Here is a 230,686-nt window from a genome sequence, read left to right as displayed (position 1 = left end):
CTGGCCGTGGTCAGCGGCGAGCTGGCCGAGGACGGTTTTCGGCTGGTCGATCAGGCCACGGGCAAGACGGTGCTCAAGGGCAAGCTGAGCAAGTCGGCCGAGGACAACGCTTCCGGTGATCGGGTACGGACGGCCGATTTCAGCAAATGGACGCAGCCGGGCACGTATGTGATCAAGGCGAACAGCGGCGGCTCGTCGCATCCGTTTGCAATCGGCGCCGATGTGTACCGCAAGCTGTGGACGGATAACGGACGTTCCTTCACGCTGCATCGGGCGGGGGCAGCGATGGACGACCCCGTCAGCGGATTGGCGCATGCGGCGGGCCATGTGCAGGATCAGGCGGCTTATATGTTCACTGGCGATGAATTTCATCCGCAGGATAGCCAGTTGGATGTAAGCGGCGGCTGGTACGATGCCGGGGATTATGGCAAATATACGCCGACGGCTGCGGTGAGTACAGCCAATCTGCTGCTCGCTTACGAGTGGAATCCCGATAAATTCGCGGCGGGGCAGTGGCGGATACCGGAGGCGCTGGTTGCGTCGGGCTGGGCGGGCAGCTTGCCGGATGTGCTGCAGGAAGCCAAAGTCGAGCTGGATTGGCTGCTCAAGATGCAGCGCCCGGACGGGGCCGTCTATCTGAAGGTGGCGGGCCGCCAGTGGCCCGGGTACGTAAAGCCGGAGGAAGACGTGAGCGACCGCTACGTATTCGGGCTGTCGACCTACGGAACCGGGCAATTTGCCGGCGTGACGGCGCTGGCGGCGCGGGTATACCAGCCGTTCAACGCGGCGTACGCCGCTGAGCTGCTGGCCCATGCGAAGCTGGCGCAGCAGTATTTGCTGGCGCACCCGGAGCCGCAGTTCCAGCTCGCTGAGGGACAGGATCAAGGCTCGGGTCCGTATCGGAAGGATACGGATCAAGAGGAGCGATTCTGGGCTACAGCGGAGCTGCTGCGCACGACGGGCGCAGCGGATTACGCGAAGCAGTTGCAGAGCAGCTTCGCGAAGCTGGCGGGCGCCACGCCCCAGGATGCATCGTGGATGAACACGATGCTGTGGGGGCAGTGGGCGCTCGCCAACAGCCCGCAGGCGGAGGCCGGGCTGCGGGAGCAGGCGAAAGCGGCGATTGGCGCTTTCGGGCAGCAGCTGCTGCACACGGTGCAGCAGGATGGCTACCGCGCGGCGTTGCGCGCGGATGAATACGGCTGGGGCTCGAACCGAGCCCTCGCCGCAAAGGCGCAGGCGCTGCTGATGGCCGCCGCGCTGCAGCCCGACGCTGCGCTGGAGGAAGCGGCGGCGAGCCAGCTGCACTATTTGCTCGGCGCCAACGCTTTGGGCCGCAGCTTCGTGACCGGCGCAGGCGCAGTGCCTCCGCTGCACCCGCACAGCCGGATCATGGCGAGCACAGGCACGTATGTGCCCGGTGTGCTCGTAGGCGGACCCAATCGCGACGGCGGCGACGCCGTGGTCAATACACTGATGAAAAACGCAGCGGTCCCGTTGCCGCCGGCCAAGGTGTACGCCGACGACGTGGAGTCGTTCTCGACGAATGAATATGCGATTGATTATTCGTCGGCGCTGTTTTTTTTGCTGTCGCATGTTCAGCCGTAACCGTAAACAGGCTGTATGGCGGCTGTCAGACCTGACGTGTTGGGACGATCGCGTTCGGACGTCGTACGCGCATCGACCGAAAAAAACCAGCTGCGGGCTTGTCCCGCCGACATAACCAAAAAGGAGCTGATGGGACGTTGATGTCCGTCAGCTCTTTTTTGTCGTTCGTAGGAGCGGTCACGCTGCGGACCGGATGTCGCGCCGCGCGCCCGCGAAACGGATTACCAGCCCCAGCCGTACACGGTGCTGATGATAACAAGCAGAATGAACAGCACGAGAATGGCGGAAGCGGAAGTAAAGCCTGCACCTGCAGCAATCGACATGGATGTTTCCCTCCTTTTTCTGCGTCTCTTACGTCGTTTTGGCGAGCGTAAGATAGTACTATCCTATGGCGAAGACGGTAATGTGTTTGGGTATATGTCCCGGCAGCGGCTTAGATTAGGCGATGGCCCCTTTTGCCGGTTGGCGGGCGAACGCCCGGCTTTTGAGGCGCTTGCCTGCATATCGTAGGAAAGGACGGAATGACAAGAAACGGAGGTGTATGTCCTATCAAATACTTGGATATGCTGGCGAAGCTGGGCATTGGCAACGCTCATCCGGGAGGCTTTAAGGAGACGCTGCAGCAGCTGGAGCAGTTTCCCCTGCCGGCCGGAGCGCGCGTGCTGGAGGTCGGCTGCGGAACGGGGCGCACGGCCTGCCTGCTGGCGCAGCGGGGGTTTCAGGTTACCGCGCTGGACATTCGGCCCGAGATGATTGCCAAGGGGCGCATCCGCGCGCAAGCGGCCGGCGTGCAGGTCGCGTTTGTGGAAGGCGATGCGTGCATGCTGCCTTTTGCCCCCGAAAGCTTTGATGTGGTGTTAGTGGAGTCGGTGACGAATTTCACGGAAGCGGAGCGGGCTGCTGCCGAATACTTCCGGGTGTTGGCTCCCGGGGGGCAGCTGTATGATCGCGAGGTGCTGCTGCAGCTGGAGCCGCCGGAAGAAGCGTACCGGGAGCTGGTGAGTTATTACGATGTGCGCCAGCTGCTGGGCGTGACGGCTTGGGAGCGGGTCTGGTCGGCGGCGGGCTTCGCGAGCATCGCTTTTTCTCCAATGCGGCCATTTCCGCAAAGCATGTGGGAGGATGCAGTGGAGCATCCCGATCCGGTGCAGCTCAGCGATCAGAATGCCTTATGGGACCCGGAAATCTGGCAAATGACGCACCAATACGAGGATTTGATGGAGCGCTACGGCCATTACCTCGGCTATTCGCTGATGATTGCCAAGAAAAGCGGTGTGCTTTGAAGGAATTTGCAGCCACGGCGGCGAAACAGGTGGGAAAGAAATCCGGCTGGAGGCTACCCGTGTTGAATGTTCATCCCATTACCGAACGCATTGCCAATCGCAAGGCCAAAGAGATCTACGAGCTGATTCGCCGTCAGGGAACGGTGGCCAAAACGGATTTGCTCGACGCTGCCGGCACCACCGTCAGTACGCTGACGCGCACGCTGGAGGAGCTGAGCGGGCAGGGCTTGATCAGGGAGAGCGGCTTCGGCATGTCGACTGGAGGCCGCCGCCCCATTTTGTATGAAATCAATCCGGCTTACGGCTATGCGTTCGGGGTGGAAATCTCGCGGACGCTTTCGCGGCTGGTGCTTGTCGACGTCGGCTTGAATCGCCTGGCTGCCCGCAGTTGGCCGATGACGCCGGAGATGACGCCGGATGCGCTGATTGCGCTGATTGCCGCCGAGGCGCTGCGGATGCTGGACGAGCAGGGTCTGAACCGGGCGAAGGTGCTGGGGCTGGGCATCGGTGCGGTGGGACCGCTCGATCGTGCCGCGGGCCTTATTCTGGAGCCGTTATATTTTTCTGCGCCGGGGTGGAGTCATGTCGACATTTGCCGCCGCTTGTCAGAGCTGCTGGAGCTGCCGGTATTGCTCGACAATGGGGCCAATACGGCCTTGCTCGGCGAATCGTGGATGCAGCGGGTGCAAAGCTTCCGCCACCTGCTGTACATTCACGCGGGGATTGGCCTGCGCTCGGCGATGGTATCCGAGGGCAAGCTGATTTACGGCGCGGTGGATATGGAGGGCTCGATCGGGCAAATGATTATTCAGACCGACGGTGCCCGGCATCGCGATCCCGGCGGCAACTACGGGGCGCTGGAATCGTACGCCTCCATCTATGCGGTCGAGCAGGCGGCGCGTTCGGCGCTGAAAAGGGGGCGCTCGACGGCACTGCGTCACTATGTGGACGATCCCGAGGAGCTGAGGTACGTACACCTGCTGGAAGCGCTCAAAAAAAACGATCCCCTGGTTGTGGAGATCGTGACGGAGGCCGCGACGTATTTTGGCATCGGCTTGGCCAATCTATTGAATATGCTGCACCCGGAAAAAGTGATTCTCGGCGGGCCGCTGATTGCCGGCAGCGAGCTGTTTTTCCAGACAGCGACGCAGGTGGCGATTCGCAAAGCCTATTATTATCCGACCTATCAGGTCGTGTTCAGCAGAGGCGAGCTCGGCGACGAAGCGCTGGCCATCGGCGCAGCCGTGATGGTGCTCGGCTGCCTTACGGCGAACTGACCGTTGCAGCGATGCCGGCGACAAACGGCGCGAGCAGCCGGTTGAACGCCTCCGGCTGTTCCAGCGGCGCAAGGTGCGCCGCTCCGGCGACGACGTGAAACGCCGCCCCGCGGATGCGCTCGGCCATTGCGCGCATCTCGTCCGGCGGAGCGATGGCGTCATGCTCGCCGGCGACAACCAGCGTCGGCAGCGTCAGCTCACCGAGCAGGCTGACCGCTTCGCGACGGAACGCCATCGCCAGGCTGGCCTGCACGAGCCCTTCGGCCGGCATGCCGCCCATGATGCCCGCAAGCTCCTCGGCCAGCTCGGGCCGCTCGCGGCGCGTCGATTCCGCCAGCAGCTTGGGCAGCATGGCGTCGCGCGCCGCCGCTGCGCCGTGCTCGTACAGCGCAGCGGCCATCTGCATGCGGCCTTTGCGCCCGGCAGCGGCGTCGGCTTCCGCTCGCGTGTTAGCGAGCAGCAGGCCGACGAAGCGTTCCGGCGCCTTGCGCAGCAGGGCGAAGGCCAGATAGCCGCCCATCGAGAAGCCGCCGAGCACAGCGCGCTGTACGCCGAGCCGGTCGAGCAGCGCCAGCACGTCGTCGGCGTAGCGCTCCATGCTCATCAGCTCGCCGGGGACGCCTGAGCGGCCCATGCCGGGCAAATCGGGAACGATCACCCGGTATTGCTGCGCCAGCAGCTCCGTTTGATATGTCCACATCCGATGATCGAGCGGGAAGCCGTGCAGCAGCAAGACGGGCAGCCCTTGCCCGCGATCCTCGACAAACATAGATTCAGTTGTCGTCCCCGTATCCCTGTGATCGTTCATCAGGTTCTCCTCCTTTGCGTTGCGTATAGCACGCTCTTTTTTCATCCTACACCATATCCTACACGATTGCGGACTCCTTTTCCAAGCCGTCCGCAAATAATCGCTCCCTATCCTATGTAGTACCCGTGCAGCGAACGATTCAATCCGCGCGTCGCATGCGTCCGGCAGCGATCCGGCCGCTGGAGCGCGGCGAACGCACAAAATCAAACAATGCGACGTTCAGCCCGTAGACGCCGGCATATACGAACAGCGACTCGTACAAGTTCCAGCCTTTATACGTGTAGACGTCAAACCAGACCGCAATGCCCTCGAAGCCCAGCGTCATAAACGCCATTCCCCAAATGAACCCCATTTTGCTCCAGCCCTTAGGCTGCAAGCGATCGTATACGACCATCACCAAATAGGCCTCAAGCGGATATGTCAGCACGTAGAGCATTAAATCGAGCCATTCGTATTCCGGTCCGTCATTCACATCGTAAAGATCCAGCGGCTTGACGGCGATCACAAAGTCAACGGCTTGCGACAGAAAAAAATTAAAGCCCAATACGATGACCTTGATCAGCAGGGAAAAACGTTTGCGCAGCGCAAGGAACAACGCGATTTCCAGCAAAGTGACTCCGATCAGAAACCATTCATTCAAGTCAAAATGTCGGCTGGCGAGTAGCATTACAGCAGCTTCCCCTCCTTGTACAGCAGGTGACGGAACCATACGGCAAACAGCCATGCAGCGCTGAGGATGCCGATGCAGCGCAACGCCAGCACCCCAATCACGAAAGGAGCGTGCAGCCGGATGATGCCTCCGCTGAGGGCCAGCCAATAAAGCAGCGCATACCACGCGGACCAGCCGCCAACCAGCCAAGATCGGCTTGCGGTTGTTGCTTGCGGATGCCACAATCCTGCCAATATCCATAAAAAAGCGACCGGCAGCAGCACGTAATCAATCAGCAGCCCGCTCAGAAACCCGGGCCAGCTTTCGTCCGGCGCGATCAGTCCCGGCGTAATCAGCAGCACCAGCAAGCTTTGTCGGGCCGCCGTCAGCATGCATCCTGCATACGCAAAAATTTCCAAAAGCAACAAGCTGCGGCGCAAGGCGAATATACTGCTGAAGGCAGCCGCGCCGAACGCTGCAAGCACCCCTAACAATATCATGCCAATCTCCTATACCTGTTCAGACATATGTGTAGTATTGGCTCATATGTAGGAAATATGCCTCTTGATTTCCTCTTTTTACTACGAAACAAGTCCTATAAAAATTCCGATATATCTAGTAATCCGGTCGCGTAACGCGAAAAACATTATGGTTAACTCATACTTCTCTAACAATTGTCTGATAAGCTCGAAATATGTCAAGGACGTAACTCAATGGATGAATGGAGTTGATCGGTATGACGAAAAAGCCTTGGTCCACGCAAGAATTGGACAAACTTATCGCGTTATCCAGCGAATGCCCGCCAGTGGTCATCGCCAGAGAGCTATCCAGACCCGTCACATCCGTACGCAAAAAAATGCGGGAAATCGGAGTAGGTTATGTTTCGGGAGAAGAGTGGAAAAAACGTCAAATCCAGTATATCATCGCGGATGAAACCGGCTCGTATAAATCGAATTTGCGTTCGGACAACCGTGTGGCCGACGAGGAGTCGCCGGTGCTTGATGAATTTTGGAAAACCTTGGTATCAATGGCGCGCGTAGCAAAAAAACGCGGCAAGCGTGTGGACGTGCTCAGCTTTATCGATACATACCGCAAAATCCGTCTCGGGGGCTGAATGGCGGCGAGGCGGGGAAGCGATCGGAAGAAATAGCAGCGCTGGAGCTTATGGCTTCGGCGCTTTTTGTATGCAGGCTTGTGCGTAAATCCGCTGCGGTCAGGGCCGGGTTTCCGGCGAAAAAATCGATGGTTAACTTGTCGCGGAGGCGTAAACGGGCGTTGTTATCGAGCGCTGTAAGAAACGTGCAGTTGTAAGAGTTCTGTAAGCCATTGGCCAAGCAATTGCGATATAATAAGGCCAGATGCAGCGAACGGGAGGAACGGCGATGAGCGCAGTCATCATGGTGGTTGACGATGAAGTGAATATGATCGATGTATGCACCCGTTATCTGGAGCGCGAAGGTTATCGGGTAGTGTCGGCGTCGAACGGCGCAGACGCGCTGCAGCTGTGGCGGCAGCATACGCCCGATTTGATCGTGCTGGACCTGATGATGCCGGGCAAAAGCGGCTGGCAGGTGTGCGAGGAAATTCGCAATGAGCAGGATGTGCCGATTGTGATGCTGACGGCGCGGGGAGAGGAGACGGACCGCGTCATGGGGCTGACGATGGGGGCTGACGATTATTTGACCAAACCGTTCAGTCCGCGCGAGCTGGTGCTGAGGGTCAAAGCGATCTTGCGCCGTCAGCAGCGGACGGTGCGCCCGGAGCAGCCGGGCGGGGGCGGCGCTGCCGAGCTTGCTTACCCGGGGCTGATTATCCATACGCTGCGCCGTACGGTGGAAGCGCAGGGACGCGAGGTGGAGCTGACGGTGAAGGAGTTCGAGCTGCTGCAGCTTCTGGCAGCCCATCCCGAGCAGGTCTTTTCGCGAAATCAGCTACTTAACCATGTCTGGGACACCGATTATTACGGCGACACGACGACTGTCACCGTGCACATCCGGCGTTTACGTGAAAAAATTGAACCGAACCCTTCACAGCCGCGCTACATCAAGACGGTATGGGGAATCGGCTACAAATTCGAAGGCAGGGACCTGTCATGAAGCTGCGCGTCTATTTGCTGACGGCCGGTGCAGTAAGCACGGGCATCATTTTGCTGGCGTTGTTGATCAGCTACCGTTACATGCTGCTAAGCTGGAAGCAGACCGCGCTGCTTGGTAGCGTGACGCTGGTTGCCGCGCTGGCGTCGCTGCTGGTTCACAGGCTGCTCACGCGCCCGCTGGAGCGTTCGATTGAAGCGATTGCAGCCGAGACGGCGCATATCGCCAGAGGCCATTTTGGCGGCTCGGTCCCGCTTGCCGGACCGGCCGAATTCCAGATGCTGGCTGGCCAATTCAATGCGATGACGGCTAGGCTGAAAACCAGCTTCGAGCAACTCAAGGCCGGTGAAGCGGCCCGCCGGGAGCTGGTGGCTAACGTGTCGCACGATTTGCGCACGCCGATGGCGTCGATTCTGGCATTTGTTGAGGCGCTGGAGGATGACGTTATTGAGGATAAAGCGGTTTTCGAGCGTTACTTGCGGACAATCCGGCTGGAAACCGGACGACTGAACGGTTTGATTGAGGAGCTGTTTCGGCTGTCGCAGCTTGAAGCGGGCAGCGGTCCGGTCGAGCAGGAGCGTTATGATGTCGACCGATTGCTGCTGGACGGCCTTCAAAGCCTGGCGATTCAATTGGAGGACAAGGACTTGCAGATCGATATGCAAGTACCGGAGGTGTTGCCGCCCGTGGCGATTGTGCCGGATGAGATCAAGCGCGTATTCAGCAATTTGCTGCAAAATGCGATCCGTTACGCTCCTGTCGGAAGCAGCGTAACCATTGCGGCTGAGCTGCTGCCGGACGGTTTCGTGCGTCTGTCGGTTGAAGACCGGGGGCCCGGGCTCGGGGCAGAGGATCAGGAGCGGGTGTTCGAGCGCTTTTACCGCGCTGATCCGTCGCGCAATCGGGAAAGTGGCGGGGCCGGGCTGGGGCTGGCTATTGCCAAGTCGATTGTCGAGCTGCACGGCGGACAAATCGGCGTGCGCAGCCGGTTGGGAGCCGGCAGCTGCTTCTGGTTTACCGTGCCTGCCTGGTCAGGGACGGATAAACTGAACACCGGGACGTAAAAGCGCTTGTCCGACTGCAAGGCTGGGGCGCTTGCGTGCGCGGGTGCAGGAGCTGTGCGGGAGCCGAGCAGGTGTCATGCGAGAGCGGTGCAAATGCAGTGCGAGAACGATGCGAGAACGATGCGAGAACGATGCGAGAACGCTGTAAGAACAGTGCAAGAGCAGATGCATGAGCAAATGCATGAGCAAGTGCATGAGCAAGTGCAAGTGTAGCGGGGATGATTATAGAGGTGAGACTGAGCCTGTGCGGGAAAGCGCAGGCTTTTTTCGTATCGTCGTCGCTTGTGGAGACCGTTCGGCACAACGCGCGACTCTGGAGAACGGTGCCGGCCTTACGGCGGCTAGCAGGCCCGGGCGAGACGCGATTTTATTTTTGTCAGACAGTTGTAAGGGTTTCGTAAGCTTTGCGTTAGTCTTTCTTAATTTTGCTTCGTTATCTTTATAGGCGTGGAACGAAAACAAAACTGAGGAGGAATTGACGATGAAAACGAAAAAGCAGATGGGTTGGTTAGGAACAATGACAGCGGTGGCGGTGCTGGCGGGAGCGTTGACACTTACAGGGGCGGCCAGTGCGCAGGATATGATGCCTAAGTACGATTACAGTAAAGTCGACGTTATGATGCAAAACGGCATGGAGCTTGTGCCGCTGCGGCAGGTGGCCGAATCGCTGGGCTTTAAGGTGAGCTGGAACGGTCAAAACCGCTCGGTGACGCTTGGCATGGGGATGGGCATGGGCGACGGCATGATGGGCGACGGCATGAAGGATGGAGGGATGATGGGTGATGAGGGCATGGGTGACGGCATGAAGGATGGCGGCATGATGGGTGACGACAGCATGAAAGACGGCATGATGAACGGCAAAGGACGCCTGCTGATGATCATGATTGGCAGCAACATGGCGACGATTGACGGCAAGTCGGTTGAGCTTGACTACGCGCCGATGATCATGCACGATAAAACCTATGTAAGCAAAGCGTTCGTGGACATGTACCTGCTCGGCGGTATGTAAGTGGAATAGGCATCTTATAAGCCGCATTTATAGCGGAAGTCCACGACAGGTGCGAGTGCAAGTGCGAGTGCGAGTGCGAGGGCGAGGGCAGGACCAGCGGCAGATCGCCGGGTCAGCAAGGGTGTGCTTGTAATCGACATATATGCGGCGAGGGAAGCATGGCCGTTTTACATCTAAGCAGTCAAGGCCGGTAGCGGTCCGCTGAGGCGGAAGCAGCTTCGGCTTTGACTGCGTATGGAGAAGTCGTTCCGGAGAGAGCGGGAAAAAAATTTGTCTTTTGTAAGCCTTTTTTAATATTTTTGCGTTACGCTAAGTAGAGAGAACGTAGAAGCTGCCCGGTCTGCGCTGGAGGAGCTGCGGCAGGACGGTTGCGGAGATCAGGGCAAAGGAGCGATGAGATGGAAGCGAAAAAAGGGTGGTTCAAGCAAACGCTGGGCAAAAGGTTAAACAGCCTGCACACCTGGAACGCGTGGGTGGTGGTTGTGCTGGCTATAAGCGGTGTCGTGCTCAGCATCGGTGCGATTCGCGGGGAACTGGGCGCTTTTCGCGTGACGCTCAAGCAGCTGCATATCGGTTTCGGACTGATCTCGATTGTCCTGCTTGTTCTGTATGCGCCGCTGCTGCGCAAGCACTGGAAGCAGCTTCGCGGGCGAAGCGGACAGCGCGGCAATTTGCTGCTGGTTTTGGGGCTGCTGCTGGGCTGGAGCCTTTCCGGGCTGGTGCTGTGGCAGTATCGCAACTTGCCGTCGATGTGGAACAATACGGCGTTGCTGATTCACGATCTGTTAACCTGGATCGGCATTCCGTATGCGTTGTACCACTCCATTTCCCGCAGTCGCTGGCTGAAGCGCCGCCAACGCGAGGAGCAGGCCGCTGCAGCCGCAGCAGCGCGGGCTGCTGTGAATGCCGAGCAGGGGGCGGCGGCAAGAGCCGAACAGATCGGCAAGGAGAACGAGATTGACAGCCGTGTTGCCTTGCCGGTGCCAGATGCGTCAGCTTCTGCAACCGATTCGGGCGATACAGAGCGTTCGGCGGCCAATGCAGTGATTGCTGCCTTGAAGTGTTCATCCATTACAAGGGCGTCTTTTTTGCGGCTTGTGGCCGGCTTGGTGCTGCTGCTTGGCGTGGGCCCGGCTTTTTATCGCTGGCTAAAGGGAATTGGCGCTTTTAGTACGGAGAGTCTGGACACCCCAACGGAGTCCGCTGTGCCCGACGGCAACCATATGCTGCCGGCTCCCGAGCCGTTGCCGGAATCGGCCGCTGTTGTCGGCGGCGGCGCAAAAGGAAGATTTCGTGTATACACGGTAACGGAGATTCCCGCTTTTTCCTCGGATTCGTGGAAATTTGCTATTGCCGGGCTGGTGGACCGGCCGATGGCGTGGAGCTGGGAGCAGTTTTTGCAAATGAAGCGGACGGTGCAGGTCAGCGATTTTCATTGCATCACCGGCTGGTCGGTGTATCAGCTGACCTGGGAAGGCATTCCGCTCAAGCAGCTTTTGGCCGAAGCGGGCGTGCAGTCCAAAGCGAAGTACGTGAAATTTTATTCCGGTGATCAGGTATATACCGATGCGTTGTCGCTGGAGCAAGCGGCGCTGGACGACGTGATGGTCGCCGTGCTGATGGACGGCAAGCCGATCCCACAAAAGCTCGGTGGTCCGGTCCGGCTCGTGGTACCGAAAATGTACGCGTACAAATCGGTCAAATGGCTGCAGGGCATCGAATTGATTGAGGAAGAGCACATCGGTTATTGGGAGGTGCGCGGCTACGATAACGACGCGTGGGTCAAGCGCGGGTGAGCGTGGGCCGAGTGCGGGCTGAGGTATCGGCTTCCAAGTGAAGTGCGTCGGGCAGAGTGCGCGGCTGCCGCTGACTTTCAAAGCTGCTTTTGGTATAGTTAAAGCAATACGAAACAGCTTGAAGGCGGGGGAATGGGTGTGGAGGTTGCAGCGATCAACACAGGAATGCCGCATGCGATGTTGTATCAGAGCAAAGAGCTGGTCACGGGGATTGTAAAAACTCCGGTCAGCTCCTCTTTGTATTTGTCCAAGACGCAGCTGGAAGGGGACGGTCAGGCTGATCGGGTCCATCACGGCGGCGAGGACAAGGCGCTTTGCGTATATTGCCAGGAGCATTACGGCTACTGGGAGCAGCTGCTGGAGCGCAAGCTCGGACACGGGGCGTTTGGCGAAAATGTGACGGTGCGCGGTTTACTTGAGACGGAAGTCTGCATAGGCGATATTTTTCGGCTCGGCGAAGCGGTTGTTCAGGTATCGCAGCCGCGTCAGCCCTGCTTCAAATTGGCGGCGCGCTACGGTGTCGCCGATCTGGTGCAGCGCGTGCAGGATAGCGGATTCACGGGCTACTACTTTCGGGTGCTGGAGGAAGGCGTCCTGCCGGCGCGTCCTGAGCTGCGTTTGCTGGAGCGGGATGCGGGCGGCGTTACGGTGGCTTTTGCCAACCGGATCAAGTACACGGACAAGGGAGACCGCGAAGGGATAGAGCGGATTGTAGGGGTAGCGGCCTTGTCCGCAAGCTGGCGCGAATCGTTCGTGAAACGGCTGGAGGAACTGCCACTGTGATTCGCGGGGCGATTCTGGCCGGCGGAGCGGGCCGCCGGATGGGGGGCCGGCCGAAGGCGCTGCTGCCCTTCGGCGGGGAGCCGCTGCTGCTGCGCCAACTGCGGGAGATGAGTCGGCTGTGTGCGGAGGTGTTCGTCGTGACGAACGCTCCCGAGACGCTTCAGCCGGCGCTGCAGTTGTGGCCGCCGACCGCGGACGGCGGCGGGATGGGGGCGTCGGTGCGCTGCATCCCCGACGCCTGGCCCGGGGCCGGCCCGCTGGCCGGCCTGCACGCTGCCGCCGCCGAAGCCGGGGCGGGGCTGATTTGGGTCGTCGGCTGCGACATGCCGCACGTGTCAGCTCCGGCCGCCGCTGCGCTCGCTGCCCGCTGCTTCGACGCTGGCGTCGAAGCAGCGGTGCCGCGCCTTGGCGGCCGCATACATCCGCTGCATGGGGTGTATGCAGCGGAGCCGGCAGCAGCCGAGGCGGCGGCGCTGCTGGGAGCAGGCGAGCGCCGGATGATGGCGCTGCTGGAGCGCCTCCGCTATGTGTGGGCGGAGGAGGAATGGCTGCGTGAGCAGGGCATCGGCCCCGGCTTCGCGACGAACTGGAACACGCCGGAGGATGTGTTCGGCGGGGAGGCGCGCTGAGCGCGGGGGGCGGAGCGGACCGACGCGGCGAAAGCTGACGGTGAGCGCAGCGAAGGAGCGGACCGATGCGGGGAAAGCTCGGCGGTGAAGCAGCAGCGATGGAGCGGACCGATGCGGCGAAAGCTGACGGTGAGCGCAGCGAAGGAGCGGACCGATGCGGGGAAAGCTCGGCGGTGAAGCAGCAGCGAGCGGGACCGTGCGGGGAACGTATCGGGCCAACACGCGCGGCGTACAGGGTGATAGCTGCCCATATCGAGCGACCACACGCGAGCAACGGAAGCAAGGTGACTTGTGGAAAGGTTGGCGTGCCGCGGTTTTTTTGATAATACCGGATTATCATGTTATGTTTCGTGACATATAACGCATTAAAGTTACTCATTTTTGATCGTAATACGATTTTATTCTATATTTTTGTCAGGAAATATGCCATAATGGACGTAGGGAGAAGGTGACTCTTATGCCGCGCTTGCTGATGGACCGTTTTGGACGGATGCACGATTATTTGCGTATTTCCGTGACGGATCGTTGTAATTTACGTTGCGTGTATTGTATGCCCGAAGAGGGGATGGAGTTTGAGCCCGACGAGCGGCTGCTGACGTTTGACGAAATTGCCGAGGTGGTGCGGATTGTCGCCGGCCTTGGAGTCCGCAAGCTGCGGCTGACGGGAGGCGAACCGCTTGTCCGTAAGCAGCTGGAGCAGCTCGTTGCGCGCCTGTCGGCCATTCCGGGTATTGAGGATATTGCGCTGACGACCAATGGGATTTATTTTGCCGGCAAAGCCGAAAAGCTGCGGGCAGCCGGATTGACCCGGGTCAACATCAGTCTGGATTCGCTGCGCGCCGACCGTTTTGCGCTGATTACGCGTGGCGGCGACATTCGCCGGGTGCTGGAGAGCATCGAGGCGGCTTATCGGGTTGGTCTTGCGCCGATCAAGCTGAATGTGGTGCTGATGAAGGGAATTAACGACGACGAGATTGACGATTTTTTGCAAATGACGCGGGAACGCGCCGTGCAGGTGCGTTTTATCGAATATATGCCGATCGGCCATCAGGACGAGGGTTGGAAAAGCAAATATGTACCGCTGTCCGCTGTGCTGGAACGCTGCGCGGCGCGGGGGTGGTCGGCGGAGCCGACTGAAGCGGTGTACGGAAACGGACCGGCGCAAAGCTACCGGATCGCCGGGGCGGCGGGCTCGTTCGGGCTGATTCATCCGGTGAGCGATCATTTTTGCCAGACGTGCAACCGGCTGCGGCTGACGGCCGACGGCAATATCAAGCCGTGCTTGTACTGGTCGGATGAATTTAACGTCCGCCCGCTGCTTGGCGATGACGCTGCGGTGGAGGCGTTGTTTTTTCGGGCGCTCGGGATGAAGCCGGAAAGCCACGAAATGGCGCAGGCGCTCGTTAACGCTGCGATGTCGCATACGCCGACCGAGCGGCGGATGTCGCAGATCGGGGGCTGATCGCGATGTCCATGCCGCTGCGGGATTCTTCTTCCGGGCTGGCGCTGCGCTTTGGCCGCCAAGCGCTGGGCGTTGCTGCTGCCCGCGAGCTGCTGCTGTCTTACGCCCGCTGCATGACGGCAGAGACGCTGCCGCTCGCGTTGGCGCTCGGCCGCCGCCTGGCCGCGCCTTTGGATGCGGCTTGCGACGTGCCGCATTTTCGCCGCTCCGGCGTCGACGGCTATGCCGTGCGCGCCGCCGATATTGCCGGCGCAACGCCCGAGCGTCCGGCCCGGCTGCGCGTCGGCGAAGTTATCGCCGCCGGCGACGTGCCGCGCCGCAGGCTGACGCCCGGCGCGGCGGCTCGCATCATGACGGGAGCGGCCGTGCCGGAAGGCGCGGACACCGTCGTCATGCTGGAGATGACGGATGCCCCGGAGCGCGCCGCTGTCGGCGTGGTGGTGGGCATCCGCAAGATGCTGCCGGCCGGCAGCAATCTGACGCCCGTTGCGGGCGAGATGGCCGCGGGCGAGCGGCTGCTTGACGCGGGCGCGCGCATTGGGCCGGGCGAGGCGGCGCTGCTCGCGGCGTTCGGCCATCATGAGGCGCGCGTGCTGCGCAAGCCGCGCGTGGCGATTTTTGCCACCGGCGCGGAGCTGCTGAACGTCGACGAGCCGCTGCGGCCGGGCCGCATCCGCAACAGCAACAGCTACATGCTGGCGGCACAGGTGCTGGAGGCGGGCGGCGAGCCCGTGATTATGCCGGCGTTGTCCGACGACGCCGCACAGGTGGAGCGGGCGATCCTGCGGGCCGTCGGCGATGCCGATCTGGTGCTGACGACCGGAGGCGTCTCTGTGGGCGACCGCGATGTGCTGGTTGAGCTGTTCGCCCGGTGGAGCGGTCGGCTGCTGTTTAATAAGGTCGCGTTGCGGCCTGGCAGTCCGACGAGCGCAGCCGAGCTGAACGGCAAGCTGCTGCTGGCTTTGTCCGGCAATCCGGGCGCTGCGTTTGTTGGCTTTGAGCTGTTTGCGGCTCCGGTGCTTCGCGCGATGCTCGGCAATAAGGCTCCAGTGCCCCGCCCGTTCACCGCGCTGCTGGACGCGGATTATCCGAAGGGCTCGGCGTATCCCCGTTACGTAAGGGGAATGATCGGTGAAGAGAACGGCTGTCTGCGTGTCCGCCCGGCGGGTATGGACAAATCCAGTCTCATGGTCACGATCAAGGATGCGGATTGCTTGATTGTGCTGCCTGCCGGGGGAAGCGGATTTACCCGGGGCCAACGGGTACAAGCGTATCCGCTGCGAATGCCTTAATGGCTCCCGCAGGACTGCGGCCAGCGAAGCTCCATGCATGTGCAAAGCTGCGGCCAAGAGCGAAGCTGCCCCTACTACGGATGCCGGCCCACGTACAGCCAGCCGTGCTCCGGGAATCGCGCACGGTGCCGACGAGCCTGCTGCCACCGGCGAAGCTGCTCTCAGCAGCGAAGCTACGCTTACCAGTTTGTGTGCGCTCACCAGTCTTGGAGCTGCTCTTACCAGCGCAGCTACGCTTACGAGCTTGTGTGCACTCACCAGTCTTGGAGCTGCTCTTACCAGCGCAGCTACGCTTACGAGTTTGTGTGCACTCACCAGTCTTGAAGCTGCACTCACCAGCAAAGCTACACTTACCAGTTTGTGTGCACTCACCAGTCTTGAAGCTGCACTCACCTGCAAAGCTACGCTTACCAGTTTGTGTGCGCTCACCAGCGAAGCTACGCCCACCACGAACCTGCACCACCAACCAAACCAATCAGCCAACGGACCACGTCGCCAACGACGCATGCCCGCCATGACCTCAGCTCCACACACAGTGGAGACAGAGGTCATTTTTGTTGGCAGCAGGCCAGTTGGCTGCCGCTCGCGCCAAGCAGACAAGGCGACTTGTCCGCTCAGGCCCAATAATAAACGAACCGGCCTTTGTCCGCATGGGAGCAAAGGCCGGCTGGCGTGGTCTCAAGCGGCTCCAAAGAGCGCCGCTCTTTCCGGTTTCTTAATAGAAAGTACGAAGAATGATGACAAGCAGGACATAAAGCACTAAAATAGTACCTGTTGTTGTCCACAATCCACCTACAGGTGCGCATCCGGCTGCATAAGACATGCAAATCCCTCCCGTATCGATCATATAATTAGTTTCAAGGTTAATGCCGACCAGCAGGCTTGCGGAACGGACTGTCGCGTGGTCCGGATTCATGGCTCCCGGACTGCTGGAACGCTTGGGTTCGTATCCCCTGCCTGCTGTTCTGATATAACATATGTGCCGAGGGTAACCGATGATTGGACGCCTGCCCTGATTGACTTTTCATACATAAAGGGGACATCAAGAATGGTGAAAGACTTATTTTTGCAGGTGCTGGCAATCCTTGTATCCATTATGGCGTGCCAGTTCATGCTGATGGGCAAATCCGGCTGGAACAAGGATTGGCTGTTCGGAATCATCGGCGGCATTTGCGCCGTCTTTTGCGTAACGCTGCCGATTTCGTTTGACGGCTTCCGATGGGACCTGCGCTGGGTGCCGCTGATCCTGACCTTTTTGTATGGCAGCCGCCGCGCCGGTCTGCTGGCAACGGTGATGATGCTGCTGTACCGGATTGCCCAGGGCGGCGACGCGTTGTTCCTGGTTTATTTTCCGGTGCTTTTGAACACGTTGTATTTATCGCTGCTGCGTCCGCGCTTCATCCAATGGCAGCCGTGGGTGCGCGTACCGATGCTTGTCGCTTGCGGGTTATTTTCGTTTTGCGTGACACTTTCCCATCTGTATATATACTCGCGGGTGAAGCACGAGACTTTATTTTTTCAACACGGCATTTCGTCGGTTCTGATCATTGCCGCATTGTATGTGGTGACGATGCTGGTAGCTGGGCTGTTGATCGAAAATATTGCCGAGACGTTCAAAATGCGGCAGGAGCTGGCCCAATCGGAAAAGCTGATGGTCATGAGCGAGCTGGCCGCTTCCGTGGCGCATGAAATTCGCAACCCGCTTACGGTGGTGCGTGGCTTTTTGCAGCTGACCCGTGAAACGCTGGTCGATAAAAACAAGGAATTCATTACAACGGCCATTGCCGAGCTGGACCGGGCCGAAAAGATTATCAGCGATTACTTGAGCTTTGCCAAGCCGCAATTGGAGCATATCAGCGAGCTGTCGCTGGTGGAAATCGTGCGCACGACGACCGACTTGATTCAGGCTTATGCCGTCATGCACGGCGTAGAGCTGCAAGTGCGATTAAGCGGCAATCCGCTGCTGAACTCCGACAAATACAAGCTCCAGCAGGTGCTGATGAATGTGATGAAAAATGCGGTCGAAGCGATTGAAGGCGGGGGCACCGTGGAAATCGAAATCGCCGAGCGCAAGGATCAGGCGATTGTGCTGGTCACCGATACCGGCAAAGGGATGACGCCGGAGCAATTGAAGCGGCTGGGCAGCCCGTATTATTCCATGAAAGAGACGGGCACGGGGCTCGGCTTGATGGTCACGTTCCGGCTGATTGAGGCGATGAAGGGAACAATCCGGTTTACGAGCGTTCCCGGTACAGGGACGCAGGTGGAGATGATGTTCCCGCTGGCGCGATGAGGGCAAAGCGAATTCCCGGATTTTGCTATAAAAAAAGGTGAAGCAAGCTCCGCATTCGATGCGAAAGCCCAAGCTTCACCTTTTTGCGTAGCGCCAGATCGGCGCCACGGAGTTAAGCGCGGCCGGATGTCCGGCGCTGCGTCCATTAATGGGAATGCGCAGCTGCCGGCATCATGTGCTTGGTCAGCATAATCGACCAGTCGCTGTCATTCCATTGCACGTTCCAGCCAAGCAGCTCGGCGATAAAGCGCAGCGGCACCTGTGTGCGTCCGTCCTTCAGCACGACGTTCATGCCAATCGCTTGCTTCATGCCGTTGACGTCCACGTCGCTTTGACCGATGCGGAATTTCAGCGTATCGCTGCCGGATTGCACTTCGACGGATTGGGTCGCTTGCTCCCACGTCACAGTCGCGCCGATTGCTTCGCTCAGGAAGCGCAGCGGCACATATGCGTTGCCTTCCCAAATAAACGGTGCGGTATCCATCATGGTTGTCTGGTCGTTCACCTTCAAGGAGCTGCTGCCGATTTGCAGCCACAGCTTGGTCATCGGCTGGGCAGCGGCATCGTGAAACTTGCTTTGGAATTGAGCGACGATGCCAGCCGACAAATAATCGCCCGTATGGAACATGTGGGTATAAGCTTCGCGGATGCTGGAATACGCGGCCGGATAGTCTTTGTTTACGTAGCTGTCAAAGGCGCCGATCAGTTGGGCGACATGCGGCTTGAGCGCAGCGGCAATGTCTGCCATCTTGAAATGCTCGGGGTTGGCTCCTTCGAGAAAGCCGCCGAAATCCGTGCCGTAGCCGTCCAGCTTGTCGAGCGCTGCTTTGCGCTTCATTTCGTCCTTGGCTGCGGTAGCTGTAACTACGTCGACAAAAAAGCCGATATGCGCGTTCCACAAGCCTTTAAACGCGGTGCCGGCATCGTTCCCGTACACGGAAGCGATCGCGGCGGTCAAATCGTCGGTGTTGGCTGCCAATGCCGCAGCGGCGTCGTTGAAGTCAGCAGCGCCATCAATCCCTTTTTGCATGGCTAATACGGCAAGAAGTCCGTGTTCCCCGAGCAGCCGGTCGACTGCTGAGCGCAGGTCAGCCGCGGCCATGCTGGAGCCTTGCTGCGAAAATTTGTCGGGGAATTGCATTACAATGGCATCGGCCAGCACTTGCCCGAAATGAACCATATGCGCATAGGCCTCGCGCGTCTTGGCATAAGCGGTCGGATAGTCTTTGTTCACGTAGCTGTCAAAGGCGCCGATCAGCTGGCCGACGTGCTCCTTCAAGCCGGCAGCGATGGCGTCTTCCGGCAAATTCGGATTGGCGCCGTGCAGGAAAGCGCCGAATTCGGGGCCGTAGGCCTCCAGCTTGTCAAGTGCTGCTTGACGTCCGGCTTCATCATGCTTGGCGGTAGCTGTGACATAATCGACGAAAAAGCCGATGTGCGTCGTCCACAGTCCGTTAAACGCTTTGCCGGCATCCTCGCCGTACACCGAGCCGACGGCAGCGGAGAGGTCGTCACCGTTTTGAGTCAGCGCAGCGGCGGCGTCCTTAAAGTCAGGGGCGTTGTCGATGCCTTTTTGCATCGCGATAACGGCTAGCAGGCCGTGCTCGCCGAGCAGTCGCTCCAGCGTGCTGCGCAGGTCGGAGGCGCTGCTTTGTACGCCAATCGTATGGGCGCTGACGAGGGTCGGCAGCAAGAGGGTCAAGGCGAGCAGTGCGATAATCCATTTTTGCGATAAACGTTTCATGAGTTCGCTCCTTTGTCGGGAAGAGTTTGATGATCTCGTTATGTATAACGGGCAGGTTGCAGCGGCGGATCACCAGGGAGTAAAAAAAATTTCCCGTCATCCAATACAACTGATTTTGCGAAGTATATAATAGGAGGGATACTTCGGAAAGGAGATCCCCCGATGAATGCTTCAATAACCGATCAGGAGCTGATGCAGCGAATTGTCGGCAAGGATGCGGAGGCTTTGCGATTTTTATATGAAAAATATGAAAAGCCGATCTACGCGTTTGCCTACCGGATCGTGCAGGACCCGATGATGGCCGAGGAGGCGGTGCAGGAGCTGTTCCTGCGCATCTGGCATGTCGCGGAGCGCTACGATGGCGGCTTTGGCAAGCTGACAAGCTGGATGTTTACGTTGACTCGCAATATTTCCATTGATCTTTTGCGCAAGAAGCAGTCGCGGATTATGAAGCAAACGGCGGAACAGGAGCAGCTGAACCGCATTCCCGATACGGGCCGGACGACGGAGGAAGTCGTTGAGGCTGAATGGCTGGGCGCACAGGTGCGCGAGGCGTTGCATACGCTAAGCGATGAGCAGCAGATGGTTGTGGAAATGATTTATTTTCAGGGCTATACGCAGCAGGAGGTGTCGGATTCCCAAGCGATTCCGCTCGGGACCGTCAAGAGCAGGGTGCGGCTGGCCATGAAGCAATTGAGACAGCGGCTGACAGGAACGGGAAAGGAGGAGTTGCAGCGATGAATGAACCTGTACATAGGTGTGATGATTTGGAGATGTACGCGTTGGGCGGTCTTGACGAAGAAGAACGGCAAGCATTCGAACGTCATCTTGAGGCATGCCCGGCTTGTCGGGAAGGATTGGATGAGCTGCTGGCTGTCATCGGGCTGCTGCCGTTTGCGGCGGAGCCGGTCGCTGTGCCGGAAGGCATGCAGGCGCGGGTGCTGGGCAGCGTGCTGGGCGCATCGGCCAGCAGCGAACAGCGCTTCGAGGATTTGACGCGGGCAGCGGACGTGGTGCGCGGCGCGAAGGCGCAGCCTGCACAGGCAGCCGGTCCGGCCGAGCCGGTCCATCCGCTGCAGTCGGCGGACCAGGCAGACGCGACGGAGCAGGCGGCTTCAGCCGATCCGGACGAGCTGACGGAAGCGGGCCTTGAGCCTGGCGTGACGGAGCGGGAATGGGCAGCGCTGCTAAAGACGCCGATCTTGTCCAAGCCGACCCAGGATGAGCGTGCGACTGCAGCCAAGGCGGCTGGGACGAGCGGCGTGACGCCTGCGTCCATGACGGAGCGGATTGCGGAGTTGCGGCCGGATGAGCGCAAGCCGGAGCGCGAGCTTGAGGCGTCGCCGCAGGGGCCGCAGCAGTCGAATGCGCAGCAGTCGGAGCTGCAACGGGCCAATGCGCAGCAAGCCAATGCGCAGCAGATGGGCCTGCAGCTGTCCGACGCACAGCAATTGAATGTGCAGCAGATGGCTGATCCGCCGTCGCCGTCGCCGCGTTCGCAGCAGCGCGTTGCGCATGGCGGGAGCCAGGCCCAGCTGGAAGCCGCGGATACGCTGGCGCGGCGAGCAGGGCGTCGGACGAAGCCGCGCGACCGCTTGAAGCCGTGGATATACGGCGGCTTGACCGCTGCTGTGCTGTTGCTCGGCTGGTATTCGTTCGATTTGCGCGGACAGCTGGATCAGCTGCGCTCGGAGCTTGCCTTGAACGATAGCCCGAGCGTCGGGGTACAAATCAACCATGCCGTCACGCTTAGCGGAACGGCTGCGGATATTGTTGCCCAAGGGCTGGCAACGATTGTGATTGACGCCAAGGGCGCGCATTTGCTGGTCCAGGCCGAAAAGCTGCCGGAGCTGCAGGGCAGCGAGGCGTATCAGGTGTGGCTGATCAAAGGCGAAGATGTCGTCAATGCCGGGACGTTCCTGACCCATAACGGCACGGGCGGGCTTTATTATACGATGGAGCTCAAGGATTACGATCAGATTGCCATTACGCTGGAGCCTGACGCCAACGGAGCAAAGCCGCGCGGCAAGCCGGTGCTGGCCGCCAAGCTGGTTAACGGCTGAGCCGGAAAGCGGAAGGAAGATCGGCAAACTGACAAACAAACAAGCATACCCTTTAGGGTATGCTTGTTTGCGTACAACCGCATTGCCAATTGATTTTCATCGTTTTGTCGCTTGGCATTGCCGCATGAATAAGAACCTTTTCCCCGGCGGATATTAATAGCCAACAGATGACGCATAAAGGAGTGCACGCCGATGAACTATTTGTTTATCGTGGGAGCGTTGATCGTTTTGGCCGGATTGGCGGCTTCGTTCGTATTGGCGAGCAAGCAGCAGCATCGCCAGCGGGACGACAGCATGGCTGCCGCTACTTACCGGCATCGTTTTTTTCTCAATCCGGGCATTTGGGCGTACCTGTCGATTGCTGTGGCTGCCGTGCTCGTAATCGGCTATTTTGCTTATCGACATTATTGAGGTTTTGCGAAGGAGAGGTGCGTCATGGACAAAAAACACTACTATGTCTCCGTGCAATCGCGCACGATTTTGGAAAATCAGGGAGACGCGTCTTATGAATTGGAGATCGAAGCGACGCCGGAGGAGCGCGACCAGCTGGAGGAGCTGTTCAAGGAGCTGGGGGAATGGGATCAGGCGACCGCTGTGCAGGTAGCGCCTGCGTTGGGCATTGCTTACCATCACGATGAATCCAACGACGGCTACGACGCTTCCCTGAAAGCGGCGTATGCGCTGATTGGCAAGCTGGGGACGGCGGAAACGCAACGGCATGTTGCATCCATGTTTACTGCGCGATAATTAAGAGAGCCATTGTCGGCTCTTTTGTATGATCAGGTTATCCAGAGATTACTGGGTAGCCTTTTTTGCTCCCACGCAAAAACGGCCCTGTCGGGCCGTCGTCCGTTACACGCTATTCGCTGATGCGGTACACCTTTACTTTTTGAATGCCAAACGCCCTAAGACTGGCTGCTGTTCCGGGCACGTAAATATCAAGATGATTGCCCTTTACGGCGCCCCCGATATCGGTAGCGTAGGCGTACATGCCGCCTGCCGGCAGTCCGGCGAAATTGTAGCCTTCAATATATAGCTTGCTGCCCAGCGGGATCACATTGGGGTCCACGGCTACGGTGCCCAACGCAAGCGGATTGCCCATGTAATCGTAAGCCGAATACCCGCCGTTTTCGGCCGGGTCGGCGGAATAAGCCGTTGCTTCAAATAATTCGTAGTCCGGCGCATGCTGTTTGCCGTCGCTGCTGACGAGCGCCAATCGGCTGGCCGATTCCCAATGGACCTGCACGTCGGCGGCTTCAGAAATAAAGCGCAGCGGCACGAAAACGCGGCCGTTTTTGAATTCGGCGGTAGTGGTCATCGTTACGGGTTCATTGTCGATCATCGCGGTCGATCTGCCCGAGGTCAAAACAATCGTATGACGCGTATTCTGCAGCGTCACTTGCACCTGCTCGCCAACCTTGCTCCAATCCAGCTTATATCCGAGACGTTCAGTGACGAAGCGGACCGGCACCTGCGTGCTTTGATTTTGATCGAGAAAGGGCTGGGCGTCCGGGAACGCGATCAGTTGATCGTTCACCTGGACCTTGACGGCTTGAGCTTCGGCGGCGTGCGCCGCAGGCGGAGCAAGCCACCCGGCGGCCATTACAGAGCACGACACAAGCAGGCCGGAGAGCCCTCTGCGCATCCATGTATTCAATTGGGTTCCTCCTTCTTGAGCCTCCGAGGTTAGTTGACGGGTTCGGGAAGAAGGTTCTCCCTAGCTTGCGCGCGCAACGCGGCAAGTATTCACCCCAAGTAAATCGTCCCCCGTACCAGCACTTGGAAAAAGTGTACCGGACTCGGCTGCAATTAGTTTACCATCGTCGCCGGATGCGCTCAACGACCAAAATGTGGAAGGTCGGGGAGCTGCCCTAGACTTAGGTCTAGGAGCAAAACAGTCGCGGGTCCGTTTTGAGTCGGCGCCGGATGAGCTACACTAAAACTATCAAGAGCAACCGGAAGGGTGGAGCAAAACATGGCAGTGAATGGAAAAAGCGGATTGGCCCTGCTGCTGATCGCAATGGGCGTCGTTATCGGATTAAACCAATTGGGGTTGCATTTGCATGTGATGGGGATTCTCGTGCCGCTTGCGTTGATCGGCTTCGGCTATCTGGGCATCCGCAACGGGAGAAAAATCGGCTGGGTCCTCTTTGGCTTCGGCGGGCTGATCCTGGCGATCAAGCTGTCCGGGTTGATCGGCATTCTGATTGCCGTTGCGATGATCGCATACGGGGTATCGATTCTCAAGCAGCAGCGTTCGCATACGTATCACGGGTAAGACAAATTGACGGCGGGGTGTGGAGAACATGAACGTATTTACGAGAGTGTGTAAAATGACGGAAGCCGTCTGGAACGATGCCGTCGAGCGCATCGCGCCGTCGCAAGCGGCGGTTGACGGGCTGGAGCGGCGCTATGAAGAGGCGGTGCGCAAGGCGATCGAGCTGCGGCAGCACGCTGTCAGCGCCGAAGAGATGGCAACGCTGCGCGGCGAGCAGGCCGAGCTGGCGATGCGCGCCGGCGAAGAGTCGCTGGCCCGGCTGGCGCTGCAAGAGAAGCAGCGCGAGGAAGCCGCGGCGGAGCTGTACCGCGAGCAATACGCGCACAGCCAGCACGAGGTGCTGGAGCTGGCAGAACGGCTGGCGCAGGCTCGCGCGGCGGCGGAGCCGGGAGCGGCTGCAGGCGAAGCCGGCGTGCAGGGCGCTGCGCAGAGCGGCGAGCGGCCGCTGACGGGGGCGGGCATGCGCGAGGGACTGCGCGAGCTGGGCGAGGCCGGCAAGGTGCTTGGCCGCGAGGTCGGGCAGGCGCTGCAGGAGGCGGGCCGCGTCTCCGGCGAGACGCTCAAGGAAGCCGCCGAGCAGCTGCGGCACGAGCTGCACGCTGCGCACGGCAAGCTCCGCCGCGAGTGGGAGCGCACGGGCTACGGCAGCGGAAGCGGCAACGGTCCGGGCCGCGAGCGCTAAGGCGCTGCGCCGGTTATCGGCCCGCGCCGCGCGCAGCAGCACGCGCCAGCGCGGCTGCAGATGTGCCGGACGCGGGCGCGAAGCTGCGGAATGGAGGGCTTTTTACAGCCTGCAATTACAGCTTGGAAGCCGGACGCTTAATATGGTATGCTAGATTAGGATGAAAGCCATAGGGCGAGAATGATGCCGCTATGGCTTTTGCTTCATTACACGGTTACGTTTCGCGAAATTTCGGGATAACGCGGCAGCCAGAGGAGGTGCGAAGCATGGAGGAAGAGACGAAACCGGGAAACCGTAACCGCAATACGGCGCTTGTTCTGATCGGCGCGGGTCTTTTTTTGCTGCTGGAGCACACGATCGGGCTTTTTCCTTTGCTGGCGGCGTTTCTCGTTCTGTTGGGCATTCATCGCTGGCGGGCGCATGGCGAAACGCGTCGGGCGTTTGTGCTGATTGGCATTGGCGGCCTGATTTTGCTCGGCAATCATATGTCGGTTGTGCTGGCTGTGCTGCTGATCGGGTTCGGCTTGTATCTGGTGCGTTCCAAACGCGTGAACAACGACGATTCGTTCCTGCAAAAGCACAAATTTATCGATAGCATCCGTTGGGGCAAGGAGCCCTGGATTTTGCGGAGCACGAGCATCTGGCATGTCGCGGGCGAGACGAACATCGACTTGTCGCTGGCCATTCTGGAGCAGCGGGAAACGACGCTCGTCCTTCAGGGCATTGTCGGCGATGTCGACATCAAGGTGCCGGAGGACATCGGCGTTACGGTTAGCGCTTCGGTGGTCTTCGGGCAAATCGACGCGGCGCATGAGCGCGAAACCGGGGTGATGAACAAGCTGGAGTGGCAGACGCCGAATGCGAACGCCACCGACCATCAGGTCAAACTGATCATCTCCTTTCTTGTAGGCAATGTAACGATTAAAATTGTGTAATCACCAACTCGGCTGCGCAAGCGGCAACGATCGGGCGACGGGAGGGACTTCGCACATTGGACGGCAATAGGCGCGGCTTGACGAACATGATATGGCGCAGCATGGGCGAGTCGATCTTCCTCAGCCTGGTCATTTTTGGCGTCATCATTTATTTTCTCAATTCGAATCAACTGATTGTTTCTTTCCGCAGCTGGCAGCAGGGCGTGCAGACAAGTCTGATGCTCATTGCGATTACGGTGGGCATTGGTCTGGCGTACGGCTACTGGTCGAGCATCCGGATCAAGCGTCGGCTGGAGCCTTTGATGGAAAGCATGGTATTATTGGAAAAAGGGAATTTCTCCCGCACTGGCATTGATTTGGGCGAAGATGAAATCGGTCGACTCGGGGAGCAACTGGCCCGCATCACCAAAAAATGGGAGGAACAGGTCACTTCCTTGCAGCGGCTGTCCAACGACAATGCCGAGCTGGCCGAAAAAGCCCGTTTCTCGGCCGTCATTGAAGAGCGCCAGCGGCTTGCCCGCGAGCTGCACGATGCGGTTAGCCAGCAGCTGTTTGCGATTTCGATGACGGCGACGGCGGTTGGCCGCACGCTGGATAAGGATTTTGAGAAGGCGCAGCGGCAGATTTATTTGATCGAGGAAATGGCGTCTGTGGCGCAGTCCGAGATGAGGGCGCTGCTGCTTCATTTGCGCCCGGTGCATCTGGAGGGCAAGCGGCTGTCCGAGGGTCTGGTCGAGCTGCTCAAGGAGCTGTCGGCCAAGGTGCCGATGGACATTGCCTGGGATATGGATGACGAAATCCGGCTGGCCAAGGGGATCGAGGATCATTTGTTCCGTATCGTGCAGGAGGCGTTGTCCAATGCGCTTCGCCACTCCAAAGCGACGAAGCTGGAGGTGCGGCTGGTGCGCCGGCCTGACGGCATCCGTCTGGGGATTCGCGACAACGGCGTCGGGTTCGAGCTTGACGAGAAAAAGCATACCTCTTACGGCATTGTGTCGATGAAGGAGCGGGTCAATGAAATTGGCGGCTCGCTGCATATTGTGACCGCGCCGGAGCGGGGGACCCGGATTGAGGTGCGCGTTCCGATTTTAGTGGATGGAGGAGAAGCGGATGGACACGAATATTAAGGTGCTGCTCGTTGACGATCACGAGATGGTTCGGATCGGGCTGGCCGCCGTGCTCGGCACCGAAGACGGGATCGAGGTGGTTGGCGAAGCGAGCAATGGCCATGACGGCATCCGGCTGGCTCAGGAATACCGTCCCGACGTCGTGCTGATGGATCTGGTGATGGAGGGCATGGACGGCATTGAAACGACGCGCAAGCTGCTGCAGCTGTATCCCGATTGTAAGGTGATTGTGCTGACAAGCTTTCTCGACGACGAAAAAATGTATCCGGTGCTGGAGGCAGGGGCGTTCAGCTACCTGCTGAAAACGTCGCGCGCTTCGGAAATCGCCCAAGCGATTCGCGCCGCGGCCAAGGGACAGTCGATTCTGGAATCGCAGGTAGCGTCCAAGATCATGAACCGCTTCCGCCAGCCGAAGCCGGCCAGCGCGCCGCATGAGGAGCTGACCGAACGCGAGATGGAGGTGCTGCGGCTGATTGCGACCGGCAAGTCCAATCAGGAGGTCGCGGACGATCTATTTATAGGTATCAAAACGGTCAAGTTCCACGTTACGAACGTATTGGCCAAGCTGGGCGTAGAGGACCGCACGCAAGCGGCGATTTACGCCTTCAAGCACGGACTGGCTGAATAGAATGGAAGGGGAGAGGAAGTAATGAAGGTAGTCAAGCAAATTTGGAGCTGGATCGGCTCGATTGCGATTTCATTTGTGCTTGTCGTGTTTCTGGGGGTATTCGTCTTTCAGTCCACCAAGGTGTCCGGGCATTCGATGGACCCCACCTTGCACGATACGCAAAAGGTATACGTTTCCAAACTGTCGCACACGTTTTCTTACGAGCCGAATTACGGCGATATTGTCATTATCGACAGCCGGGTGACGATGCAACGCACATTCAAGGACGATTTGACGGAAAGCCCGCTGCTCAGCTTGTTTACCCGTTCCGACGACAAGCATATCTGGATCAAACGCGTCATTGGCAAGCCGGGCGATACACTGGAGCTCAAGGAGCATCACATGTACCGCAACGGTCAAATGCTCGATGAACCTTATATCTATGAACAAATGAACGAGTCGCCGGAAAACGACAAAACGTGGACGGTGCCGGCGGATCACATCTTCGTTATGGGCGATAATCGCAATAACAGCATGGACAGCCGGGTAATCGGATTCGTGCCGCTGGATCATGTTCTGGGCAAAAAAATATTCTAAGCTGCGTTTGCAGCAGCTAGACAGCGATACGGCTGCGCCGGGAACCGGAAGGTTTGCGGCGCGGCTGTTTTTAATTTCTGGTTACTTGACGAAATTTAATTATTATAATAAACTAACTTACATAAAGTAAGTTAAATGAGGCTGCTTGCAGTCGGGCCTTTAATCAAGGAGGAATGCAGCATGATCAGACCGTTATTTTTGTCGCATGGATCGCCGATGCTGGCGATTGAGGATTCGCCGTATACGGCGTTTTTGGCCGAGTTGGGCAAGAAGCTGGCTCCTAAGGCCGTGGTCGTATTTACCGCTCATTGGGAGAGCGCTGTGCTGACGGTTTCCGCGCACGATGATGTCTATGAGACCATTTATGATTTCGGTGGTTTTCCCGACGAGCTGTATCAAGTCGTTTATCCGGCGCGGGGCTCGTCGAAGGTAGCCGATACGGTGACAGAGCGCTTCCGGCAAGCTGGAATTACGGTGCGGACGGACGGTTCGCGCGGCCTTGACCACGGCTCGTGGACGTTGCTGTCGCGATTGTTCCCGCAAGCGGATGTCCCCGTTGTGCAAATATCGGTCCATCCGCATTTACCGGCGTCCGAGCAATACCGGATCGGGCAGGCGCTACAAGGGCTGGGCGTTGACGATATTCTGGTGCTCGGCAGCGGAGCGACCGTGCATAATCTGCGAGCTTTGCATTGGGGGCAAAAAGAGCCCGAGCCCTGGGCTGTGCAATTCGACGATTGGCTCGTCGAGCAGCTGCAAAAGCCCGATCTGCCGGCGTTGTTCGATTACGAGCAAGCTGCCCCTTACGGACGGCAGGCCGTGCCGCGGGCTGAGCATTTCGTTCCGCTGCTGCTGGCATTCGGCAGCGGCGGGGGCGAGGAGCCGGCGCAGGTGCTGCACCGCAGCTATGACCTGGGCACGCTCAGCTATTTGAGCTTGCAGTTTTGACGGCTGCGGCACGGCGGCGTTTTGACGCCATCGCGCGTGGTGTCAGGCGGTGCTTGCGAGGTGATGGCTTGTGGTCGGTCAGGTCCGTGCGCTGACGGAGTGGCCGGGGAGCAGCGGCAGCAGGGTTGACTGGCGCTCTTTCCGCACCGCGCGCGACTCCCGGAGCGCGGTGCCGGCCGTACGGCGGCCTGTCAGACCCGTCTGGATGGGTGCTGAATGGCGTTGGATGGGGGCGACGGCTACTGACGCGGCTAGTCTGCAAAGGGCTGCCGACGCGTGCCGCTGCAAGGGTTGCTTCCCGTCGAATAATCGCATGAACGCAAAGGAGCTTGATCGCCGAGGCGGCTGACGCCGTCCGCTTTCAAGCTCCTTCGCTTTTTACATGGATTGATCGAGCAATAGTCCGCTTAGCGGGACCGGCAAATATGCTTGCAGTTTGGCGCGGTATTGACTGTAGGTTTGCAATGGCGACCCGTCAAAGCGCAGCAGCGCTTCGGCGGGCTGGTGCGCCAGCTTGCCGAAGCTGGCGTTGAGACTGGCCGCGAGTCCGCTGACGCCGCCCAAGCTTTGCCGCACGTTGCCGTAATGATCGGCGACCTGCTGCTTGAAGGCGGCTTCGTCCAGCTCGAGCGAACCGTCTTCCAGCTCCGTCACGCCCAGTTGGCTGAGCGTTGACGGGCGGGCCGCCCGTTCCAAGCTTTGCAGCAGGGAACGGTTCAACATATCCGGCGCTTGCTCCAGCTCGCGGCGGAAGCGATTGTAGCTGTCGACCAGCTGCTTCAGCGGCTTGAGCATCGCATCGCTGTCTGCTTGCGCCGTCAGCGTTACTTCTTCGTCGTCCGCGGCGTGCAGATGCAGCGTGACGGCGCCATTCTCCAGCTCGATGTCATTCGACTGGGAGATGGTCTCGGGCCCGCCGTCGACCCGGTAAACGGCGTTCTGCGCCGCTGTTTCCGTCCGGTTCAGGCCCAGCGCTTTGACGGCGTTGCCGGCAATGTCCCGCAGGGTAAACGCGGCTTGTTGGCCCGTGCGGCGCGAAGTGAGCTGCAGGTGAGATTGTCCGCCGCCGTCATCGACCATTGCAGCCTGCACGTCCGCGCCGGCGCGATTGATCGCGCTGCGCAGCTTGCCGAGCGTCTGCTCGGCCGTTTCGCCGGAGCCGGTGTAAAAGCGCAAGCGGGTCGCTTCGCCGTCCTGCTGCAGCTCCAGCTCGTTCCAGCCTTGCTGAACGGGGCTTGCTGCGGCGCGGCTGACGGACAGGCCCGCATTGCGCTGCGCGGTGGCGACGGCGCTGACCTGAACGCGGTAGCTTTTGAGCGCCGCGCCGGATTTGGCTTCGCCGCTGACGGAGCCCGGCTTGGTCGACACGACGGCACGTCGGTCAATCAGCGCGGCGCCTCCGCCGCTGAGAAACGCCTGAGCGGCCTGCCGGGCGTTTTGCGCCGTCTGGACGAGGCTCGCTACGCCGCTAGCTGCCGTTTGCGCAAGCTGCTTGTAGGCGAGCCGTTCAAACGGCAGGTTCAGCGGCTGGCGCGAGACAAGCGGCTTGACGGGCGAGGCGGCCCGGGCGGCGCTTACGCGGTAAAAATCGCCGTTGGCGCGATACATGTTGGTCATATAAATCGGGCTGGCGGAAATCATCATCATTCACCTCTCGTCCGGTTCCTTATTTTCCCTCTACCTTCACTATACCACCCCCGGGGATTGGGGTAAATTGGCGCTTGACAGCTTTTTGCTGCAAAACGGCGCCAACGCCAAACTTTTTTCAAAGATGCGGTGTTAGCGGTGCTATATGTAAGCGATGTTGGCGCCCAAACCTTCCAATCTGCCGGAAAGCCGGGCCGCTGGCGGAAGCGCCGTCAACGCCATTTACATAGGATAGGAGCATAGCTTCTGCAAAAGGAGGCGTTGCCCCATGATACGCAAAAGAGTCGCTTCACTGGATGATGCCACGATACACCGTCTGGTTATCGAGCAAATCGCGCCATTTTCGTCTACGTTCCAGCCGTCGGACGCGACGCCGCGACAGATCCGCAAACGGCTGGACCGCGGCGTTACGTTCGTTACGGCCAAAGGGGGCCGGCGCGCTTTTGGCTTTATCTCGACCTTGCGCCGGCAAGGCGATTTGTTCATTGACATGCTGGCCGTTGATCCCGGCGCACAGGGACGCGGCTGGGGCGGCCAGTTGCTTCACGCGGCCGAGGCGCACGGGCGGGCCAGAGGCTGCCGCCATGTCAAGCTGTTCGTTGATTTCAGCAACGAAAAGGCCTTTGGCTTCTATGCCAAGCACGGTTATCGGGTGGAGCAGCAGCTGCCGCAAATATCCTGCTATTTGCTGAACAAGGCGCTGCGCTAGCGCAAGCTGGACGGCGGGTGGCAACGGCCCTGAGAGGCTGTGGCTTGGCAGCCAGCTGCGCCGACAGAGCTGCCCGCCGTGCCGGTGAAGCAGATCTACACCAGCGAAGCCGCGCACTGCATGAGCGAAGCTGGCAGCTGCGCCGTCAGAGTGCCGGCCGAGGGCTGCGCCAGCGAATCCGCGATCCGCGTGAGCGAAGCCCCCAGCCGCCGGTGGAGCGGAAATCCGCGCCGGTGAAGCCCGGAGGCTGCACCCGCCAAGCTGTGGAGCCGCCAGGCTACGCGAGCAGAAACAACGCGCCAACCGATGCCAGCTCCAGTGTCAGCGCCCCGCCGTAGCCGGAACCGCTGCTCCAGCCGAATCTCGGCGCACCGGATTCCGGCTCGCCGGACGGCTCCAGCGCCTTGACGCGGGACTTCGGCTTTTTGCCGCGGCTGCTCACGCGCGCTTTACCGCGCCCTTTGCGCGCGGCGGTACCGGCAGTGTCGAATGGCGTGTCGCCAAGATGGAGCCGGTCTTTGTCGACGCGGCTGAGCACGCCGTAAACCTCGGTGCCGTCATGCAAATAAATCAGGACCGGCTTGCCGCAATGCGGCCGGCAGGATGCTTCTGTAACGGGATCAATGCGTTGCATCATTCAGTCACACCTTTCCAATGCGAATTTGCTATTAGCCTATTCGCGATCTAGGCGTGCGGTATAGACATCCGTCTATTTTCTCCAGAAAATACGCGTGGAAAGTTGAATACCTGACGCATTTTAGGTATGCTAAGCATAATACCGTTTACCGAGACCAATAAGAGAGAGAATGATGCATAGATGAGTGGAGCCGTATTTTATATTTTCGGAGCGACGGGAGATCTGGCCAAAAGAAAGCTGTTCCCGGCGTTCTACAGCTTATACCGGGAGGGCAAACTTGGCGAGAACTTCGCCGTTGTCGGCCTCGCCCGCCGTCCGCGCACCAACGAACAGTTCCGTGAGGACGTTCAGCATTCGATCCGCGAGTTCGCCCGCTATCCGATTACGGACGAAGCGGAATGGACAAGCTTTACGAAGCATTTTGAATATATGTCGCTGGACATTAACAACGTGGATGGCTTTCATCAATTGAATACGCTGACGCAACGGCTGGACGAGCAGTTCCAGACCGGGGGCAACCGGCTGTTTTACCTGGCGCTGGCGCCGGAGCTGTTCGGCAGCGTCTCGGCTAACCTGCGCGAAGGCGGGCTGCTGGAGACGAAGGGCTGGCACCGCCTTGTGATCGAGAAGCCGTTCGGCTACGATCTGCCTTCAGCCGAGCGGTTGAACGCCCAGCTCCGTCAAGTGTTCGAGGAGAAGGACATTTACCGGATCGACCATTACCTGGGCAAAGAGATGGTGCAGAATATCGAATTTGTGCGTTTTGCCAACGCCTTCTTTGAACCTCTGTGGAATAACAAATATATTGCCAACATTCAGATTACGCTCAGCGAAACGGTTGGCGTCGAAGAGCGCGGCGGCTATTACGATCATTCCGGCGCGCTGCGCGACATGGGCCAAAATCATATGCTGCAAATGCTGATGATGATGGCGATGGAGCCGCCAAGCCGCTTGCATCCGGAGGATATCCGCGACGAGAAGGTGAAGGTGCTCCGTTCCCTGCGCCTGTTCGAGTCGGCCGACGAGGTGCGCAAGAACGTTGTGCGCGGCCAATACGCGGCCGGTCAAGCCAAGGGTAAGGCACAGCGTGCGTACCGCGAGGAAGATGCAGTCAATCCGTCGTCCGAGACGGAGACGTATTTTGCCGCTCGCGTCTATGTGGACAATTTCCGCTGGGCGGGCGTGCCGTTCTACATCCGGACCGGCAAGCGCTTGCCGGTGAAGACGACTGAAGTCGTCGTCGAATTCAAGAACATACCCGATAACGTATACTTAGCCAAAAAACATCAGCTTGAACCAAACCTGCTCGTGTTCCGGGTCAATCCGATGGAAGGCATTTATCTGAAAATGAACGCCAAGCAGCCGGGCTCCGAAGGCGTGATCGTGCCGATTGCGATGGACTTTTGCCAAAGCTGCCAAATCGGCATCAATACGCCGGAGGCGTACGAGCGGCTGCTGTACGACGCGGCGCGCGGCGACTCGACGTACTTCACCCGCTGGGACGAGGTGGCGCTTGCTTGGCAATACGTCGACCGGATCGCTGCAGCCTGGCGCGAAAGCGCCGCCGATTTGAACCTGTATCCGGCCGGCTCCTGGGGACCGGACAAGGCGCAGGCGCTGCTGGCGGAGGACGGCTTTAAATGGTGGCCGATCAACGGGCAAAACGAAGGCGAAGTCGATTGGGTGACGGAGCCTAAGACCAAGGTTTTGACATAGGAGGGGCTTGTCATTTTTCAAATTTACGATATTTCAATGACGATTCACGAAGGCATGCAGGTTTACAAAAATAAAGAGGAGAAAAAGCCGGTTTTCCATAACGTGCAAAATTTCTCCAACGCCAAGGCTTATGAATCCAAGGTGACGCTGGACGCGCATACGGGTACGCATGTCGACGCTCCGCTGCACATGATCGACGGTGGCGCCACGATTGAAACGCTGCCGCTGAGCGATCTGGTGGGGACGGCGCGGGTGCTTGATCTGACGCATGTGCAGGAGGGCATCGGCCGCGAGCATCTGGAGCCGTTTGCGCTGCAAAAGGGCGAGTGGATTTTGCTGAAAACGCGCAATTCGTTGTCCGAGGAGTTTGACTTCGAATTTGTGTACTTGAATGAAAGCGGAGCTGCCTATTTGCACGAGCTGGGCGTCAAGGGCGTCGGCACCGACGGTCTCGGCATCGAGCGAGCGCAGCCGAACTATGGCACGCATCGCACATTAATGGGCAACGGCATTATTATTGTCGAAGGGCTGCGGCTGAAGGACGTGCCGGGCGGCACGTATTTCATGGTCATTGCGCCGCTCAAGCTGACCGGCATCGAAGCCGCTCCGGCACGGGCGTTTCTGATCGGCAATTAGGCGCAATCGTCAAGCCAACGGGCGTTAGGCCCGTTGGCTTTTTTGCCACAAAAGTTAATAGAAATGAGGGGTGGGCATGTCCAGACGGTCCTTTGTACGCTGGCTGCTGCTGGTCGGCGCGGCCTTGATTGGCTTGAGCTTCGGCTTGACCCGCTGGCTGATCAAGCTGACCGACCGGATGACGGTATCGCAGGCCGCTCCGTCGCCGTCCGCAGGCGTTGCGCCCGAGCCGGAGGCATCGGCGCGCCCGGTGACCGGAGAGCCGCTTTTTTCGTATTTTATATTAAGCGATTTGCATGTGACGCCCGTTGACCGGCAAACGACCGACAAGCTGCGGCTGGCGCTTGACGATATTCAAGCGTTTGCCGGTCCGGTGGATGCGATTATGGCAACGGGCGATTTGACCGATACGGGGACGCAGCGCGACTACGATCAGCTGCGGGCGGTGCTGGATGAATACAAGCAGCTGCCGCCTTTTCACGCCAATATGGGCAATCACGATTACTATACGATCTGGATCAACAAAAATAACGCCTGGCAGCAAAGCGCCAAGCCGAACGGCAAGTCCGACGCGTTATCGCGCGAGCAATTCAAGAATTTCATGGGCTACGAGCGGTTGTATAACGAGTATACGGCCAATGACCATTCGATTCTGCTGCTTTCGCAGGAAGCCTATGTGCAGGAGATGCCGGAGGTGGGCGAAGGCGCATGGTATTCGGATGCGCAGATGGCTTGGCTCAAGGAACGTCTGGAGACACTCTACAAGCCGGGACGGCCGCTGTTTGTGATGATTCACCAGCCGCTGCCGCCGATGGGCAGCGACGGAGGCTCGCATCAGCTGATCCGGGCGAAGGAGTTTCGCGCGCTGCTGCGGCCTTATAGCAATATTTTCGTATTCTGCGGTCATCGTCATATGGATTTTGACAACGGGACGCCGCATTATGTGCAGGAGACGTTTCATTTTTTCCACAATTCCTCGGTCAGCCGTCCGCTGAACCGGCAGGAGCAAGCCGAAGCCAAGAAGAAGTCGCAGGGGCTTTATGTGCAGGTGTTTGAGAACCGGGTTGTGGTGAAGGGGCGCGAGTTTACGAGCCGGACGTTTCTGGACGACGCTTCGTGGACCGTGCCGCTCAAGCAGGCGTAAGGCGCGCAAGCTGCCGCTTTGCCTGCGGCCAGGGTCTAGTGGCCTTGCCGCTCGTGCAGGGCCATTTGCTGCGAGCAGGAAGCTTGGATCGATCAGCAGTTAAGGATTGAAGATAAAGGAAGGGAATTAACCAGATGACAACGCCATTAAGCAAAGTATTGGAGAGCGAAGTCGCCAAGCGCCGCACGTTTGCGATCATCTCTCACCCCGATGCGGGGAAAACGACGCTGACCGAGAAGCTGCTGCTGTTCGGCGGCGCGATCCGGCTGGCCGGTACGGTTAAAGGCCGTAAAGCGAGCAAGCATGCGACGTCCGACTGGATGGAGATCGAGAAGCAGCGCGGAATTTCCGTGACCTCCAGCGTGCTGCAATTCGATTATGACGGCCATCGCGTCAACATTCTCGATACGCCAGGTCACCAGGACTTCAGTGAAGACACGTATCGCACGCTGACGGCTGCCGATAGCGCGGTCATGCTGATCGACGTCGCCAAGGGCGTCGAGGCGCAGACGAAAAAGCTGTTTCAGGTATGCCGGATGCGCGGCATTCCGATTTTTACTTTTATCAACAAGCTCGACCGCGAGGGCCGCGATCCGTTTGAGCTCTTGGAGGAGCTGGAGGAAGTGCTCGGCATCCGCTCTTACCCGATGAACTGGCCGATCGGCATGGGCAAGCAGTTCTGCGGCGTCTATGACCGGGCCAAAACGCAGCTGGAGCTGTTCCAGGGCGACGATCACAAGCAGATCGAGGTGCGCAAGGTGAGCGGCGTTGAGGATCCGCTGGTCAAGGAAATTGCCGGCGAATTTCTGTATCAGCAGCTGACGCAGGAAATCGAATTGCTTGACGTGGCGGGCGATCCTTTTGACATGGAGAAGGTCATGAAGGGCGAGCTGACGCCGGTATTTTTCGGCAGCGCGGTGAACAACTTCGGGGTGCAGACGTTCCTCGACAACTTCCTGCAGCTGGCGCCAAAGCCGGAGCCGAGAAACAGCAGCGCCGGCGTAATCGAGCCGACCAAGGAGAAATTCTCCGGTTACGTCTTCAAAATTCAAGCGAACATGAACCCGGCGCACCGCGACCGAATTGCTTTCCTGCGCATCGTATCCGGCAAGTTCGAGCGCGGGATGTCGGTCAAGCACGTGCGTGCAGGCAAGGATATCAAGCTGGCCCAGCCGCAGCAATTTCTGGCTCAGGATCGCGATATCGTCGACGAGGCGTTTCCCGGCGACATTATCGGTTTGTTCGATCCCGGCATCTTCCGCATCGGCGATTCGCTGAGCCAAGGCGAGGAGATCGTCTTCGACGAGCTGCCGACGTTCTCGCCGGAGCTGTTCAGCAAGGTCTCGATTAAAAATGCGCTCAAGCAAAAGCAATTCCTCAAGGGCATCGATCAGTTGACGGAAGAGGGCATGATTCAGGTGTTCACGACGATCGGCTTCGAGGACATGATTCTCGGCGTCGTCGGCCAGCTGCAGTTCGAGGTGCTGGAGCACCGGATGCGCGCGGAATACGGCGTGGATATTATTCTGCAGCGCCAGAACTACCAGTTCGCCCGCTGGATTGTCGACGAGAAAATCGATCCCGGCAAATTCCGCATCAACTCGCAGCTCGTCAAGGACAAGAAGGGCAATTACGTCGGCTTGTTCGAAAGCGAATATGCGCTGCGCTCGTCGATGGAAAAAAATCCGAACGCCCAGTTCCTGACCAGCGCCCCGTAAGCGGGCGTTCTTCGGGTGGTTAAGGCTCTTGCACAGATCAGGTGCGGGAGCCTTTTTGCGTGCGTGCCAGCGACGATTCCGCGAGCCGGCGTCTCTGCTTCTGCGCGAAGGGGGCATATGCCCAATCGCCGCCTTTCTTCACGTCATACAATGAGAGGAAGCGCACAGGCAGGAAAGGCGGAGAAGGATGAAAAGATATATTCACAGCAAATGGGCGAAAACGGCGGCGATTGCGGCCAGTTCAGCGGTGAAGCCGCATCTTCCGTCAACCCGGCTGCTCAGCTCGACCACGCTCAAGGCGATGCTGGAGCAGTATCGCATGGTCTACGTGAAGCCGGATATCGGGACCTTCGGCAACGGGGTGATGCGGGTAGAGTGGCGGGAAAATGAAACGGAAAAGCCTTATGCCTACCACAAGGGGACGGTGGAATCCAGCTTTGCCAGCTTCGATGAGCTGTACGAATCGCTGGAGGCAACGACCGGCAAGCGCAAATATTTGGTGCAAAAAGGGATCGAGCTGCTGACCTATAAGGGCCGCCGCTTCGACCTGCGCGTGATGGTGCAGCAATCGCCGCAGGGTCATTGGGAGACGACCGGGATCATCGGCCGCGTCGCTGCGCCGCAGAAGGTCGTCACCAACTTTCATAGCGGCGGTATACTGAAGCCGGTCGAGGCGCTGCTGGCTCCTTATGTGAGCGGCGAACGCCGGAAGCGGTATGTCGGCCGGCTGGAGCGGCTGGGCCTTCGCGTCGCGCAGGCGATGCAGCGCAAGTACGGCGGCGTCAAGGAAATCGGCGTTGACGTCGCGCTGGATCCGGGGCTTCATCCGTGGGTGCTTGAGGTGAACACGTCGCCGGATCCGTATATTTTTCGCAAGCTCAAGAATAAAAGGGTCTATGCGAAAATCATTCGCTACGCACGCGCCCACAAACGCTAATCCGACGCATGCAAATAACCCCCTGGCGGCAAATGGGAGGCTGGTTGGCAAAGGGCTTGTCAACGGTCCCAAGAGGCTCCAGGGGGGGGGGGCGGCAGGTTCGTGGCTTAGCTGATATCGGCTTGCGCGGACGGCTCCTCGTGGAGCGTCAAGCGCATGCTGCTGACGAGCAGCTCCAGCTCGGGCGCCGATACCGGCGGGCTGAGCAGGTAGCCTTGAATCGTATGGCATTTCGTTTCCTTGAGGATTTCCAGCTGGCTTTGCATTTCGACGCCTTCAGCGACGACTTGCAGATTCAGCGAATGGCCCAGATTGATGATGGCGTGCGTAATCGCCAGGTCGCTTTGGTCGCTGTGAATGTTTTTGACGAAGGAGCGGTCGATTTTCAGACAATGGATCGGGAAATGCTTGAGATAGTTAAGCGACGAATAGCCGATGCCGAAGTCGTCGATGGAGATCGATACGCCTTTTTTGCACAGTTTGTCCAGAATGGCGATGGTGTTCTCCATGTTGTGCATGATCGAGCTTTCGGTGATTTCCAGCTCAATACAGTCCGGAGCGACGCCGGCTTCTTCAATGATGTTGATGATCTGGTCGGCGAAGTCGTGCTGCTGGAATTGGCTTGGCGAGATGTTGACGGCAATCTGATAATCGATGATGCCGGCATCGAGCCATTCTTTCTTTTGCCGGCAGGCGCGGCGCAGCACCCATTCGCCCAAGGGCAGTATCAAGCCGCTTTCCTCGGCCAGCGGAATGAAATCGTTGGGCGGGATGATGCCGTGAATCGGGTGCTTCCAGCGGACCAGCGCCTCCAGACAGATGATGTTGCCTGAAGACAGCTCCAGCCGCGGCTGGTAATACAAAATGAGCTGGTCGGAGAAAATCGCCTTGCGCAGCTCGGTTTCCATATGAATCCGGTTGAAGGACGGGCCTTCCTGGGAAGCGTCGTAGCGGATCGTTTTGTTTTTGCCCATATGCTTGGCGGACAGCAGGGCGAGATCGGCCTGACGCAGCGCTTGACCGATGTTGTCGTGCTGGAGAAAGACGTCGCAGACGCCGATGCTAGCGTTTACAAAACATTCTTGACCAGCAATGGCGAACGGTTCGGCGAAAACGTTTTTCACTTGATCGACGCGTTCGGCCAGCTCCAGCGGATTGGCGGCAAACAGCAGCATCAGGAATTCGTCGTCGCCTGTCTGCACGACCACCCGGTCGGTGAAGCCGCGCGTCAGTCTACCGGCTACAAGGCCGAGCAGCTGATCGCCGAAGGAATAACCCATAAACAGGTTGATGTTGCGGAACCGATCCAGATCGAGCAAGAGAAGAGTGGAGTGAAGGGTGGGATTCTCTTTGTGCAGCTGCAGCATGGCGGAAGTCAAGTAATCATGCAGTTCGTTGCGGCTGTAGATGCGATCTGTCCCGGGGAGCGGTTGACTGCGATGCGCGTCTGCTTTTTTCTTTCCCCGAAGGGCTTCTAAACTTTTTGCCGCTGCGGTTTTCAACAAAGCACCGACCGATTTCATCCTATCACTCATTCCCACTTGAAATAGTACTATGGAACTAATGATAAAGCGTACGGAATCCATAGACAACATTAGAGTTAGGCAAAATTGGTAAAAATTATAAAAATCACGTTCTTGTTTTAAAAAAAATTTACGAAAATTGTCGAAATGATGCGTTCTATAAATAAAGCCGTTTTTCGTGCTATAATAACAGCACTTTTGAGGTTACAAAAACGGAGGTGCGGGGTTGGCACGACTGGCGATGATTACGGATTTTGACGGGACATTGATGGAGCAGGATGTCGGGGTGGCGATTGAACGCAAGCTTGGGCTGCTGCGGCAGCCGCAGGTTCTGGAGGCAACCGACCGTTTTCGCCGCAAGGAAATCGGTTCCTACGACTGGATTCAGGTGGCGTTTCCGCTGTTGGAGGGCCGTCAGGCCGAAGTGGACGAGGTGCTGGAGCAGGTGGCGCTGCGGCAGGGCGCGCGGGCGTTTTTGCAATTTTGCGAGGCCGAGCAGCTGCCTGTGACGATTTTGAGCGACGGGATGCATTATTATATTGAGCGTATTGTCGAGCGGTTGCAGATTCGGGTTGAGGGGTTGATCAGCAATCCGATTACGTTCGGCGAGGACGGCGAGTTCCGGTTCGGTCTGCAAAACGACAATCCGGCCTGCAAATGGTGTGGCTGCTGCAAGGCCAGTGTAGTGAAAAGGCTGAAGGAGACAGGCTGGAACATTATTTACATCGGCGACGGCAGCAGCGATTACTATGGCTCGCGGTTTGCCGATTGGGTATTTGCCAGGTCCAGTCTGGCCCGGAATTTGGAGCAGGAGGGCGCGCCTTTTTATCCATATACGACGTTTGACGATGTGCTGCAGGTGGTCAAGCCGCAGTTGGAGTTGTTTCGCGCGGGGACGGCTCCGCGGCGTCTGGGCGAACGGCAGCCGACGATATGCCGGTTTATGTAAAGGGCTGAAGCGGTGGATCTGCGAACGGGCGCAGCGCTTCAGCCGGTGGAAGGTCCAAGAGGTCAAGCGATGCTAATGCAGATGTTCCTTGAGTGTGGACACCAGCTCGGTTTGCCGCTGCTCGTCGCAATGCTGCCAGATGATTTCGAACAAGACGCCCAGCCCGGGCAATACGCGTTCTTCACCGCCGATGGAATCCTCGATGATGTCGCTTAGTTCTTCGTTCGATTTGTTCTGGACGCGCTGAATGATGGCTTGTCTTAAATTAATGTTCATACGGGGACCTCGCTTTTCGTTTCGTTCTCGATTCTTAATATGTGCATTGTCCCGCAGGTTCATGCCTCCCGGGCAAGATGTGAGATGCAGCGGCCGGTATGGTATAATGGAAGCGTTAATTTGCAGCAGATCGGGGGACCCTATGAAAAAACAGTTTGCTATTATCGGGATGGGGCGGTTCGGCTCCAGCATTGCCAAAACGTTGTCGCAGCTGGGCTTTGAGGTGCTCGCCATCGATACCCGCGAGGAAACGGTTCAGGATATTTCGTCGCTGGTGACGCATGCCGTTCAAGCGGACTCGACCGATGAGGAGGCGCTGCGCGCGATCGGCATCCGCAACTTCGACGTTGTCGTCGTGGCGATCGGGGAGGATATTCAAGCGAGCATTCTGACTACGCTGATTCTCAAGGAAATGGGCGTCGGTATGGTGGTCGTTAAAGCCGTTAATGATCTACACGGTAAAGTGTTGAAAAAAATCGGCGCCGACAAAGTCGTATATCCCGAGCGGGATATGGGGCAGCGCGTTGCGCATCATTTGATCTCTTCCAATATTCTTGATTACATTGAATTGTCGGCTGACTACAGCATTGTGGAAATTCAGGTTTCCCGCCAGATGCTCGGCCGGAGCTTGAAGCAGCTCGATATTCGGGCCAAATATAACTGCAACGTCATCGCGATCAAGCAAAATGAGGAGCTGATCATCCCGCCGCGCGCTGAGGCGTCGCTGCAGGCGCAAGATGTACTGGTCATCGTGGGACGGAACGAGGATTTGCAAAATTTTGAAGTGACTTTCGCAGAGTAGGGGCTTGAAATTCAGATGCATACGGAAATTATGTCGGCCCAGAATCCGCGGGTCAAGGAATGGGCCAGCTTGCTGGAGCGGCGTGGCCGCGAGAAGCTGGGGCAATATCTGATCGAGGGCTATCACCTCGTCGAAGAGGCTTTGCGGGCCGGAGCGCCGGTCCGCACGATCGCGTATGCGGTCGAGCGCGGGCGGCCCGAGGGTCTGCTGGCTGCGGCAGCCGCTATGGACGGGCTGGCGGTGGAGTGGGTTGCGGTCAGCGCGGCGGTGCTGGCCAAATGTTCGGACACGCAGACGCCGCAGGGCGTGTTCGCGATTGTCGACAAGCGCGAGACGTCGCTGTCGGAGCTGTTGGCGCTGCCGCCGAGTCTGGCGATCGTGCTGGACGGGGTGCAGGACCCCGGCAATTTGGGCACGATCATTCGCAGCGCCGATGCGGTCGGGGCCGGAGCCGTGATTCTGGGGCGAGGCACCGTGGATGTGTTGAACCCCAAGGCGCTACGCTCGACGATGGGGTCGGTGTTTCATCTGCCGATCGTGGAGGCGGATCTGGCCGCGCTGCTGCCGCAGGCGCGGGAGCGCGGCGTGCGCGTCGTCACGACGAGTCTGGCGGCGCAGCGCTCGTGCTACGAGGCGGATTTGACCGCCGCGACGTGGCTGCTCCTTGGCAACGAAGCCAAGGGGGTATCGGACGCCGTCGCCGCGTTGGCGGACGAGCGGGTGATTATTCCGATGCAGGGCCAAGCGGAATCGCTGAACGTCGCGATGGCGGCGACGGTGCTGCTGTTTGAGGCGGCGCGGCAGCGGATGGTTTCAAACAACAATAATTCCTGACCACTTACCCAACTAACTGTCCAGGAATAATAAAACCTGTCCACCAACACACCAAAGACTGGAAACCGCACGGGCTTTTCCCCAAGCGAATTCTCCAGTCTTTTTCTCTGCCACGGCGAACGAAAGCGAAGATTTTTCGATCCAATCTCGATTTCCTACCCAAGCGAAAACTCAGGCGAAGCAAGGGTTTTGAGGATGTACAAGGGCTGTTTCGCAGGCTTTTCCCAAGCTCTATTCCAAGCATTGAAGAGCCTGCTTCAAGCTTTTACGCGATCGTTTCCCTGCCCTTCGCGGACAGCAATTATTATCCGATTTTGTTCACAATTAGCCCTGATTTTCGATTCGATTTTTGCCCGATTTTTTCACCGGAAGAGGACAGGAATTATTATCTCGCTTTTTCCTCGATCAATCCGATCAAGCCTTGTGGGACAAGGGATCTGAGGGATTTGGTGGGGAAACGTGAGGTGGACAGGAATTATTATCTTTTTACAGATGGTTGTCGTAAATACCTTTAATAAGGACAGGTTAAAATCAGCAAGAATATACTCAGGGTTTACGATATCCAAGCTGGCGGAGCAATCAGGCGTATCCAAGCAAGCGATCTCCCAATTTGAGAATGGCAAAAATAAGCCTACATTAGAAACGCTAATGAAGCTGATGTACGTCCTTAAATTTCCACGTGAGTATTTTTATGAGTCTGATGTACTCGGAGATTTACAGGTTGGAAACACATTTTTTCGATCTCTAGTATCAACTTCCAAGAAGGAACGTTTATCGCAAATCGAAAAAACACGGTATTTTTCCAAGGTTTGTGATTTTCTGGAGCACTATATCGATTTTCCTCCTATAAATTTACCGAGTATTAAGGAATTAATCGACCTTTCGGAAAAGAAAATGGATAATCCCAATTCACTGGAGCGAGAGGATATCGAAGAAATTGCTTCGGCACTAAGAAGCCACTGGGGAATTGGTGAGGAACCCATTTCCAATATCGTATTTCTGCTGGAGAAAAACGGATTCATCATGACCTCGCTTGCTACCGATACGCATAAGATCGACGCTTTTAGTCAGCGACAAATGATAAACAATCGGGAACGATATGTGATTGTTCTTGGGGATGGAAAGCAATCGGCATGCCGGAGACAATTTGATACAGCACATGAATTAGGACATATGCTTCTTCATAATTGGAACACGGACTATAATGATATCTTTCTTGAAGAGCACCGTCTAATCGAGCAACAGGCCGATTCATTCGCTGGTGCTTTTTTGTTGCCGAAGAATGCGTTTTTAAAGGATCTCCATTACCCGAACCATCTTAGCTTTTATATCGAATTGAAGAAAAAGTGGAAAGTTTCGATCTAGGCAATGATCGTCCGAGCGTTCCATTTAGGGGCGATCAACTATAATCAATACACCTATTTGATGAAGCAAATGAATCAAAAAAATATGCGAAAGAAAGAGCCGCTGGACGAGATCCTGACTGTCCCTCAGCCTATGATTATTAGAAAAGCGGTAGAGATGCTTCTGGAAGCCAAAGTGTTGAAGCCTAAGGATATCATTGAATCCGGTCGGTTAAATCTCACCCAGGATATTGTTGAGTATCTCCTCAATCTTGAAAAAGGTACATTGAGTGAAGATAAGAAGGATAAGGTGGAGGTTCTTTTGCAATTTAAGAAATCAGATTAGTTAATACCGATCATGATGAATGGCAGTTTTCAAAAGAGCATTGGTCAGAAGCTGGTTCAGTTTTGCATATTTAATTCTTTTTGGAAGGTGATGCGGCAACTTGTTAGGGTTGGGACGTATCACCTTTTTAATTCTTATAGAGTATCACGAAGATGGGGGTTACAAACTATGGAACAAGTTAAAAATTACAGTGAAATATAAAGATTTTAATGACATTAATGAGGTTCCAGTTGATTTCATTGAGGTCGTATTGAATCAAATTCAAGAGGCAGTTGGGTTTTCAATAAAAACAGTTGTAACAATCGAAGAGATAATATTAGACATACAATCAATTTAATTGTTGAATTACTTTCTTCAATATCGTCATGCTAACTTTAAAAAAGTTGTTTGATTTACTGTTATTCCAATCATTATTTACAACCATGTATGTTCTTTATATAGGATCCTCAATGATTCGCTGAACCAATTTTTCTGATCAGAACCCATATGATTAAATGTATTATAAAAATCATTAGTATCCTTTAATCTTGGATTCTTTGATTTGTACAGCAACGTAATTTCGGGACAGAGGAATGGTATACCCTGACTTGAGAACAATATTGTTTTTTTGAACTCTCTAGTAATTCGAGCATCTCTACGATACACCCAATGATCACCGTCTGATTCATTTAAGAGTATTTCTATCTTTTCGCCATCTTTTTCAGCGTAGGTTTCATGTACTGGGGGAAGCAACATCTCTCCAATGTTCCATGGGCTGACTATTCCATTTTCAACTTTTTTGAATATCCATCCAGCTAAATGCATCTGTACTGATAATTGATCTTGCCGAAATACGATTATTTCAATGTCATCGTGATGTCTTGTTACTTTCCCGATAAACATATCAATCGACCAACCACCCGCAATAGCCCAGCATTTGTTGAAATTTTTCATCAATCTATTAACTACATTACAGGGTTTTATTGAAATCCCCTCACTTTAAAGAATTGTTTCCCCTCTTTCTGGCATCATTCTCAGTGTTTCAACTTTGACGGCTTAAAAGATATTGGTGAGAATGTACTTTGAACGACGATTTCAAAGCAGGAGCATGTCCAGCAATAATAGTTAGTCAGGTCTTAGAAGAATTAAGGAAATTGGAAATGAGAGCTCGACTATTGAATTTTACAAAAAGAGTTCTTATAATCCGATTCGGAGTTATTTGCTCAACAGGATGCAATTTACCCGCAATCCCATTTATATTTGGAAGACTTTATTGTCGGACAGATTATGAAGTTTTAGAGTGGGGTTTGAAGTTTACAGGTTTCGTATCTACATAGTAACAGAAGTAAAGGTCTGTAACTAATTGTTTTTGCGGTGCCCTATTGCCGAAGAAGAGGCGACACAGTTATATACAACGGGGCAACTGGCTAAATTTTTTGGCGTAAGCACATCAACTATTAATAGTTAGGCTTTTTTTCGGACTGGTGCACTTCGGAAGTAATTAAATAGAATAGGGTATGGAGGAAAAAACAAGATGAGTGAATTTAGCGAAAGTTATCATTATCGGACAAGCGACCCGCTCATTGTGAAAGAGATATTAAAAAATGCGCAGCAAGAAGGCTACGTGTTGCCGCCAGAGAATGGCTGGGTGACGTTTGTCGTCAAGGATAGTCAATTTGAACCGCTGCCAGCCATTGTCAATCATAATCCGGGCATGTTACTGCATTATGTATACGCAGAGGATCATGGATATAGTGTACGATTGTTTGATAAATCCGAGGAAATCAGCCAATATTTCTGCGATTGGGATGATGAAATTCGAATTCGAGATGACCGATTTGATTTACAACCCTTCTTCAAGAACGGATTACTGGTCGAAGACTCTGAATTAGAAGGCTTATTTTCCCCCGCATCAATGGATGAATTGTTCCATCATGAGCCCTATTATCGAATTGCTCAGTTGTTGGGATTGCCTTATTACGAATGGTTTTCGTATCATTCCGTTGCGTATAACGAAGACGGGTATACAGGGCTTTTGCGCGTTGTCAGGGAGTAAGGCGAGGGTACTCTGTAGAAGTGTATTGCAGGAAATGGGAGGTGATGTGAATGCTGCAAGAAAGAGAAGCACGCCGCTTTTTCTACCGAATGATCCGCGGTGAAGTTCCGTTGTCTGAGTTTGAACGTTGGTTATACGATCATGTGGAAGTGGAAGAATGGATCGGAAAATCGGCTTATTATGATTTAATTTGCATTCGTTATGCGGATTATGAAGATTTTGAATTTTATGGAGATCGGGACAAGCTGTTGGAGTATCAGCAAGTATTCCGTCTGGAGGCCGGTCGATTGCTCGGGTTCCTGACTCGTGGAGATATCGTTATTACGAATGAGTATCAGTTTATCGATAATAGGCGCGAAGCGGGTCGGTTGGAGCAGCACAGCTATGAGCAGATATACAAAGACGAGCAGCCGTGACACGTGCAGGAAGTTGGTATGTTACGGTTTCGAAAATAAACGCAGCGGCGGCTCTCCAAAGCTGTGATTCAGCGCTTTTTGCGGCCTGCCAAGCTTAAAACGCCCAACGCAGAGGCCCGTCGGCGATCCGGTCTTCCCGGCCCTTCTCGACGATATGAACGACTTCTACGGGGCAGTCGAACAGCAGGCGCAGCAGGGCGAGCCCGCGCACCTGGCTGTCGTTGAGCTTATCGCCGGTGTCGTCGCGCTTGCATTCGGCAAAGCGGAGGTCGGAGCCGTCCGGCTTGTAGAGGAGCAGGTCGGGCTCCTGCATGTCCACGAAGGGGGAAAACGAAGCATAAAGCTGCCGTCCACGCTCGAAGCGTTCGTCGCCGAAATAGCTGCGCAGGATGGCTTCCGCCCGCGGATATTTGCCCAGCTTGTTGCCGCCCAGGAGGTTGAAGTCGTGATGAATCCACGCGTAGCCCAGTGATTCGTAAAATTGTCCGGCAATGTATTCGCCGAAGCCTGACGTTCCGGGGAGCTTGCGGCAGTACGGGTCGGCGCAGTCGTCCCGTTGCCCATCTTTCCAGCGGGCTTTTTGTTCATTGGTGAAAATCAGCTTGCGGGTCGGGATCAGGATGTCCATGCGGTTCACGCCCTTTCACCCACCATTATAATTCATATACGTTCAAGCGCAAATCAAAAGCCGTGCGGCTGCACACAGGCACCGGCACGGCTTGGCCGCAGGGAGTGGTTATCCTTTGAGCGAGCCGATCAGCGCGCCTTTTACAAAATGCTTTTGCAAGAAAGGATACACCACGAGGATCGGGACGGAAGCGACGATAATCGCGGCCATTTTGACCGTAAACACGGAGATGTTTCGCTGATAGCTGACGTTGACTCCGGACGATTCAAGTGCGGCGTTCGTGTTGTTGATCAGATCGCGCAGCACAGCCTGCAGCTGCCACATATCCTTGGAGTTGATATAAATGACGGAGGAAAAGAAGTCGTTCCAGTAATACACGGCGATGAACAGTGAGATAGTGGCTATCACCGCATTCGAAAGCGGCAGCACGATCCTGAAGAAAATCGTCAGGTCGTTGGCGCCGTCGATTCGCGCAGCTTCCTCCAGCTCTTCGGGAATGCCCCGAAAGAAGCTGAGCATCACAAAGATGTTCCAGGCTCCGATGGCGTTGGGCAAAATTAGAGCCCAGTACGTATCCATCATCCCCAGAGATTTGATCAGCAGGTAGGTGGGGATCAGGCCGCCGTTAAACAGCATGGTGAACAGGATTAAAAAGGAGAACACCATGCGGCCGCGCAAGCGCTTTTTGGAAATGGCATAAGCGGTTGTGGCCGTGAAGAAGGTGCCGATGGCAACGCCCGCGACGGTGGAAATCAAGGTGACCCGAAAGCCGGACATCAAGGAGACGTTGCCAAGGACGGCTTTATAGGCTTCCAGCGAGAAGCCCTTGGGGATGAGGAAGAAGCCGCCGCTGGCGGCCAGGGTGGAGTCGCTGATGGAACCCATGATCATGTACCAGAACGGATACATCATGAGCAGCATGAGCAAGGTCATCCCTACATAATTGCAAATTTGAAACATTTTTTCTCCGAAAGTCATTCCGACCATGTTCGCAGCCTCCTTTTACCAAAGTCCATCTTGTCCGCATTTTTTGACAATCCAGTTCGCCGACACAATCAGAATCATCGATACGCCCGATTTAAAGATGCCGGTAGCCGTCGCGTAGCTGTAATTGGCATCGACCAGTCCGACGCGGTACACATAGGTGTCGATGATATCGGCGACATCGTAGACGAGCGGGCTGTAAAGCAAAAAGATTTGCTGGAAGCCGGCTTCCAGAATATTGGCCAAGCTGAGTATGAGCAAAATTATCATTACCGGGCGAATGGCCGGGAGGGTAACGTGCCAGACCTGGCGCAAGCGCGTGGCGCCGTCCATCCGCGCAGCTTCATACAGTTCAGGGGAAACGCCTGACATCGCGGCTAAATAAATAATGGTGCTCCAGCCGACCTCTTTGTAGACGTGAGACAGCACGAGGACGGATCTGAAATATTCGGGGCTGCCGAGGAAGTCGATGGCTTTGCCTCCGAACGCTTGAATGAGGTAATTGATCAGACCGTCAACCGGATTCAGGAAGGTGATGATGATTCCGGCGAAGATGACCCAGGAAACAAAATGCGGCAGGTAGACAATGGACTGGGTGATCCGCTTGAACCACTGATGCCGCAGCTCGTTGAGCAGCAGCGAGAGTGTTACGGGGACGATAAAATCGACGGCCAGCTTGTAGATGCTGATCACGATCGTGTTGGTGATGATTTCTGCGAAGTCGGGCGAGTGAAACAGCCGGCTGAAGTTGGCGAAGCCCACCCAAGGGCTTTGCTGCAGGCCGGCAAAGATGTTGTAATCCTTGAAGGCGATGATAATGCCATACATCGGAATATAGCGGAATACTAGCAGAAGGGCCAAGCCAGGCAGGAGAAGCAGATACAAATATTTGTCGCGGACAAGGTCCTTGGTCCAATTCCATCTGTTCGCCGTTTTCAGAGAAACGGCTGTTTGTCTTGCGGTTGCTTTCATGCAGTTACCTCCAATCAGTCCCAAAGGAGAAGCGGGTGGAACGGCCGGCGATGCCAAACCGTTCCGCCCGCAGGGGTTTCGCCGGGCTATTTCAAGTAAGGGACAATTTGTTGCTCATACCATGCATCGTATTGCTTGCGTTCGTTTTCTTCCAATCGGTACATCTTGTTGGCTTCCTCGTCGATGGCTTTGCCGCCCAGTTTATCGTATTTGGCGATGAAATCGTCGAATGCGGAAAGCGGTTTGTTGCCGGTAATGATTCCCCAGAACGTTTCTTCGCGAACCTTCTTGATATCGGTGATGTATTGATCCCAAGCTGGCCGGTCGATCGATTTGGAGAAGTAGATTTTGTCGCGCATCGGCTTGGTGGTGGAAATGTTATGCTCGTAGAGCTTCATGACTTCCGGCGTGTTTTTCAGGTTGGCTTGGTCCTTGCGCTTGACGTACCAGTCGAAGTTCTCCAGGCCCAGCTTGTTAGCTTGCTCCGGATTGATCAGTGCTTTGAATTCGCCGTTTTCGATCTTGTAATGCTCGCCCTCCTTGCCGTAATTCAATAAAGCAAAGGTTTCCGGGGTAGCCATTTCGTTGAGCACCTGAATGGCGTCGTCGGCTTTTCCCGTATTGGTCACGAGCAGATAGCACCAACCGATTTGCGGGTCCGGCTGGTCGGCGCCGAAGCCGTCCGGTCCGGTAACCGGATCGATGGCCATCCATTCCCCGTCCGGATTATTGGCTTTGAAAGACAAGGTAGCCGGATACGTCGGATTCAAATAGCTGACGAAGCGATAGAGCGAACCGACCTTGCCGGATACGACAATCTCGTCGACCTTGGTGTTGTCGCTGTTGGCTGTGGTCGACATCCTCGGGTCGATTACGCCTTCCTTATACAGACCTTGCAGGATTTGCAGCACGGTTTTGACCTGCGGCAGGGTAGAGCCGAATTTGACGGAGCCGTCAGGCATTTTCATAAAATTGTCCGGGTCGACGCCATAAGCGTAAAAGAAAGGAATCAAGCTGCGGTAGTAGTTGTCGCCGGTAAAGCCGTACGTATCCTTTTTGCCGTTGCCGTCAGGGTCCTTATTTGTAAAAGCTCTTAGAACTTCGATATATTCGTCCAGTGTTTTCGGCGGCTTGAGGCCGAGTTTGTCGAGCCAGTCCTTGCGCAGCAGCGTCGTCATGGAGCCGGCTTCCGGCACATCACCGGGCAGACGGTAAATTTTGCCGCCGTCTTGCGGGCTCCAATGATAAAACATCGTGTTTTTGCTGTAATAGTTTAAAATTTCCTTTCCATATTTTTGCAGGGAGGGGGTAATGTCCTGAACGAGTCCGGCCTGAATCCACTTGGGATACTCCTTGGTGTCTCCGGTCCATAGAATGTTCGGGCGCTGGCTGGCATCGCTCATCAGCAGATTGATCTTGGTGTTCATTTGAGACCAGTCGGGATAAAAGACGGGCACCACATCGACCGGGCGGTTCAGCTTGGCGGCCAGCACTTGTTCTAGCTGCTTTTCGGCCCACGAGTTGGGTGTTTTGGGTCCGCCCATAATTCCGAGGCTCATGGTAAGCGGCGTGCCGGCCGCACCTTCGGTTGCCGTGGGGTCGTTCTGACCGGATGGGCTGGCGGCCGGTTGGTCTGTAGAGCAGCCTGCGAGGAGCGAAACGGCGGTCAGGCTGAAAGCGATAAGTGGGAAAAGTACCTTTTTCAAGGAAATCCTCCTTTTGTATGCGTTTTCTTTTTTCTAGGCTTAATTATAAGGAGCGGACAGAAGGGAAGTAAATAATGTAAAAACAATTTTTTGTTCAATTTGTTAATTTATTTGAACGTTTTGAACAAAAAAGTGAATTTATACAGGGGGTAATAACGATTTCCAACGTTTTATTGTGCGTTTTTTACATGAATTGAACAAAATTTCTTAACGAAAATGAGGGTGGTGTGCTATACTCGAAGCATATTTGTGGCATGCTGGTTGTGAGCAGGTCGGAATGCGGGGAAGCGAAATGAAAAAGAAATATACGACAATGGATATTGCCAGCCTATTGAACATGTCGCGCACGACGGTGTCCAAGGCGCTCAACAATCACCCGGAGGTTCCGGAGCATACGAAACGGCTTGTTCTGGAAACGGCGCTGAATTTGGGCTACAAAAAATTTCTGGATACGAAGCTGGGCCAGCTGAATGTGCAGATTTCCAGCATTCGGCGCAAAGCGGATACGAAAACGATCGCTTTTTTGATCAAATCAAGCATTAATATATTTCAGCACGGGTTCTGGGGCGATGTGCTTCGCGGTGTGGAAGAGGCTTCCCGACAGCACGGCTATCAGCTGGTGTTTAACTTTTTGACCGAGGAGGATTTGCAGCAGGGCCGGGTGCCGGAAACGATCACCAAGCTGAAGCCCGAAGGCATCGTGCTGGCTGGGATCACGCGAAGAGAGCTGGCGAAGTCACTGGTGGAGCTGCACATTCCCTTTGTGCTGATTGACGGTTATTTGGAGCCGCGGCAAAACGAGGTGTTGTGCGATTCGGTGATGATGGAGAATGAGCAAAGCGTCTATGAGCTGACGAACCATTTGCTTGCGCATCATCACCGGCGGATCGGCTTTATCGGCGATGTGAATGATTGCAAATCGTTTATGGAACGCTGGACCGGCTTCAAGCGGGCTATGTTTGAGGCAGGGTTACCCGTCCGGCAGGAATATTGCCTGATTCATCCCAGCCCCGAAAATTATTTTAAGCTGATCGAATTCTCGGAAAAGCTGGATGCGATGAAGCAGTTGCCTTCCGCGTTTGTTTGCGCTAACGATCTGATCGCGTTTCAGCTGATTCATTATCTGGAAGCCAGAGGGCTGCGCATCCCGGAGGATGTATCGGTCACGGGCTTTGACTATATGCGGCATCATGCGGACATGACGCCTGTTCAGGTACGGCTGGCGACTGCCGAGGTGAACGGGGGAGAAATCGGCTCCAGAGCGTTCGAGCAGCTGCTGTGGCGGGGCCAGCACCCGGAACGTCCGTTCGAGACGGTGCGCATATCGACGCGAATCATTGGCGGAGAAACGGTTGGTTTTGCAGGGAGCAATGAATAACTAGAAACTAGAAGTCCGGTGAAGAAGTGGCCGGAGAGTCGATAGCACGCCGGAACAGTGTCTGCGGTCGCCTTTGTAGACGGATTTTGACTTTTAGGGGGTCATGCCATGAAGAAAATCCGACTACAACAGCGAGTGGAAGCCGCTATCGACCGGAGGTCGCTGGTTGGTCACCGCACTTCTAGAGAATATCGAGGGACGACACCATGCGTATTTGGAATCGATTGCAGAAAGGGTCCTTGCGTCAAAAAATGATGGTTTCCATCGTGCTGTGCCTGATTTCTCCGGCATTGATTTCCAGCCTGGCTTCCGATTATTTCACAAGAGATATTCTCAGAAAGCAAGCAACGACCTATGCCAAGGAGTCTTTGGACGTCGCCAACATCTATGTAGCGGATTTGATGAAATCGATGATTTACATCACCAACAATATTCAATTTGATGCCCAGATGGTGAATGTGCTCAAGAAGCTCGGCAAGGACGCGCCGGTCGATCCGTCGCAGCTGGTGGCGGACAGCCAGACGCTGACTCGGCACCGGCCGCCAAACCGTCGAGGAGGTTGCTTTCCAGCTTGGCTACAGCAACAAAAGCTATTTCAACAAATGCTTTAAAGCGACTTTCGGGTATGCTCCATCCGAAGCGTGGCGAAGCTAAAGCGGCTTCAAGCATCCGTCGGGATGCTTTTTTTTAATGGGAATGGGCATTGGCGATCTGGTTAAAATTTTTTTGATTCGGTTTGGATAGTCGCTTAGCAGGCGGCGGTTTGACTTCTATACTGGGTACTGAGTCCATATAGGAAGTGTCAGAAAGAGGAGGAGCGGAGCCGTGAACGATTATTATTACGGAGCGGTATTGAAGGTGCAAAGAGAGAGTTCGTTGCAAGAGGTCTGCGGGCAGCTGGATGCCATCAAGCAATGCGGGATGAATCTGGTCGTCATTTGGCCGGCGGTATTCTGGTGGGAGAGTCGGCTGCACCCGGACTACCCGTTCCATACAGGCAAGCAAATTTTGGCCTATGCGGAGCAAATCGGGCTGAAGGTGATCATGGAGCTTGCGGGGCAAATTACCTCGCTGGAGTATGCCCCGGACTTCTGGATGAAGCCGGAATATTTCGCGCAAAATGCTGACGGCAGCGCCAACAATAATAAAAATTATTTTGATTTCCTGAACTACAATCATCCTGAAGTGAAGGCGCTCGTGCGCAAGGGCTTTATTGCAGCGGCAGAGGCGTATAAAGACTTCCCGGCGCTTTACGGATACGACATTCTGAACGAAACGATGTTTACGTCTTACGACTGCTATACGCTGCGTTTGTTCCGCAGTTGGCTGGAGGATAAGTATGAGGCGCTGGACAAGTTAAACGACATCTGGGACCGGGCGTACACGGACTGGAATCAAATTGAATTTACAACCTGGCTATGGGCCAGCGTCATGCCCTTTGTCGATTGGCAGCAGTTCCGCAAATGGAACATCGGCAGGATTGTTAACGAATGGCGCGGTTACATCCGCGAGGTCGATGACGAGCACCCCACGATTGCCGACAATATCAATTCCATGATCGCAACGGACGGGTTCTACGATCGGCCTCACGACGACTGGAGCATTGCTGCGAATGTCGATGAATTCGGCATTTCGTTTTATCCGAAGGAAAATCTGGATGGCACGACGGCTTATAAGCGCTGGCAGACGTTTGCAGGCGCGCAGGCTGCCACGAAGGGCGGACGGTTCTGGATTTCGGAGCTGCAGAGCCATCATCGCTCTATGTTTAGCCCAACGAGCATCGTCTATCCGCATGAACTGAAATGGTGGACGTGGGAGGCTGTCTCACACGGCGCCAAGGGCATTGTTTACTGGAAATGGGACCCGTTTATCAAGGGCATTCAAACCGGGGGACGCGGGCTGGTCGATGGGCAAGGGGCGCGAACGCCGCGAGCAGACGCCGCAGCGGATATGGCGCAAGTGATCGGCCGTTGCGGGCGCGAGCTGTCGACCTATCGGCGCAGCCGGCCGTATGCCGCGATTGTCTATGACAAGCTTACGCATGATTTCACCAAAGCGTTTACGTTGAATGTGCCGCAGGAGACGAATTTTTACGTGAATACGCTCGCCGGGCTGTACCGCTGCTTATGGGACCTCAACATTCCGGTGACGTTTATTACGCCGGACGATGTCATTGATGGAGCTGCAGAGGACTATCGGGCCCTGTTTCTGCCCAGCCAGCTTGTAATGGGCGATAAGCTGGCGCAAGCGCTGGAGTCGTACGCCGAGCGCGGCGGTACCGTCATTGCCGACGGCAAGTTCGCAGAGCTGGACGAGAACGGCATCATGCACCAGAATCAGCCGGGAGGGCCGCTGCAGCGTTTGCTGGGTGTGCGGCTTGCAGATATCGATCCGCTGCACTTGGACATGGAGCTGGTTTCCGAAGCGTCGGATGTCCGACAGGATGAGGTCCTTCCGGGTTATTTTGAACGCAAGCTGCTGCGCAAGGAAGACGAACGTGGGAATGTGCTGGCAGCTTACGCGGACGGAGCGCCAGGGCTGCTGGAGGTCAAGTGTGGAAAAGGGGCGCTGATCTATGCGTCGACGCACCTTTGGTACGGGTATTACCACAATCCGTCTCCGCAACTGCTCCAGTGGCTGTCCCGATTGTCCCGGAAGCTCGTTCTGGCTCCTTACGCCATAGAAAATCCGTCGATCAAAGTGAATGTGCTGCAGGGAGAGGATGGGCTGCTGCTCTTTGCCTTCAATTATGAAGACGAAATGAAATCGAGCTGGCTGACGATTCGAGCAGCGATTGGTGAAGTCGTCTCCGTCCGGGCAGTCATCGGCGACAAGGCTGTCCCTTTTGAACGGGACGCAGACGGGCGGCTGCGTGTGCGGATCGAGCTGCCGCGGCATGAAGTGGAAATCTATAAGGTCGAATGGAGGACGGCGCGATGACGGCAGCATGGAGCAAGCTGGCGGAGATGCCGATCGCGTTGAGCGCTAACCGGGTCTGGCGAACGTACCGCGGCGGTAGCCTGATTGACCGCTGGCAGGGAATGCCCGAGGCGCACGACAGCGATTTTCCGGAGGAGTGGGTAGCGTCTGTCGTTCAAGCGTCCAATGCCGGCCGGGAGCATATTCACGAAGGGATAAGCCGTGTCAAAGGCAGCGAGTCGAGCCTGCTGGAGATTATCGGGTCCGATCCGGAGCGCTTCCTCGGCCAAGCCCATGTGCGAGCGTACGGTCAGACAACGGCTGTGCTGGTCAAACTGCTGGATGCCGGTGAACGCTTAACGCTGCAGGTGCATCCGGATCGGGAGTTTGCGCGGGCGCATTTCCATTCGGAGTTCGGGAAAACGGAGGCTTGGTATATCGTCGGCACGCGGTCTATCGCAGGCGAGGAGCCTTATGTGCTGATGGGCTTTAAGCCGGGCATGACCGCCGAACGCTGGAAAGAGCTGTTCGAGAAGCAGGATATCGCGGGCATGCTTGCCAGCCTGCATCGTCTCCCGGTTCGGCCGGGGGACGTGTACCTGGTTGAGGGCGGTATGCCGCACGCGATCGGCGCAGGCTGCTTCATGATCGAGATTCAGGAGCCGACCGATCTGACGCTGCGAACGGAACGAACGACGCCTCGCGGAGTGGAGGTGCCCGATCGTGCCTGCCATCAGGGTCTTGGATTTGACGAAATGCTGGCGTGCTTTCATTACGAGTGCTATACGTTGGAGGAGCTGAGGGACAGGTTTGTCCTGCAGCCTCAGCTGCTCATGGAAGCCGAAGGCGGCAACGCGTTTGCCTTGATCGAGCGCGATCAGACGGATCGCTTCCGGATGCATCGGCTGCGTATCGGGCGTCGTTTGTCTTATCCGACAGGCGGGTCGTTTGCCATTGCGATTGTGATGACGGGTCGGGGCCAGGTCGTCTGGCCCGGCGGCACGCAAAAGGTTGCGCAAGGCGACACGTTCTTCATACCGGCTGCGCTCGCCGAGCTTACCTGGGTGTGTCAGGAAGAAGCAAGCCGTCTGGAAGTGGTGTATTGTTTGCCTCCATCTCCCGGCCCGCAGCCATGACCTTGAAAGGAGTGGGAAAATGCGAAAAAAAGCGCTAAAGGAGCAGCTGACCGGCTATTTGTTTGTCGGGCCGATGCTCGTGGGCTTGACGATCCTGACCGTGATCCCGATAGTGGCTTCCCTTTATTTGAGTCTGACGGAATGGAGTCTGGTTCAGGGACTATCGGGGATTCATTTTACGGGACTGAGCAATTTTATCAGGTTGTTCAAGGACCCTATCTTTATTCACTCATTGGGGAATAATTTGATTTTCATGCTGGTGGTGCCGATTTCGCTGGCGGCTGCATTGCTGCTCGCGGTCGTGATCAATAAATATGTGTATGCGAAGAGTGTATTTAAGGTCGTCTATTTTATGCCGTATATCTCCAGTGTGGTGGCGGTGGCGGTCGTGTGCCAGGTGTTGTTTCATCCCGAATATGGCCCGGTGAACGCGTTTTTGAAATCGCTGGGTATGGCGAATCCGCCGAAATGGCTAGGCGACCCCGATTATGCGCTCATGATGGTCATGGCGATTTCGATCTGGGCAGCTGTGGATGATCTCAGCATCATTGAAGCCGGAAATCGACGTGTTCAATTTTCCTATCGAGTGGATTCCTAAGCATTGGCATGTCGTGGAGAACTATCGCGAGGTTTGGCGGGAGTCGCCGTTTGTGCTGTACTACTGGAATTCGCTGAAGGTGTCGGTGTTCACGACGGTATGCTCGCTGTTATTTTCCAGCATGGCCGCCTACGGCTTGACGAAGGTGAAATTTGCAGGCCGCGAGGCGCTGTTCATCCTGCTGCTGATGGTGTACATGATTCCGCCGCAGGCGATATTGGTCCCGCAGTTTTTGATTTATAAATGGCTCGGATTGTTCGATACGCATCTGGGCTTGGTGATGCTGAATTGCTTCAGCGTGCTGGGCACTTTCTTGCTGCGACAGTTTTTCCTGAGTGTGCATGACGAATATCTGGAGTCGGCCCGAATGGACGGCGCGGGGCATTGGCGGATTTTTACTTCTGTGATGCTGCCGCTAGTGAAGCCGGCTTTGGCGACCTACGCGATTCTTCGATTTATTTGGACATGGAACGATTATCAGAATCCGCTGATTTTTCTCCATTCCCAGAAGCTGTTCACCCTGCAATTGGGCATTCAATCGTTCGGCAATGAGAACGGCCAGTTTTATTCGCTGATGATGGCTGCGGCGGTTTCGGCGATTTTGCCGCTTCTGATCGTGTTTGTGATCGGACAAAAGCAGGTGATAGAGGGGATTTCGGCAGGGGGCGTGAAGGGCTAGAAGCCAAGCGGATTCGTTTAATTATTTTTCCTTTAGTTAAAATTGTTGCTTATATCTAAAAGTTTTGCCTTGATATAATACGGGTGAACCAACATTCAGACATTTGGAAGGGGATTCTATGAAAAAGTTAACCAAGCTGCTCGTTTCCTCGTCGCTCACTCTGGCTTTGCTGGCCGGCTGTTCCTCCGGCCCTTCGGACGAACAGGCTGCATCGCCCGGGCCCGAACAAAATCAAACCCAGCAGGAAGCGGTAAATTTGAAGCTGTATACGTGGCTGTCGGAGGATACCGCGCATTGGAGCAAGATTTTGCCGGAATTCACGAAGGAGTATCCGAACATCAAGGTGGATGTCAATATCCTTGCCGCCAAGAGTCCGGTGAACAAGTGGCCGGAGGGTCGATAGGGAGTTGGCACAGCGTCAGCGGTCGCCTTTGTAGGCGGATTTTCACCCCGAACGGGGTCATTCCATCGAAAAATCCGTCTACAACAGCGAGTGGAAACCGCTATCGACCGGAGGACGCTGGTTGTTTACCGGACTTTTAGAGCCCTATCCATCACTTGGGGAGGTACGCTAATGAGTAAGCCAATGAGCAAGCCGTTGCGCAAGTGCGCAGCCGTTCTACGATCTTATCTGATGCTGATGCTCGCTGATCTATCCGCAGCTGGATCTAAGCGCCAAAAAATGCTGATGGTGGATGTTCGGCGACGGGTTCCGCCGAGTTCTACATGGATGGAGTCAGAGCGTGGTAACGACATAACAGGAAAAGAGCGTTCCGAAGCCTATTGGCTAAGGGACGCTCTTTTTTATCGGGTAGCGGGCCGGATGCAAGCAGCAGCGGCCATGACGCGGCTTCACATCAAGGTGCAGACTGTCTGGAAGACGCTATCGCAATTTGCCCAGGAATCTCCAGAAATTACGATTATACAGATCATCGAGATCACGTATGATTTCGTCCTCCGACACGCGCCAGCCGCTGTGAAACAGCTTTTCGTACTGGCCGGTCAGCACGCGGCCGATGATGGTGCGCGAGTGCTCCCACTTGTAGATCAATTGCTCGAATACCCGGCAGTCGGAATGCTGCGGGATGAAGGAGGCGCCCAGCAGCTCCATGCGGAAGCGGGTCATTTCTTCGACCATCGATTCGATGTGCAGGAACCACCAGCAGCCGAAAATCATCAGATTGCGGAATTTGCGCGCGAGGACTGCGAGCTCGTGCTGGTTTTCGCGGGCGAGCATCGTGACCAGAAATTTTTGCTCCGGGTAACGGCGGCATAGCGCTTCGACAGCGGACACGCTGGACAGCATGCTCATATCGCCGGCGATGCGCAGCGACGGGTTGACGCCGCGGCGCACGCCGATCATCAGGGCAAACGGGATGTCCCGCTCGCGGCATACGGGAATCATCACGTCGTCGATCATCCGGCTGCGGTGGTCGTCGGACGGGTAGTGAAAGTCGCCGGGCATCGAAACGGCCAGATACAGAGCATCCATGCGTACAATCCATTCGGACAAAAAGCGCCGCACCTCGCTCTGCGTTTGCTCCGACCATGTGGCGTCGACGGCATAGCCGAGCTTGACCAGCTCGTCAATGGCGCGCGGCCAGTCGTTAAGCAGCGTATCCACGCGCAGGGCCGCATGGAAGCGCGCATCCTTGCCGCCATCGCCGGCGAGCCAGACAGGGCGCTCCAGCTCGTCGAACGGATCGTTGGTCATGACGATCGAGCTGACGTTGGCGATCCGCATCACGGTGTCGACTTGCTCGCGCGCGGTGCGCGATTGCAGCGCCTGGCGGTAGCTGTCGAGGTTGCGCGAGGATACATCGAGCCCCAGGCGGTTGAAGGTGGTGAGCAGGCCCGTTGTCGCTTCGCTGACCGGCGAATGGTCGACGAACAGGTTGCGCCAGATCAGATCGGCCTGCTCTGTCTTGGACAGCGCCCAGAAGGCGTCATAATCGCTTTCGGTCCAGCGGAACGATTCTGAAATCAAATAGTGATAGGTCAGCAGCTCGTCGACGCCCCACAGCAGCAGACTGCCGAATTCAGGGGCGTAGAGGTGCGTATGCATGTCGGTGACGGGCAGCGTTGCGGCCAGCCGCTGGACGGTTTGTCGCAGCGTGGTGATATCTTCAATCGGCTTGTGCGTCATAGCTTGGCTTACGTCCTTTCTTGTGTACGTGCGGAGATGTTCAGTCCGTCCGTTGTCATTTCGGCAAAAATCCGTCGGCGTCAAACGGCAGCTCGTAAGGCTCGCTGAGTATTTCAATTTGCGGGTGCCGCCGGGCTTCGTCCAGCAGCGACTCGGAAATGGCGATTTCGCCGAGGTGCAGCGTGTCGCGGATGCGGACCATGCGGACGGTGTTGTAGTCGAGAATGTTGCTCGTCTTGATCGCGGCTTGGATGGCGTCGCGGTCGGTGGCCAGCGTCGTCGCCTGCTTTGTCGGCGCGCAGACGGTCGAGGTGAGGCCGTTGGCGTAGGTGCCGGGCCAGTCGGCTTTGGCAACAAGGCGGCTGGTCGTAAAATCGGCGGTGCCGACGCCGTTAGCGTTGCCCTTGGACTCGGGCGTCAGGTCGAGCACGACGATTTTGTTGATGTCCGGCCCGCCGTGGGCATAGGGGGTGGGGTATCGTCCGGTGATGTTCGGGTCGGCCCCGTCGCCGCTGATGTTTTTGCCGATGTAATCGATGACCAGCACTTCCAGCTCGGGAAAAAGCAGGCTCGGCAGCCGGCGCTTCGCTTCGACCAGCAGTTCCATCTCCCGCTCCTCCATGATGTCGGTGCCGAGCACCTCGACGCCGCAAATCTGGTCGTAGGCGTTTTCGACGACGGCGACGCCAAAGACGATGGGCAGCTTGGCGATCATCACCCGCGCCATAGCCGGCACGTTCTCGGCCATGTATTTAAAGCCGAGCTGGTGGCAGGCTTCGGCGCCTTTTTGCTTGCCGAGCCCGATCGCGATCATCTTGAGCAGCCCGCTTTCAATCGGCCCCCGGAAGGCCGTATGCGGCTTGATGCGATTGATGACGACAATGGCGTCGGCTTCTTCGGCCGCGATGCGGTCGCAGTAGACCGGCAGGCCGTTGGGCAGCCGGTCGAGCTCGACCACCTCCATCGAGGAGCGGACCGGGCAGCCCATGCGCGCTTCATCGATGCCCAGATGAGCGAGCACATCGCGCTGCCCTTCGGCGGTGGCTCCGCCGTGGCTGCCCATGCAAGGCACGAGGAACGGCTCGGCGCCGAGCCGCTTGAGCTCGTCGACGACAGCTTTCGTCAATTCGCCGATGCGCGAAATGCCGCGGCTGCCGACGGCGACGGCGACCTTCTGGCCGGCGCGGATGTGCTCCGTCGCGTCGGCGGCTTGCAGCCGGGCGTGCAGCTCGGCGATCGGGTCGGCGAGACGGGAGTCGTCGAACTTTTGGCGGATGGTGACCATGCGGGGAATCGGGATATCTTGAACGAGCTGGCGGAGAATATCGCTCATATCGTCACCGCTCCGAATCCGCCGTCTACGCGCAGGAATGTGCCGGTCACAAACGAGGAGGCCGGTGTTGAGGCGAGATAGACGACAGCGCCCTTGAGCTCCTCCGGCGAGCCGAAGCGGTCCATCGGCGTATGGCGCATGATCGCTTCAATGCGGTCGGCTGAAAGGATTTTGCGATTTTGCTCGGCGGGAAAAAAGCCCGGAATGATCGCGTTGACCCGGATGCGGTGCGGCGCCAGCTCGCGGGCCAGAAATTGCGTCACGCTGTTCACGCCGGCTTTGGATGCCGAATAGGTGAACACCCGCGATAACGGAGGGCCGGACGACACGGAGGAGATGTTGATGATCGAGCCGCCGCTGCCTTGCTCCACCAAATGCTTGCCGAACACCTGACAGGCGAGCACGACGCTCTTGAGATTGACGTCCATAATGCGGTCCCATTCGTCCATATCCAGCTCGAAAAACGGGGTGGCGCTGTTCGTTCCCGAGGCGTTGATCAGCGTATCGACGCGCCCGCCCCATGCCAGCACTTGGGCGAGCACCGATTCCAGCTCCGCCTTGCGCGTCGCGTCGGCCTGGAACGCCCGGACGTCGCCGCCTTGCGCGCGGATTTCGCCGCATACGCGTTCGGCTTTGTCCATATCGCGGCCGACGATGGCGACCTTCGAGCCTGCCTCCGCCAGTGCGGCAGCCATCGCGCTGCCCAATACGCCGTTGCCGCCGATGACGACAGAAACCGTATTTGTCAGTTGAAACACGGAAAACATCTCCCTTTTTTCGTTAATAACAACGTTGTTATTTTTATCATATTCGATTAAAATCAAATTGTAAACTACCATCCATTACAGACCTGGAGGACACATGGTCACCATTAAAGATATTGCCGAGCAGGCTGGAGTCAGTTTTTCCACCGTATCCAAGGCGCTGCGGGGCAGCTCGCTGGTGCAGGAAAGCACGAAGCGCCATATTTTGGCGATTGCCGAGCAGATGGGCTACCAGCCCAATATGGCTGCCCGCAGCCTTGTATCGAAGCGCACGGGGGCCATCGGCGTGTTGTGGCCGTCCATCGAGCGCGCGGCGCTCACCGCGCTGCTGACGGGGCTGAACGACAAGCTGGAGCAGGAAGGGTACACGACGCTGCTGTCGATCAGCCGGATGGAGTCCGCTGTCGCTGCTTTCCGGCGCTTTCAAGTCGACGCGATGCTCGTTTTTGGCGACAAGCAGCTTGATCCGGGCCTGATCGACAAGCGTGCGTCCATTCCCGTGCTGGCCTATGGAGCCGCAGGCGGGACGTCGCTGCCGACCGTGGACGTCAACCGCGGGCAAGCGATCCGGCTCGCCGTGCGCCATTTGGTCGGGCTGGGCCACCGGGCGATTGCCTATGTCGGCCGGCCGCATCTGGACGATCCGCTGCAAGCGGCGAAGATTGCCGCCTTTCGCGAGGAGTCGGCCAAGCTCGGCTTGACGCTGTCGGACGAGGCCGTTGCCCAGCGGAAAGGGCTCGACTTTCACGACGGCTATTTGGCGGCACGCGAGCTGCTGGAGCTGCCGCAGCGCCCGACCGCGGTCATTACCGGCGGCATCGATTTGACGCGCGGCGTGCTGCGCGCCTTCCACGAGTTGGGGGTGCGCGTGCCGCAGGAGATGTCGGTGGTCAGCTACGACCAGCTGCCGCAGATGGATAGCCTCGACGTACCGATGACCGCTACAGGCGTGCCTGTGGACGTTGCCGCTGCCGCCGTCGCGCAAGCTCTGCTCGCGTTGATTGAAGCGCCGCAGTCCTTGGCGACGGTCGATCTGGAGCCGCAGCTGGTCGTGCGCGCATCTACGGCTGGGCCGCGGCTGGCTCCCTAGCGGCTTTGCCGAAGGGTGACGTGCCGCGCATGCTGCAGCTTGGTCAGCCAGCGATAGGGTCGGGCCGGACCAAGCATCCCGTTTAGGCCCGACCGCCGGCCAAGCGCCGCGCTCTAGCCGCTGGTGCTGCCGGTTCTTACCGCGCGCTAAGCCCGTCCGCCGTCGCCGCCCGTCCACGCAGCCAACCTGCCGGCCCAGCCCGCCATCGCCTCGCCCGTCCGCGAGCCGCCCCATCGCGCATCGCCGCGCTTGCGTCGCCCTCCGGTCGGCCCGCCCGGCCCGCATTCGCCCGGCCCGCCAAGCCGCGCCCACTGCCCGCCGCGACCCCACCACAGCCGCGCGCTCCGTGCGGCTCCCGCAACCGCTGCAAGCCTTGCGCCGCGCGCCGCCGCGGCTTTTTTTCATCCCCAAAAAGTAAAAATATTTTCAAAACGGTCATTTCGCTGCCTTTAAGCCCGACGCGAATCTCGGCTACGATGAGTACGAGAACTCATCAAGCGGACGAGGTGCATGTCATGGAAAGTAAAATCGTGAAAGAGACCGGCGCGGTGAACCCGACCGCCGTGCGCAAAGCCGCAAAAATCAGCGAGAAGCGCGAAAATGCAGCGGGCTACGCGTTTATAGCCCCGATGTTTATCGGACTGACGGTACTCACCATCATTCCCACGTTGTTTACCCTGATGCTTAGCTTTACGGACTGGAGCTTCACCGCCGGTCTCGACAAAATCAGATTCACCGGCTTTCGCAATTTTTCATTGCTGTTCCAGGATCGCGTTTTTCTGATCTCGCTCAAAAACAATCTGGTTCTCCTGCTCGTGGTCCCGATCCAGATGCTGCTGGCATTGATCATTGCTGTTGTGATTGACAAGCTGGTGTATTTCAAAAGCGTGTTCAAGGTCATTTTTTTCATGCCGTACATCTCCAGCATTGTGGCTGTAGCGATCGTCTTTCAGCTGTTGTTTCACCCGTCCTATGGCCCGATCAACCAGTTTCTGATGGCAATAGGCGTCAAGAACCCGCCGGCCTGGCTCGGCGACATTCAATATGCGCTGCCTTCGGTGATGATCATTCTGGTCTGGGTTGGCATCGGCTTTTGCATGATCGTGTATCTGGCTGCGCTCCAGTCGATTCCCAAGGACCTGTACGAATCTGCCGATATCGACGGGGCGGGGGCGCTGACCCGTTTTATGCGCATTACGGTGCCGCTCGTTTCGCCAACGACGTTTTTCCTGCTCGTGACCGGGCTGATCAGCACGTTCAAGGCGTTCGACATCATTAAGGTGCTGACGGAGGGGCGGCCGTCCTACTCCACCTCGGTCGTGACGTATTATCTGTATACGACGGCGTTCGAGAACCTCAAAACCGGCTACGCGTCTTCCATCGCCTTGTTCCTGTTCGGCTGTGTGCTGCTCATTACGCTGTTCCAGCTGTACGGGCAAAAGAAATGGGTTAATTATTAAGCAGGAGGCGACACTATGGAAAAAGAAAACAAGCTGTGGCGCATCATCGCCACCGCGCTTATGCTACTGCTCGGCGTCGGCTTTATCCTGCCGTTCGTCTGGATGATTTCCGCCTCGTTCAAGCCGGAAATCGACGTGTTCAAATATCCGATCGAATGGATTCCCAAGCATTGGAACGCCGCGGCCAACTACCACGACGTGTGGTTCGGCGAGCATCCTTTTGCCATCTATTACTGGAACTCGATCAAGGTTTCCGTGCTGACCACGCTCGTCTCCGTCGTCGCCTCCAGCATGGCGGCTTACGGCTTTGCGCATATTGAATTTCGCGGCAAAAATGCGCTCTTCGTCATTGTACTGATGACGTTCATGGTACCGGCGTCTTCGATCATCGTGCCGCAATTCATGATTTACCGCTGGCTGCACCTGTTTGACAGTCATACCGGACTGATTCTGATCGGCTCGTTCAGCGCGCTCGGCACGTTCATGCTGCGCCAGTTTTTCCTCGGGCTGCACAAGGATTACATCGACGCCGCGCGTATGGACGGAGCCGGACATTTCCGCATCTTCACCCGCATTGCGCTGCCGCTCGTGCAGCCGGCCATTGCGACCTACGCGATTTTGCGCTTTATCTGGACGTGGAACGACTACCAGAACCCGCTGATTTTCTTGCGGTCGGATCGGCTGGAGACGATTCAGGTCGGCATTCAGAAGTTCGCGTCGGAGAGCGGCGCGTATTATTCGCTGATTATGGCCGGCACCGTGTCGGCGATTATTCCGCTGATCGTGATCTTTATGATCGGGCAAAAACGCGTCATTGAAGGAATCGCGATGGGCGGCGTCAAGGGCTGACGGCGTGCGCGTCTTTGGACAAAAGGTAAAAATAATTGCAAGAAGCGTAAAAAATCAGCCTGTAACGCACATCGTCAGACATGATACTTTTAACAACGTAGGGCAACCGCTTTCAACTATCAAGGAGGGGTATACATGAAAAGAAAATGGCTGTCGATCATGGCATCGACGGTAATTACGGCAGGACTTCTGGCAGGCTGCTCCGGCGGCAACGACACCGCATCATCGACCGCAAGTCCTGGAGGCAGCGCAAGCGCGTCGCCTGAGGCAAACAAACAACCGGTCACAATCAAATTCCTGGGCTGGGAGAAACCGGCGGTGTATCAGCCGGCGATCGACGCCTTCCAGCAAAAATATCCCGACATCAAGGTCGACTATCAGGCGCTGGTGGAAAACAATTCGAACGAAACGATCAAGAAGCTCGATCTGATGTCGGTATCGGGCGAAGACTTCGACGTGTTCACGCTGAATGGCGGTTCGCCGTTCACACAACGCGCAGCCAATGGCATGCTGGAGCCGCTCGACGATTATTTGGCCAAGGAAGGCGTCAAATACGAGGATGAATACAAGGCCGAGCAGCAAAAATATCAAGGCAAGCGTTACTCGCTGCCGGGCAAATTCGGTCCGTGGATGATTCTGATGAACAAGGGCATGCTCGATGCGGCCGGTCTGTCCGTGCCGACGAGCTGGACGTGGGACGATTTCCGCGATTATGCCAAAAAGCTGACGCATGGCGAAGGCGCAGCCAAGGTTTACGGCGCGCATTTCCATGAATGGAAGGATTACTTCCTGCTGGCGGCTTACAGCGGTTCGAAGGATCAAGGCATTATGAAGGACGACGGCGCTACGCTCAATGCCGACAACCCGCTGATGCAAAAATCGCTGGAGCTGCGCAACGAGATGGAAAAAACCGATAAATCGGCAACGCCGTACAAGGATGTTATTACGCAAAAAATTCCGTATCGCGACCAATATTTCCAGCAAAAAGCCGCGATGCTGCCAACCGGCCCTTGGATGGTCGCCGAAGCCGGCGGCACGGACAAAATCCCGGCGACGTTCGTCAGCGCCTTTGCCCCTTGGCCAACGAACAACAAGGGCGACGAGAACTACTCGTTCGGCAGCGCCGATCCGCTCGTGATGTACGCCAAGTCCCAGCATAAGGACGAAGCCTACAAATTCATGCGCTTCCTGTCCACAGAGGGCATGGTGCTGACCAAGCAGCTGTCGGCCTGGAAAAAAGCCGATCTGACCAAGGAAGTCGACCAAATCGTCGGCGCGACCAAATCGCCGGACAAAATCGACAAAGCCTCGCTCGTGAACACATTGCAAACGACCAAGCTGCCGAACGTCGCCGAGTCGCCGTCGTACGCTGCCGATCTGGAGAAAGCGTATATCGCCGAAGCGGAGAAATATATGCTCGGTGAAGCGGATATTGCAACGACGATGACCAACATCAAAACGAATCTCCAGAAAATTATTGATGCCAATAAAAAGTGATATTCGTTTATAATAAAAAGGGGAATGCCCGCAAGGCTTCCCTTTTTTGCTATTGTGCATCAAGCTGGCGGAGGAGACGAAGTTATGAAGATTCCCGTATTGGGCTGGAGACAAAAATTGATCGTCACCTCGCTGCTGTGCCTGGTGCTGCCTTCTTTGATCACGCTGATTTTGACCGGCGTGTATACGAAGGACGAGCTGCGCAGCAAAGCGTCGGCCAAAGCGGAGCAGGCAATGGGCGTGGCCGATTTATACGTGTCCAATCTGATCAGGGATATGATCAATGCGTTTAACGGCATCCAGTACGACAGTGAAATGATTACTTACTTGCGGGTCGCCTACAATAAATACAGCAGCAGCGAGCCGCACGACATCGATTTTTTCTCCTATAAGCAGATTGCGGAGAAGCTCGATCATCTGAGCTTTTTCGGCGGTCAGACGTATATCACGATCATGCTGCCGAACGGCCTGCTGATTACGAATTATTCCACCTATAATAACGATATGAGTTCATTGTACGGACAAGGCTGGGTGCGTCAGCTGCTGGAATCTCCGGTCAATACGACGTTCTGGACCGGGCTGCAGCCCAATTACATCCGCTTGGACGCCGACCGCAACCCGAATCTGGTGACGATTGCGCGCACGTTCCAGTTGTATGCCAACAGTCCGAACGCGCTGATTATTCTCAGCAAGCCGGAGGAGCAATTCCGTCAGGTATTCGCGCAATACGCCGCCGATCCGCTGCTGATGCTGGTCGATCCCGGCGGCACGATCATCTCGCATACGGATAAGGATCAAGTCGGGCTGCAGCTGCGCGATACGATGCAGGAGACCGATTCGGATGTCGTCAAATGGCAAGGCCAGGAGTACATCTCCACGACGCGGACCTTGTCTTATGGCGTCTGGAGCTTGCGCAGCCTGACGCCTTCGCGCAGCGTGACGGCCCGCATCAGCAACCTGTTCAACTACGTGTCGATTTTGCAAATCCTGTTTTTCCTGCTTTTTTCGCTGGTGCTGTTTTATTTGCTGCGTCAGCTGACCAAGCCGATCATGCGGCTGTCTCGAACGGCCTCTAAGGTGGAAATGGGCGATCTTAATGTCCGGTCGCACGTATCGGGGGATGATGAAATCGGTCATCTCGGTCTGGCCTTCGACCGCATGCTCGATCAGGTCAAAGCGATGATCCGGCAAGTCGAAACGGAGCAGAACCGCAAGCGAATGGCTGAGCTGGAGCTGCTGCAGGCGCAGATCAATCCGCATTTTTTGTTCAACACGCTGAATTCGATCCGGCTGCATGCACTTCTCAAGGAAGAGGAGGAAATCGCCGCGACGATCGGTTCGCTGTCGACACTGCTGCGGATGACGATTAACCGCAACAACGAATTCGTGCCGCTGCACGAGGAAGTGGACACGGTCGAGCAGTATATGCGGCTGATGAATTTCCGTCATCAGGATCACGTCCGGTTGACGACGAATCTGGCGTCGGACACGCTCTTGGAGTGCATTCCGCGTTTTACGCTCCAGCCGTTGATTGAAAATGCCTATATTCACGGTTTGCAGCAGAAAAACGGCGAAATTTCCATCTCGGCCTGGCGTCGCGCCCACCTGCTGGTCATTCGGATTGCCGACGACGGCGTCGGGATGACTGCGAGCAAGCTGCTGGAGGTGCGTCAGGGCAGTCCGATTTCCGGGATCGGCATTAAAAATGTTAATGAGCGATTGAAAATTATTTACGGGGAGCCCTACGGGATGGAGCTGGAGAGCGCTCCCGGTCAGGGATTGGCCATCACTTTGACGATTCCGTTGAACGGAGGGAAGGAGAGCGCGCATGTACAAGGTCATACTGGTGGATGACGATGTGGCCGTACTGGAGTTTCTCGGCAAGCTGATTCCGTGGAGCCGGCTCGGCTTCGAGCTGACCGGATCGTTTACAAACGCGATTGACGCGCTGAAAGCCTGCGAGGGCCAATGGCCCGAGCTGGTCATTACCGATATCGGCATGCCGGGCATGGACGGCTTGACGCTGATTCGCATGCTGCAGGAGCGCGGAGCGCAAAGCCGGTTTGTTATTTTGTCGTGTCACGATGAATTTCAATATGCCCAGCAGGCCGTGCAGCTTGGCGTGCAGGATTACATGCTCAAGGAAACACTGGACAAAACCAGCATGATCGGCATTGTCGAGCGGGCCAAATCGCGCGTTGACGCGGATTTCCGCCACAAGCTGGAGGTCCGGCGGCTGAGCGTCGAGGCGTTGAAAAGCAAAGCGGCGCTCAAGGAAAAATGGCTGCGCGAGCTGCTGTCCAATCCCGTGCTGGAGGAAAGCGCGCTGCTGGAATCGTTGGGCGTCTACGGATTAAATGCGGGCTTGGGTCATTTGATTCCGGTCGTGTGCCGGATTCATCGCTTTCAAGCAGCGATTGAGCGCTACGAGAAGGAAGAGAATCTGAAGTTCGTCCTTGAAAATGCAGCGGAGGAGCTGCTGAGCGGCGAGCCGGACATGATGTTCATCAGCTATTCGCCGCAGGTGTTTGTGCTGCTGCATGCCTTCCGCAAGGATCTCAAGTCGAATCCGTACGATCGGCTCGCCGAGGTTTGCAAGCGAATGCAAACAGCCTTCGCCAAATATCTCAAGCTGGAGCTGTCCGTGCTGGTTGGGCTGGCCGTGACGAGCGCGGAGGGGCTCAAACGGCAGCTGCCGGAGCTGCTGGAGGCGTCGGAGACGTTTTTTTATGCCAAAGCTCCCGATATTCACCGCTTTACGGGCGCCGCGGCACCGGTGGAGCTGGAGGATTTGTTTACGCCTTATCCCGAATTTGCCGAACGCTTCAACCGGCTGCTGCTCGGCGAAGGCGGAGAAGCCGAAGCCGTCGTCGACGCCTTGATGGACAGCTTTGCCGAGCGGAAGTATCCGCCGTCGGACGTGAAGCAGTTCGTCTGGAAGCTGGCGCTCGATTTGCAGCTCAAGCTGCGGTTCCGCAGGCAATTTGATCATGAAAAAGGCCAACAGCACATCACGCAAACGTCGAATATCAGCGAACTGCGCGACTGGTTGCTCGGGTTCATGCACGAGGCGGTCAAGCAAGCCGAGCTGATTGCCCGAAAAAGCAAAAAAACCGAGGTCATCGATGCCCAGAAGTATGTGCAGCTCAATTTGAGCCGCAAAATTACGCTGGAGGAGGTGGCTGAGCTGCTGCATTTGAACGCCAGCTATTTCAGCCGGCTGTACAAGAAGGAAACGGGCGAAAATTTCATCGAATATGTGACCCGCATGAAAATGGAAAAAGCGCGCGAGCTGCTGGGCGAGCCCGGCAAAACGGTGGAAAAGGTCGCCGAACAGCTCGGCTATGACAATAAAAGCTATTTCGTCAAGCTGTTCAAGCAGCATTACGGCATGGCGCCGAGCCGGCTGATGTAAAAATAATTTGCGGATTGGTCAAATTCGAAGCTTTTGCTTGCGGCAGCGAAGCGGTTAAATAAAAGAGCTTGCACTTTTTGTCTGCAAAGGAGCTGCTTTTATGACCAAGGCTAATAACTACGACGACGCGATTCATAACGAATCGTTTGAAGCGCCATATCTGACGAAGCGAATTACGCACCGCAGCATGATTTACGACGCGGGGCGGCGCAAGGAGAGCCTGAGCGGCTTCTGGAGCTTTGGTATTGACCAGTATGATACCTGTCTGCGGGCCAAATGGTTCGAAGAGAAGTATCAGGATGCGGAGGGCCGCTACCATCCGATGGATTTCAGCTTTGACGAATGGGAGAAGATGCCGGTTCCTTCCTGCTGGAACACGCAGCGGGAGCGTTATTTTTTATATGAAGGCAGCGCTGTGTATACCCGGACGTTTCTCTACATCAATCATGGAGAGGAACGCGTATTTCTCAAATTCGGCGCGGTCAATTACGACGCCAAGGTGTTTTTGAACAAGCAGTATTTAGGTTGTCACAAGGGCGGTTCGACGCCGTTTTATATCGAGGTAACGGAACAGCTTCAGGAGAATAACCGGATTCTTGTCGTGGCTAACAATACGCGCAAACGGACGAATGTGCCGTGCGAGAATACGGACTGGTTCAACTACGGCGGGATATATCGAGATGTCGAGCTGATTCGGCTGCCGAGCTCGTTTATCCGGAAGTTTACGATCGGGCTTGTGCCTGACGGCAGCTTCTCGAAGCTGGCGGTGGAGCTGGAGGTGGACGGCCCGCAGCGGGACGGTCAAGCGATTGTGGCGATTCCGGGTCTGGAGCTATACCGCACGATCGAGCTGCGCGACGGCAAAGCCTTGGCGACGATTGAGGCGAAGCCTGAGCTATGGAGCCCGGACCATCCGCGGCTGTATGAGGTTACGGTGGAATACGGTCAGGACGTGATCAGCGAGTGGATCGGCTTCCGCGAGATTCGTACGGAGGGACAGCGGATGATGCTGAACGGCCAACCCTTGTTCCTCAAGGGCATCAGCGTGCATGAGGAAAGCGTGGCCAACGGCAAGGCGATGAGCGACGAGGAGATTATTGAAAATTTTACGCTCGCCAAGGAAATGAACTGCAATTATTTGCGGCTGGCGCATTATCCGCATACGGAGCGGGCGGCGCAAATCGCCGACGAGATGGGGCTTTTGCTGTGGGAGGAAATTCCCGTGTATTGGGCGATCGAGTTCGATAACCCCGAAACCTATGCAGACGCGGAAAATCAACTGACCGAGCTGATTCAGCGCGATAGCAACCGGGCGAGTGTGATCGTCTGGTCGGTCGGCAATGAAAATGCCGATACGCCGGCGCGGCTGAACTTCATGAGCTCGCTGGCCCGCAAAGCCAAGGAGCTGGACCCGACGCGGCTGGTGTCGGCGGCGTGCATGCTCGACCATACGAATCACATCATCAAGGATCGGCTGGCCGACTATCTGGATGTGATCGGAGCGAACGAATATTACGGCTGGTATCAGACGAATTTCGACAATCTGGTGCAGCTGTTCGACAACAGCAAGCCCGACAAGCCGGTAATCATTACAGAGTTTGGCGCCGACGCCAAGGCCGGCCATCGCGGTACGGTGGACGAGAAAGGGACGGAGGATTGCCAGGCGGATATTTACCGCAAGCAGGTGGATGTGCTGGGCCGCATTCCGTATGTGCAGGGCGCGAGCCCGTGGATTTTGTATGATTTCCGTTGTCCGCGCAGGCTGCATCCGGTCACGCAAAATTACTACAACACGAAGGGGCTTATGTCGGAGGACAAGAGCCGCAGGAAGCTGGCTTTTTACATCATGCAGCAGTTTTATCAGGATAAATAACAGGGATGGGCGGCTTGCCGCTCGTCTTTTTTTTTCTCCGGGCGCAAAGGGTCAAAATAATTTGAAAATAGTCAAAACCCGAACTTCAGCAAGCGTGGTACAACTTGCTACTATTCAATTGTAAGCGTTTATCATCACGCATTTTACTGACATAGGAGGACATTATGCTGAAAAAAAGTGTATCCGGTATCCTCGCCTGGATGTTGATTATCGGCCTGTTCGCTGTTGAGCCGGGCCCGGTCGTGTCCGCATCCGGTTCAGGCGGTCAAGCATCGGTTTCAACCGATGTTTACGCGGCAGATGCAACAGCCGTTTCGGTGGATCTGGCTTGGGCGGATGTGCCCGGTGCTGAATGCTTCAACGTCTACCGCGCCTCCGGGAGCGGCGGGCCTTACGTCAAGGTCAACGGCTCTGCGGTCGCGTCCAGCAGGTTTACGGACAGCGGGCTGAGCGCCAATACGCGGTATTATTATAAGGTGGCTGCGCTGAACGGCGGAACGGAATCCGCGGCTGTGGAGGGTTCGGCGTTGACGCAGCCCGACTTTGGACCGAACGTATACGTGTTCGATCCATCGACGCCTGCCGCGGATATTCAACAGGTCAGCGACCAGCTGTTCGCTCAACAGGAGACGAACCAATTCGGCAGCCAGCGTTATGCGATGCTGTTCAAGCCGGGCACGTATTCGACCAACATTCGCCTTGGCTTTTACACACAGGTAGCGGGTCTCGGGATGCTGCCCGACGACGTGACGTTTAACGGCGGCGTGGCCGTCGATGCGAACTGGCTTCCGCCGCATAATGCCACACAAAATTTTTGGCGTTCGATTGAGAATTTCGCCGAGGTTCCGACGAGCGGCAATATGCTCTGGGCGGTATCGCAGGCGGCATCGATGCGGCGCATCCACGTCAAGGGAGGCTTGACGCTGCACGATCAGGGAGGCTGGGCCAGCGGCGGTTATTTGGCCGATTCCATCGTGGACGGCACGGTCGTGCCGGGCTCGCAGCAGCAGTGGTTTTCGCGCAACAGCCAATGGGGCAGTTGGAACGGCTCGGTGTGGAACACGACGCTGCTCGGCAGTGTGAACCCGCCGGCAGAGAACTATCCGACCAATGCGTATACGGTCATCGACCGCACGCCGGTCATTCGGGAGAAGCCGTTCCTGATCTTTGATGGGGCGGCCAAGCAATATCGGGTGTTTGTACCCGACATGCAAACGAATACGAACGGCGCAAGCTGGGCCGGGGGCGCGCCGGCAGGAACGCTGCTGTCGCTGGAGGATTTTTTCGTAGCCTATCCATCGACTCCCGTCAGCACGATCAACGCCGCGCTGAGCCAAGGCAAGCACCTGATGCTGACGCCGGGCGTGTACCATATCAGCCAGCCGATTCAAGTGACGAACCCGGATACGGTCGTGCTTGGTCTGGGGCTTGCAACGCTTCACGTCGATAACGGCAATGCCGCGCTGCAGGTGGCCGATGTGGATGGGGTGAAAATCGCCGGTTTGCTGTTCGAAGCCGGAGCGGTCAACTCGCCGGTGCTGCTGCAGATTGGCGCGAAGGGCAGCTCGGCTAGCCATGCCGCGAACCCGACCTCGTTGCAGGATTTGTATTTCCGGGTCGGCGGCGATGCGCTCGCGCTGGCGGACGTGTGCGTCGAGATCAACAGCAACAACGTGATCGGCGACCATTTCTGGGTTTGGCGCGCGGACCACGGAACCGGGGCAGGCTGGAACTCCAACCTGACGGTGAACGGCGTAGTGGTCAACGGGAACGATGTGACCTTCTATGGTTTGTTCGTCGAGCATTTCCACGAGTATCAGACCGTGTGGAACGGCGAACGGGGCAAGATGTACTTTTATCAGACGGAAATTCCTTACGATGTTCCCGATCAGGAAAGCTGGATGAGTGCGAACGGCACGGTGAACGGATACGCCTCGTATAAAGTGGCCGATACGGTGACCCAGCACGAAGCTTACGGGCTTGGCTTGTACTCCTTCTTCCGCGATGCGGAGGTGAAGCTGGATCATGCGATTGAAATACCGGACGTGCCTGGCGTCAAAATTCATCATGCTACGACGGTATTCCTCAACGGCTACGGCGAAATCACCCATATTGCCAACGCCACGGGCACGGCTGTCAAAAAAGGCACGATGCGCACGACGATGACCGACTACGTGCCAAGAACGACCGCCAGCATCCAGGGCGTTAGCGCCACGACGCTGTCCGGTACGGCCCCCGTGCTGCCCGATAGTGTGACGCAGACCTTTACGGACGGCACGAGCAAGCTCGCGCATGTGGTCTGGGACGCGATCAGCGGATCTGCTTATGCAGCGCCGGGCAGCTTTAGCGTGGACGGGACAGTGGACGGCAGTCCGATCCGGGCGCAAGCGAGCGTGACCGTTGTCCAGCGTCCGGCCGTGACGGTGGGAGCGATTGCGGTCAGCGGCGCAGGCGGGGCTGCAGCTATCGCGGTCAAGGGCGGCACGCTGCAAATGATCGCCGACGTTCAGCCGGCCAATGCCGACAACCGGACGGTCAACTGGTCCGTCACCGATCTGTACGGCCTGCCTACCGACAAGGCGACGATTAGCGCGGACGGGCTGCTGACGGCGGTCAAGGACGGCAAGGTGCGAGTGGTTGCAGTTGCCGGCGATTACAGCGGCGTGAAGGGCGAAGCGACGATCACGATCAGCGGACAAATTACGAAGACGCGGTCCATAACCGTCTCCGGCGCAGGTCAAGCGTCTGTGATCGCCGTCAAATCCGGGACGCTGCAAATGAGTGCAGACGTCAAGCCGACTGACGCCGACGATCCGTCGGTCACCTGGTCGGTTGTGAACACCGACGGCTCGGCAACGGATAAAGCGGCGATCAGCGCTGCAGGCCTGCTGACGGCGAAGAAGGACGGCGACGTGAAGGTGGTCGCCACGGCGAACGACGGCTCCGGTGTAACAGGAAGCCGTACAATCAGCATTGTCGGACAATCGACGATATTAGGCACAGGCTGGTCGTGGATCAGAGAGAGCAAGGCCGATTGGTCGCTCGACGCTGCCGACGGAAGCATCATGAAATTAAGGACGATCGAGGGAAGCTGGGGCGGCTCGAAGCCAAGCAACATTTTGCTCCGCGACCCTGGCACGACGGGCGACATCGCCATTACGACCAAACTGAAATTCGCTGCGTCCACCAACTTTGAATGGGCAGGCTTGATCGTCTATACGGATGACGGCAATCTGATCTCTTTGGGACGTTCGGCGGTAAACCAAATCCGTTTCTCGCAGGTGAAGAACGGTACGCAAACGGATAAAAACTATGCGGACCCGACCGTTCCCGGCGACATTTATTTGAAAATCGGCAGAGTCGGCACCGTCTATTCCGGCTATTACAGCACGGACGGCACGACCTGGACGAAGGTGACAGATACGTTCAACATCACGCTGGCGAATACGAAGGTCGGCATTTTTACCAGAAAGCTGAATACGGCCATTCCGCAAAAGATTGGCGAATTTTCCAATTTTACCTTGAACGGCACCGCCATTCCGTACTGGAATCCGGTTGCTTCGATTAATGTAACAGGGGATAGCGGCGCAACCGCCATTACGACAAGAGGCGGAACCCTGCAAATGGCCGCAGAGGTTCTGCCGATTGCCGCGGATAATAAAACCGTCGTTTGGTCTGTGATCGGTGGTGGCGCGGCGACGATCAGCCCGAGCGGGCTGTTGAGCGCGAGTGGAAACGGAACGGCGACCGTGGTGGCAACAGCCAGCGACGGCTCCGGTGTGACGGGTAGCCTGACGATTACCATTACCGGCAATGCGGCGATGCCAAGCATCGATACGCAGCCAGCGGACCGGACGGTCCAGCAGGGCGACAGCAGCCCGACGCTCGTCGTTGCGGCGACAGCCAGCGACGGCGGCGCGCTGAGCTACCAGTGGTACAGCAAGGAACTGGCCGGCAACAGCGGCGGTACGCCGATTAGCGGGGCAACGGGAGCATCGTATGCGGCTCCGACGAACGTTGTCGGCACGACGTACTATTACGCGATTGTGACCAACGGCAGCGGCAGCGATGTGCAATCGGTGGCGACAAGCGCGGCGAAGGTAACGGTGAACGCGCTGATCCGCTTCGAAAGCAACGGCGGCACGGCTGTGGACAATCAAGCGGTTGCAGCCGGAGGCACGATTGCTCCGCCTGTGTCGCCGACAAAGCCCGGATATACGTTTGCCGGCTGGTACGACGACAGCGGGTTGACGCATGCTTTTGATTTTGACACAGTTGTTTCCGATAGCCTGCAACTGTATGCGAAATGGGCATCTTCGATGAACCTGCTTGCCGATCTGTCCGCGGATCAAATCTCGATAGCGCCGGCCTTCTCGGCATCGGTATTCGATTATACAGTCAACGTGGACCATTCGGTGACAAGTCTTGACCTGCTGTTCACCAAGGGAGACTCGCTTCAAACGCTCGCGGTGACGGGTGCGACGCTCCATAACGCGACGGGGAATGTGGAGGCATATACGGCTTCCAATTTGAGCCTTGGCTCGAATCTGATTACAGTCGTGTTGACCGCGGAGAACGGCGCGACAAACACGTACACCGTGACCATAAATCGCGGACTGAGCAGCAACGCCGACTTGAGCGGGCTTACGCTTGCCGGTGTTACGCTGAATCCGGCATTCGCTGCAGCAACGACGGCGTATCAGGCCAAAGCCGTGAACACGGTGAGCCGCACAGCGGTAACGGCTACTGCGGCCGATCCGAACGCGACCCTTACGGTTAACGGCCTCGCTGTGACGAGCGGACAGCCAAGCGGCTTGATTGCGTTGAATGTCGGTACGACGAAGATTACGGTAGTCGTGACAGCACAGGACGGTACGGTGAAAACGTACAGCGTAGCAGTTACGCGGGCGGCGTCCGGCCAAGACGCGGGCGGAGCGACACCAGGCACGCCGGGCAGCGGGACGGGTTCGGCGAATGAGCCGACAGCACCCGGCGGACCCGATGCGCCGACAGATCCGGTAACGACGGAGCCTGTTAACCCGGGTAGCGGCTCGGAGCCGCAAGCGCCTGCAGTGCATCCGTTCCGGTCGTCGGCTGTAAACGGAGAAGATGTGGTGCGCGTTGTCAAAAACGCCATTGCCCGGGCGCAAGACGTGAACGTGTCGTTTACGGATACGTCTGGCCACTGGGGACAACCCGATGTGACGAAAGCCGTCAAGCTGAGCATCGTCGAGGGCTACCCGGACGGTTCGTTCCATCCGGATGAAGCGGTGACGAGAGCTGAGTTTGCCACAATGGTATATCATGCGTTTGGTCTGGAGAAGACAACGACGTCTGCTGCGTTCGGGGATACGGCGACGCATTGGGCTTCCGGCTACATCAGCGCGCTGGCGGCGGTCGGCATTCTGAACGGCTACGACGATGGCAGCTTCCGTCCTGACGCGACGATTTCCCGGGCGGAGATGGTGACCATTTTTGCACGAATCTTAAATATGGAATTGATGGCTGAGGGTACCGCAGGCGGTTTTGCCGATGTGGATAACGCTTATTGGGCAAAGGATGCCATCCAGCAGGCTTTGGCGGCCAAGCTGGTTGAGGGGGTAACGGCGACGACGTTTGCTCCGCAGCAAAGCGCCACGCGCGCGGAAGCGGTCACGCTGCTCCTTCGTGCTTTGCAAAGCGATAGCTCGGTCAAGGAGCTGCTCGCAGGCTTGGAATAAGGATACTGCGGTGAATGCCGCAGGAAGAACGAAAGGGCTCGCATATGCGGGCTCTTTTGTTTTACAAAAAAACTTTTGATTCGACAAAGTTCGCTAGAGTCAAATGGCGGGAGATGCTGTATAGTTTTGTAATATATATTTTAAAGTGTGGAGGTGCGCAATGCCGAGGTTTTGGTCGAGGTTGATGGTTTTGATCCGTTGAGCTTGAATTTATATACGTATGTAAATAACAATCCGGTATTCTGTTTTTTACGAGGTAGATTTGAAAACACGGGAATCAGCAATAAATCGGCTTGAATGTCCACCTTCGAAAATAAAAAAAAGGTGGACTTTTATAATCCTGTTTATATTTGGAGAAATTATCCTGTTCGTTCTTAAAGTAAGGAATGATTCATGAAATGTTTATTGTCGCTTTTGGGTAAGCACTACAAACAAAGTCAAGTCCATTGATCAGCATTGCTGATCAGGTTTGTACGTTTCATGAAGCGTATTGGAAAGATATGTTTCAAGTTGCATAATTGCATTTCCCGTCTGCGCTCATCTTGTCGATACAAAACAATATTGAGAACTCTTCGATAGCTATGTTATACACCAGACTTTTTCGGAAATCCGGTCTATTATCAGAACGAAGAGGTGAGTGCGCCAGAGCCCCTTCGAAGTTGAGCTACTCTATTGTGTTAGCGTAATTCTTTACTGTGATATGGTTCCCGTACCATCCCAAAGGCGAAATTCATGCACCACTACACTTAGAAAACGAATCTGCATTATCACGAAGTTTAAGGGACCTGAGAAGATACCCGTCATTTCTTCGTACATATTCAATCTGTCCTATTCTTTAGTTAAACCCATTTCTTCTATAAACTGAGATGGAGCATGATTAATAATACTAAACCTTGTTTGTTTTTTATTTGTGTAACTAATGAACAATCTTTTTTTAGCGCGTGTTATTGCTACGAAACAATTTCTTCGCTCTTCTTCGAGTTTTCTCTGTTCTTTTTCTGCACGATAATCTGGAAATACGCCTTGGTTTAATGTGACTAGAAATACAAAATCATACTCTAGTCCCTTGGCTGCATGTCCTGTTAATAATGAGACACCATTTGTGCTACCTATATTTTTAGGGGATAGATTTATATATGCTAAAAAATCACCCAAACCGTAATCTTCATCATCCCTCTCCTTCTTATAAAGCCTTAAAAACTCATTCAACCGTTTGAAATCTTCAGTAACATCCTTTGAATAATCTTGAACTGAATCATTCCCAGCTATCAGTTTAAATAGGTTTTCTAAATATGAATCAAAGTTTTTCTTGTCATTAATTAATTGAAGCAACTTCTTAGATAGCTCGCCCTGGTACTTCTCCAAGTACCTAATAAATCTCATGAAATATGTTTCATTTGTTGTTACTAATGCTAAATCATCGATACTTATACCAAAATAATTACACAATTTCTTTATGTGTAGCCTGTCTTCTTCATTAAATACCGCTTGTAAAATATGCACAATCGTTTGAATTTCTTGAGTAGCAAAGCGTTCATCAGTCTTCGCTATTTGATATGGAATTCTTTCTTCTTTTAATTTCTGCTCAAATGCATCTAAAATAAATTTGTTCCTTCCGATGATGCAGGTCTCATCATATGACTTGAGTTCTTTAATTCTTTCGACCACAGAGGTTACTTCATCTATGGGAAGATCATACTCCTCCAAAGAGATTGCATTCCCCGTAGTCTCTTTATTGGCATTTAAATCCCTTTTATCATTAAAACGATGAATATTGATTCTGATAAGTCGATTTGCAGCGTCCAAAATTTGTTTTGGACAACGATAATTTTCAAACATTTGTAAAATGGTCGCTTCCTGCTGTTTTACAAACTGCATGAGGTACTCAAACCTTGCATCATTCCATTCGTAGATTAATTGATCTTCATCAGCAACAACAAAGACATTTCTATAATCTGTTCCACAGAAAGCCTGTATTAATTCAAACTGGGCCTTATTCGTATCCTGTGCTTCATCAATTAGTAAGTATTTATACACTGAACGAAATTGTTTACTTATAAATGGTTTATCTTTGAATAACTTATAGGTAAGGAAAAGTAAATCTGCGAAGTCAACTACATTGTTGGACCTTAATTTTTTGTCATATAGTTGGTACACAACCTGCAGTTCTTCTCTATTCTCGATCTTCAAATCACGAATGTTTTCTGGAGATATTAATCTATTCTTCATTTTAGATATTACAGCAAATAATTTAGCCGCATTGCCTCGCAGGAACTCGTCATTGTTATAGCTGGAAAGAATTCTATTTGTAGATATATCATCTAGTTGAAGTTGCTCGCTTATAGCCTCAATTAGTAATTGAATGTAATCTGCATCCTTTTCATAAATCGTAAACTCATTACTAATACCAATATAGCTTCCATATTTCCTTAAAACATCTGAACAAAAGCTGTGGAACGTACCTATAAAAAGCCTTTTTACTTGATCACCAACAAAGTTCTCAACTCGTTCTTTCATTTCATTGGCTGCCTTTGTTGTAAAAGTTAACGCCAATATTTTGTATTTTTCATTTGGTGATTCTAATAATAAGTGAGTAATCCTTCTAGTTAAAATTGTTGTTTTTCCAGAGCCAGGGCCTGCAATAACCAATAGGGAACCTTCTTTATGACTAACGGCACCTCGTTGTTGTTCATTTAGTCCTCTAAATATATCGTCTTTATTCATGTAATTTCATTCACCCTCTCATGTGGTAATGGCCTGAACCCTTTCAAATACCTTTTTCAATTCTGGATGCAAATCAATTCTCGTGTTTATGATATGCTCAGCAACATACTCACCAAAGTTTGTCTTTTTCCTACGATCAATAAATTCATTAATAAGTTCTTTGCCATTCAACTCAATACCTTTAGCTCTTTCAGCTTTTTGGAATATTTCTAAAGCCTTGTGTCCATATTTCTTTGTAATTATACTAATCAATACTTCTTCTCCAAGCCAATCAATATAAAACTTTTCAAAGTCTTGTCCATCAGGTAAAAATATTACGTTATTATCAAAATCGTCACCAGTAAAGCCATTGGAGAACACTGCTTCTCGAACCGTTTCCTTTGTATCGACTTCAGCGTCTGAAAAAATAATCCAAGGTATATTTAACGCTTTGGTGCTCGCAATTTTTAGTATGTTAGAATACGCCTGTCCATCACAAGATATAATTGAAACTCCATATCTACCAAGTGATTTTCCAAGATAATATTGACTTATCATTTCAAAGAAAATTTTCTCGCTATCTCCCTCGCACATCAAAAAAACTGAAGAAAAAAGCAGCTCTGTGTTCTTAAATTGGACATATCTTTTTAAAAGATGCATGTCTTCAGTACCAAAAAAAGCCTGTTTTTCATATGCTACTTCAGGTAACCCGTACTTAAATTTGAAGTGGTCTTTAAATTCTGGTATTCTCCTGACGTGTGAAACTCCACCTATATTACTAAAGAGTATGTAATCATAGATACCCGCTTGATCAACAACAAAGGGGGAATGAGTGCTGATAATCTTTTGACCTTTCATTGTTGATAATTGGTCAAACATAGCTCTTTGTGCATGCGGATAAACATGCGCTTCTGGCTCCTCAACACCGATAATCGGTGTGGTTTCCGAATTTTCAACTAATTCAGGAAGCAATAGTACTAAATATGCATGAAATATGGTCAACGTCGCAATGTTCTGTGTTCCCATACCATGCCTTTCAATCGGTAGTGAGATATTCGAATTGGCTGTTTTCAGATATAAATTCAAGCCATCCAAAAGTTCCCAGGTGCGTCTGGAAAAGACTTGAAGGAAAATACTATCAGATTCCTCGCTAATTTTAATACTTTTTTGAATATCTTTTAATTTGTCTACCAAGTCATTTAATTTGGGCTCACTTTGAAGAAGAAGCTTGTCGAGCATAGTAATTAATCTATTAATCTTCTTTTCTTTGCTCGAATAATCTACTGAACGTTTTATTTTCCCCCAGTATGAGGCACGGTTACTAATTTCTCTTTTTATATCTCTTAACGTCTCCAAGTAGAAGTAAGGAAAGAATGATATATGCTCTTTTTTGACCCCCGTACTTCTCCCGATAATAGGATTATCATTGAAATCAAGAAATATTCTCGTTTCAACATATTTTCCACTTTCACTATTGTAACCGTACTGATACTTTAATCGAATATATTTAATAGGCTCTTCATCTTCTTTAACCAGATCTTGTTCATACTGAATTATACCATCAAAGGTCTGAAGAGTTGTTTCTGAAAATCTATCCTCGGACAAGTATCCCTCATAAAAATCTAAAACAATTTCAATTGGTAAGGCTGTTTTTGGATCAAAGCTACTAGCATTTTCGACATAAAAATCATCTTCTTGAGGTGTGCTACTCTTATAACCTATTGCGAAATTCAACGCCTCGAGAAAGGAAGTCTTCCCACTATTGTTTGGACCAATAAGAACGTTCATTTCTCTTAGCCTTAGATCAATATTTTGAAGGCTTCTAAAATTTTTGATTCTTACTCGACTAATATACACATTATTCCCCCATTCTTAGATAGAGAAGGCATCTAACAATAAATACCTATAGTATATACTTAAAACCTATTTTTTTGTTAATTTCTCTATTCTACCCGTTGAATTCCATCTCAAGTCTAATCCTGCACTTGCCAAGTCTACAGCTATATTTTCACTTAATAAAGAGGAGCTTTCAGGTCAACCGACAGCAAGGACGGATAACGATTGAAAGCATCGTCGCTCAACCTTACCGCATTCTTTTTCCCTGCGGGTGTAGTTGGGCAACGTGTAACGTTGCAGCAAGCACTGAATTTGGATGGCCACCAAATTCGCTTGTTAGGGGCGAAGCCCCTAATACCCTGGAGTGCTACGATAAAAATGCAGTCGAAAAACACCCTCGTATGAAATAAAATGAAAACTAACGAGGGGACGGGAGAGAATGAAACGCTACGACAAAACATTCAAAGAAGAAGCCGTAAGATTGAGCGATGAGATGGGGCCCAAGAAAGCCGCCGAGCAATTAGGCGTATCCTACTATACCTTGCAGGAATGGAGAAAGCGAAGAACCCTGCACGGCGACGGAGCGCATATCGGGAGCGGACGCGCTTATGCAGCTGCCGATAAGACAGCACGTGAAATTGAATTGGAAAGAGAAATCGGCGAGCTGCGCCGCGCGAATGACATTCTCAAGGACGCCCTCGGTTTTTTCGCAAAAGACCGGAAGCGGTAAAGGCATGCCAGTTCTATACGTACATCCGTGAACGACGGGATCGATGGACCGTCAAGGAGATGTGCGAAGTACTTGCGGTCAGCGAATCCGGCTATTACCGTAGCTTGAAGCCTACACCCAAACAAGAGCGGCAGCAACGCCTTCTGGTCCACATCAAAGCCATCATCGATGAGCATGAAGACAACCGGAATTGCGGTGTCCGGCGTATTCGGCTGGCGCTGTCACAAATCGAGATCACGACTAGCTACAGCACGGTCTATCGAATCATGAAGCAGCACGGACTGCTCAGGAAAGGCAAACGTCATCCAAAAGGTCTGACACGCGAGGATGCCACGGCTCCAAAGAGCGAGAACCTGATCCACCGAGACTTCAGCGCCTCCGCACCCAATCAAAAGTGGCTATCGGATATCACCGAAGTCCCTTGTTCCGACGGCAAGCTCTATCTGTGCGCGGTACTGGACTGTTACAACGGAGAGATCGTGGGCCTTGCTATGGACGACAATATGCGCAAAGAACTGTGCATCCAAGCTTTCGAGAACGCCTGCAAGGCAAGAAATGCGCGCGGAATGATCTATCACAGCGACCGAGGTAGCCAGTTCACGAGTCAGGCATTTCGAGCGTGTCTGGCTAAACGAGGCGCCATTCAAAGCATGAGCGGCACAGGGCGCTGCTATGACAACGCAAGAATGGAAAGCTTCTTTGCTACGCTAAAGAAAGAAAAGCTATATAAGATCAAAACCGAGCAATATCCGATGGCGCATATCCAATCGATCATCTTCAGATACATCATGGTCTACTACAACAGGCGGCGGATCTACACCACGAATCCAGGGGGCTGGCCCCCTGCTATTTATCGCGAGAGAATGCTGGCACAAGCAGCATAGTAACGGGATTTCTGCATGAGTGTGTTTTCAAACTGCACTTTTCTTGACAACTCCACAACTTTGATTGGCTACATGCCTCTCAAGGCTTCCTTTATGGACAGGGCCACCCAGTACTGAATGAACACCCATCATTCAACAAATAACCTTGCGTTGCATTAAGCAGGTTGATTATGGTTAGATATCGCCATGATTGACCTGTTTTTGTTGTAGTTAGCCCGACTATTAATATTGTCAGGACTTAGAAGTCGAGTACCCAATGTACTATGAATACGATGCTTTTGGAACCAATTGGTTGACAAACTCGGTCTTGGTAATCGTAAAGGTCGCTTCTGCCACTGTATTGTCATAGGGATAGCCTTTCTTGATGAGAGATCGACCGATTTCAAACGGCGAAGTCTCAATTTCGAGCTTGAGCATGCGATGTACGACCATTACGGTTTTGCCAAGCGGGCTTATGTGTTTTCCAAAGAATTGTAGTTGGGCTCCCAGCACGAAATGGCCCCGCCAGCCCAGATCCTTTACGCTGTTAATAAAAATGATTGCCCTGCCAATTTCTGTATATTATAATGGCGGAAGTATGCGCATTTGTAAAACTGAAACCGCATTCAAGCGGCTGATGATAGCCAGTTGGGGGCGTTTTGGAGTATGATGGAATCGATGGCTGCCTGTACAGGCGGCAGGTCTGCGGAAGTAGGGATCGGCACAGGGAGAAGCGTTGATCGATCAGATGCAGCAGCTCATTTTACACAGTCCGTGGAGGTTTTATGGGAACGATTTCACACAACATCGCGAGCAGTCTGGAAAAAGGTTCATGGATTCGCAAGCTGTTTGACGAAGGCGCCCGCTTGAAGGGCATGTACGGCGCAGACGCCGTGTTTGATTTTTCGCTCGGCAATCCGATTGTGGAGCCGCCGGAGGCGTTCGCCCGTGCGCTGCAGGAGGTTATGCAAGAGGAGGCCAAGGGCAAGCATCAATACATCCCCAATCAAGGTTTGGTGGAGACGCGTGCCAAGGTTGCGGATTTTATTAACCAGCGGTTTCAAACCCGGCTTACAGCGGCTACCGTAGTGATGACGGTGGGAGCGGGGGGCGCGCTGAACGTCGTGCTCAAAAGCATTCTGGAGCCGGGCGAAGAAGTTGTCGTGCTGACGCCTTATTTTGTCGAGTATGATTTTTATGTAGCCAATCATGGCGGGGTTGCGGTGCATTGTCCGCTGGCGGAGGACTTTTCGCTGGATTTTGCGGAGCTGGAGCAGGCGATTACGGCACAAACGAAAGCGGTGCTGGTCAATACCCCGCACAATCCGACAGGGACGATGCTCAGTCAGGAGCAGTTGAACCAGCTCGGGGCGCTGCTGGGGGAGAAGGAAAAGCAGTTTGGCGGCACGATCTATATGGTGTACGACGATCCGTACAGCCAGCTTGTGTATGAATCGAATCCACCGAATCCGTTTGAGGCTTACGGACGGACGATTCTGGCCAGCTCCTTCAGCAAGGATTTGGGCATCGCGGGAGAGCGGATCGGTTATATCGCTGTCGAGCCTGCGGTGGAGGACAGCCAACTGCTGACGAGCGCTTTCGTCTTTTGCAACCGGACGTTAGGATTTGTGAACGCGCCAGTAACGATGCAGCGGGTTATTGCGCGAATGGATTCGCTGGTGACGCCGCAGTTGGAGTACAAGCAGCGACGCGATTTGATGGTCGATGTGCTGCGCGATGCAGGGCTGTCGTTTATCGTGCCGCAGGGCGGATTTTTCGTCTTCCCGAAGGCGCCGATTGCCGATGATGTGGCGTTTTGCCTGCAAGCAGCGCAGGATTTCCGCCTGCTGCTGGTGCCGGGCAGCGGGTTTGGACGCGCCGGTTATTTCCGACTGAGCTATAGCGTGCCGCTGGAGCAAATCGAGCGCTCTCGCGACGTGTTCAAGCAGGTTATGGCGGTCTATCAATAAATCAACGGACATCGGTTCCGCTAGGCGTGGACCAGGCCAAGCAAGGAGCTGCAGAGGCGATTCTGCGGCTCTTTTTGCTGCTGCCGAGACTGCGTATGAGCGTAACGGAGAGCGTTTCTATTCGCGGGCGATGTGTGCTCAGGAAGCGCGAGCAAGCCGGAAAGCTGCTCGGCGAAATCGAGTTTCTATTCACGGGCAGCACGTGCGTGGGAAGGCCCGGAGCCAACAAGCTACAGCAAGAGCAGATAGAGTTGTCCGCGTCCGGATTTGTCGAATTTTCATAGACGCTTGCCCATATTCATGGTATGATACGCTAAGATATTTGACTAATTTCATAGGAAAAACAGGTGTCGGAGCTATGCCTCCGACGAAGAGGGAAACCGGTGGAATTCCGGTACGGTCGCGCCACTGTAAGCGAGGAGTCCCCTGCACGATGCCACTGCGATTCGGTTTGCGAAAAGCGGGAAGGCGCAGCGGGATGTGGAGACGCAAGTCAGGAGACCTGCCTGTTTTTTTCGCCGATGGAACCTACGCGAGATAGGGGGGTGAAGGGTAAGCGGATCAGTCTGCGCTTGTAGCAGGAGCTGTTCGGCTTGCTGCTGGTTTGTACATTCCTGTATTTCCCAAATGAAAGGCATCCTTCGGGATGTCTTTTTGTGTTGCGGCGGTTGAAGTGGGATAGAAAGAGGAGGAGAATTTCAATGAAAACATGGCGATCTCGCCAAATGCACATGAGCAGGCTGCTGGTCTGGCTGCTCGTGCTGGCGCAAATGACAGTCGGTCTGGCCGCTGCGCCTGCGGTTTATGCCGATAGTCCATCTCCGACAAGAACGGTCACGCTTCCGCAGGTGATCGACGAAGCTGCGGATTGGATCGTTAGTCAAGGTCCGGTTACCGACGACTGGTATGCGTATACGCTGGCGTCGGCCGGCAGAACGGTGGAAAGCGGCTATTTGACGGCAGCTTCCGCCCGTGCGGCAGCTTATACGAATCAAACGATGCCGACGGCGTATGCCAAAACGGCGCTTGGCGTCAAGGCGGCTGGCGGCGACCCGGCAGCGATCGGCGGCGTCAGCTTGCTGGAGCCGATCTACAGCCGCAGCGATTTGCCTGCACAGGGCACAAATGCGGTCATTTACGGGCTGCTTGCGCTGAGCAGCGGCTCCTATTCGATTCCCGGCAGCGCGCCGTGGAACGGAGACAAGCTCGCCGACTGGCTGACGGCTCATCAGCGCACCGACGGCGGCTGGGCGTTGTTTGAGTCCAGTCAAGCCTCCGACGTTGATTTGACAGGAGCGGCCTTGTGGGCGCTGGCGTCTTATAAAGAGCGCAGCGGCGTTGCGCAAGCAGTCAACAAGGCGGTATCCTGGCTGGCGGCACAGGAGCTGGACAATGGCGATTTGACTGCCGACCGCAGCAATAGCAACAGTCTGGCGATGATGGTGCTGGGATTGTCGAAGCAGCAAAAAGACAGCCGCCAAGGCAGCTTCGTCAAAACCGGCGGCGATCCGGTTGCCGCGTTGCTGCGTTATATGAACGGCGACGGAGGCTTCGCCTTCAAGACCGGCAATGCGTCCGACGGCTTCTCGACGTATCAGGCGATGCTGGCGTTGATTGCTTACAATACGCTGACGGGCGGGCAAAGCGGCACGTTTGAGGTGCCGTTGGCAAGCGGGAACACGAGCGGTAAAGCAGCGGTGACCGTTCATATCGAGAAGCCGGGAGCAACAATGGCTGCCGGCGCGGAGCTGGCTAGCACGCCGCTTGAGGCGATGCAGCTGGTAGCGGCGCGCAACGGATTGGCCGTGACGACGAGCGAAAGCCCGTTTTTTGATGTGACGCAAATCGGCGATGTGGCCAAGTACGTCAATGGCCCCGCCTACTACTATTGGGGCTTTAATATCAAGCGTAACGGACAGTGGACGGACGATTGGGACTGGAAAAACACCGCGCTTGCGCCTGGTGACGAAATCGCCATTTTCTACGGCCCATACGGCGCTTCGGCGCTGCTCGACAGCATCGAGCTGAATCCGGCTGCGCCGAAAAATCAGGAGCCGTTCACCGTAAAGGTGACGCAATTCAGCGGCGGCCAGTCGGTGACTGCAGCGGTATACGTGCAGATCGGCGATCGCAAGGTGTGGACCGATGCTTCGGGCGTTGCGGCATTTCCGGAGGGCCTGACGGTCGCGGATAGCGAGATTCGGGTCAGCGGCGCGCTGGTGGACGGCTTCCCGACCGTCATCAGCGGTACCCGCAAGCTGCCGCCGAACGTCAAGGTGCGGGTGGAAGGCCCGCAATCGACGTTGCATGAAACGGCGGCCGAACGGGGCACGAACGTGTTTGAGGCCGTTGCGAATACGGTAACGAGCGTTGTGTATACGAACGGAATGTTTTTCAGCGTTGACGCCATCGACGGGGTGACACCTTCCGGTTATAACTGGTGGGGCTTTGCGCTCAAGCGCGACGGCGCCTGGCTGCCAACGGATGCATGGAACAAAACCAGCGTGCGCGAAGGTGACGAGGTAGTCGCCTATTACAGCGGTATGGATACGCAATTGGTCAGCAGCATCGCTACTGTACCGCTTGTGCCCAAGGCCGGCCAAAGCTTTGCCGTCAAGGTGAAGAAGCAGGACTGGCAGGGTATTGCAACCGGAGCTGCAGGCGTTTCTGTGAAAATCGGCAGCGTGACCAAAGTGACGAATGCCGACGGACAAGCGGTGTTTGACGGTTTGCCGGCAGGAGCGTATCCCGTCGAAGTGACCGGCTATCGCAGCGATGACGCTCCAACCGTCGCCCGGGCGTTGTCCAGCGTCACGATAGCGCCGGCAGCGAGCGGCCAGCAGCCGCAGACGGCTGCGGTGACGGTGAGCGTACACGGCGGAGCCGTCCGCGGGGAGATCCTGACTCCGCGCAGCGTGGAGTATACGAGCGGTGACACAGCCTATTCGCTGCTGGTCAAGGCGCTTGGCGCTGATCGGGTGGAGGCGTCGGGCTCGGGCGCCAATATTTATGTCAGCGGCATTGACGGCTTGTATCAATTCGATAACGGGCCGAAGAGCGGCTGGATGTATGCGGTCAACTGTACATTCCCATCGCAAAGCGCAGGCAGCTACACGATGCATAACGGCGACAAGCTGGCTTGGCGCTACACGTTGAACAACGGCGACGATGTGAAGGCGGTACAGCTGCCGGGCTGCGGCGCGCCCGGGGCGTCGTCACTGATCACGGAGAACAAAACGCCGCTTCAACCGATTGACGATGCGGTAAAAGGGTTAGGCATATCGTACGACAACCGCAAGCCGGCCAGTCTCCAAGAGTCGTCGCTGATCATTCAAAATGCCGGCGCCAAAATGGACGCAACGGCGGTGCAGAAGCTCAAGGAGCTGATCGCGTCCAATGCGGTAGAACTGAACGCCGCGGTTGATGCGGCTGCCGGCGCAACGCTTGGCGACGCAAGCGAAGAGATCAAGCTGAGTATTCCGGGCAATGCGCTGGGTGCAAGCCGTACGATCTCTGTGCAAAAGCTGAAGCCGGACGCCAGCCGCAGCGAGCTCGTTTCTTCCGTCTTTGAATTTGGTCCGAGCGGCACGACCTTCGACAAGCCGGTCTATCTGGCGATCAAAGCGCCGGTCGATACGGACAAGCCGGAGCAGCTGGCGCTGGTGTGGCTGGATGAAACGACAGGACAATGGATTCCGATTCCGGCGGTGCTGGATGCGCAGACAGGCGTATTTACCGGGATGGTGAATCATTTTACGAAATTTGCCGTTATTGATAAAACGAAGCTGGAACCGACGGTCAAAACGCAACCCGTCGACGTGGCTTCCGCTGTGCAAGCTGCCGCCGATTACGTGTCGGGGCACGAGTCGTTGAGCGACTGGGAAGCGTACGGTCTGGCGGCTGCTGGCCGCAAGGTGCCTGACTCTTACTTGAGCGGCGTGGAAAAGCTGCTGCAAGACAAGTCGGGGGCGCTACGCAACGTTACCGATTACGAGCGGCTGGCCATAGGCGTGCAAGCCGCCGGCGGTGATCCGAAGGATGTAGCCGGGTACGATTTATTCAAGGCGATTTTCAATAACGAGCGGATGACGATTCAAGGGACGAACGGGCCGATTTTTGCGTTGCTGGCGGCAGCGAACAGCCGTTACGCGATTCCGGGCGATAGCGTCTGGACGGAGGCGAAGCTGCTGGATTGGCTACTGGCGCAGCAAAACAGCGACGGCGGCTGGCCGCTGGCTCCGGGCGACGGCTCGAACGTCGACTTGACGGCGATGGCGCTGGCGGCGCTCGCGCCGTATCAAGAGCGCAGCGGTGTGGAAGCGGCAACCGGGCGGGCGCTCGGCTGGCTGTCGGCGCAGCAGCAGGCGGACGGCGGGTTTGCCCTTGGCGGCGAAGCGAACAGCGAAAGCGCGGCGCAGGTGCTGCTGGCGCTGACGGCGCTGAAGCTGGACGCCGCAGGCGACGCCCGTTTTGTGAAGAACGGGGCGAATGTGGTGAAGACGCTGCTGGGCTATCAGCAGGCGGACGGCGGGTTTGCGCACGCCATCGGTCAGCCGTCGGGGGGGATTTCCACCGAGCAGGCGCTGCTGGCGCTGGCCCAATACGCCAAGCTGACCGGCCAGACGGTGCCGGAAGCAACGTATGCCGGCTATGCTGACGGCGGGGACATTTCATCATGGGCAACCGATTATGTGCGCAAGGCGACGATCTTTGGACTGATGCAGGGTATGGAGGGACGCAAATTCGCACCGCAGGCAACGTTAACGCGCGCGCAATTCGTTGCGATGATGCTCCGTCTGGAAGGCGAAGCGCCGTCGGCTGCCGGAGCCGTGCAAACATTTATTGATGTTCCGGCCGATAGCTGGTATTTTGGATATATCGAAAAAGCTCGGACGCTGGGCCTGGTAGACGGTCTTGGCGACGGCACATTTGCTCCGAACCGGGCAGTCTCGCGTCAGGAAATGGCGCTGGTGCTTTCCCGCACTTTTGCGCTGACGACGCCGGCTCCGACGGGTGAGCCGCCGTTTCGCGATTTGAGCGAGGCGCTGCCGGATGCCGTATCGGCGATTGGTGCCGTGTACGCCGGCGGTTATATGGAAGGGGACGAGCAGGGACGCTTCCTGCCGCGCGCTTCCGTAACGCGGGAAATGGCCGCGGCTGTCGTGGTGCGGGCTTACGAGAAGCAGCAGCGCTAGGCTGTCAGGCTAGAGCAATTATACGTTTTATGGCGAAGGGCCCCCGGAGGGGCTCTTCGCGGCATTTATCAAGGAGGAATCCCTGTGGCACGATTCAACATTTTTGGCAGCGTCATTCTGACCGCTGCCCTCGCGCTGGCGCTCGCCGGCTGCAACGGCGCGCCAGCCGACACGGCGGCGACGCTTTCGCCGCCGCCAGCCACGTCCAGCGCAACGCCGCTGGACGGAGCAGCCCCTTCGGACGCCGGGCCGAAGGGGGAGAGCGCGCAGCCGTCCGACACGGCGGCTGCGGCAACGGCTTCGCCGGCGGTCGGCTCGCCGGCGACGACAACGGCGCCGGTCGATATGGCCGCGGCGCCGGAGGCTTCGGCGCAGGCCGCCGGCCCAGCGCCGGGGGGCTCCGCGGCCGCGGCGACTCCGCCGGCCTCGGGCGCAACGCAGCCGCCGCGTCTCGGAGCGGCTGGGCCTCCCGCAGCCGCGGCCAAGGCGACGGTGCGCATCAGCATTGTCGGCGACCGCGACAAGGGAACGATTCTCGCAGCGGTAAGCGCTCCACTGCAGGATAACGACACCGTCATCGACGTGCTGCGCCGGGTGACGAAGGAAGCGCGCATCCAGATGGAGACGCGCGGCAGCGGACAAGCGGTCTACGTGGAGGGAATCGCCAATTTGTACGAATTCGACAAGGGCGGCAAAAGCGGCTGGCTCTACCGCGTCAACGGCGATTTTCCCAACGTAAGCGCCGGGGCGTATCCGCTGAAAAAAGGCGACAGCGTGGAATGGTTGTACACGCTCGACATGGGCAAGGATGTCGGCAAGGAAGATGCGGCCGGCAGTAACGACCAAGCGGGGAACCCGGCGAAATGATCGCCGGGTTTCGTACGCTGCATCCGCTGCCGGTTTTTATGTATTACGCAGCGGTCATGCTGCTGGCTATGCTGCTGCTGCATCCGGTCTTTTTGCTGACGGCGCTGGTCCTGCTCGGTTTATGGAACGTGACGATTCGCGCGGGAGAGCGGATGGGGCGGACGTTTGTGATTTTTATGACGGTTGGCATCGCATTGTTTGTGCTTAATCCACTGTTTTCCCATCGGGGAGAGCATATTTGGTTTTATTTGTGGGAGCAGCCCATTACGCTGGAATCGGTTTGCTACGGATTGACGATTGCGTTGTCGACGCTCTGCATGCTGTTTGCGTTTCAGTCATACCGGCAGATCCTGACATCGGACCGGTTTTTGTATCTGTTTGCTGCGCTTTGGCCGAAGGGTGCGCTGATGACGCTGATGACGATGCGATTCGTGCCGCTGCTCGATGAGCGTTTGCGGATGATTGCCGATGTGCAGCGGACGAAGGGCATTTCACTGGCATACGGTACGCTGCGACAGCGCGCTTCGGCGGGGATGAAGCTGCTGCTTGTGCTGTTGACGTGGTCGCTGGAGGAGGCGCTGCAAACAGCAGATGCGATGAAGGCGCGGGGCTTTGGAGCCGGAGCGCGCAGCACGTATCGGCGGTTTGGTATGCGTGCGCGGGACTGGCGGGCAGTCGCAGCCGTGGCGCTACTGCTGGCGGTCTGTCTGGTCGGCCGGGTATACGGATTCGGCGTATTGGAAATTTATCCGTCGCTGCAGGCATGGTGGCTGAGGGGCTGGGAATGGCTGGAGTACGGGGCGTTTGCCGGTCTGGTGGCTTTGCCGTTGTTCATGGAAGGGAGGGAGTGGCTGAGATGGCGTTTATTGAAATAGACCGATTAAGCTTCACCTACCCGGAGGAGCCGCAGCCGGTGCTGCGCGACATTACGCTTGCCGTGCGGCAAGGCGAATTTATCGTGCTGTGCGGTCCTTCCGGCTGCGGGAAAACGACGCTGCTTCGCCACCTCAAGACCGAGCTGCAGCCGGTTGGCGAACGGGCCGGAGACATCCGTTATCAGGGTCGTCCTATACAGGACCACGATCTATTGACGTTGGCCGGAGAAATCGGTATGGTTCAGCAGGACCCGGATAATCAGATCGTGATGGAGCTGGTGCTGCAGGAGCTGGCGTTCGGATTGGAAAATATGGGGCTGTCCACTGATGTCATGCGCCGGCGAATTGCCGAACTGACGCATTTTTTCGGACTGGAGAGCTGGTTGGACAGGAAGACGCACACGCTGTCAGGCGGACAAAAGCAGCTGGTCAGTCTGGCTGCGGTGCTGCTCCTGCGGCCGCGCGTGCTGCTGCTCGACGAGCCGACGGCGCAGCTCGACCCTGTGGCGGCGAAGGAGTTTTTGCATATGCTGCACAGGCTGAACGAGGAGTTCGGTTTGACCGTGATCGTGACCGAGCATCGGCTGGAGGAGCTGTATCCGATCGCCGATCGAGTGATTATGCTCGATGAATGCGGGCGTATACGTTACGACGGGACGCCGCGTGCGGTGATTGCACAGGTGCAGACAGCGCTGAATGAGCCGTATGCGGCTTATTTGCCGTCGCCGGCCCGATTGTACGCTGCCCTGCAAGATCGGCTGCCCGCTGCAGGTGCGGGCGCAGCTGCCGCCGCTCCTGCGTCTGCGGGCTGGCCTGCAGCTACGCCGCCGCTCAGCGTCAAGGAAGGCCGCGATTGGCTGCGCGGCTGGCTGGAGCACGCGGCACAACAGTCAGGTCGTGCAGCGGCCGTCACGCCGTCGCCCGAGCCGTCCGCAACCGGCCAGCCGGGCACGCCGTCGCCCGAGCCGTCCGCAACCGGCCAGCCGGGCGCGCCGTCATCCCGGCCGTCCGCAAGCGGCCAGCCTGGCGCTCCGCCGGCCGGGCCTCCGGCAGCGTGCCGGTCGGCCGCTGCGCCCAGCGTGCCGCTGCCGCCTCCGGACGCGTCTGCCCGCCCCGTGCTGCTCCGCTGCCGTGATGTCGCCTTTCACTACGAGAAAGGCGCGCGGCCGGTGCTGCGCGAGCTCGATCTCGACATCGCCGAGGGCGATTTTCTCGCGATCGTCGGCGGCAACGGCACGGGTAAATCGACGCTGCTGCGCCTGCTTGCCGGTCTCGGCAAACCGAGCCGCGGCCGTATAACCCTCCGCGGCGTCGAGCTGCGCAAATACCGCAAAGACACGCTGTACCGCGAGCTGGGGTATTTGTCGCAAAACCCGCTGTCCTACTTCGTCGAGGACACCGTCGAAGAGGAGCTGCGTCAGGCCGCAGCGCGATCGACGCTCAGCGACCCGGACGCGCGGCTTCGCGAGCTGGTCGCGCTGCTGGAGCTGGCGCCCGTGCTCGGCCGGCATCCGCACGACCTCAGCGGCGGCGAGCGGCAAAAAGCGGCGCTCGCTTGCGTGCTGCTGGCCGGGCCGAAGCTGCTTCTGCTCGACGAGCCGACCAAGGGGCTCGACCCGCAGATCAAGGCGGCCTGGGGCCTGCTGCTGCAGCGCTTGCACGCTGACGGCGTGACGATCGTGCTCGTGACGCACGATATCGAATTTGCCGCGGCTCACGTGCACAAATGCGCGATGCTGTTCGACGGCGCGATTACGTCGGAGGGAACGCCGTCGGTTTTTTTCGGCGAAAACTTTTTTTACACCACGGTGCTGAATCGGCTCGTCCGCGATGATTTCCCGCATGCGGTTGCTGAAAAGGAGGTGCTGGAAGCATGTCTAGGCATCGCATCGCCTTTGTAGCCGCAGTTGCGTTGTTTTTGGTCGGCATGGGGCTGATCTCGACTGTTTTTGACGAGCAGTATATGCTGATCAGCTTTGCGCTGGTGATCGTTGCGCTGCTGCCGTTTTTTATCCGCTTCGAGCTTCGCAGCATCCAGGCCCGCGAGCTGGTGCTGCTGGCGCTGCTGGCGGCTATCGCCGCGATCAGTCGCGTGCCTTTCGCTCCGCTGCCAAGTGTCCAGCCTACAAGCTTCGTTATTATCGCTTCAGCGCTGGCGTTTGGTGCAGAGAGCGGTTTTCTGATAGGAGCCGTCGCGGCGCTGGTTTCCAATATGTTTCTGGGGCAAGGCCCGTGGACACCGTGGCAGATGTTCGCTTGGGGGATGATCGGCTGGTCGGCCGGGCTGCTGAATGTTCGCGGCAGACTGGCGTCGCACCGTTGGGCGCTGCTGCTGTTCGGCTTCGGCTGGGGCTTACTGTTCGGCTGGATCATGAACTTCTGGAGCGTAACGGGCCTGCTCGCGCTGCATGACTGGTCTGCTGTTGCTGCGATTTATGCAGCCAGCTTTTACTTCGATCTGGCCCACGCGCTGTCGAACGTGTTCTTTTTGGCGTTGTTTGCGCGGCCGTGGCTGCATATTCTCGCGCGCTTCAAGCGGAAATACGGACTATTGAGCACAGGAGCAAGTCGTCCGGGCTAAAAAATCGCGTTCCGGGCCTGCTGGCACCACCGTGGCGCATCCTGCCAAGCGCTGGACGTACCTTGCGCTTCGCACGCGATTCTGGCCGTCAGGCGGCTTCCAGGTCCAGGCGCATCCCGCCAAGCCTTCTTTGCCCGGCTTGCTATCCCACCGCCGCGCCTCCCACACAAAAGCCTCACGCCGTTTCTCCGGCCTGAGGCTTTTCGTTTATCCGGTTTTGTATGTAAACCGGTATTGATTTTTTCCGCTATGCTTGGCCGCATACATCAGCCGATCGGCTTCGCGCAGCAGCAGCTCGTCGCTTTGCTCTCCGCTGGCTGTATAAATGCCAATGCTGGCCGAGACGCGCAGCCAGCCGTTCTCAAACGCTACCGGCTGCTGCAGCTCGTCGATGAGACTGCGCGCAAGCGCGGTCAGCTCCTGCTCCGTGCTGTCCTTGAGCACGATGGCAAATTCATCGCCGCCCAGCCGTGCCACGCACAGCGCTGTCGCCGCGATGCGCTTGAGCTGCTCCGCCGTATGCTGCAGCAAGTAGTCGCCGGCGTGATGCCCCCATGCATCGTTGACCTGCTTGAAGCCGTCCAGATCGATCAGCGCCACCGAAATTGGCGTGCGCCTGCTGGTCTGACAGGCCTCCTGAAGCAGCTGCTGAAAATGGCGGCGGTTGGACAGCCCGGTCAATGCATCGTGGTAGACCATGTAGGTAATTTGTTCTTCGGCTACCTTGTAGTCGGTAATGTTGGTCAAGATGACGTACAGAAAATTTTGCTCCTCGGCATCGATATATTTGCTGCTGACCTTGAAATACGTCCTGCGCTCCCCGGTCTCCGCGTAATATTCCCCTTCGAGCAGGCCGGTCGGCTCCGGCTCCTCGGCATCGGCCCAGCTTAACAGCTCCCGGACGTTCAAGCCGTCCAGCTCGGAGCGGATTTCCTGAAACGCTTGGCGGGCCGCCGGGTTGGATTCCTTGATCGTCAGCTCGTGGTCGAGCAGCAGCACCGGCATCGGCGACAGCTCGTGCAGCACCATGTATTTATTTTCAACCGAAGGCATAAACGAATAGCGGGTCATGGAATAGCGGATGAATCCGGCAAAAATCAGCAGCGCAAAATTGGCGGCGTCCGGGATGTCAAGCTTGCGCAGCGGCGTATCGAAATAAGCGACCACAGCGAATAAAATGCCCCAGCTGGCGCTGGCCAGAATGCCGGTCAAAATCAAAATAAACTGCTTGCTGTAGAGCGCCTTGTGCAGACTCGCCCGGTTCTGGCGAAACGAATGGCGAAAAATAAAAATCGAGACGATCATCGTATACAGCGCCAGCCCGATAATCAGCATATCGAGTCCCTTGGACGGGTAGTAGTGGGTGAAATAGGCGCCATGCGAAAATTCAAGATAGACCCAGCTCGGCTTGCACAGTAGCCCTATGCCGCACGGAACGGGGACATAGGCTAACAGAGAGTACCAGGAGCGGGTCGTTGCGGAAAATTTTAAAGCCAGCTCCTTGACGAACAGCAGCACGAACGTGAGCAGCAGGGTGGCCGGGAAAAACGTCAACAGCAGCACAAGCCGTTCGCGGTAGGCTTCCGGGTGCAGCCCGACGATAAAGCAGGAAACGGGAATAAGCGAAAAGACAACAAAAAGCAGCGCTGTTGTTTTGTGCAGCCGGTCTTCCTTATTACGGATATAAATTTCTGCGGACATATATAACAAAACCAGAATCGGCGTGAGGTAGATCAGCAAAGAGAGCAGATAGATCAGCATGGGACATCCTCCTGAGGGCTGGCGCGAATCGGCTTTGGCGCCCACTCAAGTTACGTTTCGCTATAACGTCGGGAAACTCCTCCCATTCAGGTTGCTAGCGCCGGCAGCTAATTGAAAGCGGAGGAGGCCCGGTCCTTCTTCATTCGGTACATGCGTTCGTCGGCTTTTTTGAACAGCTCGTCGGCGGCTCTGCCGTCTTCGGGGAACCGGCTTGCGCCGACGCTGGCCGTCACGGTAAGCTGTTGGCCGGTTTCCAGCAGCATCGGCTCGCCGAGCGACAGGCCCAGCTGCTGGATAAAGCGCACGGCGTCTTGCGCGCCGGCCGTTAGCGCCACGAATTCGTCGCCGGCCAGCCGCGCCGTAAATACAACGTCGCCGGCCAAATTGACCATCGTCCGGGCAACGTAGCGCAGGGTGGCATCGCCGCAGTCGTGACCGTACGTATCATTGATCGTCTTGAAATTGTTCAGATCGAGCAAAATGAGCGAAAAGCCGCTTTGCTGCTGGAGCAGTCGGTCGACTTCGCGCTGGAAAGCGACGCGGTTATGCAGCCCGGTCAAGCCGTCATGGTAAGCAAGATACGTCACCTGGCGCTCCTTGAGCTTCATTTCCGTAACGTCGCGGACCATGATGAATTGCAGCGTTTCTGCGCCAACGACCATAAATTCGGAGTCCAGCGCGATGGTCCTGACTTCGCCTTCCGCGCAGTTCAGGGCAATTTCCTTGCCGCTCATCGGCTGCCGGTCGGCAAATCGAGCTTCATAGTCGCGTCGCCATTCGCTGCGCTCCTTGAGCGGCACGCAATCGAGGAACGACACGTTGGGGGCGGGCAGCTGCAAAATGCGCAGCGCCAGAGGACTGGCTTCGCGAATCTGGCCATGACGGTCGGCGATCACAATGCCCAGCGGTGAACGCTCGAACAAAATATTGTAGCGGCGCTCAAACGACGGCAAGTAATTGTGCTTGACCATGTTGATGTAGATCGTCAGCACGAGGAAAATCAAGCCGTGCAGCTGCAGCTTGTCCAGATGAAAGCGGTCGGCATGGAACATGGTGCTCGTCATACCGACGAGAAAGCCCCAGGCGGTCGAGAGAATCAGGCCGGTCAGGAATACCTTGGCCGGTCCCGGCTCGGCGCGAAACAGCGGCACGAACAGTCGAGCGATGACAGCGACGACGCTGGCCACGACCAGCCAGAACATCCACATGCCGGGGCCTGCCTCGTAGACGGGGATACCGTCCGGGCCAAGCCCCACATTTTTAATCGTGAAGCCGTTGATCGGCAGCAGTACCAGCTGGAGCAAGATAGGCGCGAATACCAGCTTGTAACCGAGAGCGTATTTTTTTTCATAAACCTTGACATAGAGATACCAAAAATGAACCACGGCGGCAATCAGCAGCAGGATGATCGAAAAAATACCGTACACCTGCAAAGCCGACCTGTGCGCAACAGGCGCGGTATGGACGAGAAAGGTGCCGAAAAATAGCAACGAGCTAAGCGCAAAAACGAGCGCTGTCGTGCGGTACAGCGGATTGCGGGCATGTCGGCTGAGCACGAGCGCAGCCAGCGCCAGGATCCCGGCGGCCGGGGCCAAATAGAGCAATGAAAGCACATACATATTCATCATGGCTGCAACCTCTTTTCAGACAGATAGCGGAAGGCTTTTCGTTTATATAACCTCATGCTATCATAATAACACGACACAAGGGTCGGAATTTGCAAAAAAAACAGGAGGCACTTCAATTGGGCATTCATTATCGGCGCAAGCACGAATCAGAAAGTGTGCGCCAGCAAATTGTCGAGGTTGCGCTGGAGCTTTTTTTGACCCAGGGATATGAGAGCGTCTCCATGCGCAAAATCGCCCAGCATATTCAGTATTCGCCGACGACGATCTATAACTATTTTCAAGATAAACAGGACGTGCTGTTCCATTTGCTGAAAAGGGGCTACGGCATTTTTCTCGATGCGCTGCTTGCCAATACGCAGGCGTATGCCAATGAGCCGTTTCTGGTGCAGTTCCGCACGACGCTCCACGCCTATATCCGCTTTGGCCGCGAGCATCCGGACTATTACAAGCTGATTTTCATTCACAATCCGGAGCAGTTCCGGCGGCTGATCGATTTGAGCGACAGCGACCGGATGCGCGGCTTGCAGCTGCTGGAATCGCATCTGCGCGAGGGGATGGAGCTCGGCGTGCTGCGCATGGACGACGTGACGCGCGCGAGCCGCTCGGTGTGGGCGTCGCTGCACGGTCTGGTGCATTTGCTGAACAGCTTCCCTCCGTTTCTGTGGCCGGAGCCGCAATTGGTGATCGACGATCATGTCGAGCTGATCATCCGCAGTCTGATTGCCCCCAAGGCCCGACAGGACGAAGCTTAGGGGAGCTCCCCGCTCGTCTTTTTCCGGCTTGCCCCGCATAAGGTGGTAATGGCGCTTTAGCAAGCCAAGGGGGGAGTGGGGGCGATGCCGCTGCTGCGCAAGCGGCGTTGGAGAAGCCGGCCGACGGGCAAGGCGAGCCGCCGCAAGGCGCTGCTCGTCGCGCTGCTGATTGTTGTCTTGTTCGCCGTTCAGGCGTTTATTTTCATCGATCGGAATCTGCGGCCGCCGCTGCTCAATCTGGCGAAGGTGCGCGTGCGGCAAATCGCCACGCAAGCGATCAACAGCGCGATTGCCGAGCATGTCGCCAAGCAGACGGACGCCGAGCATTTGATCGATTGGAAGACCGGCGACAACGGCAAAATTACCGGCTTTACGCTGAATTACGCCGAGCATATGCGCATTACGTCGGATACGATTACGACGGTGCAGCGCGAGCTGGGCAGCCTGCAAAGCGTGCCGGAGCACATTCCGCTCGGTCAGGCGATGAACAGCGCGATTCTGGCTTCATTCGGCCCGGAGATTCCCGTCCGGCTGCTGCCGGTCGGCACCGTCAAGGTCGATCTGAACACGCGCTACGAGAATGCCGGAATCAATATGATTCTGGTCGAAGTGTACGTGCGCATTGTGGCCGAGGTGTCCGTCATCATTCCTTTTGATTCGGACACCGAAGTCGTGGAAACCGAAATTCCGGTTTCCTATTCGCTGGTAGTAGGCGACGTGCCGACCTACTACTTCGACAACAAGGGCAACCCGGTCGGCAGCACGAAGGACGCCGTGCCGCCGGGACTGTCGCTACCAGTCCTGCCTCGCTCGGGCGCTGCCGATTCGCCCGGCGCGTCTGCTCCGCTGCCCGGCACGCCGGCAGCGGGAGCGGCAAGCTCGCTGCCCGCGGGCGCGAGCGGGGGCACGCCGGCTGAGGGGAAGCCCGCGGCCGGCAACGGCAAATAGCCGCTCGTGGTCGAGAGCGGCTATTTGGTTTTGGCGCGAGCCCGTTCCTCGCGCTCCCATTTGCGCAGCTGCGGGTACGGGTCAAAGGGCCAGTCGACGAGCCCGTTGTCCCGGTATAGCCCGAAATGCAGATGCGGGGGAAATTTGCCGGACGTGCCGGGCTTGCCGTAGCCAGAGCTGCCGACCCAGCCGAGCGTCTGGCCGGGCTTGACGACGTCGCCCTCGCGCAGCCCTTTCTGGAAGCCCGACAGATGCGCATAGTAGTGGTAGACGTTGTTCAGGTCGCGGATACCGATGCGCCAGCCGCCGTATGGATTCCAGCCTTTTTCTTCGATGACGCCGTAACAGGTGCTTTTGACCGTGACCCCGGAGCGGGCGAATAGATCCGTGCCCTCGTGAATGCGATAGCCGCCCCAGCCGCGGCTTGCGCCCCAGGTGCTGCGATACGAGTAGTCGGCGCCAAGCGGCAACGGAAAAGCGCGCTCATATAGATCGAGCTTGCCGAACGTGTCGTAAATGCGGGCAAACTGCTCGATGCGTTCGACGCTGCGGGCGTTTTGATAATAATTCCATAAGCTGATGCGCACATCCTCGGGACGTGTGCCCAGCTTGGTCACCAGCGCCGACATCGCGGCCAATACGTCGAGATCGTTGCTGCGGTCGGCGATTCCGTCGCCGGAGCCGTCGCGGCCAAAGCCGTTAAACAGGGCAATCGACTGCGGATTCGTATCGTGCGCATCCGGATTCAGCAAGCCGGTCCAATCGGCCTCGGCAAAATAAATGCCCACGAGCCCCGGGGACGCCGGGCGCTTGCGGACTGCCGTCAGGTTCCGCTCATACTGGTCGATGGCCGCCAAATACGTCCAAGGCACGCCGCTTAACAGGCTGACGTGCTCAAACAGCTCCTTGCGCGCGCCTGCCGCCGCCGTCGGGGTTTGACTCGCAGCCGTTGGCGAATGCGCCAGAACGTTCGCTGCGTTCGCTGGCAGATCGGGCGCATCGAGGTTCAGCAGCAGACTGAGCCCCACCACCCGGGTCCAGAATCGTTTGCGGTTCATCTCCAACCAACCTCCCTGTTTTGTTAGTTCTTAGGATGCGCGTCCCGCTGTATTTTATCCTTGATCCCGGCAGTCGCTGCGGTTTTGTTGGCGGCGTTTTTTTGCTATGATCGGGAGGAGAGGTGAGGAGAATGGGCTTTGATCATCGGGAAGAGCACGTCGACGACGGCATGCTGCTTGTGCAGGCCAACCTGGACGACATGAACCCCGAGCTGACGTCCTACATTACGGACAGGCTATTTGAAGCGGGAGCGAACGATGTCTTCTGGGTGCCGATTATTATGAAAAAAGGCCGGCCCGGCATCATGTTGAACGTGCTGCTGGACGAGCAGCGTCTGGCAGAGGCTGAAGCGGTTATCTTTGCCGAAACGACGACGCTGGGCATCCGGTATTTGCAGGCGTCCTGTCACCGGCTGGCCCGTGAGTTCGAGACGGTGCCAACCCGCTGGGGGCCGATGACGGTTAAGGTTGGCTATCATCGCGGCCGGCTGGTGCAGTTTGCGCCGGAATTCAAGGAATGCGAGCGCGTTGCCCGCGAGCACGGCGTGCCGCTGAAAGTCGTGTACGACGAGGTTCGGGGCCACTTTGCCGGCAAGCGTGGCGCGGATCCCGACGGACAGCAAGCTTAGCGGCTCGGGGATGCCGGCGCGCAAGCGGGCAGGCGAGGCTGGAAGCAAGCAGGCCGAGCCAAGAGCTGCCTTCGATATACAAACACAACAAAACGCCCTCCCGGCAGCAAGCCGGAAAGGCGTTTTTTGTTAGGACAAGCGCTCGGCGCAATGGTCGTGATCGGACAGTTTGTGAACGTCGTGTCCGGCGGCATGAGCCGGTAAAGCGCCGGCTGTCGAGACATCGGAGTCGTCCCCGTCGGCATGGTGCTGGTGCTCATGTCCATGATGGCTATGTCCGCCGTCGTGGTGCTGGTGGTCATGTCCGTGATGACTGTGTCCGCCGTCGTGGTGCTGGTGGTGGTCATGTCCATGATGGCTATGTCCGCCGTCGTGGTGCTGGTGGTGGTCATGTCCGTGATGGCTGTGTCCGCCGTCGTGGTGCTGGTGGTGCTCTTGTCCATGATGGCTATTTCCGCCGTCGTGGTGCTGGTGGTGGTCATGTCCGTGATGGCTGTGTCCGCCGTCGTGGTGCTGGTGGTGGTCATGTCCGTGATGGCTATGCCCGCCGTCGTGGTGATGGTGATGGTCTTCATGGCTGTGTACATGCCCGTCAACGGCCAAATGCTCATGTGTAACCTGCCATTTGCCGATGTAGGGATCGGTTTTGCCAACGACAACGCGCAGCACGTTCGGCTGGTTGGGCAGCTCGCGCGTTCCCGCTCCGTAGCCGATGGATTCGACGACCATAGACGGGAAGCTTTTGGCAAACTCGTCGACAAGGCCGGAGATGATGCCCGCTCCTGTAGGAGTAGTCAGCTCCAGACTATAGTTGGTCGATGCAATCGGCATGCCCCGCAGCATTTCCAGCGTTGCCGGAGCGGGAACGGGGTAGATGCCGTGGTCGATATGAATCGTCCCGGAGCCCAGCGGCACCGGCGACGCGTAGATGCGTTCGATCTGCAACGAATCGATCGCCAGCGCCACCGCTACGGCGTCGACGATCGAATCGATCGCGCCAACCTCGTGGAAATGAACACGGTCGAGCGGAATGTCATGAATTTTTGCCTCGGCTGCGCCGATTTTGGCGAAAATCGCCAGACTCAGCGCCGTTACCCGCTCGTTAAAGCCCGCTTGGCTGAGGATGCGAATAATGTCGGCGTAATGGCGGTGATGGCGCGGAGGCTGCTCGGGATCGAGCAGCACGTCGAACTTGAGCGCGGAAATGCCGCGCTTGACGACGCGCTTCCATTCCAGCGTGTATGGCTCGAGCTTAATTTTTGCCAGCTCATCTTCAATATAATCGCGATCGGCTCCGGCATCGACAAGCGCAGCGACGGTCATGTCGCCGCTGATCCCGGAGAAGCAGTCCAGATAAAGTATGCGCACTGCGGAATTCACGCTCTTTTCGAAAGGTTTTTGTTGATCAGTCCGGCGTAATACCCGGCGCCGAAGCCGTTGTCGATGTTGACGACGGCGATGCCCGGCGAGCAGGCGTTCAGCATCGACAGCAGCGCGGAAATGCCGGCAAGGTTCGCACCGTAGCCGATGCTCGTCGGCACGGCAACAATCGGCTTGGATACGAGACCGCCGACCACGCTGGCCAGCGCGCCCTCCATGCCCGCGACGACGACAATCGCATTGGCGTCGCGGATCAGATCCAGCCGGCGGAACAGTCGGTGAATGCCGGCTACGCCGACGTCGTATACGCGTTCGACGTGGCTGCCGAAGCATTCCGCGGTCAGCGCGGCTTCTTCGGCCACCGGCAGGTCGGACGTGCCGGCGCAGACAACGGCGATGTAGCCTTCGTGTACTTTGAGAATCGGGCGTTTGAACCAGGTCAGCGCCCGCGCGGCTTCATGGTAGCTTACGCCTTCCACGGCTGCGCAGACGGCAGCGGCTTTGTCCGGATCGATGCGCGTGGCCAGCACGCGGTCGATGCTTTCCGTCAGCCTGCGAAAAATCGCAATAAGCTGCTCTGTGCTTTTGCCTTCTCCGAAAATCACTTCGGGAAAGCCGGTGCGCTTCTCGCGCTCCAAATCCAGTTGGGCGAAGCCGAGGTCGGCTGTGCCGGGCGAGCCCAGATCACGCGTAATTTGCTGCTTGGCTTCTTCGACGTCAAGATCGCCCGTCCGCACGAGCTTGAGTATTTTTTCCAAATCCATCATAGGGACGCTTCTTTCACCTTTTCTTTCGTTGCTTCAGACAGCACCTCGTTCATGCTGCCGGTGCGGTAGCCTTGCAAATCAAGCGTAACATACGTGAAGCCAAGCTTCGTAAACTTCGCGTGAATCGCGTCGCGGTGCTCAAGCACCTTGCCGATTTCCTCCGGCATCACTTCGATGCGGGCGATGTTGTCGTGATGGCGCACGCGCACCTGATAGAGACCGAGAGCCGCGAGGAACGCTTCCCCCTCGTCCAGCTGGTCGATTTTCCATTTCTCGATCCGCGTTCCGTAAGGAATCCGCGAAGAGAGGCAGGCAAAGCTGGGCTTGTTCCACGTAGGCAGTCCGAGCTCTTTGGACAGCTGGCGGATTTCCTCCTTGGTCAGCCCCGCTTCCTGCAGCGCGCTGCGCACGCCTTGCTCGTTTTTGGCCTGCAGGCCGGGACGGTAATCGCCGAGGTCGTCGACATTCGAGCCGTCAAGAATATAAGGATAGCCAAGCTCCTTGGCTAGCTGCTGCAGATGCGAATAAAGGCCCGTCTTGCAGTGGTAGCATCGATCGGGATTGTTCGCGACAAAATTCGCGTTGTCCAGTTCCTTGACCTCGGTGCGGTGGAGCTGCACCCCGAGCTCTTGCGCCAGCTGTACGGCAGCGTCAAATTCTCTGCTCGGAAACGTTTCCGACGCCGCGGTGACAGCGAGCACCTGGTCGCCAAGCTCCTGCTGGGCGCGCTTCAGCACGAAGGTGCTGTCCACTCCGCCCGAGAAAGCGATCAGGACGCGGCCCATCTCCCGCAGAATAGCGCCGAGCCGGCGGTCTTTTTCGCGTGTTGCTTCTTGAATATTCATGCGTTTGGCCTCCCTTGCAGCGTCCGGTTACAGGCCGGAGCGCCCAAAACCCCATCCTGTTCAGTGTACCATATCTGCCGGGCAAAGTGGATTGTTTTGTCTTTCATTCATGTTATAATAGCAACAGCGAGGAAACCATGAAAAGGCGGTACATGCCGATGCCTGCAAAACCGATAGAGAGAAAGCCGGAATGGCTGAAAATCAAGCTGAACGCCGGCGACGACAATTTTAAAGAAATCAAATCGATGATGCGTTCGAAGACGCTGCATACCGTTTGCGAGGAAGCCAAATGTCCAAACATCCACGAATGCTGGGCGAACCGGACGGCGACTTTTATGATATTGGGCGATATTTGTACGCGAGCCTGCCGCTTTTGCGCGGTCAAGACCGGCCTGCCGACCGAGCTGGATCTGCAGGAGCCGCAGCGGGTGGCGGAAGCCGCCGAGCAGATGGGGCTGCGCCATTGCGTGGTCACGTCGGTAGCCCGCGACGATCTGGCCGACGGGGGAGCGTCGATTTTTGCCGAATCGATCAAGCAAATTCGCGCGCGGCTGCCGCTTTGCAGCGTTGAGGTGCTGATTCCCGATTTTCTGGGGCGCGAGGCGTCGCTGGCGACGGTGCTGGAGGCGAAGCCCGATATTTTGAACCACAATATGGAGACGGTGGAGCGGTTGTCCGACCGCGTGCGGTCCAAAGCCAAATATCGCCGCTCGCTGGAGCTGCTGGAGCGCTCCAAGCGCATGGCTCCGAATATTCCGACGAAGTCAAGCATCATGCTGGGCGTCGGGGAAGAGTGGGCGGAGGTGCTGCAGACGATGGACGACCTGCGCGCTGTCGGCTGCGATATTATGACCATCGGCCAGTACTTGCAGCCGACGAAGACGCATTTGTCCGTCGAGCGGTATTACACGCCGGAGCAGTTCGCGCTGCTCAAGGAAGAAGGCATGAAACGCGGGTTCAAGCACGTGGAGTCGGGTCCCCTGGTGCGGAGCTCCTATCATGCGCATGAACAGGTGCAGGCGGCTACGAAGGCGTAGGGCTTCGCCGCTTTTGGGAAGGGGAGACGTCACGGATGATTCATATCGGGAACAAAACATACGAGCTGATCAACGAGCACAAAAACGCCTGGAACTACGAGGTGTTCCGCGACCGCTACAGCGAGGTGCTGGAACGCTACGATTACATCGTTGGGGACTGGGGTTATAACCAGCTGCGGCTGCGCGGTTTTTTCAAGGAAACCAATTCGAAGGCGACCAAGGAAAGCTCGATCGCGTCGTTGCAGGACTACCTTAATGAATATTGCAACTTCGGCTGCGCATATTTTATCGTCGAAAAAGTCGCCAATAAGGCACCAGCGGGCGCAAGCCCGAGCCCGTCCGGTGAGCAGGGCGCAGGTCAAGAGGAGGGAGCGGCCCAGCAGCCGCAGCCAAGCGCCCGGGTTCACAGCCATGCGCCGAGGCCCCGGCACGAGCACAAGCGCGAACGCGAGCCCAGACCGGAGCAGCCCGCCCGGCAGGAGCACGGCCACAAGCAGGACCATAGGCAGGACCACAAGCAGCAGGAGCCCAAGCAGGAGCAGACCGGCAAGCAGGAGCAGCAGGACGAGGCTCCCCGGCAGGGTCACAACCAGCAGGGGCAAGGCCGGCGCCAGCATCAGGGCCGCGGCCAGCATCACGGGCGCAACAGCCAGCAGCATCAGGGCCATAACCAGCAGCAAGGCCAGAACCACAATCAAGGTCAGAATCAGGGTCAGAACCAGCCGGCCAATCAGGGGAACAAGCACAATCCGCATTCGTCTGCGCGGCCAGAGTCGGGCAGCGGCGCGCCAACGTCCGGGTAAACGCCCGCTCCAGCCTCAGAAGGGAACGCACCTTCTGAGGTTTTTACTTTTTTTGCAACATTTATTGATAAAATATAAGATTAGTCTTATGCTGGAATTAACAGGCAAAAACTGAATTGTGAAGATATCGGGGAGTACGGGTATGCGAAAGCAGCAATGGATGAAAAGCGCCTTCGCTCATGCGCCGATTGGCATCGGCATGGCGGATTTGAACGGGCGCTGGTTTTTTGTAAATGAAGCGTTTAGCGAACTGTCGGGGTACATGGAAGATGAGCTGCTGGCGATGTCGTTTGTCGACATGACCGAGCCGGAGGATCTGTATCGGGAAGCGGTGGTGCTCGATCAGCTCATGGCGCGGAAGCTGGAGCGTTACGAGTTGGAGAAGCGTCTGATCCGTAAAAACGGGCAAGCTCTCTGGGTCAGCGTGGATGTGGCGATGCACAAGGAGCGCCGAGCGGAATCGCCCTATTTGCTGGTGTATGTCAAAAATATTCATGAGCGCAAGCTGAACGAGCTGGCTTTGAAGGAAAGCGAGCTGCGTTACCGCAACTTGTTTGAGCATGACCCTGATATGATCTACGCGCTGTGGCAGAACGGCTCGATGCTGGTTCTGAATCATGCCTGCGAGCAGCTGACCGGCTACGAGCCGAATGAGCTGGTTCAGCTCAATACGTTGCTGGACAGCAGCGATCTGGAACGCGTCGGCCGCTCGTTCGACAAGGCGAGCAAGGGCTTCCCGCAATCGTACGAGCTGGAATTTCGCCACAAGAGCGGGCATACGATCGGCGTCAGCGTCGTGCATACAGCTGTTGTCATGGACGAGCGGGAGCCAGTCGTGTACGGGATCGCCAAGCGGCGCAGCGATTCGCCCAAGCAAAGCGCAGCGCTGAAGGAGAGCGAGGAGCGGTATCGCCTGTTAGCCGAGCATTCGGTGGATATGATTTGCCGGATTGCTCCTGACGGGGAGCTGCTGTATGTATCGCCGGCCTCGCGGACGCTGCTCGGCTATGAGCCGGAGGAGCTGATCGGGCAATCCGGCTACCTGTTCGTGCATGAAGACGACGCGGGCCCGCTGCGCACGCGCTGGCAGCAGCTGGACGCACCGGCGGATCGCGGCGTGTACAGCTACCGGCTTGTCCGTAAGGATGGACAAGCGGTGTGGATCGAGGTCGCGAGCAAAATCATCCGGCATGAGCTGTCGGGCGAGCATCTGGAGACGATCAGCGTATTTCGCGATATGACGCTGCAGCGGCATCGCGAGGAAAAGCTGCGGCTCAGCGAGGAGATGTCGGCGCTGGTCGCCAGCCATGCGCAGGATCTGATTACGTATACGACGCCGGACGGTTTTTTCGGTTATGTCAGTCCGTCGGTGGATCGGCTGCTCGGCTACAAGCCGGAGGAGCTGATCGGCCAGCACAGCTTTGCCCTGCTTCACCGCGACGATATTTCATCGGTGCTCGATTCGCAGCTGCTGCACCATGCCGACGTGGACATGTTTACGCTCCGCATGCAGCACAAGAACGGCAGCTATGTCTGGATGGAATCGATGGTGAAGATCATTCGCGACGAGGAAGGGCGGCTGGAGAAGGTGCTTGGCATCGCCCGCGATATTACCGAGCGCAAGATGGCGGTGGACGAGCTGAAGGAGCAGGAAGAGCGTTACCGCCAACTGGTGGAGCATTCGCCGGATGCGGTCATCATCAGCTCGGAAGGCGAATGGCTGTATGTGAACGACACAGCGGTCAAGCTGTTCGGCGGGTTCAGCAAGGAGCAGGTGATGGGGCATTCGCGGACGTTTATGCCGGGCGGCGACTTGGCCGGCGATTGGAAGCAGCAGGCTCCGGTTGCGGCGGGCCAACCGCAGGAACCGCTGGAGCAGCGCTTTGTGCGGCTGGATGGACGGGTGATCGATGTCGAGGTCAAATCGCTCGCAACCGTCTACCAGAACAAGCCAGCCGTGTACATGATCGTGCGCGACGTAACGGAACGCAAGATCGCCCAAGAGCGGCTGCAGGCGTCGGAACGGCTGAACGTGGCCGGCCAGCTGGCGGCAGGCATTGCCCATGAAATCCGCAATCCGCTGACGTCGCTTAAAGGATTTCTCAAGGTCATTCAGCCGGTGAGCAGCGGCAAAGAGGAGCATTTTGCCATTATGGTCGGTGAAATCGACCGGATCGAGCTGATTGTCAGCGAGCTGCTGATGCTGGCCAAGCCCGATCAGGGATCGGCAATTCGTCATCTCGATCTGGCGCAGGCGCTGCGGCACGTGATCACGCTGCTGGAGGCGCAAGCGCTGCTGAGCGGAGTCCAACTGGTTATGAAATCGACTGCAGAGCCGATGATTGTCCAAGGGGACGAAAATCAGCTCAAGCAAGTGTTCATCAACATGATCAAAAATGCGATTGAAGCGATGCCGCACGGCGGCGAAATCTGCATCGAGCCGCGGCGCTCCGGCGGCAAGGTGTGCGTGCTGATCACCGATCAGGGCGGCGGGATTCCGGCGGAATGTCTGCCGCGGCTCGGCGAACCGTTCTTCACGACGAAAGCGAACGGCACCGGACTCGGACTGATGGTCAGCTTCAAAATCGTCGAGCATCACGGCGGCAAAATCGGCATCAGCAGCGAAATGGGCCACGGGACGACGTTTGACATTCAGTTGCCGGCCAGCGGTTGAGGTGCGGCGGGCGTGGCAGTCAGGCAGCACAACATGGCACCCCAACAAGGGCTATGTGCCGCCAACCTTTCGCGCCGCAGGCCATTCACAAGAAGCTCGTCAGCTCCATCTGGAGCAGGCGGGCTTTTGTTTGTTTGCTTGCACGCAAAAAACACCCGCTCACTGGATGTGACGGGCGTCCGAAGCCTGAACCTACTTGATATCGTAGCCAATGAACGCTTCGCGAACCCGGTTCCAGAACGGAAAAGGCCGGAAGCGCGCGAATTTGACCTTGAGGTCGGCGGCGACGCGGCAGCGGATTGACTTGACGTCGCTGCGCTGAATGTACTGGTGGTCGATGGACAGCAGCATATGCTGGTGCTCGCGCGGATAAATGTCGCAATGATGATGCTTGGGCAAAATGATCGGCGAGCCCAGCGTCCGGTAGACGCGATTGTTGATCGAAGCGATTTCCGCGATCTGAATGGCCGCCAGCGACGGGTGGACGATAGCTCCGCCCAAGCTTTTGTTGTAAGCCGTGCTTCCCGAAGGAGATGAGATGCAAATGCCGTCGCCGCGAAACATTTCGAACTTCTCGTCGTTGATGTCGAGCTGCGCGACCAGCGTTTCCTCGATGCCCTTGAGCGTGAATTCGTTTAACGCCAAATGCGTTTCGATGCCGGCTTCCGTCGTCAGCTCGATCTCGACCACCGGGTAATGCACAACCGACAGTTCTTCGGGCGTCCGGGTCTGAAAAATCAGCTGCGCGAGCACGCCCAGCTCATCCGGCTTCCAGTCGGCAAAAAAACCGAGCCGCCCGGTATGAATGCCGACAAAAGCGATCGTCTCCAGCTGCTCCTTGTATTTGTGAAAAGCATGCAGCAGCGTGCCGTCTCCGCCGATGGACAATACGATGTCCGGTGCCTCCTCGCACAGCGGCGTGCCGTGCTCGGCCGCCAGCGTATGGAATTGCTCGGCGAGCTGTCTGGAGATATCGTCTCCCCGATGAACCAAAAAATATTTCAACTTGCGTTCCTCCTACCCTTCTTCCTTGCAATCGGCGGTTGCTAGCCCTGCCCGTTGACGGTGCTGGTGCAGTAATCGTCGATCCGGTACAAAATCGCATCCGGCGTATTGCAGAATTCGACCGCGATCCGGTACGAATCATTGGCAAAATTCGAGACGCGCACGATTTCTCCGCACACGGTCATCTTCGACGTTTGGCCCGGAAGCACAAAGCTCAGCTCCAGATAAAGCGGATAAAACATCCGGTTGGACGTAATAAAGGACAGGCCCCCTCCGCTGATATCGAGCATTTGCCCGGAAAAAACGGTGCCTGCATGGGTCGCTTTGCGGCGAAGCCCGACAATTCGCGCTGTAATCGGCGTGCGGGCGAGCATGCTGATTCGCGTATACTGCCGGCTCTGCTGCGTGGTCAGCTCACCAGGCACGGACAACGTCAAGAGACAGCTTGTCCGGCGTACATCCAGCTGCAGCAGGTCGACAAACGTGAAATACAGAACCCCCCGCTCGCGGAAGGAAAACTCGATAAACGAGACATGATCAAGCTTCTCAAGCGGATTGATACCGGGAAACTCCAGCAAAGCGGTAAACTCGGCAGGTCCGATGCGCTGAATCGCAAATTTATCCTCGTAGCAGAAGGGCTGCCCGTCATTCGTTTCACCAACGATGATCAGACGGCAGTCAGCCTTGGGCGCAAGTAACTCCAGTTCAATCGCTTGATTCCAATTCATAGCATCACCACTGAGAAGGATTTGCATACGACCGGCTAATGGCGTCAGATGCCCGGCAAGCCGATCATACACAGGTTTCTACTTTCATAATAATCAATTAAACCCAAGAAGAAAAGCCCCAATCGGGGCTTTAGCACTATAGTTCTTTGTGCAGGGTCGTTGTAATGAGCGGAAGCTCGAACGAATGGGCAAAATCGGGACTGACCGGCCGAACGCGAACGGAAAAATGCGCGCCGTGCGCAAGATGAGCCGGTAGCTCGGCTGTAAACGTCTGCAGCTGATCGACCAAATCGCCGGAAGCCTGCATCGGAACGATGACCTGCTCCCAAGCGCCGCTATGCTCCTCGTAATGCACGATTTCAACAAGCGTATCCGGCGGCCAGATCGGACCAAAGGCGATGTCGGCCGTCACGCGCTTCAAGGCTGGCTGCGGCGGCGCTTCTGAAGACGTCGTGCCCGACGAAGCGGCCGCTGCTGCGGCTGCAGTGACGGAGGCGGCTGTGCCGTCATCGACGGAAACAATCGCGACCTGATGCCAGTTGTCGCGGATGAATTTTTTGTAATCGGCGACCTTGATCGCGGTTTCGTAGCCATTCATCGCAAAGCGCGTCGCCCGGTCGGCGGTTGGCAAATACGTCTGCACGGTATAGTCCTGCACCATCCGGTGCGTATTGTAGGCTGGGCTCAGCGTGCGGATCGAGCGCTTCATGCGGTTGATCCACTGGTGCGGCAGCTCGCCCTGATTGTAGTACAGCGGGATGATTTCTTCTTCCAGCAGGCGGTAGATCGACTCGGTGTTCTCGCGCTCCTGAGCGGCCCAATCGGCGTCCTCGGTCGAGCCGATCGCCCAGCCGTTGGTGCCGTCGTAGCCCTCCTCCCACCAGCCGTCCAGCACGCTGAAGTTGAGCACGCCGTTCATGGCGGCTTTTTGTCCGCTCGTACCGCTCGCTTCCAGCGGCCGGCGCGGATTGTTCAGCCAGACGTCGACGCCGTGCACCAGGTAGCGGGCCAGATCGATGTCGTAATTTTCCAGCAGCACGACCTTGCCGGCAAACTCCTTGAGCTGCGAGATGCGGTGGATTTCGCGAATCAGCTCCTGGCCGGGATGATCCGCAGGGTGCGCTTTGCCGGCAAAAATGAACTGCACCGGACGCTGCGGATCGTCCAGCAGCTTGCGCAAACGGCGCAGATCGCTGAAGATGAGGTTGGCGCGCTTGTAGGTCGCGAAGCGGCGGGCAAAGCCAATCGTCAGCGCTTTTGGCGACAGATAGCCGCGCACCTCCTCGATCCGCTCCGCGCTGTCGCCATTGCGGCGGCGCTGCTCCTGCAGGTTGCGGCGGGCGGCAGCAATCATTTTTTCCTTGAGCTTCGTATGCACGCTCCAGATCGATTCGTCGGGGATCAGCTCGACGGATTGCCACACCTGCGGATTGGCCTGATCGTCCTTCCACGAGCCAGGCAGGAAGCGATCCAGCAGCGCCTTCCATTCCGGCGCGGTCCAGCTGTCGAGATGGACGCCGTTTGTAATTGCGCCGATCGGTACCTCGCGCGTTTCCACATTGCCGTGGAAGCTGCGGAACATGCCGCGCGACACTTTGCCGTGCAGCTGGCTGACCCCGTTGCGCAGTCCGGACGTATGAAGCGCCAGATGCGTCATGTTGAACAAGCCGGTCGCTTCGTCGCGGCCCAGATCGAGCAGCGCTTGGCGGTGTGCGCTCAGTTGGCCCAGCAGCGGTCCGAGATGATGCTCGACCATGCCGTACGGGAAGGCATCGTGCCCGGCCGGCACCGGCGTATGCGTCGTAAACACGGTAGCCGAACGGACGGTTTCCACGGCGGCGTGGAAGGGCAGGCCAAGACCGAGCAGCTCGCGCAGCCGCTCCAACGCAAGAAACGCCGCGTGACCTTCATTGATATGGTAGACGTTCGGATAGATGCCAAGCGCCCGCAGCGCCTTGACGCCCCCGATGCCGAGCACGATCTCCTGACTGATGCGCGTATCCTGATTGCCCCCGTAGAGCTGACCTGTCAGCTCACGGTCATCGGGCTGATTGGCGGCGATGTCGGCGTCCAGCAAGATGACGGGATTGCGTCCGACCTGCACCGTCCACAGCTTGAGCGTGACGGTGCGGCCGGGCATATCGATGGTGACGGTCAAATCGTTGCCGTCTTTTTGTGCAGGACGAATCGGCAGCCTTGCGAAATCATAATGCAGCTGCTCGGCGTGCTGGCCGCCTGACGCGTCGATTTTTTGCGTGAAATAGCCTTTTTTATATAAGAGGCCAACGCCTACGAACGGTAGTCCCAGATCGCTGGCGGATTTGCAGTGGTCACCGGCAAGCACGCCGAGACCGCCCGAATAGATCGGCAGCGATTCGTGAAAGCCAAACTCGGCCGAAAAATAAGCGATATGCACGGGCGTGCCGCTGCCGAAGCGCTGCTCAAACCACGTATGTCCGCTTTGCATATAATCGTCGAAACGGGCGATAACGCCTTGATACGCCTCCAGGAATCCGCTGTCCGCGCTCAGCTCCTGCAGCCGGGCGTCGTCCAGCTCCTGCAGCAGCCGCACCGGATTATGGCCGGTCTGCTCCCATTGTCGGGCATCCATTTGCTGAAACAGCTGAAGCGCGTCGTCGTTCCAGCTGAACCACAAATTGTAGGCCAGCTCGTTCAAGCGCGCGATGGCTGCAGGCAAAACTCGGGTTTGTGTCGTCATGGCTGCTTGCATGTCGTGTTGTCCTCTTCCCTGATCAAAATTTTCGAAAGTACCCATATTATCTGGTCCCACCAACCTTTTCATACATCATTTTGAGCAAGGCGCGTCCTATGTACAGCAAGAGCAGCGCTGCGAGCGCGGCGGCAAAGACGGCTGCGCCGGTCGGGATGACCCACGGCAGCCAGCCGGTGTAAGGAGTGGAAACGGCCTCTTTCGGCAAAAATACCGATAACGCCGCACCTGCGCCGCGCATGGGCCGCCACAGCGCCAGCACGAGCGCTGCAGCGAGCAGGCCGTGCGCCAGGCGGGCGACGGCAAACGGCGCATAGCGCAGGTTCGTTTGGCTGAGCAGGCTCATAACCTGAGCGTGCACCGACAGCCCGGCCCACGACAGCACAAAGGCGGCGATAGCGACTTTGCCGACCGCGGGTGCCGCGTCGGCTGCGCCGGCGGCCTTCGCGCCGAGCGTGACTTCGAACAGGCCGCTGACAACGGCTTGGGACAATGCGTCGGGAAGCCCGGTCGTCATGAGCAGCGTGCGAATACCGTAGAACAAGGCCCGCATCGCGCCGGCCGCTGTCAGTACCTCCAGCACGACGGAGAAAAAGACGACCAGCCCGCCTACGACGAAGATCAGGCCCAGCGACTGGCGGATTGCCTGCGCGACCAGCACGCCGAGCGGCCGACCGTCGAGCAGGCGCGCAGCGTGCATCGCCCGCAGGCCGCGCAGCCAGATCGAGCCGCGCGGGCGCACGGGCGGCGCGTCGGGCGCGCCCTGCGGCTGCGCCGTCAACGGCTCCGCGCCCGGCGCTGCGGCGGCTTCGGCCGACCCATGCGCCGAGCGGCCGCGGCCGTGGTAGCGCATGAGCAGGCCGACGAGCATCGCGGCGCCGTAATGCGCGGCGGCGAGCACCGGCGCCAGAGAGGCGTCGTGGAAGAAGCCGACCGCCACCGCGCCGATCAGGAAGATCGGATCGGAGCTCGTCGTGAAGGCGACGAGCCGTTCGCCTTCCTCGCGCGTAACGAGCCGCTGCTCGAACAGCTGGGCCGTCAGCCGGGCTCCCACCGGGTAGCCGGATGCAAAGCCCATCGCCATGACGAAGCCGCCGATGCCGGGAATGCGGAACACCGGCCGCATCATCGGATCGAGCACCGTGCCGAAAAAATGCACAATGCCGAAGCCCAGCAGCATTTCGGATATGACGAAAAACGGAAACAAGGCCGGGAACAGCACATCCCACCAAATGGCAACTCCGCGAACGGCGGCCCGCAGCGCTTCCTGCGGAAAGATGAGCAGACACAGCACGATGGAAAGCACGGTCAGGGATAGCGTCAATGCAGGCCACAAGCTGCGCTTTGGCATGATGGCGTCACCACCTCCTTCCCCAAATATATGAAAACAACGGGACAGACATTCCGCGCAAAAACTTGACCCGGGGTACTGTACTCCCTGTCGAACTATGGTACAATAGCACTACAAGGGTCATCTATCTCTGACAAAGGAAGTGAGTCATATGACGGGTGTAATTGCCGGCATTGTCGTATGTGCTTTTGTTTTTGTCATTAGAGAGACATTGATGAATTCAGCGGATGAGGATTGGGAGAATTAGACAAATGACGGACGAGAGCCGCAATTCGGTATATGAGCTGATCGGAGGAGCAGCGGGCCTGCGCAGTCTGGTGGAAGCCTTCTACCCCAAGGTGCAGGCGAATCCGCTGCTGGGACCGCTGTTTCCTGCCGATATTCAGCCGGTGATGGAGAAGCAGATTTTATTTTTAACGCAATTTTTCGGCGGGCCGCCGTTGTATTCCGAGGAATACGGCCATCCGATGATGCGGGCCAGGCACATGGCGTTTCCCGTGACAGTGGAGCGGGCGGACGCATGGCTGGGCTGCATGCGGGAAGCGATTCGCGAGGTCGGCATTCCTCATGAGCTGAGCGCGTTCATCCTAGAGCGCTTGAAGGGCTCCGCTTATCATTTTGTCAATACACCGTAAAGGCGGTCATGGCATGGTAGAACCTTTATATCCGATTACTGTGAAATGCACCTACTGCGAGAACAGCTTCCAGACGTCGCGCGTTCGGCCCAGCTTCAAGAAAGCGAAGCGGACGGACACCGACTTTTGCGTTCATTATAAAGATATCAATCCCGACTTTTACGTCGTGCGGATTTGTCCGTTTTGCGGCTATGCGAGTACGGAGAATTTCTCCGACAAGTGGACGCCGCAGCAAAAGAGCACGTTCCGCGAGAAGGTTGCGCTCAACTGGACGATGCGCGACTACGGCGGGGAACGGACCTGGGACGACGCGCTGCAGGCTTACAAGCTGGCGTTGGTATGCGCCCAGCTCAAGGATGAGAAGGCGCGCATTATCGCGGGCCTGCTGCACCATATCGCTTGGCTGTTCCGGTACAAAGAGGACTGGGAGCAGGAGAAGCGCTTCCTGATCTTTGCGCTGGACGCTTATGTCAGCGTCTTCGAGACCGAGGGCATGGATTTGAACAATGCGCGGCTGATGTTCCTGATGGGTGAGCTGAACCGGCGGTTAAAGCGGTATGGCGAAGCGGTCAAATGGTTCGCGCGCATTATCAACGACCGCAAGATTATGGACGCCGGGATGATCCGGGCAAGCCGCGAGCAGTGGGCGGTTACGCGCGAGGATATGCTGGCGGAGAAGCTGGAGCTTCCTGAGGAAATGAAGCAGGCTTAGGGCGAAGCCGCCCATAAACATGAACGAACGCTTGACTGGCGTCAGCACCGCGTTGAGGTGACGGAGGACAGTCAAGCGTTCGTTTTTTTGTCGTCGGGGACGGCGGCGTTATGAAACGTATAGCGGTTTTTGCCGCTATGCTTGGACGCGTACAACGCTTCGTCGGCTTCGGCGATGACGCGCTGCAGGTCGTCTTGCGCCCGGACTGCGGTCGAGATGCCGATCGAGATCGTGATGGACGGTGGCGGACCTTCGGACAGCTCGGGGATGCTCAGATTTTGCGCAGCAATCGCTTTGCAGAGCCGGTCGGCGTAAACAGCCAGCCGCTGGCGCTCGGTTTCCGTGCTGAGGAGAATGAACTCCTCGCCGCCGTAACGGGCGACATAATCGCGTTCGTCAATGAGCTGGCGCAGCGTGGCGCCGACGGTGCGCAGCAGCTCGTCGCCCTCCAGATGACCGAAGCGGTCGTTGTACATTTTGAAATTGTCGATGTCGATCATAAAAATGGAAACGCGGCGACGTTGCATCGTCTTGGCGGCAATTGCTGTGAAGCTGCGCAGGTTCGGCAGCTTGGTCAAGCCGTCCTGATTCGCTTGCAGCTCCAGCTGCCGCTGCAGCATCCAGCTTTTATTCTCGTCGTTGACCATAATAATCAGAATTGTCAGCGCGCCTGCCATAATCGCCAGCATGAACAGCTGTCCGGCCCAGAAATGCCAGGCCGCCGAGGGCTGCACGTAGAAGGCGATGAGCAGCTGCAGCGCAAGCAGCAGCGTGCAAATCAACAGTCCCTGTCCGAGCCGGATGTCCTTTAAGCCGGTGCGATATTCCTTCGTGTGAAAAAAGGAGCTGATCAGCGCAGGCATCAGCAGATCCTGGATGGAGTTGAACAGCCAGTGCGGCTCGCCGGAATAAATGCCGTATGCTGTTGGGAAAATCGTCGAAATCAGCGCCACCGGCAGTCCGTAGCGCAAGCCGGCCATGAAAATCGGCAGCGAGCGCAGATCGGCCAGCCCCCAATTCAGCGGGAGCGGCTGCAGCATCATGATGATGCTGGCCAGGCCGGTGAACAGAGGGGCAATCCAATCCTCGTAGGATTCAACGAGCATTTTGCCGCGGATTTTCATCGCGATATAGTTCAGCGTGACGAGGGTGCAGGCGCTGGTCAGGGGAATGAGATATTCATTCATCGTTAGTCATCCTGTTCCTTAACCGCCGGGGCGGACTATGATGGACGAATCGGACGATCAGCCAATAAATAATCGCGATCCGTATCGAGCAGCGTCACTTTGTTGAAGCAGCAGGGGAACACAAGCAGCTTTTTGCGGCCTTCGTGAATCTGCTGCAATTCGGCCGGCTTGAGCGGGAGCAGAACGTTGGGACGGGAGCAAAACGGGCATTCGTGTACATAAACGTCCTTCATAATGATTTCATAAGGCCATGTGTTGGCAAAAGGAATCAATGGCTATTCCACATCCTGACGGTTTGCATCGGGGGTTGCAGGGGATTGTTCCGAAGACGACGACTTGGCCAGCTCAGCCAGCTTTTGGAGCAAAATGTGCTGCGGCATATGCATCAGGTGCTCCAGCGGCACCTTCAGCTCAGCGGCGAGCTTTTGCGCGGTTTCGGCTGAAATTTGCAGAGGTTTCAACACGATTTCCTCCTAAAACGAGTATATGAAACAGTATTCTTTATTGATAACATACTTTTTCGACGGAAGCAATCGGCAATCCGGGCCGCCCGCGCGTTGGCGCTTGACGCCGCTTTATGATTTAATGGGAAAAACGGGAATCATCCCGGAGCCGGAGGGGACTAAGATGACAAATAAGCTTGCGCAAACATGGGATCTCGATCGCTTTTTTCCGGGGAGCAGCGATTCCCCCCAACTGGCCGCTTGGCTCGACGAATTGGAGCGGGAAATCGCCGGTTTTCAAAGCCGTGTAGCCGAGTCTGCGGCGCCTTCGTCAGCCGGTGAGGCGGCCCGGCCGCTCGTCGAGCTGGTGGAGCAGCTGCAGCGCATCCTGAAGCAGCTTCGCGAAGCGGATTCCTTCGTCAGTTGCCTGCTCGCCGACAATCAGAAGGACCGCAAAGCGCCTGTGCTTAGCGGGCGGGTCAAAACGCTGTATGCCGACTTCCAGTCAACGCTGACGCGATTCGACCAGTTGCTGACCGGGACGGCTGACGATGTGTGGGCGGAGCTGCTCGCGGAGGAGCCGCTGCGTGCTGTGGCGTTTCCGCTGGCCGAGCGGCGCGCGCTGGCGAAGGAGAAGCTGGCGCCGGAGCTGGAGGCGCTGATCAATGATTTGGCCGTAGATGGCTACCACGGCTGGGGCGATCTGTACAACACGACGGTCGGTCAGTTCCGCATGGTCGTGGAGGAAAACGGCGAGCCGGTGGAGCTGTCGGCCGGGCAGGCGTTCAACAAGCTGCATACGGCGGACCGCAGCGAGCGGGAGCGGCTGTTCGGCTTGTGGGAAGCGGCTTGGGCCGACAAGGCCGACTTTTGCGCAGAGGCGCTGAATCATTTGGGCGGCTTCCGCTTGCAGACCTACAAGGCGCGCGGCTGGAGCGACGTACACAAAGAGCCGCTGGCGATCAATCGCATGGAGGCCCGCACGCTGGCCGTCATGTGGGAGGTCATCGAGCGCAGCAAGCCGATGCTCGTTCGCTATTTGCAGCGCAAGGCGCAGCTGCTGGGCGTGGAGCGTCTCGCCTGGTTCGACGTGGATGCGCCGCTGGGCGACGCCAGCCGCAAGATCGATTATGACGAGGGCGCAGCGCTGATCATTGAACAATTCCGGCGCTTCAGCCCGAGAATGGCCGATTTCGCGGTCCGCGCCTTCGACAATCGCTGGATCGAAGCAGAGGACCGGCCCGGCAAGCGTCCGGGGGGCTTTTGCACCTCGTTTCCGGTGGCGGGCGAAACGCGGATTTTCATGACGTACGGCGGTACGGCCGATAACGTGGCGACACTGGCGCACGAGCTGGGCCACGGCTATCATCAGGACGTAATGAACGACATGCCGGCGCTGGCCCAGGAATACGCGATGAATGTGGCGGAGACCGCTTCGACGTTTGCCGAGATGATTTTGGCCGACGCAGCGGTTCGTGGGGCGGCCGATGACGAGGAGCGCATCGTTTTGCTGGAGGATAAAATTCAGCGCGCCGTCGCTTTTTTCATGAACATACACGCACGGTTTATTTTCGAGACGAACTTCTACGCCGAGCGGGGCCGCGGCTTGGTCAGCGCCGAGCGCTTGAGCGAGCTGATGGTGGACGCGCAAAAGCTTGCCTTCTGCGATGCCCTTTCGAGCTACCATCCGCATTTTTGGGCGGCGAAGCTGCATTTTTATGCCACCGAGGTGCCGTTCTACAACTTTCCGTACACGTTTGGCTACTTGTTCAGCGCCGGGATTTACGCCCGCGCCTTACAGGAGGGGCCGGGCTTTGAGCAAAAATATGTCGACCTGCTGCGCGATACGGGCAGCATGACCGTTGAGGAGCTGGCGCTCAAGCATTTGGGCGTCGACGTGACGCTGCCGGACTTTTGGCAAAGCGGCGTTGACATGGCGTTGGCCGATATCGAGCTGTTTCTGCAATTGATCGAGAGCAAAGTATAGGGCGGAAACAGATAGCAGCTATTACAAAAAACCTCCATCGTCCCGGCGGTTCGGGATGCCGCAAGAGCGCGAAAAATGCTCGTTTGCGATCGATGGAGGTTTTTTGTGTGGGGTGAAACGGGCTTACATTTTGAAAATTTGAATCGTGTGCTGCAGCTGGCTTACAATGCGCGTCATTTCTTCCGTCTGGCTGACGATCCCTTGAACGGTGGCGATTTGCTCGTTCATGGAGGCGGATACCTCTTCGGTTCCGGCTGCGGATTGCTCGGTAATAGCCGAAATGTTCTCCATCGCGGCGGCAATTTGCTGCGAGCTGGTCAACATCTGATCGCTGCCGTCGGCGAATCGGGTAATTTCCACCGAAATAAAGCCGACGCTATCGACGATTTGCGCGAACACCTTCTCGGTCTGATCAATCAGCACGGTTTGCTTTTTCACGACGTCTTCGTTGATTTGAATGCTCTGCAGCGCGTCCTTGATGCCTTGCTCGATGCTTTTGACGAAGCCGAACACCTCGCGCGTCAGCGAAGTTGATTCCTCGGCCAGCTTGCGCACCTGCTGGGCCACGACGGCAAACCCCTTGCCGTGCTCGCCGGCGCGGGCCGCTTCAATGGAAGCGTTCAGGGAGAGCAGGTTCGTCTGCTCGGCGATATCCGAAATCGAGCGCGTAACGTTGGAAATGCCGGCTGCTTGCTTGGCGAGCAAATCGATTGTAGCCGAAACCTGATTTGTAACTTCCACGTTGCGCTTCATGCCGGCGCCTTGGCTCTCTACCGAGGTGCGGCCTTTCTCAACCAGCTGCATCATCGCGTCGGAGCGGGTTTTCATTTCCTTGGCAGAGCCTGCGTAGTTGATCAGCTCGGTTTCAATCATGCGCGACGTCTGCGAAACGCCGGATACCTCTTCGGAAATCTGGCTGGCGCCGGAAGCCAGCTCCTGAGCCGAAATGCTGACCTGCTCCAGAACGCCGCGGAAATTCTCATTTTTCATATAAATGTCCCGGCTGGATTCAAACACCTGCTTGGTAATGCCGCCTGTATTTTGCAAAATGTCGCGCAGCTTGTCGATCATCTGGTTAAACGAACGGCCAAGCTGGCCCAGCGTGTCGTCGGATGTAACGGCCACCTTTTGCGAAAAATCTCCCTTAGCGATGTTCAAGGCGATGCGGGATAGCTCGGCGACCGGCTCGGTCAATTGCTTTTCGAACAGCTTGATGAAGGGAAAGCTCCCTACGACCAGCACGATCAAAAAGAGGATGCCGAGAAACCAATTCGAATCCGAGGCGAGCAGCAAAATCAGGATCATCAGCGCATTCAGTCCAATTAACGAATAACAACCGATTTGCAGCTTTTTTCGGAAAGAAAGGGAGGACAACTTATTCATCATACCGACTCCTCTGTACATATGGTTTTGTTTGAAAGCGTATACATTTACAAGGCACAACCAAATTATATCATTGTCCCCATGAAGATTCTACAGCGACTTGCCAAATTATCCGGCATTTTTCATCGGGGCTGGTGCTGGAGTCGGACTTGCATTATAATGGAAATATGACTAAAGGCAGTTAATGACGGGGGGTTGCTTGTGGGACTGAATAACTGCAAGTTGTGCGGCAAGCTTCATTTGAAGGGAGCGTCGGATTACTGTCAGGGATGCCAAAAGGAACAGGCTGCCACGTACCGGATGGTCCGCGAGTTCGTCAAAAGTCATCCCAGCAGCACGCTGCTGGACGTTCATCTGCATACAGGCGTGCCGATCTCCAGACTGCTGGATATGCAAAAAGAGTCCTATCTGCTTCACGAATCCTAGTCTGAAAGACCGGAGCCCGCTTTCGCAAGAAACGGGTCTTTTTTTGTCATAAAATTGTAAAATTCTGTTGTAATCCAAGCGTTCAGCCAGTATAATGGGCATAAGAAATAGTTATATTATTCCAATTTTATAAAAATAAGGAGGAAATAAATGATCTTGGAGCAGCTTCCGCTTGCCCGGCAGGTGGATTTGGTTTTTAAGGAAATTAAAGAGGAACTCGGCCAGCTGACCTCGGGAACGGTGTTTATTCAGATCCGCAACAATGTAATCGGCAAGTTCGGGGTCCGGCATCTTCCGCTGGAAAGCAAGGGGGGCGAGCTGGAGGTGAGCGGCAAGGGCTTATCCGCTACGCATTTCCAATCGTTCCGGCAAATGGCCATCGATTCGTTAAAGTATAAGAAGCATTGGACGCACGGCGAGATTTTGTTTGATTTTACATTAAAGCAGAATATGCTGTACGCCAGCGTACAATTTGAAAGCAATTACAACATGTCGAACCTGAACCATGCGAAAGCCTTGTGAATCAAGGCTTTTCTTTTTTCTCGCGGCATAGAGAGCAAGAGCGGAACAAGGGCGGATTTGCTCCCGAATGCGAAAAAAAGGGCGATTTCCCCATCGGATGACTGGTAGGGAGGCCCTTTTTGCATAAGTATAGGCGAAGCATTATCTGCTGAATTTGCCAGCGAGCTGTTGCTCGGCAATTTGCACCAGACGGCGAGTGATGTGACCGCCGATTGCGCCGGTGTCGCGAGTCGCCATAAAGCCGTAATAACCGTCTTGAGGAATTTGGATGCCCAGTTCTTGAGCAACCTCATACTTCAATTGATCGAGAGCCTGGTTGGCTTGTGGAACGACCAAGGAGTTGCTGCTGCGAGATTGTCCTGTACCCATCTGTATCACCTCCTTCAGTAATACGTAGTATGGGCGGTTTTGCAAAAAATACTCGCGAGAGTCATGGAAATTATTTCTGCGTCTGCGGATCCGGGGAGCAAGCGCAGAACAACTCTGCTATAATAGGTGAGGAATACAGGCAGCACGGAGGGACTTATGTTGGAAATTGTAGCGGAGCGCTGGTCGCTGGAGCGCGATTTGCAAATTATTCAGGCCGAGGTGAAGCTGACGGTCGACGGCGAAGCACTGGTTGAAGAGGCGTTGTGCATTGACGTCGGACTGCCGGCGTTGCTGTATGGTGCTTTCCATGATGTGGAGCCGAACCGCTGGGCGGCGGCGACGGAGTGGCGGCGGATGCCGTTTTTTGTGTGCGGCTGCGGTGATCCGGAGTGCCGGGGCTTTTCGTTCCGGGTGCGCCATCTGGACGAGCTGACGCTGGAGCTGACGGCGCTGGAGGAGCGGCAGGGGGACAAGCCGCGCGAAATGGAGCGCACGGTGCTGAGTACGCGGGAATATCGCCGCGAGGCGCTGCGGCTGGGACGTATGTATCTGGATTTCGTCGACGGGCTTGATTACCGGCCCTATTTTGCCGATACCGTGCCGGTGGTCGCCGAGCTGGTGGAGCGGCTGGAGCGGGAAGCCGGCTGATTGGATTTTGAATGAAGAGGGTAAGGTGGGATAGCATGGCGCAAGCCAAGTTTTATGTCGTGTGGGTCGGCCATAAGCCGGGTATTTACGGAACATGGGCCGAATGCCAGGCGCAGACGAAGGGGTATCCGCAGGCGCGGTTCAAATCCTATGAATCGCGGATTGAGGCGGAGCAGGCGTTGGCCAAGGGCTGGCAGAAGTCGCTGAATTTCAGCGGCAAAAGCGCCGGTGCAGGCGCCAAAGCCAAAGCAGGCGGCAGCGAGACGCCGCCCGAGGTCGATTACAACAGCATTTCCGTTGATGTGGGCTGCTCGGGAAATCCCGGGATTGTCGAATATAAGGGCGTCGATACGCGAACGGGCGAGATTTTGTTCTATCAGGGACCAATCGCCAAAGGCACGAACAATCTGGGCGAGTTTCTCGCCATCGTGCACGGTCTGGCTTATTTGAAGAAGATCGGCAGCGACAAAACGATATATACCGATTCGGTGACGGCGCTCAGTTGGATCCGCAAGCGCGAGGTAGCAACCAATCTGGTGCGCGACCGCTCGACGGAAGAGATTTGGACGCTGGTGGACCGGGCGCTCAAGTGGCTGAACGCGAATACGTATACGAACCGCATCGTGAAATGGGATACGCGCAAGTGGGGCGAAATCAAGGCCGATTTCGGGCGCAAATAAGCAGTCTGCTCCAGCTTGAGGGAAAGCGGGAAAAAACGCAAAAAGTATGATATGATAGATTCAATGTCCATTCGAATGCTAGGAGGAAGACACGAGATGTCCAAAGGAAAAATGCGAAGCGATATGATTAAAAAAGGTTTTGACCGCGCTCCTCACCGCAGCTTGCTGCGTGCGGCCGGCGTGAAGGAAGAGGATTTTGGCAAGCCGTTTATTGCGGTTTGCAACTCGTATATAGACATCATTCCGGGTCACGTGCATTTGCAGGAGTTCGGCAAGCTCGTGAAGGAAGCGATCCGCGAAGCGGGCGGCGTGCCGTTCGAGTTCAACACCATCGGTGTTGACGACGGCATCGCTATGGGCCACATTGGCATGCGTTATTCGCTGCCAAGCCGGGAAATTATCGCCGACTCGCTGGAGACGGTGGTTAATGCGCACTGGTTCGACGGACTTGTCTGTATCCCGAACTGTGACAAAATTACGCCGGGCATGATCATGGGCTTGCTGCGCGTCAACATCCCGACGATTCTCGTCAGCGGCGGCCCGATGAAGGCCGGTAAAGATAAAAACGGCAAATCGATTTCCTTGTCGTCCGTATTTGAAGGCGTGGGCGCTTTCCAAGCGGGCAAAATCGACGAAGCCGGTTTGGAAGAGCTGGAGCAATACGGCTGTCCGACTTGCGGCTCGTGCTCGGGCATGTTCACAGCCAACTCGATGAACTGTCTGGCCGAAGGTCTCGGTCTGGCGCTGCCGGGTAACGGCACGATTCTCGCTGTCGCCGAAGAGCGCAAGGAGTTCGTGAAACGTTCGGCTCGCCAGCTGATGGAATTGATCAAGCTAGACATCAAGCCACGCGATATCGTGACAATGGAAACGATCGACAACGCTTTTGCGCTGGATATGGCGATGGGCGGTTCCACGAACACGGTTCTGCATACGCTGGCGATTGCCCGCGAAGCAGGCTTCGAATATCCGATCGAACGCATCAACGAAGTGGCTGAGCGCGTGCCGCATCTGGCGAAAATCGCTCCGGCTTCCGACTATCATATCGAAGACGTGCATCTGGCCGGCGGCGTGAGCGCGATCATCAACGAGCTGCTGAAAAAACCGGGCGCGCTCGACGGCTCGCGCATTACCGTCACAGGCAAAACGCTGGCTGAGAACGTGGCCGGCTGCGAAATTTTGAACCATGACGTTATTCATTCGCTGGACAACCCGCACAGCGAGAGGGGCGGTCTGGCCGTTCTGTTCGGCAACCTGGCGCCGGAAGGCAGTATCATCAAGGTCGGAGCAGTCGACAAATCGGTAGGCGGCCGCCACGTCGGTCCGGCGATTTGCTTCGATTCGCAAGAAGACGCGCTGTACGGCATTGCCAACGGCAAGGTCAAGGAAGGCCATGTCGTGGTCATCCGCTACGAAGGACCTAAGGGCGGTCCGGGCATGCCGGAAATGCTCGCGCCTACGTCGCAGATCGTGGGCATGGGGCTGGGTGCGAAGGTCGGTCTGATCACCGACGGCCGCTTCTCCGGCGCGTCCCGCGGCATCAGCATCGGCCACATTTCGCCGGAAGCGGCTGAAGGCGGTCCGCTGGCGTTCGTACATGACGGCGATATCATTGAGCTGGATCTGGACAACCGCAAAATCGAGCTGCAAATCAGCGACGAGGAAATGGCGGCGCGCCGTGCCGAGTGGAAGGGCTTTGAACCGAAAATCCAATCCGGTTATCTGGCCCGCTACTCCAAGCTCGTTACGAATGCCAGCATGGGCGGCGTATTGAAAATTTAAGCGGCGATGTGTATAATGAGAACCACATTGATGCGATGACGGGAACAAGTACGTTTGTTGACGCTTCTCAGAGAGCCGGTGGCAGGTGCGAATCGGTGGAGCAGGCAAGCGGAATGGGTCCTTGAGCATGAGGTTGAACGGCGTCTAGCGCGCGTAGGGCCCAAGGTCCGAGCGAGCGCCGACAGGCGCTGAGTATGCCGAACGGCTGCCCGCCGTTACCGGGCTGAAGGCTTTTTCCGATTCCGCACGTGCGGTTTGTCGGGAAAAGCGAATTAGGGTGGCACCACGGTCTCTCGTCCCTTGCGGACGGGAGGCCTTTTTGCGTTTGTCGGTTTGCAGTCCCGGGCGAAGCTTGGGCAGCAGCGCTGCTCTGCAAAGGGAGCTAAAGCAGCGCTGCGCGGTAGAAGGCGGCCGGTGGGCGGTTGGACGGACTGAGGTATGGTGTCGCGCCCCTGGCGGGCTCGGCGGGGCCGTCCGCGCGTTCACGACCTGGTTGCCTGGGGAACCCGGAGCATCGGTAGCTTGGCGGTGCCGCTTGCGCGTTTGTGGCCCGGTTGCCCGGAGCAACCGGAGCATGGCGGAGCGCAGATTGGATCAGGATGCCGGGCTTGATGGCAGATGCCGTCAGGGCGGCGGATTCGCACGATTTTGACGATAAAGGAGCTGTTTTTGAATGAAACGAGTATTATCCGGTATTCAACCGAGCGGTCAGCTGACGATTGGCAACTACATTGGCGCGCTGCGCAATTTTACCAAGATGCAGCATGATCATCGCTGTTATTTTATGGTCGTCGATTTGCATGCGATTACGGTTCCGCAGGAGCCCGAGGCGCTGCGCGAGCAGACGGAGTCGGTGGCGGCGCTGTATTTGGCGGCGGGGATCGATCCGGACAAGGCGTCGATTTTCCTCCAGTCGCACGTTTCCGCACATGCCGAGCTGGGCTGGCTGATGACGACGCTCACCTATATGGGCGAGTTGGAGCGGATGACGCAGTTTAAAGACAAGTCGGCCGGCAAGGACTCGGTAGGCGCCGGGCTGTTCACGTATCCTTCGCTGATGGCAGCGGATATTTTGCTGTATAATGCCGATTTGATTCCGGTGGGTGACGATCAAAAGCAGCATTTGGAGCTGACGCGCGATTTGGCGAACCGGTTCAACAACCGTTTCGGCGATACGTTCACGATGCCGCAGCCGTATATGCCGGAGGTAGGGGCGCGCATTATGTCGCTCGACGACGCGTCGAAAAAGATGAGCAAAAGCAACCCGAACGCTGGCAGCTATATCGCCTTGCTGGATGAGCCGGATGTGATTCGCAAAAAGCTCAGCCGCGCCGTGACCGATTCCGGTCGCGAGGTGAAGTTCGATCCGGCAAGCAAGCCGGAGGTGAGCAACCTGATCAGCATTTATTCGCAATTTGCCGATCTGAGCGTGCGGGAGATCGAAGCGAAATACGAGGGCCAAGGCTACGGGCCATTCAAAAAGGATTTGACCGAGCAGGTCGTGGCGGTGCTGGAGCCGCTGCAGCAGCGGTACCGCGAGGTGCGCAGCTCCGGCGTCATCTACGACGTGCTGCGCAAGGGCGCCGAGGAAGCGGCCGAGGTCGCCGATGCAACGCTGCGCGAGGTGAAGCAGCGGATGGGCTTTTTGCCGCGGCGTTAAGCGCGCCGAGATCAGGCGGAGCCGCAGGGGCGAGCGCTGGCGGCGCAGCCGGGGGCGTGAGCGGGCTGGCGGCGCAGCCGAGGGGCGTGAGCGGGCTGGCGGCGCAGCCGGGCCGGCCAATCGCCGCCCGCGCGGCCAACGCGCCGACCGACCGGACGGCGCGCGCCCATGACAAAAAGACGCTGGCCCCTCCACGGATGAACCGTGGTCGGGTAGCGTCTTTTTGTCATGCCCCGTCGCACCCCGTTCCGGTGCGACGCAGCCCCGCGTGCCCGCCCTGCGCAGGCACGCCCCTCAAACGCTCGGCAGCGCGGCCGCCGAGCAATCGCTGCGGTCCCCGCTGGCGACACGAGCGTAAATCCGCTCGTATTGCCCGGCGATGACCGCAGCCGAGAAGTGGCTGCGCGCGCGCTGCAGCCCCGAAAGCGAGAACGCGTCGTACAACTCGCGGTTCTGCAGCAACTGGACGGCATAAGCCGCCATCCGTTCGGTATCGCCGACCGGAGCGAGGAAGCCGTCCACCCCGTGGCGGATCACCTCCGGGATGCCGCCCGAATCGGAGCCGACCGTCGGCACGCCGCCAGCCATTGCTTCGAGCGCGACGAGCCCGAAGCTCTCCTTCTCCGATGGCAGCAGCAGCAGGTCGGCCAGGCCAATAACCTCGGCGACGTTGTTTTGCTTGCCGAGGTAATGCACCCTGTCGGCCAAACCCAGCTGCTTGACCTGCGCAACCGCTTTGGCCAAGTCCGGGCCTTCGCCGACGAACAGCAGGCGGGACGGCATCTGCTCGTTCACTCTGGCGAAGATGTCGACGACGTCCGGCACGCGCTTGACGGGTCGGAAATTGGACATGTGCAGCAGAATGCGCTCATCCGCAGGCGCGTATTGCTGGCGCAGCGCGGGGTTCGCCGGAGCGATGTAATCCCGGCCATCGACGAAGTTGTACACCAGCTCAATCGGTTTCTCGACCTGCAGCGTGGCGTAGGTTTCGTCGATCAAATCCTGCGACACGGCCGTGACGGCGTCGCTTTGATGAATCGCCAGCCGGATCAGGTCGCGCAGCGACGGGTCCTGACCAAGAATCGTAATATCGGTGCCGTGCAGCGTCGTCACGACCTTGAGCTGCGGCCCGACCATCTGCTTGGCGAGATACGCGCAAATCGCGTGCGGAACGGCGTAATGCACGTGCAGGATATCGAGCTGCTGCTGCTTGGCTACCTGCGCGAGCTTGTTCGCCAGCGCCAGATCGTAAGGCGGGTAGCGGAAGACGTAATAGTCGCTGACTTCGACTTCGTGATAAAAAATATTCGTATGGAACTGCCCGAGCCGAAACGGCATACGGTCGGTAATAAAATGCACCTCATGGCCCTGTTCGGCCATCAGTTTGCCAAGCTCCGTCGCGACAACGCCGGAGCCGCCCAGCGTGGGATAACATGCGATGCCGATTTTGAGCATCCGTTCCGCCCCGTTTCTATCCAAAATGATTTTGTTTCCGAAATGAAATATTTCATTTTTGGTAATATATAAGGTGAAAAAAAGTAGCGTACAAGGACGACTACTTTGCATGGACCGTGAAAACTGGCAGGTATTAACAAAAGTATAGCTTCCCGGACAAGAAGCTGTCAACGTGCGGACGGCGGCGCGCCGTTTTTTTTGCGTTGACGCGCTTTGACGGCGAAGCCCCAGCCGATGAACAGCAGGGCGGCGACAGCGCAGACGAGCACCATCCATGGCTCGCGCACGCTGATGAAAAAGCTGATCGAGGCCAACAGCAAGGTGCCGATCACGGCAAAAAGAAGGGCCAACGGTTTGCTCATAACGGGTACAACCTGCTTTCTTTTTTTAAGCAACATTGTACCACAGGAAGCCGGACCGCGGGCGATTTTTGCCTGCTGAATTTTTTTATCGGTGCGCGCATAGAATTTCGTTTCCTCCACATACTAGGATTGCAAGCTTGCAAATACATCAAAGATCAATAGCTGACTGAAAGGAGTCTGATCCTTATGGGTACAGGACAATCTCGCAACAGTAACACGCTGGTAGTTCCGCAAGCCAACCAAGCTCTCGATCAATTGAAGTATGAGGTAGCTCAAGAACTGGGCATCCAAATTCCTCAAGACGGTTACTACGGTTTCATGGCTACCCGCGACACGGGCGCTATCGGTGGTCACATTACCCGCCGTCTGGTGCAAATCGCCGAGCAAACGCTTGCCGGCCAATTCCGTTAATCGGCAGCCGAGTTTATTCGTTCAATAAGCTTTTATGTTTGATGTAGAAGATATAAAGCCCAGGGGGAATCCCTTGGGCTTGTATTGCGTTGTCTGCACCGCGAGAGAACGAAATTTTCGGTTCGCTGGGGTGGCGCGAGACTGCTGTCAGACCGGCCGGATCATACAAAAAAACCGCGCATCCGCAGGGATTTCCCGCGAACGGCGGTCAAACGGCGTTATGCGCGCGGATTACTGCTTAATAAGTGTCAACGCGCAGCTTTTTGCCCAAGCGAGATTCGCTGACCCAACCGACGTACGAATCGATGGTTTGGTAGTCGTGATCGAGCAGCAGCACGGCAATGAACGGATACTGCTTGCGGTGGCGGTAACGAACGTCGACCCAGCGCACCTCGTAGCCCCAGGCGTGCTCTTTCATTTCGGCGCAGGCGTAGGAGGAGAAGTACAGCAGCGCCTGAATGTCTTCATGCTGTTTGGACGCTTCGACAGCCGGATGCTCCACGCAGCGGATCGAATCGATCCACTTGAGCTTGCCGTTGCGCAGCTCGCCAAGCTGGAAGCTGCCGTCCGTCCGTTGTTTGACCACGTTCCAGACGTAAAGATTCAGCGTTGTGCCGAGCATATAACGGTCGCCCGGCATGTAGCCGGCGTCTTTGTGGCGCAGCCCCTTCGTCAGCAGATAATGGTCCGCCGAACGCCAGATGTAATACAGCGCAAGCAGGGCATAAAGCGTCGGAAAAATCACGGTTGGCGGCGCGATGCGGAAGGACCACATCAGCAGCGCAGCCAAATGGCTCACAAAGATAAACGGATCAAAAATGTGTATAATGTTCCATGACACCCATTTCTCCGAAAACGGCCGCAGCGCCTGGGTGCCATACGTATTAAACAGATCGGTAAAGACGTGGAAGCATACCGCGATGCCGACCCACAGCGCCAGATGCGCCAGCGGCAGGGTGTGAGCGAATAGCCCGATGGCGCCGGTAATGAGCGCGGTCCAGATGAACAGGGCGGGAATCGCATGCGAGCGGCCGCGATGATTGCGAATGTACACGGCATTGCCCTTCAAGCGCAGCAAACCGTCAATGTCGGGAATTTGCGAGCCGGCGACAGTGCCGATCAGCACCGCAGTTGTCATCGCTGAGCTTGAGGCTACGACAGGATCGATTTGGGCCAAGCCGGCAAGTCCGAGTCCAATGACCAGATGTGTTCCTGTGTCCAAAACAAGTTCCCCCCATAAAAGCTTTCCTTCGGAAAGCGGATTTGGTTGTTCTCCATTAGTTTACCATCATTAGGCCCTATTTTAATCGGAAGGAGCGCCAAAAAATGCACAAAGTTTTTGTGGAGTATGCCATAAAGCCGGAGAAACGCGATGCATACTTGCAGTATATGCGCCGCCTGGCACATATGGAAAGGCGTTTGGAGGTGCTGGAGGGAACGGACCAGCCCGGTCTGTTCGTCGAAATCTGGAGCGGGGTGACGCCGGCGGAATACGCGGCGATGAAGCGGGGACGGCTGGAGGGAGAAGCAGCGGATTTGGAAGCGTCGGCAGGGCGTAAGCCGGCCGATCGATCCGCGCCAGCAGACCCGTCTCTTGCCGACGGCTTGTCCGAGGCGAACGACGGTTTGCCGCAGCCCGAATGGGAGCAGTGGGTGCAGGGGGGGGCGGCGAAGCTGCATATGTGGCATTTTACGGCGATTGACTAAAAAGGTGGACTAAAAAGCCGCCGCTTCGCGCCGGACGCAAAGCAGCGGCTTTGATAAGCCATGAGATTACGCCGAATTAACGGCGGGGCGCTGTCATCGAGCCGCCGGTGTTGGCGAACGGGTACGAATAGTTCAGCTCTTCGTCAAAGGTGATGTAGTCGAGATTGACCATCAGCAGCAGATAGCGCATGCCGGTAGCCGGATCGCTGATGATGATGTGGTCGCGGCCGGCAGCTTCCAGACGGCCCTTGAAAATTTTGGCGTTCCACTCGGAGTTGTTTTCATAGGTCATGTACAGGGTCGCTATTTTGCCGAGATTCAGGCGCAGGATGTTTTCAATAAACGATTCTTCGGCCGGAAGCAGACCTGGCACGTTAACGCCGCTCGATGTCAAGGTCGGAGTCACTGTTGTGCCGTTGGGCAGAATCGTCGAGCCGTTCGGCACCATCGGTACGTTGGCTCCTGTCGCCGGAAAGTTCGGATACGGATAGCCGTAAGGCACAGGCGTTGCCATTTTGTAAGGATTGTTCATCATTTCCATTTGTCCTCCTCTGGTTCCCGTTCAAGGCGGGGGGCGGTTTTCCTTAATCATCATATTGTGCATGCGCCCAATTGGTGACAACAAAAAAAGAACCCTTGCAGGTTCTTTGTCATCTCCGTGGGCAGCCGATGCCGCTTTATGTAAGCATGAATTTGTAGCCGACGCCCCAGACGGTCTTGATATATTTCGGCTCCTTGGGGTCCTTCTCGATCTTCTTGCGCAGGTTGGCGATGTGTACGTCGATAGCCCGTTCGGTGACGTAAGAATCGAAGCCGCGCACCCGGTTCAGCAGCTCCTCACGGCTATATACCCGTCCTTGATTTTGCCAGAACAGCTTCATGATTTCAAATTCGGAGAATGTCGTTTCGATCTCATGGCTGTTGACGTACAGACAACGCTTGTCCGCATCGAGCTGGATCGCTTGATCGCTGACAGGAGCCGGAGCGGCCGGCGGCGGAGCGAACGATTGCGCCCTGCGCAGCAAAGCTTGAACGCGCGCTGACAGCTCGCGCATGCTGAACGGCTTGCACATATAGTCGTCTGCGCCTGTTTGCAGGCCACGAACGCGATCCGATACTTCGCTTTTGGCGGAAACCATCAGAATCGGTACGCTGGACACGCTGCGAAAAGAGGAGCAGAGCTGGATGCCGTCCACATCCGGCAGCATAATATCCAGAACAATGACATCCGGGCCAAATTCGCGAAAAAGCTGCTCGCCCTGCGTGCCGTTCTCGGCGCGCTTGACCTGATAGCCTTCTTCGAACAGGTAAATCGACATCATCTCTCCGATGCTCAGATCGTCCTCGATAATCAATATCTTAGACATTGTTGCTTATCCCCCCTCTACGTTCATCATGTACCGCGCCCGATGGTGCCAAGCTGGAGATTCATCTATGTATCGCATCACGAGTGTTGCCGGACCAGTTGTATTCGAGTCGCTGGGAAGAGATATCTATTTTCACTATAACTCATCCATTATTGTCGCGTCCAGTGCTTTTCGATTTGTCAAAAAATTGCGTAAACGAAAAAAGAAGCCTTTCGAGAAGCGCTCCAAACGGCGGCTCCGGCGAAAAAAGGCTTCCCTGTACATGAACCATGTGTCCGGCTTCATACGGTCAAATGCTTGCGGACCTGTTCCTCACTCAGCGCTTCGGCGCTGCCTTCGGCCACAATCGTGCCCTTGTCCACGACATAATAGTAGTCGGCGATGCTTGTAGCAAACTCCAGACTTTGCTCCACCAGCAGCACGGCGATTTCGCGGCTGCGCTTGATCGTTTCAATAATGGCTTCGATCTCCATCACAATCGACGGCTGAATGCCCTCCATCGGCTCGTCGAGCAGGAGCAGCTTCGGTCCGGCGGCCAAAGCGCGGGCAATGGCAAGCTGCTGCTGCTGGCCGCCGCTCAAATCGCCGCCTTTGCGGTGCAGCATCTGCCGCAGCACGGGAAACGTCTCGAACACCGAGTCCGGCAGCTTGCGCCGGCGGTCAGCGGCGGCTTCCAGCCCGAGCAGCAGATTTTCCTCCACGGTCAGCTGACCGAAAATATCCCGTCCCTGCGGTACATAGCCGATGCCGGCTTTGGCCCGGAGGTCGGAGGGAAGCGAGGTCAAATCCCGGCCGTTGTAGGTGATGGAGCCGGTTTTCGGACGCAGCTGGCCCATAATTGTTTTCATCAGCGTCGTTTTACCGACGCCGTTGCGGCCCATCAGGCAAACGATTTGCCCGGGCTCAACCTGGAGGTTGACGTTGCGGACCACGGTGCTTTCTCCATAGCCCGATTCGATATTTTGCAAGCTAAGCACTGCGCTCCACTCTCCTTCCCAAATATACCTCGGCGACCTTGTCGTCGTTTTGAATTTCCGCCATCGAGCCTTCGCGCAATACGGTGCCCTCGTGCAGCACGGTGACCGTTCTGGCAAACTGGCGTACAAATTCCATATCGTGCTCGACGACGATGACGGTTTGCTTTTCGCTGATTTGATGCAGCAGCTCGCCGGTTTTTTCCGTTTCGCTGTCGGTCATGCCGGCTGCCGGCTCGTCAAGCAGCAGCAGATCGGGCTCCTGCATCAGCAGCATGCCGATTTCGAGCCACTGCTTCTCGCCGTGCGACAGCGATCCCGCTTTGGCTTGACCTTTGTCGGCGAGCCCGATCATCGCCAGTCGCTCCATCAGGCGCTCCTGCTGCTTCGCAGTCGTTATGGCCCGCAAGGCGCTGAAAATGCCGCGCGGCTGCTTCATGGACAGCACCATATTGTCCATTACGGTCAGCATGGCAAATACCGAAGGGGCCTGAAACTTGCGGCCGATGCCGATCTGCGCGATCTGGTGCTCCTGATGCCGGGTCAAATCAATCTGATTTTTGAAAAATACCCGGCCCTGCGACGGCTTCACCTTGCCGCAAATCACGTCGAGCAGCGTTGTTTTGCCCGCGCCGTTCGGGCCGATCAGGAAGCGCAGCTCGCCGCGCTCCAGCGTCAGGTTGAGATTCTGAATCGCTTTGAAGCCGTCAAAGCTGACCTCCAGCCCCTCCACGCGTAAAATAGGGGTGTCTGCCGCGGCAGCCGCGCCGCTTTGCTGTGCGTTGGTCTTCTTTTGCATGACGAATCCTCCAATCCTGAATAAAGTTAAGGCGAGCTGATTTCACCGCGCGGCGGCAATTCCCGTGCTGCAACGACGGCGCTGAGCTTGGGCTTGCGCCAGCGGGGCAGATAATGGGCAATCGTACCGACGATGCCCTTGGGCATAAACAGGACGACGACGATAAACATAGCACCGAGCATAATCGGCCACCATTCGGGGTAAGCCTCGCTGAACGTCGTTTTGGCGGCGTTGGTGATCAGTGCGCCAAGTACGGCTCCGCCAATCGTTGCCCGTCCGCCGATCGCGACCCACAGCACCATTTCAATAGAAGGGACGATACCCATTTGCGCCGGGGAAATGATGCCTTCCTGCAGAACGAACAGCACGCCGGCGAGTCCGGCCAGCGCTGCCGATACGCAGTAGATGAATACCTTGAACGCCACCGGGTTGTAGCCGATAAAGCGGACGCGGTTCTCGCCGTCGCGGATTGCGGTCAGAATGTGGCCCATCCGGCTTTTGACCAGCAGAACGGCAAGCACGAGCACAAGCAGCACGACAGCGAGCGTCATGTAAAAGAAAAACAGCTTTGTTGACGGCGAACGCAGGTTGAAGCCCAGGAACGTATCGAAATTGGTCAAGCCGTTGGTGCCGCCAGTGAAGCCTTGCTGACCGACAAACAGGGTAACTGTAATAATGACCAGTGCTTGGGACAAAATGGAAAAGAAGGCACCTTTGATCCGATTGCGGAACGTGAAGTAGCCGAGAATGAAGGCGACGGCAACCGGCACGGCCAGCGCCATGATCAGCGCAAAGCCGGCGTTCTGGAACGGAGCCCAGAACCAGGGCAGCTTTTCGACGCCGCTCCACGACATGAAGTCGGGCAGCTCGCCGCCGCTTGCACTGAGCTTGAGGTGCATCGCCATGCAATAGGCGCCGAGTCCGAAGTAAACCCCGTGACCGAGACTCATAATGCCGGTATAACCCCAGATTAAATCAATGCCGATGGCCAGCACGGCGTAAGCGAGAAATTTGCCGAGCAGCGACAAGCGAAAATCGGACATAAACAGCGGTGCGAGCGCAAGCAGCACAAAGCTGACGGTGTAGACTGCAAGCTTGAGTTTGGCATTTCCGTTGGCTAACATCGAGCCCATCACTTCCTTTCGTTAATCCAGCGATCTGGAACGCATCGTGACCAGACCGAGCGGTTTCCATTGCAGGAAGGCAATGATCAGCGTGAACACGAGCACCTTGCCGATCGTTGCGCTGGTTGTGTATTCAAGCGCGGTATTGAAGACGCCGATGCCGAGCGCTCCGGCTACGGTGCCGACCAGCTTGCCGATGCCGCCGAGTACGACGACCATGAAGGCGTCGACGATGTAATAGGTGCCGATCGTCGGCCCGATTGGTCCGAGCAGCGTCAGGGCGCATCCGGCAATGCCGGCCATCGCCGAGCCGAAGGCGAACGATTGGGCGTCGACGCGTCGCGTCGAAATGCCGAGGTTCGCGGCCATGCTGCGGTTCTGCATGACGGCGCGCATCCGGCGGCCGCCTGCGGTGCGGTACATGTACAGGTAAATCGCCACGATGCACAGCGCCACCAGCGCGATGATGAAAATGCGCTTGTACGGCAGGATCAGATCGGCCGACAGATGCAAGCCGCCTTCGAGCCAAGCGGGAGCTTTGACGGCTACGTTAGGCGCGCCGAAGATCGAGCGGGCGACCTGCTGGAGCACCAGGCTGACGCCCCAGGTTGCGAGCAGACTATCCAGCGGCCTTCCGTACAAAAAGCGGATCAGCAGCGTTTCCAGCAGCCAGCCGATAACGAACGCCACGCCGAAGGCGACGCCAAGCGAGACGACGAAATACCAGCCGAACGCCGAAGCGGGCAACCATTTTTGGAACAACTGCTGCACCATATACGCCATGTAGGCGCCGATCATGATGAATTCGCCGTGGGCCATATTGATGACGTTCATCAGCCCGAACGTGATAGCCAAACCTAGTGCAATCAGCAGCAGAATGGAGCTCAGGCTAAGTCCGTTAAATAATTGCAAGAATAGCAGGCTCATTGCTTCACCTCATCTTTCAGGATGGAAAATGCAGGACTGCCGTCCGGCAGCCCTGCTGGAAGTGTCGTTATTTTTTCGTGACTTCTGCGCCCCACGGGTAGGTTTTCAGGTACGGATCAGGCTTGATCGGCGAGCCGGAATTCCAGACTTCCTTGATTTGTCCGTCTCCTTGAATCTGTCCGATCCGCGCGGTTTTCATGATGTGTTGGTTCTCACCGTCGATCGTGACCTTGCCTTCCGGCGCGTTGAATTCGATGCCTTTGGCTGCTTCCTTCACCTTGTCGATATCGAAGGAGCCTGCTTTTTTCACGGCTTCAGCCCACAGATAAACGGCCGTGTAGCCCGCTTCGATCGGATCGTCGGTTACGCGGTCCTGACCGTATTTGGCTTTGTACGCTTCAACGAATTTTTTGTTTTCCGGCGTGTCGGTCGTTTGGTAGTAGTTCCAGGCGACGTAATGGCCTTCGAGCACGGAAGCGCCGATGCCGCGCACTTCTTCCTCGGCAATACTGACCGACATGGTTGTCAGGTCGCTGGCGGTAATGCCGGCGTCTTTTAGCTGCTTGAAGAACGCTACGTTGCTGTCGCCGTTGAGCGTATTGAACACGACGTCCGGCTTTTCTTTTTTGATTTTGCTAATAATTGTGTTGTAATCGGTGTGGCCCAGCGGCGTGTATTCCTCGGCGACGAGCGTGCCGCCTTCGGCTTTGAGCTGCTCCTTGATGATTTTGTTAGCGGTTCTCGGGAAGACATAATCGGAGCCGAGCAGATAAAATTTCTTGCCTTTATTTTGCAGCAGCCAGGTTACGGCAGGAATGATTTGCTGATTGGTTGTAGCGCCCGTATAGAAAATGTTCGGGGAAGATTCCAAGCCTTCATATTGGACCGGGTACCAGAGCAGCCCCTTGTTTTGTTCGACGACCGGCAGCACCGCTTTGCGGCTGGCCGATGTCCAGAGCCCAAAGATCGTGGCGACGTTGTCTTTTTGAATCAGCTTTTTCGTTTTCTCGGCGAAGGTCGGCCAGTCGGATGCGCCGTCTTCGATAATCGGCTTGATTTTTTTTCCAAGTACACCGCCTGCGGCGTTGATTTCGTCAATCGCCAGCAGCTCGGCGTCGCGAACCGATACTTCGCTGATCGACATGGTGCCGGTCAGGGAGTGCAAAATGCCTACCGGGACGGTATCTCCGGAAGCCGCCGCCGCGCTTGCCGTGCCCTCTGGTGCCGTTGTGCCGCCCGAGGTTGTCGTCGATGACGTGCAGCCCGTGAGCGCAATCATCACCGCCATACTGAAGGGTAATACATACTTGCCGACTTTTCTTTTCTCTCTCATTCAAGTCCCTCTCCCTTTAACAAGTTTTGGATTACATGGCCTATCATAAAGGTAGTGTGATGTTAATGTCAATATACATAACATAAAAATGTTTGTGATAGTTAAAAATGGGGTGAAAAAGCAGGGTTTACTGGTATTATTAACTAAATTACGAAATCTCGTCATAAAATAGACCTAATTTTATGTTATATATTATGACATAATGGATTTACATTTGCTGAATAGACGAATATAATGGGTGTTAGAAGTTGTTAATATTCGGCTTTTCGATGAGGTGAGATCGTGTATTTAACGGAAAGAGAGAAGGAAAAGCTGCTGATTACGGTAGCTGCCGATCTGGCGCGCCGCCGGCTGGCTCGGGGTGTGAAGTTGAATTACCCTGAAAGCGTAGCTTTAATTACATCTGAAATTATGGAGGGAGCCCGCGACGGGCTGACGGTCGCTGAATTGATGCAGTTGGGCACGCGGGTGCTTACATCCGCGCAAGTGATGGAAGGGGTGCCGCACATGCTGCATGAGGTGCAGGTGGAAGCGACGTTCCCTGACGGAACGAAGCTGGTGACGGTGCATCAGCCGATTGCGGAATAAAGCAACCATATGGATAAAAGGAGGGGAAGCCGGATGATCCCTGGAGAATATCGGACGCAAAGCGGCTATATTGAGCTGAACGCCGGCAGGCACACCGTTGAGGTGCTGGTGATGAACAAAGGAGACCGGCCGGTGCAGGTGGGCTCGCATTTTCATTTTTTTGAGGTGAACCGCGGTTTGGCGTTTGACCGCACGCTTGCTTACGGCATGCGGCTGGATATTCCGGCCGGCACGGCCGTGCGTTTTGAGCCCGGCGAAGAAAAGCCGGTACGGTTAGTCGAGCTCGGTGGCGCGAAGCTGGCCTATGGGCTAAATGGGCTCAGTCGCGGCCTGGCGGCGCGCGGTCAAATGCCGGAAGAGACGAAAGCGCGGTTGCGCGAATGGGAGGAGGAGCAGCCGTGACGCAGATGGAACGCAGCAGCTACGCTTCAATGTTCGGCCCGACCAAGGGCGACGCCGTGCGGCTGGCCGACACGGAGCTGTGGGCGGAAATCGAACACGATTACACCGTTTACGGCGATGAATGCAAATTCGGCGGCGGCAAGGTCATTCGCGACGGCATGGGCCAATCGAGCCGCGCGGTACGCGACGAAGGCGTGCTCGATACGCTGATTACGAATGCGGTGATCATCGATCATTGGGGCATCGTCAAAGCGGATATCGGCATCAAGGACGGCCATATTGTCGCCATCGGCAAGGCGGGCAATCCCGACATTATGGATGGCGTGCACCCGCAGATGATCGTGGGCGCAAGCACCGAGGTCATTGCCGGGGAAGGCAAAATCGTCACAGCTGGCGGCATCGACGCGCATATTCATTATATATGTCCGCAGCAGATCGAAACGGCGTTGTCCTCCGGCGTCACAACGATGATCGGCGGCGGGACCGGACCGGCCACGGGTACGAACGCAACGACATGTACGCCGGGCGCATGGCATATGCGGCGAATGCTGGAGGCGGCTGAAGGTTTTCCGATGAATCTCGGCTTTACCGGCAAAGGCAACGCCTCGTTCGTCGAACCGCTGATCGAACAGATCGAAGCGGGCGCCATCGGATTGAAGCTGCATGAGGATTGGGGCACGACGCCGGCAGCCATTGATACGTGCTTGTCGGCGGCCGAACGCTACGACGTGCAGGTGGCGATTCACACCGATACATTAAATGAAGCGGGATTTTTGGAGGACACGCTGGCGGCGATCAAGGGCCGGACGATCCACACGTATCATACGGAGGGCGCAGGCGGCGGTCACGCTCCGGATATTATCCGCGCGGCTGCGGAAAGCAACGTTCTGCCGTCTTCGACGAATCCGACGCGGCCCTATACGATCAACACGATCGAGGAGCATCTTGACATGCTGATGGTATGTCATCATCTCGACAGCCGCATTCCCGAAGACGTCGCCTTTGCCGATTCGCGGATTCGTCCGGAAACGATTGCTGCCGAGGATATTTTGCACGATATGGGCGTGTTCAGCATGCTCAGCTCGGACTCCCAGGCGATGGGCCGGGTTGGCGAGGTGATCATCCGGACGTGGCAAACCGCGGACAAGATGAAAAAGCAGCGCGGGCCGCTCGCTCCCGATACCGGGCAAAGCGATAACTTCCGCATCAAGCGCTACATAGCCAAATATACGATCAACCCGGCGATTACGCATGGCGTATCGCATCTGGTTGGCTCGCTGGAGCCCGGCAAGTTCGCCGATCTCGTCGTGTGGAGTCCGATGTTCTTCGGCGTCAAGCCCGATCTGGTGCTCAAGGGCGGCAGCATCGCTTACGCCCAGATGGGCGATCCGAATGCGTCGATTCCGACGCCGCAGCCGGTGTTTGGCCGGCCGATGTTCGCGGCGTTCGGCAAGGCGCTGGCGGCCAGCTCGATTACGTTTGTCTCGCAGGCGGCGTACGAGGGGGGCATTGCCGAACGGCTTGGCCTGCACAAGCGGGTGGAGCCGGTGAAGGGCTGCCGCAGCGTCAGCAAAAAAGATATGATTCACAACGCCGAAACGCCGTCGATTGAGGTGAATCCGGAGACGTATGAAGTTAAGGTCGACGGCGAGCCGATCACTTGCGAACCGGCGACGGAGCTGCCGATGGCGCAGTTGTATTTTCTGTTTTAAAGATGGGTGAGCAACCAGTGGCCTCCGGTCGATTCTTCACCGGATTTTTAAAAGCAGGTTGTAGACCACAATGAGGTGAACGGGCGATGGCGAAGCGGATAGACGATATAGATAAAGCGGCGCAAGGAGATCGGGACGAGGGGACCGGGAACGGACGCAATGATGCGCACGCTGCCGCTCCCGTCGCAGACGCGCCTGGCGCTTATGGAAATTACCACTGGCTGGCCTATCAGCAGCTGCTGGATTCGGCGCTGCCGATTGGCGGGTTCTCGCATTCCTTCGGGTTGGAGACGCTGGTGCAGCAGGATCGTCTGGTCACGCTGGAAGATTTGGAAGGCTATGTGCAGACGATGCTGTTCATGAGCTGGACGACGTCGGATGCAATGGCGATCAAGGCGGTGTATCGCTATGCCCCGCTTGACCAGTGGTCGCGGGTGTGGGAGGTGGACCAGCTGCTGCATGTGCAGCGGGCGGCGGCCGAGACGCGCACCGGGGTCCAGAAGATGGGGCGGCGGCTGCAGCAGCTGGCACGGGCGATGTACCCGCAGCTGCCTTGGGCCAATCTCGACGAAGCGGTTGGAGCGGGGCGCTGCGACGGCACCCACGCGTTGATGCACGGCTGGGTCAGCTATCACTTGCAGGTGCCGCTGGAACGGGCGGTTGAGGGCTTTTTGTATACCTGCATCGTCACCTGTGTAAATAGTGCGCTGCGGTTGATGTCGATGGGGCAGACGCAAGGTCAGGTGCTGTTGGCGAAGCTGCTGCCGCTGACAACGGCGGCGTGGCGGCAAGCCGCGGACTTGGAGCCGTTGGACGCGTGGACGAACGCGCCGGCGGCGGATTTGGCGATGATGCAGCATGAGACGCTGTATTCGCGACTTTTTATGTCATAAATCATTTAGGGGAGGAATTACTATGTGTCAAGGACAAGGACATCACCACCACCACCAATGGGAGCAGCCGCAAACGGATCGCAGCCGACCGCTGCGCATCGGCATCGGGGGCCCGGTCGGCTCGGGCAAAACCGCGCTCGTCGAGCGGCTGGCCCGCAAGCTGCAGGATCGGCTGAGCATCGGCGTCATCACGAATGACATTTATACGAAGGAAGACGCGCGGATTCTGATTCGCTCGGAGGCGCTGCCGGAGGAGCGGATTATCGGGGTCGAGACCGGCGGCTGTCCGCATACGGCGATTCGAGAGGACGCTTCGATGAATTTTGAAGCGATTGAGGAGCTGGAGCGAAGATTCGAGCATCTGGACGTTATTTTCATCGAAAGCGGCGGGGACAATCTGGCAGCGGCGTTCAGCCCGGAGCTGGTGGATCGCTTCATCTATATTATCGACGTGGCGCAAGGCGAGAAAATCCCGCGCAAGGGCGGCCCGGGCATCATGCGCTCTGACATGCTGATTATCAACAAAACCGATTTGGCCCCTTATGTCGGCGCGAGCCTTGCGGTGATGGAGGAGGATACGAAAAAGATGCGCGGCGACCGCCCGTATATTTTTTCCAACCTGATGGGCGGCTCCGGTCTGGACGATATCGTCGGCTGGGTGGAGCGGGAGATCGGCCATGCCTGAAGGAGCAGGGGAGCTGAAGGCGGAGTTCGCCGTTCGCGGCGGACGCACGGTGCTCGTGCAGCGCTACCACACCTCCCCGCTCAAGATTGCCAAGACGTTTCGCGTAGAGCCTACGCGGTATGAGGGCGGTGGAGAAGCGGCTGAGCCGGGGGTGTTGGCTGCCGCTGCCGCAGAGGGGCGCGCCGGGCGAGAGGGTGCCGGTGCGGCTGTGACGGCAGCGGGGGCTGACGGCGGGAGCCGCGGAGCTGATGGGCGCGTTGGGCGTGCCGGTGCCGGTGCGGTGGTAGCGGCGGCTGGGGCCGACGGCGGGAGCCGTGGAGCTTATTGGCGCGTCGGGCGTGCCGGTGCCGGTGCGGTGGTAGCGGCGGCTGGGGCCGACGGCGGGAGCCGCGGAGCTGATGGGCGCGTCGAGCGTGCCGATGCCGGTGCGGTGGTAGCGGCGGCTGGGGCCGACGGCGGGAGCTGTGGAGCTGATGGGCGCGTCGAGCGTGCCGATGCCGGTGCGGTGGTAGCGGCAGCGGGGGCTGACGGCGGGAGCCGCGTCGCGGCGGCTACGTCCGCCCCAGGCGGTGCAGACGAACAGCAGCGGGACGGCGGCCGTCCGGTCCGCGGCGAGCAGGTTGCCGTCTACGTGATGGACTGCTCGCCGGGACTGATGGACGGGGACCGCTACGAGCTGAGCTGGTCCTTGCAGCCGGGGGCGCACGTTTACTTGACGAACCAGTCGTTTACGAAGGTGCACCCGGCTGGGGCCGCCGGCGGAGCCGTGCAGCGGCAGACGATCCGGCTCGGGCGCGAGGCCGTGCTGGAATATATGCCGGAGCCGGTCATGCTGTACGCAGACGCCGCTTATTGCGGCGAGACGGACGTACATCTGGAGCAAGGCTCCGTGTTGATGCTGTCGGACGTCCTTTGTCCGGGACGGACGGGCCGCGGCGAGCTGTTCCAATACAAGCGCTATGCGAATCGCATGCGCGTCTGGCACGGGGAACAGCTGATTTACGCCCAGCACCAGCGGGTGGAGCCGGCCGCGATGCGGCTGGCGGCTTCAGGGTGCTGGGAGGAGCAGACGCACCTCGGCACGTTGTGCGTCTTTGCCGAGGCGGTCGGCCCGCTGCATGTCGAGGCAGCTTTGAGCTGCCTCGAAAGCTTGGGCGATGGCCGCCTGCGCTATGGCGCGAGCCTGACGTATCGACACGGGCTGGTCGTGTCGGTGCTCGGCGGCAGCGCCTGGGAGCTGCAGCGCGCGCTGGCCGCGGTGTGGCAGCTGCTGCGCGGGCAGCTGCTGGGCTGCGGGCCGCTCGCGCTGGGCAAGTAGCGCGCCGGAGCTAAGCGGCGAGCAGACTGTGTGGCCGCGGGCGATACGCCACTTCGGCCACGCGCCCCGGTTGCCGCCCCTGCCCGGCTGCGGCGAGTTCACGCCGCGCCGCCGCGCTGGCCCATCTCGGCCACGCGCCCCGGTTGCGCTCCCACCCGGCTGCGGCGGGTTCACACCGCGCCGCCGCGCTGCCGTTCTGGGCACCGCAGCCAAGCTCATCGTGGCGCTCCACATCCGCGCATGGCGCGGCAACAAGCATTCGCTTAGGCGGATGCTTTTTTTGCTGCAACCGTATGACCGGCTCGGTCAGAGGAGGTGCGCGTGCGAGGGAGATAGCGTTAGCCGGCGAGCAGGTGCAGCCTCCCGCCGCGGCATCACGCCCGCAACGGATGGGGCGGCCAGGTTTCACGCATACTGAAAGGAGAATCGACAAAATCATGACAACTCTCCGTCGTTCATTGTCAAACGGTGCGCAGGTTGGTATTATTAGAATGTTAAACGTATGCAAATAGGCTGGTAAGCATGGATATACAGGAGGGCACACAAGTGAACAATCGAGTAAGCGGCGATGCGGCTGGAGAAGCGGCTTTGCGCCATGAAACGGCGGAAGAGGCGAGGACTGCGGAAGCTGCCGTCGAGCCGGTGACGTTGAAGGACTTTTATCGCTTGGCCAAACCGGGCATTATTTATTCGAATTTGATGACGGCGTTTGCCGGCTTCTGGATCGCTTCGCATGGCGACGTGGACTGGCTGCGGCTGCTTTATACGATGCTCGGCGCGGGTCTGGTGATCGGTGCGGGCGGCGTGCTGAACAACTATCTTGACCGGGAAATGGACGCCAAAATGGCCCGCACGCAGCAGCGCGCGCTGCCAAGCGGCAAGCTGAGCCCGAATACGGTGCTCTGGTACGGCATCATTCTCGGCCTGATCGGCGTGTTCATTCTCTACGTATTGGCCCGTTCGCCGCTGGCCACGCTGCTCGGCATCGCCGGATTGTTCCTTTACGTATGGCTGTATACAGCCTGGTTCAAGCGGACGTCGGTCTGGAGCACGTTCGTTGGCAGCTTCTCCGGCGCGGTTCCGCCGATGATCGGCTATTGTGCGGTGAGCGGCACGGTTGATCTCGGAGCGATTTTGCTGTTTTTGTTCCTCTTCCTCTGGCAGCCGCCGCATTTCTGGGCGCTGGGCATTCGTCGGATGGAGGAGTACCGCGCGGCAGGCTTCCCGCTGCTGCCCGTCGTGAAGGGAACGTTTGTGACCAAGGTCAGCATGGTTCGCTATATCGTGCTGCTCGTGCCGGTTTCCGTCATGCTGACGGTGTACGGCTATGTCGGCTATTTCTTTATGATTATCGCCACGGCGCTGGGCCTGATTTGGGCGTTGATGTGCGTGACCGGCTTCAAAACGAACGACGAAACCAAATGGGCCAAAAACATGTTTTTGTTCTCGATTATGTATTTGACGCTGCTTTCAATTATGATGGTCGTCGATACGGTCAAAGCGTAAGCGAATGGCCGGATGTCGCGCAGGCGGCGACACTTTTCCCATGGCGACATGGGATTTTCTTTTATGGGGAGGACGTTGGCAATGGGAGCTTTTTTGGAGAAAAACTGGTTCAAGCTGGCGGTCGGGCTGATTTTGCTGGCGATGATCGCGTCGTTTGCTTATAAGCTGTGGTTTGTACAAGGACCGGAGGATCACCATCTCGATCCGATGAAGGAAGCGCCTGCGTTCCAATTGCAGGACCTGGACGGGAATACGGTCAGCTCGAAGGATTTGGATGGCAAGGTGCGTCTGGTCTATTTCTTCTATTCCTATTGCCCGGACGTTTGTCTGCCGACATCGTTCCTGTTGTCCAAGGTTCAGGATTCGCTGAAGGAGAAGGGGTATTTGGGCAGCAAGGCGGAGATTGTTTCGATTACGATTGACCCGACGCGCGATACGCCGCAGGTGCTCAAGGAGTTCGGAGCGAAGTTCCACGCCGAGCCGGGCGGATGGACGTTCCTGCGCGGCGACGAAGCGACGGCGCAAAAGCTGGCCGAGGATTTCGGCATAATGGTGGTCAAGGACAAGGACGGCAACTTCTCGCACTCCAATGCGATTCTGATTGTCGATCCGAAAGGAACGCTGCGCACCTACTACGATGCCAACGATCCGCAGCTCGATCCCGAATTTATCGTCAAAGACGTCATGACCTTGTCTAAAGGAAAATAAAGCGAAGCCGCTGAGGGTAAGCCCGGGCGGCTTTTTTGCTGCGCCCTTGCGGCGCAAGGCTAGTCCGCCAGCGGAACGGTGCGGATATCCGGATTGTCCGGGTAGACGATATAAGCTTCCAAGCCGGCTTTCTCCAGCTGCTGGATCAAATATTCCTCCGGTGTGCCTTCAACTCCGGCGTAGCCCTTGCGCGTATAGATTTGCTCGGCGTCGGGGAACGTGTCGCGCAGCAAACCGCGGATGCGTTTGCCTGAGGAATCGTTGTCGGTAAACAGGTATACCTGTCGAGTGCCAACTTTGTGGCGCAACTCCTCCAGCGTGTCGGTACTCGGCGTTCCGAACGTGCAGAAGATCGTAATGTCGCCGTTCAAAACCCGCTTTAAGCGGCTTTTGTCGTTTTTTCCTTCCACAATGATGGCAATGGACATGGAAAACACCTCCTTGACCCCGTTTTTTGTAGTATAACCAGTTTTGACGCTACATCCAAGAGGGGCGATTCGACTACGGTGCGGAATGTGTCTTGATTTCCCGGGAAATGGCGCATAAGCTTGCTGACAAATCGCGGCTTGACGCAGCAGCTTTTGTCGGCTGGCCTAGCCATGAAAAAAGCGGCCTGCTTGCGCAGACCGCCGTTAACCTGTGTTTACAGGAATGTGCGAGAGATGATGACCAGCAGGATGAAGAGGACGAGAATCGTACCTGCCGACGTCCAATAGTTACCTCCGGGTTGCGCTACAGCTGTCATTGACAGTCACTCCTTTCTGCGAATTCAATCGTCAATTGACACGGTTAGTGTATGCCGGGCGGGCGCGGGAGCCTGTGCAGACGCCCAACTGCTGACGATTCGGGCGCTTGCCCGGTCATTAGGCCGGAGCCAGCCGCGAGGTGCGCAAGGGCAGCAAGGACAGAGCCAGCATCAGCACGAAAAATGCGATGAAATAAGAGGACATGTAATCGCGCAGTTGGCCGGCGAGCAGCGGACCGAAGAAAGCCCCGACGGAAAAGGAAATCGACAGCAGCGAAAAAACGCGGCCGTACCGGCTGCTGCTGGTGATGCTGGCGAGCAGCGCGGCAAGCGCCGGAAAAATAACGCCCTTGCTCATGCCGATCAAAAACAGCGAGACGTACAGCGGCAACGGCCAATGAACGGCCATGCCGAAGAAGATCATCGCCAGCGCAATGCTTCCGGCGACCGTGCGCAGGAACGGCGAGACGCGATTGAGGAACAGCAGACTGAGCGTGCACAACGCGCCAAGGCTAACCAACGAGAAGAAGACGCCGGAGGTGAGAATCGAGCCGCGGGCCGCTTTCATCAGCGGCAGCTCGAAGAACAGAATGCCCTGAGAGCAAGAGATCGCCATTGGCACGAGAAAAAATAACCACGGTACGGCGCCGCTTGCTTCTTCGCCATTCTGACCGTCCGGCAGCCGGTGACCGTGGCTGTCATAGCGGGCAGGCTTTGCCGCTGACGCGTCGCGGTCATCGCTGGCATGTCGCTCGCCGCGATGCTCTTTAAGCCCGACAATGGCCAGAACGCCAGTGACGATCAGTATCCAGCCGAGCACGCTGAAGGCGGTTGTAAAGCCGATTTGGGCGACGAGGTAGGCGCCTGCTGCCGGTGACACGACGGAGGCCAGCGTATGGACAAGTCCGTTACCGGCCATCAGCTTGCTCTGATGAACGCGGTCGCGGGCGATTTTGGCCAGCAAGGCCAGACATGCCGGTGAAAGGAACGCCAGCACAAAGCCGCTGATCGAACGGATATACAACAACTGCCACGGATCGCTGACTCTGGATTGAAATATCAGCACAATCCCTGCTACAATCAGGCTAAAGATAATGAAAAACTTGCTGCCGTATTTATCGACCCCGTAGCCGGCGATCAGATTGCCCGGCAGATGGGTGATCGAATAGACGCCGAGGATGAGCCCGATAAACGAGGGCGCGGCGCCCAGTGACAAAGCAAAGGGCGACAGGATCGGATACTGCGCGTGCAGATCGAAAAACGCAACAAACATAAACAGGTACAACCAGATGGCTGTTTTCAAGTTTTTCACCGCCTTGATGGAATGGGCTTGGCCCGTCTGCTCTCTTTTTTAGATGTACGCCCCTTGTCCCCAGGTTATGACCTTGCGGTCAAAAAGACATCAATCTTCCGGACTTGCTGGCAATCGCTTGCCGTCGCCGGAGCGGAAAGGAGCCCGCTATGGATAAATTTGTGCTTATGGCTATTGCGCTTGGCGTGGTTGCTGTTATATTTCGGCTGCGCGGCGCGTATCGTAAATCCAGAATGAATATGGACAAGGGCGCGCAAATCGCGAAGAAGCTGGAGGAGCTTCGCAAAAAAAGAGATGAAGAATAGCGTCCTGCTGTAGTATGATTAGGAAGGAAATCGGGACAAAGTGAGGGGGATTGGATTGGATCAGTGGATTGCCTTTGCACAGGATCGCTGGTATTTGATCGTAGCGGCCGTCATTGTGTTATTTGTCATCGTGGGCATCGTCAAGACGTTCGTAAAATGGGTGCTCATCATTATAGTAGTTGGCTGCTTGGTGTTATACGGAGCGAACTATAAGGATAAGCTGCAAAGTGTAGGTGCAAGCGTCGCCAGTCAGGTTGGCCAGGAGGTCAAGGATTCGGCGATCAAGGCTTTGGCCGGAGAAGCGAAGGAAGCCAAGTTCAAAGCGAACCCGGACGGCTCGTACGAGGTGACGACCAAAAGCTTGAAGGTGTCCGGCAATAACGGCTCCGATGAGGTGGAAGTTACGTTTATGGGCAAAAGCTTCACGATGAACGCCAACGCGGCAGTTAAAGCTTTTATCGATCAAGCGAAGAAAAATTCACAATAGCATACGGGAGGCCGGCCGCGATGGGCGAGATGAGCGCAGCTTGGAGCAACCTGAATTTCATATCGATCGCCATTGCCGCCGCATTCCTTGCTTCGGTCGTGCAGGGCGTCCTGCGCGGCGGGTCGGGCTCGGCTCGCCGCTTGGTCGCGATGCTGACGGACGGTCTGATCGCGCTGATCAGCATTTACGCAGCCTGGAAGGGCGTGCAGCTCGTATCGCCGTTGCTACAGACGTGGCTCAAACAGCAGAATGTACAAATTCCCGCGGGTCCGATGGGCATGCTCAAGCAACTGTACTACACGATGGTGACCAGCGTACGGGACTTTCCTCTGCTGCGCTTCGGCGTACTGTTTCTGATCGGCTATGTTGTGATCAAGCAGCTGCTTTATGTGCTGCTCGATCCGCTCTTGAAGCGGGTGCTGGCGCAGCGGATCGCGCTCCGGCAGCCGGCCGGGGGGCCTTCGTTGCTCAGCTCTGCGGCAGGAGGGACACTTGGCGCCGTCGTTGGCGCAGCGCGCGCGCTGATGCTGATTGCGGCTTTGTTTATTTTCGTCACCTTTTTCCCACATACGCCCGTTGCTTCGTACATTCAGGCTTCGCAGATGTATCAGAAGGGGGCGGAGAAGGTCATTGCGCCGTTTACCGGCGATTTTCTGGCCGAGAAGGCTCCTGTATTTACGCGGGCTGTGGAGCAGGAATTCAGCAACATTTTACAGCGGAAATACGAGGTGCTCGACGCCAACATTCCGGACGATATTTCGGCTGCTGCGCGCGAGGTGACGGCGTCGGGAACGACGGATGAGGACAAGGCGCGGCTGCTGTACCAGTGGGTCGGCACGCGTGTGCAGTATGACTGGGACAAGGTCAATTTGTACGAGGAGCAGCGGATCTGGAAGGAGCAGACGCCGGAGGACACGTTTGCAACGCGCAAGGGCGTGTGTATCGACTATTCGCGGCTGTATGCGGTCATGGCCCGTTCCGTCGGGCTTGATGTCAAGGTGGTCACGGGACTCGGCTATGACGGCCAGGGCAGCTACGGACCGCATGCGTGGAACGAGGTATATTTGAAGGAAACGGATAGCTGGGTGCCGCTGGATTCCACTTGGGTCGCCAGTGGTGGCAATTGGTTCAACCCGCCGAATTTTGATCAAACGCATATCCGGGAAGCTTGATGTAAAGCAGCCGCTCTTGCAGCGGCTGTTTTTGTGTTTTTGAGGAGAAATATCAGTTGAAGGGCATTTTCATCAGAGCACTGATGCGTTGTTCGTTTAAGCCGCCATTGGCTTCAAGTTGTTGAATAATCAGTTGCTGCCGTTCAGTGGAATGATTTTGGCTAAGCTTGGCTTTGCCTTCGATTTTGGAAATCTGGATTTTAAAGCCCCGTATGCTGCGAGTCAAACCATTTATCCATTCGGGATCCATATCTTGCAAGCCATAACCGCTCTGTGGCTGCTCATATGTAGCGATCATGTCGCGCAATCCCGCTACAAGCTCATCTTGGACATCAATGAACTCCATTGTGCCATAGACATGTACGGCTACATAGTTCCATGTCGGCACTGCTTGATTCGTTTCGTACCATGATGGTGAAATATAGCCATGTGGACCATGAAAGACCGTTAAAACAGTTTGTTCACCGAGATCGCGCCATTGTGGATTGGCAGCTGCAAAATGGCCGTATAAATACTTTTCGGAAGAATGAAGCAGAATCGGCAAATGAGAGGCATAAGGCAACCCGTCGTGAAGTGAAAATAAAGTAGCGAAGCTATTTTCCCTAATGATCGAGTAGGCTGTGGGCATGTCCAATTGAAAGTGAGCTGGAATATACAAAATGTAACCCCCTTGTCTGATGTGAGTGAAGTGTCAGAGCACATCTTATTTCAAGATATCATAATGAATAAGTCGGACTAATAAAAGAGCCAATTATCATAAAGTTTTCTAGTCCATTTTGTTAGCAATCACCGCAGTTTACCTCCTCCAATTTGATCAAGCAACGATTCCTCTGCATTCCGCCCCACATTTCCTATTCCCTCGCCAAATGTGATACACTTTAGGTTGGAATTCTACGATTTATACAAGGAGTACGTATGCGCAAACCGTTGCATGAATATAAAATGCTGTATCTCGACGCCAGCGACACGCTGCTGACCGTGCCGGATGCGCGGCTATTGCTGCAGCGATATTTGGCCGAGCGCGGGCTCGAGTTCGATCCGGACCTGATCGGTGAACTGCTGGGCAAGGCGTTTCGTCAGCTTTATGACGAGAAGCCGCACGACCCGGCGCAGAGCGGCTGCTCGCCTGAATCGGATCGCGCTTTCTGGGTGGCGTTTTACCGTTATGTGCTGGAGCATTTGGGTGTGCATGAGGCATGGGCAGAGGCGCAGCTGCTGGCCTGCTGCAGCGAGCTGTACGATTTGTATACGGCCCCGGAGCAGTACCGGCTGTTTGATGACGTAAAAACAAGCCTGACGCGCGTGCGCGAGTTGGGCGTGCGGCTAGGCATTGTCAGCAATTTCGCTCCGACGCTGCGGGCCATACTGGCCGATCAGGGCGTGCTCGACTGGTTTGAGCCGGTCATTGTTTCGACCGAGGTCGGGCTGGAGAAGCCGGACCCGGCGATATTTCGTCTGGCGCTGGAACGGGCCGGGCTTGAGCCGGAGGACGTGTTGTATGTCGGCGATCACGTGACGAACGATGTCTGGTCTCCGAATCAGGTTGGCATCGACGCCGTGCGTATTCTTCGTTACGCCCGGCATACCGGGCCGGGTATCCGCTCGCTTATGGAGCTGCTGGAGCCGGGAGATGAATTTGAACGAAAGGACTTGAATCGCGATGAAATCCTCGATCATGGACGATCCGCAGAAGCATGAGCTGCATCGGCGGCGTCACTTTTCGATCCGGATCAATCTGTTTTTTTTCGTGACGTTTTTGCTGTTTTCCGTTCTGATCGTGCGGCTGGCGATTTTGCAGTTTGTGCATGGCAAGGAATATGCCGAGCAAGAGAACACAACGACGAACCGCGAGACGAAAATCGCGCCGATCCGCGGCAATATTTACGATGCAAACGGCGTGCCGCTGGCGTATACGGTGCCGGTGCAGTCGCTGTTTTTCCGCATTGAACCAGGGCAGCAGGATAAGGATGCGGTCATTGCGCTCGCGTACAAGCTGTATGACGTGTTCCAGCGCTTCGGCAAGCCTGACGGCAAAAAGCTGACCCCCGCCGACATCGTACTGGCGATGGATCTGGGCTATGACATCGATAAAAAGCCGGTCAAGGACCCCAGCTATTACTCCGTTCCCCGTAAAATCAAATCCGATTTGTCCAAGGAAGAGATGGCCTATCTGCTGGAGCATCGCGACGAGTTCAAATGGCTGGAGGTTACGGAGGAGAGCATCCGCACGTACGAAAAGGAAGACGACAATACGACGGTCGCGACGCAGCTGATCGGTTATTTGAAATCCTATTCGACGAAAAACGCTCAGGACATCTACGCCGACAATCCGAACAGCAAGGAATACCTGGATTCGGAATACGTCGGCTTCGACGGCATCGAGCGGATGTATCAGGATGAGCTGCGCGGCAAAAACGGCTACAAAACGTATCCGGTTAACGCGGCGATGAAAATTATCGGCCGTGCGACGATCACGGCGCCGACGAAGGGCAACAATCTGTTTTTGACCATTAACAAGGACGTGCAGCAGACGACGGAAAAAGCGATCAAGGATCAGCTCGACTGGCTGCATTCCGATGCTGTGCGCAACGATCCTTACGCGAAATACGGCGTAAACGCCAAATCGGGCTACGCCGTGGCGATGGAGGTCGACAGCGGCAAGGTCGTGTCGATGGCCAGCTATCCCGACTACGATTCCAACCTGTGGACGGGCGGCATTTTGCAATCGGACTATGAAGAGATTATGCCTTACGTGCCGAACGGCACGATTACGACGGCTTATCCGAAATATACGGACAAGGAACGGCCCAAGCATCCGTCCTCGATTGTGTTCATGGGCTCGACCGTCAAGCCGCTGTCCGTGATGATCGGATTGAGCGAAAAGCTGTTCACCCGCTACGACACGTACAACGATACCGGGGAGTTTTCGTTCGGCCGCACGAAAAGCACGATCACCAACTCCGACCGACACGCTTACGGCTTGTTGAATGCGACTTCGGCGATTGCGGTTTCGTCCAATACGTTCATGTCGGCCAAGGTCGGGATTCCGTTCTACAGCAAATATGGCGGCGAGGATCCGAAGGTTACAGCCAAATGGGCCGAATATCTCGGCAAGTTCGGGCTTGGCGTCAAAACGGGCAGCGGTCTGCCGCTCGAATATGCAGGCTCCAACGACTTTATCAAAAACGCGCAAAAAGACAGCTACCAGTCGGCGATGGTATACGCCTCGTGGGGCCAGAACGAAAAAACGACGACGCTCCAGCTGGCGCAATATGCCGCTACGCTGGCCAGCCGCGGCAAGCGGATGAAGCCGCAGTTCGTCGAGAAGATCACGAGCTACGAAGGCGAAGTGCTCAAGACGTTCCAGCCGGAGCTGCTTGAGGAAACGACATTCGACAATCAGGACTGGGATGCGGTCATTAATGGCATGAAAAGCGGTGCCGAGGGCATCGACACGCTGCCCTATCCGGTGGCTCGCAAAACGGGTACGTCCACGCAGGACGTGGCCGGCGGCCGTGTCGACAACGCGGTGTTTATCGCGTTCGCGCCGGCGAACAATCCGAAGCTGGCCGTTGCGGTTGTCGTGCCGGAGGGCGGGTTCGGGCGCTATGGCGCTTCGCCGATTGCGGCGAAAATTTTCGCCGCTTATGACGCGGCGAATGACGGTATTTTGACCAAAGCAGCAAGCGGCAGCTCGGTCAAAAAGTAAAGGGTTGATGATTCCGCAGCGGTGCGGCTCGCTTGGTGACAAGCGGCTGGCCGTTTGCGGTTTTTTTGTGCATGGTAAGCGGTTTATTTGCCCCAAGCCGTCACGTTACGGCGGGAAGCTGCATATACTGCGAGCAGAGGGAAAGCTTTTTGCTGGATTAAAAGTTGCCCTTGGGAAACAAAGATGCATGAGGGAAAGGTGGTGCTCGCGATGAAAAAAAGCCGGATTCCCGCCTCGCTCAAGCGTCTGATCATCACCGTTATTTTCCTGTGACCGAGCTTCGCCTGGATGAAAGATCTGGCAGGAGCGCTGGCGTTTGCAAAAAGCCGTGTCGATCGACTGCGATGCATGTTTTACCGGCAACTGTCCACAATAGAGGTGGAGGTGCGCCAAACGTGGGATACGGCTGGATGTTCGGAATGCTTTTGCTGCTGCCGTCGAATGCGGAAGCGGATGGATTTGCCATACAACATAACGGTTCGGGCGTAGCCGCCGTCAAGCGGGCTGATTATACACATGCACTGCTTGGCACGCCTTTGATCGATGACGAGCAGGTGCAGCGTTTGGCCGGCGAGGTGGAGAAGCGGGTTTACGAAAAACCGATCAACGCTACCATAGACGACAGCGGCCGGATCGTGCCCGAGCGTACAGGCTGGCGTCTGGATCGGCAAGCGTTTGTCACCCGCTTCTATGAGCGCTACTATGCGCAGGACGGAGCGCCGCTGGAGGCGCCGCGGCTGGCCGTGCACGCCAATGTCGACAGCGAGCTACTCGCGTTTATTCGCGTAAGGCAGATCGGCTACTATGTGACCTATTTCAATTCAAACAATTCAAATCGTTTTCACAATATTAAGCTCGCTGCCAAGGCGATTAACAATTATGTGGTCATGCCGGGCGAGACGTTTTCGTTTAATCGGGTAGTCGGCGTGCGTACGGTCGGCAAGGGATACAAACGCGCCCCGGTTATCGTGCGCGGCGAATTTTCCGAGGGGATCGGCGGAGGCATCTGCCAAATTTCTTCTACTCTGTTTAATGCCGCCGACCGGGCCGGGCTGGAGATTGTCGAGCGGTATTCGCACAGCCGCCGCGTACCTTATGTGCCCGAAGGGCGCGATGCGACCGTCAACTGGGGCGGACCGGATTTCCGTTTCGCCAATCGGTACAACCAGCCGATTCTGATTCGAGCTGCGGCGTTGCCCGGACAGCTTGTCGTGACGCTGTTTTCCTCGGATGTGATCAACTACAAGCCGCGGCATGTGCCGAGCGCATCGAAGCTGTTACCCGAGGAAATCGATCTGGACGTTGATGTTCAGGCGCAGCGCGAGCACAGGCAGTCGCTGCAACGCCGGCCATAACGCGCAAAAAGCTTCCAGGACTCGCCCGAACGGGCGGTGCCGGAAGCTTTTTTATGTGTCCAATGAAGCTCCTGCCTCCGCTCAGACCTCGGCTTGCGTCGACGGTCCTCTTCGGCCTACAGCGCGCCCGATTCCACCGCCGCTTGGCCCAGCGCTTCGGCGACGATGCGATATGAGGCCAAACGCGCCTCATGATCGTAGATTTGCCCGGCGACAATCCATTCGTTCGCGCCGGTCAGCTCCTGCAGCTCGGCCAGCCGCGAGCGCACAACTGCGGCATCGCCGACGACCGAAAAACGCAGCTGGCGCTCAACAATCATCTTCTCCTGCGGGGTCCACACCTCGTCCATGCTGGCGACGGGCGCGTTCAACAGCCCCGGACGGCCGCGGATGATGTTCAAGAACTGCTGCTGCTGCGACGTCGCGAGCCGCTGCGCCTCCTCCTGCGTAGCGGCGGCCACAATATTCACCCCGACCATCGCATAAGGCGCATCCAGCGCAGCCGAAGGACGGAAGCTGCTGCGATACAGCTCCAGCGCCTGCAATACATAGTCGGGGGCAAAATGGCTGGCGAAGGCGAACGGCAGTCCGAGCTGTCCGGCGAGCTGTGCGCTGAAGCCGCTGGAGCCGAGCAGCCAGATCGGGATCTGCAAGCCTTCGCCCGGTACAGCCCGTACACCGGGCATGGCCGTACCCAGCGACGGGTCGAGATAGCCGCGCAGCTCGCTAAGCAGCTCGGGAAAGTCATGCCCGTCGCTGCCCAAGCCGCGGCGCAGGGCGCGAGTCGCGGCGTGATCCGAGCCCGGCGCGCGACCGAGCCCGAGATCGATGCGCCCCGGATGCAGCGATTCAAGCGTGCCGAATTGCTCGGCGATGGCCAGCGGGGCATGGTTAGGCAGCATGATGCCGCCGGAGCCGACGCGAATCGTCTTTGTGCCGGCGGCAATGTGCCCGATGACGAGCGAGGTCGCCGAGCTGGCAACGCCGGGCATGCCGTGGTGCTCGGCCAGCCAGTAGCGCCGATAGCCCCAGGCTTCGGCGTGCCGGGCAAGGTCGAGGCTGCGGCGGAAAGCGTCGGCGGGCGTGCCGCCGGCGATAACGGGAGCGAGATCGAGCACGGAAATCGGCACACGGCCTTTTTGCACCGCGCCGGACTGCTCTTCGGATACGGAATGAGTCATGACGGTGGAGCCTCCTTGTCCTGAATCAAGCGCTAGGGCCGATTCAGGAGATATTCGTCTTTGTTCTAACGATAAACAAGTGCGTGCCGTTTTGCAAATGACCTCTTGGCTAGAAAAAAATGGCATTCGCCCTGATCACCGATTTTTTCCCATAAGGCCAAAAAACAGTTGGCCTGCCGCTAAAAACCGCTATAATGAAACTACTACACCTATAGAAACAGGGGTACAATCGTATGCAGTGGATGCAGGGTTATCCTTTTTATATGCTGATTGCCGCCGCGCTGGGTTTATTTTTGTGCGGATATTCGTACCGTTACCGTCATACGCCGGGGCGGCGTTTTTTTTGGATCATCGCGCTGCTGGCTTCCACAGTCATGCTGGCGACCGTCTTCGAGCTTATGGCGGGTTCATTTGCATGGAAGCTGTGGTGGCGCAATCTGCAGCAGGGGCCGCTGTTTTTTTGCGCCTTGTTTACCTATGCCACCGTCACCGATTTTCTCGGCAAATCCCCAGTGCGCATGCGCAGGCAGCTGACGCTGCTGTCCATTCCGATCGTGGCGTATATGCTGCTGATTTTTACCGATCCGCTGCATCACTGGATGCGCAGCAGCGTCGGGCTGACGGAGATGTGGCAGCTCAGTGAGATTCGCGTGCAGCCGACGCTGCTGAATATGATTTTTATCGTCTATAATCAGATGTTTTGCGTATTTGCCATTTTTGTGCTGGCAGTAAATTTACGCAATGCGCCGCGTCATTACTACAAGCGTTATGTGTGGTTGCTCGTCGGCCTGCTTATGGCCGTGGCGCCGATTTTTTTGCTGCCGGTGCTCCCGGTGCGAGTTTTGGGTGCGACCGCACTCAGCTTTGTGCCTTCAGGCCTGATCATGTATTACGCCTTGTTTCGCTACCAGCTGCTTTCGGTCTGGCCGATCGCCAAGGATAAAATGTTTCAGAGCATGAAGGACGGTATCGTGCTGACCGATCCGTTCGACACCATCGTCGATGTGAACGCCGCTGCGGAGCGGATGCTGCTGGTGCTGAGCGGCGAGCCGGCAGAGGCAGGCGAAGGCTCCGGCGGCACTCCGACAGCGCTCGGCCAGCCGATCCATCGTTTTTTGAAAGGAAAGCTGGAGCTGGCGGCTGCATACCGCAGGCGCGGAGAAACGACGCTGGAGGTGGATTTGCCGAACGATGTCTGCTACAGTGCTGCGTTAACCCCGGTAGGCCGCAAAGCGAACGGGCCGAGCGCCATGCTGCTGATGTTTTCGGATATAAGCGATAAAAAGCGCTATGAGCGCGAGCTGATGCAGCAAGCCGCGGTCGACGAGCTGACGGGGCTGCATAATCGCCGGTATTTCTTGAGAAAGGTGCGGGAGCGGCTGAAAAAAATCAGCTCTGCGGCTGCGCTGCTGCTAATCGATATCGATGATTTCAAAACGATCAACGACAGCTACGGCCATGCGGCCGGCGATCGGGTGCTGACGGAATTTGCCGGGCGGCTGAAGGCGGCTTATGGCGGCAAAGGAGTCATCGGGCGGATTGGCGGCGAGGAATTCGCCGTGCTGCTGACCGGACTGGACGCCGAAGAAAGCCTGCGTGAGGCTGGGCGATTTCTGGAGCAGCTGCAGGAGCGCAGCTTCACGCTTGACGGGCAGCGGCAGGTGACCGTCACGGCGAGCATTGGCGCGGCTCCGGTCGGTCCGGGCGGCAATACGTTCGAGGAGCTATATCAGGATGCCGATGCAGCCCTGTATATGTCCAAAAACAACGGCAAAAACAAGGTGACGTTAAACGGGGAATAAGGCGGCGCAAATGTCGGCTAACCGAAGGTCAGTGCGGACGGACAAGCGGTATGGGGAGTGGATGGACGATGACGGACAACCAGATGGGCAGTCGAGCCGTAGTTGAAGCGCAGTACCGTGACGACAGAGGCACAGTCGTTATTTCGAGCGATAGGGGTCGCGTTGACGGAGAATTCGTGTTTGCTTATATGCACGAGCATATGTATTGGGCCAAATCGCTGACTTTGGAGGCTTTTCGGCGTGCGTTGCAATACTCGGCGCTGGTGTTTGGCGTCTATGCGGATGGCAAGCAGATCGGATTTGCCCGGGTTATTTCCGATTGCGCGACGTTTGCTTATTTGACGGATGTGTTTATTGTCGCCGAGCATCGCGGCCGGGGATTGTCCAAGCAGCTGCTGACCAGCATCGTTGCGCATCCGCAGCTGCAAGGCTTGCGCCGCTTCGTGCTTGTTACAGAAGACGCCGAAGGGCTGTATGCCAAATTCGGCTTTACCCGCATGGCGGACGCCGATCATTGGATGCAAATATTCCGCGAATAGACCGGCGCCGGCAGCGTAAACGCCGATTCAACAGCAAAAAAGCGCGATAGATCAGGCAGTAACGCCTTTTCTGCTCGCGCTTTTTTGCGTGCGTGTGGTATAGCGATAGCCGTGCAATGGCTTAATAGACCGCCTTTTTACGCATAAACAGTACGGCTGCGCCTGCAGCAATCAGCACAATCGCCAGAATCGGCTGCCCGCCGAACAAGCTGCCCAGCAAATAGCCGACGGAGAAGACGCCGAAAAATACGACAGCCAGCACCGCCAGAATGTTGATCGGAATGAGCAGCCATTTGTTGCGCCCGCCGAACCAATACAGCTCGAACAGGCCGACTGCGACGGCGAGAATGAAGCCCGGCCACAGCAGATGCCACAGGTCAAACAGCATCGAGAGCTGGCAGACGATGCCGGCTGTGAAAAGGATGCCCCCGGGAACCAGCACGCCGACGCCGCGGCGCTGCAAAATGAAGAAATACAGCCAGTGGAAAAACACGCCCAGCGGCAGGACGAACAGCGACGGCCAGAAGTAGGTGAAAATGCTGCCGGTATGGAACACCGGCTGGCCCTTGAGCAGCATGAAAACGCCCAACAAAATGAGAATCGGCCCCAAAAAGGCGCTGCGGTTTACGTTCAATGTACTCGCTCCTTTGATCTGTTTTGGATGTAATTTCAGCTTATCATGGGCGGAGCAAGCCGTCTTCCTGCCGCGGTGCGGGAGTCGTCTCGGGCTGGAGACTGATTTTTTGGGGGGCAAGCCGGTGAAATTGGTGTTGACTCTCACGTTACGTGATACCCTATAGTAAGTGGTGAAAGGAGGTCGACCTCATTTTCATGAAAGTCAAGGAAGTGGCCGATCTTGTCGGCATCAGCGTGCGCACGCTGCATCATTACGATGAAATTGGACTGTTGACGCCCGACCAGACGACGGAAGCCGGCTATCGGCTGTATTCGGACGCCAACCTGGAAACGCTGCAGCAAATTTTGTTTTTTCGCGAGCTGGGCTTCCCGCTTGGGCAGATCAAGGATATTCTTTCGAGTCCTTCGTTTGACCGCGAGGAAGCGCTGGCGATGCATCGCCGGATGCTGGTCGACAGGCGGGCCCGGATCGAAAGTATGATCGAAACGATTGATAAAACCATTCGGCATTGGAAAGGGGAACTGGACATGACGCAACAGGACAAATTCAAGGGCTTTGACTTCGGTCATAATCCGTATGAGCAAGAAGCGCGGGAGCGCTGGGGAGACAAGGCTGTCGACGATTCGAAGGCCAAATTGAACGGGATGTCCGCAGAGCAGCACAATCAGCTCGGTCAGGAAATGAATGCGATCTACTTTAGGCTGGCGGAGCTGCGCGGCGGCGCGCCGGATTCGGAGGAGGCGCAGGCGGCGATTCAGGCCTGGTACGATTTTCTCAACCGGATGGGCAGCTATTCGCTGGAGGCGTTTCGCGGACTGGGGCAAATGTACGTGGACGATGAACGCTTTACGCGCAACATCGACCAGTTTGGCGAGGGCTTGGCGCTGTTTATGCGCGATGCAATGGCCGTATACGCCGACCGCAACGGCTAGGACTCCCCATTTTGCGCTGTTCATGCAGCCGGAGAAACGTTAAACGCAAGAAGCCAACAATTGACGATTCACATCTATTCACGCTGAAAAAGGGGCTGTTCCACCGCGATGTCATGGCGGCGGGGCGGCCCCTTGGGCTATAGCGGCCAAAGCCGATAGCCCGCCAGCTCCGCGAGTCCGTGCAGGAAGATGCGCACCGCGAAGTAAACGAACAGCAGCGCGGACAGCAGCGCCAATATGCGCACGGCACTTGCGCCGAGCATGGCGCCCGACAAGCTGCTGAAAGCGGCCATCGCCAGCGACCAGAGCAGCCCGGCGACGAAGAAGCCGGACATGAAGCTGGTCAGCTCGGCGCGGCCGACCTGCATCTGGCCGAGCATCGGTCCGGCGACGAGCGCGAACCAAGCGACCGCGCTTGGCGACGACAGGGCCAGACCGATGCCGGCGGCAAAATCGCGCCCGTAACGTTGCGGCCGATAAGCAGCTTGGCCCGGTGCCGCTTGTCCGGCAGCGCTGGCGCCGGCAGGCTCTTTGGCGCTGGCGGTTTCAGCTGCCGCGGCGGCATCTGCGCGGGCCGCTTCAGGCGCGCTGCGTAAACTGCGCAGCATTTTCCAGGCCAAATAAAGCAGGAATCCCGAGCCGGCCAGCCACAGCGTCCATTTGACGGGGGCGAGCTCGAAGACGGCGCTGACCCCGAGTAATGCCAAGGACAAATAAAACAAATCCCCAAAGCAGGAGCCGAAGCCTAGCATGAAGGCCGCCCCGAAGCCGCGCTCCATGCCGCGGCGCATTAACGCGACATTGACGAGGCCGAGATCGAAGCACAGCGAAAGCGAGAACAAAAAACCTTGCGTAAAGGCGTGAAGCGCACTCATGTATGGACCCCTTCTTGGAGAGTGTGCAGTTGAATTTGAGCGGAAGGCTGGCCTCCGGGGAATGACTTGAATCGCGGTAAAAGAAAATAATCCGCTCTGGTTAGCGCCACGGGCGGATTATTGCTTTCTAAACATACCATAAGAAAGTTATGGTTTCAATATATGGAAAAAATACGGGGCAGATCAGAGTGGCCGTTACAGGCCCAAGCCGCCCAGCGTGCGCAGCCGTACCTGCTCGATGCCGGCGATCAGCGGCCGGGCTTTGGCAATCAGCGAGCGTGTTTCTTCCAACGCCAGTGAAGCCTGATGAGCGGCAGGATCCCGCCATACCTCCGTCACCCAAATGGCATCGGGCTCGTCCTCCGACAAATTAATGATGTACAAATAACAGCCGTCGGCTGCTTCAACCGCGTTGGCTGCTTCGAGCAGCAGCGCCGCGAGCTCGTCGCGTTGTCCCGGCTGAGCCGTCAGCTTGCCGTATAAACCGAATTTTTCCATGTTTATATCCTCCCTTTCGCCGATACCGGCCATAGCTGTTTGACAGTTTCGGTATTAGTATACCTTAGATTGGCTGACAAGTACGGTCAGTCATGGGTGCGGCTTTCTTATTAACAGTCTGGGGGCAAGATATGGTATACTAATGTATCGCAAATGACCGTGAGGAGTGAGAGTCGCCATGTGTGGGATCACCGGCGTAATGTATTTTGAAGATAGAGAACCGGCGCTGCCGATGCTGCAGCAGATGACGGATGTCATTCATCACCGCGGTCCGAACGATTCGGGCTTTTGGACCGACAATCGGATCGGGCTGGGATTCCGCCGGCTGTCGATCATCGACTTGGCGGAGGGGCATCAGCCGCTGGCCAACGAGGACGACTCGGTCTGGATTATTTTTAACGGTGAAATTTATAACTATAAAGAGCTGCGCGCCATGCTGCAGGATCGCGGCCACCGCTTTCGTACGCATAGCGATACGGAAGTCATTGTACATATGTACGAGGAGTACGGCGAGGATTGCGTCAAGCATCTGCGCGGCATGTTCGGTTTTGTAATCTGGGATAAACGCAAAAAACAACTGTTTGGCGCGCGCGACCACTTCGGCATCAAGCCGTTTTACTATCATGTCAACGACCGACAGTTCGTCTTTGGCTCCGAAATCAAGAGCCTGCTGGCGGCCGAGGGCATGAACCGGCTGATTCATACGGACAGTCTGATGAATTATTTGACCTTTCAATACGTGCCGGAGCCCCATACGATGTTCTACGGCATCCAGAAGCTGCCGCCTGCTCATTACGTCAAAGTGACCTATGACGGGGAAATGACGATTCAGCGTTATTGGGACCCGATGTTCGAGCCGGTCGACCGTCCGTTCGAGGAGTATGTCGAGCAGCTTCGCGAGATGCTCAAGGATTCGGTGGCGCACCATATGGTCAGTGACGTCGAACGCGGCTGCTTCCTGTCCAGCGGCATCGACTCCACGGCGATTGCTACGCATATGCGCAACATCGAGCCGATTCGCACGTTCAGCGTCGGCTTCGAAGGACCCAACAATGAAACGACGATTGCGGCGCAGACGGCGCAGGCGCTCGGTACGGACCATTATGCCAAAATCATCACCAAGGAAGACTTCTTCGCTTGCTTGCCGCGCGCGGTCTGGCACCAGGATGAGCCTGTGGCCGATCCTTCGGCCATTGCTTTGTACCACGTTGCGCAGCTGGCGCGTGAGCATGTGACCGTCGTGCTCTCCGGCGAAGGCGCGGATGAGCTGTTCGGCGGCTACCGGATTTACCGCGAGCCGTTGTCGCTGGCGCCGGTCGAGCGGCTGCCCGGCAGTGTGAAACGGATGCTCAACCGGCTGGCGCGGATGATGCCAAGCGGCGTCAAGGGACGCAACTACTTGCTGCGTGGCACGACACCGCTGGAGCAGCGTTTTATCGGCAACGCCAGAATTTTTTCCGAGGATATGAAGGCCGAAGTATTGCGTCTCGACCGCGAAATGCTGCGCTCTTACAAGAATCCGCTGCAAATCGCCGGCGATTATTACGCCAAAACCCGTCATCTTGATCCGGTCAGCCGGATGCAATACATTGACCTGAACCTGTGGATGCCCGGCGATATTCTGATGAAGGCGGACAAAATGACGATGGCCCATTCGCTGGAGCTGCGCGTGCCGTTCCTCGACAAAGAGCTGTACGAGGTGGCGCGTCGCATTCCGGCCAAATACCGGATTGCCGGCGGCACGACGAAGTATATATTCCGCAAAGCGATGGAAGGCATCATTCCCGATTTCATTCTTAACCGGCCGAAGCTCGGATTTCCCGTTCCGCTGCGCGATTGGCTGAAGGGACCGACAGGCGGGGAGCTGGTCGAGCAGATCAAGGCTAGCGGCATCGAGGATTACATCAATATGGCGGCAGTGGAGCGTCTGGCGCAAAAGCATCGCAGCGGACAAGGCGATTTTGCCCGCCACATCTGGACGATTTATATGTTTGCTCTGTGGCATACAACTTATATGGATGAGCTGCCGGTACGCACGGCAGCAGCCGTCAACTAGAAGAAGGAGCGAATTACGACATGACACGATACAAGCTGCTGGCGCTGGATATGGACGGCACGCTGCTGAATGAAGCGAAGGAAATTTCTGCAGAAAACAAACAGGCGATTGCCGAAGCTCAAGCTGCCGGCGTTACCGTTATGCTGGCCACGGGCCGGGGGATGCGCAGCATTGTGCCCTATATAGAGGAATTGGGCTTGACGTCGCCCATTGTTGCTGTCAACGGCAGCGAGGTGTGGAGCGCGCCCGATACGCTGCTGCGCCGCCAGCTGATGGACCCCGAGTATGTGCGCAGGCTGCATGCCTTGGCCGTTCGTCATAACACCTGGTGGTGGGCGTATGCGGTCGACCGTCTGTACAATCGCGACGAATGGACGGAGCAGCTCGACAGCGTGGAGTGGCTGAAATTCGGATTTTATTATGAGGATGTGCGGATATTGGCCGAGGTGCGCAACATCGTGGAAAGCTGGAAGGAGCTCGAAATTACGAACTCGCATCCGTACAATATTGAGCTGAATCCGCTCGGCGTCAGCAAAGCCAGCGGCCTGGCCGCGGTTTGCGAGCTGCTGGGCATTACGATGAACGAGGTTGTAGCGATGGGCGACAGCGAAAACGATGTGGCGATGCTGCGGGCCGCCGGACTTGGCGTTGCGATGGGCAATGCGCAGGATAGCGTCAAGCTGCTCGCCGACCGGGTGACGGTGACGAATGAAGAACATGGTGTCGCCGAGGTCATTCGCGGGTATATCTTGGTAGATTAGCCGGTTCGCCGGCTTATGGGAGCAGGTGGGACGAATGGATATTGTGGGCTGGATTTTGGTTATTGCCTTGTTCGCAATCGGGATGGCCGGTGCGGTGTATCCGGTGCTGCCGGGGGTATTGGCGATTTATGGCGCTTTTTTCCTGTATGGCTGGCTGATCAGCTTCGAACCGTTCACGTGGCTGTTCTGGCTGCTGCAAACACTGATTGTCGTCATTATTCTGGTAGCCGATTACGCGGTAAGCGCGATGGGGGTCAAAAAGTTCGGCGGCTCGCGCGCTTCGGTCATCGGCAGCACAATCGGGCTGATCGTGGGGCCGTTCGTCATTCCCGCGTTCGGACTGATTCTGGGCCCGTTTATCGGCGCGGTGATCGGCGAGCTGATCATTGGCACATCCTGGCAGCAGGCGCTGCGTGTCGGCTGGGGCTCGGTGCTCGGATTTTTCTCCAGCGTTGTGGTCAAGGTTGTGCTGCAATTGGTGATGATTGTGTTATTTTTGCTGTGGGTATTGCTGTAGCGCCGGCAAGCGCGTTGGACAAACAGGAAAGAAGGAACGACGGTGACAAAGGATTCTTTGGTCAAAGGCACGCTGATTCTGACCGTAGCCGCGCTTGTAGCGCGGTTTCTCGGCGTTTTTCAGCGTATTCCGCTGGTCCATTTGCTCGGCGACGCCGGCATGGGCAGCTATACGATTGCGTTTAACTTGTATTCGACGCTGCTGGTGATCGCGACGGCAGGTATTCCCAGCGCGCTCAGCAAGCTGATTGCCGAGAAGACGGCGCTGGGCCGCCAGGCCGAAGCCGACCGCATCTACCGTGCGGCGATCTGGTTTGCGCTCGGCGCAGGGGTGGTCATGGCAGCGCTATTGTATGCGCTCGCTCCGTTCTACGCGGAGAACATTTCCGGTGATCCGCGTGCGGTGCTGGCGACGCGGGCGATTGCTCCGGCGCTGCTGATGTTCCCGCTGATTGCGATTATGCGGGGGTATTTTCAAGGCCGTCGGCATATGATGCCGAACGGCGTGTCCCAGGTCGTGGAGCAGGTGTTCCGCCTGATCACGGCCGTGGGTCTGGCCTACGCGCTGCTGGGCGTCAGCGCGGAATGGGCCGTCGCCGGCGCTTCGTTCGGCGGCGTCACGGGCGGCATCGCAGCGCTGGCGGTCATGGCGTATTACGCCATGAAGCTGGCTCGCAGCGATGCCGCGGCTGGCGCGGCGGCTGGGGCCGCGCCGGGACAAGCCGCCGTCGCTGCCGGTGGCGACGGCGCTGTAGTGCCTCTGCCGGTCGGGGGCAGCGGCGGCGCAGCCGTACCCGGAGAGCCGCAAGGGCGGCTCGGGTACGGGGCGATTTACGCCAGCCTGCTGAGGCTGGCGGTGCCGATCGTCATCTTCTCGGTGACGGTGACGCTCGTTTACAACATCGACTCCTCGATCATCATTCCGCTGCTCAAGGGCCGATTCGGCGAACAGGGCGCGCTGGAGCTGCTCGGCATTCTTGGGGGCCGGGCCCAGTCGTTGGCCGGCATTCCGATTATTTTGGCGATTGCGTTAAGCCAGTCCGTAGTGCCGATCATCTCTGCAGCGTATTCGCGCAAGGAGCTCGATACGGTCGGCCGCCAGACGACCCGGGTGCTGCAGCTGTCGCTGCTCAGCGGCTTGCCGGCTGTACTGATGATCAGCGTTGCAGCGCGTCCGCTTGACGGTTTTATTTTTGGCTATGAAAATTCAGCGATGGGTCTTTCCCACGGGCCTTCGATGATAGCGTTGCTGACGCTCAGCGCGATGTTCCAGATCGTCATGCAGACATCCGGTGCGGTACTGATGGGGATGGGCCGGATGAAGCCGCTGATGCAGCACGTGGCTTACGGCATCGCCGTCAAGCTGCTCGGCAGCTTTGCGCTGGCTCCGTGGTTGGGCATCTATGGCATTATTCTCTCGACAGGACTGTGCTTTATCGTCATGACGGCGTTCAACCTGCGCTCGCTGCGCAAAGAAATCCGCTTTAACGTGCTGGGCAAGCGATGGAGCGGTTTGCTGCTGACAAGCGCCGTCATGGCGGCAGCGGGCCTGCTGGTCGAAATGGCGACGCATCGTTACCTGGATACGGGCATTGCCCGGATGACCGAAGGCATCAACGCTGTGCTCGTTTGCGGGGTTATGCTGATCTTGTATCCGCTGCTGTTGATGGCCACTAAAGTGGTCACCAAAGACGATGTCAAAAGCTTTCCGGCCCCGCTGCAAAAGCTGATCGCCAGAGCCGGCCGTCTGCTTGGGCGCAGATCAGGTTGATTGGAGGGCGCGACGCGTTTGAGCAGCTTGGCAGCAGGCTAGTTGGGCAAGCCGCGTTTTTTGATACCGCAGCGGCGTGATTTGCGTCAGGGTTTATGTGGCAGACATCCACCCCCAGTGGACATTTTGCTCGATTTGTCTTTTAAATAGTGGACATGAGAGCATAAGTAGCCTCTCAACTTACCATTTTCTGAAAACACAATATACAGTTGTGTTGACGGTCATCAATGCCATATATGGACGGTCCGGCGATTCCGAAATGGTGAGCATGCAGGGGGAGGCCGTGTCTTCTTTTGAAAAGACAAAATCGGGAAAATGTCCAATCCCACAGGACAACTCGCCCGGCAGTCGAATACAATCTCCTCACCGTGCACGTCAACTGAGCGCAATGCCGCCATTCGGCGGACAAATTAAAGGGTCAATACCCTTTGTGCTTTATTCCTAGTTGAGATACGTGAAATTAAGCATATACTATAATGTCGATTTTCCTCCTGTATGCCGGGAGAGAGAATCGACATTTTTTGTAAGCTGCTGCCGATGAGACGGTGAACAAGACAAGGCTAGGGCCAAGCTATGGAAGCTTTGGTGAATATGCGCTCTGGAGCGGGACAGCGCATTCAAGGCTGAGGCCAATCCCCGGGACGGGCTTCTTCGGCGCGTCCACCTGCGGCCAAAGCTTCCGCTGCCAGCACAGCCAGCTCGATGGCATTTAAACCGAGCAGGGCGTCGGCGGTAATATCGAACGGAAACGGGAGCGGAATAGTTTGTAAAAAGGCGGTCTGTTTGAGGCTGTTGAACCAGTCGCCGGGCTCCGCCGACGCTACCTTGCGGTCGGGCCATGCCCGCGCCAGCTTGGGGCTGTAGAGCGGTTCCGCTCCGGGCCGCAGCTTGCCGCCGTCGAGACGCTCCTGAAATTTGGCTTCAGGGGCGGTTTTGCGTGTGGCTGCGAACAGATGAGGCCAATAGTCGGCGCGCGAGCCGGTATGTGGCGTTTGCTCTGCGAACGCCACGACGCCGCGGTGGACGGCCGGAATGCCGAACAACAGGGCGTACAGCTTTTTACCGAATTCAATCCGCTCCGTCAAGTTGGAGAAATTTTCGAGAATCAACCCGGCCAATCGAAGCGAACCGGCTTCACCGCCGCTTTTTCGCAAATCGGAAGAAGGCTCCGGCGTGCCGCTTCCCGCCGTGGTCTCGTATGGAAACACTACAGGATTAAGCTGAAGCCAGCCCTGTGTTTTGAACAGCAGCGTATCGAGCACGCTTGCTTGAAAATGCGGCGAGCGAACGACCCGTTGTTCGATATAATGCTGCTCGTTAATGATCAGCGCAACCGTCAAGGGCGCGGATTCGCCATACGTCCAGAACTGCTGCCAGACGGGCGTCATGAAGGCCGAGACGCCGAAATGCGGCAGCAGATGCGCAAGGCTTCGCCCGCGCCGCCGGCTTTCCCGATACAGCAGCAGCTGCGGATAAGCGTCTTGAAAAATCAGCGCGTTGGCCCGCTCCAACAGCGCAAACAGCGCTTCGGTCGTCCTGCGGCTGAGCAGCCGCGGCAGCAGCTCGCCGCGCAGGTCGGTCATGGACCAGCCCCCGTTGCGCGAGACCATATGAGCAAGCAGCGCCCAATGCAGCTCGGGATGGCTGCTGTAAATTTCCCAATACGCTTCGGTGCGCGTCACGTTATTGCGGTTGTGCCGAGCGGTCTGCTCACGGATGCGGGCGGCAATCTGCCGTTCCTCAGCGCTCAGCCGCGGCAGCGGTCCCGCACCTTGGCGCAGCTGACGCTGCCAGACCAGCTCCAGCCGCCGAATCGCGGCCGGTGCGATATCCAGCAGCTGTGCATCCTTGCTTAGCTGCGCTGAGGTTAGCAGCGCACCCGCCCGGCCCAGCAGCAGCTCCAGCCCCGCAACGGGAAGCTGAGCCAGCCGCCCGAGCAGCTTCTGGCAGCGGCGGACGAAACCGCCCGATTGTTTCATCGATTCGCTCATGCGCCCTCCCTGACGATGCCGCATGCCGGCACCTTCGTTGTTGCGTACTCCGTCCTGTTATCCGCGCCGCGCGTGACTTCTTGTGACGCACCGTGCGCGATCCTGAAGGCCCATCGACTCGATAGTGCCGCCGAATATGCTACTCCAGGCGGCGCGCCGTGAAGGCCCTGAAGGGAGCTGCACCGCGGACATGCGGTTCTATTATTTGCCTTTCTAGCCATATATATGACGAGACGCTGAACGTGGTTTCTGCTTTCTGGGGCGAAGCCGCGGGGGTTGTTTTTCTGCTGGAGATTACGCTGGAGTCTTGTTATAGTTTTACTAGAAGTCCGATGAAAAACCAGTGTCCTCCGGTCGATAGCGGTTTCCACTCGCTGTTGTAGCCGGATTTTTCGATGAAATGACCCCATTTGGGGTGAAAATCCGCCTACAAAGGCGACCGCTGACGCTGTTCCAACTCCCTATCGATTCTCCGGCAACTTTTCAGCGGACTTCTAAGCGGATCATGGAAGGAGCCAATGATGGAATGAAGCGAACGTTTGGGAAAAAAGCGGCCGGAGCCGCAGCGATGGCGCTGCTCACAGCGCTTGTCGGATGTCAGAGCGTGGGCGGCGTCGATGTCAAACAAGCCATGCTGCAGGCGCTGGACGCGCCGTCGAGCCGTTCCGAGCTGCAGTTGACCGTACAGCTGACACCGGCGGCAGGCTTGACGAACGAGCAGCAAGCCAATCTGCCCAAGCTGCGCGAGCTTGCCGTGGATGTGCCCGTCATTCTCCGGGCGGACAAGCAGCACGTATCGTATGAAGGCGAGCTGCGGACGCCGGAGCGGACGGCTATGCCGTTCCAGGCTTATGTAGACGGCAACGATTTCATTATGGAGCTGGCTGGCGCCAATAAGCCGATCGTATGGCATGCCGGGCTGCCGCAAAGCGTCGATGCGGCCGGCGAGGCCGGAGCGCTGCTGCAGCCGGTGCTTGCCAAGCTGCAGCAATCGGTTGCCGCTCATCTTGACGAGCTTACGCCAGCCTTGATCAATTGGCTGGTTGCCAATGCGCCAAATCCGCCGACGATTGCCGTGACACCGGAGAAAGTGACCGTTCACGGGGAGGAGTTGGCAGTAAGCAAGCTGCATATAGCCGTCGGCACCGGGGAGCTGGGTCCGTGGCTGAAGCAGCTGCTGGGGCGGCTTAGGCAGGATGAGACGGGAACGAAAAAGCTGCTTGGCGATCTGTACGACATTGTCGGGCCTGACCTGCTGGCTGCCGATTCCGGATTAAGCCCGCTTGTACGCTCCGTACTGAGCAGCAAGGAGCGCTCCGTAGAGCTGCTGTACACTACCGTGCGGGATCGCGTGCAAAGCGGAGGGGCGGCGCTGCTGACAGCGCAAGCAGGCACCATCAACGGCGCTTCCTTGCAGCTGGACCTGTACCTGGATGAAAGCAATCAAACGCGCAAGGGAGTGCTGGAAGCTGCGTGGCCGCGGCTGGATGCTGACGGCAAATCGGTCGCTACCGTTACCGTCAAAGCGGACAAAGAACTGTGGGACATCGGCCAGCCGGTGACGGCGAAGCAGCCGGTCGATACGGCCGGTGCGCTGGAGCTGGGTAGCGGTCATGCACTGAATCGCACACAGCTGCTGCATGTGTTTGATCCGCAAAGCGAGACGTTTCGCTTTCTCAAGGAAGACGTCAGGCTCGCGGCGAAACATGTGCGTATGGTCATGGGTGCGGACGCGGGGAGCGATCCCGGCGACAGCGGCCGGCCGTTTATCCGCGGGGGCGTGACGCTGGTGCCGGCCCGTTACGTCTCGGAGAATCTCGACGCGAATATTGCCTGGGACAACGCGACGCGTCAAGTCACCATTACCGACGAGACGAGCGGCGAGCGCATCGTGCTGACGATTGACAGCCGCATGGCGCTGGTCAACGGACAAGAGGTTGAGCTCGAGCAGCCGGCGACGATTACTGGCGGCAGCACCTATGTGCCGGTGCGTTTTATCGCCGAGCAGCTAGGCGCGCACGTCGGCTGGGATGCGGTCTCGCGCACGGTATCGATTGTGCGGGAGTAGCGCGTCAGTGTCAGGAAAAAAGCATGAATGGGAGGTCTGCCTGATGGTAGACTTCTTTTTTATCTGTGGGATCGAGTAGTAGTCTAATAGTCCTGAATTTGTGAGTTTGTGATCTAAATGTTAATCTTTCCCGTTCTAAGGGTACATGGTTGTAGAAAGGAGGTGAATACATGCGCTATTCTGATTGGCTGACAAAAAGCCGATCCCTTAGGAATTTTGGTGGAAGCATTGCATCACAATAAAGAGCACTAGCCCCTCCAGGCCAGTGCTCTTTTCTTTTGCCATAACGATTGATGTATAATCAATATAAATCCTTCGGTATTCAAGACAGGAGCGATCATGGGTGTTTAAGGAAATCGACGAGAAAAAACAGGTGCTTGACCAAAAACGACCCTTGCCCGTACATACTTTACGAAGTATCCGCGAGCATTTAATCGTAAACTGGACCTATCACTCCAATGCAATTGAAGGGAATACACTCACGTTATCCGAAACCAAGGTAGCTCTTGAAGGTATCACCATTGGCGGAAAGACCATTAAAGAGCATCTGGAGGTCATCAATCATAAAGAAGCCATCCTGTATGTAGAGGATATTGTCAGGCGGCAGGAGCCGTTGTCAGAGTGGCAGGTAAAGAGTATACATCGGCTTATTCTCAAAAGTATTGACGATGAGCATGGGGAGCTTACCGAAAAGAAAATGTAATCATTAGCGGGGCCAAGCATATTCCGCCTGATTACTTTCAAGTAAAAGCCTTTATGGAAGAACTCATACACAACTACGATCATCACTGGCAAACTGCTCTGCATGCGGTGGAGCGGTCAGCTTACCTTCATGTTGAATTTGTGAAAATTCATCCGTTCATCGACGGAAACGGCAGAACGACGAGGTTGTTGTTGAACCTTGAATTGATGAAAAACGGTTACCCACCCATTGTAATTGAAAAAGAGGATCGGGCTGAATATTACTCAGCGCTGGATCTCGCACATACTACAGGTGATCATACGCCATTTGTGCGGCTGGTTACCAGAACGCTGGATAAAACCTTTGATTTTATTTGCGGTTGATCTGAGTGGGGGCTAGGCGCAAAAACAAGAGGTGCTCTTAAAACGCGTTCACGCGTCTTTGGAGCATCCTCTTTGTCGTGTTGCCGGCCGGCCGGCGCGAAGCCGCCTGCCATTCGTTCACGGAGCCGATTCGTCGTCGCGACTCGGCTCCGTTCCAGTCCCGCCGCTTGCGCCAGGCTTCGGCAGGCGCCCGGCCCGCAGCAGCGCTTCCCGCAGCAGAAACTCGATGTGTCCGTTGACGCTGCGGAATTCATCGTCCGCCCAGCGCTCCAATGCCGCGTAGAGCTGCGGATCGAGCCGGAGCGGGAAGTTTTTTTTCGGAGCCATGGGTCTAGTACAACGTTCCGGTATTGATGACCGGACTTGCCGAACGGTCCGAGACAATCGCTACCAGCAGATTGTTGGTCATCGCTGCTTTTTTCTCTTCATCCAACTGCAAGCCGTCGGCCTCCAGCTTGGCGATGGCCATTTGCACCATGCCTACGGCGCCATCGACGATAATTTGCCGCGCAGCGAGAATCGCTGATGCTTGCTGGCGCTGCAGCATGGCGCTGGCGATTTCGGTCGAGTAGGCCAGATGCGTCAGCCGGGATTCCACGACTTCCACGCCGGCGACCGACAGACGCTGCTGCAGCTCAGCGCTCAGCTCCGTAGCGACTTCGTCGGCATTGCCGCGCAGCGAGTAGCCGTCGCCCTCAAAGCGGTCATACGGATATTTGCTGGCGACGTGGCGCAGCGCAGTTTCACTTTGAATTTCCACGAATTTCTCGTAATTGTCGACGTCAAACAGCGCTTTGGCCGTATCGACGACCTTGAACACGACTACAGCGGCAATTTCAATCGGATTGCCTTCCACATCGTTAACCTTCAGCTTGACGCTGTTGAAGTTGCGCACGCGCAGCGACACCTTGCGGCGGATCGAGAACGGCACGACCAGCCAAAGCCCGCTTTTGCGAATCGTTCCGAGATAGCTGCCGAAAAACGTCACCACCGATGCTTCATTCGGCTGCACAACCGTAAAGGTCGAGCTGAACAGCACCGCCAGTACGAGCAGGACGATGCCCGAGGCGACATATTCCTGCGCGAGCAGGTAAATGCTGACGGCGATCGCAAGCAGACAAAGCACCAATCCCAAAAATCCGTTGACCGACCATGTTTTCTTTTCTTTCATGGAATCAGCTCCTTTATAATGGAATAACCAGAACGAACCAAATATCTTTTTAATACTTTTTTGATATTTTTATGATATCATTTTTTACTGTATCTGTAAATAGGTTTCGTGCGACTTGACAGCCATTTCCTGTCGTGCTATAAGTGAATCAATTTACGAACAACAAATGAGGTGGACGCGATGCGCAAAATATCCAATGATGAGCTGTTCCAGAGCTTTATTGCCGGCGACGGCTTGAGCGTGGCTGTTTTTAAAACGACATGGTGCAAGGACTGCCACTACATTGAGCCCTTCATGCCAGATCTGGAAGCGGCGTATGCCGGGCGGATCGAGTTTGCGGAGCTGGATCGCGACGAGGTGCCGGATCTGTGCGAGCAACTGGGTATTCTCGGCATCCCGAGCTTCATCGCTTTCCGCAATGGCAAGGAAGTCGTGCGTTTCGTCAGCAAGCTGCGCAAAACGCGCGAGGAAATCGAGCAGTTTCTTGACCGGGCGCTGCAGGTGGCCGAGGCGCTGCCGGGGGTCTGACAGCTGCCGGTAGGCCGATGCCGCGCTGCAAAAGCTGCGTTCGGTGTGGCTGGCGAAATTTTTTTCCATTCATGTAGAAATCGCCGCTGCTGCTTCGTCATTGGAATGAGAGCGGCCGAAATCGCTCCGATTACGAATCAGGGGGACGACGAGCATGCATTACACACTGTTGTTTTATGAAACGAAAGAGGAATTCGCGGAACGGAATGATCCTGAACGAAAAGCGACCTATTTGGCCGGCTGGGCGCATTATGTGACAACGCTGCGCGAAGCCGGCATCGTCGTCAGCAGCGCCGGACTGGACTTGCCGGAAACGGCGGCCAGCCTGCGTCGCAAGGACGGGGAGCTGCTGGTGCAGGACGGGCCAATCGCCGAGGCGAAGGAGCAGCTTGGCGGATTTTTCATTCTCGACGTGCCGGATCTGGATACGGCTATGGCCTGGGCGGCGCGTTGTCCCAATAGCGCGGTTGAGGTGCGTCCGAATTTGCCGCCGCTGCGGGGGTAACGCCGATGGTTGAGGCGCAGGACGCCGTTGAACGGGCGGCGCGCGAATCCTACGGTCGGCTGCTGGCCTATCTGGCCGTGCAGTGGCGGGACGTGGCCGCAGCCGAGGATGCGCTGGCCGACGCGTTCGTCGCGGCGCTGGCGTCGTGGCCGCGTACCGGCGTTCCGGCCAAGCCCGACGCCTGGCTGCTGACGGCGGCCCGCCGCCGGCTGATCGACGGCGCGCGCCGCGCTCGCGTGCAGGCGCAGGCGCTGCCGGAGCTGGCCGGCCGGCTGCAGCAGGCAGCGGACGCCCCCGGGGAGCTGGCCGCCGCGCTGCCGGACGAACGGCTGCGCATGCTGCTCGCGTGCGCGCACCCGGCCGTCGATCCGGCGATGCGCACGCCGCTGATGCTGCAGACGGTGCTGGGGCTCGACGCGGCCCGCATCGCCTCGGCGTTCGTCGTCAAGCCGGCGACGATGGCGCAGCGGCTCACGCGCACGAAGGCCAAGCTGCGCGAGGCGGGCGTGCGCTTCGAGCTGCCGGAGCGCGAGGAGCTGCCCCAGCGGCTCGACGCCGTGCTCGAAGCGGTTTATGCGGCCTATGGCAGCGGCTGGGACGAGGCGTCCGGCGCCGATTCGCGCCGCCGCGAGCTGGCCGGCGAAGCGCTGTACCTCGGGCGGCTGCTGCAGCGCCTGCTGCCCGCCGAGCCGGAGGTGCTCGGCTTGCTGGCGCTGATGCTGCACTGCGAGGCGCGGCGCCCGGCCCGGCGCACGGGCAGCGGCGCTTACATGCCGCTGTCGGAGCAGCCGGTCGGCCTGTGGTCGGCAGCGCTGATCGGCGAAGCCGAGGGGTGCCTCGCGCGCGCCGCGCAGGCGGGCCGCACCGGCCGCTTCCAGCTGCAAGCCGCGATCCAATCGGTACATAACGACCGCGCGCGGACGGGTTATACCGATTGGGAAGCGATCGCGCTGCTGTATGAAGGGCTGGTGCGGACCGCCCCGACAGTGGCGGCGCTTGTCGGCCGCGCCGCTGCGGCGGGCGAAGCGCGCGGAGCCGCATCCGGCTTCGCGCTGCTCGCGGCCGTTCCGGCTGCGGCTGCGGACGGCTACCAGCCGTATTGGGCGCTGGCTGCGCATCTGCTGACGCAGCTCGGGCGCAGCGAGCAAGCGGCAGCGGCTTACAGCCGGGCGATCGGGCTGTGCGCCGATCCGGCCGTGCGCGATTTTTTGCTGCGGCAGTCCGCAAGGCTGGAGCGCCAGGAGCGCCAGGAGTAGCAGATGAGCGCCAAGCGGCTTCGTTTTTTATCAACGCAGGACATGCAGGCAGACCGTTCCGGGGAACGGTCTTTTTTCATTCTCGCCCGGCTGGGGCAGGCGTCCGGCAAAACGGCCGCACGCGTCAAGGCTTTGTAACATTTCCGAATGGATTTACCCCCGTTTTACCGCTATAATGAAATCGGATAGCTCCGACGGGGTTGTCCATATTTCGCGCAAATAAGACATCAGCGATATAGAAGTGGGTGCAGGCAATGCAAAAATGGATTCAACGGCTCGCCAATGCTTCGGCGGTCGGCATGTTCCTGATTTTGATCATGGGGGCGCTGGTCACCAAAACCGAATCGGGGCGCGGCTGCGGCGACGATTGGCCGCTGTGCAACGGCAAGTTCGTGCCGGCGTATACGATTTCTTCCTTTATTGAATACAGCCACCGCGCCGTGGTCGGCGTCGTGACGCTGCTGCTGGTCCTTGTGACGCTGCTCGTGTTTCTCTACATTCGCCGCAAGGATGCCCGCTGGTATGCAGTCGGTTCGGTTGCGCTCACGCTGGCGCAGGCGGTGATGGGCGCTTTGGCGGTCGTATGGCCGCAGTCGTCGGCTGTGCTGGCGCTGCATTTTGGCTTGTCGCTGCTGGCGTTCGCTTTTTCGCTGCTGCTGGCGCTGTCGTTTACTTCATGGGGGGATTACGCCGGACCGTCCCCGCTGGGAGCGCGCTTCCGGGGGTTCATCTGGCTGGTGCTGATTTATACGTATTGCGTTGTGTATATAGGCGCGTTTGTCCGCCATACGGTGTCGTCCGGCGGATGTACCGGCTGGCCGCTGTGCAACGGCGAATGGATTCCGGAAATGACGGGAGCCACAGGCATCGTATTTGCTCACCGCATTGCGGCTGCGCTGCTGCTGGTGGTCATTGTGATTCTGGCGGCGCTGGCTCGTAAGCAGTACGCGGCTCATCGCAAGCTGGTGCTTGGCAGCATATGGGCGCTTGCGTTTGTCATCCTGCAGGTGTTCAGCGGCGCGCTGGTGACCTGGTCGCTGGGCAATGAGCTGGCCTATTTGCTGACGGGCATGATTCATGCGGTCATTATCGCTTGTTTATTCGGCTGTTTAAGCTATCTTGGCGTTTTAACGCTTTATTCTCGCAAAGGGTAAAAGGTGAAAAGCATGGTGCCTACGAATTTGAGGGTGTTTTTGGATGTGCTGCGCAGAGAAGGGCAAGTGGCGGAAATTTCCGCGCCGGTCGACCCTTATCTGGAGCTGGCCGAAATTCATAGAAGAGTGATTGAAGAGCAAGGGCCTGCCTTGCTCTTTACGAATGTTAAGGGGAGCTCGTTCCCTGTGGTGACGAATCTGTTCGGCACCAGCCGTCGGGTCGATCTCGCGTTTGGACCCAAGCCGGAGCAGTTCATGCGTTCGGCGGTTAACGCCATGAGCACGCTGCTGCCGCCGACGCCGAAAGGGCTGTGGGAAGAACGCGGCCTGCTGCTCGATTTGCTCAAGGTCGGCACCAAGCAGGTTCAGCCGAATCAGGCGCCGGTGCTCGGCGCGCTACGCCGCGAGCAGCCGCTGGCGGGCTTGCCCGTGCTGACGAGCTGGCAGGAGGACGGCGGGCCGTTCGTGACGCTGCCGCTTGTTTATACCGAGCATCCCGACGGCGGTCATCACAATCTGGGCATGTACCGGATGCAGGTGTTCGATGATCGGACGACCGGCATGCACTGGCAAATTCATAAAGGCGGAGGCTTCCACTACCATGAAGCGGAAAAACGCGGGCAGTCGCTGCCTGTGACCGTCTTCCTCGGCGGTCCGCCGGCGTTGATTGCATCGGCCATCGCTCCGGTGCCGGAGCATTTGCCTGAGCTGATGCTGACTTCGCTGATTCTGGGGCAAAAGCTGCCTGTCGTTGCCAATCCGCAGGGCGGTCACCGGCTCGTCGCCGAAGCCGAGTTTGCGATTTGCGGCTCGGTGCCGCCGCATCTGCGGCGTCCCGAAGGCCCGTTCGGCGACCATTACGGCTATTATTCGCTGCAGCACGATTTTCCCGAATTTCAGGTCAATCATGTGTGGCACCGCAAGGATGCGATTTATCCGGCGACGATTGTCGGCAAGCCGCGACAGGAGGATTATTACCTCGGCGAGTTTTTGCAGCGGCTCTTGTCTCCGGCTTTCCCGATGGCGATGCCCGGCGTGAAGGAGCTGTGGACGTACGCTGAAACGGGCTTCCATCCGCTGGCTGCCGCCGTTGTGCGCGAAAGCTACAAGCGCGAAGCGATCGGCTCGGCGTTCCGCATTCTCGGCGAAGGTCAGCTGACGCTGACCAAATTCCTGATCGTGACCGATCAGGCCGTGCCGCTCGACAACTTTCCGCTGCTGCTGGAAACGGTGCTGGAACGGTTCGATCCGTATCGCGACTTGTTTGTGTTCAACAACACATCGCACGATACGCTCGATTATACCGGCCACCAGCTCAATCACGGCAGCAAAGCGGTGCTGCTTGGCGTTGGCGAGCCTGTACGCGAGCTGCCTCGCGCTTACGACGGCGGCGAGCTGCCGGAAATTCGCGATATCGCCGTCTACTGCGGCGGCTGTCTCGTTGTGTCAGGGGCAGCCTATGCCGATGAGCCGGAGCTGGCTCATCGGCTGGTGGCCAGCTCCGCGGAACGGCTGTCGGCATGGCCGCTTGTCGTGCTCGTTGACGATACAGCTGTAGCGGCCGATCAAACGGCGTTTTTGTGGACGGTATTTACACGGTTTAATCCGGCTGCCGACATGTACGCCCGATCCAGTCTGCACCGCCATCATATCCGTTACGAGCTGCCGATTGTGATCGATGCGCGGATGAAGCCGGGTTATCCGGACGAGCTGTTCCCGCGCGAGGACATCGTGGAGCTGGTCGACCGCCGCTGGCGCGAATATTTCGCGTGAAGCGGGGGAGGGAAGCGGTCAAGGCGCCGCGGCCGGATGCGGATTCCGTCGGCGGGAGCGAGCGGTTGGGCGCGGATATTTCACAGCGCTCGCCGGGCAGCCGTCGCTTTGCTCTGCTTGGCGGGCTTGGCGGCGTGCTGCCACATCTTGGTTTTGTCATCGTCTACGTGCTGTGGGGTATTAATTTAAGCTCGATGAAGCTTGGCGGCCGGGAGTGGGACCCGTTGGTGTTTAACGGGCTGCGTTTTGCCAGTATGATTCCGCTGCTCGGTGCATATACTGTGATTTACTGCCGCAAGCCTTTGCGCGCGCTGCTGCGGTCGCCAGGCGATCTGCTGCTGATCGCGGGGCTTGGCGTGCTGAATGCCGTCGGGATGGAGGCGTTGCTCCAGTACGCGCTGCAATATTCCAATGCCGCCAACGGCGCTGTGCTCGGTCGGGGGATGATGCCGATTATTACAGTGCTGCTGGCGCTCGCTGCCGGCCAAGCTCGCATTACGTGGCGGCTGGCCGCGGGTATTCCACTGGCGCTGGCCGGCGTGCTGATCATCGTATCCGGCGGGGCAGAGGGCTTCCATCTTGGCCCGGATACGATTCGCGGCGACCTGCTGCTGCTGGCCCGCAGTGTGATGGGAGCGCTTTACCTGACCGGGATGAGCAGGCTTGTGAAAAAATACCCGGTTACCGTGCTGTTAACCGCCGAAATGACCGCCGGAGCCGCGGCGCTGCTGCCGTTTGTGCTGCTGCACGCCGACGCCGCCTACTTCGCAGCGATTTCGCGCACGGGCTGGATCAGCCTGCTGTACACCGCCGTGCTGGCAACGGGGCTTGGCTTTTGGCTGCATAATGTATGCTTGGCCCGGCTTGGACCGATCAAGGCGTCGGCTTACGGTTATTTGCTGCCGGTGACGGCGGCTGCGGCCGGTCTGGTGCTAATGGGCGAAACGCTGTCGGTCTACCAATGCGCCGGAGCGGTCGGGGTATTGATCGCGATGTACCTGGTGCAGCGTGACCGGCGCGCGGGAATGCCTGCCCTGCAGGCCCAGAGCAAGCGGCCCGGCGGACAGGCCGTCGTCGGAAGCGAGGTCGACCAACAAATTTGACGAGGTGAGCGTATGCTGAGACTACTGTTCGGGGAACCCAAGCGCAAGGACGAGGGCTTGCTGCTGCAAACCGCGCAGGCGATCCGCGCATACATTCGTTCGCTGGAGCCGGCTGCCGGCAAGCGGATCAAAGGCCAGCGACTGCATAAGCAGCACCGTCTGGCCATTTGGAGCAAGGGGTTTCTCGACGCTCTGAACGAGCTGGAGCAAAGCTTGTATTGCTGCACGCGGTATGCGGCACAGGTGCATCGGGCGTATGTCGAGGAGATGGATCCGCAGGAGCTGGACGACTACCATCGCTTCGTTTATTTTTATAAAAACGGCTTTATTCGCGTGTTTTCGATTCTCGATAAGCTGGGCACGTTCATGAACGATTTGTTTGAGCTGAAAACCGAAGCGATCAAGGCGCGATTTTCGTATTTTACGGTGCTGCGGCGCATGCACGAGCGGCATATTCACGACACGCTGGAGCAGCGGCTTTACGATCTGAAAAACGAATACAAGGACGTGCTGGACCGGCTCCGCAATCAGCGCAACATGGAAATCCACTACATTAATGTGGAAATGCTTGATGATTTGCTGCAAACCCAGCCGATTCCCGGCGAGCGCATCCATGTGGAGAACGTGCATCAAAACGTCGCCGATTTGCAAAAAGGGTTCGATCTGGTCTGCCGCACGCTGACGCTTGCTTTTACGTATATTTCGAAGCAGGCCAAAAGCTAGCGGGGCCGAGCCATGACAGGAGCACGGGTTTGTCAGCCGCCTTACGGGCGGCACCGCGCTCCGAAAGTTGCGCGCGGCGCGGCGAATAGGATATCCGTTAGCTCGGTTGGAATAGCCCGCATCAGACGCGGGTTTGTGGATCCGGCGCTCCGATCAGAGACCTCGGATCGAGGACTGCCTCATCCCGGAGCTGAAAAAGATGCTTCCAGATCCACTTTTCAAGTGGTTGTGGAAGCATCTTTTTGGCGTGGTCGGGCTTCGGGTCGCGCCCACTGCACGGCGGCGGCCGCCATAGGCTGGGTCGGGCCTGCCGGTGCCGGGCCGGTGTCCCTCGGCCGCCTCTAGGCATCGGCGGCCGCATAGGCTGGGTCGCGCCCGGCTTCCAGCTACGGACTCACCGGCGATGGCGCCGGGTCGCTGTCGTAGCTGTCGGCCCCGGCAGGCACAGGCCGCGCCGCGCGCTCCAGCACGGCGTCGATGTCCAGCAGCCTGCCGGCGAGCAGGCTGCACACCTCACGCGCTTGCTCCAGCGCGTGGAACAGGCGGCGCGTCTCATACGCCGCCGGGTCGCGGACGGCTTGCACGTCCGCGTCGAGCTGCTCGAACGCTGCTTTGCCGGCGCCGAGCTGCCCGCGGTACTGCTCGGCCACGGCCGTTTGCAGCACCGCCAGCTTTTCGCGCAGCCGTGATACGTGGCTGCGGATGCGAACGAGCGCGTCGCGCTGCTCGTCTGCGTCATGCCCCGGCTGCTCGAACACAGCCGTCTCCAGCAGCGCGCCGTTCAATTCATGCTCCGCGGCGGCGCGTTGCGCCATGAACGCGTTAAGCGGAAGGCCGCACACGATTTTTTTCAATTGTTCGATTTGCCCGATTACCGGCTTCATCATCAGCCACATCGCCTGCCTTTGCTCAGAGTAGATGTCCAGCGGGGTACGCCTCTAGAAGTCAGGTGAAAAAGCAGTGTCCTCCGGTCGATAGCGCTTTCCACTCGCTGTTGTAGCCGGATTTTCCGATGGCATGACCCCGTTTGGGGTGAAAATCCGTCTACAAGGGCGACCGCTGACGCTGCTCCAACTCCTATCGACTCTCTGGCCACTTGTTCACCGCACTTCTAGGGTTTGAAGGGAACGGGCAAAACTCTCCTTGAAAATAGTGGCAAACCGCCACATGTCCGCAGCAAAAAAAAAGACTGTCCTCCAAGGACAGTCGACTCACGTCTATCTTAAAATACCTGTACGACCTCTTGCACGCCTTCCACTTCTTCCACCAAAGCCCGTTCAATACCGGCCTTCAGTGTAATCGTGGAGCTTGGGCAGCTGCCGCAGGCACCCATCAGCTTCAGCTTCACAATTCCGTCTTCCACATCCACGAGCTCTACGTCGCCGCCGTCGCGCTGCAGGAAAGGACGAAGTTTATCCAAAACCTCAAGGACTTCATCATACATCGTTTCTTTTGTATTTTCCGTCATTTGATTCATCTCCTTTCTTTCATATATTATAGTACAATAAGCATCAAAATGAAAATGGTTTTCAACTACGGTTAAGGAATGAAAAAGGTGATTGTGCGATGAGACCGATTATTGAATTTTGCGCCAGCAACATGCATCACGGCACCGAGAAGGTCATGAAGGCGTTCGAGAGCAACCCCGACTACGATGTCATCGAATATGGCTGCTTGGGCAATTGCGGCCAATGTTATATGGAGCCGTATGCGCTCGTCAACGGCGAGATTATCGCCGCTGCGGATGTCGAGACACTGGAAGCGTATATCCACGAAAAAATCAAGCAACTGGAGGCCATGTACGATCTGCTGGGCGATTAAGCGGAAGGCCTGAACGCAAGCCGTGTAACCTGCGGCCGCCGGCAGCGCTGCGTAAAGCTGTCGGCGGCCGCTTTTAGTCTGACAGCTGTTGTCGACCTCCACCGTAGCCGAGAGTCGCCTTGCCTTGCGGAATCCGCCAATCCGCCGCGCAACCTGTCAGCGGAGCGACTGCGACTGGCGTTAGCCACCGCTTCGGCCTTAGCCGAAATGGTGCTTGGACATCCACAAGACGCCGCTTTTAAGCGCGCGGGCGATTTTGCCGGTCATCACTGTGCGTTTGCCCATGATACCGAAGCCCGATTTTTTACCAAGCGAGCCGAGCACGCCTTTGAGCTTGATTTTGCCCAGCCGCGGCGTTTCGCCCTTCCAAATCGCCTGCATAACTTCGGCAATCTGCTTGCCCTGCGCTTCTGCAGCTTGCGCGCTGGGGGAGAAGGGCAAAGAGGCGCAGTCGCCGACGACATAAACCTCCGGATATTCCGGAACCTGATGACAATCGTTCAACAGCACACGGCCTTGCTTGTCTTTGTCCAGATTGAGCTTCTGTACAATCGGGCTTGGCTGAATGCCTGCGGTCCAGATCGTAACGTCTGTCCGGATGACCTCGTCCTGATTGTACAAATCGCCGCCGTCCAGCCGGCACAACGAGACGTGGGAGCGCATCTCGATATCGTGCTCGGTCATCCAGTCGCGAACAAACGATTGGAGCTTATTCGGGAATGCCGACAAAATGCTTGAACCGCGGTCGATGATCCGAATGTTCAGATCGGGACGGCTTTCGCGCAGCTCGGCCGCCATCTCGACACCACTCAAGCCGCCGCCGATAATCGAGACCTGTCCGTAAGGCGCTACATCGTTAACCCGTTGATAGGTTGCTCGCGTCTGCGAGAAGGTCTGAATGCTGTAGGAATGCTCTTGCGCACCTTCAATGCCGTGATAGCTGTCCACGCAGCCCAGTCCGATTACGAGCCAGTCGTAGTGCAAGGGCTCCTGATTCTCGAACAGCACCAGCTTTCGGTCCAAATCGACCTCGGTGACTTCCCCGTAAGTCATGATCAGCCGCGGATCAACCGGATAAGCGACGCGAATGTGCGTCTCGGCGACTGTGCCCGAAGCCAGCGCATAATATTCGGTTTTCAAGCCCTGAAACGGGCTGCGGTCAACCATGACCAGCACCGTATCCGGCGGCAAATCTTTCTCCAGCAAATTCAAGGCAATGGTTAACCCGCCATAGCCTCCTCCGAGAATGACAAACTTTTTCATGACTCCAAAATCCCTTCTGCTTTCATTGTATCTATGCTAAGAAGCATGCTGGCGCGATGTGCGTCTGAAGCGACGTACCGACAGCGGGGCCATGCTTTAGTATTAGGCATATACCTGAATTTCATTATAAAAGGTGTCGCGTTCGACCGGAATCCGACCTGCGCCCTTGATCAGCCAGATCAGCTCGTCGCGTGTCAGTCCTTCCGGGGAAAGCGCGCCGGCCGAGTGAGAAATCCGCTCCTGCACAATCGTACCGTGGGCGTCGGAAGCGCCAAAGCTCAAGGCAATTTGCGTCAGCTGTGTGCCCAGGTTAATAAAATACGCTTTGATATGCGGAATGTTGTCCACCATCAGACGGCTGATCGCGATGGTTTTCAAATCGTCGAAGGCAGCTACGCGGCGTTTGATCCCTGCGCTAACGCTGGCCGGCTGAACGGCATTCGGAATGAAGACCATGAAGCCGTTGGTTTCGTCCTGCAGCTCGCGCAAATAAATCATATGCTGCAAGCGCTCTGTCAGCGTTTCAATCGACCCGTACAGCATCGTAGCGTGCGTGCGCAAGCCGATGGAGTGAGCGACGCGCTGCACCTCCAGCCACTGGTCGGTCGTCGCTTTGCCGACGCCCATCTTTTGCCGGTAACGTTCGGACAAAATTTCCGCACCGCCGCCGGTCAAGGTGGAGAGGCCCGCATCGACGAGCGTTTGCAGCACTTCTTTGTAGGTGAGACCGCTGATGCGCGAGAAAAATTCGATTTCTGCCGCGGTATGCGCTTTGATCGTCACATCGGGATAATGCTGCTTGAGCGCCTTGATGCAATCGACATAGTAGCTGAACGGCACATTCGGATTGTGGCCGCCGGTAATGTGAAATTCGCGCATGGATGGCTGATAATGCTTGCCGACGTATTCAACCATTTGCTCGGGCGTCAACGTATAAGCGCCTTCCTCGCCTTCGTCGCGGCGGTAATGGCAGAACGCGCAGTGGGCTTCGCAGACGTTGGTGAAGTACAGGCTCATGTTTTCGATAAAATAGACCTTTTTGCCGTTCATGCGCAAATTGACCTTGTTGGCCAGTTGACCGATGGTTAACAAGTCGTCGGATTCATACAAAAACAGGCCGTCCTCCAGCGTCAGCCGCTGCCCATTTTCGACCTTCTCGGCGATTTCGCTCATCCGTTTGTCGGGGTTGCTAATGACCGTGCTCATGATAGTGTCCTCCTCTTTGTTATAGCGGATCAGTAGGATTTGAGAATGTTGTAGAGGGTGTCCCGCTCGGTCGGAATGCGGCCGGCTTCGCGAATCATCTCGATGAAGGTGGCTTTGGGCGTCATTTGCGTCGCCGCGTTGCCGGCAGCGTGAATGATCTGCTCTTCCATCACTGTGCCGTCGAGATCGTCGGCGCCGAAGCTGAGCGCCACCTGCGCCATCTTGAGTCCAATCGCCATCCAGAAGGCCCGGATATGCGGGATGTTGTCGAGCATCAGGCGGGCGACCGCCAGCATTTTCAAATCGTAATAGCCTGTCGTTTCGCCGGTCAACTTGAACTCTTCGGCCAGCTTCGTATTCGTTGGATGGAACGCAAAGCCGAAAAATGCCTGAAAGCCGCCAGTTTCGTCCTGCAGCTCGCGCAGCCGGATCAAATGATCGACAACGTGCTCGGGCTGTTCGATATGCCCATACAAAATCGACGCATTCGACTTCATGCCGAGCGAGTGCGTTTTGCGGTGGATCGCGAACCAGCGGTCCGAATCTGTTTTGTGTCCAGAGATAATGGCGCGGATTTCCGGGTCAAAAATTTCGCCGCCGCCGCCGAGAATCGAGCCGAGCCCGGCTGCGCGCAGCCGTTCGATCGTTTCTTCGACGCTAAGCTTGGAGACGCGGGCGATGTAGTCGACTTCAACGGCGGTAAACGCCTGGACGTGAATGTCGGGCAGATGCTTTTTGGCCAGCTTGATCATGTCTTCATAGTAGCTAAACGGGAGCTTGGCGTTAACGCCGCCCACAATATGCAGCTCGGTGAAGCCTTTGCCGATCATGCCGATAAATTTCTGCTCCAGCTGCTCAAGCGAAAGCGTGTACGAGCGCGGATCGTCTGCTTTGAGGCCGAAGGCGCACAGCTTGCAGTCCAAATAACATACATTGGTATAGTTCAAATGCGTGTTGACGATAAAATAAACGCGATCACCGTTGATCCGTTCACGGACCATATCGGCCATCATGCCGATCTCCAGCAGCCGGTTCGATTTGAGCAGCCGTACGCCGTCTTCGAAGCTGAGGCGCTCGCCGTTTATGACTTTTTGCCGGATATCCTGTAGGGAATCGTTTATTGTCGAGGTTGTCACAGACCTGCACCCCTGCCTTAGTAGTGGGATAGAAAGCAATCCTTACTATTATAAACCTGTTGGCAAGGTGGGGCAATACGTCGCGGACGAAAACCGACAATCGACACAAAACGTGAAAAGCTCGCCCTTTTTTCGCCAAACATATTCCTTTCCCTGACAGGTTCCTGTATAATATTTCAGTATTGCAAGTTTGCGGATTAAAGGTGATTACAGGTGGCTTCATCGGTCAGATCGGACATGCAGGACATACTGAACAGACAAATCGAGCAACTGCGCGGGCAAATGGTGCTCCTCGGCATCTCGCACGGCTTCTTGCACCCTGAGGTGCAGCTGTGCAGCCGCAGGCTCGATCAATTGCTGCTGCAATATTATGAACTGACGCGCGTCAAGCCTTCCGCGCCCTGAGCGCGTGCGCCCTTGAGGTTCAAGGCGAATCGGAGTATACTGAGTGGTAACGGTAGACAGGAGGGATATCCTTATGATTACAATCAGCGATTCAGCCAGCGATAAGATCAAAGAAATGCTTGCCGAGCAGCAATTGCCCAATCTGTTTTTGCGCATTGGCGTGAAGGAAGGGGGCTGCAGTGGTTTTTCATATGGAATGGGCTTTGACGACGACCAGAAGGTTGAAGACAAGGTGATGGAGCTGCAGGGCCTGAAGGTTGTAGTTGATGGCGACAGCCTGAAATACCTGAACGGTCTGGAGATCGACTACAAAGACTCCGGTATGGGCGGCGGCTTTACCATTCATAATCCGAATGCGATTGCGACCTGCGGGTGCGGTTCGAGCTTTCGGACGCGTGAAGAGGATGCGGCTGCGGCGCAGCCTTGCGAGGATTAAGAAATCTTATAGCAACAGGAACACTCCTCAAGCTGATGTGGCGTTATCGTCATGGAGCTTGAGGAGTTTTTATTTGGTGGATGGTTTCTTTGTTAAGCCAAAGCCGGCTGCCGCGCGCTTTGCGCTTGCTCCAGCGCCTCCAGCAGCGCTTCAAGAGCTTCTTTCTCACGTGCAGCCAGCTTGTCGAGCTCGCCGAGGATTTTGTCGACGAGTGGCCGGTCCTTTGCCCGATCGCGCGAAGCCATGTAACGCAATTGTGTGCTGCGCATCAGCGTACACGCGTGTGCCATTTCACGGAAGGCCTGCTCCAGAGGGGCTGCGACTTCCTCGCTCAAATAGCCCAGCTCGCGTAAATACGATATCCGATGAGCCATGACGGTTTTGTGCTCAACCAGCACATGCAGCGGGCGGAAATCAAACCAGAACTGCGGCAGATTGGTTTTCAGCGATTCGTACACCTGCATCCCGAAGACCAGATGAGACAGGCTGTTCTGAAACATGGCGAATTTGCGCGTAGCGTCTTCACCAAGCAGATATTCGCGAATGGAATCGGTAATCAATGCGAGATTGAAGCGGAAATTGCCTTTGAACGGATCGATTTCCTTTTCAACGCGGCGGATCAGGAACAGCTGATTGCGCCAAGGATCGGTTTGAATATCGATGCTGTCGTAAGCCTGCCTGAACACCTCAAAGGAAATTTCCGAAGGCTCGAATTTGCGGTTGGCACCTTTAAAGCCGATGATGTGAAAAACCTTGCGCTCCAGATCGTAGCCGAAAATCAGGTTCTCGTGATCCCATTTACGCGAATTGTAGGCCCAGCGATCCTCCATAAAATATTCATCCATATGCAAAGCAACGTACAAATCGCTGTTGATGCATGCCACGATATAGTCGATAATGTCCCCGCAGGTGTCCGCAATCAGTTGTCTCTCCGTGCTCAGGAAGGTCAGCCAGTTGGTATTCGTGTAATAATTGAAATCTTTGCGCGGTCCCATGTAGAAATCCAAAGGCAAATCGACAGTCTCATTGTAATCCTTCAGCCCGTAAAGCTGAATGTAGTTGCAGTAGTACCAAGGCAAATACGCTTCGTTCGTAGCAGCGATTGCCAGCGCAGTTGCATGTGAAGAATATGCGGTAATGGCTGGTTCGGCTAAAGGAAGTGTTTTCTTGGCGGTCATCATATCCCTCCTAAACATATAATTCCAGATCTTCACAATGGAGCTTATCACAGGCAGACGACGCTTACAAGCGTTTTCCGAAAACCTTTTCGGAAAAAATAGCTGGTAACAAAGAAGAAAATAATTTGCCGCGCCAGCACGCTTCGCTCGGATGAAACTTCGCCAGATGGCAACAATATCCGTGTTATTAAAAATTGTGAATGGCGGGGCACGTCTGATGGACAATTACTCCAATACCAATCGAAACCGGCGTTACAAAGCGCACGTCAGCATTTTCGGCACGACGCAGCTGCATTTGAAAAATCCCGTCATCGTTGCTTGCTGGTCGATCGCTTTTCCCGGCTTCGGTCACTTGATTTTATCCAAATATATCCGTGGAATGCTGTTGTTCGTCTGGGAGCTGTTTATTAATCAGCGAATACATTTGAATCAAGCAATGGTGTATACATTTGTTGGCGATATCGAAGCGGCTAAGGAAGTGATCGATACAAGTCTGATGATTCTGTACATTCCCGTTTATCTTTTCGCCATTTGGGACAGCTATCGGACCACGGTCGATTTGAACAAGGTGTACATGCTGGCGGAGTGGGAGAATGCCCCGTTTAATTCGTTCAGTATCGGTGCTCTGGAAATCAATTACCTGGATAAGCGCAATCCGATAATGGCGCTGTTCTGGTCGATGACGGTGCCAAGTATGGGTCAACTGTATATTCACCGCATAGTGCTCGGGTTCTTTAACCTCGTGATGACGGTGCTTTTTGTCAACTATTCCCATGTGCTGACCGGTATTCAGTATTTATTTATGGGCGATATTGCCACATCAACGGCGTCTATGGATGCACAATGGCTGATGTATCTCCCTTCTTTTTATTTTTTTACGGCTTATGACGCCTACACTAACACGATTGAAAACAACAAGCTGTTCGAGCAAGAGCAGCGCAGATATTTAAAGTGGTGTTATCAGCCTCCGCATTTTACTATTGTCAAGGGGAGCAAGGTGAGCTAGATGCAGGTTTTTGCAACGTTCGAGCATTCCAGCTTTGTCGAGCTGGCCATTATGTCGTTGGAGCAAAACGGTATAAAGGATATTTTTGCCGTGCCGCTGGATAATCGTCAAGGCGAGCGCAAAATATTCGATACGCTGCATCGGGCGGATGGCGTGTCCAATATCGGCAAGGGGATGGTGCTGGCTGTTATCTTTTCCGTCATTGGCGCAAGCCGCGGGTTTGTGATGGCGTGGGGGCCGATTTATTGGGGAGTGATCGGGGCGATGGTCGGCTTCACCATTGGCTTGGCCATTGATATTTGGATCAACAAGGTGTGGAAAAAAAACAAGCGGCTGCTTAAAGGGAAAAACGCGGAAATTATTCTGATCGTCAACTGTGAGGAGCAGCAGATAGAGCGGGTGGAGGCGCTGCTGTGGGAGCATCTGGCACAAGGTCTGGCCAAGATTCGCTGAGCGGATTTGGGCTGCAGATCGGTTATAAGAGGCTCGTACAGCTTGAAAATTAATCTTATTTTCAGGTTCATTTAATATTTCGCCGCTTCGAGAGGCGTATACTGGAAGGAGTTCACCGTTTAGACACAAAATCGGGACAGGAGTGATAGGAATGAAACAGGTGAGAGGTTTTGTTCAAGGCTTTATGTTTGCGTTTGTTTCTATTGGTGCTCTGCCGTTTTTATTGGTCAAAAGCTTGCTGGAGCTTTGATAGCTCCTCGTTCCGCGCAAGATTGGCGCGGCAAGCCGTCAGGAGCCAAGCGCGAAGCTGCAATCGCGCCGCCCGGGCGGCTTTTTTTCATGCGTGATCGTTGCGACAGCCTTGTCGCTCCAGCGCCCGCTTGGAGGATTTTGCCACCCGGATGTCAAATACGTTTGTCGGACAGGCTGGATGAAGAAGGGGAGTGATGGGTCATGCTGCTTCGCAATACCGTGATCGCTGTGCTGCTGCTCGCGGCCATTGGAGCGGCGATTGCCGGTTTGGCAGAAAGAAAGCCGACAGAGGCGGAGCCTGCGGATGTGGCGCGGGCGGGAGACTCGCCGCTATATACGTTTGTGCGTACGCATTTTCTCGCTGGAGACGGCGGTGTATATACGAATCTGCGCGACGATTTGCCGCTGCAGCCGCATGTGGCGAATAATCACCAGATGCTGTCGGAGTCGACGGGACTGCTGCTGCTGTACAGTCTGCGAACGGATCGGCAAGCGTTGTTTGATCAGCAGGCGGGCTTTGTTCGCGAGCGTCTGGATGCCGGCAGCGGCCGCATTCGCTGGGTGATTGATCCCCAGGGGCGGATAGATGAAGTGACGGCGAATGCTACGGTTGACGATTTGCGGATTGTCCGCGCGTTGCGTGAAGGCGCCGATCACTGGCAGGAGCAGGCCGACGGGAAGCTGGCCGCAGCCATTGCCAGGCAGCTTGAAGCCAGCGTGCGCGACGGCGAATATCTGAGCGATTTTTATAATTGGGACAACGGGGCAAACGCCGATACGCTGACGGCTTCCTATCTGGATTTGTATACGCTGCGTATGCTTGGGGAAGCCAGCCCGCTTTGGCAGCAGGTCTATGCCCGTTCGCGCCAGCTGCTGCAGGGCGCAGCGCTGAGCAGCGGCTTGTTCGAAAAGCAGTTTAGCCTGACGACTAAGCAGTGGATGCAAGCCGATAAGCTAAATGCGATCGATTCGCTATATACGGCTTTGCATCTGGCAGAGGTGCAGGGCGAGACTACAACGACGCTGGCGTTTCTCCGCAAGACGTGGAACGAGCACGGGAAGCTGTTCAACGACTATACGCGCGACGGCCAGCCGGCCAGCGAGTTGGAATCTCCGGCCGCCTATGCGCTGGCTTACCGGCTGATCAAGCTTGCGGCTCCTGGCGATGGACTGGCTGATTCGTTATACGCGCGAATGACGCAGCTGGCTGTTCTCGACCCGGCATCTCCGTATTACGGCGGATATGTCGATCCCGCCAAGCAGGAAGGATATTCGTTTGACCAGCTGCAAGGACTGTTGGCCGAAGCCGAAAAGGCGGGCCCGTGATCCCTGCCGCTGATTGGTCAACAAGGCTCTGCCGAGGCAGAGCCTTTTTATTTGAAAAAAACAGCGGCGACAGACAAAATCCACAACTCTTTGCGTCCTGCAAGAATAGAATACAATTAGCAGACAAGAAGGGAGGAGTCGGCTTGACCAAAGACGAGTTTATCGGCCTGATCGCCCCAATTGCCGTCAAGCTGCGCTTGGAGGGCTCGCCGCTGTTTGCTTCGGTGCGGGTCGCGCAGGCGTTGCTGGAGACGGGAGGCACCGTCAATCCGTGGAACAATCTGGTTGGCTACAAAGCCGGCAGCGGACAACCAACGGCTTATTGGAGCGGCAAACGGGTATCGGCAAGCACCTGGGAGGTTGTGCAGGGACAGACGTATTCCGACGTGCGCGGCGAGTTCCGGGCTTACGATTCCATCGAGGATGGCTTTCGCGATCAGGATTTGCTGTTTCAATCGGCGCGTTATGCCAAAGTCCGCAGCTCAGCAACGCCCGGCGAGCAAACGCAGGCGTTGCTGGCGGCCGGTTATGCGACCGATCCTGCATACGCCGCAAAGCTGGACGCCGTCATACGCAATTACGGGCTGCAACGATACGACGAGGAGGTAGATTCGATGCTCGAAGAATTGAAAGCGGAAATCGCAAGCTTGCGCGCCAAGGTGACCGCGCTGCAGCATTTGGCGTCGCTGGATACGGTGCCCGACTGGGCCGTCGACGCCGTCCAAGCGGCGACAGCGGCCGGTCTGATCGATACGCCGGCAGGCGGGAGCTATGATTTTTACCGGCTGCTGACCGTTCTGCACCGCAAGGGGATCGTGTAGGAGCTGGCTGAGCGCAGAGGTTATCGCGTCATGTAGTAGGCAGTTACGATAAATGCTGCAATGACCACAGCGGTGACGGCCATTAAGCCGACGATGTGGCCGAAATTGCGGCTGCTTTTTGCTTTCATGCCGGTAGCACCTCATTTCGGATTAGATCAAGGACCTGCATCTTTACCCTGCTAGTTTTCCTTGAAACGCCTCCAGGCATACGCTTGGCATGCTGTCGTAAAAAAAAGGCCGCGGTTTACAGGAGCGTTAATTCTCCTAATAAACCATGCGGCCTTTTACTTTGACATTGTCGCCATATTTGGCTTTCATCAGCTTCGTTTGTTCCTGCATAAACGCGTAAATGTCTTTCAATCTGATCTTGCGCGGCTTGATGGTCTCTTTAATTTCTCCATTCACCACAATATCGTAAACGAGCATTTGTTTCAGTCCTTTCCGGTTTTGGTTATTTACATTGTAAGGTGCGAACATTAATAGAGCATTAATTTCATATTTCAAAATTGTGAACAATCGCAAGAACTGTTTTCGCTCTGTAAAAATAACCAGTTTCCGATTAATTTTTTTTATCGCCAAAGGGTCCGGCGGGGTTGTGCATAACTTTATCCACATTATCCCCTAGGAAAATAGACAGTTTGTGACACCTATCAACATGTTGCCCACAAGATGTGCACATATCATTGTGGATAACGGAACGCTTGTTCTATTTCTAGTGTCGTGATAATATAATTACAAATTCTAGGATAAAGGTGATCCGGTTGAGACTTATCAGTGATGAAACGTTGATCGATTCGTATTACAAAGCGCTGCAGTTGAAGTTGGAGCCGGATTTCGTAGATCTGCTGCTGGCTGAAATCAAAAGAAGAAACCTGAAACTGGATGTCAACCTCAACGACGAAACGCCGATGAACTAGACTTGCAGAAGACATAGAAAGGGGTATTCCCTCTAATCGCGCGGATTAGATCGGAATACCCCTTTGTCGTCAAACATGCAGCTGTGTTCGGAAGACGGCCTACAGCTTCATGTTGCTGCTATGGCCCGGCGACAGCTTGGCGGATGGATCAATGTAAACCTTGGCGTTATTAATCGCGGTTGGCGCTTCGCCAAAGCCCACAGCAATCAGCTTGAGCTTGCCGGGATAGGTGGTAATATCGCCAGCGGCGAAAATACCGGGAATGTTCGTTTCCATACGGGAATCGACGATAATAGAACCGTTGTCGATGTTCAAGCCCCACTCGGCAATCGGGCCGAGGGAGGAGACGAAGCCGAAGTTCACGATGACGGCATCGACGTCGAGAATCATTTCTTCGCCGGATTTGCAGTCGGCCAGCGTCACTTTCTCAATGCGATCGGTACCGTGCAGCTTGCTGATCTCTTTAGGTGTCACGACTTGAACCTTGGATTTCATCAGGTTCTCTACACTGTGCTCATGCGCGCGGAACTTGTCGCGACGGTGAATCAGCGTCACTTGCTCGGCGATAGGCTCCAGCATCAGCGCCCAGTCGACTGCGGAATCGCCGCCGCCGCTGATCAGCACTTTTTGGCCGGCAAATTTGTTCAGATCGCTAACGAAGTAGTGGAGATTTTTCTTCTCGTATTGTGCGGCTTCCGGAAGCTCAAGACGGCGCGGCTCAAAGGCGCCTACGCCTCCTGTAATAATAACGGCGCGGCTGAAATGCGTTCCTTTATCGGTAATGACTTCAAACAAACGCTCTTCTTTTTTATTAACCTGATGGACCTTCTCTTCCAGGCAAACGTTGATGGTGAAATGCTTCATTTGCTCCAGCAGATTGTTGACCAGCTCCTGAGCCGTTACTTTCGGGAAGCCGGCTACGTCGTAAATGTATTTCTCTGGATACAGCGCCGCCAATTGGCCGCCAAGCTGGGGCATGCTTTCAATGACTTTAACCGATGCCTGGCGCATGCCGGCGTAGAACGAAGCAAACATACCGGCAGGACCTCCACCGATGACAATAATATCTACCAACTCTTGGTTGACACTCTCACTCACTACAATCTCTCCTCCGTTTTCTCCGCCAATATAAGTATCTACATCATTCCACAATCATTATTCCATTATAAACATCTCTGCGAGCGAAGGAAACAAAAAAATGCGAATCCCCGATTTAAGTTGCTTATCGATACGATAAGTTGAGGTCGCTTGCCGAGGACTCGCTTTTCGCCCGGTTTTACGGGTATTTGCGCTAAATTAGCACTTGATATTTATTTTTGAACATTATATCATTGCATGAGAATCGGTTTACGTGTGTTGTGATTACATTCATATTGCTTCATCATAATTAACTGCGTGGGAGTGCAAACTAGAAGCAGTATCGCTTGTTTTGAAGCCGTTTGTGTAATTTTTCACAATATAGAGAAACCATTAGACAAATTCATTCGGATATGGAAGTGAGACACGATGAGCAGAATACCTAGAATTGTGATTTTGGGCGCGGGTTACGGCGGGATTGTAACAGCCATCCGTCTGCAAAAGGAATTGAACTACAACGAAGCGGACGTTACATTGGTCAATAAACATGACTATCATTACATTACGACGCATTTGCACATGCCGGCGGCAGGTACGGACAACCCGGAGAACGCCCGTGTGAACATTTTGAAGCTGATTGACGAGTTCAAGGTGGATTTCGTTAAATCGACCGTGACGCAAATTCGTCCGCACGAGAAGAAAGTCATTCTCGAAGACGGCACGCTTTCGTATGATTATCTGGTTGTCGGTCTCGGCGGCGAGCCTGAGACATTTGGCATTCCCGGTTTGAAAGAATACGCGATGAACATTCGCTCCATCAACAGCGTTCGTTTCATCCGTGAGCATATTGAATACCAATTCGCCAAATTCAAACGCGAGCCTGAGCGCAAGGATTATTTGACGTTCGTCATCGGCGGCGCCGGATTTACCGGCATTGAATTTATCGGCGAGCTGGCCGACCGGATTCCTGAGCTGTGTAAAGAGTTCGACGTCGATCCGTCGCTGGTCAAGATTTATAACATTGAAGCTGCGCCATCTGCACTGCCGGGCTTTGATCCGGAACTGGTCGAATACGCGATGAAGGTGCTGGCCGACAAAGGCATTACCTTCAAAATCGGCACGGCCATCAAAGAAGTGACGCCGGAAGGCGTTGTCATTGCCGGCGACGAGCTGATCAAATCGTCTACTGTTGTCTGGACCGGGGGTATCCGTGGTAACCATATGCTGGACGAAGCCGGCTTCGAAACGATGCGCGGCCGCATCAAGGTTGACGAATATTTGCGCATTCCGCAATTCGACAATATTTATGTCGTGGGCGACTGCTCGATCGTAATGAACCCCGAAGGCCGTCCGTACCCGCCGACCGCGCAAATTGCTACCCAGCAAGGCGACGTGTGCGCGTACAACCTGATTGCGTCGATCCGCGGCTCGCAGCCGAAATCGTTCCATTTCTCCAACAAAGGCGTCGTTGCTTCCCTGGGCAAAGGACAGGCTATCGGCATCGTGGGTTCGCGCAAAATTAAAGGCAACGTCGCAGCTTTGATGAAAAAAGTGATCGATATGCGTTACCTGTACATTATCGGCGGTATTCCGCTCGTGATCCGCAAAGGGCGTTTCTAGCCCGGGGAGGATCGCAAGCGATGCGGCACTGCAGCGTACAAGTGCGCGGTTTGTTGACACGCGACGAATTGGATCGTTATAACGCGCTATTCGACGTCGGACATTATCTGGAAGCCGAAAAGCGTTACGATCTGGTCGCCATTGTGCAAAAGGAAATCGACATTCTCATTTTGCCCGCCATCGAACGGCTGAAGGAAAAAGGCCGCCAGCGCGACCGTGATACCGAAGCGTATCTGGCCCGCAAGGCGCAGATGGAAGCGGAGCTTGCCGCGCTGCAAGCCGAGGATGACGAGGATTGACATGCAAGAAGCCGCGGCGTTTGGCGGCTTAGCCATAAAGCGGCTCCATGCAGGACCGGCAACAGCCTAAATTTCCGCGGGAGCGGGGATTTGGGCTTTTTGCAATGGAGAAGATAAGCTGAGAAAGGGGGATTGGATGGGGAAACTGCTGCAAGCCGCCATACAACGATTGTCTGCCATTTCGTTTGAATTCATGGACAAACCTATACGAGATTCGCATCATGCTTTGGTCAGGCAATATTTTAGCAGGGTCAATGCATTTTTGAATCAGACAGGTGTAGAAATTGAAAGGTATCCGATTTTTAGTGTAGGTAAAGTTCTTCATAAGACAGTAGGGGTTCAATTGCTGCACGTTTGTCCGCAGCTTGATGCTTGGAATAATCCTTATATGAAAGCGATTTGCTACGCGTATTTGGAAGTTTGCGCGCTTGCGGATGAACACGTGGAGGAAGCTGCTCCATATGTGGACTTATATGAGCCTGTCATTGAGCTTTTGGAACAAGGCATACAATTTACCATACGCCAAGGCGAATTGCTTTTAGGAGATTCTGCGTATCCTTTGGATTACTGGAGAAGCTTGGATCTTGGACGATAGAATATTCATAAAAGATTGTAATAAGAAGATCTGACCACCTGAATAAGATGAAAAAAGCCCCCATCCCGCAGACGGAATTCGCGATGAACGTCCGTACTGCCGCCGGAATGGGGGCTTTACTTGTAAAAGAGGCTTACAGCTCCAGCAGCTGCGCAAACGCAGCCGGCTGCAGCAGGTTGCCGACATAAAACTCGCCGAACTCGCCGTAGCGGGCGCTGACTTCGTCAAAACGCATTTCATAGACGAGCTTCTTGAACTGCAGCGCGTCTTCGGCAAACAGGGTCACGCCCCATTCCCAGTCGTCGAGACCGACGGAGCCGGTAATGATTTGCTTGACCTTGCCGGCGTATTGACGGCCGATCATGCCGTGGCTGCGCATCATCGTTTTGCGTTCGTCGCTGCTTAGCATGTACCAGTTGTCGCCGCCGTCACGGCGCTTGTTCATCGGATAGAAGCAGATATGCTTCGCTTTCGGCAAAATCGGTTTGAGGCGTGCAGCCAGCTCCGGGTCCTCCAGCGGGTCAACGCCCGGCTTGGCCAAATAGCTGCTCAACTCCACAATCGATACATAGGAGTATACAGGAATGGTAAACTCGGCGAATGCCGATTTATTGAACGCATTCTCTACCGCGTTCAGCTCCTCCAGCGTCTCCCGCAGGTGCATGAACACAAAGTCGGCTTTCTGGCCGACGATACTGTATACGGCTGTGCTGCCGGTTTTGTCGTCCTCCGTTTGCTGCCATTGCTGCAAAAACGATTGCAGCTCGTCCGCAGCCTGTTTGCGGTGCTCCGGGCTTGCGGCTTTCCATGCGTTCCAGTCAATCAGACGGAAGTCATGGAGCGCATACCAGCCCTCCAGCGTTTGTACGGCTTCACTCATCGCCAATCCTCCCTCAAAAATGCGGTTCCCGCGCTTAGTCCCCTACATTGTATCCAATTCATGATCAAAGGGCAAATGAACAAAGGGTGACGGGCAAATGTTCAATTTGTGTACACTTTACCTGCGCTGGCGGGTCGATTACAATAGAAAAGGAACGCGATACAAGGAGGAGAACAAAGTGGTCCAAATGATCATTGCCACAGTTCTGATGCTCGTGCTGTTTTTCGGACTGGGCTTTATTTTGAATATGTTGATGAAAACGACGTGGTTTCCGATCTACGCGTATGTCGCGCTGGTCATCGGGCTGATTGTATACTGGTCGGTCGGCACCGGGACGTTCCTGTCCAACCTCTCTGAATTCACTTACGTGGACTACACGCCGGGCGTAGGCGGGCTGATTGGCGCCGTGTTGAGCGGCACCGCGATCAAGGCGCTCAGACAACGCGGATTCAAAATGTTTTGATGACTGTGGTGCAACAGGCGCATTCTTTGCTTTAAATCCCCATGCGGCAGGGCTGTTCGGCTTCGATATGAAGCGGGCGGACGATGCCGGCAGGGGATTTTTTTACATATATCGGAAAAAGAGCAGAGCGGCGCAAGCGCCGGTTGGAAAAATTGTTTTCGCGGCGGACGATGCCAGGCTGTCGATTTTTGTGGTAAACTGGTAGATAGAGACGAAATTTCAGGTAGTTTCGGAAGATGGCGGGATGGGGCTGAGAACGGTATGCGCATGACGAATTTGCTTCATTTTACGGAGAATCACCGCTTCTACGTCGGCCGCGAATTCTCGTTGAGCAGCGTGGATCAGAAGATGCTGACCCTGATGTATCAACCGATGGTTGGCGCTTTTGCCATGAGTGTGTACCAGACGCTGTATCAGCAGATTGGCGCGGATCGCGTAGGCTTCTCAGCGCTGGAGCAGCAGCGCAAGCTGTTTTTGCTGTTGGAGCTGGAGCCGGGCGAGCGCGGTCGGAAGTTTTTTATCGAAACGACGTCGAAGCTGGAAGCGATCGGACTGCTGCAGACGACGCGTAAATTTTTGCCGGATGAAGACGATTATGTGTTTGAATATATGCTGGCGGCGCCGCTGAGCCCGCATGAATTTTTTCGCAACCAGCATTTGACGCTGCTGCTTCGCGACAAGGTTGGCAAGTTCATGCTGCTGTCGCTGCGCGAGGAGCTGCTCGCTGAGGAGCCTCAGGCATGCCGCGGAGCGCAGGGAGAGAATCTGTCGGTGCCTTTCTATGAGCTGTTCCGCTTGAATACGCAGGTGATCGATTATGAGCTGGAGCAAGCGTTGTACGAGGCGTCGGCGACTCGTCAGCCCGCAGAAAACGGGACGCTGGACGTGACGAGCAAGGCGCTGGATTATGCCGATTTGATCACGCGATTTCCGCGCGGCTCGGCCAATCGGGTGTTCGTGGAGGGCTTGCGCTTCCGCACGGACCAAATGGCGGCGATCAATATGATGGCGAAGAAGTACCGGCTGGCTGTGTCTGATGTGTGCCGGCTGCTGGATGAGGACGGGGCGTTTAATGAGGAGGGCGAGCTGCAGACGGATTTGCTGCAATATCGCGCCAATTTGCTGTTTCGTCAGGGAAAAAAGCGCGGCGAGGAGAACGAGCGGATGCTGGGCCGGCTGGAGAGCGGCGAGCAGCAGGAAGCGGATGACGAGAAGCCGGTGGAGATGCAGTATTATCTGGAGGTGCCGCTGGTGCTGCGCGGCGAATGCACCGACCATCAGTACAACTTTATTTTACGCAACGAGCAGTATCCGTTTGTGTTGAAAAAGTTTTTCACGCAGGGCGCGACGCCTGACGGGGTGCTCGATATTTTCGAAAAAATCGATTTGAACTACAAGCTGAATATGGAAGTGATCAATGTGCTGATCCACTTCCTGCACGTCGACCGGCGCTCATGGGCCAAGTCGTCGATTGAGGCGGTGGCGTCGGACATGCTCGGCAAGCAGATTACGACGTATGAGCAGGCGGTTGAATATGTGCGCGAGAAGCTGCGCTTCAAGGAGAAGGCGGCGTCCAAAGCCGAAGCGGCGCGGGCGGGCGGCGGCGGAGCGACGCGGGGACGGCGCGGCGGCATTCAGAAGCCGCAAATTCCGATTATTGCCGAGGCGGCCGTTTCCTCGGCGCGGCCGACGGACGAGGAGCTTCAGGCGATGCGCCGTCGTGCGCAAATGCTCGATGAGAAGCTGAATCGCTAGCTTGGCCAAGCCAAGCAACGCTGATGAAGAGAGGTGGACACAGTGGAATCGCTATCCGATATTTTAAAATCGATGCCGGATGCTTCATGGAGAAAAAATGCCGAGACGCGCATCCGTCAGGTGCTGGACGACCCGCTGATCCGCAAATTTCGCCAGAAATACCCGACAGTGGACGACTACACGATCAAAATCAATATGAACAAGCTGTACCAATACGTCACGGAATACCACACTTGTTCGAATTGCCCGGGGCTTGAGCGCTGTCCGAACGATATGACCGGCCACTATACGATGCTGACGGCAGAGACGACCGGCGAGCGGACGTACATTCACGAGGAGAAGGTGTCTTGCAAGAAGTTTACGGCCAAGCAGGTGCAGGACGCGATCAGCAGCCGGATTCGCACCTTTCATGTCGATCCGCGGATGGTCAGTCAAAGCTATTCGTTTGAAGATATTTTTGACAAAGATCTGGAGAGAGCTATTGCCGTCGATCAAATCAGCGCTTATGTGACCCGCACGATCGAAGAGGGCTTGCAGACGCGCGGCCTGTATTTGACCGGACGTTTCGGCACAGGCAAGACGTTCCTGATGTGTTATATGCTGTACCAGCTTGCCAAGCATGGATTGACCGGGGCGATTGTGTACATGCCGGATTTTGCCGAGGATTTGAAGGGGATGTTCCAGGAGCCGTACAAGCTCAAGGAAACGATCGAGCTGCTCAAGGAAACGGATTTGCTCGTGTTTGACGACATCGGGGCGGAGAATTTGAATCCGTGGCTGCGCGATCATGTGATCGGAGCGATTCTCAATCACCGGATGAACCGCAAGCCGACGTTTTTTACCTCGAATTATGAGCTGTCCGGTCTGGAAAAGCATTTCAGCTTCACGAGCAAGGACGGCGACGAGGTGTATAAAGGCCAGCGCATTATGGACCGCATTCGGCATTACGTCGATGTGGTTGTCGTCAATGGCACGAACAAACGCGCGGAGTAACGTCGGACGGGCCTCTCGGCTCGCGGACCAGACGGTCAGCCACGCAAAAAGACCCCCCGAATCGGGAGGTCTTTCGTCTGTATAGCGGAAATTAGCCTTGAACCAGCTTGATCACTGTGGCGATAATGCCCATGACGAGCAGGATGCCGAAAAAGGCGCCGAAGCCGATGGCCGTATCCATAAAGTCGTTTCTTGGCTCTTCGTTCACGTGAAGCTCAGGATGCTTAGGATCGCTCATTTTTGTGTACCCCCAATGTCCGTCTTTAACATAGGATTAGTATACCCAACTTGCAGGAAAGTTGTAAAGCCGATGAAAGTGACAATTGTGCAAACAATGTGTTGTGGCTGGCGGACAAAAACGGGCAAAATAGCGCTTGACTATGACATTAGTGTCATGGTTTACAATAAGAACATCCACTTGATCAAGGGAAAAGGTGAACGCCATGCGGATCAGCGAGCTGTCGAAGTTAACCGGAGCGAGCGTTCGGTCGCTGCGGTATTACGAGCAAAAAGGCCTGATCGCCACTGAACGCGGCGAGAACGGCTACCGCAATTTCAACCGGATGACGGTGGACCGGGTCAAGACGATCCAGTTTTATTTGAGCCTTGGTTTTACCACCGAGCAGATTGAAGGTTTCCTCAATTGCGTGATGAAGCACCCGGAAGCGATGTGCGACGATCTGCTGCCGATCTACGAGGAGCGGCTGCAGCAAATCAACAAGCAGATGGAAATGCTGGAGCTGATCCAGGCCAATCTGAAGGACCGGATCATCTACATTCAGCAGGATCGCAATGGCGGTGAGCAGCAAGCGCCTGCAGCCGCTGCGCCGCGAATGGACGATAACCCAGCGATTCACTAGCCGCCGGTTCGGTTGAAATGGGCAAGCGATGTGGTATACTTTACATGTTGACAACATCAGTAGCTACAATCCTACTTGATGCTATATTTTACACTCTATGAAGGAGGAACTTCCAATGGCAATTGTAAATGTTTCCGACCAAAATTTTAACACAGAGGTTGAGGGTTCCGGCAAGGTTCTCGTTGATTTCTGGGCGCCTTGGTGCGGTCCTTGCAAAATGATTGCGCCTGTTCTGGAAGAGCTGGCGACTGAAATGGCCGACGTGAAAATCGCGAAGGTCAATGTGGACGACAATCCGGAATCCGCTGCCCGCTTCGGCGTAATGAGCATTCCGACGCTGATCGTGTTCAAGGACGGCCAGCCGGTGGATAAGGTGGTTGGTTTCCAATCGAAGGATGCGCTGAAAGGCGTTCTTAGCCGCTACTAAGCTTCACCGTTCACGTCAGAAAAGTCGTGAGAAAAAGCCCTTTTTCTGCTATGCTGAGAAAGGGTTTTTTCGTTTGCTCCGCAGGCTTGGCGAAGAGGCGGCTGCCGAATCGTCAAGGAGCGGGAGCCCCGTCAGCGGTTGACGTTCTGGCAGACGGGGCAAGGGGATTTTTTTCACGGGAAAGGAGAGCGGAGCATGAGTGGAGAGGAAGAACGCGAGGCGAAGGAACGCAGTCTGGAGACGATCCGCGGCAAGCTGGCGCTGCTGCCGGACAAGCCCGGTTGCTATTTGATGAAAAATCGCGAGGGCACGATCATCTACGTCGGCAAGGCCAAGGTGCTGAAAAATCGGGTCCGTTCCTATTTTACCGGCAGTCACGATGCAAAAACGCAGCGGCTCGTCAGCGAGATCCGCGATTTTGAATATATTATCACCTCCAGCAATATGGAGGCGCTCATTCTGGAGTGCAATCTGATCAAGCAGCATCACCCGCGGTTCAATGTGCTGCTCAAGGACGACAAGACATTTCCTTATATCAAAATTACGCACGATGAGCATCCGCGGCTGGAAGTGACGCGCCGGGTGTACAAGGACAAGGGGAAATATTTCGGTCCGTACCCGAACGCGTACGCCGCGCAGGAGACGAAAAAGCTGCTTGACCGGCTGTATCCGCTGCGCAAGTGCAAAACCCTGCCCGACAAGGTGTGCTTGTATTATCATATGGGGCAATGTCTCGCGCCGTGCGTGCAGGAGGTGCCGGCGGAGACGAACGACAAGCTGGTGCAGCAGATCGCGCGTTTTCTGAACGGCGGGCACGAGGAGATCAAGAAAGAGCTGACCGACAAGATGCTGGCGGCGTCGGAGGAGCTGAATTTCGAGCGGGCCAAGGAGCTGCGCGACCAGATTATGAGCATCGACGCCGTGATGGAGAAGCAGAAAATTACGACGGTGGATGCGGTGGACCGCGATGTGTTCGGATATACCGTGGACAAGGGCTGGATGGCCGTACACATTCAATATATGCGTCAGGGCAAGCTGATCGAGCGGCATGTATCGCTGTTCCCGTATTACGGCGAGGAGTACGATGATTTTATTTCGTATGTGACGCAGATGTACAGCGACAATCCGGCGCTGCCCAAGGAGATTTTTTTGCCGCCGCTGCCTGCGGCTGAAGCGGTGCGGGCGGAGCAGGGCGCAAACGGGGAGCAAGGCGAGTCGGCGGCTGCGCTGGCGCCGGAGGAGAAGGACGTCCGCGAGGCGTTGGAGTCGTGGCTGAAGGTGAAGGTATACGTGCCGCAGCGCGGCTTGAAGAAGCAAATGGTCGATATGGCGCGGGATAATGCGCGCATGGCGCTGGACGAGAAGTTCCGTATGCTGGAGCGGGATGCGGCCCGTTCGGTCAAGGCCGTGGAGAATCTCGGGCAGCTGCTTGGCACCGGAACGATTCGCCGGATTGAAGCGTTCGATAACTCGAACATTCAAGGCACGAATCCGGTGTCGGCGATGGTTGTGTTCGTCGACGGCAAGCCGGACCGCAAGGAATACCGCAAGTACAAGGTGAAGACGGTGCAGGGGCCTGACGATTACGAAACGATGCGCGAGGTGATCCGCCGCCGCTACGAGCGGGTGCTCAAGGAACAGCTGCCGATGCCGGATTTGATCGTTGTCGACGGCGGCAAGGGGCAAATCTCGGCGGCAATTGACGTGCTGGAGAACGAGCTTGGCTTGTACACGCCGGTGTGCGGTCTCGTCAAGGATGCCAAGCACCGCACGGCGCAGCTGATGTCCGGCGATCCGCCGGAGGTCGTGCCGCTGCCGCGCGACAGCCAGGAGTTCTACCTGCTGCAGCGCATTCAGGACGAGGTACATCGCTTTGCGATCACGTTCCACCGCGAGACGCGCGCCAAGTCGATGGTCGTGTCGCAGCTGGACGCGATTCCCGGCATTGGCGAGAAGCGGCGCAAGGCGCTGCTCAAGCATTTCGGCTCGGTGCGCAAAATCAAGGAAGCGTCGGTTGACGATTTCAAGGAGTTGGGCATCGGGGCGAAGCTGGCCGGCGAGATTTTGCGCGCGCTGCGCGGCGACGCCGAGGCGGAGCCGGAGCCGGACCGGACGCCGGTGGAGCCGGACGGGGCCGGCGAAGCTGCGGCGACGGGAGCGGAGTGAGCGCTGCGGCGGAAGGCGAAGCGGGCGGATGCCGGCGCGCGGACGAATGCGGGCGAGGCAGAGCGGCGGAGCGGGCTGCGGGGCAGAGGCAGGGCTTGTCGGTGCGGGAGCGGGCTGCGAGCGGGGACAGATAAGCTGCCTCAGGAACCGGCTGGCGCTTCCGCGAGCGTGCCGCCAGGACCGGCGACCGCAGCAGCGCTGCCGGCCCAGCCGCAAAAAAAGGGATGAATGCAGAGCGTATCTGCTTCATCCCTTTTTGGCCTGCGGCTGCAGCATTCCGCTGCGCAGCGCCGTCAAGCCGGCGTTTCGACCGCGCTGCTGCTGTTGCCGCGCCGCTTGTGCAGCCAAGCCAGCGCCAGCGCAATCAGCGCCGGCAGCAGCACGTAGAAGGCGCCGAGCACGACATGTCCGGCATCACCTATCCCGAGCAGCGACAATCCCATCAGAATGCTGTCCATGCAGGCATGGGCGAACAGCGTTGTCATAAAGCCGTATTTCAAATAGGCATAGCCAAGAATGACGCCGATGACCGTTACCTCGATCAGCCGGGTGTACACCGGATAGATCGGATATAGCGTGTGACTGGCCGCCCAAAAGACGCTGGGCACAAGCACGGCGATGAAATCGAAGCGCAGCAGCTTTTTAAACCAGGCAATGCCGAACACCCGGTAGGCCGCTTCCTCGGAAATCGCCGCTGCCCACGCCATCAGCGGGAACAGGCCGGGGACGAGCAGGTTGAGCAGCGAATTGCTCGCATCATTGACCGACCAGACGCCGAAGGCGGTTTCGCCCGTATAGAACAGGGCTTGCTGAACGCCAAGCAGGAAAATCGCCAGCAAATAGCCGCGCCCCATACCGCTCAGCACGCTGCGGCCAAAGCCGGGCTCGCGCCATCCTGGCCAAGACAGCCGGGTCAACCCGGCCTGCTCCCAGAGCTGGTGGCCTGCGGCCAACGAGATATACACCCACAGCGCCATCAGCAGCGTCGCGAAATTGACGAACACCATGCCGAAGATGGCTGCGCCCGGATAGGTGTCGGTTCCGATCATCGCTTTAAAGGAAGGGTACATGTTCAGGTTGTTGACGATATATATCGTCGTAAAGAGGACGGTGAGCAAAAGCCCCTTGCGAAAATTCATCCGCTTGCGCGCGATAATGGCGGCAATGACGCCGCCGATGGCCAACAGTACGCTGAAGCCGGTGCTGATCCAGGTCATGATCGAAGCCGATTTGTCCTGACGTTCCAGCCACTGTTTCTCCGTTTCGGGGATCGAAAAGCCGGGCTCGTAGACGGACAGCTCGCCGTTTTCTGTAAACGATAGGCGGATTTGCAGCTTGGCTTCGCCGATCGTTCCGCTCGTTTTTTCATAAACCAGCTGCCCCGGGGTTTGGGTATCGGCCGGCTGCAGCTTGAAGTCCTCCGGGTCCCAGCCTTGCGCGACCAGCGCTTCGCCGGCTTGGCGCTCCGTTTGACCGTCTGGCAAGCGGACGGGCCCGTTGCCGCCGGCCCGGGTAGACCAGCCGACAATGTCGCCGGTATGGTAGTTCACTTTGACAAAATAATGCGCTTGCTCAAGCGGTGTCGAAAGCTCCACTTCGTAATAATCGAGCGGAACACGCTCGCCGTAAGCTTGATTGTAGGCGCTGAGCAGGTGCGTTTTTTGCAGGTAACCGCTGCGCGTTTTTTCCGTCTGATAATAAACAAACGTTCGCGGCTCTCCCGTATCAAAGCGTTCGCGCACAAAATCGGCTGCCGCTTTCGCAGCATCCTGCTTCGTAATCGAAGGGTCCTCGGTCGGTGGCTCCAGGTCCGCCCGCTGATGATAGAGCGCATTCACGCCAAAATAAAGCACAAGGCCAATCGCGGCCAGCAGCACCAAAAAGCGATTCCATCGCACGTTCAACAAAGCAGCTCCTTCAGCAGCAAATTGGAAAATCGGTTACCCTTAACTTAACATAGATCAAAAAGAATGCCAATTGCCTTCAAAGCGCTCGCAAATGAGGGTAAATGCGAGATTTTGCAGCAGAAGTTCCTGTCCAGCTTATCAAACCGTGTCCCATGCTCGGAAAATACGCCCAAATCCGCCGAAAATGACTTTGTCTTTAAAGCGGAAACAGCGATATAATTCATATCAATTGAATAAAAAGCCGAATTTCTTTACGAAAACGGGGGAACCATGAAATTGGGGTGAATTTTGCAGCCGGGCTGCAAATAGGGTGATCCACGCATCCGAATCCGTCAGCTAACCTCGTAGGCTTTGCGTCAGGAACCATAACCGTTCAAGGCATTGGATTTCCAGTGTCTTTTTTGTGTGTACAGGGGGACTTATGAAAAAAATTAAAAATCCGCTGCTGCGGCTGATGCCTCCGCAAATTCTGGTTCTGGGCTTTGCCGGCATCATTCTATGCGGAACTTTGCTGCTTATGCTGCCCATCGCGACGACCGGGAGCGGCACGCTGCCGTTTATTGACGCTTTGTTCACTGCAACCTCGGCGACTTGCGTGACCGGTCTGGTTGTCGTTGACACTGGCACCAGCTTTACGACGTTTGGTCAAGTGGTGATTATTTTGCTCATTCAGCTGGGCGGTCTCGGCTTCATGACCATGTCGACACTGATTGCGTTCGTGTTGCGAAAGAAAATAACGCTGAAGGAACGGCTCATTCTGCAGGAGGCGCTGAATCAGGGCAGCATGGAAGGGATTGTGCGGCTAATCCGCAAGGTGCTGCTGTACTCGCTAGGCATTGAAGCGATTGGCGCGGTGCTGTTTACGGCGCGGCTGAGCTTTGATCTCGATTTTCCGAAGGCGCTTTATTACGGTGTCTGGCATTCGATCTCGATGTTTAATAATGCCGGCTTCGACTTGTTCGGCCCGATTACCGGCCCGTTCAGTTCATTTACGAGCTACGCGAACGATTTTGTAATGAACGTAACGGCGATGAGCCTCGTTGTATGCGGCGGCATCGGCTTTATCGTCATTTCCGATTTGCTGGAGTTCAAACGAACCCGCAAGCTGTCGCTGCATTCCAAGGTCGTGCTTAGCATGACCGCCTTCCTTATTGTATTCGGGGCGATCGTTATTTTTGTCTTCGAATATACAAATACCAAAACGCTAGGGCCGCTTCATCTCGGCGGCAAGGTGCTGGCGTCGTTCTTCCAGTCAATCGCGCCGCGTACGGCCGGGCCGAATACGGTGGACATCGGCTCGTTGCGACAGGCCTCGCAATTTTTCATCATCGTGCTGATGTTTATCGGCGCCTCGCCGGGCTCGACCGGCGGCGGGATCAAGACGACGACGTTTACCATTCTAATCGGCGCGATGATTGCGATGATCCGCGGCAAAGAGGATATCGTCATTTTCCGCTTCCGCCTGGCGCAAAATCGTATTCTCAAAGCGATTACACTTGTTATGATCGCCTTGTTTCTTGTGATCTTCGTGTCGATGCTGCTGTCAACGACCGAGGATGCGCAATTTTTGAAAATCTTGTTTGAGGTGACCTCGGCGTTTGGCACAGTCGGCTTGTCGATGGGGCTGACGCCCGCGCTGACGGTGTTTGGCAAAATCATGATTAGCGTTATGATGTTTGCCGGCCGCCTCGGGCCGATTACGCTCGCTTACGCCTTACAGCCAAAGCCGGAGAAGGAGCTTTACCGCTACCCGGAAGGCAAAATTACGATTGGATAGGGGATATCAGGCATGAAAAGTCAGTACGCAGTCATCGGGCTCGGCCGCTTCGGCTCCAGCTTGTCCAAAGAATTGATCAAGCTCGGCCATGAGGTGCTCGGCATCGACAGAGATGAAGAAAAGGTGGATGAAATGAGCGCGGTGCTGACGCATACCGTTGTCGCCGACTCAACCGATGAGGAAGTGCTCAAGTCGCTCGGCATCCGCAACTTTGACTGCGCTGTGGTGGCGATTGGCGACGATATCCAAGCAAGCATTTTGACAGCGATTCTGCTCAAGGATCTTGGCGTCAAGCAGGTGGTGGCCAAGGCGCTGTCCGAGCTGCACGGCAAGGTGCTGACCAAGATTGGCGCCGACCGCGTTATCTTCCCGGAGCGAGACATGGGCATCCGCGTGGCGCACCAGCTCAATTCGCCGAATCTGCTCGATTACATCGAGTTATCCAAGGACTATACGATTGCCGAGCTGTCGGTGCCGCGGCGTTTGTGCGGCAAATCAATCAAGGATTTGGACCCCCGGGCCAAGTACGGCTGCAGCGTCGTGGCGATCAATAAACAAAGCGGCGTCATTATTGCGCCGATGGCGACCGACGTGGTCAATGAGAAGGACGTGATGGTGATTATTGGCACGAACGATCAGATCGAACAGTTTGAAAGCGAAGTGATCGGCTGATGGAGAATGCGGTTTCCCTGCACGTTGATCAGGTGCTGCTGCTGCTGATCTTGATTTTTGGCGTCGGGATGTTCTCGGGCAAGCTGGCGAGCTGGCTGAAGCTGCCGGATGTCGCCTTGTTCATGATCGCCGGCATCGTCGTCGGACGCGGCTTTCATTGGGTGAGCGAGACGAGCACGTCGTTTACGAACCAGTTCATTCTGATCATGGGCTCTGCGCTGATCTTGTTCGACGGGGGACGGAACATCCGCTTATCCGGCTTGCGCCGCGTCTGGGTCACGATCGCATTGCTCAGCGTGCCCGGCGTTCTGGTCACCTGCGCGATTGTGGCCGTCATCGCCCATTGGCTGCTTGGCTTGCCGTGGCTGCTGGCGCTGCTGCTGGGGGCGATCATCTGCTCGACCGATCCGGCGACGCTCATTCCCGTATTCAAGCAGGTGCGCATTCGCACCAAGGTGCGGGAAACCGTGGAAAGCGAGTCGGCGTTCAACGATGCGACCGGCTCGATTCTGACGTTCTCGCTGCTTGCTGCAGTGCTTGGCACGGAGCATATCACCATTGGCGCGGGCATCGTCCGGTTTGCCGAAACGGCGCTGGGAGGTCTGGCGGTCGGCTGTGTGATTGGTTTGGTGCTGACGTATATTACGGCGCATCTGAAGCTTGGCTTCCTGCGCGATTATGCAACGATCGCGATGATCGTCACAGCGCTTGGCGCGTATCTGGCCGGAGAGTGGCTGCATGTGAGCGGCTTTATGGCCACATTTACGGCCGGACTGATCTGGGGCAACGCGGGGACGTTCAAGCTTGATATGCAGGACAAGCTGCATGAGATGAGCCATTTTTCCGAAAATATTACTGTCATCATGCGAATGCTGATTTTCATTCTGCTGGGCAGTCAGGTCGATTTCGCCGCTTTGTGGAAATACGGCTGGGCGAGCCTTGGCATCATCGTGGTGTTTATGTTCGTTGCCCGGCCGCTGACGGTGCTGATTTGCACCTTGCCCGACCGCCGCGCCAAGTGGACGTGGAACGAAATTGTCTTTATGTTCTGGGTGCGCGAAACCGGCGTAATCCCGGCGGCGTTGTCGGGGCTTGCTGCGGGTCTGGGCGTACCGCACAGCGATATCATCGCCAGCGTAACCTTCATGGCGGTGCTGCTGACTATTGTGTTTCAGGCGAGCTCAACGGCGTGGGTTGCCCGCAAGCTCGGGCTGGAGCTCAAGCCGGGCGAAGCGGAGCCGGACGGACATGCCTGACAGCAAGAAGACGTACAGGCTTCATAGAAGCAGCAAAACCCCGGCACCTCAGGCGTCGGGGTTTTTGGCTATCGAAGCTGCCGCGCCGCTACTTGTTGAAGTACGCCAGCGACTTGTCGACGAATTGCCGCACGGCCGGCTCACGTGCGGCGTCTTCCGCAAACAGGAGCGATGTGGTGCGCGTCGTCTGCTCCAGCTCCGGCAGATTGCGCAGCACCAGCTCGTTGTTGCGGATCAAGTCGTCGCGCAAATACGATTTCGGCAGCAGCGTGGCCGTCTTGCACGTCGAGACGAGCCGGATGATCGCTTCGAACGAATCGATCTCCATTTGCACCTCCGGCGCTACCGCATACCGCTGAAACAGCTCGTCCATCAGGACGCGGTACCACGTGCCTTTGGAAAATAAAATCATCGGCAGCTCATGCAAATCCTTCACATCCAAAGCTGCGCGGTCGATGCAAGGATGCCCGAGCGGCAGCACAAGGCAAAGATGATCGTCGAACAGCGGCTCGCAGCGCAGGCCGGACACCTTGATCGTCGAAGCGACCACGCCGACGTCAACTTTGTTTTCCTTCACCATCGTAACGACTTCATGTGTTTTGCCGGTCAGCAGCTTGATCTCGGTGAGCGGAAATTCGCCGAGATAGAAGGTGATCAGGTCCGGCAGCGTCGCCTGCAGCGTGGTCAGGCTTGCGCCAAGCCGGATCGAGCCGATTTTGCCTGCCGCTTTATAGGCGACCAGAGCCATCTTGAACTTGCGATCCAGATGGCGCAGCTCCAGCGCGTGCTCATAGCACAGCTGGCCGGCTTTGGTCAGCGCGAGCCGCTTGCCCTTGCGAACGAACAACTCGACGCCCAGCTCCTCTTCGAGCTTCATGATTTTGCGCGACAGCGCCGGCTGCGACAGGTTCAGCACCTGCGAGGCTTTGTTCAGACTGGCCTGCTCGACTACAACGGCAAACACGTCAAACAGTTCCATGACGGCAACTCCTTTTTATATGCATATTGGTTATAAGCGTTTATAAAAAAACAGCACTTCCATTATAAGCGAGAAAGAGGTACGATGTACATGTCACTTCTTGTTCACATATTTGTCCATTCGCCGTATAAACCGCTTGCAGGATGGCACAATAGGCGTGGATGATTCTGGGTTGACGCTCCTTTTGAGCGGGAGTACAATGATAGGTGGCTTGTCTGACGATGTCGGATGTTACAATTTAGGGGGGAATTGCTTCAATGACCGGAAATTCGTATTATTTTCGCAAGATCCACTCTTTGCTGGGGGTCATCCCGGTCGGTTTCTTTTTGATCGAGCATTTGCTCACCAACTATGAAGCCGTCAAGGGCCACGCCGCTTTCGTGGATCAAATCAACTGGCTGAACGGGTTGCCGCTGGTGCTGTTTATGGAAATCTTCGGCATTTGGCTTCCGCTTCTTTACCATGCCGTTTACGGCCTTTATGTCGCCTATCAGGCGCGCAACAACGTGTCGAATTACGGCTATTTCCGTAACCGGATGTTCTTTTTGCAGCGGGTCACGGGCGTTATTACCTTTTTGTTCGTTGCTTGGCATTTCTTCGAAACGCGCCTGCAGGTGGCCTTCGGCAATGTGGAGCACAGCGAGCTGGGCATGACGATGCACGACATTGCGACCAATCCGGTGCTTTTCACGATTTATGTGATCGGGATCGTATCGGCCGTGTTCCACTTCAGTAACGGCATGTGGTCGTTCCTGGTCAGCTGGGGCATTACGGTCGGACCGCGCGCGCAGCGAATTTCGACGTACATCTGGATGGGCGTTTTTGTCGTGATGGCGGTTATGTTCATCATGTCGCTCGTATCGTTTACGGGCACTGAATTCGAGCAGCTGCCGGCAGCAGCGCAAGCGGGACATTAAGGGAGAGTGAACTAACATGGCGAATTCGAAAATTATTGTCGTAGGCGGCGGTCTGGCCGGCCTGATGGCAACCATCAAAGCAGCGGAAGCCGGAGTTCACGTGCAATTGTTCTCTCTGGTTCCCGTGAAGCGTTCCCACTCCGTTTGCGCCCAAGGCGGCATCAACGGTGCGGTAAATACGAAGGGCGAAGGCGACTCCCCGTGGGAGCATTTTGACGATACCGTTTATGGCGGCGACTTTCTCGCCAACCAGCCTCCGGTCAAGGCGCTTTGCGAAGCGGCTCCGGGGATTATTCACCTGATGGACCGGATGGGCGTGATGTTCAACCGGACGCCGGAGGGTTTGCTCGACTTCCGTCGTTTCGGCGGTACGAAGCATCACCGCACGGCGTTTGCCGGCGCGACAACCGGCCAGCAGCTGCTTTACGCGCTCGACGAGCAAGTGCGCCGCTGGGAAACCGCGGGTCTGGTCACGAAGTTCGAGCATTGGGAGTTTCTGGGTGCAGTCCTCGACGATGAAGGCGTCTGCCGCGGCATCGCAGGACAGGATCTGCGCAGCATGGAGATCAAGACGTTCCCGGCTGATGCCGTTATTTTGGCTACAGGCGGTCCTGGCATTATTTTTGGCAAAACGACCAACTCGGTGATCAATACAGGTACGGCGGCAAGCGCGGTGTACCAGCAAGGCGTTTATTACGCCAACGGCGAGATGATCCAGATTCACCCGACGGCCATTCCGGGCGACGACAAGCTGCGCCTGATGTCCGAATCGGCGCGCGGCGAAGGCGGACGCGTCTGGACGTACAAGGACGGCAAACCGTGGTACTTCCTTGAGGAAAAATACCCGGCCTACGGCAACCTTGTGCCGCGCGACATCGCGACGCGGGAAATTTTCAGCGTCTGCGTCGACCAGAAGCTGGGCATCAACGGCGAAAACATGGTGTATCTCGACCTGTCGCACAAGGATCCTAAGGAGCTGGACGTCAAGCTCGGCGGCATCATCGAGATTTACGAGAAGTTCATGGGCGACGACCCGCGCAAGATTCCGATGAAGATTTTCCCGGCCGTTCACTATTCGATGGGCGGCATGTGGGTCGATTACAATATGATGACGAATGTTCCGGGTCTGTTTGCAGCCGGTGAATGTGAATACCAGCATCACGGCGCGAACCGTCTGGGCGCGAACTCGCTCGTGTCGGCGATTTTTGACGGCATGGTGTCCGGCCCGAAAGCGGTGGAATACATCCGCGGCTTGGATAAGCACGCTGAAGACGTATCGTCCACCGTATACGATCGCGAGCAAAAACGTCATCAAGAGCGTTACGAAAGCCTGCTGAAAATGGACGGCACCGAAAACGCCTACGTGCTCCACAAGGAGCTGGGCGACTGGATGAACAACAACATGACGGTTGTCCGTTACAACAGCAAGCTGCAGGATACGATCAACAAAATCAAGGAACTGAAAGAGCGTTATACGAAAATCAACGTCAACGACGCTTCTCGCTGGAACAACCAAGGCGTGGCGTTCACCCGCCAGCTGTGGAACATGTTCGAGCTGGCCGAAGCGATGACGCTTGGCGCGCTGCTGCGCGACGAAAGCCGCGGCGCTCACTACAAGCCGGACTTCCCTGAACGCGACGACGACAAATTCCTGAAAACGACAATGGCCAAATGGACGCCGGATGGCCCGCAAATCTCGTATCAGGACGTCGACGTTTCATTGATTCCGCCGCGCAAACGCGACTACTCCACGGATAAGAAGAAGGGAGGACATTAATCATGGCTGAAACGACCGCATCCAAGTCTACAGTCAAGTTTATCGTGACTCGTCAGGAAAGCCCGGATTCGAAGCCGTATACGGAGGAGTTCGAGGTTCCTTACCGCCCGAACATGAACGTGATCAGCGCCTTGATGGAGGTGCAGCGCAATCCGCTTAACGCCAATGGACAAAAGACGACCCCGGTATGCTGGGAATCGAACTGTCTGGAGGAAGTGTGCGGCGCTTGCTCAATGGTCATCAACGGCAAGCCGCGCCAAGCGTGCTCGGCGCTCGTCGACAAGCTGGAGCAGCCGATCCGCGTTGCCCCAATGAAGACGTTCCCGGTTATGCGCGACCTCGTGATCGACCGCGGCCGGATGTTCAATGCGCTGAAGAAGGTCAAAGCGTGGATTCCGATTGACGGCACGTACGATCTCGGTCCAGGACCGCGGATGGCCGAATCGAAGCGCCAATGGGCGTACGAGCTGTCCAAGTGCATGACCTGCGGCGTCTGCCTCGAATCTTGTCCGAACGTCAATGACAAAACGGACTTTATCGGCCCGGCGGCTGTCTCTCAGGTGCGCCTGTTCAACGCCCATCCGACGGGTGAGATGAACCGCGAAGAGCGCCTTGAAGCGCTGATGAGCGACGGCGGCATTGAAGGCTGCGGCAACTCGCAGAACTGTGTGCGCTCCTGCCCGAAAGGCATTCCGCTCACGACGTCAATTGCGGCGATGAACGCCGACACGACGAAGCATCTGTTTAAAAAATGGCTGGGCGTGTAACGCCGGCCTGAAGGAAAAGCCGCTCCGGCTGCAGGTTATCTGCGCGGAGCGGCTTTTTTACGTGCTTTTATTCATCGCTATCAAGCTCGATAATGCCCAAATCCAGCAGAATGACAGACAATAAACTCAAGCATTTCAACTTGCTGTTGCTGCTATAAAATTCCTCTTGATGCTCAAAGACTTGACGGTTAGTCGGCGAAAAATCATCGATGTCGTATTCGCTTACTCCGATTTCCCGTAGACCAAGTTCCATTTCTTCAACGGCTTTCAATACAGAGCTCCGAGTGATTTTGCTTTGATTCACATGATTCTGATGTAAAAATTGCTTGAGGTTCTCGCCGGTATCGAAGTGGAGATCGATGGTCCTATCGATAAAATTGGCAGCCGTGTAGCTCTCAATGCATGGATAGCTGAGCAGCAACAGCCCCTGCATCATGGACATCTCGTTCACATCTCTGGAGCTGCTTAAAGCGCCAATCAAGTCGCTGATGAAATGGGCATCTGTATTGGATTTGATATCCCGATCGAACAGATAATAAATAGCCGCCCGGTCTACCGGAAATTTATATTTTTCAATCAATCGTTCAAACAATGCATTCATATATTCGTTGCTGTTGTTAATATAGGAGATCGCACTGTTCTCTGTATTGATCACAAAAATTGACGATTCGATGCCTTCTTTTTCGTTGTACTTCTGATATTTATCCAGTCGGTCAAGCTTTTCGTAGGTATAATCAAAAATTTGCGTGAACAACTTCCGCAGTAAATAAAACTCGGTTTTCAAACCTTCAACAATAATCAGCACCTTGCCGATATTTTTGTCCGGATTAATTTTCATGAACTTCATCCCTAAAATCAGGAATGCCGCCGAAAACACCGCTGGTGTACATTTTTTCGAGATTTTGCGCTACTCGCGGTTGTTCGGAGGAAAATCGTTTTACTTTACTTCCTTCGATTCCCTTGAAGTCTACCGCGTAAATCTGATCCGGTCGAAGAAGCGAGTTGGAAAGCAGGTTCGTTGAGTGCGAGACCAGAAACAATTGGGCGTTGGAGGAATGGTTCATGAAGTATTTGACCAGCAATTCCTCCAGAAAATTGTGCAAGCCACTGCTGAACTCATCGATAATGAGCATGCCGCCGTTTTTGATTGTATGAAAAAATACAGGCAATAGCGCTATCAGTTTTTGATTTCCCAACGATTCCAGTGCAAACGGAATGGGTTCTCCTACTCCTTGGCGTTTAAAGAAGACGATTTTCCTTGCATTCTGGATTTTAAACATTCGGCCTTCACTTTTCTCCGAATATTCGATTCGCTGATGGAAGTTGTGCTTTTGAAAAAAATCGTTGATCTCCTCTGCACCACGTTTTTTCAAGTAGTCATCCAATTCCAAGCTGACATTGCCCGGCGAAAAAATGATTTCTTTATAGCCATCCATAAAAACCGAATTCAACAGAAAATCAAACCATTGCTTCAACAAATCGTGGTTCCTGAATCGGGTATTAAAAAAGATTTCTCTGAGAAATAAGGAATGGTTATCGATGTCCGTATACATTTTCGTATCCGTTATTTTCGATTCAGCGTTGCTTCCGATCCGGTTGATCAAGCAGTCGCTTCCCACAAATAATTTCTCAATCAGGCTATCTTGCAGTTCATCGTATTCAATATAATAAGTAATCCTCTGGTTAGCGATTTGAAATTCGTACTCCAGAATCAACGTAAACTGCTCAGAGAAAAGACACCGCTTTCCACCGAGGTCGACTGTTTTTTCTGCGAAAAGCAAGTCGAGTAACATTTTTAAAGCTTTAATGATATTCGTTTTCCCGGAAGCATTGGCACCTACGAACATCAAACCCTTTAAAACATCATTATTTATATTTGCATTCGTCAAAACCTTGTAGCCTGTCGCATGTAAATCAAAAGTGGTCTTCTCTTTGAAGGACAAAAAATTCGTTACCGTAAGTTTACTTAGCATGGCCAGCGCTCCTTTCTTAATATTTTATCCTATATGGTAAAAATTATACTACACAATAAAATTGAAATGTAATTTTTTTACGATAAATGCGGCGTGAGGTCCCGCAAATCCAGTCGAATCCTGCCGCAAATTTCTGCTATACTAGAGCTATCTTATTTTGAAACGGGGAATAACCGCGAATGGAACCGGAGTTGCAAATTCGCAGCTATTTGCAGTCGTACAAGCGGGCCACGGTGGCTTTGGCGGACCTGGAGGCGATTGTTCGCGATCAGCGCTGCACGTACGAGCAGTTTGCTGCCGAGGTTGTGCGTCTGGAGCGCGAAGGCGTGCTTGGCATGGTCAAAAGCGAAGGGCGGATGAGCAAGCCGCCGCAGCTGGCCTATCGGTACAAGGTGAATAAAAGCCTGCTCAAGCAGGAGCGTCAAGCCGCCGTTCTCCAGACCAATCTGCATCTGCATCCGCTGATCCGGCTGGACGCGTATTTGGCTGCGGAGCCGGGCGTCTGGGAGCGTGATTGGCCTTATATTAAAAGAGTGGATGCCTATCTGAGCCAATACGGGCTGCCGGACGCGCCTGTCCCGGCCCCGGAGCGCAGCTTCGCGCTCGTTGGCGACGAGAAATGGATCACGGATAAGCAAGGCAAAGAGCTGCTAAAGCGCATTCAGCTATGGGACAAGCTGCAGATCATTCCGGTGGCCGATCCGCTGATGATGGCGGTCAATCCGCAGGCGTTAACCCTTGATGTACATCGACACCTGATTCTGGAAAATAAAACGGCGTATCACGCGCTGCTGCCCGTGCTGCCGGAGATGCCGTTCGCTACGCTGATATTCGGCGGCGGCTACCGCATTGATCGCAGTCTGGAGCTGCTGCCGCTGCAGCTGCCCTTGCCCGAGGCAAACCATCAATTTTATTATTTCGGTGATCTGGACCGCGAGGGGTTTCGCATCTGGAGGCTGCTTGACCAGAACGCGCGCGAATGGTTCGACCGCCCGGTCCGGCTGGCGCTGCCGTTCTATCGGCTATGCCTGACCAAGCCGTTTGGCGAAGACGACAAAAGCACGCAGCGCGGCGATGCCGAAGCCACCGAGCTGTTTTTAAGCCATTTCACACCGGAGGAGCAGCGGCGCATTCGCGAATGTCTGGCGGCCGAGCGGTATGTGCCGCAAGAAACGCTGCCGACGGACGAGCTGCGCGCCGTATGGAGGAAATCTGCATGGATTACATAGAAATCGGACAGGTGGTCACCGGCTTTCGTGACCGGATGTCCAAGATGGCGTTATTTGATCCGCTGTATGAATTACAGCGCAAGCGCCAGACCGACCGGGGCGGGCGGCCGATCGAGCTGCTGGAGCTGGGGCTGCTGGCGCTGCTGTATTTTTTCGAGCAAAAGCTGCTGCGCAACAACAAGGCCGGGGTCAGGGAGCTGGGTCAATTTCTGCTCAAGGCGACCGGCATTTACATTGATTTGGACGACGAGGGCTTTGAGGATGTGGCGCGCCAGATCGTGCAGGCGTTCCGTCCGGCGACGGGCAAGAAACGCGAATTTTCGTTCATGAACTGGGAAACCGGCCAGCAGGAGCTGGTGTATGTGTCGATTTTGAAGGCACATGCCTTTGATTTGAAGACCAATACCCAATATTACACGCTGGATGACGAAGGGCTGGAGCTGATTTTTGCCACGAAGGAGTTTTATTCGGAGTTTCAGCTGTCGATCCATCAATTGATGCTGCGCAAGCAGCTGGAAAAGGGCGAGTTTGAAGGCGCGCTGCGGCAAATCAACGAAATGCGCATCGATGTCGAGGCGCTGCAGGAGCGGATGGTCAAGCTGGAGCATGAGCTCAAGCGCAATATCGTGTCGGAGGAAACGTTCGGCCGCTACAAGGAGCTGCTGAACGACATTTATTTACGGCTGCATATGGAAAACGAGGAATTTGAGGAGCTGCGTCAATTTGTCAAGGAGACGAAGGATCGCGTCCATGCCGAGACGGCGCGGCAAACCGACCATCGGCCGTATGAGCTGATTTTGCGGATTTCGGGTGAATTGGAAAAGGTGCACGGCGAGCATTCAGCGCTGTTCCACCAAAGCATCGTGTTGAAATCGCAGGCACTTGATGCGGCGCAGGAGTCGTTGTATTACACGGGGCTGGATTCGTTTAATTTTGATCAGGATATCGGCTCGCTGATTTTTGGCACGCCGCTGGCGCTGGAGTCGATGAAGGGCGTGATCACGCCGTTTTTGGGGCTGGAGCAGACGAAAACGTGGTCGCTTTTGTCCGTGTTTGCGGAGCAAAATGTGCTGGAGGACGCCGGAGAGGAGCGCGACGACGCGTTTCTGGAAATCGGCGAGGATGGCGAAGGGCAACATTATCAGGCGGTGCGGCAAAAAGCGTACAAGCTGCTGATGGCGCTATTGCTCGACAAGTTGGAGACGCGCGGCATTGTGGAGCTTCGCGAGGTCGCTGAAGCGCTGGCCGGCGGTGAGCATGCGAAGCTGCTGGCGGAGCGGGCATTTTACGATTTTTGGCTGCTGTTGCACCAGCGCAGTCCGCTGCGGGCGCAGGAGGGCGGAAGCGGCGAAGCGCGCAGCGCGTGGCTGGAAGCGGTGTTCGAGCTGCTTGGCGAGCGGGTGCTGCAGGTGACGGAGCTGGCGGATACGGTGCAGCCGAATGAGCGTTTTACGATTCAGAATATGCAATTTGCGTGGGGAGATACGGACAATGGGACTTGAGAACGCAACGGTCATGCGCGCTTTTCGCATCTATACGCTGCTGGCGCGAGACGGCTCGGCCGACAAGGAAGGGCTGACGGGATATATGGCTGACGATGCGGTACGCGGCTTGGTCGATCAATTCGCGCGCGAGGTCGATTGCGTGACGATTATTGCCGGCGAGCGCTTGTACATGATGCCGCAGACGCGGCTTTCGCCGTTTCATGTCAACAACGAGACGATCAAGCGCACGTATTTGCGGGCCAATGCGGTCAATGCCGACCTATATTTGATGTATGTGTGCATCATTGTGCTGGTTGGCGCCTTTTATGACAGCTATCAGACGATGGAGCCAACGCGCAGCTTTATCGGGCTGGAGGACTGGACCGAGCTGGTGAACGAGCGGATCGCGCTGCTGCGGGCGCACCCGGAAGCGGAGCTGCGCGAGATGGAGAAGGAATTTTCCTACAACTGGACGGCCTTGATCGAAAAATGGAGCGCGATGGACGACATCAAGGAAACCGCTTCGCGGCAAAGCGGCAATACGATCAGCCGGGTCAGCTTTATCGACACGGTGCGCCGTTTTCTGGTGGCCCAGGAGTTGGCCGTCGATATCGGCAATCAGGAAATCGCCTTGACGGAGAAAGCCAAGGTCGTCGTGCAGCGGTATTTCATGGAGCTGGAATACAATCGCGGGATTTTGGAATTTTTGTACCAGTTCGACGCACAGGACGGAAAGGAGCCAAGCGATGCCGGCGATATCTAAAATTCGGTTCACCAACGTCGTCTACGAGGACGGAAACAAACGTTATAATGACGAGCTGTTTCATTTCGACGGACATAACGGGGCGATTTTGCTGGAAAACGGCGGCGGCAAAACCGTGTTTATCCAGACGGCGCTGCAGGCGGTGCTGCCGCATGCCGATTTGGCCGGACGCAAAATGAAGGATACGCTCAGTCTGGCCAGCGGTGCAGCGCACGTGGCGATTGAATGGATTTTGAACGATCGGCCGCGCCGTTATGTTGTGACATGCGTGAGCTTGTTTATGACGGCGACGGGGCTGGATTCCTACCGTTATGTGTATGATTATCCGGCGCTGGATACCGATGCGATTGAGCGGATTCCGTTCGTCAAGGGCGAGCCAGGCCGGCAGCGGGCAGCGGACAAGGGCGAGATTTACGATTACTATCAGGGCATGGCCGGCAAGCGGATGAACGCGCGGCTGCTGCCGACGATCAAGGAATACAAGGCGGTGCTGGAGCAGGACTATCATATTATTGCGTCGGAGTGGGAGCGCATTGCCAAAGTGAACAGCACGGAGGGCGGGGTCGAGAGCTTTTTTGACGAATGCAAAACGACAAGCCAGCTGTTCGACCGGCTGCTCATCCCGACAGTGGAGGATGCGCTGCTCGGCTACAGTCAGGGCGAGTTCGCCGATACGTTCGAGACGCACCGCGAAAGCTTCAAGAAATATAAGGAATTGAAGGAGCGGATCGCGGAAAATCAGGGCATTCTGCTGGAGCTGGACCGCTATGTGCAGGCTGTGGCCAAGTGGGACGGCAAGCAGCGCGCTTATGCCGACGAGCAGGCGTTGGCCAAGGCGTATTGGGCGCTGGCCGGCGAGCAACGCGACGAGGAGCAGGCGCGGCTCGGGGGGCTGCGTCAGCAGCTCGCGGCCAGCGAGCTGCGCGAGCGGGAGCTGGGACGGCGGCGCGATTCGCTGCATATTGCCCGGCAAAAGCAGGAGCAGGACGCGCTGGAGACGAAGCTGGCGCTGGCCGAAGAGGATGTCGAGCGGCTGGAGACGGCGGTGCGCGGGACGAAGCGCGGCTATTATTCGCTGCGGCTCGCCGATTACAAGCGGCAGTGGCGGGAGGCCGGCGAGCGGATCGACTACGTCGAGCGCCAATTGGCGCAGCTGGGCGGCACCGAGGAGGAAGCGGCGCTGCAGGCGGCCTGGCGCGACAACGGCGGGCAAATCCGCAGCTTGTTCCGGCAGCAGGAGCGGCAGTGGCAGGACGAGGAGCGGCAGCTTCAGGAGCAGCTCGGTGCGCTGGAGATGCGGCGTGGTCTGGAGAAGACGGTGCTCGGCGAGCTGGCCGGCGAGCTGGAGCGCTTGAACAACCGCGTGATCGAGTATCGGTCGACGATGGCTGCCCGCGAGCGGGACCGCGAGCAACTGCGCCGTTCGGTGCTGGCCAATCCTGCGGCCGAAAGCATGGAAAGCAGCTTGAGCGAATGGAGCGAGCGCGAGCGCAAGCTGGACGAAAGCAATATGCAGCTGCTGCACAAGCTCAAGGAGCTGGGCGCGGAGCGCGAACGTCATGCAGCCGAGCAGGAGCAAGCGGAAGCAGCGCTCAAGACGGCGTACGCGCAGCGCTCGCAGGCGGAAATGGGCGTGCTGGCGTGGAAGGGCGAGCATCAGGCGCTGCTGGCTGAGCTGGCCGCTTATCGGCCGACGTCGTGGAGCCGATTGACCAGCGTCTACGACAAAATGAGCTCGATCACCGATTATTTCGAAGACGAGCTCAGCAAGCAGCGGGCCGACAAGGAAGCGCTGCTGCAAAAGGAGCGGCTGGCGTTCCGCTATATCGACGATTACAGCGGGCAGCATGAGTTTTTTGCCGACGTGTATACGGCCGGTTTGCTGGACCGCTGGCGCAGCCAATTCACGCTGCTCCAGACCGGGCTGCAATATTTGCGCAGCGTTGGGCTGACGCAGCAGGCGGAGCTGTATCCGTTCTGGGCGGTGACCGTCATTGTGACGGAGCCGGAGGTGGGGCGGCTTGCCGACAAGCTGCGCCAATACGCCGAGGATTTGCAGTTTCCGGTGCAAATTGTGTCGGTGCAGGAGGCGGAGCGCATCGCCAGACAGGGCGAACGCGAGGAAGCGGCGGACCGCATCTGGATCGAGCCGCAGATTTGGCGCGGCAACGCGGATGGCGCCGGGTTCGCCGAATGGAAGGCGGCGGTTTCCGCCAAGGGCGAGGAAAGTCGCGCAGCGCGCCAGGCCAAGGAGCGGGAGCTGGAACGGCTCGCCGAGGCGCAGGGCAAGCTGACGCGCTTTCTCACGCTGTATCCGCTGGAGACGGCGCAGGAGCTGGAGCGCCAGCTCAGTACGCGGCAGGGCGAGGTGCGCGAGCTGGAGAACCGCTGCGAGGAGCTGAAGCGGGAGCTGCGCCAGGGCGAGCAGACGATGGCGCTGCTGAATGCGACGGTGCAGGAGCAGAAGGAGGAGCGGGCGCAGCTGCAGCTGTGGATGGAGAAGGCGCGCACGTATATGGAGCTGGGCCGGGAGGTCGCCCGGCTGAAGGCGTCGGCTGAGGAGCTGGGCGAACAGGCCGAAGCGCAGCAGGCGAAGCTGGCTTTGCGTCAGCGGGTATTAGAGCAGGTCGAGGGCGAGATCGAGGCGGCAAAGGCGCGCGGCACGTTCGTGCGCGTCGAGCTGGCGACGCTGCGCGGGCAGGAGCTGTACGCCGAGCTGGCTGATGCGGTCGAGCTGCCTGCCGAGCGCAGCCTGGAGTGGCTAAAGACGGAGCGCAAGGATTTGCATTTGAAGCTGCATCGGATTTCCCAGGGTCGCCAGCAGTTGGAAAGCGAGCGCCAGCACGCGGCGAGCAGCAAGGCGGCGCTGGAGAAGGAGATGAGCCAGCTGCGCCAGGAGCAGGCCGATCTGGCGCTGGATGAAGCGCTCAGCTATACGGCGAGCGGCGAAGCGCAGATGGCCGAGCTGCTGGGCGAGCTGCAGGAGCTGCAGGAGCGGCTGGGGCGCGCGAAAACGGCGTGTGCGGCTGCGGAGAAGCTGGCCGGGGCGCAAGCGGCGCGGGTCAAGCTGCTCGTCGAGCAGTACGGCCAGACGCATGGGGGCGAGCGGCCGCTCGTCTTCCTCGAAGCGCTGCACGCGGTCGAGGAGAAGCTGCAGGACGAGGAGCGCGAGGCGCGGGAGCAAACGGCCGGGCTGCAGACGATGCTGGCGCAGGCGCAGGGGCAGCTGGCGAGGATCGAGGAAGCGCTGCAGGAGCTGAGCCCATACAAGCTGCTGCACGGCTTCGAGAATCCGCTGCTGGCTGCGGCGCGGCTGACGCCGGAGGCGCACAGTGATTTTCGCTACGACCGCATGAAGATCGTCAAGCAGGCGCTGGCGAAGCTGACGGCGGCGCGGGAGCGCGCCGAAGCCGAAGAGACCGTCGTGCGCAAGGCGAAGGCGGTATTCGTGGATTTTTGCCGCAAGCATGTGAAGGATGTCAAGCTGCGGGAGATGGCTGAACAAGGCATCGAGCAGAAAAACGGCTACGCCGAGGTGGCAGCGTTCCAGACGACGATGAACAGCCGCATCGAGCGGGTCAATCATGTGGCCGAGGAGACGATGCGCTCGCATAACCAGCAGCTGGAGCAGTATCTGATTCATGTTCACAGCCATTTGAAGCTGATTGCGTCTGAGCTGAAGGATATTCCGAACAAGACGAAGGTCAAGGTCGAGGAGCAATGGAAGGCGATTTATTCGTTCCACATTCCCGATTGGGAGGAGGCCGAGGCGAAGGAGCGGCTGCGCAAGCATCTGGAGTGGATTCTCGCCGAGCTGGAGAAGGGGCATTACCGCGACGACAGCGGTCTGGAGATCAAGTCGACGGTGCGCAAGGAGCTGGAGAAGTGGCTGGATACGAAGCAGCTTTTGCAGATCGTGCTGCAGGATAAGCCGATGCGTGTTGCTTGCCGCAAGGTGACCAACGAAAACAACGTCACGAAGGCGTCGTTCTCTTGGGAGCAGTCCAACAACTGGTCCGGCGGGGAAAAATGGAGCAAGAACATGACGTTATTCCTCGGGCTGCTCAACTATGTCGCCGAGAAGCGCCAGCATATTCAAGCGAATATGAAAAGGCACCGCACGGTCATTCTCGACAATCCGTTCGGCAAGGCGTCGAGCGATCATGTGCTCAGCCCGGTGTTTTTTATCGCCGAGCAGCTCGGCTTCCAGATCATTGCGCTGACCGCGCATGCCGAAGGCAAGTTCCTCAAGGATTATTTCCCGGTCGTGTTCAGTTGCCGGCTGCGTCCGGCTGCGTCGAGCGGCAAGCTGGTGATGAGCAAGGAGAAGGAAATCAATCAGGCGTATTTCCGCGACCATGCCCCGCAATCGTTGCAGCGGCTGGAGGATGTCAAGCAGATCGAGCTGTTGTTCTAGCAGCGGCGTTGCCTGCGGCGTGACGCTTACTTATGTCCGTGGAGCGGAGAGTGGGGCGCCTTCGGCGGGAGTGGCGGCTTGCAGCCCTTGCCTGTGATTCGGGACTGCTGTGGGCGTTGCCGTTGTCGTTGTCATTGGCAGACTGCCGGGTGAAGCATGAGCGGCGCTAAGCGCGGCAGGTGCGGGGCGGGAAGATGGGGTCGATGTCTTGTTATCTAACAGATTGATAAAATAATGTACGGAATACATGGCTGTCACCATCCGTTTCCTGAATTTTATGTTATATATTATTACACAAACCTGAATTTCAGACAATATTCACTTTTGTGTGTTAAATATATTGACATGAAAGACCCGTCTCGTTATGATAAGTGTAAGAAAAACGGTATGACAACAGCATAACATTGGTTTTCTAGGGTTCCGCAGCGACGGTCGCTTTTGTTCAGCGCCGCTTGCTGGCAGGTCCGAGAGAGAACACACGGTTACTGACATACCGTGCACACGGAGGGATAAAAGCCCGGGAGGATATCACCACGATATCTTTCCGGGCTTTTTTCTTTCCGCGAATCAGGCGAAGGGCGGGGAAACGATGAAGAACAGAAAGTGGATCATAGGATGGACGGTGGCGGCCTTATTGGCCATGCTGCTCAGCGGCTGTGCGGGCAAGCCGGCGACAGAAGCAACGGGCAGCGGGCAAAATGCCGGAACGGGAGCATCGGGGGAGCCGATCAAGCTGGCTTTAAGCCCGTGGCCGGGCTGGTTTGTCTGGTATCTGGTCAAGGAAAAGGGCTTTTTTGAGAAGCATAACGTCAACGTCGAGCTGGTCTGGTTTCCGGTCTATAGCGATTCGCTGGCCGCGCTGTCGACGGGCAAGGTCGATGCGAACAGCCAGACGCTTAGCGATACGCTTGCGCCGGTGAGCAAGGGCATTCCGCTGAAAGCAGTGCTGGTCAACGACAACTCCAACGGCGGCGACGGGATCGTCGTCAAGCCGGACATTGCCGATTTGGCGGCGCTCAAGGGCAAGCAGGTCGCGACCGAGCTCGGTACGGTCGATCATTTGCTGATGCTGACGGGGCTGGACCGCGCAGGCATGAAGGAAGAGGATGTCAAGTATACGAACATGACAGTCAATGATGCCGGCCCGGCCTTTATTGCCGGCAAGCTTGATGCGGCTGTGCTGTGGGAGCCGTTTCTCAGCAAAGCGCTGCAGGAGGGCAAGGGCAAGCTGCTGTTTTCGTCCAAGGATACGCCGGGGCTTATCCCCGACCTGCTCGTATTTCGCGAGGATGTGGTGAACAATCGTTCGGACGACGTCAAGCATATTATCGAGGCTTGGTTTGACGCGTTGGATTATTGGAAGGCGAATCCGGAGGAATCGCTGCAAATTATGGCCAAGGCGGCAGAGACGCCGCTGGCGGATTACAAGGCCGGCGTGGAGAGCGTGAAAATTTTTCAACTGGCCGACAACCTGAAGGCATTTCAGCCGGGAACGGATTTCACGTCGCTATCGTATACGGCGCAGAAAACGGGCGAGTTTCTGAAAGGGCTGGATATGCTCTCGTCCATCCCGCAGACCGATTCGCTGTTCGACAGCCGTTATATTGAAGAAATCGCCAAGGAGCGCGGTCAGTAGCGCCCGCAGGGACAGGAGGAAAGTCATGAATCAAGTCATCCGTGAAACCAACGCCTCGCGACCTGCCCGCCGCCGCGGCAAACTGTTTGCGATTCGGGGCGAGCTTAGCCGTCGCGGGTATTTGTCGGGCGTACTGCTGGTGGTTGCCGCTGCGCTGCTGGTCTGGAGCGCGCTTAGCTACGGCGGGCTGGTCAACCGCACGTTTCTGCCGACGCCGGGCCAGGTGCTGACGCAATTTATCGCGCAACTGGGCTCCTCTGTGTTTTGGCACCATGTCGGCATCAGTATTTTCCGGGTCAGCATGGGCTTCCTGCTCGCCTGCTTGCTGGGGATTCCGCTTGGCATTCTTGCCGGGACGTTCCGCTTCGCCGAGGCGCTGCTCGTGCCGCCGACCGAATTTATCCGCTACATGCCGGCGACGGCGTTCATTCCGCTGATCATGGTGTGGGCGGGCATTGGCGAGTGGGCAAAAATTCTCGTTATTTTCATCGGCTGCTTTTTCCAGCTGCTGCTGATGGTGGCCGACAATACGCGCGCGGTGTCCAATGATTTGCTGCAAACGTCGTATACGCTGGGGGCGAGCCGCTGGCAGGCGATTGAAAAGGTGCTGATTCCGGCGCTGCTGCCGGATTTGATGAATACGCTGCGGCTGATTATCGGCTGGGCGTGGTCGTATCTGGTCGTGGCCGAGCTGGTAGCGGCGAGCAGCGGACTGGGGTTTGCGATCATGAAGGCGCAGCGTTTTCTGAATACGGATCTGATTTTTGTCGGCATTATTGCGATTGGTCTTCTGGGGCTGTTGACCGACCGGATATTTGCTTATTGTCACCGCCGGTTTTTCCCGTGGCAGGAAGGAGCGAGATAAATGGAAGCAACGCAAACGAATGCGGGCGAGAGAGGCGTGTCGAGAGGGCTGGCAGGGAAAGCCGGCGCATCGGGCGTACCGGATATGCCGGGTAGGTCCGGAGGAGCGGGTCCGATTACGGCGGAGGGGCTCAGCAAGATTTATAAGGGGAAAAAAAGCGAGTTCTGCGCGCTGGATCGCGTGTCCTTCCACGTGCAGGCCCATGAATTCGTCAGCTTCGTCGGGCCATCGGGCTGCGGCAAATCGTCGCTGCTGCGGATTCTGGCCGGACTGGAGACGGCTACGGCCGGAGAGCTGCGTTTTGCCGGGCGGCCCATCGACGGGCCGGGCTCCGAGCGCGGCATGGTGTTCCAGACGTATACGCTGTTTCCGTGGCTGAGCGTGCGCGAGAACATCCAGTTCGGGCTAACGCTCAAGGGGACGCCGCTGTTTGAAAAACGCGCCATCGCCGATCATTTCATGGAGCTGGTCGGGCTCAAGAAGTTTGCCAACGCCTATCCCAAGGAGCTCTCGGGCGGCATGAAGCAGCGGGTGGCGATTGCCCGCGCGCTGGCGAACAATCCGGCGGTGCTGCTGATGGATGAGCCGTTCGGCGCGCTCGATCCGCAGACGAAATCGTCGATGCAGGAGCTGCTGCTGCGGATTTGGGAAAAGGAAAAAACGACGGTCGTGTTCATCACCCACGATATTGAAGAAGCGATTTTTCTCTCGCAGCGCGTCTATGTGATGCAGGCGCATCCGGGGCGCATTCGCGCCGAGATTGCCGTGCCGCCGGGATTCGGGGGCACAGAGGACGTCAAGGACTCCGCTGCCTTCGTGGAGCTGAAGAAGCGGATTATTGCGCTAATCGGCGAGGGGCGCGCGGAGGAGGCGTAGCGCCTGCTTGCCCGGCTGGCTGCGGTAAGGGCTGCGGCCGGATCTTTTATTGGCGAACAAAAAGATCGCTGCCGCCCGCAGCGCCAGGAAAGCGAAGCGGGGGCGCGATCTTTTTTTGCACATGCGCACTACGGCTTGAGCACTTCCAGCACCTCCGGCAAAATTTCGCGTTCGGCGGCGACAATGCCGTGGATTTTGGCGATCAGCTGATCGACGGTCGGGTCGGTTTTGGCTGTGTGACGTTTGAGAATCATACTGCGCAGCACGTTGGCTCCGTGCAGGACGTGGCGCCGGTACTTGTCGGTCAGCGGCTCCAGCCTGGCGGCGTCGGCAAAGCCGTTGCGGCTCATATATTCAAAGCGGCTCGTCATGCAGGCTTTATGCTCGAAAAGGGTATGCACCGGCAAATACGAAATGATCTCGCCGGTTTCCTTGGCCAGCTCCATATCGGCAATATAGCGATTAAACACGTCGATGCCGAAGTGCCAGTCAAGCGGATTGGAGTACATGCGCAGCCGCTCGGACGTATTGCGCGACTCGATGTAATCAGTCAGCAGCTCGCGAACCAGCACCGGATCGAAACGGTAATGGCGATGCTCGCTTTGCCGCTCGCTCAAAAGGAAAATATCGCGCTGGTAGTCCGCGGTAATGTGCGACTCGTCGTAGGATTCGAGGAACTGCTCGAAGCTGATTTTGGCTGTGCCGAATTGGTTGGCCTCCGTCTTGCCGACCACGTCAAACTGCCGGATCTCCAGATCGTAGCCGTAGATGAGCAGGTCGTGAACGAAGTGGAATTTTTGATACAAAAACAGCGGCAGGTAAAACTCGTCCACATAGGTGTAAAAATAAAACCCGCGATCAATGCTCGCCACGATAAAATCAATCGGGTTGCTGCTCATGATCCCTACCGTTTCACGCCGCAAATGCTGAGCCATCACGGCCGGAATCGGGTGAACCCACACGAAGTATTCGTAAAAGTTCACGTGAAAGCTGCCGCGGTCGCCACGCGGGCAGTAGAGCTGGATGTAATTGCTTTGAAACCACGGCTCGTAAGCGTCGCGGTCCGAGATGATTGACTGCGGCAGCGTGTGGTGCAGCTTGGCCTTAAGAATGGCGGGGAAGACGGGAAGGGCGCGGGCGGTCATGGAAAATTCCTCCTTATCGGCTGTTGCTCGGCAAGTTGTGCAAACTGTGCAAAAATGTTAGCTAACAGCTTGTCTCTAAATTGTATGCCGAAAACGTTTTCCGAAAAAGGGAGGGAACCGTATTTGGTTAAAAATACGGAAGGTTTCAACAGCATCTTACAGCTTGACCAGAATGAATCCTATAAAAAGCAGCAAAAGCGCCAGTATTTGCAAACGATTCAGCCGCTCCTTGAACACCAGCACCGATCCGGCGACTACGACCAGCCCGTATGTCGAGAAAATCGGCGCAACCAGCGTGGCCGGCCCGGTCTGCAGAGCGACCGAATATAGCTGGAGCCCGGCGTAGGAGAAGGCGCCGGACAGAAGTCCCCAGCGCAAGCCGGTGCGGGCGGCGTTGAAGCGCGTCGCTTCGGCGGTTACAGGCGCTGCGGCATGGCGTGGCGGAGCCGGAATTGCCGCAGGGGTCGTCGGCGATAGCGCTGCGGGAGCTGCCGCAGCAACCGGCGTTAGGACAGCGGGAGCTGCTTGGCCGTTGACACTGTCTGCGGTCAGCCTCGTGCCGCTTCGCCACGGCAGCAGCGCTGCTGCGAACCAAACGACGGACAGCGCATAGCTGTAGAACAAAATCGGCGTGTTCGCCAGACCGAGCTCAGCCGTCACCTTCAGCCCGCCGTTGCGGAAGAAGAACAACACGCCGCCCAGCGCGACCAGCCCAAACCAGATGCGCTCGCGGATGCTCAGCGGCTCCTTCGGGCGGATCGCGACCAGCGCCGCCGACAGCACCAGCAGCAGCGCCCCGGCCAGCTCCGGTGCGCTGAGCCCTTCGCCGTACACGACCATCGACATGACGATGATGAGCAAGATATTTAAATTCATCAGTGGTGAAGTCAAGCTGGCCGGACCGTAGTCCAGCGCCTTGATGAACACCACATTGCCGAGCGCCGAGCCGGCGCCGATGACGGCACCGGCGGCCCAGAGCCGCCAATCCAGGAGCGCGGCCAGCAGCGAGCCCTCCAGCGCGCTGTTGAGGGCAAAGCCAAGCGAGCCGGCCGCATACAGCCCAAGCAGCAAATGCGGCGTAGAGCCGCGGCGCATCTGGCTGATTTTCATAAAAAAGCCCGTCAGGCCGAATAAAATCGCGCTGCTGACGGCGTAGAGGAACCACATCGGGAAACCGCTCCTTTTTTCAATAGAGAATGCTTGAGAGGCTACATCGGCAAATACGTGCCGGATTCACTGGGTTCCTGCTGCTGCTTGAGCATAAACTGTCGCCCGTATTCGCCGTGCGGATGAATCTGGACGTGTTCGGTTTGAATCGTCGCGTGCTCGATCCCGTAGGTGCGTTTGAGCATCTCGGTAATCGCCAAAATGATGCAAAACGGCTGCACCCGGTTATCGGTCAGCACATGCGCCGAGAGCGAATAGTGGTCGGAGGAAATCGCCCACAGGTGCATTTCATGCACATCCTCGACGCCTTCCACCGCAGCGATGTCGCGGCGAATCTGCTCCAGATCAAAGCGTTCCGGCACCGATTCCATCAGCATCAGGAACGATTCGCGCACGATTTTGGCCCCGCCGGTAAAAATAATCCCCCCGATCACCATACTGATCAGCGGATCGAACCACAACTGTCCTGTCCAGTAAATCAGCCCCGCCGACACGATCACCCCGACCGAGCTGAGCAAATCGCCGATAAAATGCCACAGCGCGCTGCGCACATTTAAATTATCCTCTTCCTCGACGCTGCGGTGCAGCACGAGCGTCAGCACCAGGTTCACCACGAACCCCAGCGAAGCGATGCCCAGCATCAGGCCCAGCTCCATGCGCTCCGGATGAATCAAGCGGCGAATCCCTTCAATGAAAATCCCGAGCGCAATCACCGCCAGCGCCAGCCCGTTCAGAAACGAAGCGATGATCTCAAAGCGCAGAAACCCGAACGTAAACCGCGCATTCGGCGGCCGCGTCGCCAGATGCAGCGCCACCATACTGAGCCCGAGCGCAATCACGTCCGAAATCATATGCGCCGAATCCGACAGCAGCGCCAGCGAATTGGACAGCAAACCGCCAACAATCTCGACCCCGGTAAAAAACGCCGTCAATACAAGCGTCACCCATAACGCCTTGCGCGAATGCTTTTGTTCCTTCACATGATGCAAGTGGTGGAAATCGTACTCCGCCATCAGCCTCGCCTCCCTTATTTAGAATTATTCTAATAAAAGTATTATACGCGCTGCCGCGGCAGATGACAATGAGCAAACGCACAGACAGGGGCGCAAAGCCTTGTGCGAAACGCTTTCATTTTTGTTACACAAATGAAATATTCCTGTTATGGTTCCATAATGTTAAGGAGGTATTATAATAACCAAGACCCCCTTTTTAATATAAAAACTTTGAACCCGGCCCCGTTGGCTGGGTTCCTTTTTTTGTTGTAGCGGAAATAACCCTTGTGGGGTAAGGGTTTACGGGGCGTAGGTATGCTTTTATAAGCTTCAAAAGGCGGTTCTGGTAGGAATCTGGTAGGGTTGCTCCCAAATTGCTGATTTGTTGCAGTTATTCGAGCAAATCCTGTAATGCATTGGCTGCGTCTTGCTGCATATTGGGTGCAAGGTGCGAATACGTGTCTAGGGTAATTTGCAC

General features: G+C 56.6%; 213 protein-coding genes, 4 pseudogenes and 4 riboswitches (2 of these 221 only partly in view). Of the genes and pseudogenes, 141 read left to right on the top strand and 76 right to left on the bottom strand.

What is annotated here, in order from left to right:
- A protein-coding gene (locus B5M42_RS14025; protein WP_167690071.1) for a glycoside hydrolase family 9 protein crosses the window boundary here: on the top strand, positions 1-1,608 show its 3' portion. 132 nt of this gene lie to the left of the window's left edge; the window shows 1,608 of its 1,740 coding nt (coding positions 133-1,740); its start codon lies beyond the left edge, outside the window; it ends in the stop codon at positions 1,606-1,608.
- Positions 1,609-1,829: 221 nt separating this feature from the next.
- On the opposite strand, the gene B5M42_RS14020 is transcribed toward B5M42_RS14025, so the two are convergent.
- Entirely contained in the window at positions 1,830-1,931 is a 102-nt protein-coding gene (locus B5M42_RS14020) for a YjcZ family sporulation protein (RefSeq protein WP_209280746.1), read from the bottom strand.
- Positions 1,932-2,129: 198 nt separating this feature from the next.
- Here B5M42_RS14020 and B5M42_RS14015 point away from each other — a divergent pair, with 198 nt between their 5' ends.
- Together B5M42_RS14015 and B5M42_RS14010 are read left to right on the top strand one after the other, a co-directional pair.
- Complete coding sequence (locus tag B5M42_RS14015) at positions 2,130-2,891, top strand: class I SAM-dependent methyltransferase (protein ID WP_230632906.1); 762 nt, start codon at positions 2,130-2,132, stop codon at positions 2,889-2,891.
- 62 nt (positions 2,892-2,953) lie between these two features.
- Entirely contained in the window at positions 2,954-4,168 is a 1,215-nt protein-coding gene (locus B5M42_RS14010; RefSeq protein ID WP_268999194.1) for an ROK family transcriptional regulator, read from the top strand.
- Here B5M42_RS14010 and B5M42_RS14005 read toward each other — a convergent pair.
- The 3 genes from B5M42_RS14005 to B5M42_RS13995 form a co-directional block, all read right to left on the bottom strand.
- Positions 4,155-4,976 (bottom strand): alpha/beta fold hydrolase, encoded by an 822-nt coding sequence (locus B5M42_RS14005; protein WP_230632905.1) that lies wholly within the window; start codon positions 4,974-4,976, stop codon positions 4,155-4,157. The two genes, B5M42_RS14010 and B5M42_RS14005, sit on opposite strands and share 14 nt — an antisense overlap.
- A 139-nt stretch (positions 4,977-5,115) precedes the next feature.
- Entirely contained in the window at positions 5,116-5,643 is a 528-nt protein-coding gene (locus tag B5M42_RS14000) for a hypothetical protein (RefSeq protein WP_134754709.1), read from the bottom strand.
- Positions 5,643-6,125 (bottom strand): hypothetical protein, encoded by a 483-nt coding sequence (locus B5M42_RS13995; protein ID WP_134754707.1) that lies wholly within the window; start codon positions 6,123-6,125, stop codon positions 5,643-5,645. The genes B5M42_RS14000 and B5M42_RS13995 overlap by 1 nt, the downstream gene beginning before the upstream one ends.
- A gap of 236 nt (positions 6,126-6,361) precedes the next feature.
- Between B5M42_RS13995 and B5M42_RS13990 the strand changes: the two genes are divergently transcribed.
- The 10 genes from B5M42_RS13990 to B5M42_RS13945 all read left to right on the top strand — a co-directional run bounded on the left by B5M42_RS13990 (position 6,362) and on the right by B5M42_RS13945 (position 15,753).
- On the top strand, positions 6,362-6,739 hold the full coding sequence (locus B5M42_RS13990; RefSeq protein WP_134754705.1) for a hypothetical protein: 378 nt from the start codon (positions 6,362-6,364) through the stop codon (positions 6,737-6,739).
- A 268-nt stretch (positions 6,740-7,007) separates the two neighbouring features.
- Positions 7,008-7,721 (top strand): response regulator transcription factor, encoded by a 714-nt coding sequence (locus B5M42_RS13985; protein WP_134754703.1) that lies wholly within the window; start codon positions 7,008-7,010, stop codon positions 7,719-7,721.
- Positions 7,718-8,782: a sensor histidine kinase gene (locus B5M42_RS13980; protein ID WP_167690069.1), complete on the top strand. Its 1,065-nt coding sequence runs from the start codon at positions 7,718-7,720 to the stop codon at positions 8,780-8,782. Before B5M42_RS13985 ends, B5M42_RS13980 begins: the two co-directional genes overlap by 4 nt.
- 481 nt (positions 8,783-9,263) lie before the next feature.
- The gene (locus B5M42_RS13975) at positions 9,264-9,791 is read left to right on the top strand and encodes a copper amine oxidase N-terminal domain-containing protein (protein ID WP_134754699.1); all 528 of its coding nucleotides are present in this window, start codon (positions 9,264-9,266) and stop codon (positions 9,789-9,791) included.
- Between the two features lie 398 nt (positions 9,792-10,189).
- Entirely contained in the window at positions 10,190-11,587 is a 1,398-nt protein-coding gene (locus tag B5M42_RS13970; protein WP_134754697.1) for a molybdopterin-dependent oxidoreductase, read from the top strand.
- 132 nt (positions 11,588-11,719) lie between these two features.
- Positions 11,720-12,370: an MOSC domain-containing protein gene (locus tag B5M42_RS13965; protein ID WP_134754695.1), complete on the top strand. Its 651-nt coding sequence runs from the start codon at positions 11,720-11,722 to the stop codon at positions 12,368-12,370.
- Entirely contained in the window at positions 12,367-12,999 is a 633-nt protein-coding gene (mobA, locus tag B5M42_RS13960) for a molybdenum cofactor guanylyltransferase (RefSeq protein ID WP_134754693.1), read from the top strand. Before B5M42_RS13965 ends, mobA begins: the two co-directional genes overlap by 4 nt.
- A gap of 65 nt (positions 13,000-13,064) precedes the next feature.
- Positions 13,065-13,322 carry a hypothetical protein gene (locus B5M42_RS13955; protein WP_134754691.1) on the top strand — a complete coding sequence of 86 codons (258 nt, stop codon included), beginning with the start codon at positions 13,065-13,067 and terminating at the stop codon, positions 13,320-13,322.
- A gap of 134 nt (positions 13,323-13,456) precedes the next feature.
- Entirely contained in the window at positions 13,457-14,461 is a 1,005-nt protein-coding gene (gene moaA, locus B5M42_RS13950) for a GTP 3',8-cyclase MoaA (protein ID WP_134754689.1), read from the top strand.
- A gap of 5 nt (positions 14,462-14,466) precedes the next feature.
- Entirely contained in the window at positions 14,467-15,753 is a 1,287-nt protein-coding gene (locus B5M42_RS13945; RefSeq protein WP_230632904.1) for a molybdopterin molybdotransferase MoeA, read from the top strand.
- Positions 15,754-16,468: 715 nt separating this feature from the next.
- Here the strand turns inward: B5M42_RS13945 and B5M42_RS13940 are convergent.
- Positions 16,469-16,576, bottom strand: a complete 108-nt coding sequence (locus B5M42_RS13940) for a sporulation protein YjcZ (protein WP_209280748.1) — start codon at positions 16,574-16,576, stop codon at positions 16,469-16,471.
- Positions 16,577-16,801: 225 nt separating this feature from the next.
- On the opposite strand from B5M42_RS13940, the gene B5M42_RS13935 reads away from it, so the two are divergent.
- On the top strand, positions 16,802-18,046 hold the full coding sequence (locus tag B5M42_RS13935) for an ATP-binding protein (RefSeq protein WP_134754685.1): 1,245 nt from the start codon (positions 16,802-16,804) through the stop codon (positions 18,044-18,046).
- A 145-nt stretch (positions 18,047-18,191) separates the two neighbouring features.
- Here B5M42_RS13935 and B5M42_RS13930 read toward each other — a convergent pair whose 3' ends face one another.
- Entirely contained in the window at positions 18,192-19,790 is a 1,599-nt protein-coding gene (locus B5M42_RS13930) for a copper amine oxidase N-terminal domain-containing protein (protein WP_134754683.1), read from the bottom strand.
- Positions 19,791-19,952: 162 nt separating this feature from the next.
- On the opposite strand from B5M42_RS13930, the gene B5M42_RS13925 reads away from it, so the two are divergent.
- The 4 genes from B5M42_RS13925 (at position 19,953) to B5M42_RS13910 (ending at position 22,600) form a co-directional block, all read left to right on the top strand.
- Entirely contained in the window at positions 19,953-20,531 is a 579-nt protein-coding gene (locus B5M42_RS13925) for an RNA polymerase sigma factor (protein WP_134754681.1), read from the top strand.
- Entirely contained in the window at positions 20,528-21,853 is a 1,326-nt protein-coding gene (locus B5M42_RS13920; protein WP_134754679.1) for an anti-sigma factor, read from the top strand. Before B5M42_RS13925 ends, B5M42_RS13920 begins: the two co-directional genes overlap by 4 nt.
- 192 nt (positions 21,854-22,045) lie before the next feature.
- Complete coding sequence (locus B5M42_RS13915; RefSeq protein ID WP_134754677.1) at positions 22,046-22,264, top strand: hypothetical protein; 219 nt, start codon at positions 22,046-22,048, stop codon at positions 22,262-22,264.
- 24 nt (positions 22,265-22,288) lie between these two features.
- Entirely contained in the window at positions 22,289-22,600 is a 312-nt protein-coding gene (locus tag B5M42_RS13910; protein WP_134754675.1) for a hypothetical protein, read from the top strand.
- 112 nt (positions 22,601-22,712) lie between these two features.
- Here the strand turns inward: B5M42_RS13910 and B5M42_RS25550 are convergent, their stop codons facing one another.
- Positions 22,713-23,510 (bottom strand): stalk domain-containing protein, encoded by a 798-nt coding sequence (locus B5M42_RS25550; RefSeq protein WP_134754673.1) that lies wholly within the window; start codon positions 23,508-23,510, stop codon positions 22,713-22,715.
- 3 nt (positions 23,511-23,513) lie between these two features.
- Positions 23,514-23,668, bottom strand: a riboswitch (cyclic di-AMP (ydaO/yuaA leader).
- A gap of 160 nt (positions 23,669-23,828) precedes the next feature.
- Here B5M42_RS25550 and B5M42_RS13895 point away from each other — a divergent pair.
- The 7 genes from B5M42_RS13895 to B5M42_RS13865 all read left to right on the top strand — a co-directional run bounded on the left by B5M42_RS13895 (position 23,829) and on the right by B5M42_RS13865 (position 29,027).
- Positions 23,829-24,131, top strand: a complete 303-nt coding sequence (locus B5M42_RS13895; protein ID WP_134754671.1) for a LiaF transmembrane domain-containing protein — start codon at positions 23,829-23,831, stop codon at positions 24,129-24,131.
- 28 nt (positions 24,132-24,159) lie between these two features.
- Positions 24,160-24,813 (top strand): PspA/IM30 family protein, encoded by a 654-nt coding sequence (locus B5M42_RS13890; RefSeq protein ID WP_134754669.1) that lies wholly within the window; start codon positions 24,160-24,162, stop codon positions 24,811-24,813.
- A gap of 266 nt (positions 24,814-25,079) precedes the next feature.
- Positions 25,080-25,748: a cell wall-active antibiotics response protein LiaF gene (liaF, locus tag B5M42_RS13885; protein WP_134754667.1), complete on the top strand. Its 669-nt coding sequence runs from the start codon at positions 25,080-25,082 to the stop codon at positions 25,746-25,748.
- A gap of 56 nt (positions 25,749-25,804) precedes the next feature.
- Positions 25,805-26,875: a sensor histidine kinase gene (locus B5M42_RS13880; RefSeq protein ID WP_134754665.1), complete on the top strand. Its 1,071-nt coding sequence runs from the start codon at positions 25,805-25,807 to the stop codon at positions 26,873-26,875.
- Positions 26,859-27,503: a response regulator gene (locus B5M42_RS13875; protein WP_230632903.1), complete on the top strand. Its 645-nt coding sequence runs from the start codon at positions 26,859-26,861 to the stop codon at positions 27,501-27,503. The genes B5M42_RS13880 and B5M42_RS13875 overlap by 17 nt, the downstream gene beginning before the upstream one ends.
- A gap of 21 nt (positions 27,504-27,524) precedes the next feature.
- Entirely contained in the window at positions 27,525-28,079 is a 555-nt protein-coding gene (gene lepB / locus B5M42_RS13870) for a signal peptidase I (protein WP_134754661.1), read from the top strand.
- Positions 28,080-28,259: 180 nt separating this feature from the next.
- The gene (locus tag B5M42_RS13865) at positions 28,260-29,027 is read left to right on the top strand and encodes a DODA-type extradiol aromatic ring-opening family dioxygenase (RefSeq protein ID WP_134754659.1); all 768 of its coding nucleotides are present in this window, start codon (positions 28,260-28,262) and stop codon (positions 29,025-29,027) included.
- A gap of 378 nt (positions 29,028-29,405) precedes the next feature.
- On the opposite strand, the gene fliD is transcribed toward B5M42_RS13865, so the two are convergent.
- A complete protein-coding gene (gene fliD / locus B5M42_RS13860; protein WP_134754657.1) occupies positions 29,406-30,674 on the bottom strand; it encodes a flagellar filament capping protein FliD in 1,269 nt (422 codons plus the stop codon).
- A 268-nt stretch (positions 30,675-30,942) separates the two neighbouring features.
- Here fliD and B5M42_RS13855 point away from each other — a divergent pair, with 268 nt between their 5' ends.
- Complete coding sequence (locus tag B5M42_RS13855) at positions 30,943-31,383, top strand: GNAT family N-acetyltransferase (protein WP_134754655.1); 441 nt, start codon at positions 30,943-30,945, stop codon at positions 31,381-31,383.
- A 277-nt stretch (positions 31,384-31,660) separates the two neighbouring features.
- On the opposite strand, the gene B5M42_RS13850 is transcribed toward B5M42_RS13855, so the two are convergent.
- Entirely contained in the window at positions 31,661-32,020 is a 360-nt protein-coding gene (locus tag B5M42_RS13850) for a hypothetical protein (RefSeq protein WP_134754653.1), read from the bottom strand.
- 180 nt (positions 32,021-32,200) lie between these two features.
- Between B5M42_RS13850 and zwf the strand changes: the two genes are divergently transcribed.
- From zwf to B5M42_RS13825, 5 genes are all read left to right on the top strand, one after another.
- Positions 32,201-33,736 carry a glucose-6-phosphate dehydrogenase gene (gene zwf, locus B5M42_RS13845; protein ID WP_134754651.1) on the top strand — a complete coding sequence of 512 codons (1,536 nt, stop codon included), beginning with the start codon at positions 32,201-32,203 and terminating at the stop codon, positions 33,734-33,736.
- Positions 33,737-33,748: 12 nt separating this feature from the next.
- Positions 33,749-34,372, top strand: a complete 624-nt coding sequence (locus tag B5M42_RS13840; RefSeq protein ID WP_134754649.1) for a cyclase family protein — start codon at positions 33,749-33,751, stop codon at positions 34,370-34,372.
- Between the two features lie 76 nt (positions 34,373-34,448).
- A complete protein-coding gene (locus B5M42_RS13835; RefSeq protein ID WP_134754648.1) occupies positions 34,449-35,516 on the top strand; it encodes a metallophosphoesterase family protein in 1,068 nt (355 codons plus the stop codon).
- 134 nt (positions 35,517-35,650) lie between these two features.
- The gene (locus B5M42_RS13830) at positions 35,651-37,234 is read left to right on the top strand and encodes a peptide chain release factor 3 (protein ID WP_134754646.1); all 1,584 of its coding nucleotides are present in this window, start codon (positions 35,651-35,653) and stop codon (positions 37,232-37,234) included.
- A 187-nt stretch (positions 37,235-37,421) separates the two neighbouring features.
- On the top strand, positions 37,422-38,171 hold the full coding sequence (locus B5M42_RS13825) for a YheC/YheD family protein (RefSeq protein ID WP_134754644.1): 750 nt from the start codon (positions 37,422-37,424) through the stop codon (positions 38,169-38,171).
- Positions 38,172-38,278: 107 nt separating this feature from the next.
- Here the strand turns inward: B5M42_RS13825 and B5M42_RS13820 are convergent, their stop codons facing one another.
- Complete coding sequence (locus B5M42_RS13820) at positions 38,279-39,694, bottom strand: putative bifunctional diguanylate cyclase/phosphodiesterase (RefSeq protein WP_167690067.1); 1,416 nt, start codon at positions 39,692-39,694, stop codon at positions 38,279-38,281.
- A 226-nt stretch (positions 39,695-39,920) separates the two neighbouring features.
- Here B5M42_RS13820 and B5M42_RS13815 point away from each other — a divergent pair, with 226 nt between their 5' ends.
- A complete protein-coding gene (locus B5M42_RS13815; protein ID WP_230632902.1) occupies positions 39,921-40,643 on the top strand; it encodes an MtnX-like HAD-IB family phosphatase in 723 nt (240 codons plus the stop codon).
- 72 nt (positions 40,644-40,715) lie between these two features.
- Here the strand turns inward: B5M42_RS13815 and sspI are convergent, their stop codons facing one another.
- Positions 40,716-40,919: a small acid-soluble spore protein SspI gene (gene sspI / locus B5M42_RS13810; RefSeq protein ID WP_134754640.1), complete on the bottom strand. Its 204-nt coding sequence runs from the start codon at positions 40,917-40,919 to the stop codon at positions 40,716-40,718.
- Between sspI and B5M42_RS13805 the strand changes: the two genes are divergently transcribed.
- From B5M42_RS13805 to B5M42_RS13785, 5 genes are all read left to right on the top strand, one after another.
- The gene (locus tag B5M42_RS13805) at positions 40,891-41,721 is read left to right on the top strand and encodes a potassium channel family protein (protein ID WP_329959316.1); all 831 of its coding nucleotides are present in this window, start codon (positions 40,891-40,893) and stop codon (positions 41,719-41,721) included. The two genes, sspI and B5M42_RS13805, sit on opposite strands and share 29 nt — an antisense overlap.
- 15 nt (positions 41,722-41,736) lie before the next feature.
- Complete coding sequence (locus B5M42_RS13800; RefSeq protein ID WP_134754636.1) at positions 41,737-42,555, top strand: TrmH family RNA methyltransferase; 819 nt, start codon at positions 41,737-41,739, stop codon at positions 42,553-42,555.
- Between the two features lie 459 nt (positions 42,556-43,014).
- Complete coding sequence (locus B5M42_RS13795) at positions 43,015-43,920, top strand: helix-turn-helix domain-containing protein (protein ID WP_230632901.1); 906 nt, start codon at positions 43,015-43,017, stop codon at positions 43,918-43,920.
- A gap of 69 nt (positions 43,921-43,989) precedes the next feature.
- Positions 43,990-44,244, top strand: coding sequence for a hypothetical protein (locus B5M42_RS13790; protein WP_230632900.1), 255 nt, complete (start codon positions 43,990-43,992; stop codon positions 44,242-44,244).
- Positions 44,245-44,344: 100 nt separating this feature from the next.
- Entirely contained in the window at positions 44,345-44,581 is a 237-nt protein-coding gene (locus B5M42_RS13785; protein WP_134754634.1) for a hypothetical protein, read from the top strand.
- A 77-nt stretch (positions 44,582-44,658) separates the two neighbouring features.
- Here B5M42_RS13785 and B5M42_RS13780 read toward each other — a convergent pair whose 3' ends face one another.
- Positions 44,659-45,177, bottom strand: coding sequence for a nucleotidyltransferase domain-containing protein (locus tag B5M42_RS13780; protein ID WP_134754632.1), 519 nt, complete (start codon positions 45,175-45,177; stop codon positions 44,659-44,661).
- A gap of 580 nt (positions 45,178-45,757) precedes the next feature.
- Here B5M42_RS13780 and B5M42_RS13775 point away from each other — a divergent pair.
- Positions 45,758-46,279 carry a hypothetical protein gene (locus B5M42_RS13775; protein WP_134754630.1) on the top strand — a complete coding sequence of 174 codons (522 nt, stop codon included), beginning with the start codon at positions 45,758-45,760 and terminating at the stop codon, positions 46,277-46,279.
- A 50-nt stretch (positions 46,280-46,329) separates the two neighbouring features.
- Positions 46,330-46,695 (top strand): hypothetical protein, encoded by a 366-nt coding sequence (locus B5M42_RS13770; protein ID WP_134754628.1) that lies wholly within the window; start codon positions 46,330-46,332, stop codon positions 46,693-46,695.
- Between the two features lie 94 nt (positions 46,696-46,789).
- Here B5M42_RS13770 and B5M42_RS13765 read toward each other — a convergent pair whose 3' ends face one another.
- The 4 genes from B5M42_RS13765 to B5M42_RS13750 form a co-directional block, all read right to left on the bottom strand.
- Positions 46,790-47,323, bottom strand: coding sequence for a hypothetical protein (locus tag B5M42_RS13765; RefSeq protein WP_134754626.1), 534 nt, complete (start codon positions 47,321-47,323; stop codon positions 46,790-46,792).
- 108 nt (positions 47,324-47,431) lie between these two features.
- The gene (locus B5M42_RS13760; RefSeq protein ID WP_134754624.1) at positions 47,432-48,310 is read right to left on the bottom strand and encodes a carbohydrate ABC transporter permease; all 879 of its coding nucleotides are present in this window, start codon (positions 48,308-48,310) and stop codon (positions 47,432-47,434) included.
- A gap of 15 nt (positions 48,311-48,325) precedes the next feature.
- Positions 48,326-49,279, bottom strand: a complete 954-nt coding sequence (locus B5M42_RS13755) for an ABC transporter permease (protein ID WP_134754622.1) — start codon at positions 49,277-49,279, stop codon at positions 48,326-48,328.
- A gap of 86 nt (positions 49,280-49,365) precedes the next feature.
- Positions 49,366-50,985 (bottom strand): extracellular solute-binding protein, encoded by a 1,620-nt coding sequence (locus B5M42_RS13750; RefSeq protein WP_230632899.1) that lies wholly within the window; start codon positions 50,983-50,985, stop codon positions 49,366-49,368.
- Between the two features lie 292 nt (positions 50,986-51,277).
- Here B5M42_RS13750 and B5M42_RS13745 point away from each other — a divergent pair, with 292 nt between their 5' ends.
- The 8 genes and pseudogenes from B5M42_RS13745 to B5M42_RS13715 all read left to right on the top strand — a co-directional run bounded on the left by B5M42_RS13745 (position 51,278) and on the right by B5M42_RS13715 (position 58,098).
- Positions 51,278-52,363, top strand: a complete 1,086-nt coding sequence (locus B5M42_RS13745) for a LacI family DNA-binding transcriptional regulator (protein ID WP_167690062.1) — start codon at positions 51,278-51,280, stop codon at positions 52,361-52,363.
- Between the two features lie 266 nt (positions 52,364-52,629).
- On the top strand, positions 52,630-52,974 hold the full coding sequence (locus B5M42_RS13740) for a hypothetical protein (protein ID WP_230632898.1): 345 nt from the start codon (positions 52,630-52,632) through the stop codon (positions 52,972-52,974).
- Positions 52,946-53,017 (top strand): annotated as a pseudogene (locus tag B5M42_RS25750) (hypothetical protein); the annotation flags it as partial. The gene B5M42_RS13740 and the pseudogene B5M42_RS25750, both read left to right, overlap by 29 nt.
- A 171-nt stretch (positions 53,018-53,188) precedes the next feature.
- Positions 53,189-55,303 (top strand): beta-galactosidase, encoded by a 2,115-nt coding sequence (locus B5M42_RS13735; RefSeq protein WP_134754618.1) that lies wholly within the window; start codon positions 53,189-53,191, stop codon positions 55,301-55,303.
- Positions 55,300-56,418, top strand: a complete 1,119-nt coding sequence (locus B5M42_RS13730; protein ID WP_209280744.1) for a class I mannose-6-phosphate isomerase — start codon at positions 55,300-55,302, stop codon at positions 56,416-56,418. The genes B5M42_RS13735 and B5M42_RS13730 overlap by 4 nt, the downstream gene beginning before the upstream one ends.
- Positions 56,419-56,437: 19 nt before the next feature.
- Entirely contained in the window at positions 56,438-57,016 is a 579-nt protein-coding gene (locus B5M42_RS13725; protein WP_134754617.1) for a carbohydrate ABC transporter permease, read from the top strand.
- Positions 56,952-57,695 (top strand): carbohydrate ABC transporter permease, encoded by a 744-nt coding sequence (locus B5M42_RS13720; RefSeq protein ID WP_134754615.1) that lies wholly within the window; start codon positions 56,952-56,954, stop codon positions 57,693-57,695. The genes B5M42_RS13725 and B5M42_RS13720 overlap by 65 nt, the downstream gene beginning before the upstream one ends.
- 118 nt (positions 57,696-57,813) lie before the next feature.
- A complete protein-coding gene (locus B5M42_RS13715) occupies positions 57,814-58,098 on the top strand; it encodes a hypothetical protein (protein ID WP_134754613.1) in 285 nt (94 codons plus the stop codon).
- Positions 58,099-58,578: 480 nt separating this feature from the next.
- Here B5M42_RS13715 and B5M42_RS13710 read toward each other — a convergent pair whose 3' ends face one another.
- The 3 genes from B5M42_RS13710 to B5M42_RS13700 are packed head-to-tail and all read right to left on the bottom strand — an operon-like array spanning position 58,579 to position 61,941.
- Complete coding sequence (locus tag B5M42_RS13710) at positions 58,579-59,841, bottom strand: glucuronate isomerase (protein WP_134754612.1); 1,263 nt, start codon at positions 59,839-59,841, stop codon at positions 58,579-58,581.
- 55 nt (positions 59,842-59,896) lie between these two features.
- A complete protein-coding gene (locus tag B5M42_RS13705; RefSeq protein ID WP_134754610.1) occupies positions 59,897-61,174 on the bottom strand; it encodes a nickel pincer cofactor-dependent isomerase, group 22 in 1,278 nt (425 codons plus the stop codon).
- Complete coding sequence (locus B5M42_RS13700) at positions 61,171-61,941, bottom strand: SDR family oxidoreductase (protein ID WP_134754725.1); 771 nt, start codon at positions 61,939-61,941, stop codon at positions 61,171-61,173. Before B5M42_RS13700 ends, B5M42_RS13705 begins: the two co-directional genes overlap by 4 nt.
- Before the next feature lie 94 nt (positions 61,942-62,035).
- Between B5M42_RS13700 and B5M42_RS13695 the strand changes: the two genes are divergently transcribed.
- The 8 genes from B5M42_RS13695 (at position 62,036) to B5M42_RS13660 (ending at position 77,842) form a co-directional block, all read left to right on the top strand.
- Positions 62,036-63,028, top strand: coding sequence for a LacI family DNA-binding transcriptional regulator (locus B5M42_RS13695; protein WP_134754608.1), 993 nt, complete (start codon positions 62,036-62,038; stop codon positions 63,026-63,028).
- 515 nt (positions 63,029-63,543) lie between these two features.
- The gene (locus B5M42_RS13690) at positions 63,544-64,488 is read left to right on the top strand and encodes a carbohydrate ABC transporter permease (RefSeq protein WP_134754606.1); all 945 of its coding nucleotides are present in this window, start codon (positions 63,544-63,546) and stop codon (positions 64,486-64,488) included.
- A gap of 15 nt (positions 64,489-64,503) precedes the next feature.
- Positions 64,504-65,337: a carbohydrate ABC transporter permease gene (locus tag B5M42_RS13685; protein WP_134754604.1), complete on the top strand. Its 834-nt coding sequence runs from the start codon at positions 64,504-64,506 to the stop codon at positions 65,335-65,337.
- A gap of 135 nt (positions 65,338-65,472) precedes the next feature.
- The gene (locus B5M42_RS13680; RefSeq protein WP_134754602.1) at positions 65,473-66,834 is read left to right on the top strand and encodes an ABC transporter substrate-binding protein; all 1,362 of its coding nucleotides are present in this window, start codon (positions 65,473-65,475) and stop codon (positions 66,832-66,834) included.
- An 84-nt stretch (positions 66,835-66,918) separates the two neighbouring features.
- On the top strand, positions 66,919-68,688 hold the full coding sequence (locus tag B5M42_RS13675) for a sensor histidine kinase (RefSeq protein WP_167690060.1): 1,770 nt from the start codon (positions 66,919-66,921) through the stop codon (positions 68,686-68,688).
- Positions 68,663-70,249: a helix-turn-helix domain-containing protein gene (locus tag B5M42_RS13670; protein WP_134754598.1), complete on the top strand. Its 1,587-nt coding sequence runs from the start codon at positions 68,663-68,665 to the stop codon at positions 70,247-70,249. Before B5M42_RS13675 ends, B5M42_RS13670 begins: the two co-directional genes overlap by 26 nt.
- Before the next feature lie 100 nt (positions 70,250-70,349).
- Complete coding sequence (locus tag B5M42_RS13665) at positions 70,350-72,122, top strand: glycoside hydrolase family 2 protein (RefSeq protein WP_134754596.1); 1,773 nt, start codon at positions 70,350-70,352, stop codon at positions 72,120-72,122.
- A 164-nt stretch (positions 72,123-72,286) separates the two neighbouring features.
- The gene (locus B5M42_RS13660) at positions 72,287-77,842 is read left to right on the top strand and encodes an S-layer homology domain-containing protein (RefSeq protein WP_134754594.1); all 5,556 of its coding nucleotides are present in this window, start codon (positions 72,287-72,289) and stop codon (positions 77,840-77,842) included.
- Positions 77,843-78,670: 828 nt separating this feature from the next.
- Here the strand turns inward: B5M42_RS13660 and B5M42_RS13655 are convergent.
- Together B5M42_RS13655 and B5M42_RS13650 are read right to left on the bottom strand one after the other, a co-directional pair.
- Positions 78,671-80,566 (bottom strand): ATP-dependent helicase, encoded by a 1,896-nt coding sequence (locus B5M42_RS13655; RefSeq protein ID WP_134754592.1) that lies wholly within the window; start codon positions 80,564-80,566, stop codon positions 78,671-78,673.
- Between the two features lie 18 nt (positions 80,567-80,584).
- Entirely contained in the window at positions 80,585-82,402 is a 1,818-nt protein-coding gene (locus tag B5M42_RS13650) for an ATP-dependent nuclease (RefSeq protein WP_134754590.1), read from the bottom strand.
- Positions 82,403-82,820: 418 nt separating this feature from the next.
- Between B5M42_RS13650 and B5M42_RS13645 the strand changes: the two genes are divergently transcribed.
- A complete protein-coding gene (locus B5M42_RS13645) occupies positions 82,821-83,111 on the top strand; it encodes a transposase (RefSeq protein WP_230632897.1) in 291 nt (96 codons plus the stop codon).
- A gap of 14 nt (positions 83,112-83,125) precedes the next feature.
- Positions 83,126-83,995: pseudogene (locus B5M42_RS13640) on the top strand (IS3 family transposase); the annotation flags it as partial.
- 155 nt (positions 83,996-84,150) lie between these two features.
- Here the strand turns inward: B5M42_RS13640 and B5M42_RS13635 are convergent.
- A pseudogene (locus tag B5M42_RS13635) lies at positions 84,151-84,382 on the bottom strand (hypothetical protein); the annotation flags it as partial.
- Positions 84,383-84,759: 377 nt separating this feature from the next.
- Between B5M42_RS13635 and B5M42_RS13630 the strand changes: the two are divergent.
- The 6 genes from B5M42_RS13630 (at position 84,760) to B5M42_RS13605 (ending at position 95,462) form a co-directional block, all read left to right on the top strand.
- Positions 84,760-85,944, top strand: a complete 1,185-nt coding sequence (locus B5M42_RS13630; RefSeq protein WP_134750856.1) for a pyridoxal phosphate-dependent aminotransferase — start codon at positions 84,760-84,762, stop codon at positions 85,942-85,944.
- A gap of 328 nt (positions 85,945-86,272) precedes the next feature.
- Positions 86,273-86,468, top strand: a riboswitch (cobalamin riboswitch).
- 177 nt (positions 86,469-86,645) lie between these two features.
- Positions 86,646-91,139: an S-layer homology domain-containing protein gene (locus B5M42_RS13625; RefSeq protein WP_134750858.1), complete on the top strand. Its 4,494-nt coding sequence runs from the start codon at positions 86,646-86,648 to the stop codon at positions 91,137-91,139.
- 84 nt (positions 91,140-91,223) lie between these two features.
- A complete protein-coding gene (locus B5M42_RS13620; RefSeq protein WP_134750860.1) occupies positions 91,224-92,006 on the top strand; it encodes a DUF4430 domain-containing protein in 783 nt (260 codons plus the stop codon).
- Positions 92,003-92,881 (top strand): energy-coupling factor transporter transmembrane component T, encoded by an 879-nt coding sequence (locus B5M42_RS13615; RefSeq protein ID WP_134750862.1) that lies wholly within the window; start codon positions 92,003-92,005, stop codon positions 92,879-92,881. The genes B5M42_RS13620 and B5M42_RS13615 overlap by 4 nt, the downstream gene beginning before the upstream one ends.
- Positions 92,863-94,782 (top strand): ABC transporter ATP-binding protein, encoded by a 1,920-nt coding sequence (locus B5M42_RS13610; RefSeq protein ID WP_167689702.1) that lies wholly within the window; start codon positions 92,863-92,865, stop codon positions 94,780-94,782. Before B5M42_RS13615 ends, B5M42_RS13610 begins: the two co-directional genes overlap by 19 nt.
- The gene (locus B5M42_RS13605) at positions 94,755-95,462 is read left to right on the top strand and encodes an ECF transporter S component (protein ID WP_134750865.1); all 708 of its coding nucleotides are present in this window, start codon (positions 94,755-94,757) and stop codon (positions 95,460-95,462) included. Before B5M42_RS13610 ends, B5M42_RS13605 begins: the two co-directional genes overlap by 28 nt.
- A gap of 207 nt (positions 95,463-95,669) precedes the next feature.
- Here the strand turns inward: B5M42_RS13605 and B5M42_RS13600 are convergent, their stop codons facing one another.
- Positions 95,670-97,223, bottom strand: a complete 1,554-nt coding sequence (locus tag B5M42_RS13600; RefSeq protein ID WP_134750867.1) for a sensor domain-containing diguanylate cyclase — start codon at positions 97,221-97,223, stop codon at positions 95,670-95,672.
- Positions 97,224-97,330: 107 nt separating this feature from the next.
- Positions 97,331-98,851, bottom strand: a complete 1,521-nt coding sequence (locus B5M42_RS13595) for a sensor domain-containing diguanylate cyclase (RefSeq protein ID WP_134750869.1) — start codon at positions 98,849-98,851, stop codon at positions 97,331-97,333.
- A 116-nt stretch (positions 98,852-98,967) separates the two neighbouring features.
- Between B5M42_RS13595 and B5M42_RS13590 the strand changes: the two genes are divergently transcribed.
- Positions 98,968-99,603 carry a TetR/AcrR family transcriptional regulator gene (locus B5M42_RS13590; RefSeq protein WP_134750871.1) on the top strand — a complete coding sequence of 212 codons (636 nt, stop codon included), beginning with the start codon at positions 98,968-98,970 and terminating at the stop codon, positions 99,601-99,603.
- A gap of 84 nt (positions 99,604-99,687) precedes the next feature.
- Positions 99,688-100,551, top strand: a complete 864-nt coding sequence (gene yunB / locus B5M42_RS13585; protein ID WP_230632896.1) for a sporulation protein YunB — start codon at positions 99,688-99,690, stop codon at positions 100,549-100,551.
- 20 nt (positions 100,552-100,571) lie between these two features.
- Here the strand turns inward: yunB and B5M42_RS13580 are convergent, their stop codons facing one another.
- Positions 100,572-101,609: a M23 family metallopeptidase gene (locus B5M42_RS13580; RefSeq protein ID WP_134750873.1), complete on the bottom strand. Its 1,038-nt coding sequence runs from the start codon at positions 101,607-101,609 to the stop codon at positions 100,572-100,574.
- A 131-nt stretch (positions 101,610-101,740) separates the two neighbouring features.
- Here B5M42_RS13580 and larC2 point away from each other — a divergent pair, with 131 nt between their 5' ends.
- Complete coding sequence (gene larC2 / locus B5M42_RS13575) at positions 101,741-102,238, top strand: nickel pincer cofactor biosynthesis protein LarC2 (RefSeq protein WP_134750875.1); 498 nt, start codon at positions 101,741-101,743, stop codon at positions 102,236-102,238.
- 129 nt (positions 102,239-102,367) lie between these two features.
- Here the strand turns inward: larC2 and larC are convergent, their stop codons facing one another.
- Genes larC through larE form a run of 3 tightly spaced genes read right to left on the bottom strand, consistent with a single transcriptional unit; the run spans position 102,368 to position 105,230 of the window.
- On the bottom strand, positions 102,368-103,606 hold the full coding sequence (gene larC / locus B5M42_RS25355) for a nickel pincer cofactor biosynthesis protein LarC (protein ID WP_329959315.1): 1,239 nt from the start codon (positions 103,604-103,606) through the stop codon (positions 102,368-102,370).
- Between the two features lie 8 nt (positions 103,607-103,614).
- Positions 103,615-104,385, bottom strand: coding sequence for a nickel pincer cofactor biosynthesis protein LarB (gene larB, locus B5M42_RS13560; protein WP_134750879.1), 771 nt, complete (start codon positions 104,383-104,385; stop codon positions 103,615-103,617).
- On the bottom strand, positions 104,382-105,230 hold the full coding sequence (gene larE, locus B5M42_RS13555; RefSeq protein ID WP_134750880.1) for an ATP-dependent sacrificial sulfur transferase LarE: 849 nt from the start codon (positions 105,228-105,230) through the stop codon (positions 104,382-104,384). Before larE ends, larB begins: the two co-directional genes overlap by 4 nt.
- A 152-nt stretch (positions 105,231-105,382) precedes the next feature.
- Here larE and lipA point away from each other — a divergent pair, with 152 nt between their 5' ends.
- The 3 genes from lipA (at position 105,383) to B5M42_RS13540 (ending at position 109,744) form a co-directional block, all read left to right on the top strand.
- A complete protein-coding gene (lipA, locus tag B5M42_RS13550) occupies positions 105,383-106,267 on the top strand; it encodes a lipoyl synthase (RefSeq protein WP_134750882.1) in 885 nt (294 codons plus the stop codon).
- Positions 106,268-106,302: 35 nt separating this feature from the next.
- The gene (locus B5M42_RS13545) at positions 106,303-107,070 is read left to right on the top strand and encodes a YutD family protein (RefSeq protein ID WP_209280665.1); all 768 of its coding nucleotides are present in this window, start codon (positions 106,303-106,305) and stop codon (positions 107,068-107,070) included.
- 142 nt (positions 107,071-107,212) lie between these two features.
- Positions 107,213-109,744 carry a PAS domain S-box protein gene (locus B5M42_RS13540; protein WP_134750884.1) on the top strand — a complete coding sequence of 844 codons (2,532 nt, stop codon included), beginning with the start codon at positions 107,213-107,215 and terminating at the stop codon, positions 109,742-109,744.
- A gap of 192 nt (positions 109,745-109,936) precedes the next feature.
- Here B5M42_RS13540 and B5M42_RS13535 read toward each other — a convergent pair whose 3' ends face one another.
- The 4 genes from B5M42_RS13535 to ylbJ all read right to left on the bottom strand — a co-directional run bounded on the left by B5M42_RS13535 (position 109,937) and on the right by ylbJ (position 115,559).
- Positions 109,937-110,749 carry an NAD kinase gene (locus tag B5M42_RS13535; protein WP_134750886.1) on the bottom strand — a complete coding sequence of 271 codons (813 nt, stop codon included), beginning with the start codon at positions 110,747-110,749 and terminating at the stop codon, positions 109,937-109,939.
- 41 nt (positions 110,750-110,790) lie between these two features.
- Positions 110,791-111,477, bottom strand: a complete 687-nt coding sequence (locus B5M42_RS13530) for a PilZ domain-containing protein (RefSeq protein WP_134750888.1) — start codon at positions 111,475-111,477, stop codon at positions 110,791-110,793.
- 136 nt (positions 111,478-111,613) lie between these two features.
- Positions 111,614-114,208 carry an alpha-glucan family phosphorylase gene (gene glgP, locus B5M42_RS13525; protein ID WP_134750890.1) on the bottom strand — a complete coding sequence of 865 codons (2,595 nt, stop codon included), beginning with the start codon at positions 114,206-114,208 and terminating at the stop codon, positions 111,614-111,616.
- Positions 114,209-114,254: 46 nt separating this feature from the next.
- Positions 114,255-115,559, bottom strand: a complete 1,305-nt coding sequence (gene ylbJ / locus B5M42_RS13520) for a sporulation integral membrane protein YlbJ (RefSeq protein WP_134750892.1) — start codon at positions 115,557-115,559, stop codon at positions 114,255-114,257.
- 251 nt (positions 115,560-115,810) lie between these two features.
- Between ylbJ and B5M42_RS13515 the strand changes: the two genes are divergently transcribed.
- Both B5M42_RS13515 and B5M42_RS13510 read left to right on the top strand, forming a co-directional pair.
- On the top strand, positions 115,811-116,194 hold the full coding sequence (locus tag B5M42_RS13515) for a globin domain-containing protein (protein ID WP_134750894.1): 384 nt from the start codon (positions 115,811-115,813) through the stop codon (positions 116,192-116,194).
- A gap of 13 nt (positions 116,195-116,207) precedes the next feature.
- Positions 116,208-116,906 carry a DUF2225 domain-containing protein gene (locus B5M42_RS13510; protein ID WP_134750896.1) on the top strand — a complete coding sequence of 233 codons (699 nt, stop codon included), beginning with the start codon at positions 116,208-116,210 and terminating at the stop codon, positions 116,904-116,906.
- A gap of 71 nt (positions 116,907-116,977) precedes the next feature.
- On the opposite strand, the gene B5M42_RS13505 is transcribed toward B5M42_RS13510, so the two are convergent.
- The 3 genes from B5M42_RS13505 to B5M42_RS13495 are packed head-to-tail and all read right to left on the bottom strand — an operon-like array spanning position 116,978 to position 118,554.
- A complete protein-coding gene (locus B5M42_RS13505; RefSeq protein WP_134750898.1) occupies positions 116,978-118,093 on the bottom strand; it encodes a diguanylate cyclase in 1,116 nt (371 codons plus the stop codon).
- Positions 118,094-118,128: 35 nt separating this feature from the next.
- Positions 118,129-118,365, bottom strand: a complete 237-nt coding sequence (locus tag B5M42_RS13500) for a hypothetical protein (RefSeq protein ID WP_134750900.1) — start codon at positions 118,363-118,365, stop codon at positions 118,129-118,131.
- A 3-nt stretch (positions 118,366-118,368) separates the two neighbouring features.
- On the bottom strand, positions 118,369-118,554 hold the full coding sequence (locus B5M42_RS13495; RefSeq protein ID WP_134750902.1) for a YycC family protein: 186 nt from the start codon (positions 118,552-118,554) through the stop codon (positions 118,369-118,371).
- A 166-nt stretch (positions 118,555-118,720) separates the two neighbouring features.
- Between B5M42_RS13495 and B5M42_RS13490 the strand changes: the two genes are divergently transcribed.
- Positions 118,721-120,523: a M3 family oligoendopeptidase gene (locus B5M42_RS13490; RefSeq protein ID WP_134750904.1), complete on the top strand. Its 1,803-nt coding sequence runs from the start codon at positions 118,721-118,723 to the stop codon at positions 120,521-120,523.
- A gap of 123 nt (positions 120,524-120,646) precedes the next feature.
- Here the strand turns inward: B5M42_RS13490 and B5M42_RS13485 are convergent, their stop codons facing one another.
- Complete coding sequence (locus B5M42_RS13485) at positions 120,647-121,909, bottom strand: methyl-accepting chemotaxis protein (protein WP_329959313.1); 1,263 nt, start codon at positions 121,907-121,909, stop codon at positions 120,647-120,649.
- Between the two features lie 198 nt (positions 121,910-122,107).
- Between B5M42_RS13485 and B5M42_RS13480 the strand changes: the two genes are divergently transcribed.
- Together B5M42_RS13480 and B5M42_RS13475 are read left to right on the top strand one after the other, a co-directional pair.
- Complete coding sequence (locus B5M42_RS13480) at positions 122,108-122,332, top strand: hypothetical protein (protein WP_134750907.1); 225 nt, start codon at positions 122,108-122,110, stop codon at positions 122,330-122,332.
- 150 nt (positions 122,333-122,482) lie between these two features.
- Entirely contained in the window at positions 122,483-122,854 is a 372-nt protein-coding gene (locus B5M42_RS13475; RefSeq protein WP_134750909.1) for an O-methyltransferase, read from the top strand.
- A 141-nt stretch (positions 122,855-122,995) separates the two neighbouring features.
- Here the strand turns inward: B5M42_RS13475 and B5M42_RS13470 are convergent, their stop codons facing one another.
- A complete protein-coding gene (locus tag B5M42_RS13470) occupies positions 122,996-123,223 on the bottom strand; it encodes an alpha/beta-type small acid-soluble spore protein (RefSeq protein ID WP_134750911.1) in 228 nt (75 codons plus the stop codon).
- Between the two features lie 156 nt (positions 123,224-123,379).
- On the opposite strand from B5M42_RS13470, the gene B5M42_RS13465 reads away from it, so the two are divergent.
- The 4 genes from B5M42_RS13465 to trpS all read left to right on the top strand — a co-directional run bounded on the left by B5M42_RS13465 (position 123,380) and on the right by trpS (position 127,993).
- Positions 123,380-123,871, top strand: coding sequence for a hypothetical protein (locus B5M42_RS13465; RefSeq protein ID WP_134750913.1), 492 nt, complete (start codon positions 123,380-123,382; stop codon positions 123,869-123,871).
- Between the two features lie 35 nt (positions 123,872-123,906).
- Positions 123,907-124,551: a ribonuclease H gene (gene rnhA / locus B5M42_RS13460; protein WP_134750915.1), complete on the top strand. Its 645-nt coding sequence runs from the start codon at positions 123,907-123,909 to the stop codon at positions 124,549-124,551.
- A gap of 96 nt (positions 124,552-124,647) precedes the next feature.
- Positions 124,648-126,333 (top strand): dihydroxy-acid dehydratase, encoded by a 1,686-nt coding sequence (gene ilvD, locus B5M42_RS13455; RefSeq protein WP_134750917.1) that lies wholly within the window; start codon positions 124,648-124,650, stop codon positions 126,331-126,333.
- 673 nt (positions 126,334-127,006) lie between these two features.
- Positions 127,007-127,993 (top strand): tryptophan--tRNA ligase, encoded by a 987-nt coding sequence (trpS, locus tag B5M42_RS13450; RefSeq protein ID WP_134750919.1) that lies wholly within the window; start codon positions 127,007-127,009, stop codon positions 127,991-127,993.
- A 294-nt stretch (positions 127,994-128,287) separates the two neighbouring features.
- Here trpS and bshA read toward each other — a convergent pair whose 3' ends face one another.
- Positions 128,288-129,448: an N-acetyl-alpha-D-glucosaminyl L-malate synthase BshA gene (gene bshA, locus B5M42_RS13445; protein ID WP_134750921.1), complete on the bottom strand. Its 1,161-nt coding sequence runs from the start codon at positions 129,446-129,448 to the stop codon at positions 128,288-128,290.
- 167 nt (positions 129,449-129,615) lie between these two features.
- A complete protein-coding gene (locus tag B5M42_RS25545; protein ID WP_230632894.1) occupies positions 129,616-129,930 on the bottom strand; it encodes a DUF5325 family protein in 315 nt (104 codons plus the stop codon).
- A gap of 66 nt (positions 129,931-129,996) precedes the next feature.
- Between B5M42_RS25545 and B5M42_RS13435 the strand changes: the two genes are divergently transcribed.
- Positions 129,997-130,221 carry an alpha/beta-type small acid-soluble spore protein gene (locus B5M42_RS13435; protein WP_134750923.1) on the top strand — a complete coding sequence of 75 codons (225 nt, stop codon included), beginning with the start codon at positions 129,997-129,999 and terminating at the stop codon, positions 130,219-130,221.
- A gap of 238 nt (positions 130,222-130,459) precedes the next feature.
- Here the strand turns inward: B5M42_RS13435 and B5M42_RS13430 are convergent, their stop codons facing one another.
- On the bottom strand, positions 130,460-131,443 hold the full coding sequence (locus tag B5M42_RS13430) for a metal-dependent hydrolase (RefSeq protein ID WP_134750925.1): 984 nt from the start codon (positions 131,441-131,443) through the stop codon (positions 130,460-130,462).
- Between the two features lie 104 nt (positions 131,444-131,547).
- Between B5M42_RS13430 and B5M42_RS13425 the strand changes: the two genes are divergently transcribed.
- Positions 131,548-131,928, top strand: coding sequence for a hypothetical protein (locus B5M42_RS13425; RefSeq protein WP_134750927.1), 381 nt, complete (start codon positions 131,548-131,550; stop codon positions 131,926-131,928).
- A 76-nt stretch (positions 131,929-132,004) separates the two neighbouring features.
- On the opposite strand, the gene gerQ is transcribed toward B5M42_RS13425, so the two are convergent.
- The 7 genes from gerQ to urtA form a co-directional block, all read right to left on the bottom strand.
- The gene (gerQ, locus tag B5M42_RS13420; protein WP_134750929.1) at positions 132,005-132,463 is read right to left on the bottom strand and encodes a spore coat protein GerQ; all 459 of its coding nucleotides are present in this window, start codon (positions 132,461-132,463) and stop codon (positions 132,005-132,007) included.
- 142 nt (positions 132,464-132,605) lie between these two features.
- Positions 132,606-133,295: a response regulator transcription factor gene (locus B5M42_RS13415; protein ID WP_134750931.1), complete on the bottom strand. Its 690-nt coding sequence runs from the start codon at positions 133,293-133,295 to the stop codon at positions 132,606-132,608.
- A 281-nt stretch (positions 133,296-133,576) separates the two neighbouring features.
- The gene (gene urtE, locus B5M42_RS13410; RefSeq protein ID WP_134750933.1) at positions 133,577-134,272 is read right to left on the bottom strand and encodes an urea ABC transporter ATP-binding subunit UrtE; all 696 of its coding nucleotides are present in this window, start codon (positions 134,270-134,272) and stop codon (positions 133,577-133,579) included.
- Positions 134,265-135,068: an urea ABC transporter ATP-binding protein UrtD gene (urtD, locus tag B5M42_RS13405; protein ID WP_134750934.1), complete on the bottom strand. Its 804-nt coding sequence runs from the start codon at positions 135,066-135,068 to the stop codon at positions 134,265-134,267. The genes urtE and urtD overlap by 8 nt, the downstream gene beginning before the upstream one ends.
- A gap of 26 nt (positions 135,069-135,094) precedes the next feature.
- Positions 135,095-136,192, bottom strand: a complete 1,098-nt coding sequence (urtC, locus tag B5M42_RS13400) for an urea ABC transporter permease subunit UrtC (RefSeq protein ID WP_134750936.1) — start codon at positions 136,190-136,192, stop codon at positions 135,095-135,097.
- 21 nt (positions 136,193-136,213) lie between these two features.
- Entirely contained in the window at positions 136,214-137,119 is a 906-nt protein-coding gene (gene urtB / locus B5M42_RS13395) for an urea ABC transporter permease subunit UrtB (RefSeq protein ID WP_134750938.1), read from the bottom strand.
- Positions 137,120-137,186: 67 nt separating this feature from the next.
- On the bottom strand, positions 137,187-138,407 hold the full coding sequence (gene urtA / locus B5M42_RS13390) for an urea ABC transporter substrate-binding protein (RefSeq protein WP_407946123.1): 1,221 nt from the start codon (positions 138,405-138,407) through the stop codon (positions 137,187-137,189).
- 327 nt (positions 138,408-138,734) lie between these two features.
- Between urtA and B5M42_RS13385 the strand changes: the two genes are divergently transcribed.
- The 8 genes from B5M42_RS13385 (at position 138,735) to B5M42_RS13350 (ending at position 146,264) form a co-directional block, all read left to right on the top strand.
- Complete coding sequence (locus tag B5M42_RS13385) at positions 138,735-139,040, top strand: urease subunit gamma (RefSeq protein ID WP_134750942.1); 306 nt, start codon at positions 138,735-138,737, stop codon at positions 139,038-139,040.
- A gap of 33 nt (positions 139,041-139,073) precedes the next feature.
- Positions 139,074-139,442 (top strand): urease subunit beta, encoded by a 369-nt coding sequence (locus tag B5M42_RS13380; protein ID WP_134750944.1) that lies wholly within the window; start codon positions 139,074-139,076, stop codon positions 139,440-139,442.
- A gap of 5 nt (positions 139,443-139,447) precedes the next feature.
- Positions 139,448-141,154, top strand: a complete 1,707-nt coding sequence (gene ureC / locus B5M42_RS13375) for an urease subunit alpha (protein ID WP_268999202.1) — start codon at positions 139,448-139,450, stop codon at positions 141,152-141,154.
- A gap of 86 nt (positions 141,155-141,240) precedes the next feature.
- Complete coding sequence (locus B5M42_RS13370; protein WP_134750948.1) at positions 141,241-142,047, top strand: urease accessory protein UreF; 807 nt, start codon at positions 141,241-141,243, stop codon at positions 142,045-142,047.
- 22 nt (positions 142,048-142,069) lie between these two features.
- Positions 142,070-142,732, top strand: coding sequence for an urease accessory protein UreG (gene ureG, locus B5M42_RS13365; RefSeq protein WP_134750950.1), 663 nt, complete (start codon positions 142,070-142,072; stop codon positions 142,730-142,732).
- Positions 142,725-144,050: an urease accessory protein UreD gene (locus B5M42_RS25345; protein WP_134750952.1), complete on the top strand. Its 1,326-nt coding sequence runs from the start codon at positions 142,725-142,727 to the stop codon at positions 144,048-144,050. Before ureG ends, B5M42_RS25345 begins: the two co-directional genes overlap by 8 nt.
- Before the next feature lie 546 nt (positions 144,051-144,596).
- Complete coding sequence (gene cyoE, locus B5M42_RS13355) at positions 144,597-145,556, top strand: heme o synthase (protein ID WP_230632893.1); 960 nt, start codon at positions 144,597-144,599, stop codon at positions 145,554-145,556.
- 81 nt (positions 145,557-145,637) lie between these two features.
- On the top strand, positions 145,638-146,264 hold the full coding sequence (locus tag B5M42_RS13350) for an SCO family protein (protein ID WP_134750956.1): 627 nt from the start codon (positions 145,638-145,640) through the stop codon (positions 146,262-146,264).
- A 59-nt stretch (positions 146,265-146,323) separates the two neighbouring features.
- Here B5M42_RS13350 and B5M42_RS13345 read toward each other — a convergent pair whose 3' ends face one another.
- From B5M42_RS13345 to B5M42_RS13335, 3 genes are all read right to left on the bottom strand, one after another.
- The gene (locus B5M42_RS13345; RefSeq protein WP_134750958.1) at positions 146,324-146,692 is read right to left on the bottom strand and encodes a toprim domain-containing protein; all 369 of its coding nucleotides are present in this window, start codon (positions 146,690-146,692) and stop codon (positions 146,324-146,326) included.
- A 215-nt stretch (positions 146,693-146,907) separates the two neighbouring features.
- Entirely contained in the window at positions 146,908-147,009 is a 102-nt protein-coding gene (locus B5M42_RS13340; RefSeq protein ID WP_209280666.1) for a YjcZ family sporulation protein, read from the bottom strand.
- Between the two features lie 118 nt (positions 147,010-147,127).
- Positions 147,128-148,312, bottom strand: coding sequence for an MFS transporter (locus tag B5M42_RS13335; RefSeq protein WP_134750960.1), 1,185 nt, complete (start codon positions 148,310-148,312; stop codon positions 147,128-147,130).
- Between the two features lie 158 nt (positions 148,313-148,470).
- Here B5M42_RS13335 and B5M42_RS13330 point away from each other — a divergent pair, with 158 nt between their 5' ends.
- From B5M42_RS13330 to B5M42_RS13320, 3 genes are read left to right on the top strand one after another with little or no spacing between them, the layout of a single operon-like run.
- Positions 148,471-148,626 carry a hypothetical protein gene (locus B5M42_RS13330; RefSeq protein ID WP_167689704.1) on the top strand — a complete coding sequence of 52 codons (156 nt, stop codon included), beginning with the start codon at positions 148,471-148,473 and terminating at the stop codon, positions 148,624-148,626.
- A gap of 55 nt (positions 148,627-148,681) precedes the next feature.
- Entirely contained in the window at positions 148,682-149,113 is a 432-nt protein-coding gene (locus B5M42_RS13325; RefSeq protein ID WP_134750962.1) for a hypothetical protein, read from the top strand.
- A gap of 20 nt (positions 149,114-149,133) precedes the next feature.
- Positions 149,134-150,285: a transglutaminase-like domain-containing protein gene (locus B5M42_RS13320; protein ID WP_134750965.1), complete on the top strand. Its 1,152-nt coding sequence runs from the start codon at positions 149,134-149,136 to the stop codon at positions 150,283-150,285.
- Positions 150,286-150,337: 52 nt separating this feature from the next.
- On the opposite strand, the gene B5M42_RS13315 is transcribed toward B5M42_RS13320, so the two are convergent.
- Positions 150,338-150,943, bottom strand: coding sequence for an FMN-binding negative transcriptional regulator (locus B5M42_RS13315; protein ID WP_134750967.1), 606 nt, complete (start codon positions 150,941-150,943; stop codon positions 150,338-150,340).
- A 257-nt stretch (positions 150,944-151,200) separates the two neighbouring features.
- Between B5M42_RS13315 and B5M42_RS13310 the strand changes: the two genes are divergently transcribed.
- The 3 genes from B5M42_RS13310 (at position 151,201) to B5M42_RS13300 (ending at position 155,349) form a co-directional block, all read left to right on the top strand.
- Positions 151,201-151,983, top strand: a complete 783-nt coding sequence (locus tag B5M42_RS13310) for an HAD-IA family hydrolase (protein ID WP_134750969.1) — start codon at positions 151,201-151,203, stop codon at positions 151,981-151,983.
- Positions 151,946-153,994, top strand: a complete 2,049-nt coding sequence (locus tag B5M42_RS13305; RefSeq protein ID WP_134750971.1) for a peptidoglycan D,D-transpeptidase FtsI family protein — start codon at positions 151,946-151,948, stop codon at positions 153,992-153,994. Before B5M42_RS13310 ends, B5M42_RS13305 begins: the two co-directional genes overlap by 38 nt.
- 410 nt (positions 153,995-154,404) lie before the next feature.
- Positions 154,405-155,349, top strand: a complete 945-nt coding sequence (locus B5M42_RS13300; RefSeq protein WP_134751184.1) for a VanW family protein — start codon at positions 154,405-154,407, stop codon at positions 155,347-155,349.
- A gap of 116 nt (positions 155,350-155,465) precedes the next feature.
- On the opposite strand, the gene B5M42_RS13295 is transcribed toward B5M42_RS13300, so the two are convergent.
- On the bottom strand, positions 155,466-156,530 hold the full coding sequence (locus B5M42_RS13295; protein WP_134750973.1) for an LLM class flavin-dependent oxidoreductase: 1,065 nt from the start codon (positions 156,528-156,530) through the stop codon (positions 155,466-155,468).
- Between the two features lie 233 nt (positions 156,531-156,763).
- Between B5M42_RS13295 and B5M42_RS13290 the strand changes: the two genes are divergently transcribed.
- Together B5M42_RS13290 and B5M42_RS13285 are read left to right on the top strand one after the other, a co-directional pair.
- The gene (locus B5M42_RS13290) at positions 156,764-158,332 is read left to right on the top strand and encodes a sensor domain-containing diguanylate cyclase (protein WP_134750975.1); all 1,569 of its coding nucleotides are present in this window, start codon (positions 156,764-156,766) and stop codon (positions 158,330-158,332) included.
- Between the two features lie 68 nt (positions 158,333-158,400).
- Positions 158,401-158,871: a GNAT family N-acetyltransferase gene (locus tag B5M42_RS13285; protein ID WP_230632891.1), complete on the top strand. Its 471-nt coding sequence runs from the start codon at positions 158,401-158,403 to the stop codon at positions 158,869-158,871.
- A 121-nt stretch (positions 158,872-158,992) separates the two neighbouring features.
- Here the strand turns inward: B5M42_RS13285 and B5M42_RS13280 are convergent, their stop codons facing one another.
- Positions 158,993-159,505, bottom strand: coding sequence for a hypothetical protein (locus B5M42_RS13280; protein ID WP_230632890.1), 513 nt, complete (start codon positions 159,503-159,505; stop codon positions 158,993-158,995).
- A gap of 191 nt (positions 159,506-159,696) precedes the next feature.
- On the opposite strand from B5M42_RS13280, the gene B5M42_RS13275 reads away from it, so the two are divergent.
- On the top strand, positions 159,697-160,440 hold the full coding sequence (locus B5M42_RS13275) for a MerR family transcriptional regulator (protein ID WP_134750977.1): 744 nt from the start codon (positions 159,697-159,699) through the stop codon (positions 160,438-160,440).
- A gap of 137 nt (positions 160,441-160,577) precedes the next feature.
- Here the strand turns inward: B5M42_RS13275 and B5M42_RS13270 are convergent, their stop codons facing one another.
- Together B5M42_RS13270 and B5M42_RS13265 are read right to left on the bottom strand one after the other, a co-directional pair.
- Positions 160,578-161,315, bottom strand: a complete 738-nt coding sequence (locus B5M42_RS13270; protein WP_134750979.1) for a LysE family translocator — start codon at positions 161,313-161,315, stop codon at positions 160,578-160,580.
- A 195-nt stretch (positions 161,316-161,510) separates the two neighbouring features.
- Complete coding sequence (locus B5M42_RS13265) at positions 161,511-161,813, bottom strand: putative quinol monooxygenase (RefSeq protein WP_134750981.1); 303 nt, start codon at positions 161,811-161,813, stop codon at positions 161,511-161,513.
- A gap of 178 nt (positions 161,814-161,991) precedes the next feature.
- Between B5M42_RS13265 and asnB the strand changes: the two genes are divergently transcribed.
- From asnB to B5M42_RS13245, 4 genes are read left to right on the top strand one after another with little or no spacing between them, the layout of a single operon-like run.
- Positions 161,992-163,869, top strand: a complete 1,878-nt coding sequence (gene asnB / locus B5M42_RS13260; RefSeq protein WP_134750983.1) for an asparagine synthase (glutamine-hydrolyzing) — start codon at positions 161,992-161,994, stop codon at positions 163,867-163,869.
- Between the two features lie 20 nt (positions 163,870-163,889).
- Positions 163,890-164,630, top strand: coding sequence for a Cof-type HAD-IIB family hydrolase (locus B5M42_RS13255; RefSeq protein ID WP_134750985.1), 741 nt, complete (start codon positions 163,890-163,892; stop codon positions 164,628-164,630).
- 34 nt (positions 164,631-164,664) lie between these two features.
- Positions 164,665-165,147, top strand: a complete 483-nt coding sequence (locus B5M42_RS13250; protein ID WP_134750987.1) for a DUF456 domain-containing protein — start codon at positions 164,665-164,667, stop codon at positions 165,145-165,147.
- A 42-nt stretch (positions 165,148-165,189) separates the two neighbouring features.
- Positions 165,190-166,917, top strand: coding sequence for a putative polysaccharide biosynthesis protein (locus tag B5M42_RS13245; protein ID WP_134750989.1), 1,728 nt, complete (start codon positions 165,190-165,192; stop codon positions 166,915-166,917).
- A 617-nt stretch (positions 166,918-167,534) separates the two neighbouring features.
- Here the strand turns inward: B5M42_RS13245 and B5M42_RS13240 are convergent.
- Entirely contained in the window at positions 167,535-168,908 is a 1,374-nt protein-coding gene (locus tag B5M42_RS13240) for a DUF2515 domain-containing protein (protein WP_230632889.1), read from the bottom strand.
- 526 nt (positions 168,909-169,434) lie between these two features.
- Here B5M42_RS13240 and B5M42_RS13235 point away from each other — a divergent pair.
- Positions 169,435-170,976, top strand: coding sequence for a copper amine oxidase N-terminal domain-containing protein (locus B5M42_RS13235; protein ID WP_167689706.1), 1,542 nt, complete (start codon positions 169,435-169,437; stop codon positions 170,974-170,976).
- A gap of 343 nt (positions 170,977-171,319) precedes the next feature.
- Positions 171,320-172,041 (top strand): annotated as a pseudogene (locus B5M42_RS25745) (Fic family protein).
- Between the two features lie 117 nt (positions 172,042-172,158).
- Here B5M42_RS25745 and B5M42_RS13225 read toward each other — a convergent pair.
- Both B5M42_RS13225 and B5M42_RS13220 read right to left on the bottom strand, forming a co-directional pair.
- Positions 172,159-172,368, bottom strand: coding sequence for a hypothetical protein (locus B5M42_RS13225; RefSeq protein ID WP_134750994.1), 210 nt, complete (start codon positions 172,366-172,368; stop codon positions 172,159-172,161).
- A 4-nt stretch (positions 172,369-172,372) separates the two neighbouring features.
- On the bottom strand, positions 172,373-173,212 hold the full coding sequence (locus B5M42_RS13220; RefSeq protein WP_134750996.1) for an SPFH domain-containing protein: 840 nt from the start codon (positions 173,210-173,212) through the stop codon (positions 172,373-172,375).
- Positions 173,213-173,383: 171 nt separating this feature from the next.
- Here B5M42_RS13220 and B5M42_RS13215 point away from each other — a divergent pair, with 171 nt between their 5' ends.
- The 8 genes from B5M42_RS13215 (at position 173,384) to B5M42_RS13185 (ending at position 180,254) form a co-directional block, all read left to right on the top strand.
- Positions 173,384-173,740 (top strand): thioredoxin family protein, encoded by a 357-nt coding sequence (locus tag B5M42_RS13215; RefSeq protein ID WP_329959311.1) that lies wholly within the window; start codon positions 173,384-173,386, stop codon positions 173,738-173,740.
- A gap of 154 nt (positions 173,741-173,894) precedes the next feature.
- Positions 173,895-174,245 carry a YciI family protein gene (locus B5M42_RS13210; protein ID WP_134751000.1) on the top strand — a complete coding sequence of 117 codons (351 nt, stop codon included), beginning with the start codon at positions 173,895-173,897 and terminating at the stop codon, positions 174,243-174,245.
- Positions 174,246-174,250: 5 nt separating this feature from the next.
- Positions 174,251-175,501, top strand: coding sequence for an RNA polymerase sigma factor (locus tag B5M42_RS13205; protein ID WP_134751002.1), 1,251 nt, complete (start codon positions 174,251-174,253; stop codon positions 175,499-175,501).
- Positions 175,502-175,504: 3 nt separating this feature from the next.
- Positions 175,505-175,639, top strand: a complete 135-nt coding sequence (locus B5M42_RS25340; RefSeq protein ID WP_268999190.1) for a hypothetical protein — start codon at positions 175,505-175,507, stop codon at positions 175,637-175,639.
- A 116-nt stretch (positions 175,640-175,755) separates the two neighbouring features.
- Positions 175,756-176,655: a COX15/CtaA family protein gene (locus tag B5M42_RS13200; protein WP_134751004.1), complete on the top strand. Its 900-nt coding sequence runs from the start codon at positions 175,756-175,758 to the stop codon at positions 176,653-176,655.
- A gap of 12 nt (positions 176,656-176,667) precedes the next feature.
- A complete protein-coding gene (locus tag B5M42_RS13195) occupies positions 176,668-178,428 on the top strand; it encodes a UbiD family decarboxylase (RefSeq protein ID WP_134751006.1) in 1,761 nt (586 codons plus the stop codon).
- A complete protein-coding gene (locus B5M42_RS13190) occupies positions 178,425-179,531 on the top strand; it encodes a DMT family transporter (protein ID WP_230632888.1) in 1,107 nt (368 codons plus the stop codon). Before B5M42_RS13195 ends, B5M42_RS13190 begins: the two co-directional genes overlap by 4 nt.
- Before the next feature lie 12 nt (positions 179,532-179,543).
- The gene (locus tag B5M42_RS13185; protein WP_134751008.1) at positions 179,544-180,254 is read left to right on the top strand and encodes a Cthe_2314 family HEPN domain-containing protein; all 711 of its coding nucleotides are present in this window, start codon (positions 179,544-179,546) and stop codon (positions 180,252-180,254) included.
- A 386-nt stretch (positions 180,255-180,640) separates the two neighbouring features.
- Here the strand turns inward: B5M42_RS13185 and B5M42_RS13180 are convergent, their stop codons facing one another.
- Positions 180,641-181,141: a hypothetical protein gene (locus B5M42_RS13180; protein ID WP_134751010.1), complete on the bottom strand. Its 501-nt coding sequence runs from the start codon at positions 181,139-181,141 to the stop codon at positions 180,641-180,643.
- Between the two features lie 335 nt (positions 181,142-181,476).
- Positions 181,477-181,722, bottom strand: coding sequence for a NifU family protein (locus B5M42_RS13175; RefSeq protein WP_134751012.1), 246 nt, complete (start codon positions 181,720-181,722; stop codon positions 181,477-181,479).
- A 98-nt stretch (positions 181,723-181,820) separates the two neighbouring features.
- On the opposite strand from B5M42_RS13175, the gene B5M42_RS13170 reads away from it, so the two are divergent.
- Positions 181,821-182,075 (top strand): YuzB family protein, encoded by a 255-nt coding sequence (locus B5M42_RS13170; protein ID WP_134751013.1) that lies wholly within the window; start codon positions 181,821-181,823, stop codon positions 182,073-182,075.
- Between the two features lie 198 nt (positions 182,076-182,273).
- On the opposite strand, the gene B5M42_RS13165 is transcribed toward B5M42_RS13170, so the two are convergent.
- From B5M42_RS13165 to mqnE (B5M42_RS13155), 3 genes are all read right to left on the bottom strand, one after another.
- Positions 182,274-183,338: an NAD(P)/FAD-dependent oxidoreductase gene (locus B5M42_RS13165; protein ID WP_134751015.1), complete on the bottom strand. Its 1,065-nt coding sequence runs from the start codon at positions 183,336-183,338 to the stop codon at positions 182,274-182,276.
- Between the two features lie 102 nt (positions 183,339-183,440).
- Complete coding sequence (mqnE, locus tag B5M42_RS13160) at positions 183,441-184,544, bottom strand: aminofutalosine synthase MqnE (RefSeq protein WP_134751017.1); 1,104 nt, start codon at positions 184,542-184,544, stop codon at positions 183,441-183,443.
- A 29-nt stretch (positions 184,545-184,573) separates the two neighbouring features.
- Positions 184,574-185,680, bottom strand: coding sequence for an aminofutalosine synthase MqnE (gene mqnE / locus B5M42_RS13155; protein ID WP_134751019.1), 1,107 nt, complete (start codon positions 185,678-185,680; stop codon positions 184,574-184,576).
- 213 nt (positions 185,681-185,893) lie between these two features.
- Between mqnE (B5M42_RS13155) and B5M42_RS13150 the strand changes: the two genes are divergently transcribed.
- The gene (locus tag B5M42_RS13150; RefSeq protein ID WP_230632887.1) at positions 185,894-186,085 is read left to right on the top strand and encodes an aspartyl-phosphate phosphatase Spo0E family protein; all 192 of its coding nucleotides are present in this window, start codon (positions 185,894-185,896) and stop codon (positions 186,083-186,085) included.
- Between the two features lie 73 nt (positions 186,086-186,158).
- Positions 186,159-186,521: a HesB/IscA family protein gene (locus B5M42_RS13145; RefSeq protein WP_134751021.1), complete on the top strand. Its 363-nt coding sequence runs from the start codon at positions 186,159-186,161 to the stop codon at positions 186,519-186,521.
- A gap of 92 nt (positions 186,522-186,613) precedes the next feature.
- On the opposite strand, the gene B5M42_RS13140 is transcribed toward B5M42_RS13145, so the two are convergent.
- Complete coding sequence (locus B5M42_RS13140; RefSeq protein ID WP_230632886.1) at positions 186,614-187,699, bottom strand: hypothetical protein; 1,086 nt, start codon at positions 187,697-187,699, stop codon at positions 186,614-186,616.
- Positions 187,700-187,916: 217 nt separating this feature from the next.
- Between B5M42_RS13140 and B5M42_RS13135 the strand changes: the two genes are divergently transcribed.
- From B5M42_RS13135 to B5M42_RS13120, 4 genes are all read left to right on the top strand, one after another.
- Positions 187,917-188,705 (top strand): hypothetical protein, encoded by a 789-nt coding sequence (locus tag B5M42_RS13135; RefSeq protein ID WP_134751194.1) that lies wholly within the window; start codon positions 187,917-187,919, stop codon positions 188,703-188,705.
- Positions 188,706-189,158, top strand: a complete 453-nt coding sequence (locus B5M42_RS13130; protein WP_134751025.1) for a hypothetical protein — start codon at positions 188,706-188,708, stop codon at positions 189,156-189,158.
- 453 nt (positions 189,159-189,611) lie between these two features.
- A complete protein-coding gene (locus B5M42_RS13125; RefSeq protein WP_134751027.1) occupies positions 189,612-190,736 on the top strand; it encodes a glycosyl hydrolase family 8 in 1,125 nt (374 codons plus the stop codon).
- 143 nt (positions 190,737-190,879) lie between these two features.
- Entirely contained in the window at positions 190,880-191,557 is a 678-nt protein-coding gene (locus B5M42_RS13120; protein ID WP_134751029.1) for a glycoside hydrolase family 73 protein, read from the top strand.
- 264 nt (positions 191,558-191,821) lie between these two features.
- Here the strand turns inward: B5M42_RS13120 and B5M42_RS13115 are convergent, their stop codons facing one another.
- Positions 191,822-191,983: a mechanosensitive ion channel protein MscL gene (locus B5M42_RS13115; protein WP_134751031.1), complete on the bottom strand. Its 162-nt coding sequence runs from the start codon at positions 191,981-191,983 to the stop codon at positions 191,822-191,824.
- 335 nt (positions 191,984-192,318) lie between these two features.
- Between B5M42_RS13115 and sda the strand changes: the two genes are divergently transcribed.
- On the top strand, positions 192,319-192,474 hold the full coding sequence (gene sda / locus B5M42_RS13110; RefSeq protein WP_134751033.1) for a sporulation histidine kinase inhibitor Sda: 156 nt from the start codon (positions 192,319-192,321) through the stop codon (positions 192,472-192,474).
- A gap of 99 nt (positions 192,475-192,573) precedes the next feature.
- On the opposite strand, the gene B5M42_RS13105 is transcribed toward sda, so the two are convergent.
- Positions 192,574-193,572, bottom strand: a complete 999-nt coding sequence (locus tag B5M42_RS13105; protein WP_329959310.1) for an NAD(P)/FAD-dependent oxidoreductase — start codon at positions 193,570-193,572, stop codon at positions 192,574-192,576.
- A gap of 408 nt (positions 193,573-193,980) precedes the next feature.
- Between B5M42_RS13105 and B5M42_RS13100 the strand changes: the two genes are divergently transcribed.
- The 3 genes from B5M42_RS13100 (at position 193,981) to B5M42_RS13090 (ending at position 196,065) form a co-directional block, all read left to right on the top strand.
- Entirely contained in the window at positions 193,981-195,171 is a 1,191-nt protein-coding gene (locus tag B5M42_RS13100) for an NAD(P)/FAD-dependent oxidoreductase (RefSeq protein ID WP_134751035.1), read from the top strand.
- 20 nt (positions 195,172-195,191) lie between these two features.
- A complete protein-coding gene (locus tag B5M42_RS13095) occupies positions 195,192-195,470 on the top strand; it encodes a hypothetical protein (RefSeq protein ID WP_134751037.1) in 279 nt (92 codons plus the stop codon).
- A 136-nt stretch (positions 195,471-195,606) separates the two neighbouring features.
- Complete coding sequence (locus B5M42_RS13090) at positions 195,607-196,065, top strand: hypothetical protein (protein WP_134751039.1); 459 nt, start codon at positions 195,607-195,609, stop codon at positions 196,063-196,065.
- A 133-nt stretch (positions 196,066-196,198) separates the two neighbouring features.
- Here B5M42_RS13090 and hemQ read toward each other — a convergent pair whose 3' ends face one another.
- Positions 196,199-196,945 (bottom strand): hydrogen peroxide-dependent heme synthase, encoded by a 747-nt coding sequence (gene hemQ, locus B5M42_RS13085; RefSeq protein WP_134751042.1) that lies wholly within the window; start codon positions 196,943-196,945, stop codon positions 196,199-196,201.
- A 178-nt stretch (positions 196,946-197,123) separates the two neighbouring features.
- Between hemQ and B5M42_RS13080 the strand changes: the two genes are divergently transcribed.
- From B5M42_RS13080 to dnaI, 3 genes are all read left to right on the top strand, one after another.
- A complete protein-coding gene (locus B5M42_RS13080) occupies positions 197,124-197,408 on the top strand; it encodes a YuiB family protein (protein ID WP_209280667.1) in 285 nt (94 codons plus the stop codon).
- A 261-nt stretch (positions 197,409-197,669) separates the two neighbouring features.
- On the top strand, positions 197,670-199,163 hold the full coding sequence (locus tag B5M42_RS13075; RefSeq protein ID WP_134751046.1) for a replication initiation and membrane attachment family protein: 1,494 nt from the start codon (positions 197,670-197,672) through the stop codon (positions 199,161-199,163).
- A 42-nt stretch (positions 199,164-199,205) separates the two neighbouring features.
- A complete protein-coding gene (gene dnaI / locus B5M42_RS13070) occupies positions 199,206-200,156 on the top strand; it encodes a primosomal protein DnaI (protein ID WP_134751048.1) in 951 nt (316 codons plus the stop codon).
- Positions 200,157-200,247: 91 nt separating this feature from the next.
- On the opposite strand, the gene B5M42_RS13065 is transcribed toward dnaI, so the two are convergent.
- Positions 200,248-200,394 (bottom strand): YqzM family protein, encoded by a 147-nt coding sequence (locus B5M42_RS13065; RefSeq protein ID WP_134751050.1) that lies wholly within the window; start codon positions 200,392-200,394, stop codon positions 200,248-200,250.
- A 205-nt stretch (positions 200,395-200,599) separates the two neighbouring features.
- On the opposite strand from B5M42_RS13065, the gene B5M42_RS13060 reads away from it, so the two are divergent.
- From B5M42_RS13060 to uvrC, 3 genes are all read left to right on the top strand, one after another.
- A complete protein-coding gene (locus tag B5M42_RS13060) occupies positions 200,600-201,016 on the top strand; it encodes a MerR family transcriptional regulator (protein WP_134751052.1) in 417 nt (138 codons plus the stop codon).
- A gap of 115 nt (positions 201,017-201,131) precedes the next feature.
- Positions 201,132-201,443, top strand: a complete 312-nt coding sequence (gene trxA / locus B5M42_RS13055) for a thioredoxin (RefSeq protein ID WP_134751054.1) — start codon at positions 201,132-201,134, stop codon at positions 201,441-201,443.
- A gap of 195 nt (positions 201,444-201,638) precedes the next feature.
- Positions 201,639-203,609 carry an excinuclease ABC subunit UvrC gene (gene uvrC / locus B5M42_RS13050; protein WP_134751056.1) on the top strand — a complete coding sequence of 657 codons (1,971 nt, stop codon included), beginning with the start codon at positions 201,639-201,641 and terminating at the stop codon, positions 203,607-203,609.
- Between the two features lie 293 nt (positions 203,610-203,902).
- Here the strand turns inward: uvrC and B5M42_RS13045 are convergent, their stop codons facing one another.
- Positions 203,903-205,507: a CPBP family intramembrane glutamic endopeptidase gene (locus tag B5M42_RS13045; RefSeq protein WP_230632907.1), complete on the bottom strand. Its 1,605-nt coding sequence runs from the start codon at positions 205,505-205,507 to the stop codon at positions 203,903-203,905.
- 238 nt (positions 205,508-205,745) lie between these two features.
- A riboswitch (cyclic di-AMP (ydaO/yuaA leader) is annotated at positions 205,746-205,882 on the top strand.
- 55 nt (positions 205,883-205,937) lie between these two features.
- Between B5M42_RS13045 and B5M42_RS13040 the strand changes: the two genes are divergently transcribed.
- From B5M42_RS13040 to B5M42_RS13030, 3 genes are read left to right on the top strand one after another with little or no spacing between them, the layout of a single operon-like run.
- Complete coding sequence (locus B5M42_RS13040) at positions 205,938-207,293, top strand: TrkH family potassium uptake protein (protein WP_134751060.1); 1,356 nt, start codon at positions 205,938-205,940, stop codon at positions 207,291-207,293.
- A 12-nt stretch (positions 207,294-207,305) separates the two neighbouring features.
- Positions 207,306-207,965 carry a potassium channel family protein gene (locus B5M42_RS13035; protein ID WP_134751062.1) on the top strand — a complete coding sequence of 220 codons (660 nt, stop codon included), beginning with the start codon at positions 207,306-207,308 and terminating at the stop codon, positions 207,963-207,965.
- On the top strand, positions 207,965-209,221 hold the full coding sequence (locus tag B5M42_RS13030; RefSeq protein ID WP_134751064.1) for a cation:proton antiporter: 1,257 nt from the start codon (positions 207,965-207,967) through the stop codon (positions 209,219-209,221). Before B5M42_RS13035 ends, B5M42_RS13030 begins: the two co-directional genes overlap by 1 nt.
- An 88-nt stretch (positions 209,222-209,309) precedes the next feature.
- Here B5M42_RS13030 and B5M42_RS13025 read toward each other — a convergent pair whose 3' ends face one another.
- Positions 209,310-210,200: a LysR family transcriptional regulator gene (locus tag B5M42_RS13025; protein WP_134751066.1), complete on the bottom strand. Its 891-nt coding sequence runs from the start codon at positions 210,198-210,200 to the stop codon at positions 209,310-209,312.
- A gap of 257 nt (positions 210,201-210,457) precedes the next feature.
- Between B5M42_RS13025 and B5M42_RS13020 the strand changes: the two genes are divergently transcribed.
- From B5M42_RS13020 to sdhB, 3 genes are read left to right on the top strand one after another with little or no spacing between them, the layout of a single operon-like run.
- Positions 210,458-211,117: a succinate dehydrogenase cytochrome b558 subunit gene (locus B5M42_RS13020; protein ID WP_134751068.1), complete on the top strand. Its 660-nt coding sequence runs from the start codon at positions 210,458-210,460 to the stop codon at positions 211,115-211,117.
- A gap of 16 nt (positions 211,118-211,133) precedes the next feature.
- Positions 211,134-212,894 carry a succinate dehydrogenase flavoprotein subunit gene (sdhA, locus tag B5M42_RS13015; protein WP_134751070.1) on the top strand — a complete coding sequence of 587 codons (1,761 nt, stop codon included), beginning with the start codon at positions 211,134-211,136 and terminating at the stop codon, positions 212,892-212,894.
- A 2-nt stretch (positions 212,895-212,896) separates the two neighbouring features.
- Positions 212,897-213,661 carry a succinate dehydrogenase iron-sulfur subunit gene (sdhB, locus tag B5M42_RS13010; RefSeq protein ID WP_134751072.1) on the top strand — a complete coding sequence of 255 codons (765 nt, stop codon included), beginning with the start codon at positions 212,897-212,899 and terminating at the stop codon, positions 213,659-213,661.
- Between the two features lie 67 nt (positions 213,662-213,728).
- Here sdhB and B5M42_RS13005 read toward each other — a convergent pair whose 3' ends face one another.
- Both B5M42_RS13005 and B5M42_RS13000 read right to left on the bottom strand, forming a co-directional pair.
- Entirely contained in the window at positions 213,729-214,499 is a 771-nt protein-coding gene (locus tag B5M42_RS13005; protein ID WP_134751074.1) for a hypothetical protein, read from the bottom strand.
- Positions 214,489-215,634 (bottom strand): AAA family ATPase, encoded by a 1,146-nt coding sequence (locus tag B5M42_RS13000; protein WP_134751076.1) that lies wholly within the window; start codon positions 215,632-215,634, stop codon positions 214,489-214,491. Before B5M42_RS13000 ends, B5M42_RS13005 begins: the two co-directional genes overlap by 11 nt.
- Before the next feature lie 179 nt (positions 215,635-215,813).
- Between B5M42_RS13000 and B5M42_RS12995 the strand changes: the two genes are divergently transcribed.
- The 7 genes from B5M42_RS12995 (at position 215,814) to B5M42_RS12965 (ending at position 226,904) form a co-directional block, all read left to right on the top strand.
- Positions 215,814-216,863, top strand: a complete 1,050-nt coding sequence (locus tag B5M42_RS12995; protein WP_134751078.1) for a Wadjet anti-phage system protein JetD domain-containing protein — start codon at positions 215,814-215,816, stop codon at positions 216,861-216,863.
- Positions 216,851-218,365, top strand: a complete 1,515-nt coding sequence (locus B5M42_RS12990; protein WP_134751080.1) for a replicative DNA helicase — start codon at positions 216,851-216,853, stop codon at positions 218,363-218,365. Before B5M42_RS12995 ends, B5M42_RS12990 begins: the two co-directional genes overlap by 13 nt.
- Positions 218,355-219,110: a DUF6063 family protein gene (locus tag B5M42_RS12985; RefSeq protein ID WP_134751082.1), complete on the top strand. Its 756-nt coding sequence runs from the start codon at positions 218,355-218,357 to the stop codon at positions 219,108-219,110. The genes B5M42_RS12990 and B5M42_RS12985 overlap by 11 nt, the downstream gene beginning before the upstream one ends.
- Positions 219,094-223,527 carry a coiled-coil domain-containing protein gene (locus B5M42_RS12980; RefSeq protein WP_134751084.1) on the top strand — a complete coding sequence of 1,478 codons (4,434 nt, stop codon included), beginning with the start codon at positions 219,094-219,096 and terminating at the stop codon, positions 223,525-223,527. Before B5M42_RS12985 ends, B5M42_RS12980 begins: the two co-directional genes overlap by 17 nt.
- Before the next feature lie 401 nt (positions 223,528-223,928).
- Positions 223,929-224,053, top strand: a riboswitch (guanidine-I (ykkC/yxkD leader).
- 63 nt (positions 224,054-224,116) lie between these two features.
- Complete coding sequence (locus tag B5M42_RS12975) at positions 224,117-225,163, top strand: ABC transporter substrate-binding protein (protein ID WP_134751086.1); 1,047 nt, start codon at positions 224,117-224,119, stop codon at positions 225,161-225,163.
- A gap of 25 nt (positions 225,164-225,188) precedes the next feature.
- Positions 225,189-226,028: an ABC transporter permease gene (locus tag B5M42_RS12970; RefSeq protein WP_134751088.1), complete on the top strand. Its 840-nt coding sequence runs from the start codon at positions 225,189-225,191 to the stop codon at positions 226,026-226,028.
- Positions 226,029-226,904, top strand: a complete 876-nt coding sequence (locus B5M42_RS12965) for an ABC transporter ATP-binding protein (RefSeq protein WP_329959307.1) — start codon at positions 226,029-226,031, stop codon at positions 226,902-226,904.
- 128 nt (positions 226,905-227,032) lie between these two features.
- Here B5M42_RS12965 and B5M42_RS12960 read toward each other — a convergent pair whose 3' ends face one another.
- From B5M42_RS12960 to B5M42_RS12945, 4 genes are all read right to left on the bottom strand, one after another.
- On the bottom strand, positions 227,033-228,049 hold the full coding sequence (locus B5M42_RS12960; protein ID WP_134751090.1) for a cysteine peptidase family C39 domain-containing protein: 1,017 nt from the start codon (positions 228,047-228,049) through the stop codon (positions 227,033-227,035).
- 156 nt (positions 228,050-228,205) lie between these two features.
- Positions 228,206-229,216 carry an EamA family transporter gene (locus B5M42_RS12955; RefSeq protein WP_134751092.1) on the bottom strand — a complete coding sequence of 337 codons (1,011 nt, stop codon included), beginning with the start codon at positions 229,214-229,216 and terminating at the stop codon, positions 228,206-228,208.
- A gap of 41 nt (positions 229,217-229,257) precedes the next feature.
- The gene (locus B5M42_RS12950; protein ID WP_134751094.1) at positions 229,258-230,229 is read right to left on the bottom strand and encodes a cation diffusion facilitator family transporter; all 972 of its coding nucleotides are present in this window, start codon (positions 230,227-230,229) and stop codon (positions 229,258-229,260) included.
- A gap of 370 nt (positions 230,230-230,599) precedes the next feature.
- Positions 230,600-230,686, bottom strand: partial view of a site-specific integrase gene (locus tag B5M42_RS12945; RefSeq protein WP_167689708.1) — the 3' end only. Its footprint extends 1,020 nt past the window's final position; the window shows 87 of its 1,107 coding nt (coding positions 1,021-1,107); its start codon lies beyond the right edge, outside the window; it ends in the stop codon at positions 230,600-230,602.

This window comes from Paenibacillus athensensis (genome assembly GCF_004514475.2).
GTDB lineage: Bacteria > Bacillota > Bacilli > Paenibacillales > NBRC-103111 > Paenibacillus_AL > Paenibacillus_AL athensensis.
This window is presented reverse-complemented; position numbering and strand designations above follow the sequence as displayed.

Coding starts and splice junctions, on each gene's coding strand:
- B5M42_RS14020 (WP_209280746.1), bottom strand. CDS start 1,931: ATGTCGATTGCTGCAGGTGCAGGCTTTACTTCCGCTTCCGCCATTCTC.
- B5M42_RS14015 (WP_230632906.1), top strand. CDS start 2,130: ATGACAAGAAACGGAGGTGTATGTCCTATCAAATACTTGGATATGCTG.
- B5M42_RS14005 (WP_230632905.1), bottom strand. CDS start 4,976: ATGAACGATCACAGGGATACGGGGACGACAACTGAATCTATGTTTGTC.
- B5M42_RS14000 (WP_134754709.1), bottom strand. CDS start 5,643: ATGCTACTCGCCAGCCGACATTTTGACTTGAATGAATGGTTTCTGATC.
- B5M42_RS13995 (WP_134754707.1), bottom strand. CDS start 6,125: ATGATATTGTTAGGGGTGCTTGCAGCGTTCGGCGCGGCTGCCTTCAGC.
- B5M42_RS13990 (WP_134754705.1), top strand. CDS start 6,362: ATGACGAAAAAGCCTTGGTCCACGCAAGAATTGGACAAACTTATCGCG.
- B5M42_RS13985 (WP_134754703.1), top strand. CDS start 7,008: ATGAGCGCAGTCATCATGGTGGTTGACGATGAAGTGAATATGATCGAT.
- B5M42_RS13980 (WP_167690069.1), top strand. CDS start 7,718: ATGAAGCTGCGCGTCTATTTGCTGACGGCCGGTGCAGTAAGCACGGGC.
- B5M42_RS13975 (WP_134754699.1), top strand. CDS start 9,264: ATGAAAACGAAAAAGCAGATGGGTTGGTTAGGAACAATGACAGCGGTG.
- B5M42_RS13970 (WP_134754697.1), top strand. CDS start 10,190: ATGGAAGCGAAAAAAGGGTGGTTCAAGCAAACGCTGGGCAAAAGGTTA.
- B5M42_RS13965 (WP_134754695.1), top strand. CDS start 11,720: ATGGGTGTGGAGGTTGCAGCGATCAACACAGGAATGCCGCATGCGATG.
- B5M42_RS13955 (WP_134754691.1), top strand. CDS start 13,065: ATGCGGGGAAAGCTCGGCGGTGAAGCAGCAGCGATGGAGCGGACCGAT.
- moaA (WP_134754689.1), top strand. CDS start 13,457: ATGCCGCGCTTGCTGATGGACCGTTTTGGACGGATGCACGATTATTTG.
- B5M42_RS13945 (WP_230632904.1), top strand. CDS start 14,467: ATGTCCATGCCGCTGCGGGATTCTTCTTCCGGGCTGGCGCTGCGCTTT.
- B5M42_RS13940 (WP_209280748.1), bottom strand. CDS start 16,576: ATGTCTTATGCAGCCGGATGCGCACCTGTAGGTGGATTGTGGACAACA.
- B5M42_RS13935 (WP_134754685.1), top strand. CDS start 16,802: ATGGTGAAAGACTTATTTTTGCAGGTGCTGGCAATCCTTGTATCCATT.
- B5M42_RS13930 (WP_134754683.1), bottom strand. CDS start 19,790: ATGAAACGTTTATCGCAAAAATGGATTATCGCACTGCTCGCCTTGACC.
- B5M42_RS13925 (WP_134754681.1), top strand. CDS start 19,953: ATGAATGCTTCAATAACCGATCAGGAGCTGATGCAGCGAATTGTCGGC.
- B5M42_RS13920 (WP_134754679.1), top strand. CDS start 20,528: ATGAATGAACCTGTACATAGGTGTGATGATTTGGAGATGTACGCGTTG.
- B5M42_RS13915 (WP_134754677.1), top strand. CDS start 22,046: ATGAACTATTTGTTTATCGTGGGAGCGTTGATCGTTTTGGCCGGATTG.
- B5M42_RS13910 (WP_134754675.1), top strand. CDS start 22,289: ATGGACAAAAAACACTACTATGTCTCCGTGCAATCGCGCACGATTTTG.
- B5M42_RS13895 (WP_134754671.1), top strand. CDS start 23,829: ATGGCAGTGAATGGAAAAAGCGGATTGGCCCTGCTGCTGATCGCAATG.
- B5M42_RS13890 (WP_134754669.1), top strand. CDS start 24,160: ATGAACGTATTTACGAGAGTGTGTAAAATGACGGAAGCCGTCTGGAAC.
- liaF (WP_134754667.1), top strand. CDS start 25,080: ATGGAGGAAGAGACGAAACCGGGAAACCGTAACCGCAATACGGCGCTT.
- B5M42_RS13875 (WP_230632903.1), top strand. CDS start 26,859: ATGGACACGAATATTAAGGTGCTGCTCGTTGACGATCACGAGATGGTT.
- lepB (WP_134754661.1), top strand. CDS start 27,525: ATGAAGGTAGTCAAGCAAATTTGGAGCTGGATCGGCTCGATTGCGATT.
- B5M42_RS13865 (WP_134754659.1), top strand. CDS start 28,260: ATGATCAGACCGTTATTTTTGTCGCATGGATCGCCGATGCTGGCGATT.
- fliD (WP_134754657.1), bottom strand. CDS start 30,674: ATGATGATGATTTCCGCCAGCCCGATTTATATGACCAACATGTATCGC.
- B5M42_RS13855 (WP_134754655.1), top strand. CDS start 30,943: ATGATACGCAAAAGAGTCGCTTCACTGGATGATGCCACGATACACCGT.
- B5M42_RS13850 (WP_134754653.1), bottom strand. CDS start 32,020: ATGATGCAACGCATTGATCCCGTTACAGAAGCATCCTGCCGGCCGCAT.
- zwf (WP_134754651.1), top strand. CDS start 32,201: ATGAGTGGAGCCGTATTTTATATTTTCGGAGCGACGGGAGATCTGGCC.
- B5M42_RS13835 (WP_134754648.1), top strand. CDS start 34,449: ATGTCCAGACGGTCCTTTGTACGCTGGCTGCTGCTGGTCGGCGCGGCC.
- B5M42_RS13830 (WP_134754646.1), top strand. CDS start 35,651: ATGACAACGCCATTAAGCAAAGTATTGGAGAGCGAAGTCGCCAAGCGC.
- B5M42_RS13825 (WP_134754644.1), top strand. CDS start 37,422: ATGAAAAGATATATTCACAGCAAATGGGCGAAAACGGCGGCGATTGCG.
- B5M42_RS13820 (WP_167690067.1), bottom strand. CDS start 39,694: ATGAAATCGGTCGGTGCTTTGTTGAAAACCGCAGCGGCAAAAAGTTTA.
- B5M42_RS13805 (WP_329959316.1), top strand. CDS start 40,891: ATGATGGCTTGTCTTAAATTAATGTTCATACGGGGACCTCGCTTTTCG.
- sspI (WP_134754640.1), bottom strand. CDS start 40,919: ATGAACATTAATTTAAGACAAGCCATCATTCAGCGCGTCCAGAACAAA.
- B5M42_RS13800 (WP_134754636.1), top strand. CDS start 41,737: ATGCATACGGAAATTATGTCGGCCCAGAATCCGCGGGTCAAGGAATGG.
- B5M42_RS13790 (WP_230632900.1), top strand. CDS start 43,990: ATGAATCAAAAAAATATGCGAAAGAAAGAGCCGCTGGACGAGATCCTG.
- B5M42_RS13780 (WP_134754632.1), bottom strand. CDS start 45,177: ATGAAAAATTTCAACAAATGCTGGGCTATTGCGGGTGGTTGGTCGATT.
- B5M42_RS13775 (WP_134754630.1), top strand. CDS start 45,758: ATGAGTGAATTTAGCGAAAGTTATCATTATCGGACAAGCGACCCGCTC.
- B5M42_RS13770 (WP_134754628.1), top strand. CDS start 46,330: ATGCTGCAAGAAAGAGAAGCACGCCGCTTTTTCTACCGAATGATCCGC.
- B5M42_RS13765 (WP_134754626.1), bottom strand. CDS start 47,323: ATGGACATCCTGATCCCGACCCGCAAGCTGATTTTCACCAATGAACAA.
- B5M42_RS13760 (WP_134754624.1), bottom strand. CDS start 48,310: ATGGTCGGAATGACTTTCGGAGAAAAAATGTTTCAAATTTGCAATTAT.
- B5M42_RS13755 (WP_134754622.1), bottom strand. CDS start 49,279: ATGAAAGCAACCGCAAGACAAACAGCCGTTTCTCTGAAAACGGCGAAC.
- B5M42_RS13745 (WP_167690062.1), top strand. CDS start 51,278: ATGAAAAAGAAATATACGACAATGGATATTGCCAGCCTATTGAACATG.
- B5M42_RS13730 (WP_209280744.1), top strand. CDS start 55,300: ATGACGGCAGCATGGAGCAAGCTGGCGGAGATGCCGATCGCGTTGAGC.
- B5M42_RS13725 (WP_134754617.1), top strand. CDS start 56,438: ATGCGAAAAAAAGCGCTAAAGGAGCAGCTGACCGGCTATTTGTTTGTC.
- B5M42_RS13720 (WP_134754615.1), top strand. CDS start 56,952: ATGATCTCAGCATCATTGAAGCCGGAAATCGACGTGTTCAATTTTCCT.
- B5M42_RS13715 (WP_134754613.1), top strand. CDS start 57,814: ATGAAAAAGTTAACCAAGCTGCTCGTTTCCTCGTCGCTCACTCTGGCT.
- B5M42_RS13710 (WP_134754612.1), bottom strand. CDS start 59,841: ATGACGCACAAGCCGATTGAAGATATCACCACGCTGCGACAAACCGTC.
- B5M42_RS13705 (WP_134754610.1), bottom strand. CDS start 61,174: ATGAGCGATATTCTCCGCCAGCTCGTTCAAGATATCCCGATTCCCCGC.
- B5M42_RS13700 (WP_134754725.1), bottom strand. CDS start 61,941: ATGTTTTCCGTGTTTCAACTGACAAATACGGTTTCTGTCGTCATCGGC.
- B5M42_RS13695 (WP_134754608.1), top strand. CDS start 62,036: ATGGTCACCATTAAAGATATTGCCGAGCAGGCTGGAGTCAGTTTTTCC.
- B5M42_RS13690 (WP_134754606.1), top strand. CDS start 63,544: ATGGAAAGTAAAATCGTGAAAGAGACCGGCGCGGTGAACCCGACCGCC.
- B5M42_RS13685 (WP_134754604.1), top strand. CDS start 64,504: ATGGAAAAAGAAAACAAGCTGTGGCGCATCATCGCCACCGCGCTTATG.
- B5M42_RS13680 (WP_134754602.1), top strand. CDS start 65,473: ATGAAAAGAAAATGGCTGTCGATCATGGCATCGACGGTAATTACGGCA.
- B5M42_RS13675 (WP_167690060.1), top strand. CDS start 66,919: ATGAAGATTCCCGTATTGGGCTGGAGACAAAAATTGATCGTCACCTCG.
- B5M42_RS13670 (WP_134754598.1), top strand. CDS start 68,663: ATGTACAAGGTCATACTGGTGGATGACGATGTGGCCGTACTGGAGTTT.
- B5M42_RS13665 (WP_134754596.1), top strand. CDS start 70,350: ATGACCAAGGCTAATAACTACGACGACGCGATTCATAACGAATCGTTT.
- B5M42_RS13660 (WP_134754594.1), top strand. CDS start 72,287: ATGCTGAAAAAAAGTGTATCCGGTATCCTCGCCTGGATGTTGATTATC.
- B5M42_RS13655 (WP_134754592.1), bottom strand. CDS start 80,566: ATGAATAAAGACGATATATTTAGAGGACTAAATGAACAACAACGAGGT.
- B5M42_RS13645 (WP_230632897.1), top strand. CDS start 82,821: ATGAAACGCTACGACAAAACATTCAAAGAAGAAGCCGTAAGATTGAGC.
- B5M42_RS13630 (WP_134750856.1), top strand. CDS start 84,760: ATGGGAACGATTTCACACAACATCGCGAGCAGTCTGGAAAAAGGTTCA.
- B5M42_RS13625 (WP_134750858.1), top strand. CDS start 86,646: ATGAAAACATGGCGATCTCGCCAAATGCACATGAGCAGGCTGCTGGTC.
- B5M42_RS13615 (WP_134750862.1), top strand. CDS start 92,003: ATGATCGCCGGGTTTCGTACGCTGCATCCGCTGCCGGTTTTTATGTAT.
- B5M42_RS13610 (WP_167689702.1), top strand. CDS start 92,863: ATGGCGTTTATTGAAATAGACCGATTAAGCTTCACCTACCCGGAGGAG.
- B5M42_RS13605 (WP_134750865.1), top strand. CDS start 94,755: ATGTCTAGGCATCGCATCGCCTTTGTAGCCGCAGTTGCGTTGTTTTTG.
- B5M42_RS13600 (WP_134750867.1), bottom strand. CDS start 97,223: ATGCTGATCTATCTGCTCTCTTTGCTGATCTACCTCACGCCGATTCTG.
- B5M42_RS13595 (WP_134750869.1), bottom strand. CDS start 98,851: ATGATGAATATGTATGTGCTTTCATTGCTCTATTTGGCCCCGGCCGCC.
- yunB (WP_230632896.1), top strand. CDS start 99,688: ATGCCGCTGCTGCGCAAGCGGCGTTGGAGAAGCCGGCCGACGGGCAAG.
- B5M42_RS13580 (WP_134750873.1), bottom strand. CDS start 101,609: ATGAACCGCAAACGATTCTGGACCCGGGTGGTGGGGCTCAGTCTGCTG.
- larC2 (WP_134750875.1), top strand. CDS start 101,741: ATGGGCTTTGATCATCGGGAAGAGCACGTCGACGACGGCATGCTGCTT.
- larB (WP_134750879.1), bottom strand. CDS start 104,385: ATGATGGATTTGGAAAAAATACTCAAGCTCGTGCGGACGGGCGATCTT.
- larE (WP_134750880.1), bottom strand. CDS start 105,230: ATGAATATTCAAGAAGCAACACGCGAAAAAGACCGCCGGCTCGGCGCT.
- lipA (WP_134750882.1), top strand. CDS start 105,383: ATGCCGATGCCTGCAAAACCGATAGAGAGAAAGCCGGAATGGCTGAAA.
- B5M42_RS13545 (WP_209280665.1), top strand. CDS start 106,303: ATGATTCATATCGGGAACAAAACATACGAGCTGATCAACGAGCACAAA.
- B5M42_RS13540 (WP_134750884.1), top strand. CDS start 107,213: ATGCGAAAGCAGCAATGGATGAAAAGCGCCTTCGCTCATGCGCCGATT.
- B5M42_RS13530 (WP_134750888.1), bottom strand. CDS start 111,477: ATGAATTGGAATCAAGCGATTGAACTGGAGTTACTTGCGCCCAAGGCT.
- glgP (WP_134750890.1), bottom strand. CDS start 114,208: ATGCAAGCAGCCATGACGACACAAACCCGAGTTTTGCCTGCAGCCATC.
- ylbJ (WP_134750892.1), bottom strand. CDS start 115,559: ATGCCAAAGCGCAGCTTGTGGCCTGCATTGACGCTATCCCTGACCGTG.
- B5M42_RS13515 (WP_134750894.1), top strand. CDS start 115,811: ATGACGGACGAGAGCCGCAATTCGGTATATGAGCTGATCGGAGGAGCA.
- B5M42_RS13510 (WP_134750896.1), top strand. CDS start 116,208: ATGGTAGAACCTTTATATCCGATTACTGTGAAATGCACCTACTGCGAG.
- B5M42_RS13505 (WP_134750898.1), bottom strand. CDS start 118,093: ATGAATGAATATCTCATTCCCCTGACCAGCGCCTGCACCCTCGTCACG.
- B5M42_RS13490 (WP_134750904.1), top strand. CDS start 118,721: ATGACAAATAAGCTTGCGCAAACATGGGATCTCGATCGCTTTTTTCCG.
- B5M42_RS13485 (WP_329959313.1), bottom strand. CDS start 121,909: ATGATGAATAAGTTGTCCTCCCTTTCTTTCCGAAAAAAGCTGCAAATC.
- B5M42_RS13475 (WP_134750909.1), top strand. CDS start 122,483: ATGATCTTGGAGCAGCTTCCGCTTGCCCGGCAGGTGGATTTGGTTTTT.
- B5M42_RS13470 (WP_134750911.1), bottom strand. CDS start 123,223: ATGGGTACAGGACAATCTCGCAGCAGCAACTCCTTGGTCGTTCCACAA.
- B5M42_RS13465 (WP_134750913.1), top strand. CDS start 123,380: ATGTTGGAAATTGTAGCGGAGCGCTGGTCGCTGGAGCGCGATTTGCAA.
- rnhA (WP_134750915.1), top strand. CDS start 123,907: ATGGCGCAAGCCAAGTTTTATGTCGTGTGGGTCGGCCATAAGCCGGGT.
- ilvD (WP_134750917.1), top strand. CDS start 124,648: ATGTCCAAAGGAAAAATGCGAAGCGATATGATTAAAAAAGGTTTTGAC.
- trpS (WP_134750919.1), top strand. CDS start 127,007: ATGAAACGAGTATTATCCGGTATTCAACCGAGCGGTCAGCTGACGATT.
- bshA (WP_134750921.1), bottom strand. CDS start 129,448: ATGCTCAAAATCGGCATCGCATGTTATCCCACGCTGGGCGGCTCCGGC.
- B5M42_RS13435 (WP_134750923.1), top strand. CDS start 129,997: ATGGGTACAGGACAATCTCGCAACAGTAACACGCTGGTAGTTCCGCAA.
- B5M42_RS13425 (WP_134750927.1), top strand. CDS start 131,548: ATGCACAAAGTTTTTGTGGAGTATGCCATAAAGCCGGAGAAACGCGAT.
- gerQ (WP_134750929.1), bottom strand. CDS start 132,463: ATGATGAACAATCCTTACAAAATGGCAACGCCTGTGCCTTACGGCTAT.
- B5M42_RS13415 (WP_134750931.1), bottom strand. CDS start 133,295: ATGTCTAAGATATTGATTATCGAGGACGATCTGAGCATCGGAGAGATG.
- urtD (WP_134750934.1), bottom strand. CDS start 135,068: ATGCAAAAGAAGACCAACGCACAGCAAAGCGGCGCGGCTGCCGCGGCA.
- urtC (WP_134750936.1), bottom strand. CDS start 136,192: ATGTTAGCCAACGGAAATGCCAAACTCAAGCTTGCAGTCTACACCGTC.
- urtB (WP_134750938.1), bottom strand. CDS start 137,119: ATGAGCCTGCTATTCTTGCAATTATTTAACGGACTTAGCCTGAGCTCC.
- urtA (WP_407946123.1), bottom strand. CDS start 138,407: ATGGCGGTGATGATTGCGCTCACGGGCTGCACGTCATCGACGACAACC.
- B5M42_RS13380 (WP_134750944.1), top strand. CDS start 139,074: ATGATCCCTGGAGAATATCGGACGCAAAGCGGCTATATTGAGCTGAAC.
- ureC (WP_268999202.1), top strand. CDS start 139,448: ATGGAACGCAGCAGCTACGCTTCAATGTTCGGCCCGACCAAGGGCGAC.
- B5M42_RS13370 (WP_134750948.1), top strand. CDS start 141,241: ATGGCGAAGCGGATAGACGATATAGATAAAGCGGCGCAAGGAGATCGG.
- ureG (WP_134750950.1), top strand. CDS start 142,070: ATGTGTCAAGGACAAGGACATCACCACCACCACCAATGGGAGCAGCCG.
- B5M42_RS25345 (WP_134750952.1), top strand. CDS start 142,725: ATGCCTGAAGGAGCAGGGGAGCTGAAGGCGGAGTTCGCCGTTCGCGGC.
- B5M42_RS13350 (WP_134750956.1), top strand. CDS start 145,638: ATGGGAGCTTTTTTGGAGAAAAACTGGTTCAAGCTGGCGGTCGGGCTG.
- B5M42_RS13345 (WP_134750958.1), bottom strand. CDS start 146,692: ATGTCCATTGCCATCATTGTGGAAGGAAAAAACGACAAAAGCCGCTTA.
- B5M42_RS13340 (WP_209280666.1), bottom strand. CDS start 147,009: ATGACAGCTGTAGCGCAACCCGGAGGTAACTATTGGACGTCGGCAGGT.
- B5M42_RS13330 (WP_167689704.1), top strand. CDS start 148,471: ATGGATAAATTTGTGCTTATGGCTATTGCGCTTGGCGTGGTTGCTGTT.
- B5M42_RS13320 (WP_134750965.1), top strand. CDS start 149,134: ATGGGCGAGATGAGCGCAGCTTGGAGCAACCTGAATTTCATATCGATC.
- B5M42_RS13310 (WP_134750969.1), top strand. CDS start 151,201: ATGCGCAAACCGTTGCATGAATATAAAATGCTGTATCTCGACGCCAGC.
- B5M42_RS13305 (WP_134750971.1), top strand. CDS start 151,946: ATGAAATCCTCGATCATGGACGATCCGCAGAAGCATGAGCTGCATCGG.
- B5M42_RS13300 (WP_134751184.1), top strand. CDS start 154,405: ATGTTCGGAATGCTTTTGCTGCTGCCGTCGAATGCGGAAGCGGATGGA.
- B5M42_RS13295 (WP_134750973.1), bottom strand. CDS start 156,530: ATGACTCATTCCGTATCCGAAGAGCAGTCCGGCGCGGTGCAAAAAGGC.
- B5M42_RS13290 (WP_134750975.1), top strand. CDS start 156,764: ATGCAGTGGATGCAGGGTTATCCTTTTTATATGCTGATTGCCGCCGCG.
- B5M42_RS13285 (WP_230632891.1), top strand. CDS start 158,401: ATGACGGACAACCAGATGGGCAGTCGAGCCGTAGTTGAAGCGCAGTAC.
- B5M42_RS13270 (WP_134750979.1), bottom strand. CDS start 161,315: ATGAGTGCGCTTCACGCCTTTACGCAAGGTTTTTTGTTCTCGCTTTCG.
- B5M42_RS13265 (WP_134750981.1), bottom strand. CDS start 161,813: ATGGAAAAATTCGGTTTATACGGCAAGCTGACGGCTCAGCCGGGACAA.
- asnB (WP_134750983.1), top strand. CDS start 161,992: ATGTGTGGGATCACCGGCGTAATGTATTTTGAAGATAGAGAACCGGCG.
- B5M42_RS13255 (WP_134750985.1), top strand. CDS start 163,890: ATGACACGATACAAGCTGCTGGCGCTGGATATGGACGGCACGCTGCTG.
- B5M42_RS13250 (WP_134750987.1), top strand. CDS start 164,665: ATGGATATTGTGGGCTGGATTTTGGTTATTGCCTTGTTCGCAATCGGG.
- B5M42_RS13240 (WP_230632889.1), bottom strand. CDS start 168,908: ATGAGCGAATCGATGAAACAATCGGGCGGTTTCGTCCGCCGCTGCCAG.
- B5M42_RS13235 (WP_167689706.1), top strand. CDS start 169,435: ATGAAGCGAACGTTTGGGAAAAAAGCGGCCGGAGCCGCAGCGATGGCG.
- B5M42_RS13225 (WP_134750994.1), bottom strand. CDS start 172,368: ATGGCTCCGAAAAAAAACTTCCCGCTCCGGCTCGATCCGCAGCTCTAC.
- B5M42_RS13220 (WP_134750996.1), bottom strand. CDS start 173,212: ATGAAAGAAAAGAAAACATGGTCGGTCAACGGATTTTTGGGATTGGTG.
- B5M42_RS13210 (WP_134751000.1), top strand. CDS start 173,895: ATGCATTACACACTGTTGTTTTATGAAACGAAAGAGGAATTCGCGGAA.
- B5M42_RS13205 (WP_134751002.1), top strand. CDS start 174,251: ATGGTTGAGGCGCAGGACGCCGTTGAACGGGCGGCGCGCGAATCCTAC.
- B5M42_RS25340 (WP_268999190.1), top strand. CDS start 175,505: ATGAGCGCCAAGCGGCTTCGTTTTTTATCAACGCAGGACATGCAGGCA.
- B5M42_RS13200 (WP_134751004.1), top strand. CDS start 175,756: ATGCAAAAATGGATTCAACGGCTCGCCAATGCTTCGGCGGTCGGCATG.
- B5M42_RS13195 (WP_134751006.1), top strand. CDS start 176,668: ATGGTGCCTACGAATTTGAGGGTGTTTTTGGATGTGCTGCGCAGAGAA.
- B5M42_RS13185 (WP_134751008.1), top strand. CDS start 179,544: ATGCTGAGACTACTGTTCGGGGAACCCAAGCGCAAGGACGAGGGCTTG.
- B5M42_RS13180 (WP_134751010.1), bottom strand. CDS start 181,141: ATGATGAAGCCGGTAATCGGGCAAATCGAACAATTGAAAAAAATCGTG.
- B5M42_RS13175 (WP_134751012.1), bottom strand. CDS start 181,722: ATGACGGAAAATACAAAAGAAACGATGTATGATGAAGTCCTTGAGGTT.
- B5M42_RS13170 (WP_134751013.1), top strand. CDS start 181,821: ATGAGACCGATTATTGAATTTTGCGCCAGCAACATGCATCACGGCACC.
- B5M42_RS13165 (WP_134751015.1), bottom strand. CDS start 183,338: ATGAAAAAGTTTGTCATTCTCGGAGGAGGCTATGGCGGGTTAACCATT.
- mqnE (WP_134751017.1), bottom strand. CDS start 184,544: ATGAGCACGGTCATTAGCAACCCCGACAAACGGATGAGCGAAATCGCC.
- B5M42_RS13145 (WP_134751021.1), top strand. CDS start 186,159: ATGATTACAATCAGCGATTCAGCCAGCGATAAGATCAAAGAAATGCTT.
- B5M42_RS13140 (WP_230632886.1), bottom strand. CDS start 187,699: ATGACCGCCAAGAAAACACTTCCTTTAGCCGAACCAGCCATTACCGCA.
- B5M42_RS13135 (WP_134751194.1), top strand. CDS start 187,917: ATGGACAATTACTCCAATACCAATCGAAACCGGCGTTACAAAGCGCAC.
- B5M42_RS13130 (WP_134751025.1), top strand. CDS start 188,706: ATGCAGGTTTTTGCAACGTTCGAGCATTCCAGCTTTGTCGAGCTGGCC.
- B5M42_RS13125 (WP_134751027.1), top strand. CDS start 189,612: ATGCTGCTTCGCAATACCGTGATCGCTGTGCTGCTGCTCGCGGCCATT.
- B5M42_RS13115 (WP_134751031.1), bottom strand. CDS start 191,983: ATGCTCGTTTACGATATTGTGGTGAATGGAGAAATTAAAGAGACCATC.
- B5M42_RS13100 (WP_134751035.1), top strand. CDS start 193,981: ATGAGCAGAATACCTAGAATTGTGATTTTGGGCGCGGGTTACGGCGGG.
- B5M42_RS13095 (WP_134751037.1), top strand. CDS start 195,192: ATGCGGCACTGCAGCGTACAAGTGCGCGGTTTGTTGACACGCGACGAA.
- B5M42_RS13090 (WP_134751039.1), top strand. CDS start 195,607: ATGGGGAAACTGCTGCAAGCCGCCATACAACGATTGTCTGCCATTTCG.
- hemQ (WP_134751042.1), bottom strand. CDS start 196,945: ATGAGTGAAGCCGTACAAACGCTGGAGGGCTGGTATGCGCTCCATGAC.
- B5M42_RS13075 (WP_134751046.1), top strand. CDS start 197,670: ATGCGCATGACGAATTTGCTTCATTTTACGGAGAATCACCGCTTCTAC.
- B5M42_RS13065 (WP_134751050.1), bottom strand. CDS start 200,394: ATGAGCGATCCTAAGCATCCTGAGCTTCACGTGAACGAAGAGCCAAGA.
- B5M42_RS13060 (WP_134751052.1), top strand. CDS start 200,600: ATGCGGATCAGCGAGCTGTCGAAGTTAACCGGAGCGAGCGTTCGGTCG.
- trxA (WP_134751054.1), top strand. CDS start 201,132: ATGGCAATTGTAAATGTTTCCGACCAAAATTTTAACACAGAGGTTGAG.
- uvrC (WP_134751056.1), top strand. CDS start 201,639: ATGAGTGGAGAGGAAGAACGCGAGGCGAAGGAACGCAGTCTGGAGACG.
- B5M42_RS13040 (WP_134751060.1), top strand. CDS start 205,938: ATGAAAAAAATTAAAAATCCGCTGCTGCGGCTGATGCCTCCGCAAATT.
- B5M42_RS13035 (WP_134751062.1), top strand. CDS start 207,306: ATGAAAAGTCAGTACGCAGTCATCGGGCTCGGCCGCTTCGGCTCCAGC.
- B5M42_RS13030 (WP_134751064.1), top strand. CDS start 207,965: ATGGAGAATGCGGTTTCCCTGCACGTTGATCAGGTGCTGCTGCTGCTG.
- B5M42_RS13025 (WP_134751066.1), bottom strand. CDS start 210,200: ATGGAACTGTTTGACGTGTTTGCCGTTGTAGTCGAGCAGGCCAGTCTG.
- B5M42_RS13020 (WP_134751068.1), top strand. CDS start 210,458: ATGACCGGAAATTCGTATTATTTTCGCAAGATCCACTCTTTGCTGGGG.
- sdhA (WP_134751070.1), top strand. CDS start 211,134: ATGGCGAATTCGAAAATTATTGTCGTAGGCGGCGGTCTGGCCGGCCTG.
- sdhB (WP_134751072.1), top strand. CDS start 212,897: ATGGCTGAAACGACCGCATCCAAGTCTACAGTCAAGTTTATCGTGACT.
- B5M42_RS13005 (WP_134751074.1), bottom strand. CDS start 214,499: ATGAAAATTAATCCGGACAAAAATATCGGCAAGGTGCTGATTATTGTT.
- B5M42_RS13000 (WP_134751076.1), bottom strand. CDS start 215,634: ATGCTAAGTAAACTTACGGTAACGAATTTTTTGTCCTTCAAAGAGAAG.
- B5M42_RS12995 (WP_134751078.1), top strand. CDS start 215,814: ATGGAACCGGAGTTGCAAATTCGCAGCTATTTGCAGTCGTACAAGCGG.
- B5M42_RS12990 (WP_134751080.1), top strand. CDS start 216,851: ATGGATTACATAGAAATCGGACAGGTGGTCACCGGCTTTCGTGACCGG.
- B5M42_RS12985 (WP_134751082.1), top strand. CDS start 218,355: ATGGGACTTGAGAACGCAACGGTCATGCGCGCTTTTCGCATCTATACG.
- B5M42_RS12980 (WP_134751084.1), top strand. CDS start 219,094: ATGCCGGCGATATCTAAAATTCGGTTCACCAACGTCGTCTACGAGGAC.
- B5M42_RS12975 (WP_134751086.1), top strand. CDS start 224,117: ATGAAGAACAGAAAGTGGATCATAGGATGGACGGTGGCGGCCTTATTG.
- B5M42_RS12970 (WP_134751088.1), top strand. CDS start 225,189: ATGAATCAAGTCATCCGTGAAACCAACGCCTCGCGACCTGCCCGCCGC.
- B5M42_RS12965 (WP_329959307.1), top strand. CDS start 226,029: ATGGAAGCAACGCAAACGAATGCGGGCGAGAGAGGCGTGTCGAGAGGG.
- B5M42_RS12960 (WP_134751090.1), bottom strand. CDS start 228,049: ATGACCGCCCGCGCCCTTCCCGTCTTCCCCGCCATTCTTAAGGCCAAG.
- B5M42_RS12955 (WP_134751092.1), bottom strand. CDS start 229,216: ATGTGGTTCCTCTACGCCGTCAGCAGCGCGATTTTATTCGGCCTGACG.
- B5M42_RS12950 (WP_134751094.1), bottom strand. CDS start 230,229: ATGGCGGAGTACGATTTCCACCACTTGCATCATGTGAAGGAACAAAAG.